This window comes from Microbacterium sp. NPDC060132, from assembly GCF_042729675.1.
GTDB classification, from domain to species: Bacteria; Actinomycetota; Actinomycetes; order Actinomycetales; family Microbacteriaceae; genus Microbacterium; species Microbacterium sufflavum.
On sequence record NZ_JBHWXU010000001.1, the window covers coordinates 2512403 to 2737668 of the forward strand.

The window sequence follows — 225266 nt, forward strand, 5'->3', positions numbered from 1 at the left end:
TGGTGCGGCGTCAGGCGGACGAGGTCGTGGCGTTCGTGCGCGCCTGCGTCGACCGGCTCGGGCTGCGCGCGGTCGAGCTGCCGGTGCTGTTCGGCGGCGGAGTCGCACGAGGCCGAGACCCGCTGCTGCTCGCGAGCATCCACGCGGGGCTTGCGGAGCACGCGCCCTCAGCGCGGCTGGAGATCGTGGACGCGCCGCCTGTGCTGGGGGCGGCGCTCCTCGTGCTCGACGCCGCGGGGGCGGAGGCGACCGCGAAGGTACGCGCCCGCGACCACCTCAGCTCGGATCTTCGGCACGCGGCCGAACCCGTCGTGGCGCGCTGAGACCGCCCTCGCCGCAACGGGAACGGGCGCCGCGACCGAGTGGTCGCGGCGCCCGTTGCGGTCGAACGATCAGCCGAGGGTGACGGCCGAGCGCAGCAGCGTCGCCTGCTCCGCGGCGTGCACCTTCGACGATCCGGTCGCGGGCGAAGCGGACGCCGGGCGCGAGATCGGACGGAACGTGCGGTCGCCGGGGACATCCGCGAATGCGAGCGCGAGGAACGGCCAGGCACCCTGGTTCTCCGGCTCCTCCTGCACCCAGACGAGCTCGGCGTTCGGGTAGGAGTCGGTGATGGCCTTGAGCTCGTCGATCGGCGTCGGGTACAGCTGCTCCAGGCGCACCAGGGCCACCTCGGGGTTCGGGTTCTTCTCCAGCTCGGCGCGCAGATCCCAGTGCACCTTGCCCGAGTGCACGAGCACGCGCTTGACGGCGGAACGGTCGAGACCGCGGTCGTCGTCGATGACCGGCTCGAAACGGCCCTGCGTGAAGGCCTCCACCGGGCTCGTCGCCCCGCGCAGGCGCAGCATCGCCTTCGGGGTGAACACGATCAACGGCTTGCGCGGACGGGCGTAGGCCTGGCGGCGCAGCAGGTGGAAGTGCGAGGCCGGGGTCGACGGACGCGCGACGATCATGTTCTCCTGAGCGCACAGCTGCAGGAACCGCTCGATGCGGGCGGAGGAGTGATCCGGTCCCTGGCCCTCGTAGCCGTGGGGGAGCAGGAGCGTGACGCTGGACTGCTGACCCCACTTCTGCTCGGCGGCGGAGATGTACTCGTCGATGACCGACTGGGCGCCGTTGACGAAGTCGCCGAACTGCGCCTCCCACAGCACGAGCGCTTCGGGCGCCTCGACCGAGTAGCCGTACTCGAACCCGAGCGCGGCGTACTCGCTGAGCAGGGAGTCGTAGACGAAGAAGCGGCCCTGCGCGTCGGACAGGTTCGACAGCGGCAGCCACTCCTGGCCGTTCGCGCGGTCGTGCAGCGCGGCGTGGCGCTGGACGAACGTGCCGCGGCGCGAGTCCTGTCCGGCGAGCCGCACCGGGGTGCCCTCGACCAGCAGCGACCCGAAGGCGAGGAGCTCGCCGAAGCCCCAGTCGATGTTGCCGTTGCGGCTCATGTCGAGGCGCTTCTCCAGCAGCTGCTGGATCTTCGGGTGCACCGTGAAGCCCTCGGGCTTGTTCACGAACGCGTCACCGATCAGCTGGATGACCTCGGCGGGGACGCCGGTGACCTCGGGCGCGCCCACCTGGTCCTCGACCGGCGGGAGCTCGGGCGCGATCGGCGTGGCACCCGTCTCGGCGGCGTGCGTCTCGGCGAAAGCGATCTCCAGGCGGTTCTGGAAGTCGGCCTTGGCCTCGTCGTACTCCTCCTCGGTGATGTCACCGCGACCGACCAGCGACTCCGTGTACAGGCGGCGCACCGACCGCTTGGCCTGGATGAGGTCGGTCATGAGCGGCTGCGTCATCGACGGGTCGTCGCCCTCGTTGTGACCGCGACGGCGGTAGCAGACCAGGTCGATCACGACGTCGCGGTGGAAGCGCTCGCGGTACTCGAACGCCAGCTGCGCGACGTGGATGACGGCCTCGGGGTCGTCGCCGTTCACGTGGAAGATGGGCGCCTGGATCGTCTTGGCCACGTCGGTCGCGTACACCGAGGTGCGGGCGTCGCTCGGGGTGGTCGTGAAGCCCACCTGGTTGTTGACCACGACGTGGATGGTGCCGCCCGTGCGGTAGCCGCGCAGCTGCGACATCTGCAGGGTCTCCACGACGACGCCCTGACCGGCGAAGGCCGCGTCGCCGTGCACGAGGATGGGCAGCCAGGCGAACGTGCCGATCGGCTTACGGTCCTGCTTGGCGCGGACGATGCCCTCCAGCACGCCGTCGACGGTCTCGAGGTGCGAGGGGTTGGCGGCGAGGTACACCGGGAGCGAGGAGCCGTCGTCGGCGACGAACGTGCCCTCCGTGCCGAGGTGGTACTTCACGTCGCCGGAGCCGCGCTGGTTGCCGGGCATCTGCGTGCCCTCGAACTCCCGGAACACCTGGCCGTAGGTCTTGCCGGCGATGTTGGTCAGCACGTTGAGGCGGCCGCGGTGGGCCATGCCGATCGCCGCGCCCTCGAGGCCCGCGGTCGCCGCGCCCTGGAGGATCTCGTCGAGCAGCGGGATGAGCGACTCGCCGCCCTCCAGCGAGAACCGCTTCTGGCCGACGAACTTCGTCTGCAGGAAGGTCTCGAACGCCTCGGCCTCGTTCAGCTTGCGGAGCACCCGCAGCTGCTCGTCGTGGCCGGGCTTCTGGTACTTGACCTCGACCTTCTCCTGGAACCAGCGGCGCTGCTCCGGGTCCTGGATGTGCATGTACTCGATGCCGAGCGTGCGGCAGTACGAGTCGCGCAGCACGCCGAGGATGTCGCGCAGCTTCGCCACGCGGCGCCCGCCGAAGCCGCCCGTGACGAACTCGCGGTCGAGGTCCCAGAAGGTCAGCCCGTGGCTCTCGATCTCCAGGTCGGGGTGCGAGCGCTGCACGTACTCGAGCGGGTCGATGTCGGCCATCAGATGGCCGCGCACGCGGAAGGAGTTGATCAGCTCCTGCACGCGGGACTGCTTGTCGACGCGCTCGGCCAGGTCGACCGCGATGTCGGGGTTCCAGCGGATCGGCGCGTACGGGATGCGCAGCGCGGCGAAGATGTCGTCGTAGAACCCGCGCTGCCCGATCAGCAGCTCGTGCACCTTCTTCAGGAACTCGCCGGACCCTGCGCCCTGGATGACACGGTGGTCGTAGGTGCTGGTGAGCGTGATGGTCTTGCCGATCGCGAGCTCGTTGAGCGTCTTCTCGCTCGCGCCCTGGAACTCGGCCGGGTACTCGAGGGCGCCGGCGCCGATGATGCAGCCCTGGCCCTTCATGAGACGCGGCACCGAGTGCACCGTGCCGATGCCGCCCGGGTTGGTGAGCGACACCGTGGTGCCCTGGAAGTCGGTGGCGGTGAGCTTGTTGCCGCGGGCGCGGGTGACCAGGTCCTCGTACGCGGCGAGGTACTCGGTGAAGGTCATGGTGTCGGCGCGCTTGATGCTCGGCACCATGAGGGCGCGCGTGCCATCGGGCTTGGGCAGGTCGATCGCGATGCCGAGGTTGACGTGCGCGGGGGCGACGACGGAGGGCTTGCCGTCGACCTCGGCGTAGAACACGTTCTGGCTGCGGAACTCGTCGAGCGTGCGGATGAGCGCCCAGCCGATGAGGTGCGTGAAGCTGACCTTGCCGCCGCGCGTGCGGGCCATGTGGTTGTTGATGACGATGCGGTTGTCGATCATCAGCTTGGCGGGGACGGTGCGGACGCTGGTCGCGGTGGGGACGGTGAGCGACTCGTCCATGTTCGCGGCGAGGGTCTTGGGCAGACCGCGCAGCGGCGTGACCTTGTCCTCTTCGGAGGACTCGACCGGCTCCTTCGACTCGGGCTTGGGCTTCGGCGCCTGCGCGGGGATCGGGGCGGCCGCGGCGGGCTTGGCCGTCGTGCGGGCGACGGGCTGCGCACCGATCACGGGGATGGGCGCGGTGACCGGATGCGCGGGTGCGGCTGCGGTGTCAGCCGGAGCGGATCCCGTCGCGCTCGTCCCGGCGGCCGTGGCCTCGGAGTGGTACTGCTCCAGGATGGGCCACCACTCCTTGTCGACCGAGTCGCGGTTCTCCTTGAACTGCTCGTAGAGCTCTTCGACGAGCCAGGAATTGGCTCCGAACCCCCCGTCGCCACCGACGCCGGTCACCTGGTTCGACACGCTCTATCGCCCTCTTTCATCGCTGAAGATCTTCGGTGCGGAGGCACGACGCAGGAATGCGTTCGGGCGCGCACACTCTCGACCACCAAGCCTAACCTGTTTCGCCCGGGTAATCGTCGAAGCCACCCGCCCGCGCCGTCCCGATCTCGGTACCGTGGAGGCATGGAGTTCTCAGGCGCGCAGCCCACCGTCGATCTGACCTATTCGGACGTCTTCCTGGTGCCGCGCCGGTCGGGCGTCACCAGTCGGCTCCAGGTCGATCTGGCCCCGCACGACGGCACCCCGGCGACCCTGCCGCTGGTGGCCGCAAACATGAACTCGGTCACCGGGCCCCGCCTCGCCGCGGTGCTCGCCCGGCGCGGTGCGCTCGGCGTGCTGCCGCAGGACCTCCCGCTGCAGGAGCTCGACGCGGCGATCCGCGATGTGAAGAGCCAGCCCGTGCTGTGGGACACGCCGATCGTGCTGCCCCCGCACGCCACGGTGGCCGAGGCGCTGCGACTGCTGCCGGCCACCAGCGGTCACGGGATCGTGGTCGCCCAGGGGTCCGGCCCGATCGACGTGGAGCGGATCCTCGGCATCCTGCCGGCGACCCGCCTCGCGACCGCCCTCCCCGACGCGCAGCTGGGCGACCTGGTCCACCGCGGCAGCCCGTCGATCGACGCCGACGACATCGGCTCGGAGCGGCACGCGTTCGACGTGATCACCGAGGCGGACGTCGACATGGTCACCGTGGTCCACCATGGGCACCTCGTCGGCACGCTGAGCGCCCGCAGCGCCCTCCGCGCCACGCTGTACCGCCCCGCCGTCGACGCGGACGGACGGCTCGCGGTGGCCGCGGCGGTCGGCATCAACGGCGACGTGGCCGCGAAGGCCCGCGCGCTCGCCGGTGCCGGGGTGGACGTGCTGGTGCTCGACACCGCCCACGGCCACCAGGAGGGCATGCTCCGCGCACTGCGCACGGTGGCCGAGCTCGGCCTCGGCCTCCCGATCGTCGCGGGCAACATCGTCACGGCCGACGGCGTGCGCGACCTCGTCGATGCGGGGGCCACGATCCTCAAGGTCGGCGTCGGCCCCGGCGCGATGTGCACGACGCGCATGATGACCGCCGTGGGGCGCCCGCAGTTCTCGGCGGTGCTGGAGACGGCGCAGGCCGCCCGCGAGGCCGGAGCGCACGTGTGGGCGGACGGGGGAGTGCGCTACCCGCGCGACGTCGCTCTCGCACTGGCGGCCGGCGCGGCCTCGGTCATGATCGGCTCGTGGTTCGCCGGCACGATCGAGGCGCCGGGCGAGCTGCAGCGCGACGCGGAGGGGCGCCTGTTCAAGGAGTCGTGGGGGATGGCGTCGACCAAGGCCGTGCAGGCGCGGTTCGAGCGCCTCGACGCGTACGAGCGCGCCCGCAAGGAGCTGTTCGCCGAGGGCATCTCCTCCTCGAAGATCTACCTCGACCCGCTGCGGCCGGGTGTGGAGGACCTGCTCGACATGATCACGTCCGGCGTGCGGTCCTCATTCACGTACGCGGGTGCTGCGACCGTGCCGGAGTTCCACGAGCGCGCGCTGGTCGGCCTGCAGTCCGCGGCCGGCTACGAGGAGGGCAAGGCGCTGCCCGTCAGCTGGTAGCACGGGCGCGGTCACGGCCGCGTTCTGTAGAATCGAGCGCACTATGGACGACCCCCCCAGTTGCCGAACATCGCCCCACCGTCCCGGACTCTCTGCGGAGAGGAATAGCTGATGGATTTCATCATGTTGGGCGTGGGGCTCCTGCTCACGGTCGGCACCGGCCTCTTCGTCGCGAGCGAGTTCGCCCTGGTCAATCTCGACCGGGCCGAACTGGAGGCGCGACAGGCCCGGGGCGAATCCCGGCTCTCGCTCACGATCAGCGCTCTCAAGCACACCTCGACGCACCTGTCGTCCGCGCAGCTCGGCATCACGCTGACCACGCTGCTCACCGGTTACACGATGGAGCCGGCGCTGTCGAACCTGCTGCGCCCGACGCTCGTCGCCTGGAGCATCCCCGAGGCCGCGGTCGCCCCGATCGCGACCGTCGTGGCGATGTTCGTGGCCACGGTGCTGTCGATGATCCTGGGTGAACTGGTCCCGAAGAACTTCGCGCTCGCGCTGCCCCTGGCGACCGCGAAGCTCGTGATCCCGTTCCAGACCGCGTTCACGGCCGTGTTCAAGCCCGCGATCGTGGTGCTCAACGGCAGCGCGAACGGCGTGCTGCGCGGCATGGGCATCGAGCCCAAGGAGGAGCTGTCCGGCGCCAGGAGCGCGGAGGAGCTGTCGTCTCTGGTACGCCGCTCCGCGAGCGCCGGGCTGCTGGAGGCCGACACGGCGACGCTGCTCGACCGCACCCTGACGTTCTCACGCCTCACGGCCGCCGACGTGATGACGGCCCGTCCGAGCATGCACGCGATCGCCGCGGGCGACTCGGTCGACGACGTGATCCAGCTCGCGCGCCGCACGGGCCACAGCCGCTTCCCGGTGTTCGACGAGGACCTCGACGACATCACCGGCGTCGTGCACCTGAAGGCCGCGATCGCCGTCCCGCGGGAGCGGCGGGCCGAGGTGCCCGTCGGCGCCCTGGCGACCGAGCCGCTGCGCGTGCCGGAGACCGCCCACGTCGACGCGCTGATCTCCGACCTCCGCGGCCGCGGCTACCAGCTGGCCGTCGTGGTCGACGAGTACGGCGGCACGGCGGGCATCGTGACCCTGGAGGACCTGGTGGAGGAGCTCGTGGGCGAGGTGTCCGACGAGCACGACCGCACGCGGGCCGGCATCATCCGCAACCGCGACGGCATCACGTTCCCCGGCGAGCTGCGCCCCGATGAGCTGCGCAGCCGTGCGGGCGTGGACGTGCCGGAGGGCGACGTGTACGACACCGTGGGCGGCTACGTCATGAGCGTGCTGGAGCGCGTGCCGGTCGTCGGCGACGAGGTGCCGCTGGAGAGCGGCACGCTGCACGTCGTCCGGATGGACGGCCGCCGGGTGGACCGGGTGCGCTACGTGCCCAGACCGGACTCCCTCGAGGCCGAGGAGGTGTCGCGATGAGCGATTGGGTCGGCCTCGCCTGGCTGGTCGTGCTGCTGGCGGCGAACGCGTTCTTCGTCGGCGCGGAGTTCGCGGTGATCTCCGCGCGGCGCTCGCAGATCGAGCCGCGCGCCGAGCGCGGGTCCCGGGCCGCGAAGACGGCGCTGTACGCGATGGAGCACGCCACGCTCATGCTCGCGACCTCGCAGTTGGGCATCACGATCTGCTCCCTGCTGATCCTGAACGTGTCGGAGCCGGCGATCCACCACCTGCTCGCGGTGCCGATGCACGCGCTGGGCTGGGCCGACGGCGCGGTCGACGTGGTCTCGTTCGTGATCGCGCTGCTCGTCGTCTCGTTCCTGCACGTGGTGTTCGGCGAGATGGTGCCGAAGAACCTGGCGTTCTCGGTGCCCGACCGCGCGGTGCTGATCCTCGCGTCGCCGCTGGTGTGGATCTCGAAGGTGTTCATGCCGGTGATCTGGTTGCTCAACGCGGCAGCCAACGGCGTGCTGCGGCTGTTCCGCGTCGAGCCGAAGAACGAGGCGGCCTCGACCTTCACGCTCGACGAGGTGGCCACGATCGTGAGCCAGTCCCGTCGCGAGGGCGTGCTGATGGACACCGCGGGCACCGTGACCGCCGCCGTCGAGTTCACCGACAAGAAGGCGCGCGACGTGGCGGTGCCGCTGGGCGACCTCGTGACGCTGCCGCAGACCACGACGCCGGACGACATCGAGAAGGCCGTGGCCCGCTACGGGTTCTCGCGCTACGTGATCGTCGACGACGAGGACACCCCGATCGGGTACGTGCACCTGAAGGACATCCTGCGCGCCTCGGAGGGGCCGGACGCGGACACGAAGGTGCACGAGCCGATCCCGGGCAAGCGGATCCACCACATGGTCCCCGTGCAGGAGGACACCGACCTGGAGGACGCGCTCGCCGTGATGCGATGCGCCGGCCGTCATCTGGCGAAGGTGCGCGACTCGGCGGGCGAGACGACGGCGGTGCTGTTCCTGGAGGACATCCTGGAGGAGCTCGTCGGTGAGGTGCAGGACGCGACGCGGCGCGTGCGCGGGCACTGACACCACAGCCGTCCAGCGCGAAGGCCGCCGTTCCCGATGGGGCGGCGGCCTTCGTCGTCGAGAGGCGGTTCAGCGCCAGCGGGCGCGCTCGTACTGCGGCGGCCACGCGACCTCGGCACCGAGCTCGTGCGCCGCACGCAGCGCGAAGTGCGGGTCGCGCAGCCACTCCCGACCGGCGAAGATCGCATCCGCCGCGCCGTCGGCCAGCACCTGCTCGGCCTGTGCGGCGGCGGTGATGAGGCCGACCGCCGACACCGGGATGCGGCCGCCCTGGCGCACGGTCTCCGCGAGCGGCACCTGGTAGCCGGGCGACACGGCGATGCGCTGGTGCGCGACGAGCCCGCCGCTGGACACATCGATCAGGTCGGCGCCGTGCTCGGTCGCCCACGCCCCGACCACTGCGGCCTCGTCGGGCGTGAACCCGCCCTCGGCGTGGTCGGTCGCCGAGATCCGCACGAACACCGGGACGTCGTCGCCGGCGGTCGCGCGCACGGCGTCGAGCACCCGCAGCAGCAGCCGGGCACGGTTGTGGAGCGAGCCGCCGTACTCGTCGTCGCGGTGGTTCGACAGCGGTGACAGGAACTGGTGCAGCAGGTAGCCGTGCGCGCCGTGCAGCTCCAGCACGTCGAAGCCGGCGTCGAGCGCGCGCCGCGCCGACGTGGCGAACGCCTCGACCACGCGGTCGATGCCCGCCGCGTCGAGGGCGACCGGATCCGCGAACCCGTCGAAGGCCACGGCGGACGGAGCCACGGTGGTCCAGCCGCCCTCGGTCGCGGGCACGGAGCCGCGCTCGGGCGCCCACGGCCACCATGTCGACGCCTTGCGACCCGCGTGCGCGAGCTGGATGCCGGCGAGCGAGCCCCGGTCGTGGATCGCCCGGACGACGGGGGCGAGGGCGTCGCGCTGCTCGTCGGTCCACAGCCCGAGGTCGCGCGGCGAGATGCGACCCTCCGGCACCACGGCGGTGGCCTCGGCGACGATCAGCCCGGCGCCGCCCGAGGCGAACTGCGCCAGGTGGGCGTGGTGCCACTCCTGCGCGACGCCGTCGAGGGCGCTGTACATGCACATCGGGGAGACCCACAGGCGGTTGCGGAACGTGGTCGAGCGGATGGTCAACGGGGAGAAGAGGAGGCTCACGGTTCGACGCTACCGGGGCTCGGGAGGCGGCGGGGCCGCCCGCTAACGTGGAGGCATGAGCGAAGCGCGCGAGTGGTCACGCGTCGACACGGCCCGGTTCGTCCGCGCCGCGACACGCGACGACGACAAGTACTCGCGCGGCGTGGTGGCCCTGCGCACCGGTTCGCCCGCGTACCCCGGGGCCGCGGTGCTCGGTGTCGAGGCCGCGTGGCGCGCCGGGGCGGGCTTCGTGCGGTATGCGGGAGAGCAGCGCGTGATCGACGCCGTGCTCGCCCGCCGCCCGGAGACCGTGGGCGGGCCCGACACCGGGCGCACCCGGGTCGGAGCGTGGGTCATCGGCTCCGGCACCGACCCCGAGGAGCGGACGGACGCCGAGGCGCGGGCGCTGCGCGAGATCGTGTCGGGCACGGCCCCGGTCGTGATCGACGCCGGCGCACTCGACCTGGCGTCCGGCGCGACCGCGCCGTTCGTCGTGACCCCGCACGCGGGGGAGTTCGCCCGGCTTCGGGAGCGCCTCGGTCTCGTCGACGCGGATCAGGACACGGCGGCCGAGGTACGACGGATGGCCGCGGAGCTGCACGGCGTCGTGCTGCGCAAGGGGGCCCGCACGCTGATCGCGGGACCCGACGGCCCGGTGATCGCCGTGGACGCGGGCACCGGGTGGCTCGCGACCGCGGGCACGGGCGATGTGCTGGCCGGCGTGCTCGGGGCCGTGATCGCGGCCAACCCCGGTGCCCCGCTCGCCGAGGTGGCCGCGGCCGGCGCCTGGCTGCACGGGCACGCCGCGCGCATCGCCGCGGGGGTGGGTGAGGGTGGCACGGGCCACCCGATCGTCGCGCTGGACGTGGCGGAGGCGCTGCCCCTCGCGATCGCGGACGTCCTGTCGTGACCCGGCGCGTGCCCGCCCAGACGATCGCGCTGTGGGCCGCGTTCCTCCTGGTGCATCTGCTCACCGCGCTCGCGGGGTGGATCTACCCGAGCCAGCCGATGGGCGACGTCGTGCTGGTGTACGAGCCCTGGTCGTCGGCAGCGCTCGGCGGCGGCCCGGTCGTGGGCGTCACCGAACCGTGGGTGTACCCCCAGCTCGCGCTGCTGCCGATGCTGCTCACCGGGCTCCTGGCCACCCCGCTCGTGCCCCTGCTCGGCGTCTCGTCCGCGTACCTCGTGGCCTGGGCGGTGCTGGTGGGCGTGCTCGACGCTGTCGCGTTCGCCGTGCTGGTCGGGCGTCGTCCGGGCCGGGCGCGCACGGCCGCGGCGTGGTTCTGGTGCGCCGCGCTCCTGCTGCTCGGACCCATCGCGCTGTATCGGATCGACGCGGTCACCGTGCCGATCGCGGTCGTCGCCGGCCTGTGGCTGCTGTCGCGGCCCGCGCTCGCCGCTGCCCTCCTGACGGTCGGCGCGTGGATCAAGATCTGGCCGGGCGCGCTGCTGCTCGCGGCGGTGGTGGCCGGGCGCCGGCGGTGGCGGCAGCTCCTGGCGGCGCTGGTGGTCACGGCCGTCGTGCTCGGGGGGCTCGTGCTGCTCGGTGCCCGGTCGGAGATCCTCGGGTTCCTCACCGCGCAGACCGGTCGCGGCCTGCAGATCGAGGCGGTCGCGGCGACGCCGTTCCTGTGGCTCGCGGTGGCCGGTGCCGCCCGCATCGAGTACAGCTTCGACATCCTCACGTTCCAGATCACCGCGCCGGGCGTCGATGCGGTCGCCGCGGTCCTCACGCCGCTGATGGCCGTGGCGGTCGTCGCGGTCACCGCCCTCGGGGCGGTCACGGCCGCGCGCGGTGCGGCGTTCGGCCGGTTGTTCCCGCCGCTCGCGCTCGCGCTCGTGACGGTGCTGATCGTCGGCAACAAGGTGGGGTCGCCGCAGTTCCAGACCTGGCTTCTCGCGCCCGTGATCCTCTGGATCGTGTGGGACAGGGCGCGCGCGACGGTGCCCGCCGTGCTGGTGCTGGCGCTGTGCCTGGTCACGTGCCTGATCTACCCGCTCACCTACGACGCGCTGCTGCGGGCCGAGCCCGTGCCCGTGCTGCTGCTCACGCTGCGCAACGTGCTGCTCATCGTCCTGACCATCGTGAGCCTGCGCGCCGTCCTGCGCGTTCCCGCCGTCCGTCCCCCTCGAATCAAGGAGTGAACCCATGCTGATCGCCTTCTCCGTCGCCCCCAGCGGCACACCGGCCGACGGTGCCGTCGACCGCTCCGACGCCTCCGTCCACGACGCGGTGGCCGCCGCCGTGCGCGTGGTGCGCGCCTCCGGGCTCCCGCACCGCACGACGAGCATGTTCACCGAGATCGAGGGCCCCGACTGGGACACCGTGATGGACGTGGTCAAGCGTGCGACCGAGGCGGTCATGCCGTTCGGCTCCCGCGTGTCCCTCGTGCTCAAGGCCGACATCCGTCCGGGGTACTCGGGCGAGCTCGACGCGAAGGTCGAGCGCCTGGAGGCGGCGATCGACGAGGCCGACGCCCGCTAAGCTGAACCGGTGAATCCCTCGACCGCATCGAGGGGTGCGGCGAAGAGGGCGCTCCTCTCTCTCGCCATCGGCAGCTTCGGCATCGGCATGACCGAATTCGTCGTGATGGGGCTGCTCCCGAACATCGCCGCCGACCTGCTGCCGTCCGTCTGGGCGACCAGCCAGGAGGAGGCGCTGAGCCAGGCCGGCTGGCTGATCTCGCTCTACGCGCTCGGCGTGGTGATCGGCGCGCCGACGATCGCGGGTTTCGTCGCCCGGTTCCCGCGCCACCGCGTGATGATCGTGCTGGCCCTCGCGCTCACCGTGTTCAACGCGCTGACCGTCGTGCTGCCCACGTTCGAGCTCGTCGGCGCATCGCGGTTCCTGGCGGGCCTGCCGCACGGCGCCTACTTCGGGATCGGCGCGCTCGTGGCCGCCGACGTGATGGGTCCGGGCAACCGCGCGAAGGGCGTCGCCTTCATCCTCACCGGGCTCACGGTCGCGAACGTCGTGGGGGTGCCGCTGGGCACGTACCTCGGGCAGCAGTGGGGCTGGCGTGCCGCGTTCGCCGTCGTCGCGCTGGTGTTCGCCCTCGCCACGCTCTGCATCGCCCTGTTCGTGCCTGAGCACCCGGGCGACCCTGGTCGCACGATGCGCGCGGAGCTCGGGGTGTTCCGCATCGGACAGGTGTGGTTCACGCTCGGCGTCGGCGCGATCGGCTTCGGCGGCTTCTTCGCCGTCTACAGCTACATCGCGCCGCTGGTCACCGAGGTCGCGGGGTCGCCCGAGTGGGCGGTGCCGATCGTGCTGGTGCTGATGGGGCTGGGCATGACCGCGGGCAACCTGGTCGGCGGGCACCTCGCCGACATCGACCTCCGGCGCACGCTGCTGGGTGGCCTGGCCGCGATGGGCGTCGTGTTCGCGCTGCTGGCGGTGCTGTCGTTCTGGATCGTGAGCCTCGGCCTGCTGGTGGTGCTGGTCGGCTTCGTCTCGTCCGTGCTCAGCCCCACCATCCAGACGCGGCTCATGGACGTCGCGGGCGACAACCAGTCGATCGCCGCGGCCATGAACCACTCCGCGCTGAACGTCGGCAACAGCCTCGGCGCGTTCCTGGGCGGCGTCGTGATCGCGCTCGGCTGGGGCTTCACCGCTCCCGCGTGGACCGGCGCCGCGCTCGCGGTCGCCGGACTGCTCATCGCGCTGCTGTCGTACCGGGTGGAGGCGCGTCGCGCCCCAGCGGTCGTCGTACTCGCGTCGTAGAGTGACGGGGTGACGATCCCCGACGACGAGCTGCCGCTGGCGGGGACGGCCGTGCTGCTGCGACCCGCCGACGAGGGCTTCCGCGTGCTGCTGCTGCGGCGGCCGGAGCGCGGCTCGTTCGCCGGAGCCTGGGTTTTCCCCGGCGGCAAGGTCGAGCAGGGCGACCGCCGCGACGGCGCCGAGCGCGTGGACGATGCGCGGCGGGCGGCGGTGCGCGAGACCGCGGAGGAGGTGGGCCTCGCGATCGACGGGCTCGTGCCCCTGTCGGAGTGGCGGCCGCCCGCGGAGGCTCCCGTCCGCATCCGCACCTGGTTCTTCCTCGCCGAGGCTCCGCGGGCCGAGGCCGTGCCGTCCGAGGCGGAGGTCGCGGAACTCGCCTGGGTCACCCCGGCGGAGGCCCTCGGCCGACACGCGTCGGGGGAGTGGACGCTGTTCCCGCCCACCTGGGTCACGCTGCACCGGCTGTCGATGCACGACCGGGTGTCCGCGGCGGTCGCGTCGGCCGGGGCGGCGGAGCTGTTCCAGACGCGTGTGCTCGACGGCGGGCGGGCCTTCGCGTGGGAGCAGGGCACGCTGCATGCCGCGGCACGTCCGTGGAGCTTCGCCCCGGCGTGAGCTCAGGCGTCGAGGAGGCGTCGCAGCTGCGTGCCGACCGCGTCGGTCTCGATCAGGAAGCCGTCGTGGCCGAAGTCGCTCGCCAGCACCACCGCGTCGTCGTCGAGCACGGTGGGGATGCTGCGGGCGATACGCTGCTGGCCGTCGACGGGGAACAGCCGGTCGCTGTCGATGCCGAGCACGAGGGTCGTGGCCGTCACCGCGCGCAGCGCCTCCTCCACACCACCGCGACCGCGCCCCACGTCGTGAGAGTTCATGGCCTCGACCAGGGTGATGTAGCTGTTGGCGTCGAACCGGCGCGTGAACTTGTTGCCGTGGAAGTCGAGGTACGACTCCACCGCGAAGCGTCCGCCGTGCCCGAGCGGTGACACGTCGGACTGCCACGACCGCTGGAACCGCTGGTTGAGCTCGATCGGGCTGCGGTAGTTCAGCAGGGCCATGCGCCGGGCGAGGGCGAGGCCGCGGTGGGGGCCGTCGCCGTCGGAGAGGTCGTAGTACTCGCCGCCCTGGAAGCGCGGATCCATGCGGATGGTCTCGAGCTGCACCGTGTTCAGGGCGATCTGGTCGGCCGTGGTCACCGGTGGCGAGGACAGCACGGCGAGCCGCTCGACGCGGGCGGGATGGGTGACCGCCCACTCCAGCGCGTGCATGCCGCCCATCGAGCCGCCGATCACCGCCGCCCAGGTGTCGATGCCGAGCGCGTCGGCCAGGCGCACCTGCGCGGCCACCTGATCGCGGATCGTGAGGTAGGGGAAGCGCGACGCCCACTCGTAGCCGTCGGGGGCGATGCTCGCCGGTCCGGTCGAGCCCTGGCAGCCGCCGAGCATGTTCGGCGCGATCACGAACCACCGGTCGGTGTCAAGCGCCGCGCCCGGCCCGACGATGTCCTCCCACCAGCCGGCCGTGGGGTGTCCGGCTCCTGCCTCGCCGCGCACGTGGCTGTCGCCGGTGAGCGCGTGGAGCACGAGCACGGCGTTGTCCCGTGCGGCGTTCAGCTCGCCCCAGGTCTCGTACGCCAGCCGGATGCCGGGGAGCTCGGCCCCGCTCTCGGTGCGGAACGACCCGAAGGCGGCGAAGCGGCGCCCGCCCACGGGGTCTCCGTCGCGCCATGCGCCGGTCGCGGGCGGTCGGGCACGGAGCAGACGGACGTCGGCCTCCGTCACGGGTGCCGACGGCACCGTGTCCTCGGAGGTCGTCTGCCAGTCCATCCCCCCATTCTCGCCTGGCGGGCGGCGCTCCGGCGGCAGGTTACGCGGCGGGGACGACGGATGCCCCGGACCGCGTGGTCCGGGGCATCCGTGCGAGACGGTCCGCTCAGGCGCGGGCGGCCTCCGAGACGACGCGCGCGGCGGCGAGGGCCTGGTCGAGGTCGGCCTTCAGGTCGTCGATGTTCTCGAGCCCCACCGACAGACGCACGAGGCCCGGCGTGACACCCGCCGTGAGCTGCTGCTCGGGCGTGAGCTGCGCGTGCGTCGTGGAGGCGGGGTGGATGACGAGCGAGCGCACGTCGCCGATGTTGGCGAGGTGGCTGAACAGCGACAGGCTGTTGACGAACTCGCGACCGGCCTCCACGCCGCCCTTGAGCTCGAACGACAGCACCGCGCCGACGCCCTTCGGCGCGTACTCGTTCGCCTTGGCGTACCACGGCGAGGAGGGCAGACCCGAGTAGTTGACCGACGCGACGTCGTCGCGGCCGTCCAGCCACTCGGCGATCTCCTGGGCGTTCTGCACGTGGCGCTCGATGCGCAGCGACAGGGTCTCCACGCCCTGGATGAGGTTCCACGCGCTCTGCGGCGCGATGGAGGAGCCGAGGTCGCGCAGCAGCTGCACGCGGGCCTTGATGATGTAGGCGAGCGCGTCGCCGACCGCGGCCGTGTAGCTCGCGCCGTGGTACGAGGGGTCGGGCTCGGTGAGGCCGGGGAACTTCTCGACGTTCTCCGACCACGCGAAGCGGCCGCCGTCGATCACGACGCCGCCGATGGTCGTGCCGTGGCCGCCGAGGAACTTGGTGATCGAGTGGACGACGATGTCGGCGCCGTGCTCGAACGGGCGGATGAGGTAGGGCGTCGCGATCGTGTTGTCGACGATCAGGGGGACCCCGTTCTCGTGCGCGATGTCGGCGACCGTGCGGATGTCGAGCACGTTGATCTGCGGGTTGCCGATCGTCTCGGCGAAGAACAGCTTGGTGTTCGGACGGACGGCGCGGCGCCACTCCTCGGGGTCGTCCTGGTTCTCGACGAACGTGACCTCGATGCCGAGCTTGGCGAGCGTGTACTTGAAGAGGTTGTAGGTGCCGCCGTAGATCGAGCTGGAGGCGACGAAGTGGTCGCCGGCCTGGGCGATGTTGAGGATCGCGAAGGTCGAGGCGGCCTGGCCGCTGGACAGGACGAGGGCGCCGGTGCCCCCTTCGAGGGCCGCGAGGCGCTGCTCGAGCACGTCCTGGGTCGGGTTCTGGATGCGGGTGTAGATGTTGCCGAACTCGGCCAGCGCGAACAGGTTCGCGGCGTGGTCGGCGTTGTCGAACACGTACGACGTGGTCTGGTAGATCGGCGTCGCACGCGCCTTCGTGACCGGGTCGGGTGCGGCGCCCGAGTGGATCTGCTTGGTCTCGAAACGCCAGGTCTCGGGTGCGGACATGTGTTCCCCCTGGAACGGTCGGAAGTCGGATGGCTGGTGCCCTTGCAGCGAGAGTACGGAACTTCCCCCGCTGTCAACAGCGGCCGGGAAATGTGACGTAACACAGCGCTCCTCACCTCGAGCGGAGGACGCAGGTCTTCCGCTCGGCCGCCGTGCCGGTTACCGTACCTGCCAGGCGCGGCCGACGGGCCGGCGGACAGGAGACCCCCATGACTGTCGACCACCTCGGTGCGGGCGCACACGATGACGAACCCCGGGGCCTGCCCCGCCGGACCGTGCTGGCGGGCGCGGTCTGGTCCGTGCCGGTGATCGCGCTGGTGACCGCCGCGCCGGCCGCGGCGGCGTCGGCCGAAGGGCTGGGCCGATTCGTGATCGAGACCATGCAGGGCGGCACCTGGGTGGACCCGCAGTACTACGGCGCATCGATCCAGCTGCGCAACGACGACACGCAGGCGGCCACGATCCCGGTGGCGGACATCACCAGCGGCACGGTCACCGTCACCATGAATCGAGCCGACGTCGGCGCGCTGCAACCGGTCGTCATCGCGAACGCCGGCGGGTCGAGCCCGTCCGTTCCCGCGCTCCCGGCGACCGACCCGACCTGGACCGCGGGGGGCGTGACCGACAACGGCGACGGCACCGTGACGTACACACTGGCGTACGTGGGCAGCGTCGCGGGGCAGGGGGTCACGCACGTCACGTTCGGCATCCTCGGTCCGACGCCGCTGAACTCGGGTATCCCCGTGACGGTCACCTCGACGGGGAGCCCCAGCGACGGCACCGTGCACACGCGCACCGCCACGCTGTTCTGACGTTCGCGGCACCACGGCGATCGTCGCTCGGGAATCGGGTGAGGACATCGTACGGTGGAGGGCATGGCGAACAGACGTGCAGTGGTGACAGGGGCGAGTTCCGGGATCGGCGCGGCGACGGTGCGCGCGCTGCGGGGGCGGGGATGGGACGTGGTCGGCGTCGCCCGCCGGGAGGACCGCCTGCGGGCCCTGGCGGCGGAGACCGGGGCCTCGGTGATCGCGTGCGACCTGACCGACGGTGCCGCCGTGTCGGCCCTGGTCGGAGAGCTTGAGCGTTCGGGTCCGCTGCACGCGCTGGTGCAGGTCGCCGGGGGCGCGCGCGGGACGGACCGCGTGGAGGATGCCGCGATCGACGACTGGCAGTGGATGTTCGACGCGAACGTGCTGGCCACGCAGCGCCTGGTCGCGGGGCTCCTGCCCCTCCTGCGGGCGACGGCCGAGGTGGACGGGCACGCGGACACGGTGTTCGTGACCTCGACCGCCGCGCAGACGGCGTATCCGGGCGGGGCGGGGTACAACGCGGCGAAGGCGGCCGAGGGCATGCTGGTGCGGGCCCTGCGCCAGGAGCTCAACGGCGAGCCCATCCGGGTCGTGGAGGTCGCACCGGGGATGGTGCACACGGAGGAGTTCACGCTCAACCGTCTCGGCGGCGACGCGGTCGCGGCGGAGGCGGTGTACGCCGGGGTCGAGGCGCCCCTCCTGGCCGACGACGTCGCCGATGTGATCGCCTACGCGCTGGGGGCTCCCGCACACGTCAATCTCGACCTGATCACGATGCGCCCGGTGGCGCAGTCCGCCCAGCACCTGCTCGCGCGGGGTCCGCTGCGCGTGCGGACCGCGGAGTGATGGCGGGCCGCGGCCTCGCCGAGCTCGCGCGCGACGGACTGATCGATCCGGGCTGGGCAGAGGCTCTGGCTCCCGCGCAGGAGCGGATCACCGCGCTCGGCGAGCGGCTCCGTGCGGAACAGGCGGCCGGTCGCGGCTACCTTCCCGCGGGCGAGAACGTGCTGCGGGCGTTCCAGCGGCCGCTGTCCGAGGTGCGGGTGCTCATCACGGGGCAGGACCCGTACCCCACGCCGGGGCATCCGATCGGGCTGTCGTTCGCGGTGGACCGCCACGTGCGACCGCTGCCGCGGAGTCTGACGAACATCTACAAGGAGCGCGAGAGCGACCTCGGTCTCCCGCCCGCGCTGCACGGCGACCTCACGGCGTGGAGCGACCAGGGCGTGCTGCTGCTCAACCGGGTGCTCACCGTGCAGCCGGGCGCGGCGGGCTCGCACCGCCGCTGGGGCTGGGAGGAGGTGACAGAGCTCGCGATCCGTGCGCTCGTCGCCCGGGACCAGCCGCTCGTCGCCGTGCTGTGGGGCAGGGACGCCGCGAACCTCCGTCCGCTGCTCGGCGACACGCCGGTGATCGAATCCGCGCACCCGTCGCCGCTCTCGGCGAGCCGCGGCTTCTTCGGTTCGCGGCCCTTCTCCCGCGCCAACGCGCTGCTGGCGGAGGCGGGCGGCGACCCGGTGGACTGGCGGGTGGAGGGCGAGGCGGAGGCCTCCCTAAGCTGAGCGCATGCAGTTCGAGCCGGGGGACCGTCGCCGGGTGCTGCCGCGCCATCTGCGACCGGCACCGGCTCCCGAGGTCTTCGCGTACGCCATCCGGCCCGCGCGTCCCGCCGACCTCCCTCACGTGCGCGAGATCTACAACCACTTCGTGAGCAACTCGGCGGTCACGCTCGACGAGCGCCGCAGCACGATCCCGTCCTGGCGGGAGAAGTATGCGCTGCTCGACCGTCTCGGGCTCCCGTTCCTGGTGGCGGTGTCGCCATCGGGGGCCGTGCTGGGCTACGCGGTGGCGCAGCCGTGGGCGGGCAAGAACGCGTACCGCTACACGGTCGAGGACTCGATCTACCTCGGCCCGGGGGCGGGCGGGAAGGGGCTGGGGTCGGCGCTCCTGCAGGCGCTCATCGACGCGTGCGAGCAGCGCGGCATCCGCGAGATGGTCGCGGTGATCAGCGACCGCGGGGCCGAGGCGTCGATCCGGTTGCACGAGAAGCTCGGCTTCGTCGAGGCGGGGCGGATGGGACGCGTCGGACACAAGTTCGGCCGCGACCTCGGCACCGTGTACCTGCGCCGGGCGCTGCGCCCGTCCCGGCCGCGTCGCGGCGCGCTGTTCGGCCGCTCCCGCTGAGCCTCAGCCCTCCGCAGGCCCGGGGATGACCGGGATCGCCGCCAGCAGCGCCCGCGTGTAGTCGTGCGCGGGGTGCAGCAGCACGTCCGCCGTCGCACCGCGCTCGACGATGCGGCCGTCCTTCATCACCACGACCGTGTCGCACAGGTTCTGCACCACGCCGATGTCGTGCGAGACGAGCAGCAGCGTCAGCTCGGAGGTCGCCTTGAGCTCGCGCAGCAGGTCGAGGATCTGCGCGCGCACCGTGACGTCGAGGGCGGACAGCGGCTCGTCCCCCACGAGGATGCGCGGACGATGCACGATCGCGCGGGCGAGGGCGATGCGCTGCCGCTGCCCGCCGGAGAACTCGTGCGGGTAGCGGTCGCCCATGTCCGGCTCGAGCCCGACCTGGGCGAGCACTTCCCGTACGCGTGCCCGGTGGTCGCCCTCGATGCCCAGGGCCCACAGGGGCTCCCGCACGATCTGGCCCGCGGTCATGCGGGGGTCGAGCGAGGCGTACGGGTCCTGGAACACGAGCCCGGTCTGCCGTCGCAGCCAGTGCAGCGCCCGGGCGGAAGCCGCGGCGTCGACCGCACGACCGTCCACCGCGACCGTTCCGGCGGTCGGGCGGTCTAGCCCGAGGAGCAGCCGCACCAGGGTGGACTTGCCCGACCCCGACTCGCCGATGATGCCGACCGACGACCCCTCGACCACGTCGAGGTCGGTGGGCTCCAGCGCGGTCTGCCGCCGCGTGCGCTCGAAGGTCGTGCGCTTCGGTACCACGAAGTCCCGCCGCAGGCCGCGCGCCTCGATCAGGCTCATGCCGCACCGCCTTCCGGCCGCCACAGGGTGGCGGTCGCATCGCGCAGCAGCCCCTGCGTCACGGGGGAGGCGGGGGTGCTCAGCAGGGTCGACACGGGTGCGGCCTCGACGACCCTGCCGTGTTCGAGCACCACGCCCGCGGTCGCCACCTGGGCCAGCACCGCGAGGTCGTGCGTGATGAACACGAGCGACATGCCCTCGTCTTCCACGAGCCCCAGCAGCAGGGACAGGATCTCCGCCTGGATCGTCACGTCGAGCGCCGTGGTGGGTTCGTCGGCGATGAGCAGCCGAGGGCGGCAGGCGAGGGCCATCGCGATCGCCACCCGCTGCCGCTGCCCGCCCGAGAGCTGGTGCGGGTAGCGGTCGACGATGGTCTCGGGGTCGGGGAGCCGCACGCGTGCTGCCTGGGCGATCGCGCGCTCCCTGGCCTCGCGCTTCCCGAGACCCTGGTGGATGCGGATCGACTCGGCGATCTGCCGCCCCACGGTGCGGATCGGGTTCAGGGCCGTACGCGGCTCCTGGAACACGATGCCGATGTCGTCGCCGCGCAGCCGCGCGAGCTCCCGGTCGGGAAGGCCGATCAGCTCGGTGCCGTCCCAGCGGATGCTGCCGTGCGCGGTCGCCCCGTCCGGGAGCAGCCCGAGCACTGCAAGCGCCGTGAGCGACTTTCCGGAGCCGGATTCGCCGATCAGCCCGACCCTGGCGCCATCGGGCACCTCGAACGACACGCCGTCGACCAGGCGTCGCCCGTCGAGCTCGACGACCAGGTCCTCCACCACCAGGCTCACGCGACCACCGCCGGGGTGTGCGTCTCGGCGGCGCGGTGTCGCAGGGTCGGGTCGGTCGCCTCGCGCAGTCCGTCGCCCAGCAGGTTGAGCGCCAGCACCGTGAGGGTGATGGTCAGTCCCGGCCAGATGACCGTGAGCGGGTGCACGCCGATGTAGCGCTGCAGATCGGCGAGCAGCAGGCCCCAGCTCGGCTCGACCACCGAGGCGCCGAAGCCGAGGTAGGACAGGCCGGCCTCGGCGAGCACGGCCACCGCCATCGACCACGACAGCTGCACGATGAACACCGGGGCCACGTTCGGCAGCAGGTGGCGCACGAGCGTCTGCGCCGGTGTCAGCCCCGAGGCGCGGGCGGCGAGGATGAAGTCGCTCTGCTGCACGCGGCGCAGCTCGGGGCGCGTGACCCGGGCGATGTTCACGCCGAACCCGATGCCGACCGCCCAGATGACGACCCACAGCGACCCGCCCCAGACCGACGAGATCATCATGGCGATGAGCAGCACCGGGAACGCGATCAGGATGTCGACGAGCACGGCCACGGTCTCGCGCACGAGCCGCGTGGTGAGCGCTCCGAGGGCCGCGAGCGCGATGCCGACGAGCGTGGCGATGAGGCCGGCGCCGACACTGACGAACACGGTCGTGCGGGCACCGGCCATCAGCAGACTGAGGATGTCGCGCCCGGTGTCGTCGGTGCCCAGCAGGTGGGGGAGGCCCGGCGGCAGCCAACGGTCGCCGATGTCGGAGGCGCGCGGGTCGAACGGCGTCCAGAACAGCGATACGAGGGCCGCGAGCGCGATGACGGCGACCACGATCAGGCCGAAGCGTCCGGTCGCGGTCTGCCACAGCCGGTGCAGCCAGCGGGGGGTCATGCGGCCTCCCGCTGTCTCGGGTCGATCGCGCGATGCAGCAGGTCGACCACGAAGCCCACGACCAGGACGAACCCGGTGAGCACGAGCAGCTCGCTCTGCACCTTGATCAGGTCGCGTGTGCCCACGTCGGCCACCAGCATCCGGCCGATGCCGGGCAGGGTGAACAGCTGCTCGATCACGACGGAGCCGACGATGATCCCGGCGACCTGGAGCCCGAGCACCGTCACGATCGACAGCCCGACCGCCGGGATGCCGTGCTGGATCAGGGCGCGCGTGCGGGTGAGCCCTTTGGCCGCGGCCGTGCGCACGAAATCCTGACCGGCGGCCTGGAGCGTGGCGCTGCGCACGAACCGCATGAGCATCGCGCCCTCCACGATCCCGATGGTCAGCGCGGGAAGCAGCAGCGCCTCGATGGCCCGGCCCGGTGTCGACCAGCCGGTGCGCGGAAAGCCCTGCGGCGGGAGCCAGCCGAGCCACACGGAGAACACCACGATCAGCATCATGCCCGCCCAGACCACCGGAACGGCCGCGAGCGCCTGCGCACCGACGCTGAGCGCCGTCCCGCCGCGCCGGCCGCGCAGAAGGGCCGCGAGGATCCCGAACGGCACGGCGATGAGCACCGCGATCAGCAGCGACAGCAGGCCGAGCGGCACCGTGACCTGCGCCTTGAGCAGCAGCTCCTCGCCGACGGACGCGCCGGAGAGGAGGGAGGTGCCGAGGTCGCCGCGGAAGATGCCGCCGATCCAGTCGGTGTACTGCGCGAGCAGGGGACGGTTCAGGCCGAGCGACTCCCGGAGGGCTTCGACCTCGGAGGGCGAGGCCTGGGTCCCGGCGATGAGCTGGGCGACGTCACCGGGGAACACCCGGAGGGTTAGGAAGATGAGCGCGCTCGACACGAGGAGCCCTGCGATGAGCAGGGCCCCTCGGACGAGCGCGTAGCGCAGCACGGGGTCGGAACCGGGCGCTCAGTCGGCGCTGCTGACGGTGACGTCCGCCAGGTTGATGCGCGAGTTGATCGAGTCCTCCGGGAAGCCCGAGACGATCGGGCTGACCGCGGTGATGGTCTCGCCGTTGTACAGCCAGTCGGCCGCGTGGTCCTCCGACACGATGCGGGCGGCCTGGGCGAGCAGCTTCGCCGAGGCGTCGGGGTCGACCTCGGCCAGCGCCTGGGCGTACAGGTCCTGCACCTCGGCGTTGTCGTAGCCGAAGTAGTAGTCCGGGTTGGCGAAGTTGCCGAAGTCGCGCGGCTCGACGTGCAGCACGAAGCTGAGGTCGTAGTCCTTGTTGGTGTAGACGTCTTCGAGCCAGGTCGGGAACTCCACCGAGTCGACCTCGAGGTTCACGCCGACCTTGTCGAAGTCGGAGATGAGCACCTTCGGGACGGTCGTGCCGTAGAACGAGGGGATCGTGAGCGTGAGGTCGAGGTCCTCCTGCCCCGCCTCGGCCAGCAGCTCCTTCGCGCGCTCCGGGTCGTAGGAGATCACGTCGGAGAGGTCCTCGTAGCCCGGGTCGAGCTCGGGGATCGGCCCGTACAGCGGGGTGCCGGCTCCGACGGCCTCGATCAGCGCGTCGTGGTCGATCGCCAGGCGCAGCGCCTCACGCACGCGCACGTCGTCGAGCGGCGCCTTCTTGTTGTTGAACGCGAGTGTGGCCTTGTCGGTCGTGCGGCCCTTCGTGAGGGTGAAGTCGCCGGAGTCCTCCAGCTGTGATGCGAGGTTCGGGTCGACGGCGGTGAGCACGTCGACGTCGCCGGCGAGCGCCGCGTTCACGCCGGCGGTGAAGTCGGGGATGTACTGGAACTCGACCTCGGCGACGCTCACCGGGTCGCCCCAGTACTCGTCGTTGCGCGCGAACGTGATGGTGCTGCCCTTGTTCCAGCGCGAGAGCGTGAACGGGCCGGTGCCGTTCTCCGCGGTCTTCAGATCGGTCGTGTCGCCGGTCTTGAACACGAGTCCGGCCGGGCCCGTGAGTGCGAACAGGAAGTTCTGGTTCGGCGCAGACAGCACGATCTGCACGGTGGTCGGGTCGGGGGCGGTGATCGAGGCGACCGACGCGAACTCGGCGTTGCCCTGCACGGTGGCGTCGGTGCGCACGGTCTCGTACGACGAGACGACGTCGGCGGAGGTCAGGGGAGTGCCGTCGTGGAAGACGACTCCGTCGTTCAGCGTGAACGTGTAGGTCAGCCCGTCGTCCGACACCTCGTAGTCCGAGGCCAGACGCCCCTCGATCTCGTTCTCCTGCGTGCGGCTGACGAGGCCCTCGTAGATGTTGTCGATGAGGATCTGCTCGAGGGCGGCGCCGCTCGTGTGGCGGATGTCGAGGTTGGTGGGCTCGAGCACGAGCCCCACGTGCAGCGTCGCGTTCGAATCGGGCTCGCCGGTCCCGGTGGAGGGTCCGGGCTCTGCGGAGCCGGAGCAGGCGCTGAGCACGACGGCGGTGGCCGCGAGTGCGGAGATCAGCGCGAGGCGTCGGTGACGAAAGAACATGGGTGTTTCCTCTCGGTGCGGCAGGTGCTGTGTGCCGGTGGGACGAGCCTAGGGTTGCGGGGAGGTGCGGGGGTCGGCGACGGAACGGAACGTCATATTCCGCCGGTCGCCGACGTGGTGCGCGAGGTCAGGAGCGCAGCCAGCTCGGCGGGCGCGGTCTCCTGCACGTTGTGGGTGGCGTCGAGCACCACCACGCGGGCGGCGGGGAGGCGGCGCTGCAGCTCGGCGGCGTCCTCGGCGCTCACGAAGCCCCGCTCCGCCCGGACCAGCGTCAGCGGGGAGCGCACGCCGGCGAGGTCGTCCCAGCCGGTCTCGTGCAGGACGGACGGGGCGGCGGGGGTGCCGGGGTCGTGCGCCGACAGCGCCTGCGCCGCGAGGTGGGCGAAGTGGTGCTTCCACTCGATCCGGCCGTCGTCGCGCACACGCGTGTTGAGGAAGACGCCGCGCTCGGTCTCGGGGCGGGTGCCGCCGAAGCCGAGCGCCATGGCCTTGTCGACCAGCTCGTCGCGGGTGGCGAAGTCGGTCGGGCCCTCGTAGAACGCCCGCAGCGCCGCGGGGCCGGCGGTCACGTCCACTCCCGGCGTGATGTCGACGACCACGAGTTCGGCCACGAGGTCGGGGCGGGCCGCGGCGAGGGCGGCGCCGGTGAGCCCGCCGAGGGACTGGCCGACGACCACCTGCGGCTGGGTCGTCCAGGCGTCGAGCGCGGCGGCCACGTCGGCGGCGAGCACGCGCGGGGTGTAGTCGGCGTCGTCGCGCCACGAGGAGTCGCCGTGACCGGCGAGGTCGATCGCGAGCACCGGCTGCTGCAGGGCCAGCGCGGTCGTGTCCCACGTGTGCGCGTTGAGCCCGGCCCCGTGCAGGAGCGTGATCCGGGGCGCGCCCGTGCCGAACCGGAGGGCGCTGAGGGTGCGGCCGTCCGCGAGCGGGAGTGTCAGGCGCTGCACCTCCGGGAGGGGGACGCCGAGCGCTTCGGCCTGTGCGGGAAGATAGGTGAACTCGCTGGTGTCGATCGCCACGGGGCTATTCTGCGCCCCTGCCACGCCGACGCGGAAATGCGAGAGCATTGTGACAAAAAGCTGCGGTCGATTACTTCTCGTTTCGATGTACATCATCGCGAGTAGCTTGACCTTCTGCATTTCCGGGTGTGCGCGCTCGCCGGTCGCTGCGCCTCGACCGCGCCATATCATGGAGGCATGACCGAACAGCGCGTGCATCTCTCCAAGACCGAGCCGGCTGCGTATCAGGCCCTCGACGCGTTCTCCAAGACGGTCGGCTCCATCTGTGCGGCGAACGGGATCGATGACCGGCTCAAGGAGCTCGTCATGATCCACTGCTCGCAGTTGAACGGGTGCAGCTATTGCACGCGCATCCATGTCGATCGCGCGGCCGCCGCCGGGATCGACGCCGACACGCTCACGCAGATCCCCGTGTGGCGCGAGAGCGGGGTCTTCAGCGACCGGGAGCGGGCAGCGCTCGAGCTCGCCGAGGCGTTCACGTTCATCGCGGAGGACGGCATCTCCGACGAGGTGTACGACCTGGTCGGCAGCGTCTTCACCGAGAAGGAGTACGCCGCGCTGAGCTGGGCCTGCGTATCGATCAACGCATTCAACCGCATCGTCATCGCCGGTCGCTACCCGGTGCCGCCGCGCACCGCACCGGCCGCGTCATGACCGTTCTCGACGTCGAGGGCGTCTCGAACGTCCGAGACGTGGGCGGGATGCAGGCGGAAGGTGGGCGCATCCGCTCGGGTGTGCTGCTGCGGTCCGGTCAGCTCTCCACCGCGACGCCCGCCGGGGCCGCTGTCCTGCGGGACGCCGTGGCGCGCATCGTGGATCTGCGCGACGGGGAGGAGGTCGCCGCGGAGCCGAGCGAGATCGACGGGCCGGAGACGACGCACCTGCCGCTCTTCCTCGGGTCCGTCCGCTCCTTCTTCGAGTCGGACGTGAGCCTCGACGACCTGTACCTGCACCTGCTGGAGGAGAGCGGCGACCGGCTGGTGGAGGCCGTCCGCATCATCGCCGCCGGCGACCCGACCCTGGTGCACTGCACGGTGGGCAAGGACCGCACCGGGGTGACCGTCGCGCTCGCCCTGTCGGCCGTCGGCGCCGATCGGGAGGCGGTGATCGCGGATTACGCGCTCACCGAGTCGCAGCTGCCGCCGGAGCGCTCGCGGCGCATCGCGGAGTACCTGCGCTCACAGCACCCGGAGGCGGTGCACGCGGTGGCCCTTGCCACGCAGTCGCCCGCCGACGTCATGCGACGGCTGCTCGCGCAGGTCGATGAGCGCTGGGGCTCGGCGGCGGGATACCTGCGCGCCAACGGCATGACCGAGGGCGAGCTCGACGCCCTGCGTGCCGCCCTGGTCGAGCCCATCGACTGAGGTCGACGGGGAAGGTTAGGCAAGCCTTCACTTGGTGTAGCATGGAGCCATCATGACCACCTCGCTCGAGATCCGCGGAGCCCGCGCTGCACGTCGTGCCGCGCGTCGCCGCGCCCACCACCTGGTGACGGCCGATGAGCACTCCCTCGCGGAGCTCGAGGCCTTCCTGGCCACGCTGCCCCTGTGTGCCTCCGGTCGCATCTTCATCGAGGTGCCCGAGGTGTCCGACATCGGCGTGATCGAGGCACCCGGTCGCATGACGGTCACCTGGCTCGCGCGTGGACAGCGCTCGGGAACCCCGGGCAGCGGTCGCGCCTGCGCCGCGGGACAGGCGCTCGCCCGTGCCACCTGCGCCTGGGCCGACGAGATGATGTGCGACGACGAGGTGGAGACCCACGTCACGCTGCTGGGCGGCTACCTCGGCACGGCCGACATCGTCGAGCACCTCACCGGCGCCCTCGGCATCGCCCCCGGTCTGATCCACGCACCGGAGCGCTTCGGCCTCCTGCCGATCGCGCGCTGACTCAGCGCGGACGACGGACGTAGTTGCCGTCTTCCAGCCCCGCCTCGATCTCGAAGCGGTTGCGCAGCGGGTCGCGCCCCGCGAACAGGTACAGCACCGGCATCAGGAACCCGTAGCGCAGCCACTGCTCCTTGTGCACCGCCTCGTGTCGCAGGACCGCGTCGCTCGGCGGTTCGTCACCGGTGAGGAAGCAGCCACCGACGCACACGCCGCCACGGTTGAACGTCCACGAGGGCATGCCGCGGAAGATCCACAGGCCGTTGCGTCGCTCGACCCGCCCCGTGCTCCACAGGGAGCCCCAGAGCCAGCCGACGGCTGTGCCCCAGGCGTAGCCCAGGCGGCTGATGGGGGAGCGCAGCAAGAACGCGGGGATGCGACGATCCGCACGCCGCCCGCGGCGCAGCCGTTCGGCGGCCTCGTCCTGCCAGCCCTCCGGCGGCGTCACGCGACCGCTCCGACCAGGCGCAGCAGCGCGCCCAGATCGTCGACCGCGTCGGCCGGGGACCGCGGCGCGAAGCCGGCGATCGTCGCCCCGGCCAGCGGGATGCTCTCCCGCAGGCGGCGGATGGCGGCGCTCAGGGCGGCGGGGGACACCCCGAACGGCACCGCGGAGGACACTCCGGCGAAGGCGGCGGGGTCGAGCACGTCGACGTCGATGTGCACCCACACGCGGCGGGCGCCCGTGGCCCGCACCGCGGCGGCCAGTGCGTCCGGATCGTCGAGATCGGCGACCGACAGACCGGTGAGCGCGGCGAGCGGATCGACCTCGGCGTCGTCGACGTTGCGGACACCCACGGTCACCACGCGCTCCCGCGGCACACCGGGGGACAGCGCGAGCTGCTCCTCGCCCTCGCCGAGCACCGCGCGCAGCGCCATGCCCGAGAAGGCACCGGACGGGGAGGTCTCCGGCGTGTGCAGGTCGGCATGCGCGTCGCACCACACGACCGCCACATCGTCCGTCCCCCCGGGGAGCGCGTCGAGTGCCGCGACCGTGATGCTGCAGTCGCCGCCGATCAGCACCGTGTCGGCCGTGAGGTGCTCGCGCACCAGCTCGCGCGTCCGCTGCAGGGCGCTGAGGCGTCGCACCCCCGTCCCGAGGGACTCGCCCGCCTCGACGGGCACCTCCAGCACAGTGGTCGCCGCGCGCGGGAGATCGCCGGCGATCGCCGACGCCCCGTCGACCAGGAGCATCGCCCGCGCGGCGGGCGAACCCTGCCACTGCGGCACGACGAGGAAGCGGACCATGGGAAGACCTCTCGACAGCGGAAGTGCTGATGCCCCGGGCACGCGGCCCGGGGCATCAGCGAGGGATCAGGAACCTTCGAGTGCCTGACGGGGAGCAGCGCCCCCGGCCTTGAGCTCGGCCAGGCGCGCCTCGACCTCGGTCAGTTCGCCGAGGTCCTCCAGGCTCTCGAACTGCGCATCGAGGCTCGACGCGGCCAACTCGGCCTTGCCCTGCGCGATGGCCTCCTGGCGGCGGACCTTGTCCTCGAAGCGGCCCAGCTCGCTGGTCGGGTCGAGCACGTTGATCGAGCTCACCGCATCCTGCACCTTGGTCTGCGCCTCGGCGACCTTGGCGCGGGCGAGCAGCTCGCTGCGCTTGTTCTTGAGCTCGTTGAGCTTGTCCTTCATGCCGTTGAGGCCGGTCTTGAGCTTGTCGACGATCTCCGTCTGCGCGGCGATCTGCGGCTCCGCGCCGGTCGCCTCACGCTCGGCGCTGATCTGGCGCTGCAGGGCGATCTTGGCGAGGTTGTCGAACTTGTCGGCGTCGGCGGTGTTGCCGGCACCGCGCATCTCATCGGCCTTGCGGCTCGCGGCGAGGGCCTTGTTGCCCCACTCGGTGGCGGCCTGCACGTCTTCCTCGTGATCGCGCTCGAGCAGACGCAGGTTGCCGATGGTCTCCGCGATGGCGGACTCGGCGTCGGCGATGCTGTTGGTGTAGTCGCGGACGAGCTGGTCGAGCATCTTCTGCGGGTCTTCCGCAGAATCCAGGAGGGCGTTGATGTTCGCGCGGACGAGGGTGGAGATCCGTCCGAAGATGGACTGCTTGGCGGTCATGCGTGGTTCCTTTCAGAGGGTCGTCGTAAAGAGCGTGTCGTACGTGTCTGTGCGGGGGATCAGAAGCGTCGCCCCCCGGAGCGTCCGCGGCTGCCTCCGCCTCCGAAGCCGGAGCTGCGGAAACCGCCGCCGCCGGAGGAGCGCCAGCCGCTGCTGCTGCGACGCGAGGACCCGCCCCCGCCGCCCGCCAGCAGCCCGCCGATGATCCCGCCGAGGATGTCGCCGCCGATGCCGGAGCCGCCCGAGCCGGTCGAGCCGCCGAAGAGCCCGCCCCAGCTGTCGTCGGCGGCCACGGTCGGGCCGTACGAGCGCACGTCGGACTCGGCCGCCGCGGTCGCCTGTCTGGCGAGGTCGAGCGCCCTGGTCGCCTCGGCGAGTGCCCGCTCGACGTCAGTCGTGCGCAGGCTCAGCGCCTGCGTGAGTGCGGCCTCGGCGCTCGCGAGGCGCGTCCGCGCGGCGGAGCCGACCGTGCCGCGGCGGGTCTCGATGAACTCCCTCGTCGCGCGGATCTCGGAGTTCGCCTGGGCCAGCGTGGGCTCGAGCAGCTGTTGCGCACGGCGCGCGCGGTCGACGGCCTCTCGCCCCTGCGCGAGCGCGGCGTCGATCTGCGTGTTCGCGGCCGTGAGCGCGTCGAGTGCGCGCTGCGGATTCTTCGCCGTGCCCGTCAGATCGGCCTGCGCGACCTGCAGCTGCTGGGCGGTGGCGGAGGCCGCGGCGGCGATCGCGCCGGACGGGTCGGGCAGCTGCGCGGCGGCGGCGAGGTCGGACTGCAGCTCCGCGACCAGGGCGGTGGCGGCGCGCTGCGTGGCGGACAGCTCCGTGCCGAGCGCCACGATCGCCCGCACCAGTTGGCCGGCCTGCGCCACGGACTGCTCCGCGGTGCGGATCGCGAACGCCGCCTCGCCCGATCGCCCGGCGGCGATCGCCTGCTCGGCAGCCTGGATCGAGCGGTCGGCGAGGGCTGCACGCTCCTGCGCCTGCGTCGGGTTGTCGGCCACCGTGGCGAACGCGGCCGGATCGTACGCGGCCGAGAGCGCGGCGAGCGACGAGGCGGCGGTCGGCAGCAGCGGGGTCAGTGCGGCGCGCTCTCCGCGCACGCGCTCGAGCTCCTGCGGCGCGTTCTGCTCCAGCTGGCGCAGTGCGTCGAACGCCTCGGTGTTCTCGTCGAGCACGCGGTCGATCTCGTCGGCGAGCTGGATGATGCGGATGTGCCACGCCCGGCGGTCATGGACGGAGTCCTCGATCTCGTCGTCGAGCTTCTGCCGCAGGTCGAACGCCTCCGCGATCTTCGCCTTGGCCTCGTCGACCGCGCGCGTGAACTCGGCCGTCGCCCCGTCGCCGAACTGCGCCACCGCGAAGCCGAGCTCCTCGCGGCTGGACGTGATGGCGTCGTCGGCCTGCACGAGCGCGGCGCCGGCCTGCTGCTCGACCTGCGCGTCGGTGAGCGTGGAGAACGGGTCGGCGGGGTCGGGGGTCTCGGGCATCGCGCCGCGCTCGCGGATGGCGGCGTTGCGCCGCGCACGGCGGACGAGCGAGACCACGAGCCAGATCAGCAGCAGCACGACGACGACCGCGACCACGATGAGCGTCACCCGCAGGGCCCCCGCGCCGCCGTCGCCCTGGATCCGGTCGGCCGCGAGGGTGATCGCGCCCGCCCAGTCCCCGGCTCCCGCGAGCGGTGCGATGTCGTTCTCGATGCCGTCGAGCTGGCTGTTGCTCAGCGGACCGGAGGAGTCGGCGGAGATGTAGAGGCTGCGGCCGTCGACCGCGATCGCGAGCAGGTACTGCGACGGGCCGAGGTTGTTCGCCGACGCCACCGCGTCGGCCCAGTCCGCGCTGTCGGAGGGGTTGGTGAAGTCGTCGACGAGCACGACGAAGAGGTCGGCCGAGGAGTTGGCCGAGAGCTCCTGCAAGCGGGTCTCGACCGTGCTCTTCTCGGACGGGCTCAGGACCCCGGCCTGATCGGTGACGTACCCGGCGTCGAGCGTGAGCGGATCGGTGGCGGAGGCGGCGGACGTGCTGAACGTCCCGATCATCGCGGCCAGCAGAAGTGCGGCCAGCGCAAGCCACCGTTTCGTCATCGTGTTCCCTCCGACCGGCAGCCGAGCCCCATGTCACGAGTCTATGCACTGGGTACGACACGCGACAGCGCCGCGGGGCGCATCGCCGTTCGCCGTCAGCGGAGACACATACGCTGGAGGGCATGGACGACAGGTACGGATCGGATGTGCTGGCGTCGGGCTGGCGCGAACGCGGAGCGAAGCAGGTGCCGATCGTCCCGGCCGAGATCGACCTCGTGGTCGAGGTCGCCGCGGACGGCTACTGCGGCGCGGTGACGCGCGTGCAGGGCGGCACCGTCGAGCTCGAGGACTGGAAGGGGCGCAAGCGCCTCTTCCCGCTCGGCGGCGGCTTCCTGATCGACGGCGCGCCCGTGCGGCTGACCGTCCCCGCCGCGAAGGAGCAGGGACCGCGACGCACGGCCTCCGGCTCGTTCGCGGTCGCCGACCAGCGCGCCAGGACCGCGCTTCCCAGCCGCATCCTCGTCGAGGGACGCCACGATGCCGAGCTGGTCGAGAAGGTGTGGGGCGCCGACCTGCGGGTGGAGGGCGTCGTGGTGGAGTATCTGCAGGGCGTCGACCTGCTCGACGAGCTCCTCGCCGCCGAACCGCCCAGCCGCGAGCGGCGCTACGGCGTGCTGGTGGACCACCTCGTGCCGGGATCGAAGGAGTCGCGCATCGCCGAGGCCGTGGCCCGCGGTCCCCACGGTCGGCACGTGCGCATCGTCGGCCACCCGTTCGTCGACGTGTGGCAGTGCGTCACCCCGCGGGCGCTGGGCATCGCGGCGTGGCCCGAGATCCCGCGCGGCGTGGACTGGAAGACGGGCATCTGCCGCGCGTTCGGATGGCCGCACGAGACCCAGGCCGACACCGCGCGGGCCTGGCAGCACATCCTGTCCAAGGTCACCACGTATCGCGACCTCGAACCCGCGCTGCTCGGCCGTGTGGAGGAGCTGATCGACTTCGTCACGGAGCCGGCGGGCTAGCGCTCCGGTCCGGGCGGCGGAGCGCCGACGGCTACCCTGGAACCATGCCCGAACCCCGCACGTTCCGCGACGAACCGGTGTCTTTCGTGCGCCGCAGCGGCCGGATGTCCGACGCGCAGGAGCGCGCCTTCGCCGAGCTCGGCCCGCAGTACCTGCTGGACGTGCCGCGCGACGTGGCCTGGACCTCGGTGCACCCGGAAGCACGGCTCGACCCCGCGGCCGAGTACGGCAGGCACGCCGACCTGTACGTCGAGATCGGCTCGGGCCAGGGCCACGCGATCGTCGCCGCCGCGACCTCCCACCCGGACAACGACTTCCTGGCGGTCGAGGTGTTCCGGGCGGGACTCGCGCGAACCATGCTCGATGCCGACCGGGAGGGCGCGCGCAACCTCCGCGTGGTCGAGGCCAACGCGCCCGAGGTGCTGTCGTCGTACCTGCCCGAGGGTGCCGCGCGCGAGGTGTGGATCTTCTTCCCCGACCCCTGGCACAAGAAGCGGCACACCAAGCGCCGCCTCGTCCGTGCGGGCTTCGGGGCGACCGCGGCCAGGGCGCTGCGCGACGGCGGTCTGCTGCGGCTCGCGACCGACTGGGAGGACTATGCGCTCCAGATGCGCGAGGTGCTCGACGAGGATCCGCTCTTCGAGCGCGCGTTCGACGGTGAGTGGGCGGAGCGCTTCGACGGGCGCGTGATGACGGCCTTCGAGCGGAAGGGCATCGCGAAGGGACGCGACATCCGCGACCTCGTATACCGTCGGCGGGCGCGCGCGTGACCCTGCCCGCGACGGCCACCTCCCTCCGTGCGGGCGGCGTGGTGGCGGCCGCGCTCGTGTGCGCCGCGGCTCCGGCGTTCTTCGTGCTGGAACTGCCCTGGCTCGGGTGGCTGCTGCTCGCGGTCGGCGTCGCTGCGGCGTGGGTCGCGGAGCGCTCGGGGAACTCCCGACGGACGGACGCTGCGGAGGCGGGCGCGGTGCCGGAGGACGGGCGGCGACGGACCCCGTCGCTCACGCGCGACCTGTCGCTCATCGCGGTCGGCATGCTGATCGTGAGCGTCATCCCGCTCGCCGCGGAGCTGGACAACCTCGCGATGCTGCGGTTCACCCTCGCGCTGGGCGGCGCGGTCGCCGTGCCGTACCTGATCTCCCGCTTCGTGTACCGCGACCGGGCGATCTCGTTCCCGTGGCGCACGGGGCGGCGCTGGGGGCGGCTCCAGTGGGGCTGGCTGGTGGCGGTGCTCGTGCTGGGCTGGCTGATCCTGCCGTACTACTTCATCAGCAGCGGCGTGTACCAGAACTGGCCGGTGGTCGACACGCCCGACCTCATCGCCCGCCTGTTCGTCGGCGTCGGCGCGGTCGGCATCTGGGACGAGTTGTTCTTCATCTGCACCGTCTTCGCCCTGCTGCGGCGGCACTTCCCGGACGCCCTGGCGAACGTGCTCCAGTCGATCGTGTTCGTGTCGTTCCTGTGGGAGCTCGGCTATCGCGAGTGGGGGCCGCTGCTGACCATCCCGTTCGCGCTGCTGCAGGGCTTCATCTTCCTCCGCACGCACTCTCTCGCCTACGTGGTGACCGTCCACCTGCTGTTCGACGCCGTCGTGTTCGCGGTCCTCGTGCACGCTCACAACCCCGGGCTGCTTCCGGTCTTCCTCGTGTGAGCGGCTTGCCCCGCAGCGCCTCGCGACGGGACAATCGGGTGTGCTCATCGTCGGACTCGTCCTCGCCGCGGCCGCTGCGGCCTTCCACGTCTTCATCTTCGCGCTCGAATCCCTGCGCTGGACCGAGCCGGAGACCCGCAAGATCTTCGGCGTCGCGAGCGAGGCCGACGCCGTGACCATGAAGCAGCTCGCGTTCAACCAGGGCTTCTACAACCTGTTCCTGGCGCTCACGACGCTGCTGGGCATCGGGCTCGTGATCGTCGGCGCCGTCACGGTGGGCGTGACGCTCGTGCTGGCCGGCACGGGAATGATGCTCGCCGCGGCCCTCGTCCTGGTGCTCTCCGATCGCTCGAAGGCACGCGCCGCGGCGATGCAGGGAACCCTGCCGCTGCTCGCCGTGCTCGCGACCGCGGTCGGGCTCGCCCTGGGCTGAGCCCGGCGCGAGGGGTGACTTTCCCGCGCGCAGCCGCCACACTCGGTGCATGGCCGAGTGGGTGCTGCACGTGGACATGGACCAGTTCATCGCCGCCGTCGAGGTGCTGCGCCGCCCCGAGCTCGCCGGTCGACCCGTGATCGTCGGCGGGCGCGGCGACCCCACCGAGCGCGCGGTCGTCTCCACCGCCTCCTATGAGGCGAGGGCTTACGGGATCGGCTCGGGCATGTCGTTGAAGATCGCCGCGCGCAAGGCGCCGGAGGACGCGGTGTTCCTGCCCGTCGACCACGAGGAGTACGAGCGGGCGTCGGACGCGGTGATGTCGGCGCTGCGGGGGCTGCCGGGCGTGGTGGTGGAGGTGCTCGGCTGGGACGAGTGCTTCCTCGGTGTCTCTACCGACGACCCGGAAGGGGTCGCGCGGGCGGCGCAGGCGGCGGTGCGGGAGGCGACTGCACTGCACTGCTCGGTCGGCATCGGGGACAACAAGGTGCGCGCCAAGATCGCGACCGAGTTCGGAAAGCCGCGGGGGGTGTTCCGCCTCACGTCCGACAACTGGTTCGAGGTGATGGGGGAGCGCGGGACGAGAGAGCTGTGGGGGATCGGCCCCAAGGTGCAGAAGCGTCTGGCCGGGCACGGCATCACGACCGTGCGCGAGCTGGCCGACGCGGACGAGCAGGAGCTGATCGCCGAATTCGGGCCGCGGATGGGCGTGTGGTACCACGGCCTCGGCTCCGGGCTCGGGCCCACCGCGGTCGACGACACCCCCTGGGTCGCCCGCAGCCACAGCCGGGAGACCACCTACCAGCAGAACCTCACGACGCCCGAGCAGGTGGAGGCGGCGCTCCGGGAGCTCGCCGGACAGGCCTTCGACGACTGCGCGAAGGAGGGGCGGGCCGTCGTGCGTGTGCACCTCAAGGTGCGCTACGCCCCGTTCGACACCAAAACCTTCGGCCACAAGCTGCCCGCCCCCGCCACCTGCCGCGACGAGGTGGTGGCGGAGGCCCTGCGGCTCGGCGCCACCCTCGACCCCGCGCGGGAGGTGAGGCTGCTCGGCGTGCGGGCGGAGATGACGCCGCCGGACACCCCGGACACGGTGGAGCGTACCCCCGTGCGCGGCCGCCTCTGACCTCAGTCGCGGATGACCGCGGCGACCGCGCTCACCTCGATGAGGGCGCCGGGGACCCCGAGCCCTGCCACGAGGGCGGCTGTCACGAGCGGCGGCGCCCCCTCGCGCGCCAGCGTGGGTGCCACGGCACCGTACGCGGCGCGGAGATCGGCATCCTGATGGATCAGGATCGTCCAGCTGAGGACGTCGTCGAGCGACGCGCCCGCCGACTCGAGCGCCACCCGCGCGTTCTGCACCGCGCGCACGGACTGGTCCCCGACGTCGGTCGAGACGACGGCACCGGACTCGTCGACGCCGTTCTGGCCCCCGACGTAGATGGTCGTCGCCCCGGGAGGCACGACCGCGACATGGCTGAAGGCCGGGCTGGCCACGAGGCCGGCCGGCTGCGTGAGTGTGATCTGCATGCGCGCATCCTCCTCCCGGCCACCGACATCGGCATTCAGACCCGGGTCCGCTGCCACGTCGGCCGACCGTGGAGCGTGCGGATGGTCCACGGACCGTGAGGGCGCGCGGCGGGGTTCGCGCCCCCACGACCGTGCCCTTCGAGAGGGCCCCAGACGATCGCGAGATCGAGCACGTCGGTGCCGTCGGACTTCGGCGGCACGGTGGGACGATACTCGCGGTGGGAGCGCTGCCGCACCGGGTGGCGCGCGAGTTCACCCGGGTGATCGGCGGGGCGGCCCGGCCGGAAGCGCGCGGCGCGTCGGTCCACCGCAGTACGCTTCCCTCACGGTGGAGGGAGAACGGATGGGCGCGAGGCGCAGGCCGCCCTGGCTGCTCAGCACTCTCGACGGGTATCGACGCGGATGGGTGACGGGCGACGTCGTCGCCGGTCTCGCCGCGGGAGCCGTGGTCGTGCCGCAGGCGATGGCCTATGCGACGATCGCCAACCTCCCCGTGCAGGTGGGCCTCTACACGTGCATCGTGCCGATGCTGGTGTACGCGGTGCTGGGCGGCAGTCGCGCCATGAGCGTGTCGACCACGTCGACCATCGCCACGCTGACCGCCACGACCCTGGTCTCGGCCGGGGTCGCCGCGGGGTCGGACGACGCCCTCGGCTCGCTCATGATGCTCACGCTCCTCGTGGGCGCGATCCTGCTGCTGGCGCGGCTGTGCCGCCTCGGGAGCCTGGTGGAGAACATCAGCGGGGCGACCGTTCTGGGGCTCAAGATCGGGGTCGGTGCGACCGTGGCCGTCGGGCAGCTGCCGAAACTCCTGGGAGAGACGTTCGACTTCTCCGGACACGGCTTCCTGCGGTCGCTCGTCGCCGTGGGCGAGGCGGCGGCGAGTGTGAACCCGGCGACCGTGCTGCTGTCGGCCGGATCGATCGCGGTGCTGCTGCTGTGCCGCCGCTTCCTCCCCCGGGTCCCCGGCGCCCTGGTGGTCGTGCTCGGCGGCATCCTCCTGGTGGGCCTGGGCCACATCGACCGGCTCGGAGTCGATCTGATCGAACCGGTCCCCAGCGGCCTTCCCGTGCCCGGGGTGCCCGACTTCGCACAGGCTCCCGTCCTCGTTCCCGGTGCCCTCGCGATCGCCGTGATGGCGTTCCTCGAGTCGGCGGCGGTCGCCCGCAGCCTGCGACGGCCCGCCGAGCCTCCGATCGACAGCGACCAGGAGCTGCTCGCCACGGGCGCGGCCAACACGGTCGGCTCGTTCTTCGCCGCGATGCCGGCCGCCGGGGGCTTCTCCCAGAGCGCGGTGAACCAGGGCGCCGGGGCGCGCACCCAACTCGCGACGCTCGTCACCGTGGTCCTCGCGGTGCTCGTGGCGCTGTTCCTCGGCCCGGTCCTGAGCCTGCTGCCGGAGGCCACCCTCGCCGCGCTGGTGTTCATCGCGGTCGTCGGACTGGTCGACGTGCCGCAGCTCGTGCGCTGGTTCCGGATCAGCCGCACGGACTTCTGGATCGCGACCGCGGTCGCGGTGATCGGACTGACGGCCGGGCTGCTCCCGGCCGTCGCGATCGGGGTGGTCGTGACGCTGATCCTGGTGCTGCGCGAGCTGAACGTGCCGCGGGTGCGCGTGACGACGCGCGTGGGCCCCGTGGTCGCGATCGAGCTGGAGCGGGGACTGTACACCGCGAACGCCCTCGCGAACGAACGGCTCGTGCTCGACACCGTCGCGGGTCTGCAGCCCCCGGTGACCGCGGTGGTGCTCGGGCTGCAGCAGCAGACGGCGGTGTCCATCACCGTGCTCGACGCGCTGGAGGAACTGGATCGCGAGCTCGCGCAGCGGGGGGTGACGATGCACGTCGCGGCCCTGCCTGACGGGGCGGCGGAGGTCGCCGGGCGGGTGCCCTGGTTCGCGGGACTGGAACGGCACGGACGGGTGCACGCGACCGTCGACATCGGGGTGGGCACCGCCGGCGGCGTGCAGGGCGACGCGCACCCGGATGACGCCCGGGACGACCGCTGACCCGCGCGAGGGGGAGGCCGCGGCGGGCCGACACGGCGCGGCGCTGATCTGGCGGGGCCGCGGTCCCTCATCGCGGGCGTCGGCGGGTCGGGGCGTCGGCCCGCCGTGAGCAGGGGCATGCCCTTGCGGAACCGCTCTCATCGGGGAATATACTGCCGCCGAGGGGGAGAGCCGCTTCAGGATCGGGGGGACCGATGACGGAAGATGCTCACCACGGAGGTGGGACGACCAGTCCCATCCCCACATCGATGAAGGGCGAGGTACGGAGGGAACGACTGCTGACCCGGCTCAGCGCCGCGATGGACGAGCCGTGGTCGCTCACGCTCGTGGGCGCGCCGGCCGGCGCCGGCAAGACGCGGCTGCTCGCGCAGTGGTCGCGTGAGCTGCGCGAGCACGCCGACGTCGAGGTCGTGTGGGTCGCGATGGAGCGCGGCGACGGCGTCGACACCCTGATCGCGGGTCTCGAACGGATCCCCGATCCCGCACTGCAGCGCGGCTTCGCCCGCGTGCCCCGCGGTCACGGGGCGGCCACCATGCGCGGACTCGCCAGGGCGCTCGACGCGGCCCGCAGACGGATCGTGATCATCGTCGACGACGTGCACCACCTTCAGGACGACGAGTCCGCCCACCTGATGTCGGTGTTCGTGCAGACGGTCCCCGGTGACGTGCACGTCGTGCTGTCCGGTCGCGGCACGCGCATGATCCCGCTGGCCCGTCGTCGGCTCAGCGGCATCGCTCTCGAACTCGACGGTGCTGCCCTGGCGTTCCGTCCACACGAGATCCAGGCGTTCTTCGCGCTCCGCGACCTGCACCTGAACCCGAGCGAGATCGCCGCGCTGCTGACCCGCACCGCGGGGTGGGCCGCGGCGCTGCAGCTCATGATGCTCAACGCCCCCGGCGGGGGCCCGGTCGGGGCCTACCCGCTCCGGGGAGACGACCCCGACGTGGTCGACTACTTCGTGGAGGAGGTCTTCGGAGACCTCAGTGACGAGCTGCGCGGCTTCCTGGAGACGACGGCCGTCCCCGAGTCGTTCACGACCGCACTCGCGACCGCCCTCTGCGGCAGCGCACGCGCGGGCGCTCTGATCGAGCGGTTGCTGCGGCTCAACGTGCTCGCCGGCCCGGACGGCGCGGACCCCCCGCGGTACCACTACCACCCGCTGCTGCGCGCTTTCCTACTCGGGCGCCTGCGCGCCAGGGGCAGCAGCGAGCCCGCCCGGCTCGAGGGCATCGCGTCGGCGTGGTTCGACGGGCAGGGAGAAGCCCTTCCCGCACTGGTCCACGCCGTGCGCAGCGGAGAGGAGTTCTGCGTCTCGGCGATCCTCCGTCGCAGCGGCATGCAGCTCGTGCTCGACGGCCACCCCGACGAGGTCGTCGCGGCGACCGGGGAGCTGACCGCGCAGCGCCGCGCGGAGCCGGGGGTGCGGATGCTGATCGCGGCGGCCGAGCTCACCCGCGGGAACGCGTCCGCGGCGGTCGCGGCGCTGTCGTCGACGCCGGAGACGGACGAGTCGGACGTGCACCGGGCGTGGAGGCGGGGGCTCGCGCTGCACACGGCACTGCGCCGAGGGGGGATCGACGACGCGCTCGCCGCGGTGGGCTCGGAGCTCCGCACGCCGACGGGCGAGGAGCGGATCGACGCCTACGCGACGCTGCAGCTCGCGATGGCCCAGCTCTTCACCGGCCGGCTGGAGCAGTCCGAGGTGTCGGCCAGACGGGCGGCCGACCTGGCGCGGGCGATCGGTGCCGTATCGGCGGAGCTGCAGGCGGAGACCGCGCTCCTCACGGCAGCCCTGTTCCGCGGGCGGCTGCGCGAGGTGATGGATGCGAGTGCGGCCCTGGACGAGCGGTGGCATGAGCTCGGCGCACCGGACAACGCGTTCGTCGAGGTCGCCCGGGTGTGGCGATCGTGGGTGCCGTACGAGGCCATGAACCTGCTCGACGCGAGTCCGGCGCTGCTGCCGTCGGCGCGGGTCCTCGACGCGGGAGGGGAGACCGCGATCGCGCGGGGGCTGCACGGGTTGCAGGCACTGCTCGCCGCGGACGCGGTCGACGACGCCCACGCCGCGGCCATGGCGCTGTTCGACTTCCTTGCGCCGCGGGAGGACCTCCCGTTGCCGGTGCACTGGTACGCCATGATGGCGCCGTTCGTGGTGCACGCGTTCCACCGTCTGAACGAGCCCACGATCCGCGACCGCTTCATCGACGAGGTGGAGGCGGCGCTCGGCGAGACCGGGGACGTGCTGGTCCTCCGTGCGCTCGCCGCGATGCACGACCGACGGCCCGGTGTCGCGCGCGGAGCCCTCGTCCCGGTGCTGGAGGGGGCCGCACGCTGCCTGCTGCCGGCGTCGATGATCGACGCCTGGCTGGTGGAGTCGCACCTCGACGTGGAGGACGCCGAGCCGGATCGGGCGCAGTTCGCCCTCGCCACCGCGCTCGCGCTCGCCGAGCCGGAGGACCACGTCCGCCGGGTCGCGGAGGCCGGGACGGTCGTGACGCAGCTGCTGGCGGCGCGAGCGACCCCCGGTTCGCGCACCCGGTTCGCCGACCGCGTGCGCGAGCGGTTCACCGCCGCCGGCGTCCTGGCGGAGGAGGAGCTGACGCACCGCGAGCGCATCGTGCTGGCCGCCCTGTGCCGCAACGCCACGCTGCGGGAGATCGCCGCGCAGGAGTACATCTCCCCGAACACGGTCAAGACGCACGTGCGCAACATCTACCGCAAGCTCGGCGTGTCCGACCGCGAGGGGGTGACGGCGGCCGCCCACGCGCTCGGCATCGGGTGATCCCCGACTCGTCGCGAGGCGGTCACAGCGGTCCCGCGTCGTTCCCGTTCCCGCGCTCCGGCTGCGGCGACTCAGAACGCGGCGATGCCCTTGCCGATCATCGACACGCCGATGACGAGGAGGAGCACGGCCATGATGACCGCGTTCTCCTGGGCGAGCCAGCCGCGCAGGGCGTCGAGCGGGCCCCGCAGCCGCTCGGCCGCGACCAGGTACCCCACCACCGGTACGAGGACCGTCGACGCGGCGATCAGCGTGAACACGCCGATCACCACGACCAGGGCCCCGCCGTCCAGGCCGGCCGCGCCGATGTCCACCCCCGCTCCCGCCGCCATCAGCAGGTTCTTCGGGTTCACGGCGGAGAGCAGGAATCCGAGCCCGAGTGCCATCGGGAACCGCATCGTGTCGATCGCCTTCATCCACGCCGGCATGCTGGCGGTGCGACCGGCGCCGGGGCGACGGCGCCACTGTCCCACCGCGAGCAGCAGCAGGCCGACGCCGAGCAGCAGCTGCACCGTGCCGCGGATGGGTCGCGAGGCGTCGGGGTCCTGCTCGGGGAGCACGGCGGACAGCAGCGTGAACACGCTCACGGCGACCACGATGCCCGCGATCCAGCCCAGGAGGAAGCCCACGCTCGTGACGCGCGCCTTGGGCGACAGCAGCATCAGGATCGCCGCGATGATGGGGATCGGGCTGATCGCGATGCCGAGCGCGAGGGGGAGGACACTTCCGATGGCGGCTCCCATGGGTCTACCTCTCGTCGGGCGCCGGCTCGGGGGCCGACGCGGTCAGGGCGGCGATCGCCGCGCGGTTGGTGGCGTGCAGCGGCTCGCCGTCGAGCAGGTCCAGCTCGGACAGCCGCCGCCAGGTGTTCGCGCGCACGCGGCTGAACGACAGCGAGATCGAGCGGTCGGCGAGCCAGCGTTTGAGAGCGGCGAACGACTCGGCGCCCGTGACGTCGACGTCGGTCACGGCCTCCATGTCGACGACGAGGTGCTGCACCGCGCCGTCGCCCGCGGCCCGGATCGCCTCCTTCACCGCGGACGTGAACACCGTGCCGTTGGCGAAGAAGAGCGGCGCGGCCAGGCGCACCACGATGATGCCCGGTGCCGTCGTCGTTCCGGACGGCGCGTCCTCCAGCAGCGACTCCGCCGGATCGCCCGAGGCCTCCAGCACGTCGATCGCGGGGGAGGCCGCGCGCTTGGCGAGGTTGATGAGGGCCAGCACGAACGCGACGAGGATCCCGGGGATCGAGCCGATCAGGAGCGTGACGAGGAAGCAGACCGCGCCGATCAGGAACTCGAACCGGTCCTTGCGCCACAGGTCGATGAACTCCCGCACGCCCAGCAGCGGGATGATCGCGACGCCCACGATCGCCCCGATCGCCGGTGAGGGGATGTCCTCCAGCAGCGCCGTCCCGAACAGCAGCAGCAGCAGGGTGCCGACGGCGAGCACGACCGAGGGCAGCTGCGTGCGCGAGCCCGCCTGGTCCATCGCGGCCGTGCGCGACGTGGACGAGCCGACCGCGAAGCTGCCCTGCGCGCCGGCTGCGACGTTCGCGACCCCGAACGCGAGCAGGTCGCGGTTGGCTCGGAACGGGTACCCGTGCTTCTCCGCGTACGACCGCGACACCAGCAGGCCCTCGGCCGTGGTGACCAGGGTGAGCGCGATCGCGGACGGCACGAGCGCCAGCCACGTGCCCCAGTCCAGCACGGGCCACGTCAGCGCGGGGGGACCGGCGGGGACGGCGCCCAGCACGTCGACCCCGCGGTCGTCGAGTCCCGCCAGCAGCACGAGCACGGTCGTGAGGATCAGGACGACGAGTGCCCACGGGACCGCGCGCAGGAAGGCCTTCCCGATCAGAAGGACCGCGACCGAGCCGGCGGCGATCAGCAGGGACCAACCGTTGAGCGTGGGCAGTCCGCCGATCAGCGCAACTGCCTTCTCGGGGAACTCGGCACCGGAGTCGATCTTCACGCCCAGCATCTTGGCGATCTGGCTCACCATGATGTCCAGCGCGAGGCCGCCCACGAAGCCGACCAGGATCGGTTTCGACAGGAAGTCGGCGAGGAAGCCGAGCCGGAACACCGCCAGGAGCACGAACATCAGCCCGGACAGCACGGCCTGCGCGAGTGCGAGCGTGGCGTAGTCGGCGCTCCCGGCCACGGCCAGCCCGCCGACGGACGAGGCGACGAGCGCGGCCGCCGCCGCGTCGGGAGAGGCGACGAGCTGCCGCGACGACACGACCAGCGCGTACAGCACGGTGGGGACGATCAGCGCGTAAAGCCCGGCGGTCGCGGGCAGCCCGGCGATCTGGGCGTATCCGATGTTCAACGGGATGGCGATCGCGAGCAGGGTGACGCCCGCCGTCAGCTCCGTGAGGGCGTTGCGCGCCGTCAGACCGGCGAGCGGTCGTTGCATCCCCGCCTCCTCTCGCCGCGGCACCGAGCGCCGCGCGTCCACCCTTCCACCGCGGCGTGTGCCCTCGCCAGCGGGATCGGTCAAGCTCCCCCTGGTGATTTCCGGTCGGGCTCTGCGGCGGCGTCGGGCTCCGGTCGTGCGGGAACGGTCGGGGGCGGAGCGGCCGAGCGGTCGCCGGACAGCCAGCGCAGCCAGGTGCTGCCGGGGTCGACCTCCAGCACCAGGGTGCGTACGACCAGCGTGAGCGGCACGGCGAGGATCGCCCCGAGCGGACCGATCACGAACGTCCAGAACACCACCGAGAAGAAGCTCAGCGTCAGGCTCAGGTCGACCGCGTCGCTCACGAACTTCGGCTGCACGAGAACCTGCAGCACGACGTTGACGACGCAGTACACCGCGACGACGGCGAGAAGGAGGGGCCAGCCGCCCACCACGAGCGCCAGCACCGCGGGCGGGATGAGGCCGAGCACAAACCCGATGTTCGGCACGAAGTTCGTCACGAACGCGAGGATCGCCCAGACGAGCGGCGCTGGCACGCCCATCCACCACAGGGCGAGCCCGTCGATCACGGCGACGATCGCGCCGAAGATCGCGTTGACGACGAAGTAGCGGCGCACGCGCGGTTCAGTCGGGTGATGCGCTCGATCGACGCCCGACGCGTCGTCCCGAACACCTCGCCCGCCCGCTGGTATCGGGCCGCGTCGACCGCGAGGAACACGATGTACGCGCACACGAAGAACAGTGCGGTCGCGACGCCGACCACGGTGCCGCCCACCCGGCTCGCGGCGGCGAGGAGCGTCTCGGGGTCGAGGACGGAGGCCGCGGTGTCGGTCGCGGCGTCCTCGAGCCCGAGCGACTGCAGCAGTGCGACCAGGTCGTCGGCCGTGCGACGGAGGCTGCCGTCCGTCGCGAGGTCGCCGATCAGCCCGGCGAACTGGATCCCGGCGAGCCACAGCAGGGCGCCCATCGCCACGAGGATCGCGATCGACACCACGATCACGGCGGTGGATCCCGTCCACGCCGGCCAGCCGCGCCGCCCGAAGGGACGGCGCACGGGATCGCACACCACGACGATGACGACGGCGAGGGCGAGGGGGCTGAACACGTCCCGCGCGACGGAGAGGCCCGCGAGCGCGACGGCACCGGCGGCGAGGGCCAGCAGGACGCGCAGGGAGGGGGACAGGGAGCCGTCGATGACGCGTTCGGGGGAGGTGGGGGAGGTGGTCACGCGGTCAGCGTAGCCGCGCGCGGGGGCGTGCGCCGTGGCCCGTCCTTCTCATCCGGGTGAGAATCCTCGCGGTCCGCATGCGGTCGCGCGGCCGTCACTAGGGTGACTGCCATGTCGTCCCCCCTGCGTCAGACGAGTCCAGGGCCGACCATGCGGTTCCGGCCGCCGGGCCCGCAGCCCGGCGTGCTGCGACGCGACCGGGTGACCGAGGCACTGCACGCGGCGGTCGCCGGCGCGCCGGTCACCGTCGTGAGTGCTCCCTCCGGTTTCGGCAAGACCACGGCCGTGGCGCAGTGGGCGACGAGCGTGGACCGGGTGGCGTGGCTCGCGCTGAGCCCGTTCGACGTCGACCCCGCGCGGCTGACTCGCGGCGTCGTCGAGGCGCTGCGGGCGACCAGCGGCGACGCCTCCGAGCGCGACCTGCCCGCCCTCACGAACCCGGAGCGTGCGTACGAGGAGATCTGCCGGGTCTTCGGCGACCGCGACGCGCGGGTGCACCTGGTGGTGGACGACGCGCACCAGGCGGGGGAGCGGTGGCGCCACGGCCTTCTCGGCATGCTCGCGGAGCAGCCGCCGGACGGTCTGCGGCTGGTGCTGGTGGGGACGACGCTGCTCGAGCTGACCCTGAGCCGCCAGCGCGTGACCGCCCCGGAGGGGTTCCTCGGGGCCGACCTTCTGAGCTTCACGCGCGAGGAGGTGGCGCGGCTCGCTCCCGCCGCGCGAGAGGGCCTCGGCGCGGACGCGATCGTGGAGGAGACGGGCGGGTGGCCGATCGCCGTCCGGCTCATGATGATCGGTGGTGCCCGCCCGGAGCGGAGCGCCCCGAGCGCGTCGAGCTTCCTCGGCGAGTACGTGCGCGAGCACGTGCTGGGTGCCCTGCCGCCGGAGGTCGCCCGTTTCGTGCTCGACGCCACCGTCTGCGCCGAGCTCACGCCCGAGCTCGCCGCGCAGGTGACGCAGCGCGAGGACGCCGCGGAGCTGCTGGAGGCATGCGTGCGACTGGGGCTGTTCCTCGACCGGTTCGACGGACCGCACGGCCCGGTCTATCGCTGGCACCGCACGTTCGCCCGCCGCTGCGGTGAGATCGCGGCGGGCGATCGCGACCGGCTCGCCGGCGTGCACCGTCGAGCGGCCGCGACACTGGCCGAGTCCGATCCGGTCGCCGCGATCGGGCACGCCCTGCGGGGCGGTGAGCCCGACGTCGCGCGCACCATCCTGGATCGACACTGGCTCGGGCTCGTCGTGGGCGGGAGCGCCGCCGAGGTCGAGCACGCGGTGACGGAGCTACGGCGGCACGACCCCGACGACCCCGACCTCCTCCTCGTGCAGGCGTGCGCGTGCGATGCGCTCGGCGAGCGCCACGTGGCACGCGAGCTGTTCCAGCGGGCGCACGCGCTGCGGGACCGCGACGGGGTGCCGACGTCGACGGTCGTGCCGGTCGCGCGGCTGCTGCTCGCGGACGACAGCGCCGACGTGGTGGAGGCCAGCGCGCAGGTGCACGCGCTGCTGCACGACGCCACGGCGGTGGAGGTCGCAGACCGCACCGCGCTCGACTACCTGCTGGGCTGGAGCGAGATCCGTCATCGCGGCGACCCCGCACTGCCGGTCGAGTACTTCGCCGCCGCGGCGCGGGAGGCCGAGCGCTCGGCCGACCCCGAGCGCGTGCGTTGGTCGCTCGCCCAACTCGCGTTCGGACAGGTCTGGGCCGGTCGCGTGGTCGACGCTCGCGACACGCTCGCCAGCATCGCCCCGCACGTCTCCGATGAACGGCATCGGGGAGGGACCGAGGCTGCCGCGGCCGGGTTCGTCGCCTACTGGTCGGGCGACAGTGCGGACGCGACGGAGTCGTTCTCCGCGGTCCTCGACGGCGGAGAAGCCGATCGGGTGGTCGCCGGGCTGTCGAGGATGATGATCGCCTACGCGGCGGCCGAGACCGGCGACGTGGCCGCGTGCCGTCGCGCGGCGATCGCGGTGCAGGAGATCCCGCTGGAGGTGATCCGCGGGTTCAGCTGGGCGGCGCTGCGGGAATCGGCCGTGGCGCTGCTCGACGAGGCCGTAGGCAGTGGCGAGCGCGCCCGCCGGATCGCGGCACGCTCGGTGCAGCGTCCCGACCTTCCGCTGGTGAACGTCGCGCTCGCCGGCGTGCTTCGTCGCGCGGAGGAGTACCCCGCGGCGCTGGAGTCGCTGCGCTCGCTGCGGGGGTACGCCGAGGTGTCGTACGTCAAGGCGTCGACGCTGATCACGGCCGCCGTGATGCGGCGGCACGCGGGGCGGCACGAGGAGGCGCACGAGCTGTGCGAGGCGGCCGTCGCTGTCGCGTCCGGCGAGGGGATCCGCGTGCTGTTCGGGCCGCGCGAGGTGGCCGTGCGGCGGCTGCTGCACGAGCACGTGCACTTCGGCACGCAGTTCGAGGACTTCATCGGCCGCTGCCTCGCGATGGACGCGGCGGGCTCGCTCGCGGATCGGCTGTCCGAGCGGGAGCGCGAGGTGTTCCAGCAGTTGCAGACCGCACGGACGCTGCCCGAGATCGCACGGGAGCTGTCGGTGTCCGTCAACACGGTCAAGACGCATCAGCGGGCGATCTACCGCAAGCTCGGGGTGTCGTCGCGCCGGGAGGCCGTGCGCTCGACGGTGTGAACGGGGGCGCCGCGTTCGACGGCCCCCGTCCACCCGGGTCAGGCGAGGGCGCGCGCCTTGATCGCGGCAAACTCGGCGTCGGTGATGGTGCCGGCCGCGAGCAGTTTCGAGGCCTTCTCGATCTCGTCGGTCGCGCTGGTCCCTGCGACGCTGCGGATGTACGTATCGGCGGCGTCCTGCTGCTGTCGGTAGGAGGCGGCCGCACGTTCGGCCATTCCCCGCCCGCGCGCGATCAGGTAGATGAGCGCGGTGAGGAAGGGCACGAAGATCAGGAAGATGATCCACACGGCCTTCCACCAGCCGTTCAGCGCGTGGTCGCGGAACAGGTCGGCGACGATGTTGAACAGCACCATGAGGTAGGAGACGAATACGAACACCCAGAAGAACCACCAGATGATGTCCCAGAAGCTTTCCCAGAACGACACGTCGGACCCCTTTCGTCGATGAGCAGGTGAGGTGATCGTGGCAGCGACCACGGTGCCGGCCGTGGCGGTGGTCACCCGATCCGGGCGAGTCGCCGTCGTCGCAGCTCACCCCGCCCGGGTGATCCCCTCGTGAGGGCCACGCGACGATGGTGCGAGCATGACGCCGTTGATCCGCGCGAGGAAGGCGGTGCCATGAATGATTTCCGGTTCGGCCCGGTCGAGCTCTATCTGGTGGGGTTCGAGGGCGATCGACCCGACCCCGGCACCTTCCGTGCTCTCGCCGACGTCGCCGAGAGCGGCGTCGTCCGGATCCTGGACATCGTGCTCGTCGGCAAGACGACCGACGGGGACATCGAGATCCTGGAGCTGGAGGACGACGCCGAGCAGCTCGGGCTCGCCGGGTTCGCCCCCATCGTCTCCGGTCTCGCGGGGGAGGAAGACGTGGAGCTGTTGGCCGGCGAGCTCGATCCGGGTCGTTCGGCGGCGGTCGTGGTCCTGGAACTCGCGTTCGCCCGCGTGCTCGCGCACGACCTCGCGGCCGCGGGTGGACGGGTGCTGCGCACGGAGCGCGTCCCCGCACCCGTGGTGAATGCGCTCATCGACATCCTCGACCAGGAGGGGGACTGACATGCCTCTGCGGAGATTCGGACGGCCGGGACTGCTGGGCCTCGCCGCGCGCACGGCCGTGGTCGCCGGCACGGCGACGGCCGTCACCGGGGCGGCGCAGCGGCACCAGGCCCGCCGGGCGCAGGAGGAGTACGAGCAGCAGCAGTACGAGGCCGCGCAGCAGCAGGCGCAGGTCGAGGCGACCGTGCGCGACGCCACGGCCCCCGCCACGCCACCCGCGCCACCGACGGCTCCCGCCGGCGACGACCTGATCGCGAAGTTGCAGCAGCTCGCGGCGATGCAGCAGGCCGGCGTGCTGTCGGCGGAGGAGTTCGCGGCGGCGAAGCAGCGGCTGCTCGGCACCTAGCCGCCGGTGCACCACGACGACGATCGAGGAGGACCGATGGGCGAGCTCGACGAGCTGCGGGCGCGGGTCGAGCTGCTCGAGCGCGAGAACGAGGCCCTGCGCACGCCGCGCCGTCGGCCCGCCGCGCGCAGCATCCTCGCCGGGGTCGTGCTCGCGGTGGCGGTGCTGCTCGCGCCCGTCGCCGTGCTCGGAACCTGGGCCCGCCTCCAGCTCGTGGACGCGGACCGCTTCGTCGCCACGTTCGGGCCGCTCGCAGACGACCCCGACGTGCAGGACTTCGTCGCCGACCAGGTGAGCGCCGCGATCGACGAGCAGGTCGACCTCGACGCCGTCGTCGGCGAGCTGTTCGACGGGCTGCGCTCGCTCGACCTGCCGCCCCGCGCCGAGTCCGCGCTCACGCTCCTCCAGGCTCCGGCGGCGTCGGGGCTGTCGTCCCTGATCGACGGCGTGGTGCACGACGTCGTGTCGTCCGCGCAGTTCGCCGACATCTGGGCGCAGTCGCTGCGGGTCGCGCACGAGCGTGCGGTCGCCGTGCTGCAGGACGAGCCGGGGACCGCGCTGCAGCTGGCCGACGACGGGGTGCTGTCGCTCGACCTCGGTGTGGTGATCGAGCGCGTGAAAGATGCACTGGCGGAGCGCGGTGTCGGCGTGGCAGACCTGATCCCGGTGATCGACCGCTCCATCCCGATCGCCCAGGCCGATGCCCTCGTGCTCGTCCGGGCGCTGTACCAGGTCGCGGTCGCGGCGGGTTTCTGGTTGCCGTGGGTGTTGGCGGGGCTCGTGGTGCTGGGGGTGCTGCTGGCCCGCGACCGACCACGGGCGCTGCTGTGGACGAGTGTCGCGCTCGCCGCGGCCTTCCTGTTGCTGGCTGCCGGCCTGGGCATCGGCCGCTCGTTCTTCCTGGGCGCGGTGAGCCCGTCGATCATGACCGCTGCGGCGGCGGCGTCGCTGTTCGATGAGGTGACGGCGCTGCTGTCCTCGACGGTCGCGGCGCTCGCCCTGTCGGCGGTGCTGGTCGCGCTGTGGGCCTGGGTCGCCGGGTCGTCCCGCGCCGCGGTGCGCACGCGGACGGCCGTGGAGAGCGGTGTCGCCGCGCTCCGGGGCGTCGCGGAGCGTCACGGTGTCTCCACGGGGCGGTTCGGTGTGGCGGTCGACCGGTACCGCGGGCCGATCCTGGTCGCGGGGCTCGTCGTCGCGCTCCTCCTGCTGATCGTCCTGCGGCCGGTGTCGTTCGGTGCCGTGGTGGGCGTCGCGGCGGGCGTACTGGTGCTCGTCGTGCTGGTGGAGCTGCTGCGTCGCCCGCCCATCGCGCCGATGGCACCGGAGGAACACCCATGAGAGAAGGAGTGGACATGTCGGACTTCAACGCGGACTTCACCGGAGAGATCCGGCTCGATGTGCGGGACTCGACGCCGGACTGGTCGCCGTACGAGCTGCGGACCGCTCCGGACGGCGCGCCGAACGTGCTGGTGGTGCTGTACGACGACACGGGCCTCGCGTCCTGGTCGCCGTACGGCGGACGCATCAGCATGCCGACCATGGACCGGCTCGCGCAGAACGGACTCACCTACACGCAGTGGCACACCACGGCGCTGTGCTCGCCGACGCGGTCGACCATGCTCACCGGCCGCAACCACCACGTCAACCGCGCCGGGGTGATCATGGAGGGCACCACGGGGTTCCCGGGCTTCGCGGGACGGCTGCCCGCCGAGTGCGCGACGATCGGGCAGGTGCTGCAGGACAACGGCTACTCCACGTTCTGGGTCGGCAAGAACCACAACGTGCCGGAGGAGGACATCGCCCCGGGTGGCAACCGCTCGATGTGGCCGCTGCAGCTCGGCTTCGACCGGTTCTACGGCTTCCTCGGCGGCGAGACGAACAACTGGTACCCGGATCTCGTCGAGGACAACCATTTCATCGACGCCCCCGCGACGCCGGAGGAGGGGTACCACCTGTCGAAGGACCTCGCCGACCAGGCGCTCACGATGATCCGCAACCAGCAGGCGTCGAACCCGTCGAAGCCCTGGTACCTCTGGTTCTGTCCCGGTGCGAACCACGCCCCGCATCACGCGCCGCAGGAGTACATCGACAAGTACAGGGGGATGTTCGACGACGGCTACGACGCGTACCGGGAGTGGGTGCTCGCGCGCATGATCGACAGGGGCGTGCTGCCCGAGGGCACCGCGCTCACCCCGTTCAACCCGATGCCGGACGACGTCGCGAACCCGGCCGATCACGTGCGGCCGTGGTCGGAGCTGAACGACGACGAACGGCGCCTGTTCTCCCGCATGGCCGAGGTGTTCGCCGGGTTCAGCGAGTACACCGATGCGCAGGTCGGCCGCATCATCGACTATCTGGAGGAGACCGGACAGCTCGACAACACCCTCGTGTTCTACTGTGCCGACAACGGCGCATCGGGGGAGGGCTCGCCCGACGGCTCGGTCAACGAGAACAAGTTCTTCAACGGCTTCCCCGACGACCTCGCCGAGAACCTGGCGATGATCGACCACCTCGGCTCCGCGGACACCTACAACCACTATCCGACCGGGTGGGCAGCGGCGTTCTCGACGCCCTTCCCGATGTTCAAGCGCTACTCCCAGTACTCGGGCGGCACGTGCGACCCGATGGTGATCCACTGGCCCCAGGGCATCGCGGCGAAGGGAGAGCTGCGCCACCAGTACCACCACTCGGTCGACATCGTGGCGACCGTGCTCGACGTGATCGGCGTCGAGATGCCGGAGACCTACCGCGGGGTGACGCAGCGTCCGCTCGACGGCGTCTCGATGAGGTACAGCTTCGACGCGGCTCCCGACGGCCCGAGCGAGAAGCACGTCCAGTACTACGCGATGCTCGGCACGCGCGGCATCTGGAAGGACGGGTGGAAGGCCGCCGCCGTGCACGCACCGCTCACGGGCACGGGGCACTTCGAGGACGACGCGTGGGAGCTGTTCCACGTGGCCGAGGATCGCGCGGAGGCGCACGACCTCGCCGCCACGCATCCGGAGAAGCTCCGCGAGCTCATCGACGCGTGGTTCGCGGAGGCCGATGCGAACTTCGCGCTGCCGCTGGACGACCGGTCCGCCAGGGAACTGCTGACCGTGCAGCGCCCGCAGGCCGAACGGCCCCGCGAGCGGTACGTGTACTACCCGGGCACGGCCGCGGTGCCCGAGAGCGTCGCGGTGAACGTGCGCGGCCGGTCGTTCAAGATCATCGCCGACGCGGTGCTCGAGGACGGGGCGCAGGGCGTGCTGTTCGCGCACGGCTCCCGGTTCGGCGGGCACTCGCTGTTCGTGAAGGACGGCCGGCTCACCTACGTGTACAACTTCCTGGGCATCCCGCCCGAGCAGACCTTCACGTCGGAGCCGCTCACGCCGGGCCCGCACACGCTCGGCGTGGAGTTCGTGCGGGAGGGGGCGGGTGAGCACGGGGAGTCCGTGGGCACCGCGACGCTGTACGTCGACGACCGGGCGGTGGCGTCCGGGCCGATGCGGGCGCAGGTGGGCAAGTTCACCCTGTGCGGGGACGGCCTCTGCGTCGGCTGGGACAGCGCCGACCCGGTGAGCCGCCAGTACGGCAGCGCGTTCCCGTTCACGGGCGGCAAGCTGCTGGGCGTGGGGATCGACGTGAGCGCCGAGCAGTACCTCGACCTGGAGCTGGAGGCGGCCGCGATGCTCTCCCGCGAGTAGCGGCCGCCGGAGTCGCCCGGCACGGCCCGGCCCCGCGGACGGCCCCTACGATGAAGGCATGGTGGCGATGATCGAGGTTCCCGGTGGCACGCTGCGCATGGGTTCCGACGAGTTCTACCCCGAGGAGGGCCCGGTTCACGAGCGCGAGGTGGCGTCGTTCCGTCTCGACGAGCACCCCGTCACCAACCGCGACTATGCGGAGTTCGTCGACGAGACCGGCTATGTGACGGTCGCCGAGAGGCCGATGGACCCGGCCGACTATCCCGGCGTGCACCCCGACGACCTCGTTCCCGGCGCCATGGTGTTCACACCGACGTCGGGCCCGGTCGACCTGCGCGACTGGCGGCAGTGGTGGCGGTGGGAGCCTGGTGCGTTCTGGCGGCGTCCGTTCGGGCCGGACTCGTCCATCGACGACCGTCTCGACCACCCGGTGGTGCACATCGCCTATCCGGATGCGGCCGCGTTCGCCGCGTGGGCGGGCAAGCGGCTGCCCACCGAGGCCGAGTGGGAGTGGGCGGCGCGCGGCGGACTGGTCGGCGCGCGCTTCGCCTGGGGCGACGAGACGAAGCCGGACGGCGTGCTGATGGCCGACACCTGGCAGGGTGCCTTCCCCTACCGCAACGACGGGGCGGACGGCTGGGTGGGCACGGCGCCCGTGCGCAGCTTCGCCGCCAACGGCTACGGCCTGTTCGACATGATCGGCAACGTGTGGGAGTGGACGGCGGACTACTGGACCCACCGGCACGTGCCGCCCGGCACGGTCGCGGTGGATCCCGGTCGCCGGGCGAGCCTGCTGTCGGCCGAGCCGGGTTCGCCCATCCCGCGGCGCGTGCTCAAGGGCGGCTCGCACCTGTGCGCCCCCGAGTACTGCCTGCGGTATCGCCCGGCCGCGCGGTCGGCACAGGCGGAGGACACCGCCATGACCCACATCGGCTTCCGCTGCGCCCTCTGAGCGCCGGGGGCTGAGCGCCGGGGGCTGAGCGCCGGGGGCTGAGCGGTCAGGAGGGCGCGGGGAACACGCTCGCCCAGTCGTCGCGCACGCTCACGACCGTATACCCGCGCTCGCGTGCGGCGGCGAGGGCCTTGTCGGCGCCCGCGTCGTACGGGGCGTCGTCGCGGTCGTGGTCGTCGTGGTGGATCAGCAGCGCGAGACCCCGGCGGGGGCCGCGCCGTGCGTGGTCGAGCATCGGCATGTCGCCGTTGGAGTTGCCCGCGGCGAGGAGAGGGCGCCGGCCGATGCGGCTCCAGATGCGCACCGGCTTCTCGGGTCCGTCGTCGAAGAACGCGAGCGCGGGGGAGTAGCGCACCGATCCGGTCGCCTCGTCGTACGTGAGCCCCAGCGCCGAACCCACGACGCGTTCGGGCGGGATGCCGTAGATGGACTGCGTCAGGGGGCGCAGGAAGTCGCGCTCGCCGCCCGAGACGATGTAGCACGTGAAGCCGTGCCGTTCGAGGTAGCGCAGCAGCTCGACCATCGGCTGGTACACCAGCTCGGTGTAGGGGCGGTGGAGCACGGGGTGGCGCGCGGTGCGGAAGAACGCCGACACGGCGGCGGCGTACTGCTCGACGTCGAGTCCGTCGGTGAGGCCGACGAGGGCGGCGATGATGGTGCCGAGGTCGGAGTCGTCCCCGGCGTAGTGCTTCTCGACGGCCGCGCCGAGCCACGCCAGGTCGCCCGTGACGGCCGCGCGGTAGGGCTGCGTGTCGGCCAGGGAGGGATCCGCCAGGGCCACCTCCCGCCAACGCTCCACCACGTAGTGGAGCTGCGTGGGCATCGGCTTCTCGGTCCACAGCGTTCCGTCGTTGTCGAACACGGCGACGCGCTCCTCCGCGGGCACCGCATCCGGTCCGGTCGCCACGCCCGTCACGAACGCCTCGATGGCGCGTCGGGTAGGGGTGTCCCTCCAGGAGGGGAGCGTCGTGTCGTCCATCTGTTCAGGGTGCCAGGCGGGCCGGGCGCCGGGGGCGGACGCTCACCCCGCCGGGGCGAGCGTGGTCCGAGCGGGGCGTTCGGCGGTGTCGGGAATACCCGTGATGGGTATAGGGTTGTCGCCAGGGAGTACCCCAGGGGGGTATCCTGACAGCGGAGAGGAACGACGATGAACACGAGCGAGTACCAGGTGACCGGGATGACGTGCGGGCACTGCGAGATGGCCGTCCGCGGCGAGGTCTCCCGCATCCCCGGGGTCGACGGCGTCGACGTCAGCGCGCAGACCGGACGCCTGGTGGTCCACAGCTCCGCCCCGGTCGATGACGCCGCGGTGCTGGCCGCCGTCGACGAGGCGGGCTACGAGGCGGTGCGGTCATGACCGATACGCGATCCGTGCCCGACGAGACCAGCGTCGAGCTGGAGATCGGGGGCATGACCTGCGCGTCGTGCGCGATGCGGATCGAGAAGAAGCTCAACCGCATCGACGGCGTGACCGCGAGCGTCAACTACGCGACCGAGAAGGCCACGGTCACCGCGCCGGCCGGCCTCGACGCGGCGGTGCTCATCGCCGAGGTCGAGAAGACGGGCTACACCGCCGCTGTCCCCGCGCCTCCGGCCCCGACCACCGAGGACGCGACGCCGGAACGGGCCGACGACGGGCTGGCCGCACTGCGCCAGCGGCTGATCGTGTCGATCGTGCTCACCGTCCCGGTGATCGCGATGGCGATGATCCCGGCGCTCCAGTTCACGTACTGGCAGTGGCTGTCGCTCGCGCTCGCCGGACCGGTGATCGTGTGGGCGGCGTGGCCGTTCCACCGCGCCGCGTGGACCAACCTGCGCCATGGGACGGCGACCATGGACACGCTCATCTCGATGGGCACGCTCGCGGCGCTGCTCTGGTCGCTCTACGCCCTCTTCTTCGGCACGGCCGGGATGCCGGGCATGACGCACCTGTTCGAGCTGACCGTGGCACCGAGCGACGGGGCGGGCAACATCTACCTGGAGGTGGGCGCCGGGGTGACGACGTTCATCCTCGCCGGACGCTACTTCGAGAAGCGCTCCAAGCGGCAGGCGGGGGCGGCGCTGCGCGCGCTGCTCGAGCTCGGCGCAAAGGAGGTCGCGGTGCTGCGCGGCGGTGTGGAGACCCGGATCCCCACGACCGAGCTGGCGGTGGGCGACGAGTTCGTCGTCCGTCCGGGGGAGAAGATCGCCACGGACGGCGTCGTCGTCTCGGGAACCTCCGCCATCGACGCCTCCCTGCTCACGGGCGAGTCCGTCCCGGTGGAGGTGCGCGAGGGCGACGCCGTGACCGGGGCGACCGTGAACGCGGGCGGACGTCTCGTGGTGCGGGCGACCCGCGTCGGCTCCGACACGCAGCTGGCGCAGATGGCCCGGCTCGTGGAGCAGGCGCAGACGGGGAAGGCCGAGGTGCAGCGCCTCGCCGACCGGGTATCCGGCATCTTCGTGCCGATCGTGATCGTGGTGGCGCTCGGCACGCTGGGCGTGTGGCTCGGCCTGGGGTTCCCGGCCGCCGCGGCCTTCACCGCGGCCGTCGCCGTGCTCATCATCGCCTGCCCGTGCGCGCTCGGACTCGCCACGCCCACCGCGCTGCTCGTCGGCACGGGTCGCGGCGCTCAGCTCGGCATCCTGATCAAGGGCCCCGAGATCCTGGAGTCCACGCGCCGGGTCGACACGGTCGTACTCGACAAGACCGGCACCGTCACCACGGGGCGCATGACTCTCACGGCCGTGCACACCGCGGAGGGCGTGGAGCGCGCCGAGCTGCTGCGCCTCGCGGGAGCGCTGGAGGACGCCTCGGAGCACCCGATCGCCCAGGCCGTCGCCACCGCGGCGACGAGGGAGCTGGGCGCGCTGCCCGCGCCGGAGGACTTCACGAACATCGAGGGCCGCGGCGTGCAGGGCGTGGTCGACGGTCACGCCGTGATAGTGGGTCGAGCGTCCCTGCTCGCGGACTGGTCGCAGCATCTGCCGTCCGCGCTCGCCGAGGCGAAGGCGGAGGCGGAGCGCCAGGGCAAGACCGCGATCGCTGTCGGCTGGGACGGCGCGGCGCGTGGCGTGCTCGTGGTGGCCGATACGGTCAAGGCGACGAGCGCACAGGCCGTGGCCCAGCTCGTCGGGCTCGGGCTCACCCCCGTCCTGCTCACGGGCGACAACCGCGCGGTCGCGGAGCAGATCGCCGCTGAGGTCGGCATCGACGAGGTGATCGCCGAGGTGCTTCCGGCCGACAAGGTCGCGGTGGTGCGCCGGCTGCAGGACGAGGGCCGGGTGGTCGCGATGGTGGGCGACGGCGTGAACGACGCCGCGGCCCTCGCACAGGCCGACCTGGGGCTCGCGATGGGAACAGGGACCGATGCGGCGATCGAGGCGAGCGACATCACCCTCGTGCGCGGCGACCTGCGCAGCGCGGCCGACGCGATCCGTCTCTCCCGCCGCACGCTCGGCACCATCAAGGGCAACCTGTTCTGGGCGTTCGCCTACAACGTCGCGGCCATCCCGCTCGCGGCGCTCGGCCTGCTCAACCCCATGCTCGCCGGCGCGGCGATGGCGTTCTCCAGCGTCTTCGTGGTCGGCAACAGCCTCCGCCTGCGGTCGTTGCGCAGCACGGCGGTGGACGCCCAGTGACCCCGAGAAAAACAGTCACCCCGAGACAACAGTGACACCGAGACAAACAGTGACCCCGAGAAAGAGGAGTACCGACATGTCCGATTCCCCCGCAGGATCCTGCTGCAGCGTCCCGGCCGCCGGCGGTGTCGCCGCCGAGGGGCGCCCCGACCTGCTGGCGTCGAACGCCGAGGGCATGACCACGTGCCCGGTGATGGCCGGCAGTCCCGTGGTCATCGCGCAGGCCGAGGCCGCAGGGCTGTTCCGCGACTACGAGGGCACCCGCTACCACTTCTGCTGCGCGGGCTGCGGTCCGGCGTTCGACGCCGACCCCGCGAAGTACATCGCGGCCGCCTGAGCGGCCGCACCGTGCGGGGCTGCCCGACGGCGGCCCCGCACGGCATCATCGACGTTGGAGGGAACACCATGAGCACCCCGCACCACGACCCCGCCCCCGCGGACGCCCGTCACGACGCGCACGATGAGCACGCACGTCACGACGCGCACGCGGCTCACGAGGCCCACGCCGGTCACGCGGACCACGGCGGTCATGACGCGCACGCGGGTCACGACGCGCACGAGGCCCATGCGGGTCACGAGGCCCACGGCGGTCAGGATGCGCACGTGGGTCACGAGGCCCACGCCGGTCACGACGCGCACGCGGGCCACGGCGGTCACGGCGGTCACGGGGACCACGTCGGGCAGTTCCGGCGGCTGTTCTGGATCATGCTCGTGCTGGCGGTTCCGACGGTTGCGCTGTCCGGCATGTTCGCGATGATCCTCGGCTACTCGCTGCCGGATGTCCCGGGTCTGGCGTGGGTGTCTCCCGTGCTCGGCACCGTCATGTACGTGTGGGGCGGGCGGCCGTTCCTGGTGGGCGCCGTCAGCGAGCTGCGGGCGCGCAAGCCCGGGATGATGCTGCTGATCGCGCTCGCGATCACGGTGGCCTTCGTGGCGTCGTGGGGTGCGAGCCTGGGGCTGCTGCACCACGAGCTCGACTTCTGGTGGGAGCTCGCGCTGCTGATCGTGATCATGCTGCTCGGGCATTGGATCGAGATGCGGTCGCTCGCGCAGACGACGTCCGCGCTCGACTCGCTGGCGGCCCTGCTGCCGGACGAGGCCGAGCGCGTGGAGGGCGACCAGGTGGTGCGGGTGTCTCCGGCCGACCTGCGGGTGGGCGACGTGGTGGTGGTGCGGCCGGGCGGCAGCATCCCCGCCGATGGTCGCATCGTCGACGGTCGTGCCTCGATGGACGAGTCGATGGTGACGGGGGAGTCGCGGACGGTGTCGCGCGGTGCGGGCGACCCGGTCACGGCGGGCACCGTGGCGACCGACTCGGGGCTGCGCGTCGAGATCACCGCGACCGGAGACGACACGACCCTCGCGGGGATCCAGCGGCTCGTGACGGAAGCGCAGAACTCGTCCTCGCGGGCGCAGCGCCTCGCCGACACGGCCGCGGGCTGGCTGTTCTGGTTCGCGCTCGGAGCGGCGGCGATCACCGCGGTCGTGTGGACGCTGGTCGGTCTGCCCGACGACGCGGTCGTCCGCACCATCACGGTGCTCGTGATCGCCTGCCCGCACGCGCTGGGGCTCGCGATCCCGCTGGTGGTGTCGATCGCCACCGAGCGCGCGGCCCGCGGCGGCGTGCTGGTGAAGGACCGCCTGGCCCTGGAGAGCATGCGCACGGTCGACACGGTCCTTTTCGACAAGACGGGCACGCTCACGAAGGGCGAGCCGGTGGTGTCGGAGGTGTCGACGGTCGGCGGGGACGACGCCGATGCGGTGCTCGCCCTGGCTGCTGCGGCCGAGGCGGACAGCGAGCACCCGCTGGCGAAGGCGATCGTGCGGGCCGCGCGCGACCGTGGGCTGACGGTGCCGGCGAGCCGCGACTTCTCGTCGTCGCCCGCGGTGGGCGTCACAGCGACGGTCGACGGTGCCACGGTGCGCGTCGGCGGCCCGCACCTGCTGACCGAGGAAGGCGCGGAGGAGCTGCCGGCGGCCGAGGGGTGGCGCGCGCACGGCGCGATCATCCTGCACGTGCTGCGCGACGGCCGTGTGATCGGTGCGCTGGCGCTCGCCGACGAGGTGCGGCCGGAGTCGCGGGAGGCGGTCGACGCGCTGCACGCCCGCGGGGTGCAGGTCGTGATGATCACGGGCGACGCGGAGGCGGTGGCGCAGACCGTCGCGTCCGACCTCGGCATCGACCGGGTGTTCGCCGGGGTGCGACCCGAGGACAAGGCCGCGAAGGTGCAGGAGTTGCAGCGCGAGGGTCGCCGGGTGGCGATGGTGGGCGACGGCGTGAACGATGCCCCCGCCCTGGCGCAGGCCGACGTGGGGCTCGCGATCGGCGCGGGCACCGACGTCGCGATCGCATCGGCCGGGGTGATCCTGGCGGGCGACGATCCGCGGTCGGTGCTGTCGGTGATCGAGCTGTCGCGGGCGTCGTATCGCAAGATGAAGCAGAACCTGTGGTGGGCCGCCGGCTACAACCTGCTGTCGGTGCCGCTGGCCGCCGGGGTGCTCGCCCCGATCGGCTTCGTGCTGCCGATGTCGGTCGGCGCGGTGCTCATGTCGCTGTCGACGATCGTGGTCGCCCTCAACGCGCAGCTGCTGCGCCGACTCGACCTGCGCCCCGAGGTCACGACCCGCGAGATCCTCGACCGCTGACCGCCCGCAGACCCCGGCCCGACGCCCGTGCGCTCAGGCCGGGGTCTGCTGGTGCACGGCGAGCAGCCACCGTCCGCCCTCGCGCACGTACGTCGACACCATGTCCGCCGTGTAGGTCTGTGCGCCGCGGCGTCCCTCGAAGCGATACGCGATGGCGGCGGCGTCGGTGCCAAGCTCGCGCACCTGCACCGCGCTCAGGTCGAACGAGTCCCACGGGTCGGCGTGCTCGAGTCCGGCGATCGCCTCCTCCCGTGTCGCGACCATGCCCGGCATCACGAACAGGGCGTCGTCGCGGCAGATGTCCCGGTAGTACGCGAGGTCGCCCCGGGAGAGTCGTTCCTCGCTCGTGCGCAGGTCCTCGATCAGCGTCATGCCCCGCACCCTACTCCGGCGTCGCTTCCCGCGGAACGCCCTGGCTCACGGCTCGGACGGCGAGCCCGTCGCCCTCTCGGACGTTCCGCAACCCCGTATGGTTGCCCTTGTGCCTCTGCAGCCCCCCACGCTGAAGCCCATCGTCGGCGACCCGAGCCGTATGCGGGTCGAGCGCTTCCCCGTCACGATCCTGCTGGGTATCCAGCTGGCGGCGATGGTGGTCATTCCTGCTGCCCTGAAGGGGACACAGCCGTTCGGGCTGATCCTCGCGATCTGTGCCGTCACGATCGCCGTCGCCCTGTTCATCGAGCTGATGGTGCAACCGCTGAAGATGCCGGAAGCCACCGCGAAGCCGATCACCGCTCGCGCGGCGTTCACCGTATTCGCCGTGGGCGTGGCCGCCACCGTGATCTCCACGCTCGGGGGACGCGGCTCGTATGCGGTGCAGATCGGTGTCGCCTCCGAATCGCCGATCGTCTCGATCGCAGCGCCCTTCACGCTCTGGGTGCTGTTCGGAGTGTCTCTCGTCCTCTGGCTCTTCCGGCAGGGGCAGGTGACGCGCGCGACCGCGCTCTGGGTGTGTGCGATCGCCGCGGTGGTGTTCCTGTGGGAGGGGCTCATGCGCGCCATCCTCGGGCAGTCCGCAGCGCTGATCCTCACCGTGGTGATCCTGGCCCTGTTCGCCAAGCTGATCCGCCTGCGGACGCTCGTGATCGTGCTCGCAGCCATCCCGATCCTCTGGCCGCCGATCTACGACTTCCGCGACTCCCTGCGTCGAGCATCCGTCTCGGGCCCGGGCGCGGTGAGTGCGGATGCGCCGCTGGAGCGCCTTCAGCTGGACACGCAGATGGCTCTCATCGCCCGATTCGTCCCCAGGCCGGCAGGTCTTGAGGTCCTCGACATCCCGACGCTGTTCCGCATCGGTCTGATTCCTGGGTTCCTCGACCCGGATCGCCCACCACTGGACACGGGCTCGCAGATGAGCATCGCGCTCGGCGGTGCGCCGACCAGCTCGCAGTCGGCCACCATGCTCGGCAACGTCTACATCTTCGAGGGCTGGATAGGGATCGTCGTGTTCGCCGTGGTGCTGACGCTCGTCATGGGCTTCCTCACCCGCCGGGACAACCCGTGGGCGCTCGCGGGAATCGGCCTCGTGTACTCCTACGGCATCTCGTTCAACGCGTCGTATCCGGACGTGATCCCGCGCATGCTGCAAGCGCTGATCTCGCTCGCCGTCGCCTACGTCCTGGTGCGGATCCTGTCGGGCCCGAAGGCCCGCGCCGCGTCCGAGGCGCGGGTGCTCCGGCGCGCGGAGGAGCGTCAGCGGAAGCAGCCGAAACGCCCCGGACGCGCCTCCGCGCGCCGCTAGGCCGTCATACCTCCGCTCGCCGCGAGGCCGTCATGCCTCCGCCCGGTCCCGCGCAGCGCTCCGGGCCCGCCGACCGCGCAGCGCCAGGACCACACCGCCGAGCACTGCCGCGACGAGGGACCCGACCAGCACCCCGATCTTCACGTGATCGTCGGCGACGCTGCTGCTGCCGTAAGCCAGCTCGCCGACCAGGAGAGACACGGTGAAGCCGATCCCGGCGAGCAGCGACATGCCGGCCAGGTCGGGCCAGCGCAGCGTCTCGTCGAGACGCAGCGCCCGAACGCGGCTGAGGAGGAAGGTCGTCAGCAGGATGCCCACCGGCTTGCCGACGACGAGTCCCACGACGATGCCGACCGTGATCGGGTCGGTCAGCGCGGAGACGAGGCCGTCCATTCCACCGACGTCGACTCCCGCGGCGAAGAACGCGAACACCGGCACGGCGAACAGCGTGGCCACGACACCCCAGCGGTCGGCGAAGTGCGCCGCCAGCCCGTCGTACACCGGGGCGCCGTCCGCATCGGTACCGGTCTGCACGCGCGTGCGTGCGGTGGCTCGCACGGGCACGAGGAACCCGAGCAGCACACCGGCGACCGTGGCGTGCACCCCCGAGGCGTGCACGCACACCCACACGGCCACCGCGAGGGGGAGCAGCAGCCACCAGGAGCGCACGCCGTTCTGCACCGCGAGCGCGAACCCGGCGAGCGGCAGCAGCGCGAGGATGAGCCACGGCGCCTGGATCGTCTCGGTGTAGAACGTCGCGATGATCGTGATGGCGATGAGGTCGTCGATGATGGCGAGGGTCAGCAGGAACACGCGCAGCGCCGGAGGGAGGAACCGGCCGACGACGGCGAGCACGGCCACCGCGAACGCGATGTCGGTCGCGGTGGGGATCGCCCAGCCGCGCAGCACCTCGGGGCCGGCCGCGGCGTTGACCGCGAGGAACAGCAGCGCGGGCACGACCACCCCGCCGACGGCTGCCGCGATGGGAAGCGCGGCGCGGCGCGGGTCACGGAGTCGCCCGGCGACGAACTCCTCCTTGAGCTCCAGCCCGACGACGAAGAAGAACACGGCGAGCAGCCCGTCGGCGGCCCACGCGCCGACGCTCAGCTCCAGGTGAAGCTCGGGGATGCCGAAGCGCACGTCGCGCACGGCCTCGTACCAGGGCGCGGCGGGGGAGTTGGCGAGGATCAGGGCCGCGACGGTCGCCGCGAGCAGCAGCGCACCACCGAGCACCTCGCTGCGGGCGGTGGAGCGGATACCGCGCCACAGCTCATGGGGCGCGAGACGGAAACGGGCAGGGGACGACGAAGACACAGGGGTACCTCACGGGAGAGATGGGCGGTCGATGCGAGGAGGCCGCGCCATCCGGCGCGGCTAGCCGCGTGGCGGCGGGCAGCCCGCGATCTCACCGTGCGAGAGGGTGCCCCACACGCTCGTCCACCCGTTCGTCCCCGGGTGCAGCACGACGCGCATCCACTCCGTCATCGGCGTCGCCGACGACAGGCGCTGCGGGGCGCGCGTCGAACCGGCGGAGACGAGGGAGGGCACCCGTCCAGGCTACCGTCTGTCATCCGTACTGCCCCGAGACGTCTCGCCGGAGGTGTCGCCGGAAGGCCTCAGCTGTCGGATTCGATGGCCAGCGTGTTCCCGTCCGGGTCCTCGACCCAGGCGATCCGCCCACCGCCCGCCCGAGGGCCGATGCCGTCCGCGTTCTGGCCGAAACCGTCGTAGCGGACGAACTCGGCTCCCGCAGCCGTCAGCTCCGCCACGACCGCATCGAGGTCGTCGACGTACCACGTGGCGACTGTCGAGCGCGTCGACCCCGCGGTCGGCGTCTCGAACACGTTGAGCATGGTCCCGTCGCCGCAGGCGTAGAACCGAGCGCCCTCCGCGATGCCGGCGCTCGGTCCGCTCCGCCCGGCGGCGAGGCCCAGCACCCCTTCATAGAAGGCGGCCGCTCGTCCGATATCGGTGACGCCGATGGAAGCCCTCACCGGGTAGTCCGCTAGTCCCATGTCAGACATCGTGCTCTCGAACCGCCGGCACGGCAATCGCCGACGTCCGCGCGACGCAGGCCGGCGAGCTCTCGCCGACCAACGACGAAGGCCGCTCCGAAGAGCGGCCTTCTGCTGATGTGGGTTGTACGCGGAAGGTGTTTTGCCGCGTGATTCCGGGGAACTTCACGGCCCTCCGAGGTGTCAATCCTCTGCTGTCTGTTCGGTAATCCTCTACTCCGGTGCGCTGATCATGTCGCAGCGGGGTGCGCTGCAGAGTGCACGATACGAAGCGGTCCCGCGACTCAAGCGTCGGGCCGAGTGCCGTTGATGGCTCTAGCCGAGTACCGGGCGGACACGCACTCGGCTTAGCTCATCCCCACAGTGCGAAACGGAGAGCTTCGAAACCTGGAATCGCACTCGTCTTGACCGGGTTCGCAGTAGCTGCCTGTACCGCGGCGCTGACCACCATCTTGGCCTTCGTCAAGTTTTCGGCATCTGGGCCAACTACCCCCAGGGCGCTGGCGGCGAGGGTAAAGCTCTGACTCCACTTCTTGTGAGGGTCGGCAAAGTGAGCTTCCTTGAACTGCCGCCCGAATTCTTGTTGCAGGGCGTCTAGATAGACGGACGGCTGGATGAGGTCCTCTATCTCCGATGGCTTGTGGGTAGGCTCGCGCAGGATGAAGATGCTCTTCGGGTCTAGGAAACCGCCGGTGTTCAGATTCTTCGCTTCGAGCTCGCCCGCATCGTCGTTGTCGAGCACCACGATGATGCGGCAACCTGTCGACTTCTCGCGTTGCAGATAAGCGCGGAGCTTTCCGGTTCCCCTCGTCGGTTTCAGGACGATGCGCCCGGTAGAGAGGTCTTCCGCAGCCCCCGCATGCATGTGCTTCATTACCGCGCCGATGATATCGGCGTCCGTAACGCCTTCGGTGAGTACCACCGTCTCTGCTGAGTCGAGATTGTCAGCGAGTTGCACGCCTAGTGTCTCTCGGATGTTGCTCACCGACCTGGCAGGCGACGCACTGTTCTGTTGAACGAGAACGTTGGCGCCAACTACTTCGCGGTTCACGAAAACGGGATTGTGTGTCGCCAATACCACTTGCTGTCGCTGCGACAGCTTCGTGAACAGCATTTGTAGGTCATGAACCGCCCGTGAGTGCAGATGTGCTTCGGGCTCGTCGACGAGCAGGATGAAGCTGTCCTTCGCGTCGTCCATTCGTTCGCGCGCTAGGTGCTGAATCAGAGCGAGCGCGAACAAGCTCTTGACACCATCTCCCTTCTGAGAGAGTGGTGTCGCTGAGCCGTCGTCGATCACAATCTCACCGATGGCGTCGGACTGCAGCACGCTGCGGGTCTGAACCTCTACCGCCTCGATACTCGGTAGATAAGTTGAGATCGACTGCTGAAGATCGTTCTGAACCTCCTTGACTGCTTCATTTCGCAGCTCATTCACCTGTTGTAGTGCGAGTTTGTAGGCGTCTGACTCCGCGAGCGCGGACAGCCGTATGCTGGCCAACTCATTCAGCAGAGAACGCGCCTGTTCCATAGTTCGCACGGCTGGAACGAGTACGTGCGTAACGCGGTCGGCGATGAACTTCGTGATGCGGTGCGCGTTCGCTTGATACTTCGAGCCGCTCGGACCCTGCTTGAGAATGCCGATGGATGTCGTTGTTCGGGAAAGTTGCAGGAGAACTGGTAGATCCCCGTTGATCTGGAGTCCCGTCTGCGACTTGAACTCGTCACGCTCATGATCATCAAGCTGAAACTTGAGCCGCAATTCGGTCGGGCGTGCGGACTTCGTGGACTGCTTACTCAACGGGTAATCTTGCTGCCACTCGAACGGCACATCGACATTGGGGTCGCCGCGGCGACGCGATGGGTGGGCTTGATAGACGAGCGCGACCCTGGGACCAGACAGTTCACCGGTCTTCGTCGTTTCCTCCGGCAGCTCACTCCAGGTTCGGATCATCCGCATGCCAAGTGCCAGAGCGCGAAGAAGGTTCGTCTTGCCCTCGTTGTTGGGGCCAATGAGGGTGGTCAGCTCATGCAGGCGAAACGTAGTTTTCTTGCCAATGGATCGGTAGTTGGATACCGACACTTCTTCGAGCCGCATCCGTGCCTCTTTCCTCGCTCGACTTGGTTCATGATCACACATGCGAGTAAAGCGGCGAACCAGAGGTGCCTCCTCGCTACGTCGAGATTGCGGGATCTGACCGCGCTCGCTGGTGCGCTACGTTGAGCCAATGACTAGCGACACGGTGCAGGCCGGTTGGCATCCCGATCCCTCCGGGCAGTTCGAGCAGCGTTACTGGGACGGTGCGACGTGGACGGAGCACGTTTTCGCCGGCGGCGTGCAGCTTGTCGCTCCGATGGCTCGCAGTCGCGCCGAGGCTCGCGCGTTCGCTGCTCAAGTCGCCGTCGACCCGCGCACGGATCGTGAGCCCTCGGCGAATACGGCAGCAGTCGCGCCGCTGTCGGTGAGTTCCGGAACTCAGAACGCGTTGGTGCTGGAGAACATCCCGCTGGTCGGCGCGCGCAAACACGCGGAGAAGCTGCGCTCGGAGGTCGCGCGGCTCCAAGGGCTCATCGACCAGTACGGGCTCCAGGACGTGGCCGCCCTCGATGACCTGAAGCGCCACCTGAATCAGGAAGTCGATGGCGCGCGCGGGCAAGTAGCAGCCGCCGCGGCGGAGCTGGCTTCTCGTCAAGCGGAGATCGCGTCGACCGAAGCGTCTCTCCTCGACCTGCGCGGCGCCGTCGAGGTCCAGGAACTTGGCCTCTACGACTACGAGCACCCCGCCGAAGACTCCGTCGCTCTGGCCACGCAGCTCGAGGCGCTGCGTGCAGACATCAAGACGGCCGTCCGCACCGGTCGCGCGACACAGGCGACGAGCAACTTCACCTTCAACAACAGCACGGCCAAAGGTGCGAAGTTCGTTCGAGACATGTCGAAGCTCATGCTCCGCTCGTACAACGCCGAAGCCGAGAACTGCGTCAAGGCTGTCCGCGCCGGGAACCTGGCCACGGCGCAGAAGCGTCTCACCACGGCACAGGAGCAGATCGCTCGTCTCGGCACGATGATCGACCTGAGCATCACGTCGTACTTCCATCAGCTCCGGCTGCGTGAGCTCGAGCTCGCCAACCGTCATCTCCGCGCTGTCCAGGCGGAGAAGGAAGCTGACCGTGCACACCGCGAGGAACTCCGCGAGCAGCGCAAGGCGGAGAAGGAGCTGGCGGCCGAGAAGGCGCGCCTGGAGAAGGAGCGGGGACACTACGCGAACACCATCGCGGCCCTCGAAGCCAATGGTGACCTCGAAGGTGCAGAGCGCATGCGGGCGCGGCTCGCTGATGTCGAGCATGCAATCGAGAACGTCGACTACCGCGCGGCGAACATCCGTGCGGGATATGTGTACGTCATCAGCAACGTCGGATCGTTTGGACCCGACGTCGTGAAAATCGGGCTTACCCGACGTCTCGAACCGATGGACCGCGTGAACGAGCTCGGCGACGCGTCCGTGCCGTTCCGGTTCGATGTTCACGCCCTGTTCTTCGCGGATGACGCCGTCAGCATCGAAGCGATGCTTCACCAGCACTTCGCCGATCGCCGCATCAACCGCGTGAATATGCGGCGCGAGTACTTCCGAACGACTCCGACCGAGGTCCGAGAAGTACTGAAGGCGCACTCCGTCGAGCTCCTCGACTTCAAGCTGGAGCCGGCCGCTGAGGAGTACATGGCTACCCGCGCGATGCAGGGCGCGGTGTAGCCGGACTACCTGGGCCCTGCGCGCAATCCCTGTGTAACGCCGCTCGCTGAGGTGGGAGTTGCAGCGAGCGGGCGTAGGGCCCATGGCGCGGGAATAGCATGCTGTCTGCGAGTACACGAAAAGCCGTCTGGATCAGACGGCTTTTCGTGAACTTCTAGTGGGTTGTACGCGGAAGGTGTCTTGCCGCGTGATTCCGGGGGACTTCGAGCGGTGAAGCCGGTGCGATCCTCCACGGGCCGAGCCGTAATCCTCTACTTCGTCTCACCTCAGCGAGTGTGACCACGGCTAGTTCGTGCTGGCAGATGCGTGAGTCAGGCGGCACCCGGTCGGTGGTGAACGCGAGCGACCCGCGCAGCGAGGGTCTCGGTGGCCTGCCGATACGTCATCATCGCGGCGAGGAGCGCGTTCGTCGTGTGCGCGAGGTTCATAGATGCGACGACGTAGAGAGTGCCGTCTTCGTTGTCGACGGTGTCTCCGTGCTTGCTCGTGCTCATCATTCGAAGCGGGGAGGGGTGCGTGAGGCCCGAGATCAGCCGCCAGACAGTGGACGCATACCCGCCGTTCAGGTCTGGGTAGTCGGTCGCTTGCTCGACGATGACACCGTGCCCAGGCGCGCCGCCGGTGTAATCGTCGACACTGATGCCTTCAGCTTCAGCGATCTTGGTCATCTGCTGCATATGGCGCTTCCGGCGAGCAACGACTCCACGGATGGCGGCTTGTGAGGCGGATCTTCCCTGGGGTGTGCTGAGGTCAGCGAGCTTCGCCGCGGCCTTGATGAGGGTCAGGTCGTAGCCGATGTCAGTTGTGCGGAGCTGGAGGAGTCGGACGATGCGGTCGCGTTGGACGTCTGGTCGGAGCAGCCATAGCGCCGTGGAGGCGGACTCGAGCGCGGCCCGCAGTAGAGGGAAGTGCGCGGTCACGCGGTGCTCGAGCTGTTCTTCATCTGGAAGAAGCAGCTGCTTGGTGGCCGCCAGGTTGTCGGTGGCCATCGACATGCAGGACGCGACGTAGTGGCTCAGGTGGAGCCAGCTCGTGCGGCGGTCGTCGTCGCCGAGCTCCGAGGTGGGCTTCGCTCGAAGTTGAGCGATGGTCGCGTAGCGCTCAAGGAGCTCATCAACTTGTCGCAGCCTCTCGGTGAGAACCCGTGAGGCGTTGAGCTCGTCGGCGTCCGTAACCGGAACACGGATGAGACCTCTCTCGGGCCGAGGCTGGTGTTGCATGGCTCGACCTTATCGGCGCGGGGCCGTCGCGGTCGGCTTGTCTTGTATCTCGTGCGCTACGTCGAGCGAGTGAGTGAACAGACGGCGCAGCTCGGTTGGCATCCGGGCCCGTCTGAGCAGTTCGAGCGCCCCATCTGGGGGCCGGTCCCTCCGTCGATGCTCAGGTTTCAGAGCGCCATAGTGTGATCGTCTCGGCGGCTCCCTGACCGCGGTGGGAGGTTCATTGATTGCCGCGATCCTGATGGCGAGGTCCATGCCGAATGCGAGTCCGGCGGCGGTCATGACGCGTTCGTTGATGGCGACTCGCTCGAGGACGGTTGGGGGTGTCACGTCGCTCAGTGGGTGGTCGGGTGAGAGTCAGTCCGCCCGCGCTCATGACGGTGGCGCCGAGCTCTTCGCGATCTCTGTAGCGCGCCGAGAGCTAGTCGTTCGTACTGTTGGCAGACACCCCTGGAGGCAGCCCGCCGGAGTGCTCCAAGGTCGAAAGCGTCGGGGTCTCATGGCTGGTGGAGACGGCAGTCTCAGATTCAACGGAGGGTGTAGACGAACTATCAGCGCCAGAATCCGACTCGATATCCCATTCTTGGGGAGCGTCAAGACCTAGGAAGAATCGGTCGAGGATGATGTCCAGGTCCCTAGAGGCTTTGTCAAAGTTCGCCGAGAGTTTCCCGCTCATCGGCCTGTTGTGAGCGATGCAGTTGCGTGCCCGTTCGATGGAGTCGAGAACTGTACTCAGGCTCGAGATGAACTCGGCGGTCGACTCGTCTGTGATGAGCGTCGGATGAATGGCCGCGAGGAATTGTTCGTAGTCGCTGGACGACCGCATAACGCTCAACACGTCGCCCACGTTTCCGGGCATTTTTCGCTTGATCACATTCTTGTACTCGGCGAAAGAAACATAGAAGAACTCGTTCTCCAGAGCGGCCTCCAAGTCTGTCGGATTCGGCATGTCCTTCATGGTGCCCACCTGCGAGGCGTCGAGTAGCGAGTACCAGGCCGCGTCCTCAGCCGCGGGAAGCAGGAGTATGGAGAGCGCCTCGCGGAGACGAGATTCGAGGCGATACAACGTCTGAGCATGCTGAGCGTTCTGGGACTGAACAAGGGAATCAGACACTTTGATGATGTGAAGGACTTCGGTGTTCGTTCGTAGAACATCGACTGTCACGTCAACTGCACCTCGCAGCGCCTCGCGCTCGCCGTCTAGATCAAGGCGGAGCCCGACGACGGTCCCTGCGGCCGAGCTTCGGCGGTAAGTGAAGCGCGGCGTTGCCGCGAGAAGTCCTTCGTCTTCGGTGAGGGCGTTGAGTGCAGGTTTAAGCTCGTCGAGCAACTCTCGTTCAACATCCTCATGGGTGAGGATCAGTACGAACTGCACTTCACTCACGGTCAACACCGTCCTGATCGAAGAGTTCCTCTAGAAGCATCGCCTTTGACTCAGCCCACATCCGATCTCCCTCCCGCTTCGCAGCTTGAGCAGCTTCTGACAGGTGATTGGCGAGTTCAACCACTGCTGCTTGCTCGTCAAGCGAGGGGACAGGCACCAGCAGATGCATGGCGTCGTCGGCGGACACACGTGGCAGAGTGTTTCCGGTCGCGAGGTGCACGGCCTGGATGACCGTCGTCGAAAAGCGAAGCACATGAGCGAGATACTCTCCGAGCACTACAGATGTGTTGGGGCGCAAGACGATGAACTCAGGGGAGCAATATCCGTCGTGGGAGGCGAAGTACACCTTGTTCAGTCGAGGCCGCAGCTTCGCAAACAGAACGTCGCCGGGATTGAACTCCACGCCCGTCGCCACCTGTTGCGAGGGCGCCCCAATCAGCGCACCGGTGCCACTTTCCACGTCCGCCATCCCGAGAGTCGCGGGGGGAACGGAGGTGAGCGTTCGCACTGGGGTCGCCAAGTCGCCAAGCTCGAGTATCCGGTGCCCGGACGCTCTCAATGCCTCAATGGCTGCGACTCGCTCCGGATGAAACGCTCCTGGATCGAGTCTCTTGGTCTGACTGATTTCCGCTAGCCGCGCAGTCCAGCCCACGTTTGTGGATACGCCCGGCACCCGAATCGAAAGTTGTTCTTGGAGAGTAGGCTCTACTTCCGCGGCTAATGCGGAGGCCTCGGCTCGGCGGCTCCCGCGCGCTTCCCTAGCGACCTCCATACGTGCGGCCAGTTGCCGCTGTCGCTCGAGAGGCGGAAGGGGAATCTGAAGATCTTTGATCTCGGTGGAGTTGATGTTCGACATCAAGATTTGGCGGGATGCTCGCAGGACCTGAGCCCTGCCTGCTGCCGAGTTCAGGAAAGCGGCGACGTACTCAGGATGAGCCATATCCGGATCCACGCGAAGCCGAATCAAGTAGCTTGCGAAGACCCAGTCGCCGTCCTCGCGAAACACCTCACACTTGCCGACGAGCTCGCGGCTCCCGTTGGTCCGATTGATGAGGATGTCGCCCTTGCGTAGGGCGTATGTGTTGAGTTCTGTCGGATTTAGCTTCACGTACTTGAGGTCGCGAAGATCCCACCCATCGTCCTGCAGGTTATTCATACGCAGAATCGGATAGCCCTCCGGCTCCGTGTGAGCAGACAGACTGAGGCCGTACTGGACGCTTTGCGCTATCGATGCCACGCTCTTTGCTTCGTAGCGGCTGCGGGTGAGGAAGCCGCTGACGTCGCGTGCGCCAGCTGCGAACCCGACGTCGGCCCGAATGCGGAGGTCTTGGGCGCGGGCCGTGAAAGTCAGCGGGCTCATCGTCCGCAGAACTCCTCGTAGGCGGCGAGGATGGCGGGAAGATCGTTTGGCGCACTTCGCCCGGTGTTGTCGTAACCGACGCTCTCGGCCGCAGCCATAAATACTTCTTCGTCAGCATCCGGGGCTTCTCCGGAGCCTCGGCGACGCAATATAAGAATGCTTGACTTCACTGTCGTTCCGAAATGGGAGAATGCGGACGTCGGAAGGCTAACGACTGCGAGAACCTGGAACGAGTCGAGCAAGTACTCCCGCACGTAGCGCAACGAAGCGTTCGCCAAGATGCCGTCCGGCACGATGATGACTGCTCGGCCGTCCGCGGCAAGGTACTGCGCGATTCTCTCGATGAAGAGGATCTCTGTCTTCTGAGCCTTCCGGGGCCGACCGCCAACCTTGGCGAGGTCGTAGGTCTCGAGCCATGGAGACTGTGTCGAGAGGATCTGGGCGCCGAAGGGAGGGTTGGAGAGGACCAACGTGAACTTTCCGGCGCCGAATTTCGGGTTGTGCTGAGTGGTCCACTCGATTGGCGCGAGCGCGTCCTCGCAAACAATATTTGTGTGCCCGTCCTCGTGGATAATCATGTTCATCTTCGCGACACGAGCGATAGCATCGTTGATCTCGATTCCGAACAGATTCTGTCGTGCAAAGTCGCGCCAGTGATTCGTGTGAGCCGGTGTTCCCCTGTCGTAGTACTCGTCGGCTTCGCTCATCACGGCACTCATCGCGTGCAGGAGGAACCCGCCCGAACCGCAAGCTGGATCGAGAATCACGTCCTCGTGGGACGGGCGGACCATCTTGATGGCGAAGTCAATTACTTCGCGAGGTGTGAAGTACTGGCCGAAGTCTCCCTTGAAGAACCCGTCCATGAACGTCTCGAACGCGAGTCCCTTGACATCCAAGTCGGTTGCGCTGAGGCTGATCCACTCAAGGTGGGAGACCACTGTACGGAGCGTATTGCTGTCGACTTTCAGTTCTTCGTCGAACACGTCCGGGCTGCGGTCACGGTGCTGTTGGTAGAGCGCTCGAATACGGTCCGCGAGTCGCGCCGAGGACTCGTGGGTCCGGATCTGAAACTCATACGGCGCGCCGACCTTTCGGAGCTGCTTCTCGTCACTCACCTTGACGAAGATCAACTTGCTGAGTTCGCCGAAGGCCGCAGGCGGTGACAACCGCCCACCACCCCACAAGCTCTGGTGGCACTTCTTCAGTGCCTGGATCAGTTGCTCCTTATCGACCGCACGCAGATCGAGATCGCCCCCGAGGCGATACTTGTACTCCTCGGGCCGGCCATAGCGACGCGGCAAGTCCGCCACGATGTTGTCGTTGCGCTCGAAGACGCCATAGCGGTCACTGAAGTCGAGAACTTGTCGAGTGTTGCCCGCGACGACCATCACATACTCGGCGCGCAGTTTCGACCAGGTCCCGTTGCCGGCGACCTGCTCAACAGCCTGAGAGAACTCCGCGTCGCTGATGCCCTCGCGCTTGCATTCGACGACCGCGAAAGGGCGCTTCCGCGTTGAGTCGGTGAAGACAACGAGGTCGGCTCGGTCGTTGGGAACTCGGTCGGGGATAGCGACCTCCACCCCGATAGCACTCGCTTCGTAGCCGTACACGTAGACGAGCTCCGCATACATCGACGCTCTGACACGCTCTTCCGGGTCGCCGTAGATCTCGCTCGCTCCGCTGTGCACGTACGTCACCCTTTGCGTACGGCCTTCTCCTTCGAATCGAAGGTATCCGTCTTTGGCGGCGAGCTGGACGAGGTCTCCGCCCTGGTTGGTCAATCTGGCTGTTTCGGGCACTTGACAACCTTGCCACGACCCGGCGACATTGCGGGGCAAGATCTCAGATCGCGTTGCTCCCAACCTCGGGACTCGGTCAACGCCATGTTGTCTTTCGAGGCCATCGGGGGAGAGTCTTTCTCTCGTGCGATGTAGATTGCCGAAGCGGCGGATCCGTCCGAGGCACGCGCCGTGTCGCGCAGTACCCGAGGTCGTTCCGCGTCGAGTTTCCCGTCTCGCTCGGCGATCCGCTGGTCCGAGATGCCCGTTGGCGATAGCCGACTCCTCTCAGCTCACCCCGCACGCGCGGGGCGCTCGATTCGCTGTGACGAACTGACGAGAATCCTCAGCAGGGGTTCCCATACGTCTAGAAGTTGCTTTGCGGTCCAGCCGGAGAATGCTTCGAGTGCGATTCTCTGCTCGGGGGTGACAGTCGTAGCGCCGCGCTGTTGGTGGGTCAGCCGACGACCTGTGCGCGGTGATGCCATCGTTACTGCGGAGCAGGCGTCCGAGTCGGCTGGGGATCTGTTCGACTCGTCGGTATTGCCCCCACCAGCGGGGTGTGACTGATCCCGCCACCGCGTCGAGGTCGTTATAGCGTCGAAGTATGACCGACGACTCGACGGGTGTAAGCGAACGCTGGCGGCGCGTGCCGACCGAAACCGTGCTCGAGATGGGCAAGATCGCCCTTTTAGCTGGCGGCATCGAGGGCATCATCTACAGCGTGGCGGACTGGCTAGGACCCGAGATTCACGGCCTCATCGCCCCGCGACGACAGAGTGCTGACTCCGTCAGAAGGAAGCTTGCATCCGCCGGAGCATCCCGTGCTTTCGCAAGTGCAGTGGACATTGACGTCGCACGTTGGAGTACCTGGCTTGAGAGCGCAGGCGCCGCGCTCTCGGAACGCAACCGCATGATCCATGCCCGCCTGATCTACGTCTCCGGAGAAGATGGACGCGTTCAGTTCGCCCGCGCCTCACGGGACGGCCGAAAGAACCCTCGACCCGCCGGCGAGATTGTTGCCGTGCGAGAACAGCTGGAGAACGTGGCCGACGAGGGCGATGCGCTGAACCTCATCGGGCTCGTTCATCAGGAGCGCTGGAGTCGCCGCGCGGATCTGGACGTGGTGGGCCAAGAGGGAGAGTGACGGCGGCGGCGCGCAGGCGCACACGGTGCCTGGTTTAGCTCGCTCGCGTCCGCTCGCAGGGCTGCTGGGGAAGTATCACTACGACTGACCACACATCCGTGGAGAGCGAGCCCGTGCCGCCTCCCAGAAGTAGATGGAATCCATGGGCGGGCGAGGGAAAGTGGATGGCGAGTCCGACAGCCCACGACGAGGCTCACGACGAGCGCGGTTGCGCGAGCTTCGGCGTATCGCGGGGCACAGGTACTGCTTCTGTCCCGTCCCAGGCTTGATAGCGCTTGGTTGGCGGTCGGGGGGACGGGGTAAGAAGGCTGAGCCGCGTATTCAGATCGCGGGATAGCTTGACTTCTTCGTCCGGTAGGCCTTCGCCTCTTTCTCTTTCAAGTACGTGCCGGTCTGGAGGTTACGCACCCACTGGCGTCCCTCGGCATCCGTGATTTCGATCAAGGTCAGAGGGAGTTCATCGCTGGTGTAGCCAGCGAGGCGCGCGACGCCTTCTTCGCCGGGAGCTAGCCCGTTCACTTCGTTCTCATCGACTACAAACCGCTTCCGCCTGAACGCCTTCTCTGCGTACTCATTCAGCACCCACACCATAGGTACGTGATAGTCGGTCGCATTGTGCGCACGAATGACCGCGTCATAGGTGTACTTGTTGTCGTCGCCCTTCTTAGCTTCCCACGCAAACCAAGTAACGAAACCGTCTGCTTTTGCGCGTTCGGCAGTCTTCCGCTGAAGATTCAAGAGGTAGAACCCGAACGCGAACGCGCCGCTCGTCCCGAGCGCTCCGATCCAATCGGCTGTGTTGCCCCAATCCCACACCTCGTACCCCCACATCTTCGCCCAGTTGTCCCAGAGATCTGCCCATGACTGCATTTGATGAGCGTAGCGGCCGAGGCCTGGACTACCGCGCCTTCATGCACGCTCTTAGAGTCGCTGCCGAACGGCTCTTCAGCGGAGCCTCGCCGAGATCAGGAAGTCCAGGCCCAGGCGTCGTGTCGAGCTTCTATGAGCACGTGCTCGAGGCGGCCACGATGAGCATCTCGATTGCTGTAGGTTCCCCGTCGGGAAATGCGGTGTTCAACCACTGCGCCCAAGTGCATCGGCTGGCCGTCCCGGTCTGGAGCGCGCGGAGCACCGCTGTCAAACCAGCGACGGGGGCCCCGTCATGGAGCTGAAACGCGGGGTAGAGCGTTACGCCATCCGACGTGTCCAGTGACAGAAGTGTGAGCGCGCCAGCGGCCTCGACGGTCTCCTCCTCCGTCCATCCGAGTGCACGGGCGATGGATTCGGTTGTGTAGCAGGGGCCGATAATCGCAGCCCACGGATTTGGCTCCTGATCTTCTGTCACAACTCGTCCTCGTGGTTGCGGGTGTGGCGTCGCCGGACATCTTCGAGGATTTGATCAAGGCTACGGCGTCCGTCGACGTAGTCCTGCGCGTCCCGCAGGGCCTGAGGGCTGGGCTTCAGCCCATCCAGCGTTGCGTCGTGCAGCGACTCGGCAACATTGCGGATCCGCCAGTCGCGGTCGATGTCGGCTCGCTCAGTCATCCCTCGGATCACGGCAAGACTCGGAGTCGCCATCTTCAGTGTGGCCATGTCGAGGAGCGCCAGGTTTCCTTCCTGCCCGTCTCGTCCGAGACTCGCGACTCGGCGGCCGTCGTCGGTTATTCCACCGGCCGGCACGTGCATGTGCCCATGAGCGAGCAGCTCGGGGCGCACCGCATCCCAGACCTCGGAGACTCGTGCTCGAGATGTTGAGGACGCCTTGAGTGCCGCTTCCGGGAAGTGGTGGGGGTTCGTGCGCAGGAGCTCACGCACAGGGAGGACGGGCGTTCCCGCGGGACCCTCGTGGGTAAGCATCAGGTCTGCCGGTCCACCAGCGATAGCCTCGGCGACGTGCTCGTCGGTGATGGCCTCGTCAGGCCACCAGGTCAGCCCTTCGATGCGGGAATCACGGTCAACCGATGCGGCACCGCCCAGGGAGAGCACCCGACGACCTCCGATGGTCAGACGAGCCGGTCGCGGGAGAAGCCAGGTGAGCTGCGAGACCCTCACGGCGCGACCGGGGTTCGCGTCGAGCAGCGGACTGATCCGGTCCCAGGGCTCGTGGTTGCCGAGCGTGACGAAGATGCGGTCGATGTCGGTCTCGGCAAAGACCTCGTCTACCTCGTCCTGCGGCATCGACCAGTCGCCGAGGTGAAGCAGGGTCGTCACGTCCGGCGCGAGATAGGGGAGCACCCGGGCAACAGTTCGAGCCCAGCCGACGTTGCCGTGCCAGTCGCCGCAGACCGCGACGCGCTGATCCGGAAGACCCATGGTAGGCGCGTGCTCGAGAACTCTCATCGGTGACCTTTCTGTCTAAGCCCCTAAGGCGCATCAACGTCTCCGGGACAGCTGTGAGCGCCTACGAGGTCTACCCACACCAGACTGCCGAAGGCATCCTGTTTTCGTTTGGTGAATCCGCATCAACTGCGAACGGACTCGTCTAGAAGCGCAGAAGCAGCGTTCGGTGTGAGCTTCTAGCGCACCTAAGCAAGCTTCGTGCCTGTTAGCGTCACATGTTCGCAGGAGTGGGAAATGGCCGCGCACACGATTTACATGAACAGCTCAGCTACTAACATGACCATCGACAACTCCAACTCACTCGCCACTCCGGCCGAAGACTTCCTTCACTCCGGTTCTCGTCCCTCAGCACCTATCCCGACTGCGACCCTCCACGAAGCTAAGGCTCTCGTCGACGCATCGGGTGTCGCCGACCTCCTGGCCGCGTGGGCCGCGAAGGACGGTAAGTCGGTCCGACGGACCAGCCTGCCTGCCCGACAGGTGCTCACCGTGTGGATCGCCCTCGGGCTCGCGCAGAGGGAGCTGACCGTCTCGAACACCGCCCTGGTGCTGAGCGAGCATCTCACGCCCGCACGGCGCCGCGCCCTCGACCTGACGCACGACTTCTCGAAGCACACCCCGAAGCAGCTCGAACGCATGGTCGACAGTGCGACCAAGTCCCTCATCGCTGTCATGGACGCCTTCCCGAGCTCCACCCGCGGACGACGACTCACCAGGCACGAATGGGAGAGCGTTCTCGCAGAACGCGCGAACATCTCAGTCGACCTCGAGCGGCGGTGCAAGCGGTTCGTGGTCTTCGCGAACAGGCTGCTCGGAGCTCAGCACAAGTCCGCCGCGGTGAGCGACCCGCGCGATGGCGTGAGCGTCGTCGTAGACAGCCGCTTTCGTGGCGCCGGCGTCCGCGGGATTGGACAGCGACGCATGAACGCGCTCACCGAGACCGGGCGGGTCTCGTTCGAGCCCGACGCCGGCTACTGGAATCGGGACTCAACCGGTGCGGGCCGCCAGGTGCGGTATGGATGGGAGGACGAGCTTGCCGTGCTGATCTCGAACGACCCCAACCAGCCGCGCGCAGTGCCGAACATCGTCGTCGGCTTCAACCCGCACCTGCCAGGATCCGGCTTCGCGGCCGCGGCGGCGGAGATGCTCCAGCACATCGCAGATCGTGGTGCGGGACTCGACCACGTCGTCCTCGACTGTGCGTACATGGCAACTCGGCCGGAAGCTCTGCGCACCCCGCTGATGAATCTCGGCGCGAAGCTCGTCGCGGACTACCCGACGCACCGTCTCGGGGTTCAGGCCGTGTCCGAGTCCGGCATCCTCGTCGACGGCACCTGGTACGCCCCGTCGTTGCCGGTCCACCTCCAGGGGGTAGGCAGGGAGTTCGCCCGCATCCGCGGCGGTGCCGCGCTCAGTGACCGTCTCGAGGCGGTGAAGGTGCTGAACCTGAAGGTGACTGCGCGTGCGGAGTTCGCCCGCCAGCATCCCCGCGACTCGGATGCGGGTGACCGGGACGAGCAGTACTACCCGTACAAGTCGGAGCGGTGGAACAAAGTCTACGGCTTGGGCCGCGGAGCGTTTGAGGCCTACGCCGCCGCGTCGGCTCGAACCGTGCCGAACACGTCCGGGCGTCAGCGGATGCGGGGTGCCACGGCCCAGGCGTTCCTCAGCGTGTTGGAGGTCATCGGAACGAACGCCCGCATCCTGCAGGACTTCCGTGCAGCTCAGCAGCGTCCACGCACTCGCACCGAGGTGTTCCCGCCGCTGATGAAGGACCGCGCTGCTCAGACGGCAGGCGACCCTCTGGCCTGCCCGTCGACGCGGCCGCGGCGATCTGTCCTGTCGTGCCCTGCCTTCGGCGCGACGACGACGCATCCATGTAGTAAGCGAGAAGTCGGCAACTAGTGCCAACCAAGAACGGGCTGTCCACATCGGACAGCCCGTTCTTGCGTTCCAGCGTGGGCGAGCCGCGTGGTCGCTTCGGTCAGAGCATGCGCGTCACGTAGGTGAGGAGTCGGGTGCGCTCCGTGTTGAGCCGGCCCGTGGCTTCCGCGACGCGCTGGCGGGAGAACCAGTGTGCGAGGGCGGACTCGCCAGGGAGGTCGCCTCGGACTCGCGGTGCCCGGCCCTCGGTCGCGATGAACCGGCGTAGTTCCTCCGCGCGTTCCTCCCACGCCTCTGCGCGCGGACGCTCTGCCCACCCCGGCAGCGCCGCGAGCGCGGCCTTCTGCTTCGAGGTCAGGGTCGCGGCGCGACGCTGCCCAGCCGCCCAGCCGACGATGTCGGCGGGGACGCCGTCGCTGAGGCGGGGGAGGCGTCCGAGGGCGTGCGCGTGCTCGGCGACCCTTTCGTAGTTGGCCCACCAGGGGCCGCGATCTCGTTTCGATTCCGGGGTTCTGTGTGATGTGTGCATGCGCTTGGCATGCGCGGTCTTGTCTCGCGGGTGTGACACGCCGGGATCCGCGTCGTCGCTCGCAGTTGATGCGACGCGGCCGCGAGCGGCCGCTCTAGCGTGGCGTCACCGCAGCACGCGACGACCGGGAGAAATCATGACGTCACCGAAGCCACTCGAGCTGGACGACGATGTCGACCCCGTCGAGTACGACGCTCGCCGATTCGCGGTCGATGTCGTCGAAGACGTCCGCCGCGTTCTGTCCTATCGGGGCGACACCCTGCTGGCAGCGGTTCAGCATCACGTTCGCTGGGCGCATGTGGTCTCGGGACTGCCCCTCGAGCGCGACTTCCTCTTCCGACGCGACGTCATCGCGGTCGCGGTACAACAGTTGCCGATGCGGTCCGACGCGTCGCTCGGGCGCCGCCGTGCTGTCCTTCTCCGAGTGGCAGAGGCCTTAGGGGTCACGGAGCGGGCGATGCCTCCGCTCTACGGCTCGGAGCCGAGCGCACCGTACACCGCCCACGACATCGCAGACCTTCGGCTGTGGGCCACAGTTCAACCGGAGAGTCGTCGAACCTCCGCACGGGTGCTGCTCGCCCTCGGCATCGGGGCCGGCCTTACGTCATCGGAGCTGTGCGCGGTCACCTCGAACAACGTCTCCGAAGACGGTGCTTGGGTTGCCATACCGGGCTCTCGCGCACGAACCATCCAGGTCGGGGAAGAGTGGCGCGATGCCCTGATCGCTGCGCGGCAAGATGAGGGCGGCGCGGTGTTCCAACCCGGCGTTCGGTGGTACCCCAACAAGATCAGCGACTTCGTCCGGTCGAGTCGCGGCGACCAGCTAAGACCGAAGCCTCAGCGGATGCGCTCTACCTGGCTTGTTCGGCAAATGCAGCGCGGCATGCCGGTCCAAGACCTTCTCTACGCTGCAGGGGTCAAGTCGTTGGACGCGCTTGCTCGATTCGAACGATTTCTCCCTGCACCTGCTGCTGCGCCTTGGCCAGGTAGTCAAGAACATCGGTGAGACGTTGCCGTTCCCGGTGCTGCTCGTCCGTTGCCGGCCAGGCCACGCGAGAGAAGGAGATTCCCGCTGCATCGAGCAGCAGCATCAGGTCATCCAGCCCGGCAGGTGTATTCCCGTTCATGAGACGGGACAACCGCTCGCGGCCCCACCCGGTGCGTTGCAGAAGATCGGCGCGCTTGAATCGCCCCGCCTTGAGCCCAGCCAAGACTTGCCCGACGGCCGCGTCCTGAAGCTGGGCCGCTCGGCTACGAGAGCGCTCGACCGGGTCGGTCGGAAGGGGCGACCACATTCGTCGAGCGGCATGATGACCGAACTTCCCCGGATTCGGTGCGTACGAACGTGGGGGCTGTCGGGTGGTCGTCATGATCTCATAATCTCAGGAAACGCGACTCCTGGCGTCACATCCCAGACGTTCGTGATTTCTTCGCGCAATTCCTCGCTGTTGGTGCAAAGGTGCCGCGCACACGACCGGCATGACCAACTTTGCTCTCTCGCGCACGTCCCTTTCCCAGCCCTCCTATTCGCCGATGCTCGCATCGGAGACCTGGTCCCGCGTCCGGCCCTTCGTCGAAGACGTCGTCGCCGAGCGCTGCGCCGCCATGACTAGGCGTCAGGTCGAGGAGCACCAGCGGTCGCTCGCGTTCTTCGGCGACTGGATCGTGCAGACCGGCATGGTCGAGTCGGATCAGGCTCTGTCCGAAGACATCATCGACATCTATACCGTCGACCGAGGCCGAGAGGTTCTGCCAGTCATGGCGGAGCGGGAGCGCAAGATGCTTCTGCGTCTCGCCGACATCGCCCCGTCAGTGGAGAAGCGTGCCGTCTCGACCGCCTCCGAGCCGGAGCGTCCTTACTCCGATGCGGAGCTCGCCACTTTCCAGCACTGGGCTACCTTCCAGCGCACCGACCATCAGCGGGCATCGTGCATGGCGATCTTCGCGCTCTGCGTCGGGTGTGGCTTGACCTCGGGCGAGGTCCTCGCCGTGCGCGGCAGTGACCTGTTGGACCTGGACGGCGTGCTGGCGGTCCAGGTCGAGCGTGATGGGCGGACGGTGCCCGTCGTCGACCGCTGGCGCGAGATCTTCCAGACGGTCATGGCGAACACGACGGAGACGGACGCGTTCCTCGTTGCGCCGAAAGCCACCAATCGCAAGGGCGCGATGCAGCACCTCCTGCGCGCGACAGCAGGTCAGGTGAAGCCCACCGCCGCGCGGCTGCGGATGACCTGGCTCGTCGCGCATCTCGAAGCCGGGACACCTCTCGCCGCGCTGCTGCCCGCGTCCGGGATGACGTCCACTGACTCGCTCCGTCGCGCAATGAGCTTCGTCCGCCCGATGCCGGCCAACCAGTTCTACGAGGCGCTTCGCATGACGGGCGCAGCGCGATGAGAACGGACAAGCCGAAGAAGAACGAACTCTTCCTCGACGACAATGCCGACCTCGAGGGGATGCTCTTCAACCCTCGAGCCCGCGGACCTGTCGCGACTGGCATGGTGCAACAGTGTGCCAAGCTCATCGACAGTGTCGGAATCCCGGAACTACTGGCTCAGTGGGATCAGGAAGTACATGCTCCAGTTCGCGGAGGCAGGCCGGCGTCCGTGCCGATGCGGGGGATCCTGATTCTGTGGCTGGTGCTCGCCTGGGAACACCAGCCCCTACAACTCAAGAAGCTACGCGACATCATCACTGAGCGTCTGACCCCGGAGACTGCCGCGATCCTCGGGATCAACCTAGACGCGGCGGTCAGCCCTGACGGGTGGTACGAGCGTGCGCGTCGGTCTACCAATCGCATCATGAGTCTCATCGACTATCACCCTGTCTTCAACAGGCACCGCCGCCTTCAGAAGAAGGAGTGGGACAAGGTCCGAGCCGACCGGGAAGAGATCGCGGAGGTCCTCTCCGTCCGCGCGCACCGCGCCGACGAGTTGATGAACCTGCTCCTGCACGCGACCTATCTGTGGATGCCCAAGCGTCTGCGTTCTGACAAGGTCTCCGTCACCATCGACGCGACAGCGGTTCGCGTGCACGCGCGCGGTGTCGGTGTCACCCGGCTCTCCAAGCTCGGAGCTGAAGAGCCCGTCTCCATTGAACCCGACGCGGCATTCTGGGCCCGGGGAACCGAAGACCACTCCGATGATGGCAAGACCTCGATCACGAAGATGAAGTACGCCTACGAACTGGAGCTGGGTGTACTCACAAGCAACGACCCGACTCGTCCGGAGGACATTCCGCACATCGTCGTGGGTATCGGACACCACGCACCGGCCTTCGGGCCGGGCAAGGCGGCACGCGCGATGTTCGAGAACATCGTGAGCCGCGGTCTTCAGCTCGACCACGTCATCGGCGACCGTGCCTACCTTCCGGGTGCCAAGGAAGCCGACCTCCAGAACTACCTTCGCTCCGCCGGTGCGAAGCTCGTCATGGATTACCACAAGACGTTCCTCGGCTACCAGGACAGCTATGCCGGCGCAATCATGGTCGACGGCAACTGGTACTGCGCCTCCATGCCACAGATGCTCATCGACGCGAGCAAGCGCTACCGCGAGGGCGAGGACGCCGACGACAAGAACCGCTCACTGACGAAGTCTCAGCGCGCAGCACGTGCTCAGTCTCGCCTGGAGCAATGGCAGAGCGACGTCGAGGCACGCGCGCCCTATCTCTTCAGCCGCAAGGAGCTGCCGGACGCTAAGGGCCGCACACCCTGGATGTGCCCCGCCGCCGGCAACTCACCCACTGCTGCCTGCCCACGTAAGCCCACCAACCTGGGATCCGGCAAGGTTCCGCTGACCATCATCAGACGACCGGTCGAAGGACCCGCGAAGGTCTGCGATAACAAGACGAGCACGACCTTCCCCGCAGAAGCGGGAGGCAAGTTCGCCCAGGAGTACCAATACGGCTCAAAGGAGTGGCGCGAGATGTACGGCCACGGGCGCAACAGCGTGGAGTCCTTCAACGCCTACCTCAAAGACGGCGGCACTCACGCGCTCGAGGACGGCTCCCGTCGGCGCCTGCGCGGCTCAGTGGCACAGTACTTCCTGGCCACGATGACCGTCGTCGCGGCGAACCTCGACAAGATCATCGACTTCGCTGCCCAGAAGACCGAGGACGGCGACGACTACGAAGCCGGCATCGAGGCGCCGCGCGCGAAGCAGCGCAAGCCGCGTCGGACCACGGCCTTGCAGCGCGTCACACACAACCGCGGCCGAGCGCGACGAAACCCCGTCCGCACGTAACTCGCCGTAGGTCAGAACAACTCACGTCACCGGCTCGAAGGTCGGCGCCAGCATGCCCAGAAGTGGCTGCGGCGCCGGCCTTCGAGTCGTTTCTGCGCCGACGCCGGTCTTCGCGGACGGTGAACCGCCAGCGAGAAGTGCTTCCAACGAGAAAAGCCGCCTGAAACCAGGCGGCTTTTCTCGTACTTGGGGGTTACGCGTACGTATTCACATACCATCCGCGTACAACCCCTAGTGCCCCCGACAGGAGTCGAACCTGCGACCTACGGTACCGGAAACCGGCGCTCTATCCACTGAGCTACGGAGGCGTACCGATCGACCTTATCACTCGTCCGGGGTGGTCTCCGACCCGCCCGCTTCGGTGACCGGGGCGGCCCGCAGCTCGTCGAGCGCGGCGGCCAGCTTCTCGGCGAGGTAGCGGTGGCCCGCGGTCGACGGATGCTTGCGTCCGACCTCCACGTCGATCACGGAGAGGTAGTTCTGCTCGGTGATCCAGTGCTGCTGCACGGGGGAGATGTACCACCAGCCGCGGGCGGCCGCGAGCTCGGACAGGTCGTGGTCGATGCGGGCGGTCTGCGTGCCGACGGGGAGCTCGTGCGGGGCGGGGCCGAGCACGACGATCGCGGCCTCCGGGTACAGCGCGGTGAGCGCGTCCCAGGCGGCGGTCACGGCGTCGCGGTAGCCCACCTCGCCCTGGGCGCGGTCGTTGATGGAGCCCTGCACGATCACCAGGTCGGGGTCGATCGCGGGGTCGAGGGCGGCGATCCGCTCCCCGAACGTGGGGCCGTCGAGGCCCGGCTTGAGGTAGCCGCTGCCGCGCACGCCGTTGACGACCGTGTGCCCGTGGATCAGGTCGGCGAGCACGTACGCGTACCCGAGCGTGGGATCCGTGGCCGCCGAGCCGTAGGTCCACGAGTCGCCGAAGACCAGCACGGTGGGGTCGTCGGGGAGCGTGAGGGGAGCCGGAGCGATGGCCGCGGTGGCGGTGTCGTCACCGGCGGCGACGGGCGCGGCGGAGGGAGCGGGAGTCCATGGCCGCCACACACCCAGAACGCCCGCCGTGACGGCGAGCACCAGTGCGGTGGCGACCCCGGCGGCACGCAGTCGGCGGCGGGTGGCGGGGGCCTTCATGGCATGAGAGTAGATCACGGTCGGCCGAACGCAAATTCGGCGCGACGCACGGGGGCGGAGATCACCCGTCCGCGCCCGTAAACTGGGGAGTCTATGAACCCCGAAACGCTCGCCTCCGCCATCCTCGCCGTCCTCGCACCGATCGCCGAGGCTCGACGTCCCGGCGAGCCGCTCGGGGTCACCGCCGCCGACGTGGTGCTGGAGCGTCCGCGCAACCGCGACCACGGCGACTGGGCCTCCAACATCGCGATGCGCCTGGCGAAGCCGCTCGGCACCAACCCGCGCGAGCTGGCGCAGGAGATCGCCGACGGACTCGTCCGCGTCGACGGGGTCGCGAGCGCCGAGGTCGCCGGTCCCGGGTTCCTCAACATCCGTCTCGACGCAGCCGCGGCCGGCGCGCTCGCGAAGGTCATCGTCGATGCCGGTCCCGCGTACGGCACCAACTCCTCGCAGGAGGGCGTGAGCGTCAACGTCGAGTTCGTCTCGGCCAACCCCACGGGTCCGCTGCACATCGCGCACACGCGCTGGGCCGCGCTGGGCGACGCGATCGTGCGCCTGCTGCTGGCGAGCGGCGCCCATGCGGTGCGCGAGTACTACATCAACGACGCCGGCGTGCAGATGGACCGCTTCGCGGGCTCGGTGCTCGCCGCCGCGAAGGGCGAGCCGACCCCCGAGGGCGGCTACCCCGGCGAGTACATCACCACGCTCGCCGGCCGCGTGCTCGAGGCCCGCCCCGACCTGCTCGACCTCCCCGAGGCCGAGCAGCTCGACGTCGCCCGCGAGCTCGCGTACGAGTACCAGCTCGCCGAGATCACGCACTCGCTCGACCGCTTCAACGTGCCGTTCGACGTGTGGTTCTCCGAGCGCACGCTGCACGCGAAGGACGCGTCGGGCCTGAGCCTGATCGACCGTGCCGTCGACCGCCTCCGCGAGCAGGGGCACGTGTTCGACCAGGACGGCGCGGTGTGGGTGCGCACGACCGACTTCGGCGACGACAAGGACCGCGTGATCCGCCGCTCGAACGGCGAGTACACGTACTTCGCCGCCGATGCCGCGTACTACCTCGACAAGGGCGACCGCGGCTTCCGCGACAAGATCTACCTGCTCGGCGCCGACCACCACGGCTACGTGCACCGCCTCAAGGCGGTTGCCGGTGCCGCGGGGGAGGACCCGGAGAAGAACGTCGAGGTGCTGATCGGCCAGATGGTGTCGATCAACGGCGCCCGCCTGAGCAAGCGCGCGGGCAACATCATCGAGATGGACGACCTGCTCGACTGGCTCGGCACCGACGCGCTGCGCTACTCGCTGGAGCGCTCGCCCGCCGACTCGCCGCTCGACCTCGACCCCGAGCTGCTGCAGAAGCGCACCAACGACAACCCGGTGTTCTACGTGCAGTACGCCCACGCGCGCACGCACAACGTGGCCCGCAACGCCGCCGACTCCGGTGTCGACCGCTCCGAGTTCGCGCCGGAGACGCTGACGCACGAGAGCGAGGCCGCCCTGCTGGGCGCGCTGCAGGAGTTCCCGCGCATCGTGGCGTTCGCCGCTCAGGTGCGCGAACCCCATCGCGTGGCCCGCTACCTGGAGGAGCTCGCGGGCCTGTACCACCGCTGGTACGACAACTGCCGCGTGATCCCGCTCAGCGACGACCCGGTCGAGAGCGTGCACCGCACCCGCCTGTGGCTGAACGACGCCGCCGGTCAGGTGTTCCGCAACGGCCTCGGCCTGCTGGGCGTCTCGGCTCCCGAGCGCATGTGACCGGCCGCCCGTGCGGCAGGATGACACCATGAGCGACGACAACCACACGCTGCCGTACCCCGAGCCGTCGCGGGAGCACCCGACGCTGGTGATCCCCGACGCGGCGGCGCCGCAGCCGGAGAAGGCCAGGCGACGGCCGCGGTGGCCGTGGGTCGTGCTGATCGTGGTCGTGGTGCTCGCGGTGCTCGTCGTGGCGGCGGAGCTCATCGCCCGCGCCGTGCTTCCCGGCGTGGTGCGGTCGATCGTGATCGAGCAGCTCGACCTCCCGGCGGATCAGCAGCTCGACGTGGAGACCACGGGCCTGCTCCTGCCGCAGCTCATCGGCGGACGCCTCGAGACGTTGCACCTGTCCACCGACGCGGTGACCCTGGAGGGCATCACCGGCGCGGCCGACGTGACCGCGACCGGCGTGCCCCTGCGCGGCGGCGACCTCGGCGGCGCCGACGGCACGATCCGCATCGACCAGGAGCAGTTCACGGCGCTGCTGGCCACGACCGACCTCCCGGTGGATTCCGTCGAGCTGGACGAGCCGAATGCCACGCTGGGCGGCTCCTTCGACGTGCTGGGCACCGCGGTGCCGGTGTCGATCACGCTCACCCCGGGCGCGGTCGACGGCGATCTGGAGCTGACCCCCGTGGCGGCGAGCGTCGGCGGGATCGACATCGACCTGTCCCGCGTCGGCTCGTCCCTGGGCGGACTGGGCGAGGGCCTCACGGAGCCGCGTCGCGTCTGCATCGCGGATCAGCTGCCGGCCGGGCTCACCCTCACCGGGCTGCAGATCTCCGGTGATGCCGCCGTGATCGACGTGGATGTCGACGGCGCGATCGTCACCGACGAGGCGCTGCAGGAGAAGGGCACCTGCCCGCGCTGACCGGCTACCCGGTCTCGGCGCGCGGTCCGTCCATCCGGGCCCGCAGGAGCTCGGCGAGCCACTGGGGCCGCTGCAGCGGGATGCCGTGGCCACAGCCGTCGACCGTGACCAACGTGCTGCCGGGGAGCGCGCGGTGCAGTGCCGCGGCGGAACGGTGCATGAGCTTCTTCTCGTTCTGTCCGACGAGGACGAGCGCCGAGCCGGGGAACTGCGACCACGCGGGCGGCGGAGCGAAGCGCAGGTTCTCCGCCACCGCGGTCACCAGGGTCTCGCGCGAGATGCCGGCCGAGGTGCGCAGGTAGGCGGGGAGCAGGTCGTCCGGCACGAACAGCTCCCGCGCCTGCAGCCGGGCGAAGTGCTCGTTCTTCGCCAGCCCGGCGGTCGCCCGCAGGAGCGCGAGGGTCGGGCCGATCGCGCGCGCCGGTTCCGCCTGGGCGCTGATGACCACCGCGTCGGAGACCAGGTCGGGGCGCTGCGCCGCGAGCAGCACGGTCAACTGCGCGCCGAGCGAGAACCCGACCACGGTCGCGGGGGCGGACTCGTGCTCCAGGAGCCGGGTGAGCGCGTCGACGGTCGCGGCGTGCGACACGTACGGCTCGGTCGCACTCGCGCCGTGGCCGGGCAGGTCGGGCACGATCACCCGCTGCTGCTCGCCGAGCCGGGCGCGCACCGGGTCCCACATCCACCCGGCGACCCCGCCACCGTGCAGCAGGAGAAGGGGTCGTGGGCCGGCGGGGCCGGAAGTCTCGTGGTGCACGTCACTGCCTCTCGAACGTGGCTGCCATGCGGCCGATGGTGTCGATCGTGCTCTCCAGTCGATCGCGATTGAGGGGGCCGAGCAGCCGCGCGGCCGACAGCAGGCCGAGCGTGGCGCTCGACAGGGCGAGGGCGAGCGACTCCGGCGCCACGTCGGCGACGACGAGCCCGCGTCGCTGCAGGTCGTGCACCCACGCGATCACGCGCTCGTGTCGTTCCCGGTACCGTCCGTCCTGCTCCTCCGCGACGTGCGCCCCGAGCACGCCGGTGTCGTCGAGGAACGCCGCGGTCATCAGCTCGTCGTCGAGCAGCGCGCGGGCGGTCGCACGATATGCGGCGGCGAGCGAGGGGTGCGCGCCGAGCTCCTGCTCCACGCGCGCGGCGATGCGGGCGTTGCCGCGCTGGAGCAGGGCGTCGCGCACGTCGCGCTTCGACGTGAACTCCCGGTACACGGCGCCCTTCGCGATCCCCGCGTCCTCCGCGACGGCGGCGATGCTCATGGCGTCGAAGCCGCGGGCGAGCACGAGCCGCTCGGCCGCGTCGAGGATGCGGTCGCGGCGGTGGGGGATGAGCGGTCTAGGCATCCGCCCGCCCGTCGAGGTGTTCGAGCAGCGCCGCGGTGACGACGTCGGGACGATCGCGCTGCACCCAGTGGCCGGCGCCGGGGACCACGACCAGACGGGCGTCGGGCAGCAGGCGCGCAGCGGTGCGGATGCGGTCGAGGGGCACACCGGAGTCGCGGTCGCCGTGCACCAGCAGCGTCGGCGTGTGCACGGACGGCAGCCGGTCGGTGTACACCGTGCGCAGTCGGTTCCACCGCACCTGGTCGCGCTGCCACTCGCCGAACGTCGCGAGCCCGGTGCCCGTGGCGGCCTCGGAGAGCACGGCTTCGACGAGCTCGGGCGTGCGCGCCTCCGGGCTGCGCACCAGGTCGGCGAGACCCTTCTCCATCGCGGTGGCGTTGCGCGCGTACGAGCGCGTCATCGCGGAGAGCAGGCCGGAGCGCAGCAGCAGGAAGGTGGAGAAGTGGGTGAGGGCGCCGAGCGGACCGTCGGCCAGCCGCGGCATCAGCCCGTAGCAGCCGAGCAGGGCGGCCGCGCGTGCCTGCCCGGGGCGGTCGAGGAGGTGCCCGACGGTCAGACCACCGCCGAGGGAGAGCCCGGCGACGGCGTAGTCGCTCAGGCGCAGCGCGTCGACGAGCTCGCCCACGTAGTGCACCAGCCGCTCCTGCGTGAGCCTCCACTCCGGACGGGGACTGTGCCCGAAGCCGGGGTGGTCCGGCGCGAGGACCCGGTGCCCGGCGGCGGCGAGCTGCGGGCCGATGCCGCCCCAGGAGAGCTCGGCGCTGTCGGCTCCGCCGCCGTGCAGCAGCAGGAGGGGCGAGCCGGATTCGTGCGTCGGGGTCCATTCGCACAGTGAGACCTCGGCGCCGGGGAGGCTGATGCGCGTCCGCGTGGGAGTCATGCGTGTCCTCTCGTTGTGACCAAACTAGCAGTTCTGGTCACAACGAGGGTCGCGCGGTCAGCGGTCCTCGTGTGCGGCGCCGGTCCCGGCCTCCTCTGCGGCGGCGCGCTGGGCCTCGCGCAGCTCCGCGGTCGCCACCTGCACGTCCACCTCGGCGCGCTGCAGCCGGCGTTGCACGAACGTCCGAGCGCCGAACCGCTCGTGCAGCCGGTCCTTGCGCTCCTCCTCGGCGGTGACGATGTACGCGCAGGCCACGAGGATCACCTGCGTCGACAGGTTGAGCCAGATCAGCAGGGCCAGCAGCGAGGCGAACGACGCCAGCAGCGGGTTGCTCGTGGCACCGCCGACGAACAGGCCGGACAGCTCCTGCAGCACGATGAGACCGAATGCCCCGAGCAGCGCCCCCGCCCACAGCGACCGCGCCGCGGGGCGCACCCCGGACAGCAGGAGGAACGCGCCGACGATGAGCGCGGCGTCGAGCGCGAACACCACCACGAGCGACAGCAGCCGCACCGTCACGGCGACCGCGGGGGAGTCCGACGGCAGACCGAGGAGGTCAGCGACCCACGTGGCGCCGAGCTGCCCGATGAACGTCAGCGCGGCCGCGAGCACGAATGCCACGCCGATGCCGAGTCCGAGGAGCAGGTTGCGCACGATCACCCAGATCCACAGGATGTCGGACTGCACGGTCCCGGCGATCACGCGGATGGCGGTGCGCAGCGAACCGATGGCCCCGAGCGCCGCGCCGATCAGCGCGACCAGGGAGACCAGCCCGGCGACGGAGAGCGATGCCGGGGCGCGGAGGTCCTTCGCATCGATCACGCCGTCGTCGCCGATCAGTCCGGGCACGGCGGCCTGCACCGCGTCGATGATCGCGCGCCACGCGTCGGGGTTGCCCGCGAGCCACAGCGCCGCGATCGAGAACCCGAGCAGCACGCCAGCGAACACGCTGAACAGTGCACGGTAGGTGACGCTGTCGGCCAGCATCGGGCCGCGGCGCTCGGAGTACAGCAGGGCCGCGCGGACGGGGCGACGCGCGAGGGCCCAGGCGATGACGGGTCCTGTGATGCGCGCGACGAGTCCGGGCCGCGACGGCCCGTCGGATCGGGTGTGAGCGTCTGTTGCGTCGGTGTCTGCCACGCCCCCACCCTAGGAGAGCCGCGACGGGGGTCCCCAGGGGCTTGACGCGGGCTGTCACCGTGCGCAGGCGGATCGGGGCGTTGCCCTAGAATCGGGGGCAACTCGATGTGCGCCCTCCGCCCGAGACCCGACCCACGATTGGTGCTCCGTGCTTGCTCCTGCCGACTCGCTCGCCCCGGAATGGCTCCTCGTCCCCGATGACCCGAACGATCTCGCGAGCGGTGTGTGGCCGGCGTCGGCCCGCCGTGACGACGACGGAGCCCTCGTGCTCGCCGGCGTGCGCGCCACCGAGCTCGCCCGCACCTACGGCACCCCGGTCCTGGTGCTCGACGAGGACGAGGTCCGCACCAGGGCGCGCGCCTTCCGGGTGGCGTTCGACCGGGCCGCGGCGGAGCACGGCACCACGGCGCAGGTGTACTACGCGGGCAAGGCGTTCCTGAGCACGACCGTCGCCCGGTGGGTCGTCGACGAGGGGCTCCGCGTCGACGTGTGCACGGGCGGCGAGCTCGCGGTGGCCCTGGCCGCCGGGGTCGCGCCCGCGTCGCTCGGCTTCCACGGCAACAACAAGTCGGTCGCCGAGCTGGAGCGCGCGGTGCAGGTGGGCGTCGGCACGATCGTGGTCGACAGCGCGATCGAGATCGAGCGGCTGGCCGCGATCACGGCCCGCACCGATGCGGTGCAGCGGGTCATGGTGCGCGTCATCAGCGGCGTGCACGCCGAGACCCACGACTTCCTCGCGACCGCCCACGAAGACCAGAAGTTCGGCTTCCCCCTCGCCGAGGCGGAGACCGCCGTCGCCCGCATCCGCGAGATCCCCGGGCTGGAGTTCGCCGGTCTGCACTGTCACATCGGTTCGCAGATCTTCGGCGTCGCCGGGTTCCGCGAGTCGGCGTCGCGCGTGCTCGAGCTGCATGCGGCGCTCCTGGAGCACGGACCGGTGCCGCAGCTCAACCTCGGCGGCGGCTTCGGCATCGCGTACACCCGGGTCGACGACCCCACGCCGATCGACGAGCTCGCTGCCGCCATCGTGGCCGCGGTCGCCGAGGGCTGCGCGGCCAGGGGCATCCCCGTGCCCGCGCTGTCGTTCGAGCCGGGCAGGGCCATCATCGGCACGGCCGGAGTGACCCTCTACGAGGTCGGCACCACGAAGGACGTGACGATCGCCTCCGGGGCGACCCGCCGCTACGTCAGCGTGGACGGCGGGATGAGCGACAACGCCCGCACCGCCCTGTACGGCGCCAGCTACTCGGCGCGGCTGGCATCGCGCACGGGGGAGGGCGAGCCGCAGCTGAGCCGCGTCGTCGGCAAGCACTGCGAGTCGGGCGACATCGTGGTCGACCACGAGTACCTTCCCGCCGACCTCGCACCGGGCGACCTGCTGGCCGTTCCCGCGACGGGCGCCTACTGCGCCTCGCTGTCGAGCAACTACAACCACGTCCCGCGACCGCCGATCGTGGCGGTGCGCGACGGCCGTTCGCGGGTGATCGTCCGCGGCGAGACCGTCGACGACCTGCTGGCCCGCGATGCGGGCATCGACGGGGCCGACGCCCCCGAGGGAGACCGATGACCCACCCCCTGAAGGAGCACGCATGACTGACTACCGACGACTTCGCGTGGCGCTGCTGGGCGCCGGAGCGGTCGGCTCCCAGGTGGCGGCGCTGCTGCTGCGTCACGGCGACGAGCTCGCCGATCGCGCGGGAGCCGCCCTCGAGCTCGCGGGCATCGCGGTGCGCGATGTGGACGCCCCGCGCGACGTGGAGCTGCCGAAGGAGCTGTTCACGACCGACGCCGAGTCGCTCATCCTCGGCGCCGACATCGTGATCGAGCTGATCGGCGGGATCGAGCCGGCGCGCTCCAACATCCTGCAGGCGATCGGCTCCGGTGCCGACGTCGTCACCGCGAACAAGGCGCTGCTGGCGACGCACGGGCCCGAGCTGTTCGAGGCGGCCGACCGCGTGGGCGCCTCGGTGTACTACGAGGCCGCCGCGGCCGGTGCCATCCCGATCATCCGGCCGCTGCGCGACTCGCTCGCGGGCGACCGCGTGGTGCGGATCATGGGCATCGTGAACGGCACCACGAACTACATCCTCGACCGGATGGACACCGAGGGGGCCGACTTCGCCGACGTGCTCGCCGATGCGCAGCGCCTGGGATACGCCGAAGCCGACCCCACCGCCGACGTCGAGGGCTACGACGCGGCACAGAAGGCCGCCATCCTCGCGAGCCTCGCCTTCCACACCGCCGTCCCGCTCGACGCGGTGCACCGCGAGGGCATCACCTCGATCACGCCGTCGATGATCGAGGAGGCGCGCGCGGCGGGCTTCGTGATCAAGCTGCTCGCGGTGTGCGAGCGCATCGAGGCGAACGGTGCCGAGTCGATCTCGGTGCGCGTGTATCCGGCGCTGGTCCCCGCGACCCACCCGCTGGCCTCCGTGCACGGCGCGAACAACGCCGTGTTCGTCGAGGCGGAGGCCGCCGGCTCGCTCATGTTCTACGGCGCGGGCGCCGGCGGCGTGCAGACGGCCTCTGCCGTGCTGGGCGACGTGGTCTCGGCCGCGCGGCGCCACATCGCGGGCGGCGTCGGGGTGGGGGAGTCGACCAGGGCGAACCTCCCCATCGTGCCGATCGGTCACGTCACCACCCGCTACCAGATCACGCTCGAGGTCTCCGATGCGCCGGGCGTGCTCGCGACGGTCGCGGGCATCCTCAGCGACGGCGGCGTCTCGGTCGCGACGGTCGTGCAGACCGTCGAGGGTGAGGACGAGCCGACCGCCCGCCTCATCATCGGCACGCACCGCGCGACGGAGCAGGCACTGAGCGACACGGTCGCGGTCCTCGCGGGCAGCGACGTCGTCGCCCGCGTCGTGTCCGTGCTGCGGGTGGAAGGCGAGTGAGCACCGTGGCCGCCCTGGCGCCGGAGGAGCAGCGCTCGATCCTCGGCCGCACGGTCGAGGTCACGGTGCCAGCGACCAGTGCCAACCTGGGCCCCGGCTTCGACACGCTCGGCCTGGCGCTCAGCGTGTACGACCACCTCGAGGTCACCGCCCTGCCGGCCGGACAGCTGGAGATCGAGGTCACGGGGTCGGGCGCGGACGACATCCCGCGCGATGCGTCGAACCTGATCGTCCGCACGGTCGCCTACGTGTTCCAGGACGTCGGGCGCCCGGTCCCCGGGCTGCGCATCGTCGCGGAGAACGGCGTGCCGCACGGCCGCGGACTCGGGTCGTCGGGTGCCGCTGTCGCCGCGGGCGTCCTGGCCGCGAAGGGTCTGCTGGCGGGCGACGTGGATCTGTCCGACACCGACCTGCTGCGTCTGGCGACCGAGATCGAGGGTCACCCCGACAACGTCGCCCCCGCGCTGTTCGGCGGGCTCACGATCGCGTGGATGGGCGAGCGCGGACCGCAGCACAAGAAGCTGCTCGTGCACCGGGGCGTCTCGCCGCTCGTGCTCGTCCCCGCCTACACGATGTCGACGTCGCAGGCGCGGTCGCTGCAGCCGCCGCACGTGTCGACGGCCGATGCGGTGTTCAACCTGTCGCGCTCCGCCCTGCTGGTCGCGGCGCTCATGCAGAGCCCTGAGCTGCTGCTCGATGCGACGGCCGACCGGCTGCACCAGGACTACCGCGCCGAGGCGATGCCCGAGACGCAGCGGCTCGTGCAGGCGCTGCGCGCGGCCGGGTTCGCCGCGGTCGTGTCGGGTGCGGGCCCCAGCGTGCTCGTGCTCGCCGACGGCCCGGGCAGCCGTCAGGACGCGGTGGAACTCGCCGATCGTGTGACCGACACCCCGTGGGAGGCGCTGCTGCTCGCCGTCGACGTTCGTGGTGGTACAGTGGGGGATCGAGCGGAGGGCTCCACGTAACGTCGTGAATCTGGCCCCATTGCAACTCTTGCAAGACCCGCACGCAAACCCTTGAGGCACAAGTGCCGAGGCTGGCTGACGCCGAGCGTCAGCCCGTGCGATCGTGCGCAGCACCCGTTGTGCGCGTTCACGCTCATATCCCATGACCTATAAGGGAGTACTCGTGGAGAACCTCTCCGAGACCCAGAACGATCAGGCTGCTCCGGTGGCCGACGCCGTCCAGACCGCGGAGTCCGCGCCGGTGCGCAAGCGCGCTCCGCGCCGGGCGACCACGGCGACCGCCGCCGCGAAGGCCGAGAAGTCGGCCGAGGAGTCGGCCGCGGCACCCGCCGAGGCCGAGTCCGGCGAGGCAGCGCCCAAGGCGAAGGCCCCGCGCCGCTCGCGGGCGAAGAAGACCGATGCCGATGCCCCGGCCGCCGAGGCGACGGAGGCTCCCGCGGCGAGCGAGGCTCCGGCTGCCGCCGAGGCGCCCGCCGAGGCGCCCAAGACGGGTCGCGGTCGTCGCACCAAGAAGACCGAGGCCGAGGCGCCCGCCGCCGAGCAGGGTGAGGGCGCCGCCGCACCGGCATCCGCCGACGCCCCGAGCGGCGCCGCGGAGACCGCTCCGCAGGCTGACGACGCCAAGGGCGACGACGCTCGCGCCGAGCGCCCCAAGAACAACGGTCGCGGCAACCGCCGTGCCGAGGCGGCCGAGGGTGGCGACGACGCCGGCCAGGATGCGCCGTCGAAGGACTCCTCCTCCGATGCCGACGGCGGCGAGGAGCAGGGCGGCCGTGGGCGCAGCCGGAGCCGCAACCGCAACCGTGGCCGCGGTCAGGGCGGCGGCGGCCAGGAGCAGCAGCCCGCCGCGTCGGACGACGACCAGGCGAACGGCAACGGCCGCAACCGCCAGCGCAACAAGCGCCGCGGGGGCACGCCGGTCGACGAGTTCGAGACCGAGATCGGCGAGGACGACGTCCTGATCCCGATCGCGGGCATCCTCGACGTGCTCGACAACTACGCGTTCGTGCGCACCACCGGCTACCTCGCCGGCCCGAGCGACGTCTACGTCTCGCTCGGCCAGGTCAAGAAGTACAACCTGCGCAAGGGTGACGCCGTCGTCGGCTCCATCAAGCAACCGCGCGAGGGCGAGCAGCAGGGGCGCCAGAAGTACAACGCGCTCGTGAAGGTCGACTCGATCAACGGCCTCTCGGTCGACGACGCCGCGACCCGCGTGGAGTTCGGCAAGCTCACGCCGCTCTACCCGCAGGAGCGCCTGCGCCTGGAGACCGCGCCCGAGAAGCTGACGCAGCGCATCATCGACCTCGTCGCGCCGATCGGCAAGGGCCAGCGCGGCCTGATCGTCGCGCCGCCCAAGGCCGGCAAGACGATCGTCCTGCAGCAGATCGCCAACGCGATCGCGCAGAACAACCCCGAGGTGCACCTGATGGTCGTGCTCGTTGACGAGCGCCCCGAAGAGGTCACCGACATGGAGCGCACCGTGAAGGGCGAGGTCATCGCCTCGACCTTCGACCGCCCCGCGGAAGACCACACCACGGTCGCCGAGCTCGCGATCGAGCGCGCCAAGCGCCTGGTCGAGCTGGGCCGCGACGTGGTCGTGCTGCTCGACTCCATCACGCGCCTCGGCCGTGCCTACAACCTGGCCGCCCCCGCGTCGGGTCGCGTGCTCACGGGTGGGGTCGACGCGTCGGCGCTGTACCCGCCGAAGCGCTTCTTCGGCGCGGCGCGCAACATCGAGAACGGCGGATCCCTCACGATCCTCGCCACCGCTCTCGTCGAGACCGGCTCCAAGATGGACGAGGTCATCTTCGAGGAGTTCAAGGGCACCGGCAACAGCGAGCTGCGGCTGTCGCGTGCTCTCGCCGACAAGCGCATCTTCCCGGCGGTCGACGTGAACGCGTCGAGCACCCGCCGCGAGGAGATGCTGCTGTCGGCCGACGAGGTCAAGATCACCTGGAAGCTGCGTCGCGCCCTCGCCGGCCTCGACCAGCAGCAGGCTCTCGAGGTCGTGCTCGGCAAGCTCAAGGAGACCCACTCCAACGTGGAGTTCCTGGTCCAGATGCAGAAGTCGATCCCGACGCTGCCCTCGGGCGCGCACGGGCACGACAACAACATCCGCTGAGACGCGACGTGTTCGAGTCCGTCCAGACTCTGATCGACGAGCATCGCCGGGTGCAGGAGGAGCTCTCCGACCCGGCGGTGCACGCCGACGCCGCCCGCGCCAAGCGCGTCAACCGCCGCTACGCCGAGCTGTCGCGCATCGTCGCGGCGCACGAGGCGTGGACGGCGGCGGTCGACGACCTGGAGGCGGCGAGGGAGCTGGCGCGCGAGGACGAGGCGTTCGCCGCCGAGGTCCCCGCGCTGGAGGAGGGCGTGCAGGCCGCGCAGGAACGCCTGCGCCGACTGCTCATCCCGCGCGACCCCGACGACGCCCGCGACGTGATCATGGAGATCAAGGCGGGGGAGGGCGGTGCCGAGTCGGCGCTGTTCGCCGCCGACCTGCTGCGCATGTACATCCAGTACGCCGCGTCGAAGGGCTGGAAGACCGAGCTGCTGGAGCGCAACGAGTCCGACCTCGGCGGCTACAAGGATGTGCAGGTCGCGATCAAGGGCTCCTCGTCCGATCCGGCCCAGGGCGTGTGGGCGCACCTCAAGTACGAGGGCGGCGTGCACCGCGTGCAGCGGGTACCGGCGACGGAGTCCCAGGGCCGCATCCACACCTCCACCACCGGGGTGCTGGTCTTCCCGGAGGTCGATGAGCCGGAGGAGATCCACATCGACCAGAACGACCTGAAGATCGACGTGTTCCGCTCTTCGGGCCCCGGGGGGCAGTCCGTCAACACGACCGACTCGGCGGTGCGCATCACCCACGTGCCGACCGGCATCGTCGTGTCGATGCAGAACGAGAAGTCGCAGCTGCAGAACCGCGAGGCCGCGATGCGGGTGCTCCGCGCGCGGCTGCTGGCGAAGCAGCAGGAGGAGCTCGACGCGGCGGCCTCGGATGCGCGCAAGTCGCAGATCCGCGGCATGGACCGCTCCGAGCGGATCCGCACGTACAACTTCCCGGAGAACCGGATCGCCGACCACCGCACCGGCTTCAAGGCATACAACCTCGACCAGGTGATGGACGGCGCGCTCGATCCGATCATCGAGAGCGCGATCGCGGCCGATGAGGAGGCGCGGCTCGCCGCGGTGGGATCCGATTCCTGAGTGCGGCCTCTCGGTGCCGCTATGCTCGGCCCCGTGATCACCCTCCTGTTCCGCGCTCTCCTGTATCTGGTGTCGGCGGGCCTCGGTCTGCTCGCGGCCGACGTGCTGCTCGACGGTTTCCAGATCCAGTGGAGCCAGTGGTGGGGCTTCGTGGTGTGCATCCTCGTGTTCGCGGTGCTGCAGACGGTGCTGTCACCGTGGGTCAGCAGGCTCGCGGATCGCTACGCGCCGGTGCTGATGGGCGGCATCGGGATCGTGTCGACCTTCATCGCGCTCCTGGTCGTCGTGCTGCTCCCGATCGGCGGTCTGCGCATCACCGATCTGACCGGGTGGCTGCTGGGGTCGGTGATCGTGTGGCTGGTCACGGCCGTCGGCAGCGTGCTGCTCCCGTGGCTGTTCCTGCGGCGCCGACTCGAGGCGCGCGGCGCGAGGCGTGCGCCCCGTGCCGGGCGTCAGATGGAGTAGTCGGGGGCGGTCAGCAGGGCCCTGGTGTCCTCGCCCGCGGTGCGCTGACGCGGCTTCGCCGGCACACCCACCAGCACGCTATCCGCGGGGGCGTCCTTCGTGACGACCGCGTTCGCCCCGATGACGCAGCGGTCGCCGACCGTCACCGGGCCGAGGATCTTCGCGCCGGCTCCGACCGCGACGCCGTCGCCGAGCGTCGGGTGCCGCTTGCCGACGTCGCGGGTGCGTCCGCCCAGGGTGACCCCGTGGTACATCAGCACGTCGTCGCCGATCTCCGCGGTCTCGCCGATCACGATGCCCATGCCGTGGTCGATGAAGAAGCGCCTGCCGATGCGCGCGCCGGGGTGGATCTCCACGCCGGTGAGCCAGCGCGACAGCTGCGACCCCGCGCGGGCGAGCAGTCGCAGCCGTCGACGCCACAGCGCGTGCGAGACCCGGTGCGCCCAGATGGCGTGCAGGCCGGGGTAGAGCAGGGCCACTTCGAGCGACGTGCGCGCGGCGGGGTCGCGGAGGCGTGCGGCGGCGATGTCCTCGCGCATTCGCGCGATCAGTCCCATCGGCGGTCTCAGTCTTCGCGCAGGTCCTCGAACAGCGCGGTGGAGAGGTAGCGCTCACCGGTGTCGGGGATGATCACGACGATCGTCTTGCCGGCGTTCTCTGGTCGCGCGGCGACCGTCAGCGCGGCCGCGACCGCGGCACCGGACGACATGCCGACCAGCAGGCCCTCCTTCGCCGCGAGCTCGCGCGCGACCCGCAGCGACTCGTCGAACTCCGCCGTGATGATCTCGTCGAGCACGTCGCGGTCGAGCACGTCGGGGACGAAGTTCGGGCCGATGCCCTGGATCTTGTGGGGGCCGGGGTGCCCCTCGGTCAGCACGGGGGAGTCCTTGGGCTCGACGGCGATGACCTGCACGCCGGGCTTCGCGGCCTTGAGCGCCTGCCCGGTGCCGGTCACCGTGCCTCCCGTGCCGACGCCGGCGATGAAGATGTCGACCGCGCCGTCGGTGTCGCGGAGGATCTCCTGCGCCGTCGTCTCGCGGTGGATCTGCGGGTTGGCGGGGTTCTCGAACTGGCGGATCCAGATCGCGCCGGGGGTCTCGTCGACGATGCGCTTGACCTCTTCGATCGCCCCCTTCATGCCCTTCGTGGGGTCGGTGAGCACGATCTCGGCGCCGAACGCCTTGAGCAGCACCCGGCGCTCCTTCGACATCGACGCGGGCATCGTGAGGATCACGCGGTAGCCGCGGGCCGCGCCGACCATGGCGAGGGCGATGCCGGTGTTGCCGCTGGTGGACTCGACGATCGTGCCGCCCGGCTTCAGCTCTCCCGACGCCTCGGCCGCGTTGATCATGGCGATGCCGATGCGGTCCTTGACGCTGGAGGCCGGGTTGTAGAACTCGAGCTTCGCGAGCACGGTGGCCCCGAGTCCCTCGGTCACCCGATTCAGGCGCACGAGCGGGGTGTTGCCGAAAGCGGTGGTGATGTCGGAGTGGATACCGGGCATGGGTGAGGCCTTCCTTCACGGGTCGCTGCGGCTCCCAGACTACGGGAGCGGCCTGTGGGGGAGGGCAATGTGACGGGTGCGGGCGCTCTACGCTGGAGGCATGCCCGACTCCTCGCTCGCTGCCGTCGTGCGCGCCGCCGCGCAGAGCCTCGCCGATGCCGGTGTCCCCGACCCGCTCGTGGACGCGGAGCTCCTGGCCGCGCACGTGCTCGACCGGCGGCGGGGCGAGGTGCAGGCGGCGATCGTGCGGGGCGACCGCATCGACGAGGAGCAGCAGGCCGCGCTGACCCGCCTGGTGTCCCGTCGCGCCGGGCGGGAGCCGCTGCAGCACCTCACGGGTGTCGCGCCGTTCCGGCACCTGGAGCTGTCGGTGGGCCCCGGGGTGTTCATCCCGCGGCCGGAGACCGAGACCGTCGCCCAGTTCGCGATCGACGCCCTGCTGAACTCGGGCGAGGCCGCCCCGGTCGGCGTCGACCTGGGCACGGGCAGCGGCGCGATCGCCCTGGCGATGGCGACCGAGGTGCCGCACGCGCGGATCTTCGCCGCGGAGCTGTCCGAGGAGGCCCACGCCTGGGCGGCACGCAACGTCGCCGGCACCGGCAACCTCACGCTCGTGCTGTCCGACCTGGCCGAGGCGTTCCCCGAGCTCGACGGCACCGCCAGCGTGGTCATCTCGAATCCGCCGTACGTCCCCGATGCCGCGGTGCCGCGCGACCCCGAGGTGCGCCTGTTCGATCCGGCGCTCGCGCTGTACGGCGGCGCGGACGGGCTCGACGTCGTGCGGGTGCTGAGCGACCGGGCGCTGCGTCTGCTCCGCCCGGGGGGCGTGCTGGTGATCGAGCACGGGGAGCTGCAGGGCGCGGAGATCCGCGAGCTGCTCACGGCGGACGGCTGGCGCGCCGCGGCCACGCACCGCGATCTGACGTTGCGCGACCGTGCGACCACCGCGATCCGGCCCTGATCAGGGGTCTCCGAGCATCTCCGACGTCCGTCCCGCATAGAATCGAACCGTCATGTCCCCCATCTTCGACTGCCGCGACGAGGCGCAGCTGCTCGCCGGAATGCGCAACGCGCGCCAGGCGATCGGCCGCGGCGACCTCATCGTCATCCCCACCGACACCGTGTACGGCGTCGCCGCCGACGCGTTCTCGCCGACGGCGGTGCAGCGTCTGCTCGACGCGAAGGGTCGAGGGCGCGATCAGCCGCCGCCCGTGCTGATCGGCAGCAAGGAGACCCTGACGGCCCTGGCCGAGTCGGTTCCGGAGCCGGTGCAGCGCCTCGTCGACGCGTTCTGGCCCGGCGGGCTGACCATCGTGCTCCCCGCGCAGCCGTCGCTGGTGTGGGACCTGGGGGAGACCCAGGGGACCGTCGCCGTGCGCATGCCGGAGGGCCGGGTGGTCCTGGAGCTGCTGGCCGAGACCGGGCCGCTCGCCGTGTCCAGTGCGAACCTCACGGGACGGGACGCGGCGATCTCCGCGCTCGACGCCGAGAAGATGCTCGGCGACAGCGTGGCGGTGTACCTCGCCGACGGCATGAGCGCGAACGGCATCGCCTCGACCATCGTCGACGCGACCTCGCTCGTGCGTCGCGGCGCCGACGACGGCGAGGGGGTCGTGCGGATCCTGCGGCACGGCGTCGTCACGCGCGAGCAGCTGCACGAGGTCCTGGGCGAGCTGCTCGAGCCGGAGCAGCAGCAGGAGCAGGACGGGGATTCGTGAAGCAGTACCTCTTCACGATCATCGTCACCGCCGCCATCACCTTCGTGCTGACGTGGGCGGTGTGGCGGCTGAGCCTCCGCTTCAAGCTGTACCCGGGCATCCGCGAGCGCGACGTGCACACCACGCCCACCCCGCGGCTGGGCGGCGTGGCCATCTTCCTCGGCATCGTCGCGGCGTTCGCGGTGTCGGCCGCCAACCCGTTCTTCCAGAGCATCTGGACGCCTCCGCAGACCATGTGGGCGATCCTCGCGGCCTCGCTGCTGATCGCGGTGATCGGCGTCGTCGACGACCTGTGGGACCTCGACTGGATGATCAAGCTCGGTGCGCAGTTCCTGGCCGCAGGCATCATCACCGTGGGCGGGGGACTGCAGATCCTGTCGCTGCCCTTCGGCGACCTGATCGTCGTGTCGAGCTGGCTGAGCATCACCATCACGATGTTCGCGATCGTGATCGTGATGAACGCGGTCAACTTCATCGACGGGCTGGACGGCCTGGTCGCGGGCGTGTGCCTGATCTCGAACGGCGTGTTCTTCGCGTACTCCTACATCTTCACGCGCGACTCCGGCGCCTCCAGCTACTTCAACCTCTCCACGTTCCTCGCGGCGGTGCTGATCGGGGCGTGCCTGGGCTTCCTCCCGCTGAACTGGAGCCCGGCGAAGCTCTTCATGGGCGACTCCGGTGCGCTGGTGCTCGGCCTGCTCATGGCGACGTCCGCGATCGCGATCACCGGGCAGATGGATCCGTCGGCGCTGGAGCCGGATCGCCTCGGCCGGTCGCAGCTCGTCGGCGCGTTCCTGCCGATCCTGCTGCCGCTGCTGGTCGTGCTGCTGCCGCTGCTCGACTTCGGGCTCGCGGTGCTGCGGCGGATGAGCGCGGGTCGGTCGCCGTTCTCGCCCGACCGCAAGCACCTGCACCACCGGATGCTCGACCTCGGCCACCGCGACCGCGACGCCGTCCTCATCTTCTACGCGTGGACGGCTGTGATCTCCCTCGCCGTCCTCCTCATGTACGTCGGTGCGCGAGAGGACTGGCCCGGCCAGTACCTTCCCGGTGTCGGCTTCGGCGTGGTCGGCATCGCCGCCTGCCTCGTCATCACCCTGAGTCCCACCCGCCGCCGCAAGGCGCCGGCGGCCGCTGAACCCGACCCGACCCCCGTGGAGCCCCGATGAGCCCGAGTCCCGTTTCCAGCACGCCGATCCTGCGTCGCACCCTCGTCTGGTCGGCGGTGGCGACCGTCGTGCTGGCGCTGCTCGCCGGCGGCATCGGCTTCGCCGTCGCCCAGGGGGAGGGGCTGGTCAGCGGCCTTCTCGGCGTGCTGCTGGCGGCGCTGTTCCTCGCGATCACGGGTATCAGCATCCTGATCGCGAACCGGTGGTACGGCGACCCGCTGTACGTGCAGCTGTTCTTCGCGATCGTCCTGGGCGGCTGGCTGCTCAAGCTCGGCGTGTTCGTGCTGGTGATGATCCTGCTGTCGGGGCAGCCGTGGCTCGACCCGATGGTGTTCTTCCTCTCGATCGTCGCGGGGGTGGTGATGTCGCTGGTGATCGATGTGGTGGTGCTCACCCAGATGCGCCTGCCGAACGTGAGCGACACCACGCTGCCGACCGAGGTGCCGGAGGACCGCGCGCCCGGCGCCGCGAACGGCGGCTCCACCGGCCCGGCGGACGACGCTCCGCGGTCTTAGGGCACCCTTGGATTCTGATAGTGTTGGGGAGTGCCCGCCGCTCGCCCGCGAGCGCTTGCGCTTGAAGCACACCGACCATCGTCGCCCCGGTTCTGACCGGTGCCCCGAAGCTGGAGCCCGCGCTGTTTAATCTTGCTGCGACCCTGACCCCCCGACTCGCGTCTTCCGATGGCGAGTTCCACGGCCCTTCGATCGACGAGTTCTTCCCGCCGATCCTCTTCCAGGTCGGGCCTCTGCCGGTGACCCGCATCCAGTTGATCCAGCTCCTCTCGGTGATCGCCGTGGTCCTGATCCTCTGGCTGGGCACGCGCCGTATGAAGGTCGTGCCTGGGCGGTTCCAGAGCCTGGTCGAGATGGGCCTCGGCTTCGTCCGCGGCGGCATCGCGCACGACCTGCTCGGCCGCAAGGACGGCGACCGGTTCCTGCCGATCCTCACCACGATCTTCTTCATGGTGCTGTTCATGAACGTCACGGGCATCATCCCGGGGTTGAACATGCCGGGCACCGCGATCATCGCTGTCCCGCTCACCCTCGCCGTGGTCAGCTACGTCACCTTCATCTACGCCGGCATCAAGAAGAGCCCGAAGAACTTCTTCAAGAACGCGCTCTTCCCGTCGGGTGTCCCGTGGCCGGTCTACTTCATCGTCACGCCGATCGAGCTCATCTCGACGTTCATCATCCGCCCGGTGACCCTCACCCTGCGACTGCTGATGAACCTGGTCGTCGGCCACATGATCCTGGTGCTGTGCTTCGCGGCCACCCAGTTCTTCTTCTTCACCGCGGGTGGCGGCTGGGCCGTCCTCGGTATCGGAACCCTCGCCTTCGGCGGCGCCTTCACTCTCTTCGAGATCCTGGTGGCCGTCCTGCAGGCCTACGTCTTCACCGTCCTCACCGCGGTCTACATCCAGCTCGCGGTCGCAGAAGAGCACTGAGCGGGCGGGCAACAGCCCTCCCACCCAACGAAAGGAAAAACCCGTGGACGCAACTACGGTTCTCGCTGAAATCAACGGCCACCTCGCGGCGGTCGGCTACGGCCTCGCAGCCATCGGTCCGGCCATCGGTGTGGGCATCGTCGTCGGCAAGACCATCGAGGGCGTCGCCCGTCAGCCCGAGCTGGCCGGTCGCCTGCAGGTCCTCATGTGGATCGGTATCGCCTTCACCGAGGCGCTTGCGTTCGTCGGCATCGCCGTCGGATTCATCCCCTTCCCGTAATCCCCACCGACTTCTGAAGGAGACAGGATGCTGAACGCTCTTGTCACGAACCTCGCGGCAGCGGAGGGGGAGTCCCCCAATCCGCTGCTCCCCGCGGGGTACGACATCATCTGGTCGGGCCTCTGGTTCCTCATCATCCTCGTCGTCGTGTGGAAGGTCGCCCTTCCCCGTCTGACGAAGATGCTCGACGAGCGGTCCGCCGCCATCGAGGGCAACATCGCCAAGGCCGATGAGGCGCAGAAGCAGGCGGAGGCCGCCCTCGAGGAGTACACCCGCCAGCTCGCCGAGGCGCGCACCGAGGCCGGGGAGATCCGCGAGGCCGCCCGTGAGGACGGCAAGAAGATCATCGCCGAGGCGAAGGAGACCGCAGCCAGCGAGGCTGCGCGTCTGACCGCCACCGCGCACTCGCAGATCGAGGCGGAGCGCCAGACGGCTCTCGTCTCCCTGCGCAGCGAGGTCGGCTCGCTCGCACTCGACCTCGCCGGTGGCGTGGTCGGCGAGACGCTGTCCGACGACGCTCGCGCGGCCGCCGTGGTCGACCGCTTCCTCGCCGATCTCGAAGCATCCGAGAAGGCGGCTCAGTAATGGGCAGCGCGACCGCTCAGGCACTCGCGGCATCCACTCAGGCGCTTGCCGCAGCGAAGGACGTCACCCTCGACACCGCGCGGGAGCTGTTCGTCGCCGCGCGCACCGTGGGCGATTCGTCTCAGCTGAGCGGCGCGCTGGCCGACCCGTCGGCGTCCGTGGAGTCGCGGCAGAACGTCGTCTCCGCGGTGTTCGGCGGGCTCTCGGCCGCGTCTCAGAGCGTTCTGAGCGCAGCCGTGGCGCAACGCTGGTCGAACGCCGACGAGCTCGTCGACGGCATCGAGGAGCTCGCGATCCGGTCCGCCGCGATCGCCGAGCCCGGTGTCGACATCGAGGGTGAGCTCTTCGCCTTCGCCCGGCTCGTCGCCGCGAACCCGGAGCTCGAACTCGCTCTGGGCAGCCGCCTCGGGGGAGAGGACGCGAAGGGGGAGCTCGTCGAGCGCCTCCTCGCCGGATCCTCCGCCGGTGCGGCCACCACGCTGATCGTCTCGTCCCTCGTGCGTCGTCCGCGCGAGCGGCGTGTCCGCCAGCTCCTGAGCAGGGCCATCCGCTTCGTGTCCGCCCAGCGCGGTCTCGTCGTGGCCACGGTGTACACCGCGACCCCGCTCAGCGATGCGCAGCGCACCCGTCTGAGCGACGCCCTCTCGCGTCGCTACGACGGCGAGGTCTCGCTCAACGTCGTCATCGATCCCGCCGTCGTCGGGGGTCTGCGCGTGCAGATCGCCGATGACGTCATCGACGGCAGCATCTCCGCACGACTCGCCGACCTTCGCCAGAAGCTCGCGGGCTAACACGACTTCGCGCGGGGAACCGCGCACCCAGATACAAAGGGAAGACAATGGCAGAACTATCGATCAGCCCCGACGTCATCCGTGACGCGCTGAAGGACTTCGCCGCCGCATACGAGCCCACCGGCGCCGCTGCGACCGAGGTCGGCACCGTCATCGACGCCGCCGACGGCATCGCGCACGTCGAGGGTCTGCCCGGCGTGATGGCGAACGAGCTCGTCACGTTCGCGGACGGCACCAAGGGCCTGGCCCTGAACCTCGACGAGCACGAGATCGGCGTGGTCGTCCTCGGCGACTTCACCGGCATCGAGGCCGGCCAGGAGGTCACCCGCACGGGTGAGGTCCTCTCGGTCCCGGTCGGCGACGGCTACCTCGGCCGCGTGGTCGACCCGCTCGGCAACCCGATCGACGGTCTCGGCGCGATCGCGACGGAGGGCGTCCGCGAGCTCGAGCTCCAGGCCCCCGGCGTCATGCAGCGCAAGTCGGTGCACGAGCCGATGCAGACGGGCATCAAGGCGATCGACGCCATGATCCCGGTCGGCCGTGGTCAGCGTCAGCTCATCATCGGCGACCGCCAGACCGGCAAGACGGCGATCGCGCTCGACACGATCATCAACCAGAAGGCCAACTGGGAGTCCGGCGACGTCACCAAGCAGGTGCGCTGCATCTACGTCGCGATCGGCCAGAAGGGCTCGACGATCGCCTCGGTGAAGGGCGCGCTCGAGGAGGCCGGCGCCCTGGAGTACACCACGATCGTGGCCGCTCCCGCGTCCGACCCCGCCGGCTTCAAGTACCTGGCTCCGTACACCGGCTCGGCCATCGGCCAGCACTGGATGTACGGCGGCAAGCACGTCCTGATCATCTTCGACGACCTGTCGAAGCAGGCCGAGGCCTACCGCGCCGTGTCGCTGCTGCTCCGCCGTCCGCCGGGCCGCGAGGCGTACCCCGGCGACGTGTTCTACCTGCACTCGCGCCTGCTCGAGCGGTGCGCGAAGCTGTCCGACGAGCTGGGCGCCGGTTCGATGACGGGTCTTCCGATCATCGAGACGAAGGCCAACGACGTCTCGGCGTACATCCCGACCAACGTGATCTCGATCACCGACGGCCAGATCTTCCTCCAGTCCGACCTCTTCAACGCCAACCAGCGTCCGGCGGTCGACGTGGGTATCTCGGTCTCGCGAGTCGGTGGTGACGCCCAGGTCAAGTCGATCAAGAAGGTCTCCGGAACGCTGAAGCTGGAGCTGTCGCAGTACCGCTCCCTCGAGGCGTTCGCGATGTTCGCGTCCGACCTCGACCAGGCGTCGCGTCGTCAGCTCGAGCGCGGTGCCCGTCTGACCGAGCTGCTCAAGCAGCCGCAGTACTCGCCGTACCCCGTGGAGGAGCAGGTCGTCTCGATCTGGGCCGGCACGAACGGCAAGCTCGACAAGATCGAGGTCGAAGACGTGCTGCGCTTCGAGCGCGAGCTGCTCGACTACCTGCGCCGCAACACCAAGGTGCTCGACACGCTGCGCGAGACGAACGTGCTGGACGACGACACGGTCGCCGAGCTCGACAAGCAGACCGACAACTTCCTCCTGGAGTTCCAGGGCGGCAAGGGCCACGCCATCGGCGCCCCCGGCCACGAGGAGCACGCTGCGGCCGAGGCCGACGACGTCAACCAGGAGAAGATCGTCAAGGGTCGTCGCGCGTAATCGCGTGAGGTACTGATTCATGGGCGCTCAACTCAGGGTCTACAAGCAGAAGATCTCTTCTGCTCAGACGACCAAGAAGATCACGAAGGCGATGGAACTCATCGCGGCTTCGCGCATCCAGAAGGCGATGGCACGCGTCAAGGCGTCCACCCCCTTCGCGCGAGCCGTGACGAGGGCCGTGTCCGCCGTCGCGACGCACTCGAACGTCGACCACCCGCTCACGCGTGAGCCCGAGACGATCCGCCGCTCCGCGGTCGTGATCTTCTCGTCCGATCGCGGTCTCGCCGGTGCCTTCAACTCGCAGATCCTCCGTGAGGGTCTCGAGGTGGCGGAGCTGCTGCGCGAGCAGGGCAAGGAGCCGGTGTTCTACCTCATCGGACGCAAGGCGGTGGGCTACTTCCAGTTCCGTCGCATCGAGGCGGCCGCGGAGTGGACCGGCGACACCGACACCCCGTCCTTCCACACCGCGGAGGAGATCTCGCAGACGCTTCTCGAGGCCTTCAACCGCGGTGGCGAGGACGGCGGCGTCGACGAGATCACCCTCGTCTACAACCGCTTCGTCAGCATGATGACGCAGTCGCCGGAGTCCGTGCGCCTGCTGCCGCTGGAGATCGCGGAGGCCGACGACTCGGAGGCGGGCAGCACGGTCTACCCGCTGTACGAGTTCGAGCCGGATGCCGAGACGGTGCTCGACGCGATCCTGCCGGTGTACATCCAGAGCCGCGTCTTCAACGCCCTCCTGCAGTCGTCCGCCGCCAAGCAGGCGGCCACGCAGAAGGCGATGAAGTCGGCCAGCGACAACGCCGACAAGCTCATCACCGACTACACCCGTCTGCGCAACAACGCGCGTCAGGCGGAGATCACGCAGCAGATCGCGGAGATCGTCGGCGGCGCCGACGCCCTCTCGTCGAGCAAATAGACCATCAGGAAAGAGACGAAGAAATGACCACCACCGCCACGGCTGACCAGCCGGCGACCGCGGTCGTCGGGCGCGTCGCGCGCGTCAACGGTCCGGTTGTCGACATCGAGTTCCCGCACGACTCGATCCCCGACATCTACAACGCGCTGAAGACCACCATCGTGATCGGCGAGGAGTCGACCGAGATCACGCTCGAGGTCGCACAGCACCTCGGCGACGACCTGGTGCGCGCCATCGCCCTCAAGCCGACCGACGGCATCGTCCGCGGTCAGGAGGTGCGTGACACCGGTGAGGCCATCTCGGTCCCCGTCGGTGACATCACCAAGGGCAAGGTCTTCAACGTGATCGGCGAGGTCCTCAACGGCGAGCCCGGTGAGACCATCGAGGTCACGGAGCGCTGGCCCATCCACCGCAAGGCCCCGAACTTCGACCAGCTCGAGTCGAAGACCACGATGTTCGAGACGGGCATCAAGTCGATCGACCTCCTCACCCCGTACGTGCAGGGCGGAAAGATCGGTCTGTTCGGTGGCGCCGGCGTCGGCAAGACCGTCCTCATCCAGGAGATGATCCAGCGCGTCGCGCAGGACCACGGTGGTGTGTCGGTGTTCGCCGGTGTCGGTGAGCGCACCCGTGAGGGCAACGACCTCATCCACGAGATGGAGGAGGCGGGCGTCTTCGACAAGACCGCGCTCGTGTTCGGCCAGATGGACGAGCCGCCGGGGACGCGTCTGCGCGTCGCGCTCTCGGCTCTGACGATGGCGGAGTACTTCCGTGACGTGCAGAAGCAGGACGTGCTGCTCTTCATCGACAACATCTTCCGCTTCACGCAGGCCGGTTCCGAGGTCTCCACGCTGCTGGGCCGCATGCCCTCCGCCGTGGGGTACCAGCCGAACCTCGCCGACGAGATGGGCCTCCTGCAGGAGCGCATCACCTCGACGCGTGGTCACTCGATCACCTCGCTGCAGGCGATCTACGTGCCGGCCGACGACTACACCGACCCGGCTCCGGCCACGACCTTCGCGCACCTCGACGCGACGACCGAGCTCTCCCGTGAGATCGCGTCGAAGGGTCTGTACCCGGCCATCGACCCGCTGACCTCGACGTCGCGCATCATGGACCCCCGCTACCTGGGCGAGGACCACTACCGCGTGGCGACCACGGTCAAGCAGATCCTCCAGAAGAACAAGGAGCTGCAGGAGATCATCGCGATCCTCGGTGTCGACGAGCTCTCCGAGGAAGACAAGATCGTCGTGTCGCGCGCACGTCGCATCCAGCAGTTCCTCTCGCAGAACACCTACATGGCGAAGAAGTTCACGGGTGTCGAGGGTTCGACGGTTCCGCTCAAGGAGACCATCGAGTCGTTCGACGCGATCACCCGCGGTGACTTCGACCACGTCGCCGAGCAGGCCTTCTTCAACGTCGGTGGCATCTCCGACGTGGAGGAGCGCTGGGCGCAGATCCAGAAGGAGAACGCCTGATCATGGCGCTCAACGTCAGCCTCGTCTCCGCCGACGCGGAGGTCTGGACGGGTGAGGCGAGCCTCGTGGTCGCCAAGACCGTCGAGGGCGAGATCGGCTTCATGTCCGGTCACGAGCCGGTGCTGGCCATCCTCGCCGAGGGCCAGGTCCGGATCACCCAGACCGACGGCGCCAAGGTGCTCGCCAACGCGCAGGACGGCTTCCTCTCCATGGAGGGCGACGTTCTGACCATCGTGGCGGGCAACGCGGCTCTCATCGCCTGACAGTCCTGAACATCGCGTCCGCCTCGGCACCCTGGGTGTCGAGGCGGACGCGTCTGCGTTACGAGGTGCCATGAAGATCCTGCTTCCGCCGTCCGAGACCAAGCGTCCCGGAGGCACGGGCGCGCCGCTCGACCTCGGTGTCCTGCCGCTGCCGTCTCTCGCTGAGCATCGCGCGGCCGTGCTCGACGCCCTGGTCGAGCTCGCGGCCGACGAGGAGGCCGCCCGCCGTGTTCTCAAACTGAGCGAGCGGCAGCTCGACGACATCGCGCACAACCGCGCTCTCCGCAGCGCGCCGACCATGCCGGCGATCGACCGCTACACCGGCGTGCTGTTCGACGCCCTCGACGCGGCCTCGCTCTCCCCGGCGTCACGGCGGTGGGCGGACGCCCACGTGTGGATCCAGAGCGCGCCGTTCGGTCCGGTCGGCGCGCTCGACCCGATCCCGACCTACCGCCTCGCCGCGGGAACGTCGCTTCCCGGGGTGCCGCCGCTCCGGCGTCACTGGGCGGAAGCCACGACCTCGGCGATCGCGGACGAGGCGCCGTCGTTCGTCCTCGACCTGCGCAGCGAGGCGTACGTGGGTCTCGGACCCGTGCCCGCATCGGTGCCCTCGGCGTATGTGCGCGTGGTCACCGAGCAGGGCAGAGCGCTGAACCACTTCAACAAGAAGTCGAAGGGCCTCCTGGTGCGTGCACTCACGGAGGACCGACCGCGCATCGGCTCCCGCCGGGCACTGCTGCGGTGGGCGGAGGGGCGAGGCATCGTGCTGCGCGAGACCGACCATCCCGGCGAGCTGAAACTCGTCGTCGCGGAGTGAGACCGGTTCGCGGCGCGGGACGTCAGCGAGGGTCCTGCGCGCGGCGGCGGTGACGCGCTAGTGTAAGCAGCGCATCACCCGGGAATATCAGCCTTCTGGAGGGGAACCTTGGACGACTACTACGATTACGGCATCTCAGGCGGCGCACTCGTCGCGCTGACGCTGCTGTACACGATCCTGCCGCTCATCGTGTACGCGATCTACGCCTGGTTCTACATGAAGGTCTTCGAGAAGGCCGGTGTCCAGGGCAAGTGGCGCGCCTGGGTCCCGGTCTACAACTCGATGATCTTCTACAAGCTCGGCGACCTCAGCCCGTGGCTCGTGCTGTACCTCATCGGCGCCGGCGTGGTCGGGGCGATCATCCCGGTCCTGGGCTGGTTCCTCATCCTCCCGCTCGTCGGCATCGCCGGCCGTGTCCTCGACCTCATCGCCGCGTGGCGGGTCGGACTGAAGCTGCAGAAGGATGCGGTCTGGGTCATCCTGTACTTCTTCCTCCCGCCGGTGTGGCTGGGTATCAACGCCTTCGACAAGTCGCGGTGGAACCCCAACATCCAGCCCGCCTCGTGGGCCGGGAACGGCTTCCTCGGCGATCGCACGGTGTGGGACGGCATCCCGGTCCAGCCCTCCGCGACCGCGGCGCCGCAGGGGTACGGTGCCCCGCAGGGCTACGGTCAGCAGCCCCAGGGCTACCCGCAGCAGCCCCAGGGCTATGCGCCGCCGCAGCCCGGGTTCACGGCTCCGCCGGCTCCCGGCTACGCCCCGCCGGCCGCGCCCTCCGCCGCTCCCTCGACGAGCGCGCCTGTGCCGCCGACCACGCCGCCCGCTCCGCCCGCGGCTCCGCCGACCACGCCGCCGGCTCCGCCCGCGGCCCCGCCGGCCGCACCGCCGGCTCCTCCCACTACCCCGAACGATCCCACGCAGCCCCCTGCGTGACCGTCGTCGCGAAACCCCCGGCCCACCGCCGGGGGTTTCGTGGTGTGAACGGTGTTCTCGCGGGCGATGCGCCCGCTAACGTGGAGGTCATGGTCTTGTCGCAGCGCCCGATCGGCGTCTCCGTTCCGCTCTGCCCCTCGAAGGGCCCCGGTGCGAGCGAGGGGATCGTGTTCCACTACGATGTGTGAGTATCCTGCGACCGCCCTTTCCGCCGCAGGTCCATCGGAGGCAGCACGTGGCTGAGACGAAGACGCACACCGTCACGGTTGCGGGACGCCCGCTGCTGCTCTCGTGGTCGGGTGTCACGGATCAGGGCCGTCGCCGTGAGACCAACCAGGACGCGTTCCTCGCGGAGTTCCCCCTCTTCATCGTCGCCGACGGAATGGGCGGGCACGCGGGAGGCGAGATCGCAAGCCAAAGCACCGTGTCCCGCCTGCAGGCCGCGGTCGTCGCGGGCGACATCTCGCATCGCACGATCGAAGAGGCTCTCGCCCGCGCCGTCGACGACATCGCGGAGCACCCGGAGACCACCGACGAGGGAACCGGGACCACGCTCACGGGCGTCTACCTGGACGACGGCGGAGACCAGGCGCAGTGGGTCGCGCTGAACATCGGCGACTCGCGGGTCTATCTCCTGCGCGATGACCGGCTCGTGCAGGTGACCACGGACCACTCGGTGGTGCAGGAGCTGATCGCAGCGGGGAAGCTCAGCCCGGAGGAGGCCGAGGGCCACCCCTACAGCAACGTCATCACGCGCGCGGTGGGCGCCAGCGAGCTCACCGCTCCGGACTATGTCACCATCGACCTGCGTCCGGGCGACCGGTTCGTGATCTGCTCCGACGGACTCACCAAGGAGCTGACCGACTACGGCATCCAGCATTTCCTGCGGGAGAACTCCGATCCGGCCGCGTGCGTCGACGCCATGCTCGCTGCGGCTCTCGACAACGGTGGTCGCGACAACGTGACGCTCATCGTGTTGCAGGTGAGCGACCCCCAGTCCTCCTCCCCAGAGGGGGACACCGCGGAGTAGTCACTCCGACGCTGTGGACAGCAGGCTCTCTGCTGTCACGGAGCGGTGCACTGGGGAGATGGACCCGTCTCCCCTCGTCATTCCTTCCGCGCCCGCGCCGCCGCGCCGTACCTCGCTGCCTTATCTCGCGGGAATCGTCCCGGTTGGGATGGGGGTGGCGCTGTGGCTCACCACAGGGTCGGTGCAGTCGCTGTGGTTCGCCGCACTCGGTCCCCTCATGATGCTCGCTTCGGTGGCCGACGCCGCGAGGACGCGACGGCACGATCGACGGCGTGAGGCGGACAGGGTGGAGGCCGAGTGGCGCGCGGTCGAGGATGCGCTCGCCCGTCGTCACGCCGAGGAGCGGGCCCAGCTCGAGTCGCGCCACCCGGACGTCGCCGCGTGCGTCGCAGAACCGCCGCTTCGTGGGACGGATCCGATCGCTGCCGACACCGAGATGACCGTGGGTCGCGGTGTGCGTGTCAGCGCCGTGCGCACGACGGGTGGGGAGGGCGATCGAGCAGAGGCGTTCCGCGCGCGATGCGCCGAGCTCGATGACGCACCGGTCGTGGTGCGGCTCGGCGGGGGCGTCTGCGTCCGAGGCCAGGCCCCGGTCGCAGCCGCGGCGGCACGAGCTCTGGTCGCGCAGCTCTGCCTCCGCTTCGGGCCGGCGCAACTGGCGCTCGTCGGCGAGGAGCTGGCGTCGTCCGGCCTGACCACGGCGGCTCACGCGGTGCGGGCGCGCCGGGGAGCCTTCCGGGTGGGGTGGGGCACGCTCGGAGCGCCCGTCGCGGCAGATGCGGTGATCTGGACGGCGGCTCCCGACGCCGAGGTGCCGTCGGGGATCACGACCGTGCTCGACGTGGTCGAGCCGGGGGCCGCATCGCTGCGTACGCCGGAGGGCGTGACCGAGGTCGCGGTCGAGTGCCTGTCGCGACCGCAGGCAGAACTGGTCGCCTCGGCGACGGGCGAGCCGTCGGACACGCATGCGGAGCTCCCGCTCAGCGTGCCGCTGGCTGACGTGATCGTCTCAGAGGCAGGTGATGGTCTCGCGGTCGTGGTGGGCCGTGACGTCCGGGGTACCGACATCGCGGTCGATCTGGTGGAGCACGGACCGCACGCGATCGTCACCGGCATGACCGGCGCGGGCAAGAGCGAACTGCTCGTGACCTGGGTTGCGGCGATGTGTGCAGCGTACGGACCGGATCGGGTGACGTTCGTGCTGGCCGACTTCAAGGGTGGGACGGCGTTCGAGCCGCTTCGCGCTCTCCGCCAGGTGTCGGCGGTGATCACGGACCTCGACGACGAGGGTGCGCGCCGGGGTGTCTTGAGCCTGCGGGCGGAGATGCGACGACGGGAGGCCGCCCTCGCCGCGGCCAGCGTTCGTGACGTGTCAGAGGCCGACCTGCCACGCCTGGTGATCGTGGTCGACGAGTTCGCCGCCCTGCTCCTCGAGCACGCCGACCTCGGCGACGTGTTCATCGACATCGCTGCGCGCGGCCGCGCCCTGGGGATGCACCTGGTCCTCGGGACGCAGCGTGCGGGCGGCGTGATCCGTGACGCCCTGGCGGCGAACTGCCCGCTGCGGATCAGCCTGCGGGTCGCAGATCCCGCGGACAGCAGGGCCGTGATCGGGACGGACGGCGCGGCGCTGCTCGATGGGGGGCCGGAGGGGCGCGGCTGTGCGCTCGTGCGTCGACCGCAGGATGCGGAGCCGCAGCTCGTGCGCGTCGCGCTGACCGGTCCCGGAGACCTGCGGCGTGCAGCGACGCGCTGGAGCCAGGCGGTTCCGGCTGTCAGCCCCTGGCTCCCGCCGTTGCCGCGACGCATCGATCTCGCAGACCTTCGTGGCGCGGATCACGACGGCAGCGACGACGCCGGGGGAGACGCGGTGGTGCTCGGTCTCGCCGACGACCCGCAGCGACAGCGGCAGCCTCGGGAGCTCCTGCGTCCGGGACGTGAGCGCGGGCTCGCCGTGGTCGGCGCTCCGGGCAGCGGACGCACGGCGCTCGTGCGCGCGGTGGCGGCCCAGCGCCATGATGCCCTGCTGTTCCCCTCCGATGCGGAAAGCGCGGTGGACCTGCTCGCGGCGTGGGTCAGGGGTGACACGGAGATCCCCGAGCTCGTGCTGTGCGACGACATCGACGCGCTGCACGCCGAGCTCCCCGTCGAGTACGCACAGGAGTTCGCGCAGCGGTGGGAGCAGTCGCTGCGCCTGTCACCTTCGACGACCTGGATCCTCACGGCCGCACGGGCATCGGGTCCCTTGGGCCGTGTGCTCGACGCGCTGCCCCGTCGAGCGCTTCTACGCGCGGCGTCGCGCGTCGAGCACCTCGCAGCGGGTGGCGAGACGTCGGGGTTCGTGCGGGACCGACCGCCGGGACGCGCGGTGCTCGACGGGCGGGAGGTGCAGTTCGCCTGGGCGGACGAGCGGCCGAGGCAGTCCGCTGCCTCCTCGACGGAGATCTGGGCACCGGCGAGGCCGGTCGTGGCGCTGGTCACGGCGGGCGCGTCGGACGCGGTGGGCGCACTCCGCGCGGCGCGCCCGGAGTGGGACGTGCGGACGGCCGGGAGCGACGTGCCGACGACCGCGAGCCCGTGCATCCTGATGGCCGACGCGGAGGGCTGGCAGCGGCAGTGGGCCCTGTGGCAGCAGATCCGCGCCGAGGGCGAGGTCCTGGTCCGCGCGGAGCGTCCGTCCGATCTGCGCCAGCTAGTCGGTGTGCGCGACCTCCCGCCGTTCGCCCGGCTGCATCAGGGGCGCGCGTGGTCGGTGGTGGGGGACCGCGCGCCGCGGCGGGTCGTCGTGCCGGGGCTCGGGTCGCGGTGAGGCTGGTGCGTCAGAGGCCGGCGCCGGGGCGGACCGTTCCCACGCGGGCACCGCCCCCGAGCACGTCGAGCGGGAGGGCCTCCGCGAGACCGGCCACGTCGGTGTCGCTCAGAGAGCCCGCGCGAGCCAGGAGGGTGGCGGCGACGATGGTGGACGCGCGCGCGGCGCCGTCGAGCATCTTCAGGGCCGCGGTCGTCCCGTCCGGCGCCACCATCACCATGACGCCCTCCGCGCCGCCCTTGGTGAAGACGCCGAGACGCTCGGTCGCGATGGTGTCGGGGCGGCCGGGCCCTTCGACGGTCCAGGGGTTCTCGCGCACCGCGCGGACGAGCGACCCGGCCACGCGGTGCAGCGCGAACGGCGAACGGTCGGACGCGGTGCCGATGCGGTGGATCGCGCGCGCGAGCCCGGTGAGGGTGAGCGCATGCACCGGAGCGCCGCAGCCGTCGATGGAGGTGTGCGCGATCTTCTCCCCGGTGAGGCGCTCGACGACCTCCCGGATGTGAGCCTGCAGCGGATGCGCGGGGTCGAGGTATCCGGCGGTCGGCCAGCCGGTGGCCACGCAGGCCCGCAGCATCGCGGCGTGCTTGCCCGAGCAGTTCATGCGGACGCGCGCCTCCTGGCCGTGTTCGCGCACCAGCTCGTCGCGGGTCGCGGAGTCGCCCGGCCAGGCCGGAGGGCACGCGAGGTCGTCTTCCGTCAGGCCCCCGGCGGTGAGGATGTCGCGCACCACCGCGGCGTGCCGGTCCGTGCCCGTGTGGCTCGCCGTGGCGAGGGCGAGCTGTTCGCCCTCCAGCGGTGCGCCGGCGGTGATGCACGCCACGGCCTGCAGCGGCTTGAGACTCGACCGCGGGAGGATGAGCGCGTCGGCGTTGCCGTGTCGCGCGATCACCTCGCCGTCGGGCGAGAGCACCACCGCGGCGCCGGCGTGACGTGACTCGATGAATCCGCTCCGTTCGACGACGGCGAGCTCGACGGAATCCTGAACGGTGAGTGTCTCCAGCACTCCACCAGCCTAGTGCCGGTGGTCCCGCGGCCTCGGGGTCCCCGCGGAGGGTCGCGACGTCGGCGGCACCTGGCAGACTGAGCGCATGGCAGAGCACACCACGTCGCGTCCGCTCGGTGAACACCGCTACGCTCTCACAACTACGTGGACGGGCAACTCCGGCACCGGAACGAGCGGATACCGCGACTATCGCCGCGACGTCACGATCGAGATCGAGGGCAAGCCCGCGCTGCTGGCCTCGTCCGACAAGCCGTTCCGCGGAGACCCCTCCCGCTGGAACCCCGAAGACCTCCTGCTGGCCTCGCTCTCCGAGTGCCACCTGCTGTCGTATCTGCACGCCTGCGTCACCGCCGGCGTCGTGGTCGTCTCCTACCGCGACAGCGCGCGCGGGCTGATGCGCGAGAACGGGGCAGGAGGGGGATCGTTCGTCGAGGTGACGCTCTCCCCGGAGGTCGTGGTCGCCGATCCGTCCATGATCGAGGCGGCAGAGCGGGCGCACGCCCAGGCGAACGAGTGGTGCTTCATCGCGAACTCGGTCAACTTCCCGGTGCGGCACGAGGCCACGGTCACCGCGAGCGTGTGACCCCCGCGGCGGAGGAGCAACCGCTGTCGGACTCCTCGCTCGGGAAGGGACACGTCGTCGCCGCTACCGGGAGGGTCCGGGGTTCACGCTCAGCGCTACTCAGCGGCGCTCGTGCGGGAGCGCCTGCTTGATCTTCTCGATGGTGCCCTGGGCCGGAGCCTCGTTGTAGGTGCCCGCCAGCTCCTGACCGGACAGGGCATGGATCGCGGCCATGATCTCGTCGGTCGCGAGCCGCCGTGCGCGTCCGCTGGTAGCGGGTCCGTGGGGGGACAGGTCGAGCGGCTCGCCGAACCGCACCGTCACGCGTTCGGAGAGCGTCGGCATCTTCGCGCCCACCGGCATCACCTTGTCGGTGCCGATCAGTCCCACCGGGACCACCGGTGCGCCCGTCTGCAGGGCCAGGAACGCCACGCCTGTCCGGCCCTTGTATAGGCGACCGTCGGTGGAACGGGTCCCCTCGGGGTACAGCGCGACCGCGAGGCCCTCCTCGAGCAGCTGCCGCTGCAGATCGAGCGCGTCGAGTGCGGCCTGACCAGCGCCGCGCCGGACGGGGATCGCGCCGATCGCCTCGAAGAAGGTCTTGGTGAGCCGGCCGCTGAATCCGGTCCCCTCGAAGTAGCTCGACTTCGCAAGGAAGTGCACGGGTCGCGGTGCCGCGACCGGGATGGCGATCGAGTCGATGAACGACAGGTGGTTGCTCGCGAAGATCACCGGACCGGTGGTGGGGACGTTCTCGCGGCCCTCGATGCGGGGACGGTAGATCAGCCGCGCGAGCGGGGCGATCAGGCTGCGACCGAGCGCGTACGTGAAGCCCGCATGGCGCGGCTTCGGCGTGTCCTCTGAGGCGGGTTCGGGCTCGACGGACTGCTCAGAGGTCATCAGAGCAGGATACTCCCGGCCCCATGCCGACGTGGGAATGAAGACTCGCGCCGTACCTCCCAGGGAGGGCAAAGGGCGATGGGGCAGGATGGAGTGTCCCGCCCGCGATCCCGAGGTCTCACTGTGCGCAAGCGTCCGCTCATCGTCCTGTCCACCGTCGCCGCGGCGACCCTCCTGCTCGCCGGCTGCTCCGGCAGCGGTTCGCCGGAGAGCTCGGGCACCCCCGACCCGTCCGCTTCGAGTGGGTGTCTGCTCGACGCGCAGCCGGGCAAGACCTCGGATTCCATTGACGTTCAGGGCGAGGGACTCGATGCCGTCGTCAAAGTGCCAGCTGATGCGGCCTTCGCCGATGTGGAGCGAACGGTGATCGCTGAGGGCACAGGTGACGAAGTCGTCGCGAATGACCTCGTCGGGGTGAAGTACCAGATCGTGGAAGCGTCGACAGGTGAAGTCGTCGATTCCTCGGCACGAAGCGAGGGTGGTGAGGCTCCCGTCCTTCTCGACCAGAACAGTGCATCTCTCTTCATCGCCGCTCTCGAGTGCCAGCCGATCGGAACGCAGGTCGTCCTCGCCCTTCCAGGCGAGGTCTTCGGCGAGGGCGGGACGAACAAGGTCGTGTACGCAGAGGCCGTCGAGCAACTGCCCGAGGTCGCCACCGGCACGCCGGTCGACCCGACCCCCGGCATGCCCGAGGTGAAGCTGGACGACGACGGCAAGCCCAGCATCACGATCCCGGACGGCGATGCGCCGGCCGAGACCCAGGTCGCCGTGCTCAAGCAGGGTGACGGAGCGACGGTCGCCTCGGGCGACCTGGTCGTCGTGCAGTACCTCGGGGTCAAGTGGTCCGACGGCAAGGAGTTCGACTCGAGCTGGAGTCGCGACGCGGCGCCGGCGCAGTTCCAGACCACGGGAGTGGTCACCGGATTCCGGAAGGCGCTCGAAGGTCAGAAGGTCGGCTCGCAGGTGCTCGTCGTGATGCCCCCGTCCGACGGCTACGGTGCGAGCGAGGGCAACGAACTGCAGAACGAGAGCCTCGTATTCGTCGTCGACATCCTCGCCACGACCCCGGTCCAGGCGCAGCAGTAGCGCGGGCGCGACGGCGGCCGTGTCCTAGGCTGGCGTCATGCGTCGCGTCATCGTCCTCGGCTCCACCGGTTCCATCGGCACCCAGGCGCTGGACGTGATCCGCGCCAACCCGCGCCGGTTCGAGCTCGTCGGGCTCGCCGCGGGCTCCAACCGCGAGCTGCTGACAGAGCAGGCGGAGCAGTTCCAGGTGGAGGACACGGCCCTCGGAGCCGTCGAAGCGGAACAGCTCGTGCGGGACGTCGAGGCCGATGTGGTGCTCAACGCCATCACCGGCTCGATCGGACTCGGCTCCACGCTCGCCGCGCTGCAGGCGGGCCGCACGCTCGCCCTCGCGAACAAGGAGTCGCTGATCGTCGGGGGAGATCTAGTGCTGGCGGCGGCCGCCCCCGAGCAGATCGTCCCCGTCGACTCCGAGCACTCCGCCCTCGCACAGGCGCTCCGCTCCGGGACGCATGACGAGGTGCGACGCCTGGTGGTGACCGCGTCGGGCGGACCGTTCCGCGGACGCACGCGCAGTGAGCTCACCGAGGTCACACCGGGGCAGGCGCTCGCGCACCCCACCTGGAACATGGGCAGGACGGTCACGACGAACTCCGCCACCCTCGTCAACAAGGGGCTCGAGGTGATCGAGGCGCACCTGCTGTTCGACGTGGCCTACGACGACATCGAGGTGGTCGTGCACCCGCAGTCGATCGTGCACTCCATGGTCGAGTTCATCGACGGGTCCACCATCGCACAGGCGTCCCCGCCGGACATGCGTCTGCCGATCTCCCTCGGCCTGGACTGGCCGCACCGCATCGGCGGCGTGGGTCGACCGCTGGACTGGACGACCGCGAGCTCGTGGACCTTCGAGCCGCTCGACGGCGAGGCCTTCCCGGCCGTCGCACTCGCCAAGGCGGTCGGACGCGCGGGCGGCACCTTCCCGGCCGTGTACAACGCAGCCAACGAGCAGGCCGTCGACGCGTTCCACGAGGGACGCCTGTCGTTCCTCGGCATCGTCGACACGATCTCCGCGGTCGTCGACCAGCACGAGGCGCCGAGCACCCTCACGGTCGAGACGCTCGCAGAGGCCGAGGACTGGGCACGGCGCACGGCCGATCGGCTCATCGCCGCGAGCTGACGGCGCGGCCGCCGAGGGCGCCCGATGCAGCGCGGCGCTGCACCGGGCGGCGGTCAGTCCTCGTCCGGGTAGGGCACAGGCCAGCGCGGTTCCGGGACCGGCCATCCGGCGGCCTTCAGCGCGCGGCGGGACAGCTCACGCGCCGAGTACGGGGTGCGCACGCCGCGGATGTCCCGGTAGTCCTGATGCCCGGGACCCGCCCACAGGATCGCGTCGCCGTCGCCCACCAGGCCGACCGCCGCGACGATCGCCGCCTCCGGTGGGGAGTACTCGTGGATCTCCGCGTCGGGTCGTGCCCGGCGCGCGCCCTCCACGAGGGTCGCCCGGATGGACGCCGGGTCTTCGAAGCGCGGGTGGTGATCGGTCACGACGAGGATGTCGCTGCCCTCCACGGCCGTGCGCGCCATGTCGAAGCGCTTGCTGGCGTCGCGGTCGCCATCCGCGCCGAACAGCATCAGCACCTTTCCGGGGGTGACCCGGCGCACGGCGGCGAGGGTCTTCTCGAAGGCGTCCGGCGAGTGCCCGAAGTCCACGAACACCGCCGGTCCGCGGTCGCCGGAGACGAGCTGCGTACGGCCGGGGAGGTAGGCGTGGATGCCGCCGTCGCGGCCGAGCGCGTCGGTGATCCGCTCCCACGCGTACCCGCCCTCCAGCAGCATGACGATCGCGAGCGCGGCATTGGCGGCCATGTGCGGACCGATCACCGGCACCGTGGTGGTGAGGGTTCCGGCAGGGCCGCTCATCGTGAAGGTGGTGCCGGCGGCGCGCTCCTCGTCGATCACGACCACCCAGTCCGCGCGGGCCGCGGCATCGGGGTCGGCGGCGATCGACGGCGTGCCGACCGTGACGACGGGGATCTCCGCGCGATCGACGACCAGCGCGCCGGAGGGGGAGTCGAGGCAGACCACGCCGCGGACCGCGCGATCGGGACGGAACAGCGGCAGCTTCGCCTCGAAGTACTCCTCCATGTCGGCGTAGTCGTCGAGGTGGTCGTGGCTGAGGTTCGTGAAGCCGGCGACATCGAACCGGATCCCGTCGACGCGGTGGCGGGACAGCGCCTGCGCGCTCACCTCGACCGCGACCGCTTCCACGTGCCGCTCGCGCATCAGCGCCAGGAGCGCGTGCATCTCCGACGCCTCCGGCGTGGTGAGCCGCGACACGATGACCTCGCCCGCGATGTGGCGCTCGGCCGTCGACGACAGCCCCGTGACGACGCCCATCTGCTCGAGGATGCCCTCCAGGAGGTGGGAGACGCTCGTCTTGCCGTTGGTGCCCGTCGTCGCGAAGAGCAGCGGCAGGGGGTCGTCCGCCCCGGTGCCGTAGACCCAGGCGCTCAGGTCGCCCAGCACGGCGCGCGGATCGTCCACCACGAGGACGGGCAGGCCGGCGTCCGCGGCGATCTCCGCGCCGCGCTCGTCGGTGATGACCGCGACCGCGCCCTTCTCGGCAGCGGTCGCCGCGAAGTCGGCTCCGTGGCGGTTCACGCCCTGGATCGCGACGAAGGCCTCACCGGGGCGAAGATCCGCGGTGGCGAGAGTGATGCCGCTCAGGGACACTCCGGTGGCGTCGCCGCGCACGGTGGCGGCGAATCGGGAGGCCAGTTCGGAAAGCTCGCGCCGGGGCGGGTTCGCGGGGCGGAGCACAGGGGGCAGGCTCGGTTGTTGTTCAATCGACATGTCGGATCCATGATCTCACGGCGCCGCACGGATGCCGGGCGGACGGCCCGCCGCGCGCCGGGGTCGGACGCGCGGCGGGCCGGGGCTCAGGCCCGGCGGCGGTAGGCCAGCACGGCGACCACGAGAGCAGCCGCCCCGGCGAGGAGCCCGCCCGTGCCGAGGGCGATGCCGAGCGGGTCGGCGGCCGTGGCGGCCGCGTCGGCGTCCGCGGTGTCCGCCTCCCCGTCGCCGTGGGCGCCATGCATCGACGCCTCCGCATCCGTGACCGTGACCACGGGAGCGGGGGCATCGAGCGCGTGCGGGTCCTCACCCTCCTCGGCGAGCTGCGTCCATTCGGTCGCACCGTCGACGCACTGCTGCACCACCGGGAAGGCGAGCGTCTCGGGCGTCTTCTCGTCGAGCCCGACCGACATGCTGACCGCGCCGCGGAGGTCGGTCGGCACCGGCGTGAGCGCGGTGTACGTGACGGCGCTCACGAGGCCGTCTTCACCGCGCTCGACCTGGATGGTCCAGTCGCCGTCCAGGGTCGGGGCGACGGACGTGAGGCCGTCCGGCATGGTGATGCGCAGTGCCGTGGTCGGCGAGGTGCCGCAGCCGTGGGCGAACGAGAACGTGAGCACGCCGTGGTCGCCGGCGGCGAGCTCATCCGGGCTGACGGACACGTGGGCTCCCGCCATGAGCGGAACCGCGAGGGCGAGGGCGATCCCGCCGAGCGCGCCGGTCGTGGCGACGAGGGCCCGGCGGGAGCGCGGACGACGAGGGGACGTGGTGGTACGGGACATGATTCTCCAGAAAAGGTGTGCGGGCGCGCCGGAGGGCGCGCAAAGGGTGGCCGAGGGTTCGGCCGTGATTCTCGGGCGGCGGGTCAGCCGCGTGCGCACACCGGGGGGCCGCGCCGGGAGACGGCGGCGGCCACGGCACGGTCGAGGGGAGCGAAGCGCAGCGGACGCAGCGGGGTCGGGCGGCGATGGCCGGAGAAGCCCGTCGGCGACGCGCGACGCACGAGAGCGCGGAACCAGCCGGCGACGGCCCGCAGGAGGCGTTCGGCGTGCCACACCAGCAGAGTTGTCAGCACGGCGGCGCCGGCGTGCGCGAGGAGCATCGTCGCGTCGATGGGCGCGACGGAGACGGTGCCGCTCAACGCTGCCAGGTCGAAGTGATGGACGTGCGGGCCGATCGCGCCGTCGACGTCCGCGGTGGGGGAGCCGAGCAGCTGGAACACCAGGTGGAACACGGCTTGAGACACGAGCACGGCGACCGCGACGCGCCAGCGCGACCGACGGAGCCCGAGGAGGGCGGCGGTCGGTGCCAGGAACAGCACCGTGACCGCGAGGATCAGCAGCGGGTGGGGTGCCGCGCCGCCTCCGATGGTGTGGGACACCGCGGCGATGAGGGTCGCGGTGGCGGACACGGCGGCGGCGCGCAGGAGTCGCAGCTGCCGGGTGGTCACCATCCCAGCCTAGCCAAGCGGCGCGGGCGGGGCGGATTCCTAGCTGCGGGCAGTACCGTGGGCGGGTGGAAATCCTGCTCTATGTGGGCGGCATCCTGTTCATGCTGATCGGCCTCGGCCTCTCGATCGGTCTGCACGAGGTCGGCCATCTCGTCCCCGCGAAGCTCTTCGGCGTGCGCGTCGGCCAGTACATGATCGGCTTCGGCCCGCGGCTGTGGTCGAAGCGGATCGGCGAGACCGAGTACGGCTTCAAGCTGCTCCCGCTCGGCGGGTTCATCTCGATGTCCGGCATGTATCCGGCGTCGAAGGGGGAGCGACCGGCGTCCGGGGTGTTCCGCACGCTCATCCAGGACGCCCGCTCGGCCAACGACGAGACGATCGCCGAGGGCGCGGAGGACCGGGTCTTCTACAAGCTGCCGGTGTGGAAGCGCGTGATCGTGATGCTCGGCGGTCCGCTGATGAACCTGGTCCTGGCCGTGGTGATCTTCACGGTGCTCGTGTGCGGCATCGGCGTGCAGCAGGGGACGACGACCATCTCCGCGGTGAACGAGTGCGTGGTGCCCGCGTCGTCGACCGCCACCGAGTGCGCCCCGGACGACCCGGAGTCCCCCGCGGCGGAGGCGGGGGTGCGACCCGGTGACGTGCTGGTGTCGATCGACGGTCAGCCCGTGTCGACCTTCGAGCAGGCGACGACGATCGTCCAGGCCTCGCCCGGCGAGACGCTTGAGCTGGTGGTGCGGCGCGACGGGGCCGAGCAGACGCTGAGCCTCACGCCCATCGCGGCGGAGCGCACCATCACCGACGCGAGCGGGCGGCCCGTGCTCGACGATCAGGGCGACCCGGTCGTGCGCGAGGTCGGGTACGCGGGGATGATCTCGCAGATGGGCTTCGTGCAACAGCCGCTGAGCGCCGGACCGGAGATGGCCGCCGAGAACGTCGCGAGGGTGGCGTCGCTCATCGTCACGCTGCCCGTGCGGCTGTGGGATGTGGGTGTGTCCCTGGTCACCGGGGGCGAACGTGACCCGAACGGCCCGTTGAGCGTCGTCGGCGTCGGGCGCCTGGCCGGCGAGGTCGCGGCGACCGATGCCCCGATCCTCAACCGGTTCGCCGTCCTCCTGGGGCTGCTGGGGTCCCTCAACGTGGCGCTGTTCGTGTTCAACCTGATCCCGCTGCTGCCGCTCGACGGCGGTCACATCGTGGTCGCGCTGTGGGAGGGGGTCAAGCGGGCATGGGCGAAGCTCTTCCGGCGCCCGCCGCCCGCACCCGTGGACGCCACCCGGCTGGTGCCGCTGACGGTGGTGGTGGCCGTCCTGCTGATCGGGATGGGCGCGCTGCTCCTCGTCGCCGACCTGTTCAACCCCGTCAAGCTGCTCGGCTGACCGGCCCGGCACCGGCGCCGGTCACGCGAGGGCGTACGACACCAGGCGTTCGAGCGTGCGGATGCCGTCGCGCGACAGGATCGACTCCAGGTGTCCCTGTACGGACGCGAAGCGCGGGCCGCGGAGTGCGAACACGTCGCCGGAGCCCGGGTCGGCGGAGACCTCCGCATCCCCGATCCTCGTGGCACCGGGTGTCACACGCGCGGTGAAGGTGTTGTAGAACCCGATCGAGGCGTCCTCGCCGAACACGGGCACCGACTTCTGCAGTCCCTGATGCGGGGCGGCCAGCGGGACCAGCGCTGCGCCTTGACGGTCCGCGAGGATCTGGTGGCTCAGGCACACGGCGAGCAGGGGGGCCTCGGCGTCGAGCCGTCGCTCCACGACCGCGCGCATCCGGGCGATCCGCGCGCTGCCGGTATCGCGGGGGTCGCCGGGGCCGGGGCCCGCGACGACGAGGTCGGCCGCGGCCACTGCGTCGTCGGTCACGGCATCCCAGGCGGAGATCGTCACGTCCAGGCCGAGGTGACGCAGCTGGTGGGCGAGCATCGTGGTGAAGCGATCCTCGGCATCGACCACGAGGGCGGAGCGCCCCGTGAACGGGCCGGTGAACTCCTCGCCCTGCGGGTTCAGCCAGAACTCGGCGAGGCGGGCGTTGCGGGAGGACAGCAGCGCGGCGATCTCCGGGTCGTCGGCGAGGGAGCGGCGTGCACCGGGGGCATCGGCGTCGCTGCGAGCCTCGGCCGCACGGTCGCGGTCGATCGCCCCGATGGCGCCGAGCACGCCCGCCGCCTTGCCGTGGGTCTCGGACACCTCGCCGTGCGGGTCGGAGTGGCGCACGAGGGTCGCGCCGACGGGGACGCTGAGCTCGCCGTCGGCGAGATACACGGTCCGGATGAGGATCGGGGCGTCGAGGTCGTGCCCGCCGTCGGCGTTCGGGGTGAACAGCGCTGCGACGCCCGAGTAGTAGCCGCGGGGCTTCTTCTCGTGGCGACGGATCACCGCGCACGCGTTCTGCATCGGTGAGCCCGTGACCGTGGGAGCGAACATCGTCTCGCGGAGGATGTCGCGCGGATCCATGCCGCTGCGTCCGCGGAGCATGTACTCCGTGTGGGTGAGGCGGGACATCTCCTTGAGGTGCGGGCCGGTGATGCGCCCGCCGTCGGCGCAGACGGCGCTCATCATCTTGAGCTCCTCGTCCACCACCATGAACAGCTCCTCGGTCTCCTTGGTGGAGGCGAGGAAGGCGGCGAGGGTCCCCTTGGTCGAGCCCCCGGCCGGGTGCCGGAAGGTGCCGGAGATGGGGTTCATGGTGACGACGCCCTCACGCGCGACGACGTGCGCCTCCGGGCTCGCGCCGACCGCGATCCGCCCCGGGGTGACCACCGCGAACGTCCAGTACGCCCCGCGCTCATGCGCGAGCAGGGCACGGAACCACGTGAGGGCGGCCGTGCGGTCGTCGGTGTCGATGCTGGCGGTGTAGTCGCGGCGGATCACGAAGTTCGCGCCCTCGCCGCGTCCGATCTCGTCGGAGATGACCGTCTCGACGATGGCCGCGTACTCCTCGTCAGCGATGTCGAAGCCGCCGTCGTGCAGGGGGACCGACGAGGTCGGCAGCGCATCGAGCACCGCAGGCGTCGGCAGGTGCAGGTGCTCGTCCACCACGATGCAGCGCAGGGGAGCGCCGTCGTCCTGCGCGACGAAGCCGCGCTCGCGCACCTGGCGGTAGGGCACCAGTGCGAGCACCTCACGCGGCACGCCGTCCGCGGTGAGCGGGATGTCGGCGAGCAGGTCGACGTCGACGACCTCGCCCGTGAGCAGCTCGACGGAGTCGGCGCCGTCGCGCGCGATGAGCACGAAGGATGCGGCCGGATCGGCGCTGAGCTCGGCGAGTCGTGAGAGGGTCATCGATGTCTCCTGTGCAGGGCTCCGGCTCGGCGCAACGAAAAGACCGCCCCGGAGGCGGTCTGGATTCGTGGGAACGCGAACACCGCCTAGGAGGCGGGCCACCAGGTGAGGTTCGCGAGCATGGGGCGAAACTACCACACGCGGCACCCGCGACCCGGGCGGATGACGGGCCGCGCATCCAGCCCGCGCGCATCCGGGCGGCGTAGGCTGAGGGGGTGCCAGCTGTGAACCTTGGGATGCCTCGCATCCCCGAAGTCCTCGCCCCGCGCCGCAAGTCCCGCCAGATCAAGGTCGGCAAGGTGCTCGTGGGCGGCGACGCCCCCGTCAGCGTGCAGTCGATGACGACCACCAAGACGACCGACATCAACGGGACCCTGCAGCAGATCGCCGAGCTCACCGCCTCCGGGTGCGAGATCGTGCGCGTCGCCGTGCCGTCCCAGGACGACGCCGACGTGCTGCACATCATCGCGAAGAAGAGCCAGATCCCGGTGATCGCCGACATCCACTTCCAGCCGAAGTACGTGTTCCAGGCGATCGATGCGGGCTGCGCGGCCGTGCGGGTGAACCCGGGCAACATCCGGAAGTTCGACGATCAGGTGGGCGCGATCGCCAAGGCGGCGCAGGACGCGGGTGTCTCGCTGCGGATCGGCGTGAACGCCGGGTCCCTCGACCGCCGCCTGCTGGAGAAGTACGGCAAGGCCACGCCCGAGGCGCTCGTCGAGAGCGCGGTCTGGGAGGCGTCCCTGTTCGAGGAGCACGACTTCCACGATTTCAAGATCTCCGTCAAGCACAACGACCCGGTCGTCATGGTCAAGGCGTACCGCCTCCTGGCCGAGCGGGGCGACTGGCCCCTGCACCTCGGCGTGACCGAGGCCGGGCCGGCGTTCCAGGGCACGATCAAGAGCGCGACGGCCTTCGGCATCCTGCTCGGTGAGGGCATCGGCGACACCATCCGCGTGTCGCTGTCGGCGCCGCCCGCCGAAGAGGTGAAGGTCGGCCACCAGATCCTGCAGTCGCTGAACCTGCGGGAGCGCAAGCTCGAGATCGTGTCGTGCCCGTCGTGCGGTCGCGCACAGGTCGACGTGTACACGCTCGCGGAAGACGTGACCGAGGGTCTCAAGGACATGACGGTGCCGCTGCGTGTCGCCGTCATGGGCTGCGTCGTGAACGGTCCCGGAGAGGCCCGCGAGGCCGACCTGGGCGTCGCCTCCGGCAACGGCAAGGGGCAGATCTTCGTGAAGGGCGAGGTCATCAAGACCGTGCCCGAAGAGGACATCGTCGCGACGCTGATCGAGGAGGCGAACCGCATCGCCGCCGAGATGGGCCCGGACGCACCGCTCGGCACCGCGCAGGTCGTTACGGCCTGACCGTCGTCCGCACCCCGATCGCCATCCCCGCCGTACCGCACAGGAGAAGCATGTCCTCGCCCACCGTCGTGACCTTCGCCACCGGCTCCACGAGTGGAGAGGGCGTCGTCACCCACGTCGAGAGGACGCCGGAGGGCGTGGTGGTCGTGGTGGACGAGACCCCGTTCCACCCCGTCGACCACACCTGGCCCGACCAGCCGGGTGATGCCGGGACCCTCACGGTCGACGGCTCCTCCGTGGCCGTGGCAGAGGCCGTCATGGCGGCCGTGTCCGACGACGGCACGTTCGCGGTGGGTGCCGACATCCCCGTCAAGCGCGGGGCGGAAGGGTGGACCTGGCTGGTCGGCCACCGCCTCACGGGCGACGCCCCGGCGGCCCTGGTGCCCGGGGTCGCCGCGCGGCTGGACGTCGATGCAGACCGTCGCGCTGGCCTGAGCCGCGGGCACACCGCCTGTCATCTCGCGTCCCTCGCCCTCGACCTCGCGGTCGCCGACCTGTGGCGCAAGGACCCGGGCGCCGACGCCCTCGGCACCCCCGACTTCGAGGGGCGCGCCAACCAGACGAGCCGCATCCACGCGGATGGCGCCGTCGACGAGTACCGCCTGGGCAAGAGCCTGCGCCGCGCGGGCTTCGACACCGAGACCTTCGCGTCGACCCTCGCCGACCGCGAACAGCGGATCAACGCACAGCTCGAGGCGTGGGTCGAGTCCGCCGCCGCGAGCCGCGTCGAGACCGAGGGTCCGACGATCGTGGACCGTCGCCGCTGGCACTGCGAGCTGCCGGAGGGCGAGGCCGTGATCCTGTGCGGGGGCACCCACGCGCACTCGCTCGACGAGTTCGTCGCGATCCGGGTGGCGTTGGACCTGTCGGATCCTCAGCTGCTCGTCATGACGACGACCGCGACTCCCGCGGCCTGAACTCTTCGGCGACGCCCTCGAACTCCACCTCGCCCTTCGCGATGTCCGCGCGCGCCACGCGCACGCGGAGGCGATCGCCCGGCTTCACGCCGACGGGAGCGGGGGCGCTCGCCGTGACCGCGGGCTCGGCGATCTGGATGGTCACGCGCTCGCCGCGATCCTCGACGACGGTGGCGTCGAGCTCGGTGCCGACCAGCGGGGTCAGCAGCGCCGCCTCCACGGCGTTGACAGTCCCGGACGCCAGCCGGGAGGCGCGCTGACCGGACTCCTGCATCACGCCTGGCAGATCGGCGAGCGAGTCACGCACCCATGCCGGTACGGGTGCGCCGCTCGAGACCGCCAGGCAGATCGCCAGCGACCACCGGTCGACGAGTCGCCGCAGGGGCGCGGTCGCATGCGCGTAGGGGGCGGCGATGGCGGCCTGGACGGCGTCGTCCGGAGCCGTGCCGTCGAACACCAGATAGCCCGCGCCGCGGAACAGTGACGACGCGGCTTCGAGCACGGGCAGCGTCAGCGGGTCGTCCCTGTCCAGACCGCGCAGGAACTCGCCATAGGTGCCGTCGGTCCACGGGCGACCGAGGGCGATCGTCTGCAGGCGGAACGTCTCGAAGGCGGCATCGTCGGGCTCCGGCATCGTGCGCAGGATGCCGACGCCCGCACCCAGCATCAGCTGCGCTGCCGCCATCCCCGTCATGATCGACAGCTGAGCGTTCGCCTCCTCGATCGGGAGGGGACGGCGACGCACGATCGCGTAGCTGCCGTCCTCCGCGCGCACGACCTCCTCGTCGGGAAGGTTGAGGCTGGCCCCGCCACGCTTCCGCTCCCGCTCGAGCCGAAGGGCGCCGATCTCCGGGAGGAGCGCCGCTGGTCCACCCTCGCCGCGATCGAGGGCGGCCTGCGTCGTCGCGTAGTCGAGCTGGGCGCGGGAGCGGATGAGCGCCCGTTCGAGCCGGAAGTCGCCGACCTCCCCGGTCTCGTCCAGCGCGAAGGTCCACACCAGCGCGGGGCGGTCGGCGTCGGCGAGGAGGGAGGCGCGGTCCTCGCTGAGCACGGGAGGGTGCAGCGGGATCGTGCCGTCCGCCGCGTACAGGGTCTGTCCGCGCCGACGGGCTTCCGCATCGACCGCCCCGCCGGGCTCGACGAAATCGGGGACGTCCGCGATCGCGTAGCGCACGGTGTACCCCGACGAGGTCTTCTCCAGGTGGAAGGCCTGATCGAGGTCGCGCGAGCCCGCCGGGTCGAGCGTCGCGAAGGGGATGTCGCGCAGGTCGAGCTCGGGTGTGGATCCGCTGGCGCGCTCGGCCTCGGCGAGCACGTCGGGTGGGAACGAGGTGGGTGCGTCGAGCGCTTCGCGGAGGTCGGCGAGCGCGGCGGCGAGCTCGGTCTGGGCGGCGGAGGGAGCGACATGGGACCGGCGCTGAGGCATGGCTCCCACCCTAGGCCGAGAAGCCCCGGTCTCCGGAGGCGTTCTGTCGGTGGTGGCGCGTAACATTTCACCGACGACGTCAGGGTGACGCCGGAAGGGACAGCCATGAAAGCACTCGTCTACCACGGAGCCGGTGAGAAGCGATGGGAGGAGGTTCCGGATCCGACCATCCTGGCGCCGACCGACGCGATCGTCCGCATCGAGGCCACGACCATCTGCGGCACCGACCTGCACATCCTCAAGGGCGATGTCCCGGCCGTGACCGAGGGGCGCATCCTCGGTCACGAGGGTGTCGGGGTGATCACCGAGGTCGGAGGAGCCGTGACCGATCTCGCCGTGGGGGACCGCGTGATCATCTCGTGCATCACCTCGTGTGGGAAGTGCGACTTCTGCACCGCCGGGCTGGCATCGCACTGCCGAGCCGAGGAGGGGGCGTCGGGGATCGGCTGGATCCTCGGGCACCTGATCGACGGCACGCAGGCGGAGCTGGTGCGGATCCCGTTCGCCGAGACCTCGCTGCACCGGCTTCCGGATGGCGTCTCCGCCGAGACGGCGGTCGTGCTCAGCGACATCCTTCCCACGGGCCACGAGATCGGGGTGCAGTACGGCGGCGTGAAGGCGGGCGACGTGGTCGCCGTCGTCGGCACCGGGCCGGTGGGCCTCGCGGCGATCATGACCGCGCAGCTCTACGGGCCGAGCAAGATCATCGCGATCGACCTCGACGCGAACCGTGTCGAGCAGTCCAGACTCTTCGGGGCCACGCACGGCGTGGTCGCCGGCGCCGAGGACTGGCGCGATCAGGTGCTCGCCCTGACCGACGGGCTCGGCGTCGACGTCGCGATCGAAGCCGTGGGTGTTCCGGCGACCTGGAGCATGGCGCTGGACATCGTGCGCCCCGGCGGGCACGTCGCCAACGTGGGAGTCCATGGCGCGTCCGTCGACTTCCCGATCGATCGCCTGTGGATCCAGAACCTCACCATCACGACGGGCCTGGTGAACGCCGACACGGCGCGCATGCTCACCCGGCTCGTCGCCGAGGGTCGGATCGACCCGGCGGTGTTCGTCAGTCACCGCTTCGCGCTGGACGCCATCGAACAGGCGTACGACACGTTCGCGCGGGCCGCGGAGACGAAGGCGCTGAAGGTGGTGCTCACCGCCTGAACGCACAGGGGACAGAGGGTCGGCATGGGGGGATGCCGACTCTCAGCATCCGTCGGCGCCCCGCGACCGGGCCGAGACATCATCCCCACCGCTGCGGCCCTCGCGTCCGTGCCGGGCGTTAGCGTGGGGACATGACCACTGCTGCGAAGGCTCAGACCCTTGTCGGACTCTATGACGCGCCGGAGATCCTCCGCGTGGTGAACGTGTGGGACGTCGTGTCGGCGCGCGCGGTCGCCGCTCTGCCCGAGACGAAGGCGATCGCGACCGCCGGACACGGCATCGCCGCGACCTTCGGCTACGACGACGGCTCCACCCCGCGCGAGCTGATGATCGACATGGTGGGACGCATCGCCGCCGCCGTGCAGGTCCCGGTCACCGCCGACCTCGACGACGGCTACGGCGACGCGGGGGAGACCACGCGGCTCGCGATCGCCGCCGGTGTCGTCGGGGCGAACGTCGAAGACCGGCTGAAGCCGCTCGACGAGTCGGTGGCCGCGGTCGAGGCGATCGTGAAGGCAGCCGAGGCGGAGGGCGTGCCGTTCGCGCTCAACGCCCGCACCGACGCGTTCGTGCGCGCGGGTCACCGTCCCGTCCAGGAGAGCGTCGCCGATGCGATCCAGCGCGGCCGCGCTTTCCTCGACGCGGGAGCGACGGCCGTGTTCGTGCCCGGGATCCTCGACGCGAACGTGACGCGGCAGCTCGTCGAGGGCATCGGCGAGCGCAAGGTGAGCGTCATCGGCATCCCCGGTGCGCTCGCCGCCTCGGAGTACGAGAAGCTCGGCGTCGCCCGCATCTCGTACGGTCCGCTGCCGCAGCGGGTCGCGCTCACGGCGCTCCAGGAGCTGGCGGAGAGCCTGTACGCGGGCGGCGTCGTCCCGCAGGGCCTGCCCGCCCTGAACTGACGCGGCGGGACGGGGGACCACGGCTCACTACACTTGAGCCGTGGTCACTCGTCTCTCGAACTTCTTCCTCCGTACACTCCGTGAAGACCCTGCCGGTGCAGAGGTCGCCAGTCACAAGCTGCTGATCCGCGCCGGGTACATCCGACCGCAGGCCGCGGGCATCTTCGCGTGGCTGCCGCTCGGGCTGCGGGTGAAGGCCAAGATCGAGACGGTCATCCGCGAGGAGATGGCCGCCGCGGGTGCCCAGGAGGTGCACTTCCCGGCGCTGATGCCGCGGGAGGCTTACGAGGCGACGGGTCGCTGGGAGGAATACGGCGATCTGCTGTTCCGCCTCCAGGACCGCAAGGGGGGCGACTACCTGCTCGCCCCGACGCACGAGGAGGCCTTCACCCTGCTCGTGAAGGACCTGTACTCGTCGTACAAGGATCTGCCGCTGACGATCTACCAGATCCAGGACAAGTACCGCGACGAGGCGCGGCCCCGCGCCGGCCTTCTCCGCGGCCGCGAGTTCACGATGAAGGACGCCTACTCGTTCGACGCCTCGGACGAGGGGTTGGACGTGAGCTACCAGTCTCAGCGCGACGCCTACGAGCGGATCTTCCAGCGCCTGGGACTCGAGTACGTGATCGTGCAGGCGGATGCGGGCGCGATGGGCGGCTCGCGCAGTGAGGAGTTCCTCCACCCCACCCCCGTCGGCGAGGACACGTTCGTGCGCAGCGCCGGTGGTTACGCGGCGAACGTGGAAGCGTTCACGACCGAGGTGCCTGCGCCCGTGCCGTTCGACGCCGACGCGACCCCGGTGATCTTCGACTCGCCCGACACCCCCACCATCGAGACGCTCGTCTCGCACTGCAACCGTGAGCTGGAGGGCGAGTACACGGCGGCGGACACGCTCAAGAACGTCGTGCTCGCGCTGAAGCACCTCGACGGCACCCGCGAACTCGTCATCGTGGGCATCCCCGGCGACCGCGAGGTGGACGAGAAGCGCGCCGAGGTCGCCTTCGCTCCCGCCGAGGTCGAGACCGCGACCGCGGACGACTTCGAGAACAACCCTCTGCTCGTCAAGGGCTACATCGGTCCGTGGTCACCCACGGGCGCGGTGCTGGGGGAGGAGTCCGCCACCGGCATCCGGTACCTCGTCGACCCGCGGGTGAGCGAGGGCACCAGCTGGATCACCGGGGCGAACATCGACCAGAAGCACGCCCACTCCGTCGTGATGGGCCGCGACTTCGCCGCCGACGGCATCGTCGAGATCGCGAACGTGCGCGCGGGTGACCCCGCGCCCGACGGCTCCGGTCCGGTCGAGCTCGCGCGCGGCATGGAGATCGGCCACGTCTTCCAGCTCGGTCGCAAGTACGCCGAGGCGCTGGGACTGAAGGTGTTGAACGAGAACGGCAAGCTCGTGACGGTGACGATGGGCTCGTACGGCATCGGTGTCACGCGCATCCTCGCGATCATCGCCGAGCTGAACAACGACGACAAGGGACTGATCTGGCCCGCGTCCGTCTCCCCGTTCGACGTCCAGGTGGTGGCGGCGGGCCGCGACCAGGTGGCCTTCGACGTCGCGGAGGAGATCTCGCAGCGGCTGGAGAGCGCGGGACTCGATGTCCTGTACGACGACCGTCCGAAGGTCTCGCCCGGCGTCAAGTTCGGCGACGCCGAGCTCGTCGGTGTGCCGCGCATCCTGATCGTGGGTCGCGGTGCCGCCGAAGGACAGGTCGAGCTGTGGGATCGGCGCAGCGGCGAGCGTGACGCGCTGTCCATCGAGGAGGCGGTCGCGCGACTCACGTCGCGCTGACCTCGGTGACCGCGCGGCTCAGCAGGTGATGCGGCCGTGATCCATGGTGTCGTCCGGGGTGTCGTGGGTCACGAGGGCTTTCAGCGCCCCGGCGGCCATCGCGATCTTCCCCTTGGCGGGTTCCCAGAACTCGGTGACCCGCGGGGTGACCCGCAGGAGGGCGATGCCCGGCGTCTCCAGGCCGTCGGCGAACCAGATGTCGAGTGACGGCGAGTAGAGCTCTTCCATCTTGGCGCGGTCGTGCACGACCTCCGCGGTTCCGGCGACGGAGACGTAGCGCATGCCCTTGGAGTCGCAGTACGCGAGCCCCACGTCGTGGTTGCGGCGTGCCTCATCGACCTTCTCGGTGTCCTCCGCGGTGAAGAACCAGATGTCTCCCGCATCGTCCATCTGCCGGGTGGACATCGGGCGGCTCACGAGGTGGCCGTCCTCGTCGACGGTGGTGAGCATCGTGATGTCGATGTCCTCCACGAGCTCGGAGACGCGGGCGAGGGCTTCAGGTCCGGTGATCTCGGTCATGGAGCCAGGATGCCCCCGCCCGGTCGCCGCCGCAGGGGCGTTGACAGGGGCGGACGAGCGTGCTGACGCCGCGCGTGGTGCTCCGCCGCGCGGACGGCGTTGCGGGGCCCGATCGCGTGCGAGCATGACACGCTGGTGACATGGCCGAACAGTCCCTTCCTCCCGCGCTCACGTCCGAGATCAACGCCGTGCTGGACGAGGCGGGCGTGCACGCGGATCGGCGCCTGGTGATGCGGATGCTCCGGACCGCGCTGCAGCTGGGGGAGGACGGCACGGATCGCCTCGACCTCAAGATCGCCTCGGCGGCGCTGGCCGAGATGCGCGACGCCTTCCGTCTGTTCGCACCGTTCCGCGGTGTACCGAAGGTGACGGTGTTCGGCTCCGCCCGCACGCGCCAGGACGACCCGCTGTACGTGCAGGCGCGGGACGTGGCCGCCGCGCTCGCCCGCGATGGCTGGATGGTGGTCACGGGCGCCGGCCCCGGGATCATGCAAGCCGCGGCGGAGGGAGCGGGCCCCGCGCTGTCGCTCGGTGTCTCCATCCGGCTGCCCTTCGAGGAGAAGGCCAACGCGGTCGTCGCAGGTCAGGACCAGGTGGTCGCGATGAAGTACTTCTTCACGCGCAAGCTGATGCTGATCAAGGAGTCGAGCGGGTTCCTCTGCCTTCCCGGCGGGTTCGGGACGCTGGACGAGATGTTCGAGCTCCTCACGCTCCAGCAGACGGGTAAGGCGGAGCCGACGCCCATCGTCCTGCTCGACGAGAAGGGCGGGTCGTTCTGGGAGGGGATGCGTCGCTTCGTCGACGAGCACCTCGCGCCGATGGGTGTGATCTCGGAGGGCGACTTCGATCGGGTCGTGATCACCGATTCGGTGGAGGCGGCGAGGGCGGAGATCACGGGCTTCTGGCGCAACTACGACTCGCTGCGCTGGGTGGGTGACGCGCTGGTGCTGCGGCTGCGCGCGGAACCGACCGAGGCCGAGGTGGCGGAACTGAACGAGGCGTTCGGCTCGATGCTGTCGGACGGTCGCATCGAGCGGACGCCGCCGCTGCCGCCCGAGGCGGCCGACGACGATCGCCTCGACCTGCCGCGTCTGATGCTGCACCTGGATCAGCGCCAGGTCGGCAACCTGTTCCGCCTCATCGGGGCGATCAACGCGCTGCTGTCCGCCCCGACCGCCTGACCCGCCCCCGCCCCTGCCGCGTGGCCGGGGTCTCCGACGCACGGTATCGTTGTACGGATGTCGCGCGTGCGATCAGGCGCGACGAGAGCTGAATAGGGAGGCCGTCATGGACATCGAACTGAGTCTGCTGCGAGGGATCGAGAAGGAGAAGGCGATCCCGTTCGACGAGCTCGTCGCGATCATCGAGCAGGCGATCCTGACCGCGTACTCCAAGCACGTGTCGCCCGAGGGGGCGGCGCCCGAGGGCGTCCGCGTCGAGCTCGACCGTACGACAGGGCACGTCGCCGTGCTGCAGGTCGTCCGTGACGAGGAGGGCGCGGTCATCGGCGAGGAGGACGCGACCCCCGACGACTTCGGGCGCATCGCCGCCTTCGCCGCCAAGCAGGTCATCAGCCAGCGCCTCCGGGACATCGCCGACGACGCCGTGCTGGGCGAGTTCAAGGGGCGTGAGGGCGACATCGTCGCCGGCGTCATCCAGCAGGGGCCCAACCCGCGGATGATCCACGTCGACCTCGGCTCGGTCGAGGCGATCCTCCCGCCGGAGGAGCAGGTGCCCGGCGAGGAGTACACGCACGGCTCGCGTCTGCGCGTGTACGTCACGAGCGTCGCCAAGGGGCTCAAGGGGCCGCAGATCACCGTGTCGCGCACCCACCCGGGCCTCGTCCGCAAGCTGTTCGCGCTCGAGGTGCCGGAGATCGCAGCCGGACTGGTCGAGATCGTCTCGCTCGCGCGGGAGGCCGGTCACCGTACGAAGATCGCCGTGCGCGCGAACGACCCGTCGATCAACGCGAAGGGCGCGTGCATCGGCGAGCTCGGGCGGCGCGTACGCGCCGTCACGGAGGAGCTGTCCGGCGAGAAGATCGACATCGTCGACCACGACCCCGACCTCGCGACCTTCGTCGCCCATGCGCTGTCACCGGCGAAGGTCACGAGCTCGTTCGTGCTCGACGCCTCCACCAAGGCGGTCAGGGCGCTCGTGCCGGACTACCAGTTGTCCCTCGCGATCGGCAAGGAGGGGCAGAACGCCCGCCTCGCCGCCAAGCTGACCGGCGCGAAGATCGACATCCAGCCGGACAGCGTCCTCGACTGATCGGACTCCGCGGCCCGCCACGCCCCGGGGCGGGCGAACGCGGACGGAACGCAGGTGTAAGATGGATCCCGTACGAATGTGCGTCGGTTGTCGCACGCGTGCTCCCCGCTCCGCCCTGCTCAGGGTGGTGAGCCAGAACAACACCCTCGTCCTCGATGAGCGTGCTGTCCTGCCGGGACGAGGCGCGTGGGTGCATCCGACACAGGAATGCATGGATGCCGCCCTGCGGCGCCGTGCTTTCGGACGTGCACTCCGTGTGTCCGCCACTCTGGACACGCAGACCATCGAACAGCATCCGCTGAGAACCAAAGGCTGAACGGCTATGGAAACAAAGTGAACGGCTCGAAATGAGACCCGTCCGCGACTAGTGGTCTGCCCTGTCTGGGCAGACCGACCCAGACAGGAGAATTGTGGCTGGTAAACCACGCGTACATGAGATCGCCGCTGAACTCGGCGTCGACAGCAAGGTCGCCCTCGCGAAGCTCAAGGAGCTCGGCGAGTTCGTGAAGAGCCCGTCGTCGACGGTCGAGCCCCCGGTGGCGCGCAAGCTGCGCGCCGCGATCGAGGCCGACCCGTCGCTCAAGGCGTCCGGCGAGCCCGCGGCGGCCAAGCCCGGGCCCAAGCCCGCGGCGAAGAGCTCGGCACCGACCCCCGGCCCGAAGCCGGGACCCAAGCCCGGACCCGCGGCTCCGGCCGCTCCGGCACCCGCCGAGGCTCCCGCCGCCGCACAGGCTCCGGCGGAGAAGGCTCCGGCTCCCGCGGCTCCGGCCAAGCCGTCCGCTCCGGCGCCGGCCGCCCCGTCGTCGGGTGACGGCAACGCCCCGAAGCCCGGTGCGCCGCGCCCCGGCAACAACCCCTTCTCGTCGGCGCAGGGCATGGGGCAGCGCCCCGCCGGTCCCCGTCCCGGCAACAACCCCTTCGCCTCGGCGCAGGGCATGGGACAGCGGCCGACCCCCGGCAACATCCCGCGTCCGCAGGCGCCGCGTCCCGGGGCTCCTCGTCCCGGAGCGCCCCGTCCGGGTTCGCCCCGTCCGGGTGCGCCTCGTGGCGGCCAGGGCGGTCGTCCCGGTGCTCCGTTCCAGCAGCGCACGGGCGGTCCCGGTCGTCCGGGTGGCGCCGGTGGCGGTCCCGGTGCGGGCCCCCGTCCCGGTGGTGGCTTCGCCGGTCGTCCCGGTGGCGGCGGCGGTCGCGGTCGTGGCCCCGGTGGCGGCACGGCCGGTGCCTTCGGTAAGGGCGGCGGCAAGAGCAAGCAGCGCAAGTCGCGGCGGGCGAAGCGGCAAGAGTTCGAGATGCGGAGCGCCCCGGTCGTCGGCGGCGTCAACGTCACGCGCGGCAACGGCGAGACGATCCGCATGCGCCGCGGTGCGTCCATCGCGGACTTCGCCGACAAGATCGAGGCACTGACCGGCTACACCGTGCAGCCGGGCACGCTCGTGACGATCCTCTTCAACCTCGGCGAGATGGCCACGGCCACCGAGTCGCTGGACGAGGCCACGTTCGAGGTCCTGGGTGAGGAGCTGGGCTACAAGGTCCAGATGGTCTCGCCCGAAGACGAGGACAAGGAGCTCCTCGAGGGCTTCGGTCTCGACCTCGAGAAGGAGCTGGCGGAGGAGAGCGAGGACGACCTCGAGATCCGTCCCCCGGTCGTCACCGTCATGGGTCACGTCGACCACGGTAAGACGCGCCTTCTCGACGCGATCCGTCAGACGAACGTCATCGAGGGCGAGGCCGGCGGCATCACCCAGCACATCGGTGCGTACCAGGTCTGGACCGAGCACGAGGGCATCGAGCGGGCCATCACCTTCATCGACACCCCGGGTCACGAGGCGTTCACCGCCATGCGTGCCCGTGGTGCCCAGGTGACCGACCTCGCGATCCTCGTGGTCGCGGCCGACGACGGCATCATGCCGCAGACGGTGGAGGCCCTGAACCACGCCCAGGCGGCGAACGTGCCGATCGTGGTCGCGGTCAACAAGGTCGACAAGCCCGAGGCCAACCCGGCCAAGGTGCGTCAGCAGCTGACCGAATACGGTCTGGTGGCCGAGGAGTACGGCGGCGACGTGATGTTCGTCGACGTGTCGGCTCGCGCGAACACCGGCATCCAGGACCTCCTGGACGCCGTGCTGCTCACCGCGGACGCCGGTCTCGACCTCACCGCCAACCCGAACAAGGCCGCTCGCGGTGTCGCCATCGAGGCGAAGCTCGACAAGGGCCGCGGTTCGGTCGCGACGGTGCTGATCCAGTCCGGAACCCTGCGGGTCGGTGACGCGATCGTGGCGGGTACCGCCTACGGCCGCGTGCGCGCGATGATCGACGAGAACGGCGAGACCGTCGAGGCGGCCGCGCCGTCTCGCCCGGTCCAGGTGCAGGGACTCAACTCCGTGCCCCGCGCCGGCGACGTCTTCATCGTCACCGAGGAAGACCGCATGGCCCGTCAGATCGCCGAGAAGCGTGAAGCGGTCGAGCGCAACGCCCAGCTGGCCAAGGCCCGCAAGCGCATCTCGCTCGAGGACTTCACCCGTGCTCTGGAAGAGGGCAAGGTCGAGTCGCTCAACCTCATCATCAAGGGTGACGTCTCCGGTGCCGTCGAGGCGCTGGAGGAGTCGCTCCTCAAGATTGAGGTCGACGACTCGGTCCAGCTGCGCATCATCCACCGCGGTGTCGGTGCGATCACCGAGTCCGACGTGAACCTGGCGACGATCGACAACGCGATCATCGTGGGCTTCAACGTCCGCCCCGACACGAAGGCGCGCGAGCGCGCCTCCCGTGAGGGCGTGGACATCCGCTTCTACTCCGTCATCTACAACGCGATCGACGAGATCGAGAGCTCGCTCAAGGGCATGCTCAAGCCGGAGTACGAAGAGGTCCAGTCGGGTGTCGCCGAGATCCGCGAGGTGTTCCGCTCCTCGAAGTTCGGCAACATCGCCGGTGTCATCGTGCGGTCGGGAACGATCACGCGCAACGCGAAGGCCCGCGTCATCCGCGACGGCGTCGTCATCGCCGATGGCCTGGCCATCGAGTCGCTGCGCCGGTTCAAGGACGACGTCACCGAGGTGCGCACCGACTACGAAGCCGGTATCGGCCTCGGCAAGTACAACGACATCCAGATCGGCGACGAGATCGAGACCACCGAGATGGTCGAGAAGCCTCGCGGCTGATCGGGTTCGATACCTTCGGGCGGGGATGCTGAGGCGTCCCCGCCCGAAGGCCTCTGAAGGGAAAGAGCTATGGCAGGCGAACGACAGGCACGACTCGCGGACCGCATCCGTGTGATCCTCGCCGAGCGTCTCGAGAAGGGTCTGCGCGACCCGCGGCTCGGGTTCGTGACCATCACCGATGTCCGCGTGAGCGGAGACCTGCAGCACGCCTCGGTGTTCTACACGGTCCTCGGCTCGGAGGAGGAGCGCATCGCGAGCGGTGCCGCCCTGACCTCGGCGACGGGCATGCTGCGCAGCGAGGTCGGCCGACAGCTGAGCACGCGTCTCGTGCCGACGCTCGAGTTCATCCCGGACGCGCTCCCGGAGAACGCCGATCACATCACGGCGCTGCTGCGTGAGGCGCAGGAGCGGGACGCCGAGGTCGCGAAGCTCGCCTCCTCTGCCTCCCCGGCCGGCGACGCCGACCCGTACCGCTCGGTCGACGACGAGGACTGATCCGTTTGATACCCTCGGGTCCGCGGGGATGACATCCGATGGACCTGGGGGATCGGCATTCCAGCGACGGTATCGAGCGACGGCGGTGTCGTCGCGCCCGCGATCGTGGAGCTGCTGCTCCGCGATCTTCTCGCGCGCGAACTGGTCTGCGCGCCGCACGTGGTGGCGCGACTGGCCGCGCGTCTCGCCGCCGATCCGCCGAGCGTCGTCGAGGTCGCGGAGCGGCTGACGCCGGACCAGCGGCTGGGACGGCGCGCGCTGCCCTCACCCCTGCCCCTGACGCCCGCGGTCGAGCGTGCCTTCGCGGAGCTCGAGCTCTCGGAGCGTGACCGCACGCTGCTGCTCGCGCAGACACTGCGCAGCGGCGACGACCTCGGCACCCTGGTCGCGTTCGACGGCCGGTCGGCGCGGGAGCTGGCGGCCTCCCCGGTCGGCGCACTGCTCGTGATCCATGCGGGCCGGGTGCGACTGTCCGACCCGCGCCTCTCGGTGTGGATTCAGGCGCTGTCGACCTCGGCGCGGACGGCGGAGGTGCATTCCCGGCTGGCGGGACTGCACGCGGCCCTCGGCGATGAGGACGCAGCCGCGTGGCATCGGGCGCGCGCGTCGTTGACCGGCGACCCCGCGGCCGCACGGACGCTGGTCGGTGCGGCGCGGAGACTGCTCGGCGCCGGACGGGAGGAGCGCGCGCTGGCTCTCGCCCGGGAGGCCGCGGCGCACGTGTCGGGCCGCCGGCGGGACGGGGCGATGCTGCTCGCCGGACTCGCGGCCGTCGGCGCGGGGCTCGCCGGGGATGCCGTGCACGATCTCGGCAGCCTGTATCCCCGCGCGTCGGCGCGGCTCCGGGGACGGGCGCTCGGGGGACTGCTGGTGGCGCAGACGTTCGTGCTGGGCGCGGTGCCGGATGTCGATCCCGCGCTGTTCCGACCGCGGAGCGCGAAGGGTCGGGCGGCATGGCGCGACTGGACGAGAGCGGCCGGACTCGCGGCGCTGCTGTGCGCGGAACGAGGAGACCGGGCCCCGATGCGCCTGTGGCTCGACGCGGTGCGCGAGGGAGCCGCGGTCGTCGGGGCCGAGACCGGGCTGCGGGAGCCCGTCGTCGCCCTGTGCTGGCTTCTTGCGGGGGACAGCGAGGTCGGCGATGGAGAGGGTGAGGGGCCGCTGTGCGGAACCCTGCTCCGGGCGCTCCGACTCGCCGCTCGCGGTGACATCGAGCAGGGGCTGCGCCTGCTGCGCGACGACTCGCCCCTGGCCGATCTCGAACCGGACCATCTGGTGCCGGGGCTCGAGCGCAGTCCGCTCGTGCGCGCCTATCGGGCGGTGGCCGAGACGCTGCTGCTGGTGTGGCGTGGTGACATCGGTGCGGCGCGGGAGCGGCTGCTCCGCGCCGCGGTCGAGCTCCCGGTCGCGCTTCCGTTCGCGGGACTGGGGGTCGTCCTCGCGCGGCGGCTCGATCTCGCCGTGCGGGGGGAGATCGGACCGGTCGCCCACGCCCTCACGGCCGTGCTTCCGGTGGGGGGAGGCGTCGACGGGTTGGTCGACAGCGGGATCGAGGCCTTCCTGGCGGGCGCGGTGGACGCGGCGGGGGCGGCGGTGGAGCTCTGGCGCGACGGCGGGGCTCCGGAGCCGGTGCTCGGTGTTCCCGGGCTCGAGGAGGTGGCTGTCGCGGCGCAGGTGCAGCGCGCGGCGTCCGGGCCCGTCACACCTCCGGACCTCGCGGTGGCACGCGACCTCCGGGTGCGCCTCCTGGCGGCGTCGGCGGGGAGCTGGCCGTCGGAGCGGGACGACGTGCGGGAGACGGCGCGCACGCTGCGCTCCCCGTTCGCGCGGGCGCGCGTCGAGCTCGTGCTGGGTCTGCAGCACGCGGTGCGTGACGACCATCTCGCCGCACGGATGCACCTGCAGCGGGCGGAGCGGCTGTTCGAGGCGGCGGGTGCGGACGCGTGGGCGCGGGCGGCCAGGGACAGGATCGATCGGCTCGACACGACGGCGGCGCAGCTCGTCCCCGCGCCGGAGCGGCTCTCGGTGTGCCGCAGCGTGTGGAGGCGGCGGCTCACCGCCCGTGAGCTCGACGTCGCGATGCTGGCCGTTCGTGGCGCGGGCAACCGCGAGATCGGTCGAGAGCTGAGCGTGTCGGTGCGGACCGTGGAGGTGCACCTCGGGCGCGTGTTCGCGAAGCTGGAGGTGCGCAACCGTGTCGAGCTCACGGCTCTCGCCCACCGCACCGAGCGTCACCTGTGATCCGGGGTCACCGGGGGAGCGTGAGCCCTTCGCCGTCGGTCTCGGCGAGGCCGTCCGCGATGAGGGAGTCGATCGCCCGGTCGCGCTGCCGGGCGTCGGGCCACTCCGGGATCACCGCGGCCAGGGGGACGGCGTCGGGGGCGGCGTCGCGGAGGAGGCGCAGCACCGTGCCGCGGGCCTGACGGTCCGATCCCTCGTAGGCGGCCTGGCGGCGTCGAGCGTCGCCGGTGTCCGGTCGACCGGCCGCCAGCCAGGCGCACTGCTCGGCGATCGGGCACACCTCGCAGCGCGGTGCCCGAGCCGTGCAGATCGTGGCGCCCAGCTCCATGGTCGCCGCGTTGAAGAGCGCGGCCTCCACGTCGTCGTCCGGCAGCAGCGCGTCCATGAGGGCGAGGTCGCGCCGGGACGGCGGCGCCGGGTGTGCGCGCCCCTCGACCGCCCTGGCCAGCACGCGTCGGGTGTTGGTGTCGACGACCGGGTGCCGATCACCGTACGAGAACACCGCGACCGCTCGTGCCGTGTAGTCGCCGATGCCGGAGAGTGCCAGGAGCGCGTCGACGTCACGCGGCACGACACCTCCGTGCCGCTCGACGACCTCGATCGCGGCGCGGTGGAGCCACAGGGCACGGCGCGGGTAGCCGAGGTTGGCCCACTGCTGCACGACCTCGGCGGTCGTCGCCTCGGCCATCGCCGCGGGGGTCGGCCACCGCGTCAGCCAGGCGTCCAGATGCGGGATGACCCGGGTGGCGGGGGTCTGCTGCAGCATGAACTCGCTGACCAGCACGCCCCAGGCGCCGAAGCCGTCGTGGAACTCGCGGCGCCGCCACGGCAGGTCGCGGGCGGCCGATCGATACCATGACGTCAGGTTCGGCATCGTCGTGGGGGAAGACGGCGGAACGGGCACCCCGCCAGCCTAGGCGAGCGGGATCGGGACGACCGGGCCGAGGCACGGAGCCGTCGTACGAGGTGCGCGGCTGACGCACGGACGGCGCACCACGCGTCGGTAGGCTGGAGGGATGGTCCCCTCCGGCATCCTCCTCGTCGACAAGCCCGGCGGGCTCACCAGTCACGACGTGGTCGCCCGCACGCGGCGGGCCTTCGGCACCCGCAAGGTGGGTCACGCCGGCACGCTCGACCCGATGGCGACCGGGCTGCTGGTGATCGGCATCGAGGGTGCGACGCGGCTGCTCACCTACGTCGTGGGTGCCGACAAGACCTACCTGGCCACGATCCGGCTCGGCGCCACCACGACCACGGACGACGCCGAGGGTGACACGCTCACGGTCGCCGAGTCTGCGGCGTGGTCGACCGTCACCGACGACGCGATCGCTGCCGGCGTCGCCGCGCTGACGGGGGAGATCTCCCAGGTGCCCAGCGCGGTGTCGGCCATCAAGGTCGACGGACGTCGCGCCTACGACCGGGTGCGCGCGGGGGAGGAGGTCGTGCTCGCGGCCCGCGAGGTCACGGTCAGCCGGTTCGACGTGCTCGCCAGCCGTCGCGGCGAGGACCACATCGACCTGGACGTGATCGTGGACTGCTCGTCCGGCACCTACATCCGCTCCCTGGCCCGCGACCTCGGTGCCGCGCTCGGGGTCGGGGGCCATCTGACGGCCCTGCGGCGGACCAGGGTCGGCCCCTTCGACGCGGCGGACGCGGTGGGCGTCGACGAGCTGGAGGGCGCGCCGACGCTGACCCCGGCGCAGGCGGCGTCCCGCATCCTCCCGGTGCTCGCGGTCTCGGCGGATGAGGCGAGGGACCTGCGGCACGGGAAACGCCTGGTGGGCCAGGCCGATCGGCTCTCCGGCGCCCTCGTCGCGGCGATCGATCAGGACGACGTGCTGGTCGGCATCGTCGAGAGACGCGGCGCCGACGTCAAGAGCGCCATGAACATGCCGGAGGCCGTCCGATGATCCTGTGGTTCACGATCGTGCAGATCGCGGTGGCGGTCGCCGCCGGCGTCTTCTGCCTGGTGGCCGGTCTGGCGGGGCGCCGGCCGAGCGACTTCTCGGTCGGCGCGCTCGCACTCGTCGAGTTGCTGCTGATCGGGCAGGTCGTCGTCGCGATCGTCGCCCCGCTCGCGGGGAACCCGCCCACGGGCGATCTCCTCGAGTACTGGGTGTATCTGGTCTCCGCCGTGCTGCTGCCGATCGGCGCCGTGCTGTGGGCCCTGATGGAGCGCAGCCGCTGGAGCACGGTCGTGCTGGGCGTCGCGGCGCTCGCGATCGCGGTCATGCTGTGGCGCATGCAGGCCATCTGGACCGTCCAGGTCGCTTGACGGCGGGAGCCCGGCGGAGTCCGGCGTCCCGCCGCGGCTCTAGGATGGAATGCGCTATGAGCTCCACCGCCCCCTCCACCCGGATGACCGGAATCGGTCGCGTCCTCGTGATCGTCTACGCCGTCATGGCGCTGGCTGCCACGGGGCGCAGCTTCGTGCAGATCGTGCGCCGGTTCGATGAGGCGCCGCTCGCGTACACGCTGTCCGCCGTCGCCGCGCTCGTCTACATCCTCGCGACACTGGCGCTGATCTTCGCCCGGCGTCGCGGGTGGTACACCGTGGCGTGGGTCGCGATCGTGTTCGAGCTCACCGGCGTTCTCGTCGTCGGGGTGCTGAGCATCCTGCTTCCCGCGCTGTTCCAGCACGAGACCGTGTGGTCGCTGTTCGGCCGCGGCTACCTCTTCGTGCCGCTGGTGCTTCCCGTCTTCGGCATCTGGTGGCTGCGCACGCACCGCCCCGTCGCGGTGGAACGCCCGGTGGAGGCCGTCGCGTGATCGTGTTCCGCAGTCCGGAGGAGGTGCCGGACGGCTTCGGACCCAGCGCGGTCGCCATCGGCAAGTTCGACGGGGTGCATCGAGGGCACCGCGCCGTGATCCAGCGGCTGAAGGACACCGCGGCCGCCACGGGGAGCCGGGCGGTCGCCGTCACCTTCGACCGCAATCCGCTCGCGGTCCTGCGCCCCGACCGGTGCCCCGAGAACGTCGTCACGGTGGAGCGCAAGCTCGAGCTGCTCGGCGAGCTGGGCCTCGACGCGACCCTAATGCTCACCTTCGACGAGGAGCTCGCCGCCCGCTCGGCGGAGGACTTCGTGGTGGACATCCTGGTGGGCGCGCTGCAGGTGTCGACCGTGTTCGTCGGCGCGGACTTCCGGTTCGGGCATCGCGGGGCAGGCACACCCGAGCTGCTGCGCGAGCTGGGCCCCCGCTACGGCTTCACGGTCGAGGTGGTCGAGGACGTGTACCTCGAGGGGTCGTCGCGGCGCGTGTCGTCGAGCTGGATCCGCGAGCTGCTCGTGGACGGCGACGTCGCGGGCGCCGCGCGGGTGCTGGGGCGCTCTCCCGATGTGCGCGGCGAGGTCGTGCACGGCCTCAAGCGCGGCCGCGAACTGGGCTTCCCCACCGCCAACCTCTCGACCATCGTCGACGCGTTCGTCCCCGCGGACGGCATCTACGCCGGCTGGCTGGTCGACCACGACACCGGCATCCGGCATCCGTCCGCGATCTCCGTCGGCACGAACCCCACGTTCGACGACGTGCTGGTCCGCCAGGTCGAGGCGCACGTGCTGGGAGAGACGGGGCTCGACCTCTACGGGCACGACGTGACGGTGGAGTTCGTGGAGCGGCTGCGCGGCATGGTGGCGTTCGAGGGCATCGAGAAGCTCATGTCGCAGATGGCGGCCGATGTGGCGCAGGCTGCGGCGATCCTCGGCGTGGAGTCCTGACCGCTGCACCGCGATTCCGGCGCGCGGTTCCGCGGGCGGTCGGCCCGATGACATAGAATGGGAGCAGGCTCCCGCCGACCCGCGCACCGCCGTGAGCGCCGGAGGGAGACGATCCACGGTCCGCACGGTCCTGGCTCACGCCACACGCGGACGACGAGAACGGCCATCGGCTCCCTGGGGGCGCCGGGCCCTTCAGGCTCAGGAGGAGCATGCCGACCACGGCAACCGCCGCCACGCGGCGCAAGAAGACGTCCCGTCGCGACGACGAGGCACCCCTCATCCCGATCCTCGCGCGCAAGGTGCGCGAGATCGAGGCGAAGTCCCAGCGCGGCAAGCTGGGCCCGACGAACCGCACGAAGTTCCAGGTCATCGCGTTCCTGGTGCGTGAGGAGCGCGCGCGGGTCAAGGCCGACACCGAGATCACCGACGCCGCGCGCACCGAGCTGCTCAAGCGTCTGGACGGCGTCGCCACGATCCTCGCCAAGACGGCCGCGCGCGACACCTCGCTCATCCAGCTGCTGGAGGCCGACCAGGCCACGTCGCCCGTCGCCAAGCGCATGCGCCGCGACTGGCTGCTGGAGTCGGGCGCCGAGCTGCCGCCCGAGGAGCTCATCATCGCGGACCAGGTGCCCGTGCAGGCCCCCGTGGTGCCGGCCGCGATCGCCGAACGTCAGGTGACGCCGCCGTCCGTGGAGTCGCGACAGCTCGCCAACCCCTTCCTCGCGCCCGACCTCACGCCGCGCCCGGCCAGCACGCCCCGGCGCCGCCTCGACGGCTGGGAGCTGATGGGGCCGCTGTACAAGGCGTTCGAGACCGGCGCCGGCGGTGCGGCAGCCTCGATGGAGCTTCCGCCCGCGCCCGAGTTCGACCACGTGTCGCCCAAGGGTCTCGACGTGATGGTGCACCAGTCGCGCTTCCTCGAGGCGGTGCGCGCGGGGCACCGCAGCTTCCTGCTCGCGGATGAGCCGGGTCTGGGCAAGACCGCGCAGTCGGTGCTGGCGGCATCCGTCGCAGGCGCCTACCCGCTGCTCGCCGTGGTGCCGAACGTGGTGAAGATGAACTGGGCGCGCGAGGTGGAGCGGTGGACGCCGCAGCGCCGCGCGACCGTCATCCAGGGCGACGGCGACGACATCGACGCGTTCGCCGACGTGTTCATCGTCAACTACGAGATCCTCGATCGTCACCTGTCGTGGCTCGCGACCATCGGTCTGCGGGGCATGGTCGTCGACGAGGCGCACTTCATCAAGAACCTGTCGTCGCAGCGCTCCCAGAACGTGCTGTCGCTGGCCGCGCAGGTGCGTGAGCGCACGCCGGGACACGACCCGCTGATGCTCGCGCTCACGGGTACCCCGCTGATCAACGACGTCGAGGACTTCGACGCCATCTGGCGCTTCCTCGGGTGGACGAACGGCGAGAAGCCGGGACCGGCGCTCATGGAGAAGCTCGACGCGACCGGGTTCACGCCCGCCGACAAGGCGTTCTATCCCGAAGCGCGGGACGCGGTGATCTCGATGGGCATCGTGCGCCGCAAGAAGAAGGACGTCGCGGCCGACCTCCCGGACAAGCTCGTCGCAGATCTGCCGGTGCAGCTCGACGACGAGTTCGGACGCAGCATCCGTCAGGCCGAGCGCGAGCTGGGGGAGCGGCTGGCCGCGCGCTACCGCCGCATCATCGAGGCACGGGGCGATCGCGGGCTCCTTCCCGGCGAGATCGACGACGACATCGTGCGCCTGGTCGCTCAGAACGAGCTCGAGGAGTCGAAGGCCGCGGGCACCGGCGGCGACAACGTCTTCACGATGGTGCGCCGCATCGGTCAGGCCAAGGCGCCGCTCGCGGCCGACTACGCGGCGCAGCTGCAGCGGTCGGTCGGCAAGGTCGTGTTCTTCGCGAAGCACATCGACGTCATGGACCAGGCGGAGGCGCACTTCGCCGCCGCGGGCATCCGCGCGGTGTCGATCCGCGGCGATCAGACCACGACCGTGCGTCAGCAAGCGATCGACGACTTCAACGGCGACCCGGACGTGGGCATCGCGGTGTGCTCGCTGACGGCTGCCGGTGTGGGGCTCAACCTCCAGGCCGCGTCGAACGTCGTGCTCGCCGAGCTCTCGTGGACGGCGGCCGAGCAGACGCAGGCCATCGACCGCGTGCACCGCATCGGGCAGGACGAGCCGGTGACGGCGTGGCGCATCATCGCCGCGCACACGATCGACACCAAGATCGCGGAGCTCATCGACCAGAAGCAGGGCCTCGCGGCCAGGGCGCTGGACGGCGAGGCGACCGAGGAGGCGGCGAGCGAGTCGGTGCAGCTGGCGGCCCTCATGCACCTGCTGCGCGAGGCCCTCGGCGGGAGCTGAGCCTCCGCTAAGAACGCGACTTCTTAACGCCGGATTCGCCTCGGATCGGGCTTCGATCTCAAAGTTCGCGGATTCCGCGGGTCGGGCGCGTCAAGATCCTGGTTTTTCGACGCGTCCGAATGGCGGCGGAGGGCGGCGTGCCGCTAGGGTCGATCCCAGGCACCGTCGCCTTTCCCCCTCCCGACACTCGAACCTCCGAAGGCAGCAGCATGAAGATCGGCATCCTGACGAGCGGCGGCGACTGCCCCGGACTCAACGCGGTCATCCGCGGCATCGTGCTCAAGGGCACCACCACCTACGACCTGGAGTTCGTCGGCATCCGCGACGGCTGGCGCGGGGTCGTCGAGGGCGACTTCATGCCCCTCACCCGGCACGAGGTGAAGGGGCTGTCGAAGGTGGGCGGCACGATCCTCGGCACGAGCCGCACCAACCCGTACGAGGGTGAGCGCGGCGGCGCCGAGAACATCGCCAAGACGCTCTACGGTCACAAGATCGACGGCATCGTGGCGATCGGCGGCGAGGGCACCCTGGCCGCGGCCGACCGGCTCGCGAAGGACGGCATCAAGGTGCTCGGCGTCCCGAAGACGATCGACAACGACCTGCGCGCCACCGACTACTCGTTCGGTTTCGACACCGCGGTGAACATCGCGACCGACGCCATGGACCGTCTGCGGACGACCGGCGATTCGCACCAGCGGTGCATGGTCGCCGAGGTCATGGGCCGTCACGTCGGCTGGATCGCACTGCACGCCGGCATGGCCGCCGGTGCCCACGTGATCTGCATCCCCGAGGTCCCCATGTCCATCGACGAGATCACCGAGCTGGTCACGCGGGCACACGACCGCGGCCGCGCTCCGCTGGTCGTAGTGTCGGAGGGCTTTACGCTCACGGGCATGGAGGAGGCCTACAGCGACAAGGGCCTCGACGCCTTCAACCGCCCGCGCCTCGGCGGGATCGGCGACCTGCTGGCCCCGGAAATCGAGCGGATCACCGGCATCGAGACCCGCGCCACCATCCTGGGTCACATCCAGCGCGGCGGCTCGCCCTCGGCGTTCGACCGCGTGCTGGCCACGCGCCTGGGCCTGCACGCCGCCGACGCGATCGTCGACGGCGCCTGGGGCCAGATGGTGGCGATGCAGGGCACCGACATCGTGCGCGTGCCCTTCGCGGATGCGCTGGGCGAGCTGAACACGGTGCCGCGCTACCGCTACGACGAGGCCGCCGCGCTGTTCGGCTGACCCGCCGCGGCTCTGGCGTCGGCGAGGCCGAGCGTGTCGAGCAGCCAGGCGAGCTCGAACGCGCGCTCACGCCAGGAGTTGTAGCGCCCGCTCACGCCCCCGTGCCCGGCGACCATCTCGCACTTGAGGAGCACGTCGGTCGCCCCGGCCTCGCGGAGCCGGGCCACCCACTTGGCCGGCTCGACGTACAGCACTCGCGTGTCGTTGAGTGATGTCACGGCGAGGATCCGCGGGTAGTGCACACCCTCGCGCACGTTCTCGTACGGCGTGTACGACTTCATGTAGGCGTACACCTCTGCGTCGTGCAGCGGGTCGCCCCACTCGTCCCACTCGATCACGGTGAGGGGAAGCGACGGGTCGAGGATCGTGGTCAGGGCGTCGACGAACGGCACCCCGGCGAGCACTCCGGCGAACAACTCGGGGGCCAGGTTCGCGACCGCGCCCATCAGCAGGCCGCCCGCACTGCCGCCCTCGGCGACCAGCTGCGCGGGCGTCGTCGTGCCCTCCGCGACCAGGTGCCGTGCGCACGCGACGAAGTCCGTGAAGGTGTTGCGCTTGTGCAGCAGCTTCCCCTCCTCGTACCACTGCCGTCCCATCTCGCCGCCGCCGCGCACGTGGGCGACCGCGAAGACCACGCCGCGGTCGAGCTCCGACAGCCGCGCCACGGAGAACCCCGGGTCGATCGAGTGCTCGTACGAGCCGTAGCCGTACAGGTGCACGGGGCGCGCCTCAGCACCCGGCTCCCCGAACGACCGCTTCCAGACGAGCGAGATCGGCACGCGGGTGCCGTCTTCCGCGGTCGCCCACTCGCGGCGCTGGCCGTAGGCGGAGGGCTCATAGCCGCCCAGGACGGCCACCTGCTTGCGCAGCACGAGCTCGCGCGTGGCGAGTTCGAGCTCGTACACCGTGCCTGGCGTCACGAAGGAGGTGTAGCCGAGCCGGAGGAAGGGGGCGTGCCACTCGGGGTTGCCGCTCACGCCGGCGGAGTAGAGCGGCTCGTCGAAGCGGAGTTCCTCGACCGCATCGGTCGCGTAGTCGAGCAGGCCGACCCGTTCGAGCCCCTCGCTGCGGTACTCCACGGTGGCGAAGTCCCGGAACGCATCGACCCCGAGGAGTCGCCGTCCCGGCTCGTGGGGGAGGATCACGCGTCGCTCGCCCTGCGGGTCCGCGACGGTCACCGACACGAGCTCGAAGTCCAGGGCGCCGTCGTTGTGCAGGATCAGCAGTCGGTCCTCGCCGTCGACCACGGCGTGCTCCAGCGAGTACTCCACACCCTCGCGACGCGGCCACACCAGCTGCGGCTCCGCGGTGATGTCGCCGGACAGGTCGACCAGGCGCTCCTCGCTCGTGATGCTCGACCCGACCGCGATCACGAGGTACCGGCGGCTGCGGGTGATCCCGGCGCCGAGCCAGAACTTCTCGTCCGGCTCGTGGAACAGCCGCACGTCGTCCGCGACGGGGGTGCCGAGGCGGTGCAGCCACAGGGTGTCCGGGCGCCAGGCCTCGTCGCGCGTGGTGTAGAGCACCCCCGTGCCGTCGGGGGTGAAAAAGGCGCTGCCGGTGTTCGGGATCTCGTCGTCGAGCGTGGTGCCCGTCGCGAGATCGCGTACGCGCACGGTGTAGAGCTCGTCGCCCTCGAAGTCGGTGGACCACAGGAGCTTCGTCGCGTCATCCGTGGTGTCGAAGGCTCCGAGCGAGAAGAACTCGTGGCCCTCCGCCTCGGCGTTGCCGTCCAGCAGCACGACCTCGCCGGGCACCGGGACGCCGGGCTCCAGGCGCGGGGGAGTCCAGTCGTCGGGTTCCGCGGCCGCGCGGCAGTGGATCGCGTACTGCGCGCCCTCCTCGGTGCGGCTGTAGTACCACCAGTCGCCGCGGCGGGTCGGCACCGACAGATCCGTCTCCTGCACGCGGCCCTTGATCTCCTGGAACAGGGTCTCGCGCAGTCCGGCCAGGTGGGCGGTCTCGGCCTCGGTGTGGGCGTTCTCGGCCTCGAGATGAGCGATGACCTCGGGGGAGTCCTTCTCGCGCAGCCATTCGTAGGGGTCTTCCACGGTGTCCCCGTGGTGCGTGCGGAACGTCGGACGGCGGGCGGCGATCGGGGCGTCAGTCACCGCTCCACGCTATCCCAGGTCGAGTTGACCGGCACGGGGGACGGTGGGAGGATTTACCGGGGCCGGTAAACGGAAGTCAAACCCACGGTGAACTCTTCGTTCGTCACGTCGATCCCGTCGACATTCCCTTTCCTCAAGACCGAAAGCGAACGGTGGAAACCGCAGCCCTCATTGTTGTGCTCGTCATCGCGCTGGCACTCTTCTTCGACTTCACGAACGGCTTTCACGACACCGCCAACGCGATGGCCACTCCCATCGCGACCGGTGCCCTGAAGCCCAAGACCGCGGTGCTGCTGGCCGCCGTGCTCAACCTCGTCGGTGCCTTCCTGTCCACGGAGGTGTCGAAGACCATCTCGGGCGGCATCATCCGCGAGGATGCGATCCTCGAGGCGGGGGCGCAACTGTTCCTGTCGCTCATCTTCGCCGGACTCATCGGTGCGATCACGTGGAACATGCTCACCTGGCTGCTCGGCCTGCCGTCGAGCTCCTCGCACGCGCTGTTCGGCGGCCTGATCGGCGCCACGCTCGTCGGCGCGGGCCTCGGCGGCATCGACTTCGGCGCAGTGCTGTCGAAGATCGTGCTCCCCGCGCTGATCGCCCCGATCACGGCGGGCATCATCGCGTTCGCGGCCACCAAGATCGCGTACTCGGTCACGCGCCGCTACGACGGCAAGCCGGACGGACGCGACGGCTTCCGCTGGGGTCAGATCTTCACGTCCTCGCTGGTCGCGCTGGCGCACGGCACGAACGACGCGCAGAAGACCATGGGTGTCATCACCCTGGCCATGATCACGATCGGCTGGCAGTCGGGAGCCCACCACGAGCCCGAGCTGTGGGTGATCGTCGCGTGCGCCTTCACGATCGCGCTCGGCACGTACCTCGGCGGGTGGCGCATCATCCGCACGCTCGGCAAGGGGCTGACCGATGTCAAGCCGGCGCAGGGCTTCTCCGCCGAGAGTTCGACCGCGGCCACGATCCTCGCGTCCAGCGCGCTGGGCTTCGCGCTCTCCACGACCCAGGTGGCGTCCGGCTCGGTCATCGGCTCGGGGCTGGGTCGCCGCGGCTCGACCGTGCGGTGGCGGACGGCCGGACGCATCGGCGTCGGCTGGCTGCTGACGCTGCCGGCCGCCGGCGGTGTCGGCGCCCTCGCGGCCCTGCTGGTCGTGTGGCTCGGCCCCTGGGGCGTCGCGATCGATGCGGTCCTTGCGCTCGCGATCATCCTGGGCCTGTTCCTGCGTTCGCGGCGCAACGCGGTCACGCACGCGAACGCGATGAGCGATGTGGCGGAGTCGGGTCTCGCGATCGAGCTGCCGGACACGCCCCCGCCCACGCGCCGTCAGCAGCGCATCGAGCGCGCGAAGGCCGAGGCCAAGGCGCGTGCCGAGGCCAAGGACCGCGCGAAGGCCGAGGCGAAGAACAAGGCCAAGAAGAAGGCGGAGGCCAAGGCCGGTGCCAAGGCGGCGAAGACCGGCGCTGCACCCGTCGCCCCGCCCCCGGCCCCGGCACCGGAGTCGGCCGCCGACGAGGCCACGATCACGCGGAACGGGGACTCGGCATGAGCGTCACGATCGACTGGCTCGCGTTCTTCCAGGTGTTCGCCGCCGCCCTCATCGGCGCTGCTGCCATCGTCACCTTCTACGCGCTGGGACTGCGGCTCCTGGTCCGCAGCGGCCGGGCCCCCGTCGTGAGCCCCGCCGAGTTCACCGACGCGATCACCGTGATCTCCGAGAAGGAACTCAAGCGCGCGGCCAAGCAGGCGGCCAAGGCGGCGAAGAAGAGCCCGCTCACCGAGGGACAGAAGACTCTCGCGCTCGTGGGTGCCTACGCGTGCTTCGTGCTGTGCGGTGCGGCGGTCATCGGCGGCATCCTCCTCCTCGTCCTCGGACACTGAGACCCCGCGGCCCTGGCGCGTCCGGACCCGGCGTCGGGGCGTGACCCTAGGCTGAGGTCATGTCCGCGGCACCCGGAACCCCGTACGTCTTCGGCAGGCACGACCCGGCCTCCCACGTCCTGATCCACGTGAGCGACCCGCACTTCCTCGCGGGAGGGGCACTGCTCGGCGGGAGCTACGACGTGCAGGCCTCGTTCGACCGCACCCTCGCGGCGATCCGCGCCGTGCATCCGGCGCCTGCAGCCATCGTGGTCACGGGCGACCTCGCAGACCTCGGTGAGCCCGACGCGTACCGGCGACTGCGAGCCGCGCTCGAGCCGGTCGCCGCGGACCGGGGCACACCGATCGTGTGGGTCGCGGGCAACCACGACGAACGCCCCGCGCTGCGCCGTGAGCTTCTCGACCGGGAGCCGACGGAGGAGCCGGTGACGGGCGTGTGGGAGCTGGACGGACTGCGGCTCATCGCGCTCGACACGAGTGTCCCCGGATGGCACCACGGAGACCTCGACCCCGGTCAGCTCGAGTGGCTGGCCGGACTGCTCGCGGAGCCGGCGCCGCACGGCACGCTGCTGGCGATGCACCACCCGCCGCTGCCGAGCCACCTGCCGCTGTTCGACATCCTCGAGCTGCGCCACCAGGACGAGCTCGCGGAGGTGATCCGCGGCACCGACGTGCGGGGGATCCTCGCGGGACACCTGCACTACTCCTCGCACGGGGTGTTCGCCGGCGTCCCGGTGAGCGTGGCCTCGGCGACCTGCTACACGATGAACGTCGCCCGGCCGGCACCCGACGTGAACGGCATGGACGCGGCGCAGTCGTTCCAGCTCGTGCATGTGTATCCCGACACGATCACCCACACCGTCGTCCCGGTGGTCGACGCTCCCACGGGCGACTTCTTCTCCTCCGAGTGGCTGGAGCGGATGGCCGCCCTCACGCCGGAGCAGCGGCTCGACGCGTTCTCCCGGAAACCGCCGCGCCGACCGGCGTAGACTGGTCGCATCCCCCACTTTTCCATTCGCCACGACCCACGAGGATGTGACATGGCTTCTGCCGCGCCTGCACTTACACGTACCGAGACCGATTCGCTGGGGAGCATGGAGATCCCCGTCGACGCCTACTGGGGGATCCACACGGCCCGCGCCGACGCGAACTTCCCGATCTCCAAGCGGCCGATCTCCGTGTACCCCGACCTGGTGATCGCTCTGGCGATGGTCAAGCAGGCCAGTGCGCGGGCGAACAAGGAGATCGGCGTGCTCGATGCCGAGCGTGCCGACCTGATCGACCGCGCGGCGCAGCGGGTGATCGACGGCGAGTTCCACGAGCAGTTCACGGTCGGCGTCATCCAGGGCGGTGCCGGCACCTCGACCAACATGAACGCGAACGAGGTCATCACCAACATCGCGCTCGAGATGGCCGGACGCGAGAAGGGCGACTACGCGTTCCTCTCGCCGATCGACCACACCAACCGCAGCCAGTCCACCAACGACGTGTACCCGACGGCGGTCAAGATCGGGTTGTCGCTCACGCTGCGGTCGCTGCTCGACGAGCTCGACGCCCTGCGCATCGCGTTCCTGGGCAAGGCGAGCGAGTTCCACGACATCCTCAAGGTCGGGCGCACCCAGCTGCAGGACGCGGTGCCGATGACGCTCGGCCAGGAGTTCCACGGCTTCGCCACGACGCTGGGGGAGGACCACAGCCGTCTCACCGAGAACGCCTCGCTCATGTTCGAGATCAACATGGGTGCCACGGCGATCGGTACCGGCATCACCACGCACGTCGACTACGCGCCGGCCGTGCTCAAGCACCTGCGCGAGATCACGGGGCTCGACCTGGAGACGGCGACCGACCTCGTGGAGTCCACGAGCGACACCGGCGCCTTCATGTCGTTCTCGTCGTCGCTCAAGCGCAACGCCATCAAGCTCTCGAAGATCTGCAACGACCTGCGCCTGCTCTCGTCGGGTCCGCAGGCGGGCCTCGGCGAGATCAACCTCCCCGCCCGCCAGGCCGGCTCGAGCATCATGCCGGGCAAGGTGAACCCGGTGATCCCCGAGGTCGTGAACCAGGTCGCGTTCGCCGTCGTCGGCGCGGACACCACGGTGACCATGGCGGTCGAGGGCGGACAGCTGCAGCTCAACGCGTTCGAGCCGGTCATCGCGCACTCGATCTTCCAGTCCATCACCTGGATGCGTCAGGCCATGTGGACCCTGCGGGTGAACTGTGTCGAGGGCATCACCGCCAACCGCGACCGCCTCGGGGCGATGGTGGGCGCGTCGGTCGGCGTGATCACGGCGCTCACCCCCTTCATCGGCTACGCCGCCGCGGCCGCGCTCGCGAAGACCGCACTGCTCACCAACCGCAACGTCGCCGATCTGGTGGTCGAGGCGGGCCTCATGTCGCGCGACGAGGTGACCAAGCAGCTCTCGCCCGCGCGCCTGTCGGGCCTCGAGGCCGTGACGGCGGCCATCCCGATCGTCACGCCCGACGACCTCATCCAGATCTGACCTGCGGCACGCCGAACACGCAGAAGGGGACGGGAGCCGCGGCTCCCGTCCCCTTCCGCGTGTCCGGTGTCAGTCGAGGATGCGGCAGTGCGTGGTGAGCTCGCCGATCCCGTCGATGCCGACCGTGACCGTCGAGTGGTCGCGGAGGAAGATCTGCGGGTCGCGCGAGTAGCCCGCACCGCCGGGGCTGCCGGTGGAGATGAGCGTCCCGGGCAGCAGCGTGAGCGACTGCGACAGATGCGCGATCAGCTTCGCGACCGAGCGCACCATCTGGTCGGTGCTCGCGTCCTGCACCGTGTGCCCGTCGACGACCGTCCAGATGTGGAGGTCCTGCGGATCGGGCACCTCGTCGGCCGTGACCGCGAAGGGACCGGTGGGCGTGAAGCCGTCGAACGACTTGCAGCGCGACCACTGCGCCTCGGAGAACTGGATGTTCCGCGCGGTGATGTCGTTCACCACGGTGTATCCCCACACGTGCGACAGTGCGTCGGCTTCGCTCACGTCTTTCGCGGGGGTGCCGATCAGCACGCCGAGCTCGGCCTCGTAGTCGACGGCTTCGCTGAGGCTGCGCGGCCAGGAGGTGACGTGATCGTGCCCGGTGAGGGAGTTGGGCCACAGTGTGAACACCGTGGGCGCGGCGTCGGTCTTGAGTCCGAGCTCGCTGGAGTGCGCGGCGTAGTTGAGGCCGACCGCGAGCACGGCGGGCGGGGCGAGCACGGCGGAGTCGAAGCTCCAGTCACCCAGCGGGTGACGCGGAGCGGTGCCGTCGGCCAGGGCGGTGCGCAGCTCGTCGAGGGCGACGTCACCCCGCTCGATCAGCTGCTGCAGTGTGGCAGGAGCGTCGGACAGGAGATCGGAGACGAGGATGGCGTCCGTGTCGTCCACCACGGCGAGGACCGCGCGGGGGGAGTCGGGACGGCGCAGATGAGCGAACCGCATGGTTCTACGCTACCGGGTGGCTGCGGCGGGGCGGATGGAGGACTCGACCAGACCCGGGCGGTATTGCTTGTGCCCCATAAGCTTTGGCTATGACTTTCGGAGGACCGGCCGACCCCCAGCAGCCCGGGCGATACACGCCGCCGCCCGCCCAGCAGCCCACCCCGTCGGCGTACTCCGCGGCCCAGTATGCGCAGTCGCCATATCTGCCGGCGGCGTACGGGCAGCAGCCCGGCTACGCGTCCGCACTGGCGCAGCCGACGCCGTACACCCCGCCGGCGCCGGTCGCGCCGTCGCCGGCGGAGTCGCTGCCCGCCCTGCCGGTGACCACGAAGAAGGGCAGGACGGTCTCGCTGTGGCTGTTCGCCTTCCTCGGGTTCCTGCTCCTGGCGCTGATCGGCTACTTCGGCTGGGCGCTGGGGCCGACGGCGTCGGCCGTGGGGCTCGTTCTCGCGCTGATCCCCCTGGCGATCGTGTTCCTCGGGGTGCGGATGATCGACCGATGGGAGCCGGAGCCGAAGCGTCTCGTGATCTTCGCGATCGCGTGGGGCGCGGTGGCGGCGGTCGGCCTCACTCTCCTGGTCGACGTCGGGATGACGATCCTGCTCGGCCCGGTGCCGGAGGCGGTGGCGGCGGTCGTACAGGCGCCGATCGTGGAGGAGTTCTGGAAGGGCCTCGGAGTGTTCCTGGTCTTCCTGCTCGCCCGCCGTTCGTTCGACGGCCCGGTCGACGGCGTGGTGTACGGCGCGCTGGTGGGGGCCGGGTTCGCGTTCACCGAGAACATCCAGTACTTCGCGGTCAGCCTGATCGAGGGTGGCGGCGAGCAGCTCGGCGCCACGTTCGTGGTGCGCGCGCTGCTGTCGCCCTTCGCGCACGCCATGTTCACGTCGCTGACGGGGTTCGCGATCGGCCTCGTCGCGCGCCGGCACGCCTCCGCCGGGGCGGCCCTCGGCGCGGGACTGCTCGGGTGGTTCGGCGCGGTCTTCCTGCACGCGCTGTGGAACGGCTCGGCGACCTTCGCGGACTTCTTCGGCCTCTACTTCACGCTGCAGGTCCCGCTGTTCATCGGCTTCATCCTGGGCATCATCGCGCTGCGGCGGGAGGAGGCGCGGCTCACGAGGGCGCGGCTCGCCGAGTACGCCGCCGCGGGCTGGTTCACGCCGGAGGAGGTCACGATGCTCGCGACGCCGTCCGGTCGCAAGGCGGGATTGACGTGGGCGGCGCAGCTGCGCGGCGACCGTCGTCCGCTCATGCGCGAGTTCATCAAGGACGCGACGGCGCTGGCGGCGGTGCGGCAGCGGGCGATCACCGGCCGCGACCCGCTGGCGGTCGAGGACGAGCGGGCGCTGCTGATCCGCACGCGCGCGACGAGGGCCGCGCTGCTGGCCTACTGATCCGCCCTGAGCAAGACTCAGCGCCCGGTGCTGCGGCGATGCCTGCATGTCTCCCGGGCGCTGAGTTGATCTGCCACCAGGGTGCACCCGGCCCCTCGGACGTGTCAAGGGGCAGGGCGCGAGGCCACCCGCCCGGTCGAGGTGTTCGCTGTGAGCAGGTCCCGTCGCGTTGACCGGGCGCGCGCGGGTCCGCTTGGATGGAGCCATGACTGATCGCACGAAGCCCGAGTTCGACGCCCCGACCGCTCCTGCCCCCGCAGAGCTGGTCATCCGCGACATCATCGAGGGTGATGGTGCCGAGGCCAAGCCCGGTGACACGGTGACCGTCCACTACGCCGGTGTGGAGTTCGAGTCCGGCGAGGAGTTCGACTCCTCGTGGGGCCGTGGCGAGACCATCCAGTTCCCGCTGCGCGGCCTGATCCAGGGCTGGCAGGACGGCATTCCCGGCATGAAGGTCGGCGGACGCCGCGAGCTGATCATCCCGCCGCACCTGGCCTACGGTCCGGTCGGCGGCGGACACTTCCTGTCCGGCAAGACGCTGATCTTCATCATCGACCTCGTCGCCGTGGGCTGATCCCGACGCGACATCTCGAGCGCCTCTCCTCTCGCCAGGAGGGGCGTTCTGTCTTTCCGGAACGCGTGTGCATGCACGGGAATACATTCGCGTGAATGTAGGTTGGGCTGGAGGACGCCGCGATCGCGGCCCTGTCCGTACGCCGCCTCCGCGCGGCCGATTCTCCGAGGAGAAACCCATGACCAGCATCGACATCCCCGGCTACCGCCCCGGCACCTGGGTCCTCGACCCCGCGCACAGCGAGGTCACCTTCAGCGTCCGTCACATGATGATCTCGAAGGTGCGCGGCACGTTCGGCGTGAAGAGCGCGACGCTCGTGGCTCCGGAGAACCCGCTCGAGGCCAAGGTCGAGGCGAGCGTCGACGTGACGTCGGTGGACACGAAGGACGAGGGCCGCGACCAGCACCTCCGCTCGGCGGACTTCTTCGACACCGAGAACTACCCCACGATGGAGTTCGTGTCGACCGGTGCGCGCGTCGAGGGCGGCGACCTGCTGGTCGACGGCGACCTCACGATCCGCGGCATCACGAAGCCGGTCACGTTCGAGCTCGACTTCGGCGGCTTCGGCAGCGACCCGTGGGGCAACTACAAGGCGGGCGCCTCGGCGAAGACGGTCATCAACCGCGAGGACTTCGGCCTCACCTGGAACGCGGCGCTCGAGACCGGCGGCGTGCTCGTGGGCAAGGACGTCACGATCAACCTCGACCTGCAGGGAGCGCTGCAGCAGGACTGATCACCGCACGGCTTCAGGAACCCCGGGTCCGTCAGGGCTCGGGGTTCTCTGCGTCATAGGAGCGGAAGCGGCGGTTGCGCCCGGCGATCAGCGCGACCAGCGCGATCACCAGGATCCCGCCGAGCAGGGGAGGGAACCACAGCGTCGTGAGCGTGGCGAGCGTGCCGGCGTAGAGGGCGCCGATGCGCGGGCCCCCGGCGACCACCACGATGAACAGCCCCTGCAGGCGTCCGCGCATGGTGTCCGGCACGGCCGCCTGCATCATCGTGTTGCGGTAGATCGAGCTGACGTTGTCGGAGGCGCCGGACAGCGCGAGGGCCACGCAGGCGGCGATGATCAGTCCGACGTGGGGTGTGTCCTCGTCGGCGGGGGAGGAGAAGGCGCCCACGAGCAGCACCACACCGAACAGCAGGATCGATGCGCCATAGGCCTCGACCGCGCGTGCGATCCCGCGACCGTGCCAGCGGTACTGCACGACCCGGCCCGAGAACAGGCTCGAGGCGAAGGTGCCCACCGCCACAGCTGCGGTGAGGATGCCGGTGGTGACCGCGCCGCCGCCCAGCAGCAGCGTGCCCAGTGCGGGGAAGAGGACGAGGGGCTGGCCGAAGGTCATCGCGACGATGTCGACGACGTACTGCATCCGGATGTTGCTCGCGCGGCGGAGGAAGCGCCAGCCGTCGACGAGCGAGGCGAGACCGGGGCGGACGATCTCGCCTTCCGGCCGCACCGACGGCAGTGTCCATAGGCCGAGGAACATCGACAGCATCAGCACGACGTCGATCGAGTAGGTCCAGCCGTAGCCCGTGAGGGCGACCAGCAGGCCGGCCAGGGCAGGACCGGCCATGACCGTCAGCCCGAAGGCGACACCGTTGAGCGCTGACGCCGCGGCGAGCTGTTCACGAGGGATGAGGCGGGGGACGATCGCCGTGCGCGTGGCCATGCCGACCGAGTTGGCGGCCGAGTTGATCATGCTCAGCGCATACAGCCACCAGATCGTCTCGGCGCCGGTCCACGTGAGCGCCGCGAGGAGAGCGGTGGAGGCGAACGTCACGGTGGCGGCGATGAGGGCGACGCGACGGCGATCGAAGGCGTCGGCGAGCATGCCGCCGTACAGGCCGGCCAGGACCATCGGCAGGAGCCCGGCCACCGCGATCATCGACACCGCGAACGTGCTCCCGGTGAGCGCGAACACGTGCAGCATCACCGTGACGATCGTGAGCTGGCCGCCGATGCCCGCGAGCGTCGAGCCGATCCACATGCGTGCGAAAGCGGGGCTGATCCGCAGCGGCGTCAGGTCGATCAGATGTCCTCGTCCCGCGTTCACGCCACGCACCTCTCCCGCACTCCTCGAGCGTAGTGGAGTGCGCGGGAGCGCTGGTCGGCCGTGTCGCTCGGGGCTCGCCCGGGCTGGTAGACTCGTCAGGTTGCCGTTCGATCGGCCGCGGATAAAGAGAGCTCACGCATCAGGCGTCGGGCGCCGCGCAACAAGCAGAGAGGGGATCGAATCTATGGCACTGGAAGCAGACGTCAAGAAGGCGATCATCGAAGAGTACGCGACGCACCCCGGTGACACCGGATCCCCCGAGGTGCAGGTCGCAATGCTGACGCAGCGCATCAAGGACCTCACCGAGCACCTCAAGGAGCACAAGCACGACCACCACTCGCGTCGTGGTCTGTTCCTGCTCGTGGGTCAGCGCCGTCGTCTGCTCGGCTACCTCCAGGACATCGACATCGAGCGTTACCGTTCGCTGATCGAGCGTCTCGGACTCCGCCGATAAGGCAGAGCGAACCCAGCGTTCAATCGCGCAGAACATTCTTGAGAAGGCCGCCCCACGGTGTGGGGCGGCCTTCGTCGTGTGCAGATGTGTTGTAGCTCTGGTTGCCACCCGTGCAACTTTCCGATAGGAAAGTCATGGAGCTTTCCAAGTGGAAAGCGGGGAAGTCGCCATGGAGCAGAAACCGATCGCAGGCCAGGACGCTCTGGTGCCCCCGGACTCGGAGACGGCCCGGCGGTACCTCGAGGCGGCGGAGGCGGTGGTGGACCGCCGCGAACATGCAGTCGACCGACGTGCTCTCGCCCGGCTGCAGATCGGCAACGCCGTGGTCATGGCTGCGTATTTCGTCGCCTTCGCGCTTGTTCTCCGGCGAGACGACGTGCTGGCGTCGCAGATCGTGCTGTTCACCCTTCTGGTCTGGGGACAGCTGTCCACGGGGATGGCGCAGCGCACGGGCATGCAGTGGCGGATGAAGCGTTCGCGGTGGCCGCTGCTGGTCGGCGGCGCAGCGATCATCATCGGTGCGCTCGTGGTGTTCGGCTTCGCTGCTCTCGATACGCGACTTCCTGTCGGGGTGGTGCTCATCCCGGCAGTCACGGTGCTCGTCGGAGTCGGAGGGCATGGCGTCGCGCGGCTCATACGGGCTGCGGGCGACCTGGGTCGTCCCCGTCCGGCTCCCCGTTCGTTGCCGCACCGGCTTCGATGGGGCACCGTCCTCATAGGCGTCGCGTTCGCCGTGCTGACGATGCTCGCAGGATCGCCGGACGACGTGCTGAGGAGCATCATCACCCTGCTCGTGATGCTGTGCCTCGTGGGGTGGATCGCCGCCTCCGCCTCAGACTTCGGTCTACCCGCAGTCGGCGCGTCCTGGCGCTGGCCGCACATCACTGTCTTCTTCATCGCCGCCTGCATGCCCGTCGGCATCGTCCTGGGATCCGGATCGCTCGGCAACGCAGGACTCGTCGGCGTGTGCGCGGGCGCCGGCGTGCTCGCGTCCTTCGTGGCGGTCTCCTTCGTCGCGGGGCACGGCGAACGTGCGTGAGCCCGCGTCTGTCCCACACCCGCGCACGCGGCTGGACGACAACTTTGCCTCGCCCATCCGGTTCTCCCTCATGGCCGGACTGGGCGACGGGATGGAACTCGACTTCGCGGCCCTGCGGGAGATGCTGCAGTGCGGCGACTCGCCCCTGAGCAAGGCGATCGCGCACCTGCAGGCCGCCGGGTACGTGGTCGCGCGCAAGGGCGCGGTCGGGGGGCGCTCGCGCACCTGGGTGCGTTCGACGAAGGCAGGGCGCGATGCCTTCGCCGCGCACCTTCAGGCACTGCGTGAGATCGTGGCCCTCGGTGCCGGGCAGGAACTGTGACGCCCGTCAGACGGTCACGAGGTCGGGGTGATGGATCGCCGCGACATCGGGGTGCGCACGAAGCCGGGACTTAAGCGCGTTCTCGCCGTAGGTCGCGTGGATCGGATTTCCCGGGTCATCGGTGACCCCGGTCGCCTGAGCGGCGAGGTCGGCGGGGAGCTCGAGCAGCGGGAGCTGCTGATCGAGTGCGGGGTTGAAGAAGAACGGGATCGAGATGCGCTCCTCGGGTGCCCGCGGTGAGATCACGCGGTGGTTCGTTGCCTTGAGGTAGCCGCCGGTGGCATACTCCAGCAACTCTCCGATGTTGACGACGAATGCGCTGGACACCGGGGGAGCCGAGACCCACTCGCCGTCACGCTCGACCTGGAGGCCCCCCTTTCCGGGCTCGACCCACAACAGCGTCAGCACACCGGAGTCCTTGTGCGCTCCGACGCCCTGCTGTGGTTCCGGCTCGTCCGTGCCCGGGTATCGCACGATCTTGATCAGGGTCGACGGATCGCGGAACGTCTCGTCGAAGTAGGTCTCGTCCGCGCCGAGAGTGACAGCCCAGGCGCGCAGGAGTTTGCGTGCGATCTCTGTCAGGGAGTCGTGCCACTCCGCGACCACGGCCTGGAGCTCGGGCTGGGCCGCTGGCCACAGGTTCGGGCCGATCAGGCGGTTGAAGGCGGGGCCGTCGCTCACGGGCTCGCGCTCCGGGCCGATGTCGATCTGCTCGCGCCAGTCGACCTTGCCCTGGGTCCGCTCGCCGCCGACTCGGGTGTAGCCGCGGAAGTGGGGGCTGTTGACGTTCTCGATCGCGAGCTTGTCCTCTTCGGGGAGGGCGAAGAAGTCGAGTGCGGCGCGGTGCAGGCGCGCCTCCAGCTCGGGAGAGACGCCGGTGCCGGTGAGGTAGAAGAAGCCGACGTCGTGGGTCGCGGCACGCAGCTCGTCGCGGAACCGCGCCGCGGCCTCGGGGCCCTGGTCGAGCTGGGAGAGGTCAAGGATCGGGAGCGAGAGTTCAGCCATGGACCGAGGGTATGTCGAGGTTCTCGGACCGCGGGCGAGTGTTGCGTCGCGTTACTCGGGCGGGTGTCCCGGCACCGGCGGATGTCATCCGGTCGGGGGAACGGGTGTCGCGGTGCTAGAGTCTCGTTGGTAAGGGATGCCTTACCTCAGTCTTCATCAGAGGGACACCGTCCGTGCTCGCCACCTTCCTCATCGGCCTCCGCGAGGGGCTCGAAGCCGCACTCGTCGTCGGCATCCTCGTCGCCTACCTGCGGCGTCTCGACCGGCGTGATGCGCTCCCGAAGCTCTGGGCGGGCGTCGGTCTCGCGGTCGGTCTCGCTCTGGCCATCGGCGCGGTCCTCACCTTCGGCGCGTACGAGCTCACGTTCACCGCCCAGGAGCTGATCGGCGGCGGGCTGTCCCTGCTCGCGGTCGCGATGGTCACCTGGATGATCTTCTGGATGCAGCGGGCCGGACGCACGATGAAGGCGACCCTGGAGGGCGGCGTCGACCGTGCGCTCACCGCGGGCGGACTCTGGGCGCTCGTCGCGATCGGCTTCGTCTCCGTCGCCAGGGAGGGTATCGAGACCACCCTGCTGCTGTGGTCGATGGTGCAGTCGTTCGGCGACGCGCCCTCCGCGCTGCTGGGTGCGCTGCTCGGTCTGCTCGCCGCGGTGGCCCTCGGCTGGCTGATCTCGCGGGGCGCGCTGCGCCTCGACCTGCGCCGGTTCTTCGCCTGGACCGGCGGGTTCCTCGTGATCGTCGCCGCCGGCGTGCTCGCGTACGCCGTCATGGATCTGCAGGAGGCGGGGGCGCTGCCCGGTCCGTTCACGGCCGCCGCGCCGATCGACGCGGCCACCGGCGCGGTCGCCGTGGGGGCGGCCGGCTTCCCGTTCGGCTGGGCCTTCGACGTGTCGTCGGGGATCGCCCCCGGCGGCCCTCTCGCCGCCGTGCTGCAGGCCACCATCGGCTTCATGCCGGCCATGACCTGGCTCCAGGTGACCGCCTGGGTCCTCTACCTCGCCATCGTCGGCACGTTCTACGTGCGTGGCCTCCGCCCGCGGCGTCGCTCCGCGGCACCGACGCCGCGCCCTCGCACCAAGGCGACCCCTCTCTCACAGCAAGGAGCAGCATGACCATCTCGTCCCGGTCCCTGGGGGTGCTGGCCGTGACCGGCGCAGCCGTCCTCGTCCTGAGCGGCTGCGTCGCGAAGGAGGACACCGCGGCCACGGCCGCCTTCGAGGTGTCGTCCACCGACTCCGACTGCGCGGTCTCGGCCGCCACCGCGGAGAGCGGCACCCTCACGTTCGACGTCTCGAACGACACCGACCAGGTGTCGGAGTTCTACCTGCTCGCGGACGACGGCCTGCGCATCGTCGGCGAGGTCGAGAACATCGCGCCGGCGGCGTCGCGTACGCTCACGGTCGTGGTGCAGCCCGGTGACTACTTCACGCTGTGCAAGCCGGGCATGGTGGGCGACGGCGTGGGCAAGGCCGCCTTCGCCGTCACGGGCGACCCGGTGGCCGTCGACGGGCCGGACGCCGAGCAGAAGACGAAGGCGGTCGACCTGTACGCGGCGTTCGTGAAGGATCAGGTCGGTCAGCTCGTGCCGGCGGTGGAAGAGCTCGTGGCCGCCTACGAATCCGGCGACGACGCGACCGCCCGCACGCTGTTCCCGCAGACCCGCGCCTTCTACGAGCGCATCGAGCCCGTGGCCGAGGCCCTGGGCGACCTCGATCCGCGCATCGACTTCCGCGAGGTTGACGCCGTGGCCGACGGGCTCGACTGGACCGGCTTCCACCGCATCGAGAAGGACCTGTGGGTGCCGGCGCAGGACGCCCTCAACGCCGACGGGGAGACGCCCGCGTGGCAGGGCTGGGCCCCGTCCACGCCCGAGGAACGCGCCGACTACGGCGACCTGCTGCTCGCCGACGTGCAGGAGCTGTACGACTACGTGCACTCCGACGACTTCACAACGACCCTGGAAGACCAGGGCATCGCGGGTGTCTCCAATGGCGCGATCGCGCTGCTCGACGAGGTCGCGACCGGCAAGATCTCCGGCGAGGAGGACTGGTGGTCCGGCACCGACCTGTTCGACTTCGCGGCGAACGTCGAAGGCTCCAAGATGGCGTTCTCCCTGGTGCAGGACTTCGCCACGGCGCAGGGCGACGACGGCGCCGCGCTGGTCGACGAGATCGAGTCGCGGTACGCCGCGCTCGAGTCGTCGCTCGCCACGCACGGCTCCCTCGCGGACGGGTTCGTCGGGTACGCCACCCTCACGGCGGACGACAAGCGTGAGCTGACCGACCTGATCAACGCCCTGGCCGAGCCGCTGTCGCAGCTGACCGCGACGGTGCTCGACTGACGGGACCGCAGAGGCGCCGGACATGACCGAGAGCGAACCGATCCGCGAACCGGAGGACCGGGCGGAGGCCGCACGCGTCGACGCTCGCGCGGGGCTGAGCAGGCGCGGACTGCTCGGTCTCGCGGTCGGCGGCGGGGTCGCAGGTCTCGCGGTCGGCCTGGGGGCGGGACTGACCGGCGGCGTCGCGCTCGGACGCGCCCGCGCCGCCGAAGACGCGCAGAACAGCTACGACTTCTTCGGCGTGCACCAGGCCGGCATCACCACGCCCGTGCAGGACCACCTGCACTTCGCGAGCTTCGACATGATGCCGCGCACCGACCGCGACGACCTGATCTCGCTGCTCCAGGACTGGAGCTACGCGGCCTCGCGCCTCACGCAGGGACTCGAGGTCAGCGCGAGCGGTGCCGTCGGCGGCAGCCCGGAAGCCCCGCCCGACGACACGGGTGAAGCGCTCGGTCTGCCGTCCGCCGGGCTGACCATCACGATCGGGTTCGGTCCGAGCCTGTTCGAGAACGAAGCCGGCGACCGCTACGGCATCGCGGCGCAGCGCCCCGCAGGGCTGGAGCGGCTGCCCGCCTTCCTCGGCGACGACCTCGACCCCGAGATGTCCCACGGCGACCTCTGTGTGCAGGCGTGCGCCGACGACCCGCAGGTGGCGGTGCATGCGATCAGGAACCTCAGCCGGATCGCGTTCGGGCGTGCGCGACTGCGGTGGTCGCAGCTCGGGTTCGGCAAGACGTCCCGCACCACGGCGGCGCAGGCCACGCCGCGCAACCTGTTCGGCTTCAAGGACGGCACCGCAAACATCCTCGCCGACGACACCGCCGCGCTCGACGAGCACGTGTGGGTCTCCGCCGCGGACGATCCGGGCTGGCTCGCGGGCGGCTCGTACCTGGTCGCCCGGCGCATCGCGATGCTGATCGAGACGTGGGACCGGGTGCGACTCTCGGAGCAGGCCACCATCATCGGCCGCGACAAGGGCGAGGGCGCCCCGCTCTCCGGCGGCGACGAGTTCACCGAGCCCGACTTCCACGGCGGCGCGATCGACGCCCACAGCCACGTGCGGCTCGCGCACCCGACGCAGAACGACGGCGTGCGCATCCTCCGCCGCGGCTACAACTACGTGGACGGCAACAACACGCTCGGACGGCTCGACGCCGGGCTCTTCTTCCTGTCGTATCAGCGCGACCCCGCGCAGTTCATCACGCTGCAGCGCCGGCTGGCGACCGACCGCATGAACGAGTACATCCGCCACGTCGGGTCGGGGATCTGGGCGGTGCCGGCCGGCGCGAAGCCCGGCTCCTACGTGGGTGCCGAGCTCTTCGCCTGACTGGCCCTAGGACCCGAGCCGCGCGGCCTCCAGCACCTCGACGACGGACGAGGCCAGCGCATCGGCTCCCGCGTGGTCGTCGGCGCTGATCGTCACCACAGCGTCATCGAGGAAGATCATCAGCTGCCCGTAGGCGCCGTGCAGCCGCCAGGCCCGTCCCGGTCCGCCCCACCCGGCGAGGGCGTAGCGGTCGTAGCCCGGGTTCACGCCGGCGACGACGCCGTCGCGGTGCATCGCATCGATGTGCTCCGGCGACACGAGCCGACGCCCCTCCCACGCGCCGCGGTCGCGGATCAGCCGCCCGGCGCGCGCCATCTCCTCGGTGCGCAGCGCGAGACCGCCGCCCGCCTCGATGCGGCCGTGGGGGCAGCGGGTCCACCGCGCGCCGTGAATGCCGAGCGGCCCGAGCAGGCGGTCGTCGAGGTAGTCGCCCACGTCGCCGACGCGCGCGGCGAGGGCCGCCATGGCGGTGTAGGTGCTGGCATTGGAGTACTGGAAGACGCGCCCGCGGGAGGGGCGCCGCAGGAACTCCGCGGCGAGGTCGGGCCAGTCGGTCAGAAGTGTGGGCGACCAGGGCAGGTCGATCCCGCTCGACATCGACAGGAGGTGGCGCAGCGTCACCCGGTCGACGCCCGGCCCGAGCTCGTGATCGGGGAGGAGGTGCGCCACGGGCTCGTCGAGCGAGACCACGCCGTCGTCGGCGGCGAGAGCCACGGCGAGCACGCACACGCCCTTCGCGACCGACTGGATGTCCTCTCGCACGTCCGGTGCCCAGCGGTGTTCGGCGGTCCCGTCGCCCGCGCGCACGTGGAGGCCGTGTGCGCGGAAGCCCGTGTCCTCGATGATCGCGACCAGGCTGTCCTTTACGGAGAGGGCGTCGGCTCCGGGGGCGCCGCTCATCGGGGACGACGCGAGCCGGTCGGGTCGTTCATGCGACCCTCGCGCGCGGCGAGCTCGGGATCGGAGAACAGCCAGCGCGGGCGCGGCTCCACGAGCGGGCGGAACAGCCGTCGCACGGGCTTGGTAGCCAGCAGCAGCGCGAGGACCACCGAGAGCGCGGTCACGAGCGGCAGCCAGAACCACGTCGGCTCGAGGTCGCGCAGCACACCGCTCTCCCGGAAGGGATAGAGCACGAACGAGTGCAGCAGGTAGACGTACATCGTGTACTGGCCGAAGGTCGTCCACCAGTACGAGCCGCGCGGGATCAGCGCGAAGAACGCCGCGCACAGGACGACGGCGAGCAGCATGAGGGCGACCCGGATCGCGCCGGCCCACCACTGCGTGCCGACCAGGTCGGAGTAGGAGGCCTCGTAGAACAGCCATTCGCGCAGGTCGGCGGCCTGCCACAGCGGAAGCCAGTTCCAGGCGGCCCACCCGGTCGCCGCGAAGACGCCGATCGCCGCCGCGCGGATCCACCAGGGGCGGAAGTCCAGCAGGCGCAGCCGGTTGACGATGTCGTGCTCGCGCAGCCACCAGCCGAGCGTGAAGAAGGGGAGGAGGCCCAGCGTGCGGGACAGCGAGAAGGTGCTGTCGACGTTGGAGAGGTAGCCGGCGCCGATCGAGATCACGACGGTCCACAGCAGCGGCCAGCGCAGCAGCGCGAGGTAGGGGAGGACGAGGCGGAAGATCGCCAGCGCCAGGAGGAACCACAGTGTCCAGCTCGGTTTGGTGAAGTTCGGGGTGGCCTGACCTTCGACGAGCCACTTGGTGAGGGTCCACAGCGTCTCGAAGATCACGTAGGGCAGGACGATGTCGGTGATCACCCTGGCCATCTGCGTCTTGGTGGGCGAGCCCGACTTGGAGAAGTAGCCGGAGATGATCGCGAACGCCGGCATGTGGAACGCGTACAGCGCGAGGTAGAACGCGAACGCGATGTCGGAGTCGTAGATGAGCCGCTGGATCGCATGGCCGAGCACGACGAGGACGATGCACGCGTAGCGAGCGTTGTCCCAGAAGGGCACGCGCCGGCGCTTCCGCGGGACGGACCCGGTGGCGGGCCCCGTGATGTCGGCCCCGGTGGTGCTCATCCTCCGAGGCTACAGGCGCGGGAATAAAGTTGCCGTGCACGCGTTGACACGATTACATTCAAATGAATAGAACCGGGTGGCACGATCATCGGGTTCGGAGAACACGGAGCAATCATGAGCGAGCAGTCAGGCGCGCAGGCGATGCAGTTCGGCATCATGTCGGTCAGCGACATCACCCGCGACCCCACCACGGGCGTCACCCCCAGCGAGCAGGAGCGCATCAAGGCCACGCTGGCCATCGCCACCCACGCCGAGGAGGTGGGCCTCGACGTCTTCGCGATCGGCGAGCACCACAACCCGCCGTTCTGGTCCTCCAGCCCCACCACGTTCCTGGCGGCGCTGGCCGCGCAGACCGAGCGCCTGATCGTCTCGACGTCGACCACGCTCATCACCACGAACGACCCCGTGCGCATCGCCGAGGAGTACGCGATGCTGCAGCACGTGTCCGACGGCCGCATGGACCTGATGCTCGGGCGCGGCAACACCGGCCCGGTGTACCCGTGGTTCGGACAGGACATCCGTCAGGGCCTCCCGCTCGCGATCGAGAACTACGCCCTGCTGCACAAGCTGTGGCGCGAGGACGTCGTCGACTGGGAGGGCAAGTTCCGCACCCCGCTGCAGGGCTTCACGTCGACCCCGCGCCCGCTCGACGGCATCCCGCCGTTCGTCTGGCACGGATCGATCCGCACCCCGGAGATCGCGGAGCAGGCCGCCTACTACGGCGACGGGTTCTTCGCGAACAACATCTTCTGGCCGAAGGAGCACTACCAGCGCCTGATCGAGCTGTACCGCCAGCGCTTCGAGCACTACGGCCACGGCACGCGCGAGCAGGCCATCGTCGGACTCGGCGGGCAGGTGTTCATGGCCGCGAAGTCGCAGGACGCCGTGAACCAGTTCCGGCCGTACTTCGACAACGCCCCCGTGTACGGCCACGGCCCGAGCATGGAGGACTTCACCGAGATGACGCCGCTGACGGTCGGTTCGCCGCAGCAGGTCATCGACCGGTACGCGGGCATGCGTGAGCACTTCGGTGACTACCAGCGCCAGCTCTTCCTGATCGACCACGCCGGCCTTCCGCTGAAGACGGTGCTCGAGCAGCTCGACATCCTCGGTTCCGAGGTCGTGCCGGTGCTGCGCAAGGAGCTCGCGAAGGACCGTCCGGCCGGCGTGCCCGACGCCCCGACGCACGCGGCGCGCGTGAAGGCCGAGTTCGGCGACGGCCCCACGCGTCAGGCGCGACCCGGCGCCAACCGGGGCGACAACCTCACGGGCGACTCGCCCTACCAGGACACCCCGGCACCCGCGGGTGCCGCGTTCGGACTCGGCCGGAAGGAGGCCTGACATGACCACGCGTCGCATCGCCGTCGTCTCGGCCGGCCTGTCGAACCCCTCGTCCACGCGGATGCTGGCCGACCGGCTCGCCGCCGAGACCGTCAAGGCGCTCGCCGAGCGCGACATCCAGGCCACGGTCGACGTGATCGAGCTGCGTGACTACGCGCACGACATCACCAACAACCTGCTCACGGGCTTCGCGCCGCCCGCCCTGGAGACCGCGATCAACACGGTCGTCTCGGCGGACGCGCTGATCGCCGTGACCCCGATCTTCTCGACCAGCTACTCCGGCCTGTTCAAGTCGTTCATCGACGTGCTCGACCCGGACGCGCTGACCGGGAAGCCCGTGCTGATCGGCGCCAACGCGGGCACCCCGCGGCACTCGCTCGCAATCGACTACGCGATCCGCCCGCTGTTCGCCTACCTGCACGCGGAGGCCGTGTCGACCGGCGTGTTCGCGGCGTCCAGCGACTGGGGCGGCGCGGGCGACGACGTGGCCCCGCTCGCCAAGCGCGTCGAGAAGGGTGCCAGGGAGCTGGCCGAGGCTGTCGCCCGCCGCGAGGCGGCCACGGTCGTCGACCCGTACGACCCGGCGACCTATCTCGGTGAGGGTCGATCGTTCGGACACATGCTCGGCGGTCTCGCGGGCGAGTGACCCCGCGCCGACGTCCGCGCCCCGTCCCCGTGGAGACACGGGGACGGGGCGCGCGTCACCGCCCAGCCGGTCCCCGCCGCCAGGTGTACTCGGTCTCGGGTCGACCGCGCGTCCCGTAGCGGGCACCGCGCACCGCCACGCCCTCGACGACCAGGTGCTCGAGGTAGCGGCGCACGGCCACGCGTGACAGTCCGAGTCGCTCGGCGGCCTCGCGCGCGGAGAGCGGTCCGCGGGCGCGCAGCTCCGCCGTCACGCGCTCCAGCGAGGTCGCCGACAGCCCCTTCGGCAGGACGATGGCTCCGGTCGACCGACTCAGCAGCGCGTCGATCTCCGCCTGCGTCGCCGGGCCCGTCGTCCCGTGCGCCTGGGCACGATACGCCCGGTACTGCTCCAGCCGCTCCTGGAACACCGCAAACGCGAACGGCTTCACGAGGTAGTGGAAGACGCCGAGTGCCGCCATCTGCCGCACGGTCTCCGCGTCGCGCACGCCGGTGATCGCGATCACGTCCAGCGCCGCACCGCTCGCGCGGAGCGCGCGCAGCACCTCCAGTCCGGATCCGTCCGGCATCGTCACGTCGAGCAGCATCAGATCGAACGCGCCAGCGCCGGGTCGCTCGCGCACGGCCGTGAGAGCCGCGCGCGCTCCCGTGCACTCACCGGCCACCGCGAAGCCGTCCAGCCGCGCGAGGTAGGTGCGATGCAGCTCGAGGGTCAACGGGTCGTCGTCGACCAGCAGGACGCGGATCACGACCTGCTCCCGCGTGACGATGCCGACGGGAGGGTCACCCGGAACACCGTCGGCGGGCCCGCCACGGTCACGTCCCCGCCGGCCTCCCTCACGACGGAGCGGACGAGGGCCAGCCCGATGCCGCGCCCGTGCGGCCCCGCGGGCTTCGTCGTATACCCCTGGGCGAAGATCCGCTCCCGCTGATCGACCGGGATCCCCGGGCCGCTGTCCGCCACCTCCAGCACGATGCCGCCGCGATCGCCGCGCCGCAGCGACACCCGCACCCAGCGGTCTGCGGATTCCGCCGCGGCATCCATCGCGTTGTCGACCAGATTCCCGAGCACGGCCACCGCGTCGACGGGCGCCAGCGGGGTGCGCGGGGTGTCCGGGGCGATGTCCATCCGCCAGTCGATGCCGCGCTCGCGCGCCTGTGCGGCCTTGCCCAGCAGCAGTGCGCCCACCGCGGGGTCGCCGTGCTGCCGCGCCGTGACCTGGTCCACGAGGGACTGGCTCTGCCTGGACGTCTGCGTGAGGATCTCGATCGCCTCGTCGCGGCGGTCGAGTTCGAGCAGCGCCACCGCCGCGTGCATGCGGTTGCCGTGCTCGTGCGTCTGCGCCCGCAGCGCTTCGCCGAGGGTGCGCACCGACTCATAGGAGGAGACCGCGTCGCGCAGCTCCCCGGGCGGCAGGTCGCCCGCGAACCGCCGCGTCACCCGACGGGCGAGCAGGGCACCGCCCACCCCGAGCAGCACCAGTCCCGCCGTGATGGCGAGCGACAGCGGCAACCGCCGCACCAGGGTCTCGGAGATGGTCTCGGTCGTCACCCCCGTGGCGACCCAGCCCACCAGGGTGCCGTCATCATCGACAACAGGGACGATCGTCCGCACGGACGGACCGAGCGTGCCGCGGAACTCCTCGGTGAGCACGCGCGGGGTGGACGGGACCGTCCCGAGGTACGGCGCACCGATCTGAGTCGGATCGGGATGGGTGAGGCGCAGACCCTCCGGCGTCATGATCGTGACGAAGTCCAACCCCGCCCTGTCGATGACCTCCAGCGCGTACGGTTCGAGCGACGCGCTGGCGCTCGCCGTATCGCCGCGGGTGAGCAGTGCGACCACGTCCGGTGCGGAGGCGAGGGCGGCGGCTGTGGCGGCGGTGAGCCGTTCGGCCTCGGAGCGGACGGCACGCTGCGCCTCCACCACGAGGAACAGCGCGACGAGCGCGCCGACGACCACGGCGGTCACCACGAGCGCCGCGAATACCCGCGACGCGGCGCTGCGGCCTGGGGAGGCGTGCGCCATCCCGTTCCTCCGATCGTCGACGGGTCCGGCAGGGACCAATACGACCACAAATGGCGTCGTCGTGCGAGCGCGGAGACCGTGGAAGGGGTCGGGGGCAGAGAGGCCACCGGCTCGGACGACGACGTCGACACGAGGAGGACGCATGGCGCTCACGACGGGATTCTCCCTTCCCCGGTTCCACTGGCGGCGAGGCAAGCACGCCTGGGACCGCCACACCTGGCTGTACGTCTCGGTGATCATCGCGGTGGTGCTCGGCGCGGTCGTCGGGCTGGTCTGGCCGGAGGTCGGACGCGGGTTCGAGCCGCTGGGCACGGGATTCGTCGCGCTGATCAAGATGATGATCGCGCCGATCATCTTCTGCACGATCGTGGTCGGTGTCGGTTCGATCGCGAAGGCGGCGACGGTCGGGAAGATCGGCGGTCTCGCGCTGCTCTACTTCATGGTCATGTCGACCTTCGCGCTCGCGATCGGCCTGATCGTGGGGAACATCGTCCACCCCGGCTCCGGGCTCGACATGGCGAACGCCAGCTATCAGACGGAGACCACGGAGGCCACGACGACGCAGGAGTTCCTGCTCGGGATCATCCCCGCGACGTTCTTCTCCGCCTTCACGGGCGAGAGCGTGCTGCAGGTCCTCTTCATCGCCCTGCTCACCGGGTTCGCGCTGCAGGGGCTGGGTGAGCGCGGAGCCCCGATCATGGAGGCGGTCAAGCAGCTGCAGAAGCTCGTGTTCCGGATCCTCGGCATGATCCTGTGGCTGGCCCCCATCGGCGCCTTCGGGGCGATCGCGGCCGTCGTGGGCAAGACGGGGGTGGCCGCGATCTGGAGCCTCGGGATCCTGATGGTGGCGTTCTACATCACCTGCATCGTCTTCATCCTCGTGGTGCTGGGGACGCTCCTGTGGGCGGTCACCAGGGTCAACATCCTGTCGCTCATGAAGTACCTGGCCAGGGAGTACCTGCTGATCGTCGGCACGTCGTCGTCGGAGTCCGCGCTGCCGCGCCTGATCGCGAAGATGGAGCACATCGGGGTCTCCAAGCCCGTCGTCGGCATCACCGTGCCCACCGGCTACTCGTTCAACCTCGACGGCACCGCGATCTACCTCACGATGGCGTCGCTGTTCATCGCGACCGGGATGGGCCAGCCCATGTCGATCGGGGAGCAGATCGGCCTGCTGGTGTTCATGATCATCGCGAGCAAGGGGGCGGCGGGCGTCACGGGAGCGGGCCTGGCGACGCTGGCCGGCGGGCTGCAGGCGTACCGGCCCGACCTCGTCGACGGCGTCGGCGTCATCGTCGGCATCGACCGGTTCATGTCCGAGGGGCGGGCGCTGACGAACTTCACCGGCAACGCGGTCGCCACGCTGCTGATCGGCACCTGGACCAGGCAGATCGACCGCGACCGCGTACGCCGGGTCCTGAGCGGCGAGCTGCCGTTCGACGAATCACGACTCGACGGGGTGGACGCCCACGCGGCGCCGCACCCGCAGGCCACCGACGTCCAGGGACTGCACGAGGCCGCCGTCACCGAGATGTCCGCGAAGGAGGAGCGCGCGCGCAACCGGGCCCTCGGCGGATGACACGGGCGGGACAGGGATGCGGGAGCCGGTGATCACCGGCTCCCGCATCACCGCGGTCAACCGCTCTTGCGTCGGAACTCGCGTCGCGTCTGCGGGGCGTTGGCGGCGTGGACGGCGGAGTCGCCGTCGAGGTGGGCCTCGCCCTGCCGGTGGTGCGCGTTCTTCTTCTCGAGCGCTTCCTTGAACTTGCGCTTCATGTCCTCCGAGGAGGAGGCGCCTTCTTCGGTGCTCATGCCCCCGAGCCTAGGGCACCGTCGTCGCGCGCGGGGAGTCGGCCGCGGCGTCGCGCGGCGACCCGGTCCACAGCGAGTCCGAGCGCCACGGCCACGACGATCGACACCGGCACCGCGACCAGCGGCCCGCCGGGGAGCACCGCGGCGATCAGGGCGCCGACCGCGGCCTGGTACACCGCCCACCCGGTCGCCGCGACGACCACCAGGGGGAAGTAGCGCAGGGGTCGCACACGCGAGGCTCCGGCGACGAGGTTCACCGCGAGCCGCGCGAAGGGCACGAAGCGCGCCGTGAACAGCACCGTGGCCGCGCCGCGGTCGAGGCGCCGTCTGGCGCCGTCCAGCGCCTGCCACACGCGCGGCGCGCGCATCCACCGCCATCGCCGGGTCCCGACGAGCCGTCCGATCAGGTAGCAGCAGGCGTCACCGACGGCGGCGGCCGCGGCGGCGCACAGAACCACGGCCCAGAGCGGAGGACTGCCCGTCGTGACGGCCAGTGCGCCGAGTGCCGTCACCGCGATCTCGCCGGGGATCACGACGACGAACGCGTCACCCAGTACGAGCAGGCTCATGACCACGAGGCTCCACGGGCTCGCGAGCGCGTCGGCGAACAGATCGGTCGGCACGACGCCCAGCGTGCACGGCGCGGGTGAACGGCAACCGACGGGAAGCTGGCCGGTGACCCCCGGTCCAGCATCCGGTGAACATCTGGTGCACCGGGCCGTTTCCGGGCGGTGGCCGCTCGAGCCGCGGCCATCCTGTGGGTGTGAGAGTCGCGATCGTCACCGAGTCCTTCCTTCCGCACATGAACGGCGTGACCGGATCCGTGATGCAGATCCTCCGCCATCTCGAGCGCCGTGGACACGAGGCGCAGGTCATCGCGCCGGCGGCGGAGGGCATGCCGCGCGAGCTCCACGGCGCGCGGATCACGGCGGTGCCGAGCATGCCCCTTCCCGGCTACCGCGACGTGCGGGTGGGCGCGTCCGCCCCGGCGCGGATCATCGCGAGCTGGGCCGACTTCCGACCGGACGTGGTGCACCTGGCGTCGCCGTTCGCCCTCGGGTGGCGGGGCGTGCTCGCGGCGGAGCGGCAGGGAGTCGCCGCGGTGGCCGCATACCAGACCGATGTCGTGTCCTACGCCGAGCGCTACCGCGTGGCCGCGACAGCGGGGATCGCGCAGGCACACGTCACCCGGCTCCACCGGCGGGCCACCCTGACGCTGGCTCCGTCTGCCGAGTCCGCCCGACAGCTCGCTCAGCTCGGCGTCGACCGCCTCCGCCGCTGGGGGAGAGGCGTGGACGCGGAGCGGTTCCATCCGACGCGCCGCGACCCCGCTCTGCGTGCACGGTGGGGTGAGCAGACCGTGATCGGCTATGTCGGGCGTCTGGCCCCGGAGAAGCAGGTGGAAGACCTGGCCGTGCTCGCCGGGATCCCCGGTACCCGTCTCGTCGTGGTCGGCGACGGCCCGAGCCGTGCGCGCCTGCAGCACCTGCTCCCTGACGCCCTGTTCCTGGGCCACCTCGACGGCGACGCGCTCGCCGCGGCCCTGGCGTCGTTCGACGTGTTCGTGCACCCGGGGGAGAGCGAGACCTTCGGGCAGACTCTGCAGGAGGCGCACGCGAGCGGCGTCCCCGTGGTCGCGACGGGGCGCGGGGGACCGCTCGACCTCGTACGCAGCGGAGTCGACGGCTGGCTCTACCCTCCCGGTGACCTGCGGGAGCTGCGCCGGCGCGTGGGCGAGCTCGCGACCGATGCGCACACGCGGCGCGCGTTCGGCCGCGCCGGTCACGAGAGCGTCCAGGCGCGCAGCTGGGCGGCCGTCGGGGATCAGCTCCTCGGGCACTTCGCGGAGGCCGAGGAGCTGCACAGGACGGACGCGGCGGCGCGAGCCCGTCGGCTCGTGCGGCCCGAGCCCACGCCACCCGTGCCGCCGGCGCGCTGGCGCAGATACGTCGCGCTGGGCGACTCGCTGACGGAGGGACTGTGCGACCCGGGCGCGGATGGGGCGCTGCGGGGCTGGGCCGACCGACTGGCGCTGCTGCTCGCGGCGCGGGGCGGGTTGCACTACGCCAACCTCGCCATCCGGTCGAAGCGCGTGCAGGACGTCTGCGGGGAGCAGCTCGAGCGCGCGCTGGAGCTCCGACCCGACCTGGTCTCGATCCTCGTGGGCGCGAACGACCTCGTGAAGTACCGTGCCCCCGTGCCGACGCTCGCGGCACAGGTCGAGGGCGCGATCGTGCGACTGCGCGCCGGCGGCGCCGAGGTCGTGCTGGTGACGCCCTTCCTCCCCGGACGACGCGCGGCAGCCCTGTACGCGCGACGCTTCGCAGCTTTCGCGACCGCGCTCGCCGGGGTGGCCGCGCGGACCGGCGCCATCCTGATCGACACCGACCTGCATCCCGCGCTCGCGGAGCGACCGCACTGGGGGGAGGATCTCGTGCACCTCAGCAGTCGCGGGCACCGGTTCCTCGCCTATCGCGTCGGCGAGGTGCTCGGGGTGCCCCATGCCGAGGCCCTCGGCGCGCTCGACGCCGTGCTGCACGAGCACGAGTCGATCGGAGCCGGTGCGTGGTGGCGGCGGTACGCGCTGCCGTGGGTATGGCGTCGCCTGCACGGGAGGGCCGCGGGTGACGGCCGCCGCGCCAAGCACGACGACTACGTCTACCTCGGTCGCTCGTCCGTCGAGCGCGGCGCGCCGGTGGGCTGAGCGCGGGGGTGGCGCTCAGCGACGACCCATGCCGCGGTACGTCCAACCGGCCGCACGCCACGCCGCGGCGTCGAGGCAGTTGCGGCCGTCGACCACGACTCGTCCGCGCACGAGCGACCCCGCATGCGCGGGGGAGAGCGCACGCCGGTACTCGTCCCACTCCGTCACGACCACCACGGCGTCGGCCCCGCGGAGGGCCTCGTCCCGGTCGCTCGTGTATCCCAGCTGCGGGTGCAGGGCCCTGGCGTTGTCGATCGCCGCGGGGTCGGTGACCACGACGTCGGCGCCGAGGCCGCGCAGGCGCACGGCGACATCGAGCGCAGGGGAGTCGCGCACGTCGTCGCTGAAGGGTTTGAACGCGGCACCGAGCACCGCGATCCGGCGGCCGAACACCCGTCCGGCGAGGGCGTCGACCACGAGCTGCACCGCGCGGTCTCTGCGGCGGAGGTTGATCGCGTCCACCTCGTGCAGGAAGCCCACGGCCTCGCGCCGACCGAGCTCCTCCGCGCGCGCCGCGAACGCCCGGATGTCCTTGGGCAGGCAGCCGCCGCCGAATCCGATGCCGGAGCCGAGGTAGCGTGGCCCGATGCGCGTGTCGTGGCCGAGCGCCTCCGCGAGCAGGGCGATGTCGGCGTCCGCGGCCTCGGCGATCTCGGCCATGGCATTGATGAACGAGATCTTGGTGGCGAGGAAGGCGTTGGCCGCTCCCTTCACCAGCTCGGCGGTGGCGAGGTCGGTCGCGAGGAAGGGGGTTCCCGCCTCGATCGCGGCACGGTACACGTCGCGCAGGACCGCGACGGCGCGCTCGCCCGCTGCCCCGCTGTCCGCCCCCACCACGATCCGATCGGGGGTCAGGGTGTCGTGCACGGCCCAGCCCTCCCGGAGGAACTCGGGGTTCCACGCCAGCGTCGCTCCGCGGTCGTGCACGAGTCCGGCGAGACGCGCGGCGGTGCCGACGGGAACCGTGGACTTGCCCGCCACCACGTCGCCGGGGCGCAGGTGAGGGAGCAGCGCGTCGACGGCGGCGTCCACGAAGCGCAGGTCAGCGGCCGGGCCGTGCGGCTGCTGCGGCGTGCCGACGGCGAGGAAGTGCACGGTCGCGCCTGCCGCGTCCTCGATGCGGGTGCCGAAGCGGAGGCGCCCTGCCGCCCGACCCGACGCGAGGAGGTCGTCCAACTGCGGCTCGAAGAACGGGGCCTGCCCGCGGGAGAGCGCAGCCACGCGGCCCTCGTCGACGTCGACGCCGATCACCTCGTGTCCGAGCGATGCCATGGCCGCGGCGTGCACGGCCCCGAGGTACCCGCATCCGATCACTGACATGCGCATGGCCCCAGCAGAGCCGACGCCCTGGACGCACGGTCGACGGGAGGGTGAACACACCATGACCGGCGGGTGTCGACACTTTCGACGGCGAGAGCACGCGGGATCCGAGGACGTCGCTGGTAGGGTGGATCCGGTTGACTGCGGTCGACTGTACAACTTCACATCGACTCATGGAGCGATCGGCGGAGAAGCTGGTCCCCTGTGGTGGGTTCCTCGGCGCGGTCGTCGGGTGGCTTTCTACTGGTGGCCAGCGCAGGCGAGACTCGGGGAATCCCCGCGCGCCCGAACCCCACCGCATCCGCTCCTTCATGAACACCTCGCGCGTCACACGGGCCCGCGAGGCTAAACAAAGAAGGAGAGACCTCTTGGAAGGTCCTGAAATCACCGCCACCGAGGCCGTTCTCGACAACGGCCGCTTCGGCACCCGCACCATCCGCTTCGAGACCGGCCGCCTCGCGCAGCAGGCTCAGGGCGCTGTCGCCGCCTACCTCGACGGCGAGACCATGCTCCTCTCGGCCACCAGCGCGGGCAAGCACCCGCGCGAGGGCTTCGACTTCTTCCCGCTGACGGTCGACGTCGAGGAGCGGTCCTACGCCGCCGGCAAGATCCCCGGCTCGTTCTTCCGTCGTGAGGGTCGTCCCTCCACGGAGGCGATCCTGGTCTGCCGTCTGATCGACCGTCCGCTGCGTCCGTCGTTCGTCGACGGCCTGCGCAACGAGGTCCAGATCGTCATCACGGTCCTCTCGATCGCGCCGGGCGAGTTCTACGACGCGCTGGCGATCAACGCCGCGTCCGCGTCGACCCAGATCTCGGGCCTGCCGTTCTCCGGCCCCGTCGCCGGTGTGCGCCTCGCGTTCATCCCCGGCCACGGCGAGCACGCCGACCAGTGGGTCGCGTTCCCGACGGCCGAGCAGGTGTCGGAGGCCGTGTTTGACCTGATCGTTGCCGGTCGCGTTGTCACCAAGGCCGACGGCTCCGAAGACGTCGCGATCATGATGGTCGAGGCCGAGGCGACCGAGGGCAGCTGGAACCTGATCAAGGCGGGCGCCACCAAGCCCGACGAGAGCGTCGTGGCCCAGGGCCTCGAGGCCTCGAAGCCGTTCATCGCCCAGCTCGTGAAGGCACAGGCCGAGCTCGCCGCCACGGCGTCGAAGGAGCCGGGCGTCTACCCGGTCTTCCCGGCCTACAGCGATGAGGTCTACGACTTCGTGTCCGAGCGCGCGTTCGCCGAGCTGAGCGACGTCTACCAGATCGCCGACAAGACCGAGCGCCAGAACGCCGACGACGCCATCAAGGAGCGCGTCAAGGCCGAGCTCATCGAGGCCACCGAGGCGGGCTCGCTCCCGGCCGCGGCCCCGCTGGAGTTCTCCGCCGCGTACAAGTCGGTCACGAAGAAGATCGTCCGCGGGCGCATCCTCACCGAGGGCACCCGCATCGACGGCCGCGGGCTGGCGGACATCCGCCCGCTCGACGCCGAGGTGCAGGTCATCCCGCGCGTGCACGGCTCTGCGATCTTCCAGCGCGGCGAGACCCAGATCATGGGTGTCACCACGCTGAACATGCTCAAGATGGAGCAGCAGATCGACTCGCTGTCGCCCACGACCAGCAAGCGCTACATGCACCACTACAACTTCCCGCCCTACTCGACCGGTGAGACCGGCCGCGTGGGTTCGCCGAAGCGTCGCGAGATCGGGCACGGCTTCCTCGCCGAGCGCGCCCTCGTGCCGGTGCTGCCGAGCCGCGAGGAGTTCCCGTACGCGATCCGTCAGGTGTCCGAGGCGCTGAGCTCCAACGGCTCGACCTCGATGGGCTCCGTGTGCGCCTCGACCCTCTCGCTGCTGAACGCGGGTGTGCCGCTGCGCGCTCCCGTCGCCGGCATCGCGATGGGCCTGGTCTCCGACGAGGTGAACGGGGAGACCCGTTACGCCGCGCTGACCGACATCCTGGGTGCGGAGGACGCGCTCGGCGACATGGACTTCAAGGTCGCCGGTACGAGCGAGTTCGTCACCGCCATCCAGCTCGACACGAAGCTCGACGGCATCCCGTCGTCGGTGCTCGCCGGCGCGCTGACCCAGGCCAAGGACGCCCGTCTGACGATCCTCAACGTCCTGAACGCCGCGATCGACGCTCCCGACGAGATGGCGCCCACCGCGCCGCGCGTCATCAGCGTGCAGATCCCGGTCGACAAGATCGGTGAGCTGATCGGCCCGAAGGGCAAGACGATCAACGCGATCCAGGACGAGACCGGTGCGCAGATCTCCATCGAGGAGGACGGCACCGTCTACATCGGCGCGACCGACGGCCCCTCGGCCGAGGCCGCCCGTGCCCAGGTGAACGCGATCGCCAACCCCACCAACCCGGAGGTCGGCGAGCAGTTCCTCGGCACCGTCGTGAAGATCGCCACGTTCGGCGCCTTCATCTCGTTGCTGCCCGGCAAGGACGGCCTGCTGCACGTCACCGAGGTGCGCAAGCTCGCCGGTGGCAAGCGCGTGGAGAACGTCGAAGACGTCCTCTCGGTCGGTCAGAAGATCCTCGTCAAGATCACGAAGATCGACGACCGCGGCAAGCTCTCGCTGGAGCCCGTGCTCGACGACGCCCCGGCCGCTGAGCAGGCGCCGTCGGACGAGGCCGCGGCGGAGTAACTCCGCCCGTTCGTCTGGAGCCCGGCTCTCTCCGCGAGGAGGGGGCCGGGCTTCGTCGTCGGCGATGTGATCAAAACGTTATCGGAAGTTTCCGCGCCGTTCCCCGGATTGGTCGGGACGTCGGCTGCGGTCGCATACCCTCGAAGTACGCACCGGGGGGTGCTAGTCAGGCAGCGAGGCAGGTCGGCACGCACCGATCGATGCGGGGGTGAGAGTATGCGGTTGTTCAGCGTAGGCGCAGGAACAGCGGCTGATCGCGCCGCGCAGGAACACGAGGACCACCCGTCCGCCCCCATCCCCATCGTCGGCCCCGGCGTCGGCGAGGCCATCCGGCTCCCGCTCGGGGAGACCGGCTTCGAGACCTTCCCGCTCATGCTCGGCGCCGCCGAGTTCGGGTGGAACGTCGACCTGGAGACGAGCCACGGCATCCTGGACCGCTACGCCGAGATCGGCGGGAACGCCATCCACACGGCCGACGGCTTCTCCGGTGGTCGCAGCGAGCACATCCTCGGACAGTGGCTGCGGTCGCGAGACCAGCGGGACCGGGTCGTGTTGAGCGTCCGCATCGGCGCTCACGCCGACAACCCCGGACTCGGCTCGGTCAACCTCGTCCGCGCCGTCGAGGGATCGCTGACGAGGTTGGGCGTGGAGCGCATCGATGTGCTGTACCTCGACGCGACGCTCGATGCGACGACCAACCTGGAAGACACGCTCGCGACGGTCGAGTGGCTGATGGAGGCCGGCAAGATCGGCGCCGTCGGTGCCTACGGACTGAGCCCGGAGCGACTCGTGGAAGCGCGCATCCTGGCCTCGGCCGGATACCCCCGCATCACGGTCATCGACGCGCCGTACAACCTCGTGCGGCGTCAGCCGTTCGAGGGCGACCTGCGGCTGGTGGCCGGAGCGCAGAACCTCGCGGTCACGCCCTCGCACGCTCTCGAGCACGGCTTCTTGTCGGGGCGTCACCGCAACAAGGCGCTCACCTCGCGCGGCGTGCGCGGGGAACAGCTGCGCGGCCACCTCAACCGGCGCGGCATCAAGATCCTCCGTGCACTCGACCAGGTGGCCGAGGAGCTCGGGGTGCCCGTGGCCGCGGTCTCGATCGCCTGGCTCCTGGCGCAGCGCACGGTGACCGCGCCGATCGTGAACACGTTCGCGGCCGAGCAGGTGGACGAGCTCATGCAGGGTGCGGGTGTGGCACTGTCACGGAGTCAGGTGGCCGAGCTCTCCCGCGCGGGCAACTGAACGTCGGCCCACCCGTGACATAGGGTGGAGGAGAGGTCCGGCGGGAGCTGGCGATGAAGCGAGCGAGCGAGTTGTGACGCACTACATATATCTGGTCAGACACGGTGAACATCAGGATGCCGAGCACGGCCTCGCCGACGGACCCCTGTCGCCGCGCGGCCAGCGGCAGGCGGAGCTGATCGCCGACCGCCTGTCCGGGCTTCCGCTCGATGCGGTCTGGCACTCGCCGCTCCTGCGGGCGAACGAGACGGCGAGGGCGATCGCCGGACGTCTTCCGTCGGTCGATCCCGAGCCGACGGCGCTCCTGTTCGACTGCGTGCCCACGGGCATGACGGAGGAGACGCCCTCGGTGTTCGAGCCGTTCTTCGGTTCCGTCACGGAGGCGGAGATCGAGGCCGGCCGCGCGCAGATGTCCGATGCGGTCAACGAGTTCCTGGTCCGCAAGACCGGCGAGGTGCACGAGGTGCTCATCACGCACAACTTCGTGATCTCGTGGTTCGTGCGCGAGGTGCTGGCGGCGCCGGAGTGGCGCTGGATGACGTTGAACCAGTCGCACTGCGGTCTCACCGTGATCGCGCAGAAGCAGGGGCGTCCGTGGACGCTGCTCACTCACAACGACACCGGACACCTGCCCGTGGAGTTGCGCACCGGGATCCCCGACGCGCTCCTCGTGTGACGCCGCGCCTCAGCGCGCCGCGGCTGCGGTCGCTCGCCCGGCCATAGGCTGGACGCATGACCACGAAGGTAGCCCTCGTCGGCGGAACCGGAAAGCTCGGGACGATCATCGGCTCGGTGATCGCGGAGCTCGACGGCTTCGCGGTGACGCGGGTCCTCGGTTCATCGAGCGATCTGTCGGAGTTGCAGGGGGCCGACCTCGTGGTGGATGCCTCCACGCCGCAGATCAGCGTCGACGTGGTGCGCACCGCGGTGGAGCAGGGCAGCAACGTGCTGGTGGCGACGTCGGGCTGGTCGGCCGAGCGCATCGCTCTGGTGCGTCCGCTGGTCGACGCGGCGGGGACGGGTGCGGTCTTCATCCCGAACTTCTCGCTGGGATCCGTGCTCGGCTCGGCGCTGGCCGCCGCTGCGGCACCGTTCTTCGGATCGGCGGAGATCATCGAGGCGCACCGCGAGACGAAGATCGATTCGCCCAGCGGCACGGCGGTCCGCACGGCCGAGCTGATCGCCGCGGCGCGGGCAGAGCAGGGTCCGGTCAGTGCGCCGCACGCGGATCAGCGGGCCCGCGGCCAGCAGGTCGCAAGCGTCCCGATCCATTCCCTCCGCCGTCCCGGCGTGATCGCGAAGCAGGAGGTGATCCTGTCGGGCCCTGGCGAGTCGCTCACCTTGACGCACGACACCACCGACTCGGCCCTCGCGTACGCCCCGGGCATCCGGCTCGCCGTGCCGTATGCCGCGTCGGCGACCGGAGTGGTCGTCGGGCTGGAGAACATGATCGACCTCGGTCTGCGCTCGTGATGTCGCGGATCGGCGTCGGCCTGATGGCGGCGGCGCTCCTGGTGTACCTGGCGGTGGCGGTGTGGCTGGCGGTGATGTTCATCTCCGTCGGCACCCCGGTGTCGATCGGCATGGGCATCACGCTCCTCGTGCTCGCCCCGCTCGGAGCCTGGGCGTTGGTCAGGGAGATGCTGTTCGGGTTCGGGGCCGACCGGCTCGGTCGGATCCTCGATGCCGAGGGGGCGATGCCGCCCGTGGAGACCGAGCTCACGCCCAGCGGCCGCCTGGCCCGGGCGGACGCGGATCCTCTGATCGCCCGCTACACCGAGGCCGCGGCGGCCGCTCCGAGCGACTGGCGCGCCCGCTACCGTCTCGGCGTGGTGCAGGACGCCGCCGGTCGACGCAAGGACGCGAGGGCGAGTATCCGCGAGGCGATCAGGCTCTTCCGCGCCTGATTCCGACGTCGGATGCCCGCCGCTTGGACGATCAGGCGAGAGTGGCCTCGAGGGTGATGTCGATCCCGGCCAGCGCCTGCGACACCGGGCAGCCGGTCTTGGCACCCTCGGCGATCTCCTGGAACGCGGCCGGGGTCAGGCCGGGCACCACGGCGTTCACGTTGAGGTGGCTGCCGGTGATGCCGACACCGGGCTTGAACGTGACGGAGGCACTGGTGTTGACGCGCTCCGGGGGCGTGCCGTTCTCGGCGAGTGCGTGCGACAGCGCCATGCTGAAGCACGAGGCGTGGGCTGCGGCGATCAGCTCCTCCGGAGTGGTGGTGGTGTCGCTGCCTTCGCTGCGGGCCTTCCAGTCGAGCGGGAAGGTGCCGAGGTGCGACGACGAGAACGCGACCGTCCCCGATCCCTCGGTGAGCGATCCGGTCCACGTGGCGGCGGCTTCACTGGTGACGGGCATGGGGGTCCTCCGGTTCTCGCGCTGCGGGGTGAGCAGCGGCGCTCCGGGCCAGCCTATCGAGCCGCCGGTCGCCGGGGAACCGGGTCAGGCGGGCCTCGTGTTCCGTCCGAGCAGGCCGGTGCGCTGGAGGACCAGGTAGAGCTGGCAGCCCAGGCAGAACGAGAATGCGGCGTTCAGGAACGCGGCGACGAAGGCCGCCGCGGTGGCGACCGGCAGCGCCCAGGGGACGCCCGCGAGGTGCAGGGCGAGGCCGGCACCGACCACGACCAGCCCGACCCCCTGCGCGAACCGTGGAGGTCGCGGGTCCTCCAGCTCGGAGGGTGGCGCGAGGCGCGGGCGGACGACGCTGCGGAACAGCGCACCCCAGGGCGTGGTCGGCGGTGACACGACGCTCCAGAGGAAGAGCAGCGCGATCACGAGCGCGAGCAGGCAGCCGGGGTCGGTCAGTCGCTCGAGGGGTGAGGCGGCGACGATCGCCCAGTCGCCCGCAGGCTCGGTCCGGTCGGTGGAGAGGCCGGTCAAGGCGAGGAATGTGGCGATGAGCAGCAGGACACTGGTGATGGTGGCGGCGAACCGTGGTCCTCGCGGGTCGATGCCGACGGGAGCGGACATGAGTTCTCCTGGTCTGATCAGGCCGCGGCGACGGCGTCGGTGAGGGCGTGCCGCTGCGGCACGCCGTGGAAGCGGGCGATGACCTCGCCGCTGCCGTCCACCACGAGGGTGGTCGGGGTCTGCAGCACGCGGTAGCGGCTGGCGAGGTCGGGACGCGTGGTGAGGTCGATCTCGACGTGGCGCAGTCCGTCCTGTTCCGCGGCGTAGCTGCCCAGGAGGCGACGGACGTGCGGGCACTTCGCGCACAGCTCGGTGCTGAACTGCACCAACGTCGCGCGTTGGCCGAGCGGAGCCCCCGCGTCGGCCGGATCGAACCGGACGACTCCGGCGCGACGGCGAGCGCCCTCGCGGTGGCGCAGTACGGCTCCCACGGCGACCGCGACGCCGAGCAGCACTGCCACGACGGCGAGGGCGAGCACGGGCGACATGCGTCGAGACTAAGCGCGCGCGAGTCATGCGGGCCCGCATGTTTCCGCGGATGACGCCCCGGCGGCACAGCGCAGATCCGCCCTCGGGGCGAGCGGGCCGGGTATCCTGACTCCCATGAGCGCCCCCGTCCCGACCCCGTACGAAGACCTGCTCCGTGACGTCCTCGAGACGGGGACGCACAAGAGCGATCGCACCGGCACCGGGACCACCAGCGTCTTCGGCCGTCAGATCCGGTTCGACCTCTCCCAGGGCTTCCCGCTGATCACGACCAAGCGCGTGCACTTCAAATCGATCGCCTACGAGCTGCTCTGGTTCCTCCGCGGCGACTCCAACGTCGGCTGGCTGCAGGAGAACGGCGTGACGATCTGGGACGAGTGGGCGGACGCGGAGGGTGACCTCGGACCCGTGTACGGCGTGCAATGGCGTTCCTGGCCCACCCCGGACGGGGGCAGTATCGACCAGCTGTCCGAGGTGATCGAGCAGATCCGTCGCACCCCGGACTCGCGACGCCTGATCGTGTCGGCGTGGAACCCCGCCGCCATCCCGGACATGGCTCTCGCGCCGTGTCACGCCCTGTTCCAGTTCTACGTGGCCGACGGCAAGCTCTCCTGCCAGCTGTACCAGCGCAGCGCCGACATGTTCCTCGGCGTGCCCTTCAACATCGCGTCCTATGCCCTGCTGACGATGACGATCGCGCAGCAGGTCGGGCTGGAACCGGGCGACTTCGTCTGGACGGGCGGCGACTGCCACGTGTACGACAACCACGTCGACCAGGTGCGCGAGCAGCTGACGAGGAAGCCCTTCCCGTATCCGACGCTGCGCTTCGCCCGCACCCCGGAATCGATCTTCGACTACCGCTACGAGGACTTCGTGGTGGAGGACTATCAGCACCACGCGCCGATCAGGGCGGCGGTGGCGGTATGACCTGGGTCGGGCTGATCTGGGCGCAGGCCCACGGCGGGGTGATCGGCGCCGAGGGCGGCATGCCGTGGCACGTTCCCGAAGATCTCGCGCACTTCAAGGAGATCACGCACGGAGCCCCGGTCATCATGGGGCGCAAGACCTGGGATTCGCTGCCCGAGCGGTTCCGGCCGCTCCCCGGGCGCGACAACCTCGTCGTCACGCGCCAGCAGGACTGGGCGGCGGACGGGGCCTCCCGTGCCGCGACCGTGGCCGAGGCCGTGCGCGGCCGCGACAGGGTGTGGATCATCGGAGGGGCGGAGATCTTCCGCCAGGTGATCGGCGACGCCGACAGGCTCGAGGTCACCGAGATCGACCTCGACGTCGACGGCGACGCGTTCGCGCCTCCGACGACGGGGTGGCGGCTCGTGGACGAGGGGGAGTGGCAGACCTCGCGCACGGGCGTGCGGTATCGCTTCCTGGGATACGAGCGCTGATGCCCACCGCACTCATCACGGGAGCCAGCGCCGGCCTCGGCGCGGAGTTCGCGCGTCAGCTCGCCCGACGTCGGGGAGACCTCATCCTGGTCGCCCGCTCGGCCGACGCGCTCGAGGCCCTCGCGGCGGAGCTGCGCAGCGAGTATGGCGTCGCGGTCGAGGTGCTCGTCGCCGACCTGTCGGAGGAGGAGGGCGTCTCGCGCGTCGCCGAGCGCCTGCGGGACACGTCCGATCCGGTCGATCTGCTCGTGAACAACGCCGGCTTCGGACTGCCGTTGCAGTTCGCGGACAACGACATCGACGACGAGGTGCGGCACCTGCGTGTCCACGTGGAGGCATCGATGCGCCTCATGCACGCCGCACTCCAGAGCATGCGCGGCCGCGGAGGACGCATCATCAACGTCGCGTCGGTCGCCGGGTTCATCTCCCGGTCGACGTACTCGGCATGCAAGGCGTGGCTGATCGGCTTCAGCCGCTGGGCGAACGCGGAGTACGCGCGCGACGGCGTGACGGTCACGGCGCTCTGCCCCGGCTTCACGCACACGTCCTTCCACGAGCGCATGGGCCTCGCGGTGGGGCAGGAGGGGGTTCCGGGTCTCCTGTGGCTCGACGCCCCGTCGGTGGTGCGCACCGGTCTTCGTGATGCCGCCCGTGGGAAGCCCGTGTCGATCCCGTCCCTCCGCTACAAGGTCGTTGTCGCGGTCGCCCGCGTGCTCCCGCAGTCGCTGACCTCCGCCGTGGCGCGGCGCGGGCGCGTCTGAGGGTCTCAGCCGAAGCGTCCGAGCCGGATGCCGGCCAGGGCGAGGGCGGCGATGGTCTCTCCATCGGTGATCCGTCCATCCGTGATCATCGCGAGGGCGTCGGCGAACGGCACCCACGAGACCGACCCGATGCCCTCCTCGGCCCGGGTGCCGGTCGCTTCGTCCACACGACGGATCGCGCGTGCCAGAAACACGTGCTCCGTCGCGACGGCGATCCCGTTGAGGGCGTTCATGGTGCCGAGCTCGGTCCAGTCGTCGGCCGTGTGACCGGTCTCCTCGAGGAACTCGCGGCGGGCGGCCACGAGCGGTTCTTCGCCGTCGGTGCCCCCCGCGGGGATCTCGAGCGACGGCCCCACGGTGTACCGGTCAAGAGTGACGAGGCAGACGCGGTCGTCGGCGTCGACCGCGACCACGAACACGGCGGGGTGCTGCATCTCGACGACGCCGTAGATCCCTCGGCCGCTCGGACCGGTGACCTGGTCCTCGCGTACGCGGATCCAGGAGTTCTCGTAGGCGAGGCGCGACGCGTGCGTGATCCATCCCATGGCGTGAGCCTAGGCGGCGCGGTCCGCGGCCGCGCCACGTGACCCGATACGCTGGTGTCATGACGCACTCGGGCAACCCTTTCGGACAGGTTCTCGTCGCGCTCGTCACTCCGATGACGGCCGACGGCGAAGTCGACTGGCCCGCCGTCGAGAAGCACATCGATGACGTGATCACCGCGGGAGCGGACGGCATCGTCGTGACGGGAACGACCGGCGAGACCTCGACCCTGACGGACCCCGAGAAGCTGAAGCTGGTCGAGGTCGGCAAGTCGGTCTCCGCCGGCCGCGCCAAGATCATCACCGGCGGTGGATCGAACGAGACCGCGCACGCGATCGAGCTCTACAAGGCCAGCGAGAAGGCCGGTGCCGACGGCATCATGATCGTCACGCCGTACTACAACAAGCCGACGCAGGCCGGCATCCTGACGCACTTCCGCCTCGTCGCGGACGCCACGGACCTTCCGGTCATCCTGTACGACATCCCCGGTCGTACGGGCGTTCCGATCAAGTACGAGACGATCCTCCGCCTTGCGAAGCACCCGAACATCCTCGCCGTGAAGGACGCCAAGGGAGACTTCTCCGAGGTGAGCCGCGTGCTCAACCAGACCGACCTGATGTACTTCTCGGGCGATGACGCGAACGTCCTGCCGCATCTCGCGATCGGTGCGACAGGGCTCATCGGGGTCACGGCCAACATCACGGCCACGCCCTACCGCACGATCGTGGATGCGGTGAACCGGGGCGACCTCGCCACCGCCACCGCCGAGCACAAGCGCCTCGAGCCTCTGGTGCGCGCCGTCATGACGCACGTCCCCGGCACGGTCGCGGCAAAGTACATCCTGCACGGGCTCGGTCGCATCTCGAGCCCGCGCGTCCGACTGCCGCTGGTGGGCCCGGAGGAGTGGGAGGCCGCGCTGATTGAGGACGAGCTCGATCTGGTCGCCGGGGTTCCCGGTGCGGACTTCTCGAACTTCCGTCCCGACCGCAACGCGGCCGCGGGCGGCGCCCTGCCGAAGGTGCACGGCACGACTCGCTGAGTCGCGTCCCCATGAACGAACGGACGCGCGAAGTGTCCGACTGAGGAGACAGCATGTCCATTCCCCTGGCCGAACCGTCCGCTCTCGACGAAGGAACGCTGCGGGTCATCCCGGTCGGCGGCCTCGGCGAGGTCGGCCGCAACATGACCGTGTTCGAGTACGACGGCAAGATCCTGATCGTCGATTGCGGCGTGCTGTTCCCCGAGGAGCACCAGCCCGGCGTCGACCTGATCCTGCCCGACTTCGAGCCCATCCGCGACCGTCTCGACGACATCGTCGGCGTGGTGCTCACGCACGGGCACGAGGACCACATCGGCGCCGTGCCGTACCTGCTGCGCCTGAAGAGCGACATCCCCCTGATCGGCTCCGGCCTGACGCTCGCGCTCGTCGAGGCGAAGCTCAAGGAGCACCGCATCAAGGCGTTCACCCTCACCGTCAAGGAGGGGCAGAAGGAGAGGGTCGGGCCGTTCGACCTCGAGTTCGTGGCCGTCAACCACTCCATCCCCGACGCGCTCGCCGTCGCGATCCGCACGCCGGCGGGCATGGTGCTCGCGACGGGCGACTTCAAGATGGATCAGCTGCCGCTGGACGGCCGGATCACCGACCTGCGCGCGTTCTCGCGGCTGGGGGAGGAGGGCGTCGACCTCTTCCTCGTCGACTCCACGAACGCCGACGTCCCCGGGTTCACCCCGACCGAGCGCTCGATCGGGCCGGTCCTCGACCAGGTCATCGGCAAGGCCCCGCGCCGCGTCATCGTCGCCAGCTTCTCCAGCCACGTGCACCGCGTGCAGCAGGTGATCGACGCCGCGCACGCGCACGGACGGCGCGTCGCCTTCCTCGGTCGCAGCATGGTGCGCAACATGACCATCGCCGAGCAGCTCGGCTACCTCAAGGTGCCCGCGGGCGTGCTGATCGACTTCAAGAAGGCCCGCGACCTGCCCGACGAGCAGATCGTCTACATGTCGACGGGGTCGCAGGGCGAGCCGATGGCGGTGCTCAGCCGCATGGCGAACCTCGACCACGCGATCGAGGTGAGCGAGGGTGACACGGTCATCCTCGCCTCGAGCCTCATCCCCGGCAACGAGAACGCGGTCTACCGTGTGATCGACGGCCTCACGAAGCTCGGCGCGAACGTGGTCCACAAGGCGAACGCGCGGGTGCACGTGTCCGGCCACGCGGCGGCGGGCGAGCTGCTCTACTGCTACAACATCCTCAAGCCGAAGAACGTCCTCCCGGTGCACGGGGAGTACCGCCACCTGATCGCCAACGCCAAGCTCGCCCAGGACACGGGCATCCCGGAGGAGAACACGATCATCGCCTCCAACGGCACCGTGATCGACCTCAAGGACGGCGTGGCCCGCGTGAGCGGACAGCTCGATCTCGGGTTCGTGTATGTGGACGGCTCCACGGTGGGCGAGATCACCGACGCGGATCTGAAGGACCGGCGGATCCTGGGCGAGGAGGGGTTCATCTCGGTCATCGTCGTGGTGGACGCGGCGACCGGTCGCATCATCTCCGGCCCCGAGATCCACGCCCGCGGCGTGGCGGAGGACGACTCGGTCTTCGACGACGTCGCGCCGAAGATCGTCGCCGCGCTCAAGGAGGCTTCGGGCAACGGCGTGCGCGACACGCACGCCCTCTCCCAGGTCGTGCGCCGCACGATCGGCCGCTGGGTGAACCAGAAGCTCCGTCGCCGTCCGATGATCGTGCCCCTCGTCATCGAGGCCTGACCCCGGATAGCCGCGGAAAGCCGGGTCATTGCGCGGAGATGTCGGCTGTTGGACGTAGCGTGGGAGCATGGCCAGGAGCACCACGAAGACCGAGCGCGCGTCGACGACCGCGTCGTCGCGCCCCAAGCGGCAGTCGGCTTCCAAGGCGGCGCCGGCACCCAAGAAGTACGTCGACGAAGCGGACAAGCCTCCGGTCGCCGTCCGCGCCTGGAACGGCCTGGCGCACGCGGTCGGCGGGCTCTTCCGTGCGTTCGGGCCGGAGACGCTCGAGAAGGACGACCGTCGCGACGGCTTCCCGTTCTTCCTGGTGATCCTGGCGGTGCTGGGCGCCGTCAACGAGTGGTTCTTCATCGGCAACGAGATCGCGGCGAACATCAGCGCCTATTCGGTCGGTCTGTTCGTCGGCCGGGTCGCGTTCATCATGCCGGTGCTGTTGCTCCTCCTGGCCGGCTGGCTCTTCCGGCACCCCTCCTCCGTTCACGACAACGGGCGCATCGGGATCGGCTTCGGCCTGTTCGTGCTGGCGCTGTCGGCGATCTTCCATGTGGCCGGACCGCGGCCCCATCCGAACCAGGGGATGCCGGCTCTGAGCGAATCGGGCGGTCTCCTCGGCTGGCTCCTCGGACAGCCGGTCTCCTACCTCACCGACATCCCCGCCTACGTGCTGCTGTCGCTGCTGGTCGTCCTCAGCATCCTGATCCTGACCAAGACTCCGCCGAACCGCATCGGTTCGCGTCTCGGCGACCTCTACGCGTGGATGTTCGACGCGGAGCGCCCGGAGAAGCCGACGAAGGACGCGGCGGCGATCGACGAGGCCGACAAGGTCGACGATCCCGACGTGCTGCCCTGGTGGCGCCGGAACAAGACGGGCCGCGAGGAGGATCCGGACGAGGGAACGCTCGGTTCCGACGACATCACGGCACTGCTCACCACGAACGAGCCGACGCCCGCGTACGACCAGGCGGTCACGGTCGCCAATCCGTCGGAGGTAGCCACCGAGGTGCTCTCCGACGTCCGGTCCATCGCCGACTCCCTCGCTGAGCAGCAGACCACGGCCCTCCTCGACGACGAGTCCGACACGGGCGAGATGCCCGAGCTCCCCGGGCTCGACGGCTTCGGTACCGAAGGGCCGGGGGAGCGGGGGCCACAGGCTCCGGTCGCTCCGTACATCCTTCCGTCGCCCGGCGTGCTCTCCGAGGGGCCGCCCTCGGTCGCGCGTTCCGACGCGAACGACCGCATCGTCGAGCAGATCACCAGCGTCCTCGACCAGTTCAAGGTCGACGCGAAGGTCACCGGCTTCTCCCGCGGCCCGACGGTCACGCAGTACGAGGTCGAGGTCGGTCACGGCGTCAAGGTCGAGAAGATCCTGCAGCTCAGCAACAACTTCGCCTACGCCGTCGCCTCGAACGACGTCCGCATCCTCTCTCCGATCCCTGGCAAGAGCGCGATCGGCATCGAGATCCCGAACACCGACCGGGAGACGGTGGCCCTCGGCGACGTGCTGCGTTCCGCCGCAGCGCAGAAGAGCACTCACCCGCTCACGATCGGCGTCGGCAAGGACGTGGGCGGCAACTTCGTCGTCGCGAACCTCGCCAAGATGCCGCACCTCCTCGTCGCCGGCTCCACCGGCTCGGGTAAGTCGAGCTTCGTGAACTCGATGATCACGAGTCTGCTGATGCGCGCTCGCCCGGCGGATGTGCGCATGGTGCTGATCGACCCGAAGCGCGTGGAGCTCACGAGCTATGCCGGGGTGCCGCACCTCATCACCCCCATCATCACGAACCCCAAGAAGGCGGCTGAGGCGCTGCAGTGGGTCGTGAAGGAGATGGACATGCGGTACGACGACCTCGCGTCGTTCGGCTTCCGTCACATCGACGACTTCAACCGTGCCGTCCGCGCCGGTGAGGTCGAGGTGCCGGTCGGCAGCGAGCGGGTTCTCAAGCCCTACCCGTACCTGCTGGTCGTCGTCGACGAGCTCGCCGACCTCATGATGGTCGCCCCGCGTGACGTCGAGGACTCGATCGTGCGCATCACGCAGCTCGCTCGCGCGTCCGGCATCCACCTGGTGCTCGCCACGCAGCGTCCGAGCGTCGACGTCGTCACCGGTCTCATCAAGGCCAACGTGCCGTCCCGGCTCGCGTTCGCGGTCACGAGCGTCACCGACAGCCGCGTGATCCTCGACAGCCCCGGCGCCGACAAGCTGATCGGTCAGGGAGACGCGCTCTTCTCGCCGATGGGCTCGTCGAAGCCCTTCCGCCTGCAGGGTGCCTGGGTGGACGAGAAGGAGATCGACGCCGTCGTCAAGCACGTCACGCGTCAGGCTCGACCGGAGTACCGCGCCGATGTGCAGGAGGCGATGGAGCCGAGCAAGAAGAAAGAGGTCGACGAGGACATCGGCGACGACCTCGAGCTCCTCCTCGCCGCGGCCGAGCTCATCATCTCGTCGCAGTTCGGATCCACGTCGATGCTGCAGCGCAAGCTCCGCGTCGGGTTCGCGAAGGCCGGCCGGCTCATGGATCTGCTCGAGTCGCGTGAGGTCGTCGGCCCGTCGGAGGGGTCGAAGGCCCGCGACGTGCTGGCCACCCCGGAGCAGCTGCCGCAGGTCATGGCTCGCCTTCGCGGCGAGGACGTGCCCGCGTCCGCTCCGAGCGCCGGCGCACCGGCCGCCGCACCTCCGTCGCCCGAGCGCGACCCGATCGCGGGGCAGTACGACGGGCTTCCGGTCGTGGAGGCGGAAGGCGATGAAGACGCCTGGGGCCTGACGGGACGCGACTGATGGCCATTCCCCGGCAGCTCCCCAACGCGATCACGGTGGCGCGGATCCCGCTCGCGGTGGTCTTCTTCGTTCTCCTGCTCCTCGGGGGCACCTATGGAATCTCGGATCCGGTGGTGCGTTGGATCGCCGGCATCCTCTTCATCGTGGCCATCTCGACCGACTGGGTCGACGGGTATCTCGCGCGTCGCTACGACATTGTGAGCGACTTCGGGAAGCTGTGGGATCCGATCGCCGACAAGCTCCTCACGGGGGCCGGTTTCATCGGGCTGGCCATTCTGGGCGAGGTCAACTGGTGGATCGTGATCGTGATCCTCGTCCGCGAGTGGGGTATCACGATCCATCGTCTGGTGGTCGCGAGCGAGCATGTCGTCGCTGCCGCCTGGATGGGCAAGATCAAGACCGCGTTCCAGGGCGTGGCCCTCGGCTGGGCGTTGTTGCCGCTTCACGTGTGGATCGGTCTCGGTCCGTGGACGACCATCACCTTCCTGCTCATGCTGATCGTGCTCGTCCTCACGGTGGTCAGCGGAATCGACTACATCGTGGCGCAGGTACGCGGTTCGCGACAGCGGTCATGACGTCGTTCACCCCTGAGATGGTCGTGGGCGCCCTGCGCGCGCGCGGCTGGACGCTCGGGGTCGCCGAGTCGCTGACCGGCGGCGCGGTCTGCGCGGCGCTGGTCGCCGTTCCCGGAGCCTCCGTCGTTCTCCTCGGCGGCGTGGTCGCGTATGCGACGCCGGTCAAGCATTCGCTGCTCGGGGTAGACGCCGAGCTGCTCGCGACAAAGGGACCCGTCCATCCCGAGGTGGCGCGGCAGATGGCCGAGGGGGTTCGCCACGCCGTCGCCGTCGACGGACGGTCGGCGGACGTCGGTATCTCCACCACCGGGATCGCCGGGCCGCAGTCGCCGGACGGTCAGCCGGTCGGGACCGTCCATCTGGGCGTCGTCACTCCGGAGGGCACTCGCACGGAGGCGTTCGTCTTCGACGGCGACCGAGCGGCGGTGCGCGCGCAGTCGGTGGCGATGCTGGTGCGAATGCTGGCTGAGGCGGTCGGGGAATACGAGCCGACAGCCGAAGGTTGATACCGATGTGCTCACATTCAAACCACAGAGTGCAAGGGTAGATTCTGTGCAGGCCAGGAGGGCTAGACTGGCTGTCTCTTCGAGGGGAACCTCGATCGAACACATGGGGAGGAGGTTCCGATGATTCTTGTACGACAGGAAATCGGCGATGTGCTGAGGGACTTCCGCCTGCAGAAGGGGCGCACCCTCCGGCAGGTCGCAAGCAAGGCGTCCGTCGCGCTCGGCTACCTCAGCGAGGTCGAACGCGGACAGAAGGAGGCGTCGAGCGAGATCCTCGCCTCGGTCGCGGAGGCCCTCGACGTTCCCATCTCCACCATCATGCGCGAGGTCGGGGATCGCATCTCCGTCCTCGAGGGCATCCAGGTCTTCCCCGACGTCGTTCCCGACGAGCTGGTCGCCTCGGTCGAGCCCGAGCTCTCGCTGCACTGACCACTCGGCCGGGTGACGATGCGACGTAGCGAATTCCTTCGCGCCGTCGACGCGGAGTTCCAGGCGCGAGGGCCGTCACTGGTGAACGACCTCAGTCTGACGGCGGTCAACGGCCGTACCGCGAGCGAAGCGCTGGCGGACGGCGTGCCGCCCCGGGAGATCTGGCTCGCCCTGTGCGAGGAGATGGATGTTCCGCTGTCTCGGCGGCACGGCGTCGGACGGCTGGAGCCGCGGAGCCGCTGAGTTGCTGCTCTCGTTCTCCGGGCTGTGCGGAACTCCGACACGCCGCGTTGCGCTGTTGTCGAAAATCTGTTCGAACCGGGCGTAGTCTTCTGCACAAGTGGTTTCGATGCCTGGATCATCACAGACCTCGGGTGGGCCGATGCAATGTCGGTGGCTCGTCCTAGCGTGAGGACCAGGCTGAAGAAGCCACACGCCTTGTCGGAGAGTTCCTTCCAGCCGGAAGAGCCGCGACAGCCTACAGGCGGCATCACACGCGCAGAAGGAGCACACCATGCCATCACCCGCCGACCGCGAGAAGTCCCTCGAGACCGCCCTCGCGCAGATCGACCGTCAGTTCGGAAAGGGCTCGGTCATGCGGCTGGGCAGCGATGAGCGCGCCCCCGTGGCAGTCATCCCCACCGGCTCCATCGCCCTCGACGTCGCCCTCGGGGTCGGAGGCCTGCCGCGTGGCCGCATCGTGGAGATCTACGGCCCGGAGTCCTCGGGTAAGACCACACTCACCCTGCACGCCATCGCCAATGCGCAGCGCGCGGGTGGTATCGCGGCGTTCATCGACGCGGAGCACGCGCTCGACCCCGACTACGCCGCGAAGCTGGGCGTCGACATCGATTCCCTGCTGGTGTCGCAGCCGGACACCGGTGAGCAGGCGCTGGAGATCGCCGACATGCTCGTGCGGTCCGGTGCCATCGATCTCATCGTCGTCGACTCGGTCGCGGCCCTCGTGCCGCGAGCCGAGATCGAGGGTGAGATGGGCGACTCCCACGTGGGTTTGCAGGCCCGGCTCATGTCGCAGGCGCTGCGCAAGCTGACGGGTGGGCTCAACCAGACCAACACCACGATGATCTTCATCAACCAGCTGCGCGAGAAGATCGGCGTCTTCTTCGGATCGCCCGAGACCACCGCCGGTGGAAAGGCGCTCAAGTTCTACGCCTCCGTGCGCATGGACATCCGACGGATCGAGACCCTCAAAGACGGAACCGACGCCGTCGGCAACCGTACGCGGGTCAAGATCGTCAAGAACAAGATGGCCCCGCCGTTCAAGCAGGCGGAGTTTGACATCCTCTACGGCGTGGGGATCTCTCGCGAGGGCAGCCTGATCGATTTCGGCGTGGAGCACGGGATCGTCAAGAAGTCTGGCTCGTGGTACACCTACGACGGCGACCAGCTGGGGCAGGGCAAGGAGAACGCGCGCACGTTCCTTCTCAACAACCCCGACATCGCCCTCGCCATCGAGACGCAGATCAAGCAGAAGCTCGGCATCGGTGCGCAGCCCGCGCCCGCGTCTGCGGACGAGCTCGCTGAGCGTCGCCCGGCCTGATGAACGAGCAGCGTGGGGGCGATCCGGAACGGATCGCCCCCATCATCCCTCTCTTCGGAGGGGCGCCGTCTCGGCAGCCCTCACGACGGCCTACCCCGCCCGATCATTCGGGGGTGGACGCGCCGGCATCGACTGACGGCGCCGCGTCGTGGCGCTCGACCTGGCATCAGGCGCCGTCCGACTTCCCGCAGGAACCCGACGCGGGCACGCCGAGCGAACGGCATCCCGCACGCGGTCGACGCGGGCGATCGACAGCGGGCACCCCGGTCCCTCGGCTGCGCGCGATCGACGAGGGGACGCTCGGCGGGGCGGATGCCGAGCGGGGAGACGAGGACGGTCCCACCACGGAGGAGGTCCGTGTCGCGGCCGAAGAATCTCTGCTCCGCAAGCTTCGCACCCGCTCGTTGTCCGTCTCCGAAGCGCGCCTGGTCTTGAGAGGCCACGGGGTGGAGGCGAACGACGTCGACGACCTGATCGAGGATTTCTGCCGTCGCGGTTACCTCGACGACGCGGTGCTCGCCGAGATGCTCGTGACCTCGGGCGCCGAACGAAAGGGGCAGGGGCGTGTCGCGCTGTCCCGTGCGCTCGCCCAGCGCGGGATCCCGCGAGAGGTGATCCATGCGGCGCTGGAGGAACTCCCTGACGACGATGCGGAGCGGGCGCTGGAGTTCGCTCGCACCAAGGCGCGGTCTCTCAGCCGACTCGACGCCGACACGGCGCTTCGTCGCCTCACGGGTCAGCTGGCGCGGCGTGGTTATGCCGGATCGGTCGCGATGACCGCCGCCAAGACGGCGCTGCGCGAGGCGTCGTCCGGTGGTTCCGGGTCCGGCGTGCGCTTCGTGGATTCCGACTGAGGGTGCCGCCCTGAGCGCGGTGACGGGGCTCGTACAATGGACAGATCATGACTATCCCCCGCAGTGAACCGACGATCATCAGCGCCTCATCGGCGGCCGTCGACGACGACGGGCGACAGCGATCGTATGAGGTGCGTACCTTCGGGTGCCAGATGAACGTGCACGACTCCGAGCGGCTGTCCGGTTCGCTCGAGAGCGCGGGCTACGTCCCTGCGCCCGCGGGCAGTGAAGCCGACGTCGTCATCATCAACACGTGCGCCGTGCGCGACAATGCGGCGGGCAAGTTGTACGGCACTCTCGGACACCTCGCCGCGGTGAAGCGTCGGAAGGCGGGCATGCAGATCGCCGTCGGTGGCTGTCTCGCACAGATGGACAAGCAGGCGGTGCTCGACAAGGCGCCGTGGGTCGATGTCGTCTTCGGAACGCACAACATGGGCTCCCTGCCCGGCCTCCTCGAGCGCGCCCGCCACAACGGAGACGCGGAGCTGGAGATCCTCGAGTCGCTCGAGGTGTTCCCGTCCACGCTTCCGACCAAGCGCGACTCCGCCCACAGCGGTTGGGTGTCGATCTCGGTCGGCTGCAACAACACCTGCACGTTCTGCATCGTTCCGAGCCTTCGTGGCAAGGAGAAGGACCGCCGCCCGGGCGACATCCTCAACGAGATCCGGCTGCTGGTCGAGGACGGCGCGATCGAGGTCACCCTGCTCGGCCAGAACGTCAACTCGTATGGTGTGGAGTTCGGAGACCGCCAGGCCTTCGGCAAGCTGCTGCGCGCGGCCGGGCAGATCGAGGGCCTGGAGCGGATCCGATTCACGAGTCCGCATCCGGCCGCCTTCACCGACGACGTGATCGACGCGATGGCCGAGACACCGAGCGTGATGCCGCAGCTGCACATGCCGCTCCAGTCGGGCAGCGACCGCATCCTCAAGGCCATGCGGCGTTCGTACCGCAGCGAGCGTTTCCTGGGCATCCTCGATCGGGTGCGGGCACGCATCCCGCACGCGGCCATCACGACCGACATCATCGTCGGGTTCCCGGGTGAGACCGAGGAGGACTTCGAAGACACGATGCGGGTGGTCGAGCAGGCACGCTTCTCCGGAGCCTTCACGTTCCAGTACTCGATCCGGGAGGGCACACCGGCGGCGACGATGGCGGATCAGGTTCCGAAGGCCGTGGTGCAGGCCCGCTACGATCGCTTGATCGCACTGCAGGAGCGCATCTCGCTGGAAGAGAACCAGAAGCAGGTCGGCCGCGAGATCGAGGTGCTCGTGTCGACCGGGGAGGGCAAGAAGGACGCCGAGACCCACCGCCTGACGGGCCGAGGCGAGGACAACCGTCTCGTGCACTTCGAGGTCCCGCCGGGGTCGGAGCTTCCGCGCCCGGGTGACGTCGTCACGGTGACGGTCACGCACGCCGCGCCGTTCCACCTGCTGGCCGATGACCCCACCGGCGCGCCTCTGCGCATCCGCCGGACACGGGGCGGAGATGCCTGGGACCGCTCGCAGGCGGAGTCGTGCGCGGTGCCGTCACCGAGTGCGAGCGGGTCGAGCGCCGTGTCGCTCGGGCTTCCGACGCTGCGCGTCGGCGTGTGACCGCGCCGCGACTCTGGGCGATCGTCGGTGCCACGGGCACGGGCAAGAGCGACCTCGCCCTGGACCTGGCCGAAGCGCTGCGGCGTCAGGGTAACCCGGCCGAGATCATCAACGCCGACGCGATGCAGGTGTATCGCGGCATGGACATCGGCACGGCGAAGTTGCCGACCGCCGACCGTCGTGGCATTCCCCATCATCTCCTCGACGTGCGAGAGGTCACGCAGGATGCTGCTGCCGCTTGGTATCAGCCGCTGGCGCGTGCCGCGGTGCGCGACATCCAGGAGCGCGGCGGAGACGCCATCCTGGTCGGCGGCTCGGGTCTGTACGTCTCCAGCGTGATCTTCGACTTCGACTTCCCGCCGCGAGACCCGGCGGTGCGGAGGCGGCTGGAGCTCGAGTTCGAGGCCGAGGGGATCACGCCGTTGCTCGAGCGACTGCGGCTGCTCGATCCGACCACGGCGGAGCGCGTGGACCCCAGGAACAGCCGACGGGTCATCCGTGCGCTCGAAGTGGTGGAACAGGGGAGTGCTACGCACGGGGCAGCGCTTCCCGATGCGCCGACGCTGTGGATGCCGCAGACGCGGATCATCGGCCTGCGCCTGGACCGCGAGCCGCTCGTGCGCCGGCTGAACGACCGGGTCGACCGCATGTGGGCGCAGGGGCTGGTGGCGGAGGCCGAGAGTCTCCGTGGGCGTGGCCTGGAGAGCGGCACCACGGCTTCCCGCGCGATCGGCTACGCCCAGGCGCTGGGACAGTTGGACGGCCGGCTCACGGAGGCGGAGGCGATCGCGGAGACGCAGGCCCTCACCCGCCGGTACGCCCGCCGTCAGGTGTCGTGGTTCAAGCGTTACCCGCAGCTCGAGTGGCACGACGTGCCGACCTCCGCGGAGCAGCTTCTCGCCGACTGACGAGTGTCGGTGCCCGGTGCAAGACTGCGCGCATGGCCACTCACTTCTACACCGCCTCCAGTCTCGATGGGTTCATCGCCACGCTCGACCATTCACTCGACTGGCTGCTGAGCCTGGACATCGATCTGGAGGGGCCGATGGCGTACCCGTCGTTCGAGAAGAATGTCGGCGCCCTCGTGATGGGGGCGTCCACCTACGAGTGGGTGATGCGGCACGAGGAGGGACGGTGGGGGTACACCCAGCCGACGTGGGTGCTCACGCACCGCGACCTCGAGCTGCCCGCGGGGGCGGCCGTCGAACTCACCAGCGACGCCGTGAGCGAGGTGCACGCCCGCGCGGTGGCGGCGGCGGAAGGTCGCGATGTCTGGATCGTCGGCGGGGGAGACGTCGCCGGGCAGTTCGCCGACGCCGGGCTTCTCGACGAGGTCTGGGTGCAATACGCCCCGGTCACCCTCGGGTCAGGTGCACCGCTTCTTCCTCGTCGACTCGATCTGGAGTTGCTCGAGGTCGCGCGCAACCGCAGCTTCCTGTGCGGGCGCTATCGCGTCGTCCGCGACGAGGGGGGAACGAACCGTCCCTAGACTGGGAGCATGGTCGCATTCACCAAGGGGCACGGCACCGGCAACGACTTCATCATCATCGCCGACCCCGATGGGCAGCTGCCTCTGTCACAGGAGCAGGTGGCTGTGCTCTGCGACCGCCACTTCGGCATCGGCGCAGACGGGGTCCTGCGGGTCGTCCGCTCTGCGTCCCTTCCGGAGGGCGCTGCGGCGCTGGCGGAAGAGCCCGCCGCGGAGTGGTTCATGGACTATCGCAACGCCGACGGCTCGGTCGCGGAGATGTGCGGCAACGGGATCCGCGTGTTCGTGCACTATCTGGTGCGTTCCGGTCTCGCGAGTATCGAGCAGGGCGCGACGCTGCCGATCGGTACCAGGGCCGGAGTGCGCCACGTGACCCGCAGCGCGAACGGCTACCAGGTCGACCTCGGGGCGTGGCGCCTGTCGGGCGACGACCCACTCGTCCGTGCGGATGGGCTCACCGTGACCCGCCCCGGCCTCGGCATCGATCTGGGCAACCCGCACGTCGTAGTCGCGCTGGCATCCGAGGCCGAACTCGCGCTGCTCGAGCTCACGCGTGCACCCGAGCTCGAACCCGCCCTTCCTGCGGGCGCCAACGTCGAGTTCGTCGTCCCGGGTGAACCCCTGGTCCGCGACGGCATCGGCCATGTGCGCATGCGGGTCTCCGAGCGCGGCGTCGGCGAGACGCTCAGCTGCGGAACCGGTGTCGCGGCGACGGCCCTCGCCGTGCGGTACTGGGCGGGTGCGCAGGCGCCGAACAACTGGCAGGTCGAGGTGCCCGGTGGCACACTGGCCGTGCGGATGTTCCCGGCGGAGGACGGCGAGCACGTCGCGCTCTCCGGGCCTGCGCAGCTGGTCTTCCAGGGTGAGATCGACCTGCTCTGAGGCGCGGATCAGACCAGCGCGATCGGCTCCGTCGGTGGCGTGCCGTGCTTGCGCACCTTCAGGATGCGGTAGCCCTTGCCGGTCGCGGTGCGGAAGACGCTGAAGCCGGGGTGGAACGTGCTGGCGATCCACCGCTGCAGGGAGTCGGCACCCAGATTGCGCTGCACCACGAGCCAGGCATCGCTGCGCTCGTCGAGCCGGGGGATCCACCGTTCGAGAAGCCCGTGGAGCTCGTTCTTCCCCACGCGGATCGGCGGGTTGGAGCGGATGGTGCGGAAGGTCACGTCGTCGGGAACATCTCCGGGCAGCGCGGCGTTGACATTGGTGAGGCCGAGCGCGGAAGCATTGCGACGCACGAGGTCGAGCGCACGTTCATTCACGTCCACCGCCCAGACGGTGGCGTGCGGTGAAGCCAGAGCCATCGACAGGGCGATGGGTCCCCAGCCGCTGCCGAGGTCGAGAAGATGGCCGCCGGGTGGAACGGGCGGAGTGTTGGCGAGAAGGACCGCGGTTCCGGCATCGAGCCGATCCGGGCTGAAGACCCCACCGGCGGTGGTCATCTCCAGCTCGCGCCCTGCCAGGGATACACGGATCGTGCGCAGGTTCTCGGGGCTTGCCGGGGCCGCAGTGAAGTAGTGGTCGGACCCCATACGGTGAGCGTACCGGACGGTGCGGGCTAAGGTTAAGGCTCGCGAGGAAACCAGAGACAGGAACGGATGACGGAGACGAAGATCCCCTCCACCGACGACCAGACGGTCGACCGAGTGCTTTCGAACGCGGAGAAGCGATCGGAGGTCCGCGTCTTCGGCGCCGCCCAGGCCCTGCAGGACGAGGCCACGGCCGCGCACTCGCAGACCGACGGTCAGCAGTGGGACCTCGAAGATCGGCATGCGCTGCGTCGCGTGGCCGGACTCTCGACCGAACTGGAAGACGTCACCGAGGTCGAGTACCGACAGCTACGGCTCGAGAACGTCGTGCTGGTGGGCGTGTACCCGCAGGGGGCGCAGGAAGACGCGGAGAACTCGCTGCGCGAGCTGGCCGCGCTGGCCGAGACGGCGGGTGCCGTGGTCCTGGACGGCGTGCTGCAGCGGAGGCCCCACCCTGACGCCGCGACCTACCTCGGACGAGGCAAGGCGCAGGAGCTGAAGGACATCGTGGCCGCGGTCGGGGCGGACACCGTCATCGCGGATACCGAACTGGCGCCCAGCCAGCGTCGCGCCCTCGAAGACGTCGTCAAGGTCAAGGTGATCGACCGCACGACCGTGATCCTCGACATCTTCAGCCAGCACGCGAAGAGCCGCGAGGGCAAGGCCCAGGTCGAGCTCGCACAGCTCGAGTACCTCCTTCCGCGGCTGCGCGGATGGGGTGAGTCCATGAGCCGCCAGGCCGGTGGGCAGGTCGGCGCAGGCGGCGCGGGGATGGGATCGCGCGGCCCGGGTGAGACGAAGATCGAGCTGGATCGTCGTCGCATCCGCACGAAGATGGCGCTGCTGCGCAAGCAGATCCGCGACTTCGCGCCGGCTCGCGAGGCCAAGCGGGCCGAGCGCAAGCGCAACACGATTCCCTCCGTCGCGATCGCGGGCTATACCAACGCCGGCAAGTCCAGCCTTCTGAACGCCCTGACGAGCGCCGGCGTGCTCGTCGAGAACGCCCTCTTCGCCACCCTTGACGCGACCGTGCGCCGATCGGCGACCGAGGACGGCCGTGTCTACACCCTCACCGACACGGTGGGCTTCGTGCGGAACCTGCCGCACCAGCTGGTCGAGGCTTTCCGCTCCACGCTGGAAGAGGTCGGCGACGCCGATGTCGTGTTGCACGTCGTCGACGGGTCGCACCCCGACCCGGCCGGCCAGCTGCAGACGGTTCGCGACGTGATGGGCGACGTCGGGGTGCGCGACCTGCCGGAGATCGTGGTCTTCAACAAGGCCGACCTGATCCCCGAGGATGAGCGTCTCGTGCTGCGCGGCCTGGAGCCGCACGCGCACTTCGTGTCGTCGCGCTCAGGGGAGGGCATCGACGAGCTGCGGTCCGCGATTGAGGCGGCACTGCCCCAGCCCGCGGTCGAGATTCGTGCGGTGGTCCCGTACGACCGGGGCGACCTCGTCGCCGCGATCCACGAGACGGGCATGCTGCTGTCCGTCGAGCATCAGGAGCAGGGAAGCGCCGTGCACGCCCGGGTGTCCGAGCGTCTGGCGGCCGAGCTGGCGCCGTTCGTCGCGGAGGGGTGAGTTCCGCGCTCAGCGGGCGAGGAAACGCGCCTCGACGGTTGCCGAGATGACGATCTCCTCCGGCTCGTACTGCATGGAGGGTGCGGCGTCGGCGGCGAACGCGACCGCTCCGCGAGCCTTCATCAGGGGCGTACCGGGGCCGGGGTGGCCGGGGGCGATCAGCCCGACGTCGGCCAGTTCGACGGGCGAGACCTGATGGAGGCCGACGGCACCCGCGTACGCCTCGGCGCGCAGCGCGGCGGCCTCCACGGCGCGGGCCGCGACCTCGCGTTCGACACGGGTGCGGGTCTCGGGGGTGAGATGCCAGTCCACCCAACCGACCTCGACTCCCTCCCGCGCTGAGACCTCGGTGACCCACAGGGAGAGCTCGCCGTCCTCCGCGAACGTCGCGGTGAAGTCGACGCCGGCCATGTAGACGGGCGCGAGGCGCGAGCCATCGCTGCTCCACGGGCGCTCCGCCCGGACGCTGAGGTTCGCGCTGCTCCAGTCGAGCGCTGACCCGGTCTTCGTGCGCTCGGCGAGGTCTTCGCGCACGGGCTCGGAGAGACGCAGGGCTTCGTCGACCACGGGGCCGCGCTCCGGCCCCTCGGCACGGACGGAGACACGGACGATGGCACGCTCGGGGCGGACCCGCACTTCGTGCTCACCACGGACGGTGACGATGACCTCGCTCATGCGCCGACTCTACGCGAGCCGGTCGGGGCAGGGGCGGAATGGCGAAGGGCCTCCGAACGTTGTAACCTGTGATGCTCGGGTGCATGTCGCCCGGCCTGGTAATTCCACAGTGTGACAGCGGCTCCTTCGCGAGAAGGACCACGGGGCTGATCGGTTTCGACAGCGCCTGTGAATCCACGAGAAGCGGGCCGAGGATGCAGAGTTATCTCGTAAACGCTCTCTGCAAAACAATAGTTGCCGAATCCAAGCGCAACGACTTCGCCCTCGCTGCCTAAGCGAGCCCGATAGTCCGTCAGACCGTATGTGATTCCGATACGGATCCTGGCGTCATCTAGGAATCTTGCTGCGTGACGGCGTCTGGACGTCACGCGGGACTCTTCCCAGGCTGGGCTCGTCGACTTAGGTGTCTGTGACAAAGGTCGGAGCCGAGCAGAACGCTTCCACAGACTGCGCCCGGAGAAGGCGTGGAGACTCAGCGTTGGACGGGGGTTCGATTCCCCCCAGCTCCACCAGGTCGCTGTCACAGACGAAGCCCCCGTGTTCCTCATGAACACGGGGGCTTCGTCGTTCCGAGACCAGCTAGTCGGCGTCGGTGCCGTCGTGAGCCTCCACGTCGTCGTCGCCGGTGGGTGGCACCGTGGGCGGTTCGCCCTTGTTGTCCTCGGCGCCGAGGTTGTCGTTCTCGTCGGGCCCGGGGGAGGATTCGGTGCTGATGTCGTTGCGGTGGCTGTCGCTACTCATGCGCGTTCCTTTCTGGGTGACTTCCTCCAGCCTCTCCTCCCGGAGGATCGGGGGCCAGACGGTTGACAATGCGACCACGCGCGGCCCAGGGAGCAGACGCGGAGGAGGGCATGCCGCAGGAGACGCCGGCGCAGCCTATATTGAGGCCGTGACGATGACCCCGCCCACGCCCGCCGACGGACTCACGCGCGCCCAGGTGGCGGAACGCGTCTCGACGGGCCGAACGAACGCGTTCACGGCCGATACGAGCCGGAGCGCCTGGAGCATCGTCCGCGCGAACGTGTTCACCATCTTCAACGGGATCGTGTTCGCGTGCTTCTTCGTGCTGTTCGCGATCGGGCGGTGGCAGGATGCCCTTTTCGGTCTCGCCGCGTTCTCCAACGCGATCATCGGCTGCGTGCAGGAGTTCCGAGCGAAAGCGGCCCTCGATCGCCTCGCCCTGATGAACGCCCCGCGTGCGCTCGTCCGACGGGACGGTGCCGAGACGGAGGTGGTCCCCGGCGATGTGGTGCTCGACGACGTGCTCGTGCTGCGTGCCGGCGAACAGGTCCCGGCCGACGCCACGGTCACGCAGTCCCGCGGGCTGCAGATCGACGAGTCGATGCTCACCGGCGAGTCGGACCCGGTCGAGAAGCACCCGGGCGATGAGGCGCTGTCGGGGGCGGTCGTCGTCGCCGGCGAAGGGCTCGCCGTCACCACCCGCGTCGGGGCGGACTCGTACGCGAACCGGTTCGCGGGTGAGGCGCGGCGGTTCTCGCTGGTGGCGAGCGAGCTCCGGTCGTCGATCGATCGCGTCCTCACCTGGGTGGGCTGGATCATCGGTCCCGTCGGGCTCCTCGTGCTGAACGCGCAGATCATCGTGACCGGCGGCTATGCGACGGCGTTCAGCTCAGGCTCGTGGCAGCAGGCGGTGGTCAACACGATCGCCGCGTTGACCGCGATGATTCCGCTCGGCCTCGTCTTGATGACCAGCATCGCGTTCGCGGTCGGAGCGTCGCGGCTCGCGCGTCGACAGGTGCTGGTGAACGAGCTGCCGGCGGTCGAGGGGCTCGCTCGTGTCGACGTCGTGTGCCTCGACAAGACCGGCACGCTCACGGTGGGCGACATCGTCTTCGACGCCGAGCACACGATCGGCGGCGCGTCTCCGTCCCGTGCAGACGAGGTGGCCGCCGTGCTGGCCTGGTATGCGGCAGCTCCGGACGCGAACTCGACGGCCCGTTCCCTGCGCGCCGACCACCCGGTGCGCGCACCGCTGCACGTCCGCGGAGACATCCCGTTCTCCTCGGCGCGCAAATGGAGCGCCACGGTGTTCGAGGAGGTCGACGGCACCTGGGTGATGGGGGCACCGGAGATGATCTTCGGCGACGAGGCCACCTCGAGCAGCACCGAGCTCGGCCGCACGGTCACGAGGCTCGCGGAGAGCGGGCGCCGCACGCTGGTCCTCGCGCGGGCGGAACAGCCGCTGTCCGAGTCGGAGATCGCCGAGGAGCGCCTGCCCGCCGGACTGGCCCCCGTCCGCGTCCTCACCTTCCGCGAACAGGTGCGTCCTGACGCCGCGCAGACGCTGGAGTACTTCCGCCGCCAGGAGGTGGCCATCCGCATCATCTCCGGAGACAACCCGCGGACCGTGGCGGCGATCGCGCGCGAGGTCGGACTCGACGTGGAGGAGGGGTTCGACGCGCGGGAGCTCCCCGACGACGATGCCGAGCTCGCCCGGCTCCTCGACAGCCAGCAGGTGTTCGGGCGGGTGACGCCGGAGCAGAAGAAGCGCATGGTGACCGCGCTGCAGAGCCACGGACACACCGTCGCCATGACCGGAGACGGGGTCAACGACGCCCTGGCGATCAAGACGGCCGACATCGGGATCGCCATGAACTCCGGCTCGCCGGCGACGAAGGCCGTCGCGCGCCTCGTCCTGCTCGACGGGCAGTTCTCCCACCTGCCCGACGTCGTGGCCGAGGGGCGGCAGGTCATCGCGAACATCGAACGCGTCTCGATGCTGTTCCTCACCAAGACGGCGTATGCGACGACCCTCGCCGTCGTGTTCGGTGCGCTGATCCTGGCCTTCCCGTTCCTCCCGCGCCAGCTGTCGATCACCGACGGCCTCACCATCGGGATCCCCGCGTTCTTCCTGGCGCTCATGCCGAACGCCTCGCGCTACCTCCCCGGCTTCCTGCGGCGATCCCTCAGCTTCGCGACCCCGGCCGGCGTCGTCGTGGCGGGCGGCCTCACCTGGTACGACGCTGTCGCGCGCGGTCTCGGCGTCTCCGAGGAGCAGCTGCGTACCGGCGCGACCGTGATCCTCGCGATCGTCGGCATCTGGGTGCTGGCGGTGCTGGCGCGGCCCCTCAATCGCTTCAAGGTCCTCGTGGTGGGCGCCATGTTCGTGCTGCTCGTCGGCATCTTCAGCCTGCCGCCGGCGCGCAGCTTCTTCGCCCTGGTCGATCCGGGGGAGGAGCTCGCGCTGGCCCTCACCGGGATCGTCGCGGTGATGATCGCCGCGATCGAGATCATCCGGTTCGTCCATCGCCGCGTCGTCGTCGATCGTGTTCGTCCGAGCGGCGACCGCACCGGCGAAACCGAGCGCGCCGCTCAGGCTGCCCGCGGCAGCACCGTGGCGCGGGTCCTCACGAATGGGGTCGCAGCCCTCGCCTATGTCTTCGGCCTGCTCGCCACGGCGTTCGGTGTGCTGGTGTTCCTCTCGCGCTACGAGGGGACGGTGGGACGGACGGCGTTCTCGCTCCTCGGCGCATCGATCGCCCTGTTCGGGCTCCTGGTGCTCGCGATCGCGGCGGGCGTGCGGCGGGGCAGCGGGTTGTCGCGCCTGTTGCTCACGATCGTGCTGACGCTCGCCATCGCGGTCAGCGTCGCGGTGCTGCTCGCGGGGGATCGCTGGGACTGGGGTGCCGGGATCACGGGGCTGGTCGCGGGCGTGCTCGTGACCCTGCTGTGGACGCCGCCGACGACGCACCGGTTCGGGCGCATCCGCGACAGCTCGATGGGGCGCGGTCGCCCCTGAGCGGCCGCGGTGCCCTCAGTCGGCCCAGTCGACGAGCAGCAGGCTCTGGCGGGTGTCGGCGAACTTCACCCAGCCGTCGCCGAAGAGGTAGGTCATGCCGTAGCCGTCCTCATCGGTTCCCATCGAGAACTCCGGGTCTTCCGTGACGTACACGCCCCCTTCCGACTCCTCGCGCTGCCACCCCTCGGCGAGCAGCCCGGCCTGCGCCTCCGCCGCGTCCGCGGCGCTGACGCGGGCCCATCCGTACAGCTGACCGTGGTCCGAGGGCACCGAGAAGTCGGCCCAGAAGCAGAGCAGTCCGTCGGTGAATTCGACGCCCCCGGCCCGGAACTCCTTGCCCTGCGCACTCCAGCCGGCCGACGTCAGCGCGGCGACCGTGCCGTCGGAGATCATCGACTCGCACGTGAGCTCCTCGCCCGTGGGTTCGGGCGCCGGAACGGGGGCGGGGGAGGACGTCTCGACCGTGGTGTCGGCGGTGGCAGGAGGAGAGCGGGTGGGCTCGGCGTGCGGAGCCCCGCTGCAGCCCGCCAGCAGCAGCACCAGCAGCGCGCCGGTGGCGGCGGGAAGGCTGCGGGCGGTCATGGGGGTCCTCGGGATCGCGGTGGCGGTCAGTCGTCGTGCAGGAGCGCGAGGAGGTCCTGGTGAAGGACTCCGTTGGTGGCGAGTGTCGAGCGGGCGGAGATCGTCTCGCTGCCTTCGAAGGACGTCATCCGGCCGCCGGCTTCGCGCACGATCGCCACGGCGGCCGCGATGTCATACTCCTTCACATCGAACTCGGCCACCATGTCGAGGCGGCCCTCGGCCAGCAGCATGTAGGCGTACACGTCGCCGTAGGCGCGGTCCCGCCAGACCCGGTCCGACAGTCGGAGGAGGGCGTCGAGGTGCCCGGCGTCCCGCCACTGAGCGATGCTCTGGAAGCTCACGCTCGCGTCATCCAGGGAGGACACGGCGGAGACCGTCAGTCGTCGTTCCTCGCCGTCCACGGCGGTCCACGCGCCGTCGCCGGCGGCCGCCCACCAGCGTCGTCCCAGCGCGGGCATGCTCACCACCCCGACCTGGGGCACCCCGTCGACCGCCAGAGCGATCATGGTGCCCCACAGCGGCACGCCGCGCAGGAAATTCGCCGTCCCGTCGATCGGGTCGATGATCCACTGTCGGTCCGTGGCCCCCTGTGCGCCGAACTCCTCGCCGAAGATGCCGTCATCGGGCCGTTCGCTCTCGAGGATGCTGCGCACCGCACGCTCGGTCGCCAGGTCGGCGTCGGTGACATGCGATCGGTCGGCCTTGGTGGAGATCTCCAGATCCGCGGCGTCGAAGCGCGGCAGAGATTGGGCGTCCGCCGCGTCGGCGAGCCGGAGGGCGAGGGCAAGGTCGGCGCGCAGGTCGGTCGCGGCAGGGGGCTGAGTCACGCTCCCAGGATAGTGGCGGTGACCGCGCCGCCCTGAGTGACCATCGGCCACCGTGGCTGCGTCCCGAGGTGTACGCGTGTGCTTGGCGCGCCCGGGCGGCACACGATTTCGTCGGCGGCTGATCGGCTGGTAATGTAATTCCTCGGTCGGGGTTATCCCGGGCCACGCACCTCTAGCTCAATCGGCAGAGCAACTGACTCTTAATCAGTGGGTTCAGGGTTCAAGTCCCTGGGGGTGCACCACGCAGAAGCCCTCGATCCGTGCTCCACGGTCGAGGGCTTCTCTCGTACGGTGCTCGTCCGGTCGACGGCGTGCGGTCAGGCGCGCCGGACGGACAGCATCTGCCAGCCCTCCGGAACCTTGGCCTCGAGCGACGCCATGTCCTCCGCCTCGATCTGCTCGACGCCGTCGACCCGGCGGAACGTTCCCGTGGCCTCCATCTTCGCCTCACCCTTCAGCATCCGCACCGGTGCGGATGCCAGGTCGAACCCAGGCTGCGCGTGGGCGGCCAGCTGTGTGCGCACATCCTCGAGGGACGTGCCGACGACGTCGGCGGTGGCGGTGCCGAGGGGGCGGATGAGGGCGATGAGCATCCTCCCAGCTTAGGAGGCGCGCGACGCGTCAGAGGTCCCAGTCGAGGGCGGATCGCAGGTCGACGGGAGGAGGCGCATCCGTGGTGCTCCGCCGCAGGTAGACCGCCACGCGAGAGTGCGCCGTGATCAGCACACTCGTCAGACTGTCGCCGGTGGCGAGATCGACGAAGGTCGGCTCGGAACGTGCCGCAGCCTCGATGCGCGTCATGAGGTCAGCCACGTCGGTGCTGGACGGGAGCGCGAAGTCGTGCCCATCGATCTCGATGTGCGTCGTGGTCGTCTCGGTGTTCCCCATGCGGTCCACGGTAGGCAGGGCTCACTGAGGCGGCAAGAGGGGTTGAACCAGCCTGCGCATCGTGTTACGGGGGTCACGCCGGGGCGAGGACCGCTTCGCGATCCGTCGGTGCCTGCTCTGCGGGCTCGGACACCAGGTACAGCCCGGTGGGGGCGTTGGCCGTGAACGCGAGTGCGTCGACCCAGGCCCGGTTGACGGCCGGCTGACGGCTGCCGCTGTACTTGAAGACGAGCGAGCTGCCCGCGTGCACCCATACCGTGGTGCGTCCGCCGCCGATGCTGGCGTCTTCCCGCCAGGTGAATCCGAACGGCTCCCCACGGCGGAGCTTCGCGGTCATGACGAGCTGGACGTGTGTGAGCGCCCGATCCTCGATCTCGACCTTCACGCTGTTCTCGTACACGAAACGACCCATGACCTGCTTCCTGTTCCGCCACAGAAACCTGTGCCAAGAGGCGCAACCAAGATGATCACTGGTGTGGTGTTCCTCTACGGTCTCACACATTCGAGGAACCGGATACCCCGGTCGGCGACAGGGGCGTCTCAGGCGACGGGATCGAGGAGGGTGGGGTCGGACGGGTCGAGCGTGCGGGTGTTGCTGACCTTGCGGTCCACGATGCGCCCACGGATCGTGGCGGCGACATCCGCCGAGCTATGGTCCAGCATCGCCAGCGCGTCGAGCTTCGCCTGCCCGGTCAGCTTGTCCGGGCTGAGCCAGGTGTCCCACGTGTCCGGCGTCAGGAAGGCCGGCATGCGGTCGTGGACCTCGCCGCTCGCGTCCCTGGCCTCCCTGGTGACCACGACGAAGCATCGCACCCGCTCTCCCTCGTGCTCCATGGACCACGTCAGTCCCGCGGCGGCGAGCAGGCCGTCGGCGTGCAGGAAGTGCGGGGTCTTCCGCCCCTTCTCGCCGGTCCACTCGAAGTAGCCGCGCATCGGGACGATGCACCGGGCCGCGGAGAACGCGGGTGCCCAGAACCCGGCCGCCAGCTTCTCCATCCTGGCGTTGATGAGCGGCGCGCGCTGGGGGCGGTTGGGCGGGCTCTGCCAGTCCCAGCGGACGAGCTCGAGGATGCGGCCCTCACCGCGGTCGCGGACGATCGGTGCGTTCTCGGTGGGGGCGATCGAGTAGGCGCCGTGCCACGACTTCCACCAGTCCTCGGGACGGCCGCCCTCGGCGACGAACTCGCGGATCAGCTCGTCGGTGGTCGCATCGTTCGCGAATCGTCCGCACATGTCTCACCCTCGCAGATCCGTGTCCGCCGATGCCCCGCGCACCGGACTCGATCGTCCCATCATGCTGCACGGGGTGCGCGGGTGCACGGCCCTGGATGCACGGAGCCCGGATCAGGCTCCGGCGACGTCGATCACGGTGCCGTGCGTGAGCTGCTCCAGTTCGGCGAAGGTGAGGGGCATCACCGTGTGCGGGTGCCCCGCGGCAGCCCAGATCTCCGGGAACGCCGTGAGTGCGCGGTCGAGGTAGGTCGGCAGCGGTGCCGGGTGCCCGACCGGTGCCACGCCGCCGATCGCCTGACCTGTCGCCTCCCGCACGACGGACGCCGGCGCCATCGAGACGTCCGTGGCGCCGACACTGCGCGCCAGGACGCCGAGGTCGACCCGGTGTCCGCCGCTCGTCATCACGAGCACCGGGTCACCGTCGGCGAGGAACACCAGGCTGTTGGCGATCGCGGCGATCTCGCAGCCGATGGCGGCCGCGGCCTCCGTCGCGGTTCGAGTGGAGTCGGGGAGGACCCGGATCTCCGCATCGACACCCGACTCGACGAGGTGCTGATGCACCAGGCGGCTGCGTTCGGGAAGCGAGGGCGCGTCGGTCATGGCACCACGGTAGTGGAGGCGCTCAGGCCGCGTCGCCGACGACGATGGCCTGGGCGTCCTCCGCCGCGGGGTCAGCGGGCTCGTCGTCGATGTGCGCGAGGGCACGACGGCCGAGGAACACGGTGAGCGCGGCGAGGAGCACCGCGACCGCCGTGAACAGGTACGGAACGGTCGCGCTGAACAGGTGCCACAGGAGTGCCGCGATCGGCGGAGCCATCGCGCCACCGAGGAAGCGGACGGCCGAGTAGGCGGACGATGCGACCGAGCGGGGCAGATCGGTGGCCTCCATCACGGCCTCGGTCAGCACCGTGTTCATGATGCCGAGCAGCAGGCCGCCCACGATGATGCACGCCACGAGCGCGGCGGCGCTGTCGACGACGAGTCCGGCGACCACGAGGTCGATCGCCAGCAGGGGCAGCACGACCAGGATGATCCGGGTGCGGGGCATGCGCCGCATCAGCACGGGTGCGACCCACACGCTGGTCACCGCGAGCGCGACACCCCAGCCGAAGAAGGTGAAGCCGATGCCCATCGCGCCGAAGCCCAGGGGGAACGGCGAGAACGCCAGCAGCACGAAGAAGCCGATGTTGTAGAACAGCGCGGCGACGGCGAGGATCGCGAGCGCGGGACGACGGAGTGCCGTGAACGGCGCGGAGAACGGAACGGGCGTGCGCTTCTCGCTCGGGCCGCGCAGCAGCAGGGACACCGCGATGAACGCGATCGCCATGAGCACGACGACACCGAAGAAGGGGCCGCGCCAGCTCTGCTCGCCGAGGATGCCGCCGAGCAGCGGACCCACGGCGATGCCCAGACCCAGGGCTGCCTCGTACAGCACGATCGCCGCGCCGCTGCCGCCCGAGGCTGCCCCGACGATGGTCGCGAGAGCCGTGGAGATGAACAGCGCGTTGCCGAGGCCCCAGCCCGCCCGGAACCCGATCACCGCGTCGACGCTGCCGCTCAGGGCGCAGAGCAGAGCGAACACCACGATCAGCGCGAGACCGACGAGGAGCGTCGCTTTGGCGCCGATACGGCTGGAGACCCAGCTGGTGACGAGCATCGCGAGGCCGGTGACGAGGAGGTAGCTGGTGAACAGCAGCTCGGTCTCGACCGGTGACGCCTCGAGCGACTCGGCGATGGCAGGCAGGATGGGGTCGACCAGCCCGATGCCCATGAACGCGACGACGCAGGCGAACGCGACCGCCCACACCTGCGCGGGCTGCCTCCAGACGGACGGGGTCGATGCGGCGGTGGTCTGGGTCACTGGTGGTCTCCTGCTCTGTCGGCGGTGGTGCGCTCGGCGAGGATCCGGGCCGCGCGGGTGAGCGCGGCCCAGTCGTCGTCGTCGAGGTCTGCGAATCGCGGGGCGATGGTGGAGCGGAACTCCGCCCTCCACTCGTCCACGGCTGCCGTCCCGGCCTCCGTGATGGCGACCGTGATCGCCCGGGAGTCGTCGGGATCGGGGGAGCGGTGCACGAGCCCCTCGCGTTCGAGGGTGCCGATCAGCCGCGTCATGCCGGGCTGGGTCGTGCGCGCCGCCGCGGCCAGCTCGCCCACGCGACGGGGCCCCGTCTGGGTGAGCAGGCTGAGGACGCGCCACTGTGCCGCCGGGGCGTCGTTTCCCGCGTCCTGAGCGGCGATCCGGCCGAGCGCGTACCCGGAGAGCACGAGCGACGGAATGACATCCACGCGATTCATACCAGCCAGTATATATCGCTTGGTATGTATATGCGTCAGCGGCGGGCGTTCGCGATCCGCGCCGAGAGCTGATGGGCGTGCGCCAGCAGGATGCGGCCCAGCTCGGCCTGGCGATCCGGTCCGAACCGGAAGGCCACACCGGTCAGGCTCAGCGCCCATTCCGGGCGCCCCGCGCGATCGAACACGGCGGCGCCCAGGCCCCAGCTGCCCTCCACGATGAGACCGGGGTTCACGGCGTACCCGCGCTCCTTGGTCTCCGCCAGTCGCGCACGCAGGGGAGCCCGCCCGTGGGCGCGACCCCAGCGGGTCTCCAGGTCGGGGTGCCGTTCGAGATAGGCATCCACATCGTGGTCCGGCAGGAAGGACAGGATCGCCAGGCCGGCGCTCGCGACACCGAGGGGGAAGCGCACCCCCTCGCTCAGGACGAAGGAGCGGATCGGGAACGAGCCCTCCTCGCGCAGCAGGCAGACGGTCTCGTCGGCACGGCGCACCGAGAAGAACGCGCTCTCCTCGGTCGTGACGGCGAGCGAGCGCACGATGTCGCGCGCGAGGCCGGTCACGTCGTAGCGCGCCGCCGCCACGGATCCCATCAGGAACAGCTCCGGCCCCGGCATCCAGCGCGCGCTGTCCGTGTCACGGTCGACCAGGCCCTCCACGCGGAGGGCGGTGAGCAGCCGATGCGCCGTGGAGCGCGACAGCCCCGAGGCGCGAGCGAGCTCCTGCAGCGTCGCGCCCTCCGCCCCGGACGCGGTGACCAGGCGCAGGAGCCCGGCCGCCCTCGCGATCGCCTGGGCCCCGGGCACGCTTCGAGACGTCGATTCCACATTGTGGACGGTAGTCGGCCTGCGGGCCACATCACAAGACCGTGCTGGCGTGGTCGCACCCGCCGGGCGGATCCTGGAGGAGAGCACGGAACCGAAGGAGCAGACGTGATCGACAAACACTGGGAGTCCGCCGCCGCGGCCGTCGCGGACATCCCCGACGGCGCCTCTCTCGCGGTCGGCGGGTTCGGCCTCTCCGGCAATCCGATCGCCCTGATCGAGGCTCTCCTCGCCCAGGGCACGACCGACCTGAGCATCGTCAGCAACAACTGCGGCGTCGACGACTGGGGGCTCGGCATCCTCCTCGCGGCGCAGCGCATCCGGAAGATGACCTCGTCGTACGTGGGGGAGAACAGGGAGTTCGAGCGCCAGTTCCTCAGCGGCGAGCTCGAGCTCGAGCTGACGCCCCAGGGCACGCTCGCGGAGAAGCTGCGCGCCGGCGGTGCGGGTATCGCGGCGTTCTTCACACAGACGGGTGTGGGCACACAGGTTGCGGAGGGCGGCCTGCCGCGCCGCTACCACCCGGACGGCTCCATCGCGGTCGCATCGCCGGCGAAGGACGTGCGCACCTTCGACGTGGGCGGGGAGCCGAGGGAGTTCGTGCTGGAGGAGGCCATCACCACCGACTTCGCCCTCGTGCACGCCGCCCTGGGCGACCGTCACGGCAACCTCGTCTTCACCAAGGCTGCGCGCAACTTCAACCCGCTCGCGGCCATGGCCGGACGCATCTGCATCGCGCAGGTGGAGCGGCTCGTGGAGCCCGGCGACCTGGACCCCGACGCGGTGCACCTGCCCGGAGTGTTCGTGCACCGCATCGTGGAGGTCGGCACCGACATCCCCAAGCGCATCGAGCGACGCACCGTCGCGGCGGAAGGAGCCTGACATGGCGCTCACGCGAGACCAGATGGCCGCCCGCGCCGCCGCCGAGCTGCAGGACGGCTCCTACGTGAACCTGGGGATCGGGCTACCCACGCTCGTGCCCAACCACGTGCCGCCCGGCGTGACCGTGGTGCTGCAGTCCGAGAACGGGATCCTGGGGGTCGGGCCTTACCCGCGCGAGGAGGAGGTCGACCCCGACCTCATCAACGCGGGCAAGGAGACCGTGACGACGCTCCCCGGAGCGGCTTTCTTCGACTCCGCCCTCAGCTTCGGCATGATCCGTGGCGGGAAGATCGACGCCGCGATCCTCGGTGCCATGCAGGTGTCGGCCGCGGGCGACCTGGCGAACTGGATGATCCCGGGCAAGATGGTCAAGGGTCCGGGCGGCGCCATGGACCTCGTGCACGGCGCGGGCAGGGTCATCGTGCTGATGGAGCATGTGGCGAAGGACGGGTCGGCGAAGATCGTCGACGACTGCTCCCTCCCGCTCACCGGCCGCGGAGTGGTCGACCGCATCATCACCGACCTGGCCGTGATCGACGTGACGCCCGACGGCCTGGTGCTCGTCGAACTCGCCCCCGGTGTCACGATCGACGAGGTCGCCGCCGCCACGAAACCGCCCCTCAGCCTCTCCCCGGAACTGCAGAACGGAAGGACCCCCACCCATGACTGACAACCACATGGTGACGGACGACGACGTGGTCATCGTCGCCGCCGCGCGCACCCCGCAGGGCCGGCTCAAGGGTCAGCTCGCCGCGTTCACCGCGCCGCAGCTGGGCTCGTTCGCGATCCGCGGCGCTCTGGAGCAGGCACACGTCGACCCCGGCGACGTGGATGCCGTGATCGTCGGACAGGTGCTCGCCGCCGGCTCGGGACAGAACGCGGCCAGGCAGGCGGCGATCGGCGCGGGGATCGGCTGGGACGTGCCGGCGCACTCCGTGAACAAGGTGTGCCTGTCCGGGCTGACGGCCGTGATCGACGCCGCCCGCATGATCCGCACCGGCGACGCCGAGGTCGTGGTGGCTGCGGGCATGGAGTCCATGACCAGGGCCCCGCATCTGCTGATGGGGTCGCGCGACGGCTGGGCGTACGGCACCGTCGAGGTGCTCGACCACCTGGCCTACGACGGCCTGACCGACGCGTACGACCGCGAGAGCATGGGGGCGTCCACCGAGCGGCACAACGAGCGCTTCGGCCTCACGCGCGAGGCTCAGGACGCGGTCGCCGCGCTCTCGCACCAGCGGGCCGCCGCGGCGCAGGAGTCCGGCGTGCTCGACGCGGAGATCGTGCCGGTCGAGGTGCCGCAGCGACGCGGTGAGCCGCTGCGCGTCACGAGGGACGAGGGCGTGCGCCCCGACACCACCGTGGAGTCGCTGGCCGGGCTGCGTGCCGCGTTCGCGGAGGGCGGCAGCATCACCGCGGGAAACTCCTCGCAGATCTCCGACGGCGCCTCGGCCGTCGTCGTGGCGACGCGGCGCATCGCGGAGGCGAAGGGCTGGCCCGTGCTGGCGACCGTCGGCGCGAGCGGGCAGACCGCTGGGCCGGACAACTCGCTGCAGGCGCAGCCCGCACGGGCGATCGAGCGCGCGTGCGAGAAGCAGGGCATCACGCCGGCGGATCTGGACATCGTGGAGATCAACGAGGCGTTCGGTGCGGTCGTCGCCCGGTCGCAGACCGAACTGGGCCTCGACAGCGACATCGTCAACGTGCACGGGGGCGGGATCGCGATCGGCCACCCGATCGGAGCGTCAGGGAACCGCCTGGTCGTGCACGCGGCTCACGAGCTCGTGCGACGCGGGGGCGGCACGGCCGCGGTCGGGCTGTGCGGCGGCGGCGGGCAGGGCGAGGCGCTCATCCTCACCCGGTGAACGACCGCGGGCCGTGGGGGCGCGTCAGGACCGCTTGTCCTGGGCGTGCCCCTGCGCGTCGGCGAGGGCCTTCTGCGACCGGAACTGCAGCCGCTGCGCCTTCTTCGACTTCTTGACGGACTGCGGGGAGTCGGCGTCGACCGGGACGCCGTGGCGCTCGCGACGCATGTCGACCACGGCGCCCACCGCGAGTGCCATCGTGATGCCCCAGCTCACCCACGACAGGAGCGAGCGCCAGGTGATGGGTTCGTTGCGGGTGCCGCGCAGCAGCGAGATCCCTGCCGAGATCGCGGCGACGAGTCCGGTGCTGAAGAGGTAGCGCATGCCCCTACGCTACCCGCCGCCCTCCGTCCCTCGCCCTGCCTTGACAACGCGAGGGCGGTGCTGGCAGGGCGCCCATGCAGGCGGGGTCGTTATCATGGGGGAGTCGCGGGTCACCCGCGGCCGCACACACCGTGTATCTACCGGCCGCCGGCCTCTCCGGCGGACAGCGGCGGCACCCGACATCGCGTCATCGACGCGCGAGAGCCATGACACACGTCACCGTCACCCCTCCTGCCCGCGCCCACGAGCCGAGCCTCTTCCGCCTCGCCGGCCTGCCCTACTTCCTGATCGCGTTCATCGCGCGACTGCCGTTCGCCATGATGGTCGTCGGCGTGCTCACCGTGGTGGTCTCGGCCCGCGGCTCCCTCGCCCTCGGCGGACTCACCTCCGCCGCGGTCGGCCTGGGGACCGCCTGCTTCGGGCCGCTCCTGGGCGCCGCGGCCGATCGGTTCGGTCAGCGCGCTGTGCTTCTCGTGCTCGCGGTCGGCAACGCCGCCATGCTGCTGCTGTTCACCGCGGTCGTGTACGGCGAGGCCGCCGACGGGTTCGTCCTGCTCGCCGCGGTCGGCATCGGGGCGACGGCGCCCCAGGTGGCCCCGCTGTCCCGCTCGCGCCTGGTCACGCTGATCGTGGAGCGGATGCCGGAGGAGCGCCGCACCAGGACCGTGTCCGGAACGATGGCGTACGAGTCGGCGGCCGACGAGACCGTGTTCGTGTTCGGGCCGTTCCTGGTCGGCATCCTCGCGTCTGCTCTCGCGCCCTGGGCCCCGCTGGTGGGCGCGGCGGTCCTGACGCTGGTCTTCGTGGGAGCCTTCGCCCTGCACCCCAGCGGTCGCCAGGTGTCGCAGGACCGCGACGCGGACGGCCGTGCTCCCTCGGCCGTGTCCGAGCTGTTCCGCCCGCGACTGCTGATCGTGGTGCTCGGCATCCTGGGCGTCGGACTGTTCTTCGGCGCGATGCTCACCTCGCTCACGTCGTTCATGGCCGACCGCGGTGCGCCGGAGCAGGCCGGGCTGCTGTACGGCGTGATGGGCGTGGGATCGGCGGCGCTCGCCCTGGGCGTCGCGTGGCTCCCCGCCCGCTTCACGCTGCGGGCGCGGTGGCTCGTGTTCTCCGCGATCCTGCTCGCGGGCACGCTGCTCCTCGGGGTGGTCGACAGCCCCGCGGCCATGATGATCGCGCTGGCCGTGATGGGCATCGGCATCGGCCCCACCCTGGTCACGCAGTACAGCTTCGGCGCGGCACGCAGCCCACGCGGTCGGTCCGCGACGGTCATGACGATGCTCGGATCCGGTGTCGTCGTGGGTCAGTCCATCGGCGCGGCCGTGGCGGGCGAGCTCGCGGAGAGCGCGGGAACCGAGGCCGCGCTGGTGCTGCCCATGGTCGCCGCGGCCATCGCGTTCGGCGCGGGTATCGCGAACTGGGCCCTCAGCGGCGTGACGCATCGACGCGCGCCCGTCAAGCCCTGAGCGCAGATCGGCGAGCGCCGCGGTTCCTCGATAGCCTGGATGAAACCCCCAAGGAGCTCTCCGTGACCGCTGCTGACTTCGTCGTCGTCGCCAACCGCCTACCCGTCGACCGGGTGGTGGGCCCCGACGGCGAAGAGACATGGCGCACCTCGCCGGGCGGTCTCGTGGCCGCCCTCGAGCCCATGATGCGCCGTGTGCACGGCGCCTGGGTCGGCTGGCCGGGGCAGCCCGACGTCGCGCTGGACCCGTTCGAGGCGGACGGCATCGATCTGATCCCCGTCGCTCTGAGCGCGGACGAGGTCGCCGACTACTACGAGGGCTTCGCGAACGACACCATCTGGCCGCTCTACCACGACGTGATCGCGCCACCCCAGTACCACCGCGAGTGGTGGGAGGCGTACGTGACGGTGAACCGGCGCTTCGCCGAGGCGGCCGCGGCAGCCGTGGCGGAGGACGGCACCGTCTGGGTGCACGACTACCAGCTCCAGCTCGTACCGCAGATGGTGCGCGAGCTGCGACCCGACGTGACCATCGGCTACTTCCACCACATCCCGTTCCCCGCGCACGGCCTCTATGCGCAGCTGCCCTGGCGCGACCAGGTGCTGCGCGGCCTGCTCGGGGCGGACGTCATCGGCTTCCAGCGGGCGCAGGACGCGACCTACTTCCTCACGGCGGTGCGGCGTCGGCTGCGCTATGAGGTCAAGGGAGCCAACGTCGCCGTACCCGAGGGCGGCGAGACCAGGACCGCGCTCGCCAAGGCGTTCCCGATCTCCATCGACACGGCGCCGTACCTGGAGCTCGCCGCGCGACCGGACGTCCGGGCGAGGGCGGCCGAGATCCGCGCGAGTCTCGGCAACCCCAAACGGATCCTGCTCGGGGTCGACCGCCTCGACTACACCAAGGGCATCGGTCACCGGATCAAGGCCTACGGCGAGCTCCTCGAGGACGGGCGCCTGGCCGTCGAGGACGTCACGCTCATCCAGGTCGCCAGCCCGAGCCGCGAGCGCGTGGACGCCTACGCCCACCTGCGCGACGAGATCGAGCTCGCGGTCGCCCGCATCAACGGCGACCACGACACGGTCGGACACTCCGCCATCCGCTACCTGCACCAGGGCTATCCCCGCGAGGAGATGGTGGCGCTCTACCTCGCGGCCGACGTGATGCTCGTGACCGCGCTCCGCGACGGCATGAACCTCGTGGCCAAGGAGTACATCGCGACGCGGACCGACAACCACGGCGTGCTGGTGCTGAGCGAGTTCACGGGTGCCGCCGACGAGCTGCGCCAGGCCGTCCGGGTCAACCCGCACGACATCGCCGGGCTCAAGGACGCCATCATGGAGGCCGTCGAGATGTCGCCCGCCGAGCAGGCGCGCCGCATGAGGTCGCTGCGGCGCCGCGTGCTCGACAACGACGTGAACGCCTGGTCGACCTCTTTCCTCGACGCCCTCGCCGCGGTACGCGGTCGCTGAGCTCGCCCGATACCCGCACCTCGAACGGAGAACCCGTGACGCGCCCCTGGACCCCCGGAACCGCCGACGCCGACCTGACCGCGCTGGCCGCGACCCCCCGGCTCGTGGTGGCCCTCGACTTCGACGGCACGGCCTCGCCGCTCGTCGTCGACCCGATGGCCGCCAGGGCACATCCCGCGGTCGCCACCCAGATCGCCCGGCTCGCCGCGATGCGTGACACCGTCGTGGCCTTCGTCTCCGGCCGCAGCATGCACGACCTGCGTGAGATCACCGAGCACACGGACGACTCGGTGATCGCGCTCGCGGGGTCGCACGGCGCACAGTACTGGTTCCCCGGCGAAGGCGCGGCGGATGCGCCGGGTGCCCCCACGGCGGACGGTGCGCGCGAGGAGCTGTGGGCGGCCGCGCAGCCGATCATCGACCGCTACGAGGGGGCGGAGCTGGAGCCGAAGACGTTCGGCATGGGGGTGCACACGCGCCGCGCCGACCGCGAGACCGAGGAGCGCGTGTTCGCGGAGATCGACGCGCTGGTCGCCGAGCGGTTTCCGCACTGGCGTCGCCGCGCGGGCCATCGGGTGCTGGAGTTCTCGTCCCGGGCGGAGGGGAAGGATGCGGCGATGGCCGCGCTGCGGGAGCGCTTCGACGCGACGGGCATCCTCTTCGCGGGCGACGACGTGACCGATGAGGACGCCATGCGCGTGCTCGGGGAGGGCGACCTCGGCGTGCGCGTCGGCCCGGGGGAGAGCGCCGCGGCCCTGCGGGTGGATTCCCCGGAGCAGGTGGGCGCCCTGCTGGAGACGCTCGCCGACGAGCGGCAGGTCGCTCTCGGGGGCTGACCCTCCGGCTCCCGCTGCGCGCGTGTGGACACCCCACAACAGATCGCCGCGCTTCTGGAGCCCGCGTGCGGACGAACGGGTGCTCGCGCAGGAATAGACTCTCGTCATGTCCTCGCATGATCCCTCCTCCAGCGCGCCCATCGACATCAAGCCCCGCAGCCGCGTCGTCACCGACGGCATCGAGGCCACGACCTCCCGCGGCATGCTCCGTGCCGTCGGCATGGGCGACGAGGACTGGGACAAGCCCCAGATCGGCATCGCGTCCAGCTGGAACGAGATCACGCCGTGCAACCTGAGCCTCGACCGTCTGGCACAGGGCGCGAAGGAGGGCGTGCACTCCGGCGGCGGCTACCCGCTGCAGTTCGGGACGATCTCGGTGTCGGACGGCATCTCGATGGGCCACGAGGGCATGCACTTCTCGCTCGTCTCGCGCGAGGTCATCGCCGACTCGGTCGAGACCGTGATGATGGCCGAGCGCCTCGACGGCTCCGTGCTCCTCGCGGGCTGCGACAAGTCGATCCCCGGCATGCTCATGGCCAGCGCTCGCCTCGACCTCTCCAGTGTGTTCCTCTACGCCGGATCGATCGCGCCGGGGTGGGTCAAGCTCTCGGACGGCACCGAGAAGGACGTCACGATCATCGACTCGTTCGAGGCGGTCGGCGCGTGCCGGGCCGGTCTCATGAGCGAGGAGGACCTCAAGCGCATCGAGTGCGCGATCGCTCCCGGTGAGGGGGCGTGCGGCGGCATGTACACCGCCAACACGATGGCGTCGGTCGCCGAGGCGCTCGGCCTCAGCCTTCCCGGCTCGGCGGCTCCGCCCGCGGCCGACCGCCGTCGCGACTACTTCGCGCACCGCTCCGGCGAGGCCGTGGTGAACCTGCTCCGCCAGGGCATCACGACCCGCGACATCCTCACGAAGGAGGCGTTCGAGAACGCGATCGCGCTCGCGATGGCCCTCGGCGGCTCCACGAACGTGGTGCTCCACCTGCTCGCGATCGCCCGCGAGGCCGAGGTCGAGCTGAGCCTGCACGACTTCAACCGCATCGGCGACCGCGTGCCGCACGTGGCCGACATGAAGCCGTTCGGCAAGTACGTGATGAACGACGTCGACCGTCACGGCGGCATCCCCGTCATCATGAAGGCCATGCTCGACGAGGGCCTACTGCACGGCGACGCGCTCACCGTGACGGGCAAGACGCTCGCCGAGAACCTCGCCGACCTCGACCCGCAGCCGATCGACGGCGAGGTCATCCACACCTTCGACAACCCCATCCACGCGACGGGCGGCCTCACGATCCTCCACGGCTCGCTCGCCCCGGAGGGTGCCGTGGTCAAGACCGCCGGATTCGACGCGGCCGTGTTCGAGGGACCGGCGCGTGTGTTCGAGCGCGAGCGTGCGGCGATGGACGCGGTCGCCGAGGGCTCGATCGAGCCGGGCAGCGTCATCGTCATCCGTTACGAGGGCCCCAAGGGCGGACCGGGCATGCGGGAGATGCTCGCGATCACCGCGGCCATCAAGGGCGCTGGGCTCGGAAAAGATGTACTACTCTTGACGGACGGACGATTCTCAGGCGGCACAACCGGCCTGTGCATCGGCCACATAGCACCCGAAGCGGTGGACGCTGGTCCCATCGCCTTCGTGCGCGATGGTGATCTGATACGGGTCGATATCGCAGCTCGCTCTCTCGACCTACTCGTCGACGAGGCGGAGCTCGCCTCCCGCCGCTCTGGCTGGGAGCCGCTTCCCCCGCGCTACACCCGAGGCGTTCTTGCCAAGTACTCGCGCCTCGTGCGGTCCGCCGCCGAGGGAGCGACCACCGGCTGACCCGGATGCATCGGCATCCGGCGTCCTCCACAGTTCACCAGAAGGAAAGTCATGACTGCTGACACCGTCTCGGCCGTGCCGAGGCCGCCCGCCCGTTCATCCGCCCCGGAGATCACCGGTGCCGAGGCCGTCGTGCGCTCGCTCGAGCTGCTCGGCGTCACCGACGTCTTCGGTCTCCCCGGTGGCGCGATCCTGCCGGTGTACGACCCGCTCATGGACGCGTCGCAGCTGCGCCACATCCTGGTGCGCCACGAGCAGGGCGCCGGTCATGCGGCCGAGGGGTACGCGTCCGCGTCGGGCAAGGTCGGCGTGTGCATCGCCACCTCCGGTCCCGGCGCGACGAACCTCGTCACCGCGATCGCCGACGCCTACATGGACTCGGTGCCGCTGCTGGCGATCACCGGCCAGGTGTTCTCGACCCTGATGGGGACGGACGCGTTCCAGGAGGCCGACATCGTGGGCATCACGATGCCGATCACGAAGCACTCGTTCCTGGTGAAGGACGCGGCGGACATCCCCGGCGCGATCGCGGCCGCCTACGAGATCGCCGGCACCGGTCGTCCCGGTCCCGTGCTCGTGGACATCACGAAGGATGCGCAGCAGGCGGTCGCCCCGTTCGTGTGGCCGCCCAAGATCGACCTGCCCGGCTACCGCCCGGTCACCAAGGCGCACGGCAAGCAGATCCAGGCC

Annotated in this window: 213 protein-coding genes, 2 tRNA genes and 1 other RNA gene (2 of these 216 running past the window's edge); 134 read left to right on the top strand and 82 right to left on the bottom strand. The window is 70.4% G+C overall.

Annotation, left to right across the window (positions count from 1 at the left end):
- Window positions 1-323 carry the 3' portion of an N-acetylglucosamine kinase gene (locus ACFWCH_RS12135; RefSeq protein WP_378803595.1) on the top strand. The gene continues 694 nt to the left of window position 1, outside the view, so the window shows 323 of its 1017 coding nt (coding positions 695-1017); the start codon falls outside the window, past its left edge; the stop codon is at window positions 321-323.
- Window positions 324-392: 69 nt separating this feature from the next.
- On the opposite strand, the gene ACFWCH_RS12140 is transcribed toward ACFWCH_RS12135, so the two are convergent.
- Complete coding sequence (locus ACFWCH_RS12140; RefSeq protein ID WP_206251454.1) at window positions 393-4085, bottom strand: multifunctional oxoglutarate decarboxylase/oxoglutarate dehydrogenase thiamine pyrophosphate-binding subunit/dihydrolipoyllysine-residue succinyltransferase subunit; 3693 nt, start codon at window positions 4083-4085, stop codon at window positions 393-395.
- Window positions 4086-4247: 162 nt separating this feature from the next.
- On the opposite strand from ACFWCH_RS12140, the gene ACFWCH_RS12145 reads away from it, so the two are divergent.
- The 3 genes from ACFWCH_RS12145 to ACFWCH_RS12155 all read left to right on the top strand — a co-directional run bounded on the left by ACFWCH_RS12145 (window position 4248) and on the right by ACFWCH_RS12155 (window position 8191).
- Window positions 4248-5702: a GuaB1 family IMP dehydrogenase-related protein gene (locus ACFWCH_RS12145; RefSeq protein ID WP_136030866.1), complete on the top strand. Its 1455-nt coding sequence runs from the start codon at window positions 4248-4250 to the stop codon at window positions 5700-5702.
- A 111-nt stretch (window positions 5703-5813) separates the two neighbouring features.
- Complete coding sequence (locus ACFWCH_RS12150; RefSeq protein WP_136030868.1) at window positions 5814-7133, top strand: hemolysin family protein; 1320 nt, start codon at window positions 5814-5816, stop codon at window positions 7131-7133.
- A complete protein-coding gene (locus ACFWCH_RS12155) occupies window positions 7130-8191 on the top strand; it encodes a hemolysin family protein (protein WP_378803596.1) in 1062 nt (353 codons plus the stop codon). The genes ACFWCH_RS12150 and ACFWCH_RS12155 overlap by 4 nt, the downstream gene beginning before the upstream one ends.
- A 69-nt stretch (window positions 8192-8260) precedes the next feature.
- On the opposite strand, the gene ACFWCH_RS12160 is transcribed toward ACFWCH_RS12155, so the two are convergent.
- Window positions 8261-9328 carry an NADH:flavin oxidoreductase/NADH oxidase gene (locus ACFWCH_RS12160; RefSeq protein ID WP_206251452.1) on the bottom strand — a complete coding sequence of 356 codons (1068 nt, stop codon included), beginning with the start codon at window positions 9326-9328 and terminating at the stop codon, window positions 8261-8263.
- Between the two features lie 55 nt (window positions 9329-9383).
- On the opposite strand from ACFWCH_RS12160, the gene ACFWCH_RS12165 reads away from it, so the two are divergent.
- The 5 genes from ACFWCH_RS12165 to ACFWCH_RS12185 are packed head-to-tail and all read left to right on the top strand — an operon-like array spanning window position 9384 to window position 13646.
- Entirely contained in the window at window positions 9384-10217 is an 834-nt protein-coding gene (locus tag ACFWCH_RS12165) for an NAD(P)H-hydrate dehydratase (RefSeq protein WP_378803597.1), read from the top strand.
- Between the two features lie 8 nt (window positions 10218-10225).
- Entirely contained in the window at window positions 10226-11452 is a 1227-nt protein-coding gene (locus ACFWCH_RS12170; RefSeq protein WP_378803598.1) for a hypothetical protein, read from the top strand.
- A gap of 4 nt (window positions 11453-11456) precedes the next feature.
- Window positions 11457-11792: a thiamine-binding protein gene (locus tag ACFWCH_RS12175; protein ID WP_136044556.1), complete on the top strand. Its 336-nt coding sequence runs from the start codon at window positions 11457-11459 to the stop codon at window positions 11790-11792.
- A 9-nt stretch (window positions 11793-11801) separates the two neighbouring features.
- Window positions 11802-13031 carry an MFS transporter gene (locus tag ACFWCH_RS12180; RefSeq protein WP_378803599.1) on the top strand — a complete coding sequence of 410 codons (1230 nt, stop codon included), beginning with the start codon at window positions 11802-11804 and terminating at the stop codon, window positions 13029-13031.
- Between the two features lie 9 nt (window positions 13032-13040).
- Window positions 13041-13646, top strand: coding sequence for an NUDIX domain-containing protein (locus ACFWCH_RS12185; RefSeq protein ID WP_378803600.1), 606 nt, complete (start codon window positions 13041-13043; stop codon window positions 13644-13646).
- A 2-nt stretch (window positions 13647-13648) separates the two neighbouring features.
- Here ACFWCH_RS12185 and ACFWCH_RS12190 read toward each other — a convergent pair whose 3' ends face one another.
- Window positions 13649-14854 carry a homoserine O-acetyltransferase gene (locus ACFWCH_RS12190; RefSeq protein ID WP_136044555.1) on the bottom strand — a complete coding sequence of 402 codons (1206 nt, stop codon included), beginning with the start codon at window positions 14852-14854 and terminating at the stop codon, window positions 13649-13651.
- 106 nt (window positions 14855-14960) lie between these two features.
- On the bottom strand, window positions 14961-16283 hold the full coding sequence (locus ACFWCH_RS12195; protein ID WP_378803601.1) for a bifunctional o-acetylhomoserine/o-acetylserine sulfhydrylase: 1323 nt from the start codon (window positions 16281-16283) through the stop codon (window positions 14961-14963).
- 209 nt (window positions 16284-16492) lie between these two features.
- On the opposite strand from ACFWCH_RS12195, the gene ACFWCH_RS12200 reads away from it, so the two are divergent.
- The 4 genes from ACFWCH_RS12200 (at window position 16493) to ACFWCH_RS12215 (ending at window position 19279) form a co-directional block, all read left to right on the top strand.
- Entirely contained in the window at window positions 16493-17095 is a 603-nt protein-coding gene (locus ACFWCH_RS12200) for a hypothetical protein (RefSeq protein WP_247638621.1), read from the top strand.
- A 63-nt stretch (window positions 17096-17158) separates the two neighbouring features.
- Window positions 17159-17941: an SDR family oxidoreductase gene (locus ACFWCH_RS12205; protein ID WP_168442850.1), complete on the top strand. Its 783-nt coding sequence runs from the start codon at window positions 17159-17161 to the stop codon at window positions 17939-17941.
- Entirely contained in the window at window positions 17941-18657 is a 717-nt protein-coding gene (locus tag ACFWCH_RS12210; protein WP_378803856.1) for a uracil-DNA glycosylase, read from the top strand. The genes ACFWCH_RS12205 and ACFWCH_RS12210 overlap by 1 nt, the downstream gene beginning before the upstream one ends.
- Window positions 18658-18661: 4 nt before the next feature.
- A complete protein-coding gene (locus ACFWCH_RS12215; RefSeq protein WP_136032614.1) occupies window positions 18662-19279 on the top strand; it encodes a GNAT family N-acetyltransferase in 618 nt (205 codons plus the stop codon).
- Between the two features lie 3 nt (window positions 19280-19282).
- Here the strand turns inward: ACFWCH_RS12215 and ACFWCH_RS12220 are convergent, their stop codons facing one another.
- The 6 genes from ACFWCH_RS12220 to ACFWCH_RS12245 all read right to left on the bottom strand — a co-directional run bounded on the left by ACFWCH_RS12220 (window position 19283) and on the right by ACFWCH_RS12245 (window position 25239).
- Window positions 19283-20080 (bottom strand): ABC transporter ATP-binding protein, encoded by a 798-nt coding sequence (locus tag ACFWCH_RS12220; RefSeq protein WP_136032612.1) that lies wholly within the window; start codon window positions 20078-20080, stop codon window positions 19283-19285.
- Window positions 20077-20868, bottom strand: a complete 792-nt coding sequence (locus ACFWCH_RS12225) for an ABC transporter ATP-binding protein (protein ID WP_136044552.1) — start codon at window positions 20866-20868, stop codon at window positions 20077-20079. Before ACFWCH_RS12225 ends, ACFWCH_RS12220 begins: the two co-directional genes overlap by 4 nt.
- Entirely contained in the window at window positions 20865-21734 is an 870-nt protein-coding gene (locus tag ACFWCH_RS12230; protein ID WP_136032608.1) for an ABC transporter permease, read from the bottom strand. Before ACFWCH_RS12230 ends, ACFWCH_RS12225 begins: the two co-directional genes overlap by 4 nt.
- Window positions 21731-22681, bottom strand: a complete 951-nt coding sequence (locus tag ACFWCH_RS12235; protein ID WP_136032606.1) for an ABC transporter permease — start codon at window positions 22679-22681, stop codon at window positions 21731-21733. Before ACFWCH_RS12235 ends, ACFWCH_RS12230 begins: the two co-directional genes overlap by 4 nt.
- Window positions 22682-22699: 18 nt before the next feature.
- Window positions 22700-24220, bottom strand: coding sequence for an ABC transporter substrate-binding protein (locus ACFWCH_RS12240; RefSeq protein ID WP_136036870.1), 1521 nt, complete (start codon window positions 24218-24220; stop codon window positions 22700-22702).
- Between the two features lie 92 nt (window positions 24221-24312).
- The gene (locus ACFWCH_RS12245; protein ID WP_378803602.1) at window positions 24313-25239 is read right to left on the bottom strand and encodes an alpha/beta fold hydrolase; all 927 of its coding nucleotides are present in this window, start codon (window positions 25237-25239) and stop codon (window positions 24313-24315) included.
- Window positions 25240-25416: 177 nt separating this feature from the next.
- Here ACFWCH_RS12245 and ACFWCH_RS12250 point away from each other — a divergent pair, with 177 nt between their 5' ends.
- The 3 genes from ACFWCH_RS12250 to ACFWCH_RS12260 are packed head-to-tail and all read left to right on the top strand — an operon-like array spanning window position 25417 to window position 27126.
- Complete coding sequence (locus ACFWCH_RS12250) at window positions 25417-25893, top strand: carboxymuconolactone decarboxylase family protein (protein WP_136036868.1); 477 nt, start codon at window positions 25417-25419, stop codon at window positions 25891-25893.
- Window positions 25890-26603, top strand: a complete 714-nt coding sequence (locus tag ACFWCH_RS12255) for a tyrosine-protein phosphatase (protein ID WP_247638625.1) — start codon at window positions 25890-25892, stop codon at window positions 26601-26603. Before ACFWCH_RS12250 ends, ACFWCH_RS12255 begins: the two co-directional genes overlap by 4 nt.
- A gap of 52 nt (window positions 26604-26655) precedes the next feature.
- Window positions 26656-27126: an SIP domain-containing protein gene (locus ACFWCH_RS12260; protein WP_136044548.1), complete on the top strand. Its 471-nt coding sequence runs from the start codon at window positions 26656-26658 to the stop codon at window positions 27124-27126.
- 1 nt (window position 27127) lies between these two features.
- On the opposite strand, the gene ACFWCH_RS12265 is transcribed toward ACFWCH_RS12260, so the two are convergent.
- The 4 genes from ACFWCH_RS12265 to ACFWCH_RS12280 form a co-directional block, all read right to left on the bottom strand.
- A complete protein-coding gene (locus tag ACFWCH_RS12265) occupies window positions 27128-27571 on the bottom strand; it encodes a Fe-S oxidoreductase (protein ID WP_240744603.1) in 444 nt (147 codons plus the stop codon).
- Entirely contained in the window at window positions 27568-28371 is an 804-nt protein-coding gene (locus ACFWCH_RS12270) for an arginase family protein (protein WP_247638626.1), read from the bottom strand. Before ACFWCH_RS12270 ends, ACFWCH_RS12265 begins: the two co-directional genes overlap by 4 nt.
- A gap of 66 nt (window positions 28372-28437) precedes the next feature.
- Window positions 28438-29184: a PspA/IM30 family protein gene (locus ACFWCH_RS12275; protein WP_136032592.1), complete on the bottom strand. Its 747-nt coding sequence runs from the start codon at window positions 29182-29184 to the stop codon at window positions 28438-28440.
- Between the two features lie 59 nt (window positions 29185-29243).
- On the bottom strand, window positions 29244-31265 hold the full coding sequence (locus ACFWCH_RS12280) for a TPM domain-containing protein (RefSeq protein ID WP_366626845.1): 2022 nt from the start codon (window positions 31263-31265) through the stop codon (window positions 29244-29246).
- 122 nt (window positions 31266-31387) lie between these two features.
- On the opposite strand from ACFWCH_RS12280, the gene ACFWCH_RS12285 reads away from it, so the two are divergent.
- Genes ACFWCH_RS12285 through ACFWCH_RS12305 form a run of 5 tightly spaced genes read left to right on the top strand, consistent with a single transcriptional unit; the run spans window position 31388 to window position 35437 of the window.
- Window positions 31388-32227: a DUF3097 domain-containing protein gene (locus tag ACFWCH_RS12285; protein WP_136045978.1), complete on the top strand. Its 840-nt coding sequence runs from the start codon at window positions 31388-31390 to the stop codon at window positions 32225-32227.
- Window positions 32228-32271: 44 nt separating this feature from the next.
- Window positions 32272-32997 (top strand): tRNA (guanosine(46)-N7)-methyltransferase TrmB, encoded by a 726-nt coding sequence (trmB, locus tag ACFWCH_RS12290; RefSeq protein WP_378803603.1) that lies wholly within the window; start codon window positions 32272-32274, stop codon window positions 32995-32997.
- On the top strand, window positions 32994-33878 hold the full coding sequence (locus tag ACFWCH_RS12295; protein ID WP_168387309.1) for a CPBP family intramembrane glutamic endopeptidase: 885 nt from the start codon (window positions 32994-32996) through the stop codon (window positions 33876-33878). Before trmB ends, ACFWCH_RS12295 begins: the two co-directional genes overlap by 4 nt.
- 40 nt (window positions 33879-33918) lie before the next feature.
- Complete coding sequence (locus tag ACFWCH_RS12300; protein WP_136035636.1) at window positions 33919-34311, top strand: DUF1304 domain-containing protein; 393 nt, start codon at window positions 33919-33921, stop codon at window positions 34309-34311.
- A 49-nt stretch (window positions 34312-34360) separates the two neighbouring features.
- On the top strand, window positions 34361-35437 hold the full coding sequence (locus ACFWCH_RS12305; RefSeq protein ID WP_378803604.1) for a DNA polymerase IV: 1077 nt from the start codon (window positions 34361-34363) through the stop codon (window positions 35435-35437).
- A 2-nt stretch (window positions 35438-35439) separates the two neighbouring features.
- On the opposite strand, the gene ACFWCH_RS12310 is transcribed toward ACFWCH_RS12305, so the two are convergent.
- Window positions 35440-35841, bottom strand: coding sequence for a RidA family protein (locus ACFWCH_RS12310; protein ID WP_136032581.1), 402 nt, complete (start codon window positions 35839-35841; stop codon window positions 35440-35442).
- Between the two features lie 343 nt (window positions 35842-36184).
- Between ACFWCH_RS12310 and ACFWCH_RS12315 the strand changes: the two genes are divergently transcribed.
- Window positions 36185-37849 carry a SulP family inorganic anion transporter gene (locus tag ACFWCH_RS12315; protein ID WP_378803605.1) on the top strand — a complete coding sequence of 555 codons (1665 nt, stop codon included), beginning with the start codon at window positions 36185-36187 and terminating at the stop codon, window positions 37847-37849.
- Between the two features lie 248 nt (window positions 37850-38097).
- Window positions 38098-40632, top strand: coding sequence for a LuxR C-terminal-related transcriptional regulator (locus ACFWCH_RS12320; RefSeq protein WP_378803606.1), 2535 nt, complete (start codon window positions 38098-38100; stop codon window positions 40630-40632).
- A 71-nt stretch (window positions 40633-40703) separates the two neighbouring features.
- Here the strand turns inward: ACFWCH_RS12320 and ACFWCH_RS12325 are convergent, their stop codons facing one another.
- From ACFWCH_RS12325 to ACFWCH_RS12340, 4 genes are all read right to left on the bottom strand, one after another.
- On the bottom strand, window positions 40704-41375 hold the full coding sequence (locus tag ACFWCH_RS12325; protein WP_378803607.1) for a GAP family protein: 672 nt from the start codon (window positions 41373-41375) through the stop codon (window positions 40704-40706).
- A 4-nt stretch (window positions 41376-41379) separates the two neighbouring features.
- Complete coding sequence (locus tag ACFWCH_RS12330) at window positions 41380-43050, bottom strand: SulP family inorganic anion transporter (RefSeq protein WP_378803608.1); 1671 nt, start codon at window positions 43048-43050, stop codon at window positions 41380-41382.
- An 80-nt stretch (window positions 43051-43130) separates the two neighbouring features.
- The gene (locus ACFWCH_RS12335) at window positions 43131-43667 is read right to left on the bottom strand and encodes an AI-2E family transporter (protein ID WP_378803609.1); all 537 of its coding nucleotides are present in this window, start codon (window positions 43665-43667) and stop codon (window positions 43131-43133) included.
- Window positions 43616-44278: an AI-2E family transporter gene (locus ACFWCH_RS12340; protein ID WP_378803610.1), complete on the bottom strand. Its 663-nt coding sequence runs from the start codon at window positions 44276-44278 to the stop codon at window positions 43616-43618. The genes ACFWCH_RS12335 and ACFWCH_RS12340 overlap by 52 nt, the downstream gene beginning before the upstream one ends.
- Before the next feature lie 111 nt (window positions 44279-44389).
- Here ACFWCH_RS12340 and ACFWCH_RS12345 point away from each other — a divergent pair, with 111 nt between their 5' ends.
- Window positions 44390-46915, top strand: a complete 2526-nt coding sequence (locus ACFWCH_RS12345) for a LuxR C-terminal-related transcriptional regulator (protein WP_378803611.1) — start codon at window positions 44390-44392, stop codon at window positions 46913-46915.
- A 38-nt stretch (window positions 46916-46953) separates the two neighbouring features.
- Here ACFWCH_RS12345 and ACFWCH_RS12350 read toward each other — a convergent pair whose 3' ends face one another.
- A complete protein-coding gene (locus ACFWCH_RS12350) occupies window positions 46954-47340 on the bottom strand; it encodes an SHOCT domain-containing protein (protein WP_136032573.1) in 387 nt (128 codons plus the stop codon).
- 192 nt (window positions 47341-47532) lie between these two features.
- On the opposite strand from ACFWCH_RS12350, the gene ACFWCH_RS12355 reads away from it, so the two are divergent.
- From ACFWCH_RS12355 to ACFWCH_RS12375, 5 genes are all read left to right on the top strand, one after another.
- Entirely contained in the window at window positions 47533-47967 is a 435-nt protein-coding gene (locus tag ACFWCH_RS12355) for a DUF6325 family protein (RefSeq protein WP_136032571.1), read from the top strand.
- Between the two features lies 1 nt (window position 47968).
- Window positions 47969-48313 (top strand): SHOCT domain-containing protein, encoded by a 345-nt coding sequence (locus tag ACFWCH_RS12360; protein ID WP_136032569.1) that lies wholly within the window; start codon window positions 47969-47971, stop codon window positions 48311-48313.
- A gap of 36 nt (window positions 48314-48349) precedes the next feature.
- The gene (locus tag ACFWCH_RS12365) at window positions 48350-49651 is read left to right on the top strand and encodes a hypothetical protein (protein ID WP_378803612.1); all 1302 of its coding nucleotides are present in this window, start codon (window positions 48350-48352) and stop codon (window positions 49649-49651) included.
- A gap of 14 nt (window positions 49652-49665) precedes the next feature.
- Window positions 49666-51999: a sulfatase-like hydrolase/transferase gene (locus tag ACFWCH_RS12370; protein WP_378803613.1), complete on the top strand. Its 2334-nt coding sequence runs from the start codon at window positions 49666-49668 to the stop codon at window positions 51997-51999.
- 67 nt (window positions 52000-52066) lie between these two features.
- Window positions 52067-52951 (top strand): formylglycine-generating enzyme family protein, encoded by an 885-nt coding sequence (locus tag ACFWCH_RS12375; protein WP_378803858.1) that lies wholly within the window; start codon window positions 52067-52069, stop codon window positions 52949-52951.
- Window positions 52952-52997: 46 nt separating this feature from the next.
- Here the strand turns inward: ACFWCH_RS12375 and ACFWCH_RS12380 are convergent, their stop codons facing one another.
- On the bottom strand, window positions 52998-53930 hold the full coding sequence (locus ACFWCH_RS12380; RefSeq protein ID WP_378803614.1) for an HAD family hydrolase: 933 nt from the start codon (window positions 53928-53930) through the stop codon (window positions 52998-53000).
- A 168-nt stretch (window positions 53931-54098) separates the two neighbouring features.
- Between ACFWCH_RS12380 and ACFWCH_RS12385 the strand changes: the two genes are divergently transcribed.
- The 3 genes from ACFWCH_RS12385 to ACFWCH_RS12395 all read left to right on the top strand — a co-directional run bounded on the left by ACFWCH_RS12385 (window position 54099) and on the right by ACFWCH_RS12395 (window position 56909).
- Window positions 54099-54308 (top strand): heavy-metal-associated domain-containing protein, encoded by a 210-nt coding sequence (locus ACFWCH_RS12385; RefSeq protein WP_136032558.1) that lies wholly within the window; start codon window positions 54099-54101, stop codon window positions 54306-54308.
- Window positions 54305-56572, top strand: a complete 2268-nt coding sequence (locus ACFWCH_RS12390; protein WP_378803615.1) for a heavy metal translocating P-type ATPase — start codon at window positions 54305-54307, stop codon at window positions 56570-56572. The genes ACFWCH_RS12385 and ACFWCH_RS12390 overlap by 4 nt, the downstream gene beginning before the upstream one ends.
- A 76-nt stretch (window positions 56573-56648) precedes the next feature.
- Entirely contained in the window at window positions 56649-56909 is a 261-nt protein-coding gene (locus ACFWCH_RS12395) for a YHS domain-containing protein (RefSeq protein ID WP_136032554.1), read from the top strand.
- On the opposite strand, the gene ACFWCH_RS12400 is transcribed toward ACFWCH_RS12395, so the two are convergent.
- Entirely contained in the window at window positions 56837-57238 is a 402-nt protein-coding gene (locus ACFWCH_RS12400) for a hypothetical protein (protein WP_378803616.1), read from the bottom strand. The genes ACFWCH_RS12395 and ACFWCH_RS12400 overlap by 73 nt on opposite strands.
- 39 nt (window positions 57239-57277) lie before the next feature.
- Here ACFWCH_RS12400 and ACFWCH_RS12405 point away from each other — a divergent pair, with 39 nt between their 5' ends.
- Window positions 57278-59218 carry a heavy metal translocating P-type ATPase gene (locus ACFWCH_RS12405; protein ID WP_378803859.1) on the top strand — a complete coding sequence of 647 codons (1941 nt, stop codon included), beginning with the start codon at window positions 57278-57280 and terminating at the stop codon, window positions 59216-59218.
- A 33-nt stretch (window positions 59219-59251) separates the two neighbouring features.
- On the opposite strand, the gene ACFWCH_RS12410 is transcribed toward ACFWCH_RS12405, so the two are convergent.
- On the bottom strand, window positions 59252-59590 hold the full coding sequence (locus tag ACFWCH_RS12410; RefSeq protein WP_136032551.1) for a nuclear transport factor 2 family protein: 339 nt from the start codon (window positions 59588-59590) through the stop codon (window positions 59252-59254).
- A 109-nt stretch (window positions 59591-59699) separates the two neighbouring features.
- On the opposite strand from ACFWCH_RS12410, the gene ACFWCH_RS12415 reads away from it, so the two are divergent.
- Window positions 59700-60959: a hypothetical protein gene (locus tag ACFWCH_RS12415; RefSeq protein WP_136032549.1), complete on the top strand. Its 1260-nt coding sequence runs from the start codon at window positions 59700-59702 to the stop codon at window positions 60957-60959.
- A gap of 30 nt (window positions 60960-60989) precedes the next feature.
- Here ACFWCH_RS12415 and nhaA read toward each other — a convergent pair whose 3' ends face one another.
- From nhaA to ACFWCH_RS12435, 4 genes are all read right to left on the bottom strand, one after another.
- On the bottom strand, window positions 60990-62273 hold the full coding sequence (nhaA, locus tag ACFWCH_RS12420; RefSeq protein WP_378803617.1) for a Na+/H+ antiporter NhaA: 1284 nt from the start codon (window positions 62271-62273) through the stop codon (window positions 60990-60992).
- Between the two features lie 60 nt (window positions 62274-62333).
- Window positions 62334-62507 (bottom strand): hypothetical protein, encoded by a 174-nt coding sequence (locus tag ACFWCH_RS12425; protein ID WP_168387297.1) that lies wholly within the window; start codon window positions 62505-62507, stop codon window positions 62334-62336.
- A 68-nt stretch (window positions 62508-62575) separates the two neighbouring features.
- A complete protein-coding gene (locus ACFWCH_RS12430; protein WP_378803618.1) occupies window positions 62576-62974 on the bottom strand; it encodes a VOC family protein in 399 nt (132 codons plus the stop codon).
- 352 nt (window positions 62975-63326) lie between these two features.
- On the bottom strand, window positions 63327-65069 hold the full coding sequence (locus ACFWCH_RS12435; RefSeq protein ID WP_378803619.1) for an ATP-dependent endonuclease: 1743 nt from the start codon (window positions 65067-65069) through the stop codon (window positions 63327-63329).
- A gap of 130 nt (window positions 65070-65199) precedes the next feature.
- Here ACFWCH_RS12435 and ACFWCH_RS12440 point away from each other — a divergent pair, with 130 nt between their 5' ends.
- Entirely contained in the window at window positions 65200-66720 is a 1521-nt protein-coding gene (locus tag ACFWCH_RS12440; RefSeq protein ID WP_378803620.1) for a DUF4041 domain-containing protein, read from the top strand.
- 311 nt (window positions 66721-67031) lie between these two features.
- Here ACFWCH_RS12440 and ACFWCH_RS12445 read toward each other — a convergent pair whose 3' ends face one another.
- The 4 genes from ACFWCH_RS12445 to ACFWCH_RS12460 all read right to left on the bottom strand — a co-directional run bounded on the left by ACFWCH_RS12445 (window position 67032) and on the right by ACFWCH_RS12460 (window position 72483).
- Window positions 67032-67940: a hypothetical protein gene (locus ACFWCH_RS12445; RefSeq protein WP_378803621.1), complete on the bottom strand. Its 909-nt coding sequence runs from the start codon at window positions 67938-67940 to the stop codon at window positions 67032-67034.
- A 421-nt stretch (window positions 67941-68361) separates the two neighbouring features.
- On the bottom strand, window positions 68362-69324 hold the full coding sequence (locus tag ACFWCH_RS12450) for a hypothetical protein (RefSeq protein ID WP_378803622.1): 963 nt from the start codon (window positions 69322-69324) through the stop codon (window positions 68362-68364).
- Window positions 69317-70684, bottom strand: a complete 1368-nt coding sequence (locus ACFWCH_RS12455; protein WP_378803623.1) for a restriction endonuclease subunit S — start codon at window positions 70682-70684, stop codon at window positions 69317-69319. Before ACFWCH_RS12455 ends, ACFWCH_RS12450 begins: the two co-directional genes overlap by 8 nt.
- A complete protein-coding gene (locus tag ACFWCH_RS12460; RefSeq protein WP_378803624.1) occupies window positions 70681-72483 on the bottom strand; it encodes a restriction endonuclease subunit M in 1803 nt (600 codons plus the stop codon). The genes ACFWCH_RS12455 and ACFWCH_RS12460 overlap by 4 nt, the downstream gene beginning before the upstream one ends.
- Before the next feature lie 586 nt (window positions 72484-73069).
- Between ACFWCH_RS12460 and ACFWCH_RS12465 the strand changes: the two genes are divergently transcribed.
- Window positions 73070-73609 carry a hypothetical protein gene (locus ACFWCH_RS12465; protein ID WP_378803625.1) on the top strand — a complete coding sequence of 180 codons (540 nt, stop codon included), beginning with the start codon at window positions 73070-73072 and terminating at the stop codon, window positions 73607-73609.
- A 321-nt stretch (window positions 73610-73930) separates the two neighbouring features.
- Here ACFWCH_RS12465 and ACFWCH_RS12470 read toward each other — a convergent pair whose 3' ends face one another.
- Both ACFWCH_RS12470 and ACFWCH_RS12475 read right to left on the bottom strand, forming a co-directional pair.
- Window positions 73931-74479, bottom strand: coding sequence for a hypothetical protein (locus ACFWCH_RS12470; protein ID WP_378803626.1), 549 nt, complete (start codon window positions 74477-74479; stop codon window positions 73931-73933).
- Between the two features lie 471 nt (window positions 74480-74950).
- Complete coding sequence (locus ACFWCH_RS12475; protein ID WP_378803627.1) at window positions 74951-75949, bottom strand: metallophosphoesterase; 999 nt, start codon at window positions 75947-75949, stop codon at window positions 74951-74953.
- Between the two features lie 234 nt (window positions 75950-76183).
- Between ACFWCH_RS12475 and ACFWCH_RS12480 the strand changes: the two genes are divergently transcribed.
- Window positions 76184-77854, top strand: a complete 1671-nt coding sequence (locus ACFWCH_RS12480) for a hypothetical protein (RefSeq protein ID WP_378803628.1) — start codon at window positions 76184-76186, stop codon at window positions 77852-77854.
- 79 nt (window positions 77855-77933) lie between these two features.
- On the opposite strand, the gene ACFWCH_RS12485 is transcribed toward ACFWCH_RS12480, so the two are convergent.
- From ACFWCH_RS12485 to ACFWCH_RS12495, 3 genes are all read right to left on the bottom strand, one after another.
- The gene (locus tag ACFWCH_RS12485; protein ID WP_378803629.1) at window positions 77934-78401 is read right to left on the bottom strand and encodes a Helicase associated domain protein; all 468 of its coding nucleotides are present in this window, start codon (window positions 78399-78401) and stop codon (window positions 77934-77936) included.
- A 103-nt stretch (window positions 78402-78504) separates the two neighbouring features.
- Window positions 78505-78660 carry a hypothetical protein gene (locus ACFWCH_RS12490; protein ID WP_378803630.1) on the bottom strand — a complete coding sequence of 52 codons (156 nt, stop codon included), beginning with the start codon at window positions 78658-78660 and terminating at the stop codon, window positions 78505-78507.
- A 619-nt stretch (window positions 78661-79279) separates the two neighbouring features.
- Complete coding sequence (locus ACFWCH_RS12495; protein WP_378803631.1) at window positions 79280-79732, bottom strand: hypothetical protein; 453 nt, start codon at window positions 79730-79732, stop codon at window positions 79280-79282.
- Window positions 79733-79841: 109 nt separating this feature from the next.
- Here ACFWCH_RS12495 and ACFWCH_RS12500 point away from each other — a divergent pair, with 109 nt between their 5' ends.
- Together ACFWCH_RS12500 and ACFWCH_RS12505 are read left to right on the top strand one after the other, a co-directional pair.
- Window positions 79842-80756, top strand: a complete 915-nt coding sequence (locus ACFWCH_RS12500) for a hypothetical protein (protein WP_378803632.1) — start codon at window positions 79842-79844, stop codon at window positions 80754-80756.
- Entirely contained in the window at window positions 80753-82600 is a 1848-nt protein-coding gene (locus ACFWCH_RS12505; RefSeq protein WP_378803633.1) for a hypothetical protein, read from the top strand. The genes ACFWCH_RS12500 and ACFWCH_RS12505 overlap by 4 nt, the downstream gene beginning before the upstream one ends.
- A 235-nt stretch (window positions 82601-82835) precedes the next feature.
- On the opposite strand, the gene ACFWCH_RS12510 is transcribed toward ACFWCH_RS12505, so the two are convergent.
- Window positions 82836-82908, bottom strand: a tRNA-Arg gene (locus ACFWCH_RS12510).
- A gap of 16 nt (window positions 82909-82924) precedes the next feature.
- Window positions 82925-83731, bottom strand: a complete 807-nt coding sequence (locus ACFWCH_RS12515; protein ID WP_136029247.1) for an SGNH/GDSL hydrolase family protein — start codon at window positions 83729-83731, stop codon at window positions 82925-82927.
- 93 nt (window positions 83732-83824) lie between these two features.
- Between ACFWCH_RS12515 and argS the strand changes: the two genes are divergently transcribed.
- Both argS and ACFWCH_RS12525 read left to right on the top strand, forming a co-directional pair.
- Window positions 83825-85489, top strand: a complete 1665-nt coding sequence (gene argS / locus ACFWCH_RS12520; RefSeq protein WP_136029249.1) for an arginine--tRNA ligase — start codon at window positions 83825-83827, stop codon at window positions 85487-85489.
- Window positions 85490-85517: 28 nt separating this feature from the next.
- Window positions 85518-86360: a DUF2993 domain-containing protein gene (locus ACFWCH_RS12525; RefSeq protein WP_247638643.1), complete on the top strand. Its 843-nt coding sequence runs from the start codon at window positions 85518-85520 to the stop codon at window positions 86358-86360.
- Between the two features lie 4 nt (window positions 86361-86364).
- Here ACFWCH_RS12525 and ACFWCH_RS12530 read toward each other — a convergent pair whose 3' ends face one another.
- The 4 genes from ACFWCH_RS12530 to ACFWCH_RS12545 are packed head-to-tail and all read right to left on the bottom strand — an operon-like array spanning window position 86365 to window position 89720.
- Entirely contained in the window at window positions 86365-87117 is a 753-nt protein-coding gene (locus tag ACFWCH_RS12530; RefSeq protein ID WP_247638644.1) for an alpha/beta fold hydrolase, read from the bottom strand.
- Between the two features lies 1 nt (window position 87118).
- Window positions 87119-87700: a TetR/AcrR family transcriptional regulator gene (locus tag ACFWCH_RS12535; protein WP_136029255.1), complete on the bottom strand. Its 582-nt coding sequence runs from the start codon at window positions 87698-87700 to the stop codon at window positions 87119-87121.
- Window positions 87693-88580, bottom strand: coding sequence for an alpha/beta fold hydrolase (locus ACFWCH_RS12540; protein WP_247638645.1), 888 nt, complete (start codon window positions 88578-88580; stop codon window positions 87693-87695). The genes ACFWCH_RS12535 and ACFWCH_RS12540 overlap by 8 nt, the downstream gene beginning before the upstream one ends.
- A gap of 57 nt (window positions 88581-88637) precedes the next feature.
- The gene (locus tag ACFWCH_RS12545) at window positions 88638-89720 is read right to left on the bottom strand and encodes a YihY/virulence factor BrkB family protein (RefSeq protein WP_247638646.1); all 1083 of its coding nucleotides are present in this window, start codon (window positions 89718-89720) and stop codon (window positions 88638-88640) included.
- 148 nt (window positions 89721-89868) lie between these two features.
- Between ACFWCH_RS12545 and lysA the strand changes: the two genes are divergently transcribed.
- The 6 genes from lysA to ACFWCH_RS12575 all read left to right on the top strand — a co-directional run bounded on the left by lysA (window position 89869) and on the right by ACFWCH_RS12575 (window position 97254).
- Window positions 89869-91287 (top strand): diaminopimelate decarboxylase, encoded by a 1419-nt coding sequence (gene lysA / locus ACFWCH_RS12550; protein WP_247638647.1) that lies wholly within the window; start codon window positions 89869-89871, stop codon window positions 91285-91287.
- A gap of 22 nt (window positions 91288-91309) precedes the next feature.
- The gene (locus ACFWCH_RS12555; protein WP_247638648.1) at window positions 91310-92614 is read left to right on the top strand and encodes a homoserine dehydrogenase; all 1305 of its coding nucleotides are present in this window, start codon (window positions 91310-91312) and stop codon (window positions 92612-92614) included.
- Entirely contained in the window at window positions 92611-93579 is a 969-nt protein-coding gene (gene thrB, locus ACFWCH_RS12560; RefSeq protein ID WP_247638649.1) for a homoserine kinase, read from the top strand. The genes ACFWCH_RS12555 and thrB overlap by 4 nt, the downstream gene beginning before the upstream one ends.
- Window positions 93580-93721: 142 nt before the next feature.
- Window positions 93722-95701, top strand: a complete 1980-nt coding sequence (gene rho, locus ACFWCH_RS12565) for a transcription termination factor Rho (RefSeq protein WP_168442780.1) — start codon at window positions 93722-93724, stop codon at window positions 95699-95701.
- Between the two features lie 8 nt (window positions 95702-95709).
- Window positions 95710-96789, top strand: coding sequence for a peptide chain release factor 1 (gene prfA / locus ACFWCH_RS12570; protein WP_136029266.1), 1080 nt, complete (start codon window positions 95710-95712; stop codon window positions 96787-96789).
- Between the two features lie 33 nt (window positions 96790-96822).
- Window positions 96823-97254, top strand: a complete 432-nt coding sequence (locus ACFWCH_RS12575) for a phage holin family protein (RefSeq protein WP_136029269.1) — start codon at window positions 96823-96825, stop codon at window positions 97252-97254.
- Here the strand turns inward: ACFWCH_RS12575 and epsC are convergent.
- On the bottom strand, window positions 97242-97811 hold the full coding sequence (gene epsC / locus ACFWCH_RS12580) for a serine O-acetyltransferase EpsC (protein ID WP_136029271.1): 570 nt from the start codon (window positions 97809-97811) through the stop codon (window positions 97242-97244). The two genes, ACFWCH_RS12575 and epsC, sit on opposite strands and share 13 nt — an antisense overlap.
- 8 nt (window positions 97812-97819) lie before the next feature.
- Window positions 97820-98758: a cysteine synthase A gene (cysK, locus tag ACFWCH_RS12585; protein WP_136029273.1), complete on the bottom strand. Its 939-nt coding sequence runs from the start codon at window positions 98756-98758 to the stop codon at window positions 97820-97822.
- Between the two features lie 100 nt (window positions 98759-98858).
- On the opposite strand from cysK, the gene prmC reads away from it, so the two are divergent.
- From prmC to ACFWCH_RS12665, 16 genes are all read left to right on the top strand, one after another.
- Entirely contained in the window at window positions 98859-99719 is an 861-nt protein-coding gene (prmC, locus tag ACFWCH_RS12590; protein WP_136035258.1) for a peptide chain release factor N(5)-glutamine methyltransferase, read from the top strand.
- A gap of 52 nt (window positions 99720-99771) precedes the next feature.
- A complete protein-coding gene (locus ACFWCH_RS12595; RefSeq protein WP_136029277.1) occupies window positions 99772-100476 on the top strand; it encodes an L-threonylcarbamoyladenylate synthase in 705 nt (234 codons plus the stop codon).
- Window positions 100473-101645, top strand: a complete 1173-nt coding sequence (locus ACFWCH_RS12600) for an MraY family glycosyltransferase (RefSeq protein WP_136029279.1) — start codon at window positions 100473-100475, stop codon at window positions 101643-101645. The genes ACFWCH_RS12595 and ACFWCH_RS12600 overlap by 4 nt, the downstream gene beginning before the upstream one ends.
- Window positions 101642-102160, top strand: coding sequence for a hypothetical protein (locus ACFWCH_RS12605; protein ID WP_136029281.1), 519 nt, complete (start codon window positions 101642-101644; stop codon window positions 102158-102160). The genes ACFWCH_RS12600 and ACFWCH_RS12605 overlap by 4 nt, the downstream gene beginning before the upstream one ends.
- A gap of 143 nt (window positions 102161-102303) precedes the next feature.
- Window positions 102304-103092 (top strand): F0F1 ATP synthase subunit A, encoded by a 789-nt coding sequence (gene atpB, locus ACFWCH_RS12610; RefSeq protein ID WP_205828218.1) that lies wholly within the window; start codon window positions 102304-102306, stop codon window positions 103090-103092.
- A 43-nt stretch (window positions 103093-103135) separates the two neighbouring features.
- The gene (gene atpE, locus ACFWCH_RS12615; protein WP_025103147.1) at window positions 103136-103372 is read left to right on the top strand and encodes an ATP synthase F0 subunit C; all 237 of its coding nucleotides are present in this window, start codon (window positions 103136-103138) and stop codon (window positions 103370-103372) included.
- 27 nt (window positions 103373-103399) lie between these two features.
- Window positions 103400-103957, top strand: a complete 558-nt coding sequence (locus ACFWCH_RS12620; RefSeq protein WP_247638651.1) for a F0F1 ATP synthase subunit B — start codon at window positions 103400-103402, stop codon at window positions 103955-103957.
- The gene (locus ACFWCH_RS12625) at window positions 103957-104748 is read left to right on the top strand and encodes a F0F1 ATP synthase subunit delta (RefSeq protein ID WP_247638652.1); all 792 of its coding nucleotides are present in this window, start codon (window positions 103957-103959) and stop codon (window positions 104746-104748) included. Before ACFWCH_RS12620 ends, ACFWCH_RS12625 begins: the two co-directional genes overlap by 1 nt.
- Before the next feature lie 47 nt (window positions 104749-104795).
- Window positions 104796-106436, top strand: a complete 1641-nt coding sequence (atpA, locus tag ACFWCH_RS12630; protein ID WP_247638653.1) for a F0F1 ATP synthase subunit alpha — start codon at window positions 104796-104798, stop codon at window positions 106434-106436.
- Between the two features lie 19 nt (window positions 106437-106455).
- Window positions 106456-107355, top strand: a complete 900-nt coding sequence (locus ACFWCH_RS12635) for a F0F1 ATP synthase subunit gamma (protein WP_136029291.1) — start codon at window positions 106456-106458, stop codon at window positions 107353-107355.
- A 23-nt stretch (window positions 107356-107378) separates the two neighbouring features.
- Entirely contained in the window at window positions 107379-108833 is a 1455-nt protein-coding gene (gene atpD / locus ACFWCH_RS12640) for a F0F1 ATP synthase subunit beta (protein ID WP_136029293.1), read from the top strand.
- A 2-nt stretch (window positions 108834-108835) separates the two neighbouring features.
- A complete protein-coding gene (locus ACFWCH_RS12645; RefSeq protein ID WP_136029295.1) occupies window positions 108836-109096 on the top strand; it encodes a F0F1 ATP synthase subunit epsilon in 261 nt (86 codons plus the stop codon).
- Between the two features lie 70 nt (window positions 109097-109166).
- Window positions 109167-109913, top strand: a complete 747-nt coding sequence (locus ACFWCH_RS12650) for a YaaA family protein (protein WP_247638654.1) — start codon at window positions 109167-109169, stop codon at window positions 109911-109913.
- Window positions 109914-110021: 108 nt separating this feature from the next.
- The gene (locus ACFWCH_RS12655) at window positions 110022-110846 is read left to right on the top strand and encodes a DUF5684 domain-containing protein (RefSeq protein ID WP_206251403.1); all 825 of its coding nucleotides are present in this window, start codon (window positions 110022-110024) and stop codon (window positions 110844-110846) included.
- A gap of 235 nt (window positions 110847-111081) precedes the next feature.
- Window positions 111082-111876: a PP2C family serine/threonine-protein phosphatase gene (locus ACFWCH_RS12660; RefSeq protein ID WP_136030030.1), complete on the top strand. Its 795-nt coding sequence runs from the start codon at window positions 111082-111084 to the stop codon at window positions 111874-111876.
- A gap of 154 nt (window positions 111877-112030) precedes the next feature.
- Window positions 112031-114685 carry an FtsK/SpoIIIE domain-containing protein gene (locus ACFWCH_RS12665; protein ID WP_378803634.1) on the top strand — a complete coding sequence of 885 codons (2655 nt, stop codon included), beginning with the start codon at window positions 112031-112033 and terminating at the stop codon, window positions 114683-114685.
- 10 nt (window positions 114686-114695) lie between these two features.
- Here ACFWCH_RS12665 and ACFWCH_RS12670 read toward each other — a convergent pair whose 3' ends face one another.
- On the bottom strand, window positions 114696-115691 hold the full coding sequence (locus tag ACFWCH_RS12670) for an asparaginase (protein WP_136030025.1): 996 nt from the start codon (window positions 115689-115691) through the stop codon (window positions 114696-114698).
- A gap of 85 nt (window positions 115692-115776) precedes the next feature.
- Here ACFWCH_RS12670 and ACFWCH_RS12675 point away from each other — a divergent pair, with 85 nt between their 5' ends.
- The gene (locus ACFWCH_RS12675) at window positions 115777-116274 is read left to right on the top strand and encodes an OsmC family protein (RefSeq protein WP_247981556.1); all 498 of its coding nucleotides are present in this window, start codon (window positions 115777-115779) and stop codon (window positions 116272-116274) included.
- 99 nt (window positions 116275-116373) lie between these two features.
- Here the strand turns inward: ACFWCH_RS12675 and ACFWCH_RS12680 are convergent, their stop codons facing one another.
- The gene (locus tag ACFWCH_RS12680; protein ID WP_205812755.1) at window positions 116374-117153 is read right to left on the bottom strand and encodes a 1-acyl-sn-glycerol-3-phosphate acyltransferase; all 780 of its coding nucleotides are present in this window, start codon (window positions 117151-117153) and stop codon (window positions 116374-116376) included.
- 123 nt (window positions 117154-117276) lie between these two features.
- Between ACFWCH_RS12680 and ACFWCH_RS12685 the strand changes: the two genes are divergently transcribed.
- Window positions 117277-118239: an FKBP-type peptidyl-prolyl cis-trans isomerase gene (locus ACFWCH_RS12685; protein WP_247638657.1), complete on the top strand. Its 963-nt coding sequence runs from the start codon at window positions 117277-117279 to the stop codon at window positions 118237-118239.
- A 37-nt stretch (window positions 118240-118276) separates the two neighbouring features.
- On the top strand, window positions 118277-119359 hold the full coding sequence (gene dxr, locus ACFWCH_RS12690; RefSeq protein WP_136030019.1) for a 1-deoxy-D-xylulose-5-phosphate reductoisomerase: 1083 nt from the start codon (window positions 118277-118279) through the stop codon (window positions 119357-119359).
- Between the two features lie 53 nt (window positions 119360-119412).
- On the opposite strand, the gene ACFWCH_RS12695 is transcribed toward dxr, so the two are convergent.
- The 3 genes from ACFWCH_RS12695 to ACFWCH_RS12705 all read right to left on the bottom strand — a co-directional run bounded on the left by ACFWCH_RS12695 (window position 119413) and on the right by ACFWCH_RS12705 (window position 122485).
- Entirely contained in the window at window positions 119413-121035 is a 1623-nt protein-coding gene (locus ACFWCH_RS12695; RefSeq protein ID WP_205812607.1) for a Mur ligase family protein, read from the bottom strand.
- Window positions 121036-121121: 86 nt separating this feature from the next.
- The gene (locus ACFWCH_RS12700) at window positions 121122-121817 is read right to left on the bottom strand and encodes a YcnI family protein (RefSeq protein ID WP_247638659.1); all 696 of its coding nucleotides are present in this window, start codon (window positions 121815-121817) and stop codon (window positions 121122-121124) included.
- A gap of 83 nt (window positions 121818-121900) precedes the next feature.
- Window positions 121901-122485 (bottom strand): hypothetical protein, encoded by a 585-nt coding sequence (locus tag ACFWCH_RS12705; protein WP_247638660.1) that lies wholly within the window; start codon window positions 122483-122485, stop codon window positions 121901-121903.
- A gap of 65 nt (window positions 122486-122550) precedes the next feature.
- Between ACFWCH_RS12705 and ACFWCH_RS12710 the strand changes: the two genes are divergently transcribed.
- Window positions 122551-123864, top strand: a complete 1314-nt coding sequence (locus tag ACFWCH_RS12710; RefSeq protein ID WP_247638661.1) for a M50 family metallopeptidase — start codon at window positions 122551-122553, stop codon at window positions 123862-123864.
- Window positions 123865-123885: 21 nt separating this feature from the next.
- On the opposite strand, the gene ACFWCH_RS12715 is transcribed toward ACFWCH_RS12710, so the two are convergent.
- Window positions 123886-125769, bottom strand: coding sequence for a chorismate-binding protein (locus tag ACFWCH_RS12715; protein ID WP_247638662.1), 1884 nt, complete (start codon window positions 125767-125769; stop codon window positions 123886-123888).
- Window positions 125770-125984: 215 nt separating this feature from the next.
- On the opposite strand from ACFWCH_RS12715, the gene ispG reads away from it, so the two are divergent.
- Both ispG and ACFWCH_RS12725 read left to right on the top strand, forming a co-directional pair.
- Window positions 125985-127136 (top strand): flavodoxin-dependent (E)-4-hydroxy-3-methylbut-2-enyl-diphosphate synthase, encoded by a 1152-nt coding sequence (gene ispG / locus ACFWCH_RS12720; protein WP_205812722.1) that lies wholly within the window; start codon window positions 125985-125987, stop codon window positions 127134-127136.
- Window positions 127137-127186: 50 nt separating this feature from the next.
- A complete protein-coding gene (locus tag ACFWCH_RS12725; RefSeq protein WP_206251393.1) occupies window positions 127187-128053 on the top strand; it encodes a hypothetical protein in 867 nt (288 codons plus the stop codon).
- Here ACFWCH_RS12725 and ACFWCH_RS12730 read toward each other — a convergent pair.
- Window positions 128022-129479 carry an RNB domain-containing ribonuclease gene (locus tag ACFWCH_RS12730; protein ID WP_247638663.1) on the bottom strand — a complete coding sequence of 486 codons (1458 nt, stop codon included), beginning with the start codon at window positions 129477-129479 and terminating at the stop codon, window positions 128022-128024. The two genes, ACFWCH_RS12725 and ACFWCH_RS12730, sit on opposite strands and share 32 nt — an antisense overlap.
- Window positions 129480-129584: 105 nt before the next feature.
- Here ACFWCH_RS12730 and ACFWCH_RS12735 point away from each other — a divergent pair, with 105 nt between their 5' ends.
- The 3 genes from ACFWCH_RS12735 to ACFWCH_RS12745 all read left to right on the top strand — a co-directional run bounded on the left by ACFWCH_RS12735 (window position 129585) and on the right by ACFWCH_RS12745 (window position 133340).
- Entirely contained in the window at window positions 129585-130640 is a 1056-nt protein-coding gene (locus ACFWCH_RS12735) for a zinc-dependent alcohol dehydrogenase family protein (RefSeq protein WP_247638664.1), read from the top strand.
- 131 nt (window positions 130641-130771) lie between these two features.
- Entirely contained in the window at window positions 130772-131542 is a 771-nt protein-coding gene (locus ACFWCH_RS12740; protein ID WP_136032878.1) for an isocitrate lyase/phosphoenolpyruvate mutase family protein, read from the top strand.
- A gap of 40 nt (window positions 131543-131582) precedes the next feature.
- The gene (locus ACFWCH_RS12745) at window positions 131583-133340 is read left to right on the top strand and encodes a proline--tRNA ligase (RefSeq protein WP_247638665.1); all 1758 of its coding nucleotides are present in this window, start codon (window positions 131583-131585) and stop codon (window positions 133338-133340) included.
- A gap of 18 nt (window positions 133341-133358) precedes the next feature.
- Here ACFWCH_RS12745 and ACFWCH_RS12750 read toward each other — a convergent pair whose 3' ends face one another.
- Complete coding sequence (locus ACFWCH_RS12750) at window positions 133359-133859, bottom strand: pyridoxamine 5'-phosphate oxidase family protein (protein ID WP_136032881.1); 501 nt, start codon at window positions 133857-133859, stop codon at window positions 133359-133361.
- Window positions 133860-133999: 140 nt separating this feature from the next.
- On the opposite strand from ACFWCH_RS12750, the gene ACFWCH_RS12755 reads away from it, so the two are divergent.
- From ACFWCH_RS12755 to ACFWCH_RS12780, 6 genes are all read left to right on the top strand, one after another.
- On the top strand, window positions 134000-135040 hold the full coding sequence (locus tag ACFWCH_RS12755) for a TIGR00730 family Rossman fold protein (protein ID WP_378803635.1): 1041 nt from the start codon (window positions 134000-134002) through the stop codon (window positions 135038-135040).
- Between the two features lie 106 nt (window positions 135041-135146).
- On the top strand, window positions 135147-136130 hold the full coding sequence (gene nusA, locus ACFWCH_RS12760; RefSeq protein ID WP_136032885.1) for a transcription termination factor NusA: 984 nt from the start codon (window positions 135147-135149) through the stop codon (window positions 136128-136130).
- Between the two features lie 76 nt (window positions 136131-136206).
- Window positions 136207-136446, top strand: a complete 240-nt coding sequence (locus ACFWCH_RS12765; RefSeq protein ID WP_240744613.1) for a YlxR family protein — start codon at window positions 136207-136209, stop codon at window positions 136444-136446.
- Window positions 136447-136540: 94 nt separating this feature from the next.
- On the top strand, window positions 136541-139288 hold the full coding sequence (infB, locus tag ACFWCH_RS12770; protein ID WP_206251390.1) for a translation initiation factor IF-2: 2748 nt from the start codon (window positions 136541-136543) through the stop codon (window positions 139286-139288).
- A gap of 69 nt (window positions 139289-139357) precedes the next feature.
- A complete protein-coding gene (gene rbfA, locus ACFWCH_RS12775; protein ID WP_136035107.1) occupies window positions 139358-139783 on the top strand; it encodes a 30S ribosome-binding factor RbfA in 426 nt (141 codons plus the stop codon).
- Window positions 139784-139888: 105 nt separating this feature from the next.
- Window positions 139889-142024, top strand: coding sequence for a helix-turn-helix transcriptional regulator (locus ACFWCH_RS12780; RefSeq protein ID WP_247638667.1), 2136 nt, complete (start codon window positions 139889-139891; stop codon window positions 142022-142024).
- 7 nt (window positions 142025-142031) lie between these two features.
- Here ACFWCH_RS12780 and ACFWCH_RS12785 read toward each other — a convergent pair whose 3' ends face one another.
- Window positions 142032-142898 (bottom strand): A/G-specific adenine glycosylase, encoded by an 867-nt coding sequence (locus ACFWCH_RS12785; RefSeq protein WP_247638884.1) that lies wholly within the window; start codon window positions 142896-142898, stop codon window positions 142032-142034.
- 142 nt (window positions 142899-143040) lie between these two features.
- On the opposite strand from ACFWCH_RS12785, the gene truB reads away from it, so the two are divergent.
- The 6 genes from truB to ACFWCH_RS12815 all read left to right on the top strand — a co-directional run bounded on the left by truB (window position 143041) and on the right by ACFWCH_RS12815 (window position 149332).
- Window positions 143041-143934 carry a tRNA pseudouridine(55) synthase TruB gene (gene truB, locus ACFWCH_RS12790; RefSeq protein WP_247638668.1) on the top strand — a complete coding sequence of 298 codons (894 nt, stop codon included), beginning with the start codon at window positions 143041-143043 and terminating at the stop codon, window positions 143932-143934.
- Window positions 143931-144299 (top strand): hypothetical protein, encoded by a 369-nt coding sequence (locus ACFWCH_RS12795; protein WP_136035100.1) that lies wholly within the window; start codon window positions 143931-143933, stop codon window positions 144297-144299. Before truB ends, ACFWCH_RS12795 begins: the two co-directional genes overlap by 4 nt.
- A gap of 56 nt (window positions 144300-144355) precedes the next feature.
- Window positions 144356-144793, top strand: coding sequence for a hypothetical protein (locus tag ACFWCH_RS12800; protein WP_205812769.1), 438 nt, complete (start codon window positions 144356-144358; stop codon window positions 144791-144793).
- Window positions 144790-145740: a bifunctional riboflavin kinase/FAD synthetase gene (locus ACFWCH_RS12805; protein WP_136035096.1), complete on the top strand. Its 951-nt coding sequence runs from the start codon at window positions 144790-144792 to the stop codon at window positions 145738-145740. The genes ACFWCH_RS12800 and ACFWCH_RS12805 overlap by 4 nt, the downstream gene beginning before the upstream one ends.
- A 209-nt stretch (window positions 145741-145949) precedes the next feature.
- Complete coding sequence (locus tag ACFWCH_RS12810; RefSeq protein ID WP_247638669.1) at window positions 145950-148094, top strand: DEAD/DEAH box helicase; 2145 nt, start codon at window positions 145950-145952, stop codon at window positions 148092-148094.
- A 209-nt stretch (window positions 148095-148303) separates the two neighbouring features.
- Window positions 148304-149332 carry a 6-phosphofructokinase gene (locus tag ACFWCH_RS12815; protein ID WP_136035092.1) on the top strand — a complete coding sequence of 343 codons (1029 nt, stop codon included), beginning with the start codon at window positions 148304-148306 and terminating at the stop codon, window positions 149330-149332.
- Here the strand turns inward: ACFWCH_RS12815 and ACFWCH_RS12820 are convergent.
- Window positions 149302-151443: a S9 family peptidase gene (locus ACFWCH_RS12820; protein WP_247638670.1), complete on the bottom strand. Its 2142-nt coding sequence runs from the start codon at window positions 151441-151443 to the stop codon at window positions 149302-149304. The genes ACFWCH_RS12815 and ACFWCH_RS12820 overlap by 31 nt on opposite strands.
- 152 nt (window positions 151444-151595) lie before the next feature.
- Here ACFWCH_RS12820 and ACFWCH_RS12825 point away from each other — a divergent pair, with 152 nt between their 5' ends.
- From ACFWCH_RS12825 to ACFWCH_RS12840, 4 genes are read left to right on the top strand one after another with little or no spacing between them, the layout of a single operon-like run.
- On the top strand, window positions 151596-153002 hold the full coding sequence (locus ACFWCH_RS12825; RefSeq protein WP_136045665.1) for an inorganic phosphate transporter: 1407 nt from the start codon (window positions 151596-151598) through the stop codon (window positions 153000-153002).
- The gene (locus ACFWCH_RS12830; protein WP_136045664.1) at window positions 152999-153334 is read left to right on the top strand and encodes a peptidase; all 336 of its coding nucleotides are present in this window, start codon (window positions 152999-153001) and stop codon (window positions 153332-153334) included. The genes ACFWCH_RS12825 and ACFWCH_RS12830 overlap by 4 nt, the downstream gene beginning before the upstream one ends.
- A gap of 59 nt (window positions 153335-153393) precedes the next feature.
- Window positions 153394-154323, top strand: coding sequence for a phosphodiesterase (locus tag ACFWCH_RS12835; RefSeq protein WP_136035084.1), 930 nt, complete (start codon window positions 153394-153396; stop codon window positions 154321-154323).
- A gap of 51 nt (window positions 154324-154374) precedes the next feature.
- Entirely contained in the window at window positions 154375-155835 is a 1461-nt protein-coding gene (locus tag ACFWCH_RS12840; RefSeq protein WP_136035081.1) for an aspartate ammonia-lyase, read from the top strand.
- A 69-nt stretch (window positions 155836-155904) separates the two neighbouring features.
- Here the strand turns inward: ACFWCH_RS12840 and ACFWCH_RS12845 are convergent, their stop codons facing one another.
- Window positions 155905-156774, bottom strand: coding sequence for a fumarylacetoacetate hydrolase family protein (locus tag ACFWCH_RS12845; RefSeq protein WP_247638671.1), 870 nt, complete (start codon window positions 156772-156774; stop codon window positions 155905-155907).
- A gap of 89 nt (window positions 156775-156863) precedes the next feature.
- Between ACFWCH_RS12845 and ACFWCH_RS12850 the strand changes: the two genes are divergently transcribed.
- The 3 genes from ACFWCH_RS12850 (at window position 156864) to ACFWCH_RS12860 (ending at window position 159472) form a co-directional block, all read left to right on the top strand.
- Window positions 156864-158165, top strand: coding sequence for a PrsW family intramembrane metalloprotease (locus ACFWCH_RS12850; RefSeq protein WP_247638672.1), 1302 nt, complete (start codon window positions 156864-156866; stop codon window positions 158163-158165).
- 205 nt (window positions 158166-158370) lie between these two features.
- Window positions 158371-158739 (top strand): FKBP-type peptidyl-prolyl cis-trans isomerase, encoded by a 369-nt coding sequence (locus ACFWCH_RS12855; protein ID WP_136035078.1) that lies wholly within the window; start codon window positions 158371-158373, stop codon window positions 158737-158739.
- A gap of 178 nt (window positions 158740-158917) precedes the next feature.
- Complete coding sequence (locus ACFWCH_RS12860) at window positions 158918-159472, top strand: YceI family protein (RefSeq protein WP_136035076.1); 555 nt, start codon at window positions 158918-158920, stop codon at window positions 159470-159472.
- A gap of 31 nt (window positions 159473-159503) precedes the next feature.
- Here ACFWCH_RS12860 and ACFWCH_RS12865 read toward each other — a convergent pair whose 3' ends face one another.
- Complete coding sequence (locus tag ACFWCH_RS12865; protein WP_247638673.1) at window positions 159504-160796, bottom strand: MFS transporter; 1293 nt, start codon at window positions 160794-160796, stop codon at window positions 159504-159506.
- Between the two features lie 184 nt (window positions 160797-160980).
- Between ACFWCH_RS12865 and rpsO the strand changes: the two genes are divergently transcribed.
- The 3 genes from rpsO (at window position 160981) to ACFWCH_RS12880 (ending at window position 162611) form a co-directional block, all read left to right on the top strand.
- Window positions 160981-161250 (top strand): 30S ribosomal protein S15, encoded by a 270-nt coding sequence (gene rpsO / locus ACFWCH_RS12870; RefSeq protein ID WP_055993247.1) that lies wholly within the window; start codon window positions 160981-160983, stop codon window positions 161248-161250.
- A 169-nt stretch (window positions 161251-161419) separates the two neighbouring features.
- On the top strand, window positions 161420-162289 hold the full coding sequence (locus ACFWCH_RS12875) for a hypothetical protein (protein ID WP_378803636.1): 870 nt from the start codon (window positions 161420-161422) through the stop codon (window positions 162287-162289).
- Entirely contained in the window at window positions 162282-162611 is a 330-nt protein-coding gene (locus ACFWCH_RS12880) for a transcriptional regulator (protein ID WP_136035069.1), read from the top strand. Before ACFWCH_RS12875 ends, ACFWCH_RS12880 begins: the two co-directional genes overlap by 8 nt.
- Before the next feature lie 6 nt (window positions 162612-162617).
- Here ACFWCH_RS12880 and ACFWCH_RS12885 read toward each other — a convergent pair whose 3' ends face one another.
- Window positions 162618-163616, bottom strand: coding sequence for an isopenicillin N synthase family oxygenase (locus tag ACFWCH_RS12885; protein WP_206251380.1), 999 nt, complete (start codon window positions 163614-163616; stop codon window positions 162618-162620).
- Window positions 163617-163789: 173 nt separating this feature from the next.
- On the opposite strand from ACFWCH_RS12885, the gene efeU reads away from it, so the two are divergent.
- The 3 genes from efeU to efeB are packed head-to-tail and all read left to right on the top strand — an operon-like array spanning window position 163790 to window position 167290.
- Window positions 163790-164731, top strand: a complete 942-nt coding sequence (gene efeU / locus ACFWCH_RS12890; protein ID WP_247638674.1) for an iron uptake transporter permease EfeU — start codon at window positions 163790-163792, stop codon at window positions 164729-164731.
- Window positions 164728-165960: an iron uptake system protein EfeO gene (gene efeO / locus ACFWCH_RS12895; protein ID WP_247638675.1), complete on the top strand. Its 1233-nt coding sequence runs from the start codon at window positions 164728-164730 to the stop codon at window positions 165958-165960. The genes efeU and efeO overlap by 4 nt, the downstream gene beginning before the upstream one ends.
- A 22-nt stretch (window positions 165961-165982) precedes the next feature.
- Window positions 165983-167290 (top strand): iron uptake transporter deferrochelatase/peroxidase subunit, encoded by a 1308-nt coding sequence (gene efeB, locus ACFWCH_RS12900; RefSeq protein ID WP_247638676.1) that lies wholly within the window; start codon window positions 165983-165985, stop codon window positions 167288-167290.
- A gap of 6 nt (window positions 167291-167296) precedes the next feature.
- Here the strand turns inward: efeB and ACFWCH_RS12905 are convergent, their stop codons facing one another.
- Window positions 167297-168190, bottom strand: coding sequence for a serine hydrolase (locus ACFWCH_RS12905; RefSeq protein WP_247638677.1), 894 nt, complete (start codon window positions 168188-168190; stop codon window positions 167297-167299).
- A complete protein-coding gene (locus ACFWCH_RS12910; protein ID WP_378803637.1) occupies window positions 168187-169317 on the bottom strand; it encodes an acyltransferase family protein in 1131 nt (376 codons plus the stop codon). Before ACFWCH_RS12910 ends, ACFWCH_RS12905 begins: the two co-directional genes overlap by 4 nt.
- A 114-nt stretch (window positions 169318-169431) precedes the next feature.
- Between ACFWCH_RS12910 and ACFWCH_RS12915 the strand changes: the two genes are divergently transcribed.
- Together ACFWCH_RS12915 and ACFWCH_RS12920 are read left to right on the top strand one after the other, a co-directional pair.
- Window positions 169432-170658, top strand: a complete 1227-nt coding sequence (locus tag ACFWCH_RS12915; protein WP_136035057.1) for an LLM class flavin-dependent oxidoreductase — start codon at window positions 169432-169434, stop codon at window positions 170656-170658.
- Between the two features lies 1 nt (window position 170659).
- The gene (locus ACFWCH_RS12920; RefSeq protein WP_136035054.1) at window positions 170660-171304 is read left to right on the top strand and encodes an FMN reductase; all 645 of its coding nucleotides are present in this window, start codon (window positions 170660-170662) and stop codon (window positions 171302-171304) included.
- A gap of 55 nt (window positions 171305-171359) precedes the next feature.
- On the opposite strand, the gene ACFWCH_RS12925 is transcribed toward ACFWCH_RS12920, so the two are convergent.
- Both ACFWCH_RS12925 and ACFWCH_RS12930 read right to left on the bottom strand, forming a co-directional pair.
- Complete coding sequence (locus ACFWCH_RS12925; protein WP_136045655.1) at window positions 171360-172052, bottom strand: response regulator; 693 nt, start codon at window positions 172050-172052, stop codon at window positions 171360-171362.
- Window positions 172049-173332 (bottom strand): ATP-binding protein, encoded by a 1284-nt coding sequence (locus tag ACFWCH_RS12930; protein ID WP_247638678.1) that lies wholly within the window; start codon window positions 173330-173332, stop codon window positions 172049-172051. Before ACFWCH_RS12930 ends, ACFWCH_RS12925 begins: the two co-directional genes overlap by 4 nt.
- A 142-nt stretch (window positions 173333-173474) precedes the next feature.
- On the opposite strand from ACFWCH_RS12930, the gene ACFWCH_RS12935 reads away from it, so the two are divergent.
- Window positions 173475-174911, top strand: coding sequence for a cation:dicarboxylate symporter family transporter (locus ACFWCH_RS12935; protein WP_247638679.1), 1437 nt, complete (start codon window positions 173475-173477; stop codon window positions 174909-174911).
- Window positions 174912-174967: 56 nt separating this feature from the next.
- Here the strand turns inward: ACFWCH_RS12935 and ACFWCH_RS12940 are convergent, their stop codons facing one another.
- Window positions 174968-175144 carry a DUF5302 domain-containing protein gene (locus ACFWCH_RS12940; RefSeq protein WP_168387276.1) on the bottom strand — a complete coding sequence of 59 codons (177 nt, stop codon included), beginning with the start codon at window positions 175142-175144 and terminating at the stop codon, window positions 174968-174970.
- Window positions 175141-175767, bottom strand: coding sequence for a VTT domain-containing protein (locus ACFWCH_RS12945; protein WP_247638680.1), 627 nt, complete (start codon window positions 175765-175767; stop codon window positions 175141-175143). Before ACFWCH_RS12945 ends, ACFWCH_RS12940 begins: the two co-directional genes overlap by 4 nt.
- A 140-nt stretch (window positions 175768-175907) precedes the next feature.
- On the opposite strand from ACFWCH_RS12945, the gene ACFWCH_RS12950 reads away from it, so the two are divergent.
- A complete protein-coding gene (locus ACFWCH_RS12950; protein ID WP_247638681.1) occupies window positions 175908-177848 on the top strand; it encodes a GDSL-type esterase/lipase family protein in 1941 nt (646 codons plus the stop codon).
- Between the two features lie 15 nt (window positions 177849-177863).
- On the opposite strand, the gene ACFWCH_RS12955 is transcribed toward ACFWCH_RS12950, so the two are convergent.
- The gene (locus ACFWCH_RS12955) at window positions 177864-179174 is read right to left on the bottom strand and encodes a UDP-glucose/GDP-mannose dehydrogenase family protein (protein ID WP_136035045.1); all 1311 of its coding nucleotides are present in this window, start codon (window positions 179172-179174) and stop codon (window positions 177864-177866) included.
- A gap of 362 nt (window positions 179175-179536) precedes the next feature.
- On the opposite strand from ACFWCH_RS12955, the gene ACFWCH_RS12960 reads away from it, so the two are divergent.
- The 5 genes from ACFWCH_RS12960 to ACFWCH_RS12980 all read left to right on the top strand — a co-directional run bounded on the left by ACFWCH_RS12960 (window position 179537) and on the right by ACFWCH_RS12980 (window position 184965).
- Window positions 179537-181813 (top strand): polyribonucleotide nucleotidyltransferase, encoded by a 2277-nt coding sequence (locus tag ACFWCH_RS12960; protein WP_136036712.1) that lies wholly within the window; start codon window positions 179537-179539, stop codon window positions 181811-181813.
- A gap of 216 nt (window positions 181814-182029) precedes the next feature.
- The gene (locus ACFWCH_RS12965) at window positions 182030-183058 is read left to right on the top strand and encodes an aldo/keto reductase (protein ID WP_136035041.1); all 1029 of its coding nucleotides are present in this window, start codon (window positions 182030-182032) and stop codon (window positions 183056-183058) included.
- A 73-nt stretch (window positions 183059-183131) separates the two neighbouring features.
- Complete coding sequence (locus tag ACFWCH_RS12970) at window positions 183132-183734, top strand: histidine phosphatase family protein (RefSeq protein ID WP_136035039.1); 603 nt, start codon at window positions 183132-183134, stop codon at window positions 183732-183734.
- Between the two features lie 56 nt (window positions 183735-183790).
- A complete protein-coding gene (gene dapB, locus ACFWCH_RS12975; protein WP_136035037.1) occupies window positions 183791-184531 on the top strand; it encodes a 4-hydroxy-tetrahydrodipicolinate reductase in 741 nt (246 codons plus the stop codon).
- Window positions 184531-184965 (top strand): hypothetical protein, encoded by a 435-nt coding sequence (locus ACFWCH_RS12980; RefSeq protein ID WP_247638885.1) that lies wholly within the window; start codon window positions 184531-184533, stop codon window positions 184963-184965. Before dapB ends, ACFWCH_RS12980 begins: the two co-directional genes overlap by 1 nt.
- 31 nt (window positions 184966-184996) lie before the next feature.
- Here the strand turns inward: ACFWCH_RS12980 and ACFWCH_RS12985 are convergent, their stop codons facing one another.
- The 3 genes from ACFWCH_RS12985 to ACFWCH_RS12995 all read right to left on the bottom strand — a co-directional run bounded on the left by ACFWCH_RS12985 (window position 184997) and on the right by ACFWCH_RS12995 (window position 186462).
- Complete coding sequence (locus ACFWCH_RS12985; protein ID WP_136035033.1) at window positions 184997-185422, bottom strand: OsmC family peroxiredoxin; 426 nt, start codon at window positions 185420-185422, stop codon at window positions 184997-184999.
- 84 nt (window positions 185423-185506) lie between these two features.
- The gene (locus ACFWCH_RS12990) at window positions 185507-186034 is read right to left on the bottom strand and encodes a DUF4395 domain-containing protein (protein WP_247638683.1); all 528 of its coding nucleotides are present in this window, start codon (window positions 186032-186034) and stop codon (window positions 185507-185509) included.
- Window positions 186035-186051: 17 nt separating this feature from the next.
- Window positions 186052-186462, bottom strand: coding sequence for a thioredoxin family protein (locus ACFWCH_RS12995; RefSeq protein ID WP_247638684.1), 411 nt, complete (start codon window positions 186460-186462; stop codon window positions 186052-186054).
- Between the two features lie 115 nt (window positions 186463-186577).
- Between ACFWCH_RS12995 and ACFWCH_RS13000 the strand changes: the two genes are divergently transcribed.
- From ACFWCH_RS13000 to ACFWCH_RS13010, 3 genes are read left to right on the top strand one after another with little or no spacing between them, the layout of a single operon-like run.
- Window positions 186578-187387 carry a thymidylate synthase gene (locus tag ACFWCH_RS13000; protein ID WP_378803638.1) on the top strand — a complete coding sequence of 270 codons (810 nt, stop codon included), beginning with the start codon at window positions 186578-186580 and terminating at the stop codon, window positions 187385-187387.
- Window positions 187384-187860, top strand: a complete 477-nt coding sequence (locus tag ACFWCH_RS13005; protein ID WP_136036717.1) for a dihydrofolate reductase — start codon at window positions 187384-187386, stop codon at window positions 187858-187860. The genes ACFWCH_RS13000 and ACFWCH_RS13005 overlap by 4 nt, the downstream gene beginning before the upstream one ends.
- Entirely contained in the window at window positions 187860-188621 is a 762-nt protein-coding gene (locus tag ACFWCH_RS13010; protein WP_136035024.1) for an SDR family oxidoreductase, read from the top strand. Before ACFWCH_RS13005 ends, ACFWCH_RS13010 begins: the two co-directional genes overlap by 1 nt.
- Before the next feature lie 5 nt (window positions 188622-188626).
- Here the strand turns inward: ACFWCH_RS13010 and ACFWCH_RS13015 are convergent, their stop codons facing one another.
- Complete coding sequence (locus ACFWCH_RS13015) at window positions 188627-189166, bottom strand: NUDIX domain-containing protein (RefSeq protein ID WP_247638685.1); 540 nt, start codon at window positions 189164-189166, stop codon at window positions 188627-188629.
- A gap of 59 nt (window positions 189167-189225) precedes the next feature.
- On the opposite strand from ACFWCH_RS13015, the gene dapA reads away from it, so the two are divergent.
- The 13 genes from dapA (at window position 189226) to dapF (ending at window position 202597) form a co-directional block, all read left to right on the top strand.
- A complete protein-coding gene (gene dapA, locus ACFWCH_RS13020; RefSeq protein WP_136035020.1) occupies window positions 189226-190203 on the top strand; it encodes a 4-hydroxy-tetrahydrodipicolinate synthase in 978 nt (325 codons plus the stop codon).
- A gap of 53 nt (window positions 190204-190256) precedes the next feature.
- Window positions 190257-191933, top strand: coding sequence for a ribonuclease J (locus tag ACFWCH_RS13025; protein ID WP_136035018.1), 1677 nt, complete (start codon window positions 190257-190259; stop codon window positions 191931-191933).
- A 67-nt stretch (window positions 191934-192000) separates the two neighbouring features.
- A complete protein-coding gene (locus tag ACFWCH_RS13030; protein WP_247638687.1) occupies window positions 192001-194709 on the top strand; it encodes a DNA translocase FtsK in 2709 nt (902 codons plus the stop codon).
- The gene (gene pgsA / locus ACFWCH_RS13035) at window positions 194709-195284 is read left to right on the top strand and encodes a CDP-diacylglycerol--glycerol-3-phosphate 3-phosphatidyltransferase (protein WP_247638688.1); all 576 of its coding nucleotides are present in this window, start codon (window positions 194709-194711) and stop codon (window positions 195282-195284) included. Before ACFWCH_RS13030 ends, pgsA begins: the two co-directional genes overlap by 1 nt.
- Window positions 195281-195790: a CinA family protein gene (locus tag ACFWCH_RS13040; protein WP_247638689.1), complete on the top strand. Its 510-nt coding sequence runs from the start codon at window positions 195281-195283 to the stop codon at window positions 195788-195790. The genes pgsA and ACFWCH_RS13040 overlap by 4 nt, the downstream gene beginning before the upstream one ends.
- A gap of 120 nt (window positions 195791-195910) precedes the next feature.
- The gene (locus tag ACFWCH_RS13045; protein ID WP_136035011.1) at window positions 195911-196219 is read left to right on the top strand and encodes a helix-turn-helix domain-containing protein; all 309 of its coding nucleotides are present in this window, start codon (window positions 195911-195913) and stop codon (window positions 196217-196219) included.
- A gap of 18 nt (window positions 196220-196237) precedes the next feature.
- Complete coding sequence (locus ACFWCH_RS13050; RefSeq protein ID WP_136035009.1) at window positions 196238-196462, top strand: DUF3046 domain-containing protein; 225 nt, start codon at window positions 196238-196240, stop codon at window positions 196460-196462.
- Between the two features lie 271 nt (window positions 196463-196733).
- The gene (gene recA / locus ACFWCH_RS13055) at window positions 196734-197780 is read left to right on the top strand and encodes a recombinase RecA (protein ID WP_136035007.1); all 1047 of its coding nucleotides are present in this window, start codon (window positions 196734-196736) and stop codon (window positions 197778-197780) included.
- A 113-nt stretch (window positions 197781-197893) separates the two neighbouring features.
- Window positions 197894-198634, top strand: coding sequence for a regulatory protein RecX (locus tag ACFWCH_RS13060; RefSeq protein ID WP_240745394.1), 741 nt, complete (start codon window positions 197894-197896; stop codon window positions 198632-198634).
- A gap of 47 nt (window positions 198635-198681) precedes the next feature.
- Window positions 198682-200226: a tRNA (N6-isopentenyl adenosine(37)-C2)-methylthiotransferase MiaB gene (gene miaB / locus ACFWCH_RS13065; RefSeq protein ID WP_136035003.1), complete on the top strand. Its 1545-nt coding sequence runs from the start codon at window positions 198682-198684 to the stop codon at window positions 200224-200226.
- A complete protein-coding gene (gene miaA, locus ACFWCH_RS13070; RefSeq protein WP_136035000.1) occupies window positions 200223-201134 on the top strand; it encodes a tRNA (adenosine(37)-N6)-dimethylallyltransferase MiaA in 912 nt (303 codons plus the stop codon). Before miaB ends, miaA begins: the two co-directional genes overlap by 4 nt.
- 32 nt (window positions 201135-201166) lie before the next feature.
- Complete coding sequence (locus ACFWCH_RS13075; protein WP_247638690.1) at window positions 201167-201715, top strand: dihydrofolate reductase family protein; 549 nt, start codon at window positions 201167-201169, stop codon at window positions 201713-201715.
- Window positions 201716-201724: 9 nt separating this feature from the next.
- A complete protein-coding gene (dapF, locus tag ACFWCH_RS13080; RefSeq protein ID WP_378803639.1) occupies window positions 201725-202597 on the top strand; it encodes a diaminopimelate epimerase in 873 nt (290 codons plus the stop codon).
- A gap of 8 nt (window positions 202598-202605) precedes the next feature.
- Here dapF and ACFWCH_RS13085 read toward each other — a convergent pair whose 3' ends face one another.
- Window positions 202606-203247 (bottom strand): class I SAM-dependent methyltransferase, encoded by a 642-nt coding sequence (locus ACFWCH_RS13085; RefSeq protein WP_136034994.1) that lies wholly within the window; start codon window positions 203245-203247, stop codon window positions 202606-202608.
- Between the two features lie 66 nt (window positions 203248-203313).
- On the opposite strand from ACFWCH_RS13085, the gene hflX reads away from it, so the two are divergent.
- Window positions 203314-204825: a GTPase HflX gene (gene hflX / locus ACFWCH_RS13090; protein WP_136034992.1), complete on the top strand. Its 1512-nt coding sequence runs from the start codon at window positions 203314-203316 to the stop codon at window positions 204823-204825.
- Between the two features lie 9 nt (window positions 204826-204834).
- On the opposite strand, the gene ACFWCH_RS13095 is transcribed toward hflX, so the two are convergent.
- Window positions 204835-205500 (bottom strand): SIMPL domain-containing protein, encoded by a 666-nt coding sequence (locus ACFWCH_RS13095; protein WP_378803640.1) that lies wholly within the window; start codon window positions 205498-205500, stop codon window positions 204835-204837.
- Between the two features lie 142 nt (window positions 205501-205642).
- On the opposite strand from ACFWCH_RS13095, the gene ssrA reads away from it, so the two are divergent.
- Window positions 205643-206012, top strand: a transfer-messenger RNA (tmRNA) gene (gene ssrA, locus ACFWCH_RS13100).
- A 67-nt stretch (window positions 206013-206079) separates the two neighbouring features.
- Here ssrA and ACFWCH_RS13105 read toward each other — a convergent pair.
- Complete coding sequence (locus tag ACFWCH_RS13105) at window positions 206080-206241, bottom strand: hypothetical protein (protein WP_168387320.1); 162 nt, start codon at window positions 206239-206241, stop codon at window positions 206080-206082.
- Between the two features lie 154 nt (window positions 206242-206395).
- Between ACFWCH_RS13105 and ACFWCH_RS13110 the strand changes: the two genes are divergently transcribed.
- The gene (locus ACFWCH_RS13110) at window positions 206396-209260 is read left to right on the top strand and encodes an HAD-IC family P-type ATPase (protein WP_378803860.1); all 2865 of its coding nucleotides are present in this window, start codon (window positions 206396-206398) and stop codon (window positions 209258-209260) included.
- 15 nt (window positions 209261-209275) lie between these two features.
- Here ACFWCH_RS13110 and ACFWCH_RS13115 read toward each other — a convergent pair whose 3' ends face one another.
- Both ACFWCH_RS13115 and ACFWCH_RS13120 read right to left on the bottom strand, forming a co-directional pair.
- Complete coding sequence (locus tag ACFWCH_RS13115; RefSeq protein WP_378803641.1) at window positions 209276-209842, bottom strand: hypothetical protein; 567 nt, start codon at window positions 209840-209842, stop codon at window positions 209276-209278.
- Window positions 209843-209868: 26 nt separating this feature from the next.
- Window positions 209869-210669, bottom strand: coding sequence for an inositol monophosphatase family protein (locus ACFWCH_RS13120; RefSeq protein WP_240744682.1), 801 nt, complete (start codon window positions 210667-210669; stop codon window positions 209869-209871).
- A 166-nt stretch (window positions 210670-210835) separates the two neighbouring features.
- Here ACFWCH_RS13120 and ACFWCH_RS13125 point away from each other — a divergent pair.
- Window positions 210836-210911, top strand: a tRNA-Lys gene (locus tag ACFWCH_RS13125).
- 75 nt (window positions 210912-210986) lie between these two features.
- Here ACFWCH_RS13125 and ACFWCH_RS13130 read toward each other — a convergent pair.
- The 8 genes from ACFWCH_RS13130 to ACFWCH_RS13165 all read right to left on the bottom strand — a co-directional run bounded on the left by ACFWCH_RS13130 (window position 210987) and on the right by ACFWCH_RS13165 (window position 215888).
- The gene (locus ACFWCH_RS13130) at window positions 210987-211262 is read right to left on the bottom strand and encodes a hypothetical protein (protein ID WP_136034984.1); all 276 of its coding nucleotides are present in this window, start codon (window positions 211260-211262) and stop codon (window positions 210987-210989) included.
- 28 nt (window positions 211263-211290) lie between these two features.
- Window positions 211291-211557: a hypothetical protein gene (locus tag ACFWCH_RS13135; protein WP_136034982.1), complete on the bottom strand. Its 267-nt coding sequence runs from the start codon at window positions 211555-211557 to the stop codon at window positions 211291-211293.
- A gap of 73 nt (window positions 211558-211630) precedes the next feature.
- Window positions 211631-211969, bottom strand: a complete 339-nt coding sequence (locus ACFWCH_RS13140) for an ATP-dependent DNA ligase (RefSeq protein WP_136036733.1) — start codon at window positions 211967-211969, stop codon at window positions 211631-211633.
- A gap of 128 nt (window positions 211970-212097) precedes the next feature.
- Window positions 212098-212790, bottom strand: a complete 693-nt coding sequence (locus ACFWCH_RS13145) for an SOS response-associated peptidase (protein ID WP_136034978.1) — start codon at window positions 212788-212790, stop codon at window positions 212098-212100.
- Between the two features lie 111 nt (window positions 212791-212901).
- Entirely contained in the window at window positions 212902-213390 is a 489-nt protein-coding gene (locus ACFWCH_RS13150) for a YbaK/EbsC family protein (RefSeq protein WP_136046200.1), read from the bottom strand.
- Between the two features lie 22 nt (window positions 213391-213412).
- Window positions 213413-214651, bottom strand: coding sequence for an MFS transporter (locus ACFWCH_RS13155; protein ID WP_378803642.1), 1239 nt, complete (start codon window positions 214649-214651; stop codon window positions 213413-213415).
- Complete coding sequence (locus tag ACFWCH_RS13160) at window positions 214648-215085, bottom strand: MarR family winged helix-turn-helix transcriptional regulator (RefSeq protein WP_136034971.1); 438 nt, start codon at window positions 215083-215085, stop codon at window positions 214648-214650. The genes ACFWCH_RS13155 and ACFWCH_RS13160 overlap by 4 nt, the downstream gene beginning before the upstream one ends.
- Before the next feature lie 35 nt (window positions 215086-215120).
- The gene (locus tag ACFWCH_RS13165) at window positions 215121-215888 is read right to left on the bottom strand and encodes an IclR family transcriptional regulator (protein WP_372490590.1); all 768 of its coding nucleotides are present in this window, start codon (window positions 215886-215888) and stop codon (window positions 215121-215123) included.
- 126 nt (window positions 215889-216014) lie between these two features.
- On the opposite strand from ACFWCH_RS13165, the gene ACFWCH_RS13170 reads away from it, so the two are divergent.
- The 3 genes from ACFWCH_RS13170 to ACFWCH_RS13180 are packed head-to-tail and all read left to right on the top strand — an operon-like array spanning window position 216015 to window position 218653.
- Entirely contained in the window at window positions 216015-216788 is a 774-nt protein-coding gene (locus ACFWCH_RS13170; protein WP_136046202.1) for a CoA transferase subunit A, read from the top strand.
- 1 nt (window position 216789) lies between these two features.
- Window positions 216790-217458, top strand: a complete 669-nt coding sequence (locus tag ACFWCH_RS13175; RefSeq protein ID WP_378803643.1) for a CoA transferase subunit B — start codon at window positions 216790-216792, stop codon at window positions 217456-217458.
- Window positions 217451-218653: an acetyl-CoA C-acetyltransferase gene (locus ACFWCH_RS13180; protein WP_240744681.1), complete on the top strand. Its 1203-nt coding sequence runs from the start codon at window positions 217451-217453 to the stop codon at window positions 218651-218653. The genes ACFWCH_RS13175 and ACFWCH_RS13180 overlap by 8 nt, the downstream gene beginning before the upstream one ends.
- Before the next feature lie 24 nt (window positions 218654-218677).
- Here ACFWCH_RS13180 and ACFWCH_RS13185 read toward each other — a convergent pair whose 3' ends face one another.
- Window positions 218678-218977: a hypothetical protein gene (locus ACFWCH_RS13185; protein WP_025103262.1), complete on the bottom strand. Its 300-nt coding sequence runs from the start codon at window positions 218975-218977 to the stop codon at window positions 218678-218680.
- Between the two features lie 206 nt (window positions 218978-219183).
- Here ACFWCH_RS13185 and ACFWCH_RS13190 point away from each other — a divergent pair, with 206 nt between their 5' ends.
- The 5 genes from ACFWCH_RS13190 to ACFWCH_RS13210 form a co-directional block, all read left to right on the top strand.
- Window positions 219184-220446: an MFS transporter gene (locus ACFWCH_RS13190; RefSeq protein WP_378803644.1), complete on the top strand. Its 1263-nt coding sequence runs from the start codon at window positions 219184-219186 to the stop codon at window positions 220444-220446.
- A 62-nt stretch (window positions 220447-220508) separates the two neighbouring features.
- Window positions 220509-221915 carry a trehalose-6-phosphate synthase gene (locus ACFWCH_RS13195; RefSeq protein ID WP_136034962.1) on the top strand — a complete coding sequence of 469 codons (1407 nt, stop codon included), beginning with the start codon at window positions 220509-220511 and terminating at the stop codon, window positions 221913-221915.
- Between the two features lie 35 nt (window positions 221916-221950).
- Window positions 221951-222751, top strand: a complete 801-nt coding sequence (gene otsB, locus ACFWCH_RS13200; protein ID WP_136034961.1) for a trehalose-phosphatase — start codon at window positions 221951-221953, stop codon at window positions 222749-222751.
- 106 nt (window positions 222752-222857) lie between these two features.
- Window positions 222858-224576 carry a dihydroxy-acid dehydratase gene (ilvD, locus tag ACFWCH_RS13205; RefSeq protein ID WP_136036741.1) on the top strand — a complete coding sequence of 573 codons (1719 nt, stop codon included), beginning with the start codon at window positions 222858-222860 and terminating at the stop codon, window positions 224574-224576.
- A 51-nt stretch (window positions 224577-224627) separates the two neighbouring features.
- A protein-coding gene (locus ACFWCH_RS13210) for an acetolactate synthase large subunit (protein ID WP_378803645.1) crosses the window boundary here: on the top strand, window positions 224628-225266 show its beginning. Its footprint extends 1161 nt past the window's final position; only the first 639 of its 1800 coding nucleotides appear in the window; the start codon lies at window positions 224628-224630; its stop codon lies off the right edge, out of view.

Bases quoted from the DNA above. Each gene is read 5' to 3' on its own strand.
- ACFWCH_RS12145 (WP_136030866.1), top strand. From the start codon at position 4,248: ATGGAGTTCTCAGGCGCGCAGCCCACCGTCGATCTGACCTATTCGGAC.
- ACFWCH_RS12150 (WP_136030868.1), top strand. From the start codon at position 5,814: ATGGATTTCATCATGTTGGGCGTGGGGCTCCTGCTCACGGTCGGCACC.
- ACFWCH_RS12155 (WP_378803596.1), top strand. From the start codon at position 7,130: ATGAGCGATTGGGTCGGCCTCGCCTGGCTGGTCGTGCTGCTGGCGGCG.
- ACFWCH_RS12165 (WP_378803597.1), top strand. From the start codon at position 9,384: ATGAGCGAAGCGCGCGAGTGGTCACGCGTCGACACGGCCCGGTTCGTC.
- ACFWCH_RS12175 (WP_136044556.1), top strand. From the start codon at position 11,457: ATGCTGATCGCCTTCTCCGTCGCCCCCAGCGGCACACCGGCCGACGGT.
- ACFWCH_RS12190 (WP_136044555.1), bottom strand. From the start codon at position 14,854: ATGGACTGGCAGACGACCTCCGAGGACACGGTGCCGTCGGCACCCGTG.
- ACFWCH_RS12195 (WP_378803601.1), bottom strand. From the start codon at position 16,283: ATGTCCGCACCCGAGACCTGGCGTTTCGAGACCAAGCAGATCCACTCG.
- ACFWCH_RS12200 (WP_247638621.1), top strand. From the start codon at position 16,493: ATGACTGTCGACCACCTCGGTGCGGGCGCACACGATGACGAACCCCGG.
- ACFWCH_RS12205 (WP_168442850.1), top strand. From the start codon at position 17,159: ATGGCGAACAGACGTGCAGTGGTGACAGGGGCGAGTTCCGGGATCGGC.
- ACFWCH_RS12210 (WP_378803856.1), top strand. From the start codon at position 17,941: ATGGCGGGCCGCGGCCTCGCCGAGCTCGCGCGCGACGGACTGATCGAT.
- ACFWCH_RS12215 (WP_136032614.1), top strand. From the start codon at position 18,662: ATGCAGTTCGAGCCGGGGGACCGTCGCCGGGTGCTGCCGCGCCATCTG.
- ACFWCH_RS12220 (WP_136032612.1), bottom strand. From the start codon at position 20,080: ATGAGCCTGATCGAGGCGCGCGGCCTGCGGCGGGACTTCGTGGTACCG.
- ACFWCH_RS12230 (WP_136032608.1), bottom strand. From the start codon at position 21,734: ATGACCCCCCGCTGGCTGCACCGGCTGTGGCAGACCGCGACCGGACGC.
- ACFWCH_RS12240 (WP_136036870.1), bottom strand. From the start codon at position 24,220: ATGTTCTTTCGTCACCGACGCCTCGCGCTGATCTCCGCACTCGCGGCC.
- ACFWCH_RS12250 (WP_136036868.1), top strand. From the start codon at position 25,417: ATGACCGAACAGCGCGTGCATCTCTCCAAGACCGAGCCGGCTGCGTAT.
- ACFWCH_RS12255 (WP_247638625.1), top strand. From the start codon at position 25,890: ATGACCGTTCTCGACGTCGAGGGCGTCTCGAACGTCCGAGACGTGGGC.
- ACFWCH_RS12260 (WP_136044548.1), top strand. From the start codon at position 26,656: ATGACCACCTCGCTCGAGATCCGCGGAGCCCGCGCTGCACGTCGTGCC.
- ACFWCH_RS12270 (WP_247638626.1), bottom strand. From the start codon at position 28,371: ATGGTCCGCTTCCTCGTCGTGCCGCAGTGGCAGGGTTCGCCCGCCGCG.
- ACFWCH_RS12275 (WP_136032592.1), bottom strand. From the start codon at position 29,184: ATGACCGCCAAGCAGTCCATCTTCGGACGGATCTCCACCCTCGTCCGC.
- ACFWCH_RS12280 (WP_366626845.1), bottom strand. From the start codon at position 31,265: ATGACGAAACGGTGGCTTGCGCTGGCCGCACTTCTGCTGGCCGCGATG.
- ACFWCH_RS12285 (WP_136045978.1), top strand. From the start codon at position 31,388: ATGGACGACAGGTACGGATCGGATGTGCTGGCGTCGGGCTGGCGCGAA.
- trmB (WP_378803603.1), top strand. From the start codon at position 32,272: ATGCCCGAACCCCGCACGTTCCGCGACGAACCGGTGTCTTTCGTGCGC.
- ACFWCH_RS12305 (WP_378803604.1), top strand. From the start codon at position 34,361: ATGGCCGAGTGGGTGCTGCACGTGGACATGGACCAGTTCATCGCCGCC.
- ACFWCH_RS12310 (WP_136032581.1), bottom strand. From the start codon at position 35,841: ATGCAGATCACACTCACGCAGCCGGCCGGCCTCGTGGCCAGCCCGGCC.
- ACFWCH_RS12315 (WP_378803605.1), top strand. From the start codon at position 36,185: ATGGGCGCGAGGCGCAGGCCGCCCTGGCTGCTCAGCACTCTCGACGGG.
- ACFWCH_RS12320 (WP_378803606.1), top strand. From the start codon at position 38,098: ATGAAGGGCGAGGTACGGAGGGAACGACTGCTGACCCGGCTCAGCGCC.
- ACFWCH_RS12325 (WP_378803607.1), bottom strand. From the start codon at position 41,375: ATGGGAGCCGCCATCGGAAGTGTCCTCCCCCTCGCGCTCGGCATCGCG.
- ACFWCH_RS12330 (WP_378803608.1), bottom strand. From the start codon at position 43,050: ATGCAACGACCGCTCGCCGGTCTGACGGCGCGCAACGCCCTCACGGAG.
- ACFWCH_RS12345 (WP_378803611.1), top strand. From the start codon at position 44,390: ATGTCGTCCCCCCTGCGTCAGACGAGTCCAGGGCCGACCATGCGGTTC.
- ACFWCH_RS12355 (WP_136032571.1), top strand. From the start codon at position 47,533: ATGAATGATTTCCGGTTCGGCCCGGTCGAGCTCTATCTGGTGGGGTTC.
- ACFWCH_RS12360 (WP_136032569.1), top strand. From the start codon at position 47,969: ATGCCTCTGCGGAGATTCGGACGGCCGGGACTGCTGGGCCTCGCCGCG.
- ACFWCH_RS12365 (WP_378803612.1), top strand. From the start codon at position 48,350: ATGGGCGAGCTCGACGAGCTGCGGGCGCGGGTCGAGCTGCTCGAGCGC.
- ACFWCH_RS12370 (WP_378803613.1), top strand. From the start codon at position 49,666: ATGTCGGACTTCAACGCGGACTTCACCGGAGAGATCCGGCTCGATGTG.
- ACFWCH_RS12375 (WP_378803858.1), top strand. From the start codon at position 52,067: ATGATCGAGGTTCCCGGTGGCACGCTGCGCATGGGTTCCGACGAGTTC.
- ACFWCH_RS12380 (WP_378803614.1), bottom strand. From the start codon at position 53,930: ATGGACGACACGACGCTCCCCTCCTGGAGGGACACCCCTACCCGACGC.
- ACFWCH_RS12385 (WP_136032558.1), top strand. From the start codon at position 54,099: ATGAACACGAGCGAGTACCAGGTGACCGGGATGACGTGCGGGCACTGC.
- ACFWCH_RS12390 (WP_378803615.1), top strand. From the start codon at position 54,305: ATGACCGATACGCGATCCGTGCCCGACGAGACCAGCGTCGAGCTGGAG.
- ACFWCH_RS12395 (WP_136032554.1), top strand. From the start codon at position 56,649: ATGTCCGATTCCCCCGCAGGATCCTGCTGCAGCGTCCCGGCCGCCGGC.
- ACFWCH_RS12405 (WP_378803859.1), top strand. From the start codon at position 57,278: ATGCTCGTGCTGGCGGTTCCGACGGTTGCGCTGTCCGGCATGTTCGCG.
- ACFWCH_RS12410 (WP_136032551.1), bottom strand. From the start codon at position 59,590: ATGACGCTGATCGAGGACCTGCGCACGAGCGAGGAACGACTCTCCCGG.
- ACFWCH_RS12430 (WP_378803618.1), bottom strand. From the start codon at position 62,974: ATGGGACTAGCGGACTACCCGGTGAGGGCTTCCATCGGCGTCACCGAT.
- ACFWCH_RS12435 (WP_378803619.1), bottom strand. From the start codon at position 65,069: ATGCGGCTCGAAGAAGTGTCGGTATCCAACTACCGATCCATTGGCAAG.
- ACFWCH_RS12440 (WP_378803620.1), top strand. From the start codon at position 65,200: ATGACTAGCGACACGGTGCAGGCCGGTTGGCATCCCGATCCCTCCGGG.
- ACFWCH_RS12445 (WP_378803621.1), bottom strand. From the start codon at position 67,940: ATGCAACACCAGCCTCGGCCCGAGAGAGGTCTCATCCGTGTTCCGGTT.
- ACFWCH_RS12455 (WP_378803623.1), bottom strand. From the start codon at position 70,684: ATGAGCCCGCTGACTTTCACGGCCCGCGCCCAAGACCTCCGCATTCGG.
- ACFWCH_RS12465 (WP_378803625.1), top strand. From the start codon at position 73,070: ATGACCGACGACTCGACGGGTGTAAGCGAACGCTGGCGGCGCGTGCCG.
- ACFWCH_RS12470 (WP_378803626.1), bottom strand. From the start codon at position 74,479: ATGCAGTCATGGGCAGATCTCTGGGACAACTGGGCGAAGATGTGGGGG.
- ACFWCH_RS12475 (WP_378803627.1), bottom strand. From the start codon at position 75,949: ATGAGAGTTCTCGAGCACGCGCCTACCATGGGTCTTCCGGATCAGCGC.
- ACFWCH_RS12480 (WP_378803628.1), top strand. From the start codon at position 76,184: ATGGCCGCGCACACGATTTACATGAACAGCTCAGCTACTAACATGACC.
- ACFWCH_RS12490 (WP_378803630.1), bottom strand. From the start codon at position 78,660: ATGCGCCCAGCGAACGTGATGCTGAACCGCTGCCAGCAGGGTGTCGCC.
- ACFWCH_RS12495 (WP_378803631.1), bottom strand. From the start codon at position 79,732: ATGACGACCACCCGACAGCCCCCACGTTCGTACGCACCGAATCCGGGG.
- ACFWCH_RS12500 (WP_378803632.1), top strand. From the start codon at position 79,842: ATGACCAACTTTGCTCTCTCGCGCACGTCCCTTTCCCAGCCCTCCTAT.
- ACFWCH_RS12505 (WP_378803633.1), top strand. From the start codon at position 80,753: ATGAGAACGGACAAGCCGAAGAAGAACGAACTCTTCCTCGACGACAAT.
- ACFWCH_RS12515 (WP_136029247.1), bottom strand. From the start codon at position 83,731: ATGAAGGCCCCCGCCACCCGCCGCCGACTGCGTGCCGCCGGGGTCGCC.
- argS (WP_136029249.1), top strand. From the start codon at position 83,825: ATGAACCCCGAAACGCTCGCCTCCGCCATCCTCGCCGTCCTCGCACCG.
- ACFWCH_RS12525 (WP_247638643.1), top strand. From the start codon at position 85,518: ATGAGCGACGACAACCACACGCTGCCGTACCCCGAGCCGTCGCGGGAG.
- ACFWCH_RS12535 (WP_136029255.1), bottom strand. From the start codon at position 87,700: ATGCCTAGACCGCTCATCCCCCACCGCCGCGACCGCATCCTCGACGCG.
- ACFWCH_RS12540 (WP_247638645.1), bottom strand. From the start codon at position 88,580: ATGACTCCCACGCGGACGCGCATCAGCCTCCCCGGCGCCGAGGTCTCA.
- ACFWCH_RS12555 (WP_247638648.1), top strand. From the start codon at position 91,310: ATGACTGACTACCGACGACTTCGCGTGGCGCTGCTGGGCGCCGGAGCG.
- rho (WP_168442780.1), top strand. From the start codon at position 93,722: ATGACCTATAAGGGAGTACTCGTGGAGAACCTCTCCGAGACCCAGAAC.
- epsC (WP_136029271.1), bottom strand. From the start codon at position 97,811: ATGGGACTGATCGCGCGAATGCGCGAGGACATCGCCGCCGCACGCCTC.
- cysK (WP_136029273.1), bottom strand. From the start codon at position 98,758: ATGCCCGGTATCCACTCCGACATCACCACCGCTTTCGGCAACACCCCG.
- prmC (WP_136035258.1), top strand. From the start codon at position 98,859: ATGCCCGACTCCTCGCTCGCTGCCGTCGTGCGCGCCGCCGCGCAGAGC.
- ACFWCH_RS12595 (WP_136029277.1), top strand. From the start codon at position 99,772: ATGTCCCCCATCTTCGACTGCCGCGACGAGGCGCAGCTGCTCGCCGGA.
- ACFWCH_RS12605 (WP_136029281.1), top strand. From the start codon at position 101,642: ATGAGCCCGAGTCCCGTTTCCAGCACGCCGATCCTGCGTCGCACCCTC.
- ACFWCH_RS12620 (WP_247638651.1), top strand. From the start codon at position 103,400: ATGCTGAACGCTCTTGTCACGAACCTCGCGGCAGCGGAGGGGGAGTCC.
- ACFWCH_RS12625 (WP_247638652.1), top strand. From the start codon at position 103,957: ATGGGCAGCGCGACCGCTCAGGCACTCGCGGCATCCACTCAGGCGCTT.
- atpA (WP_247638653.1), top strand. From the start codon at position 104,796: ATGGCAGAACTATCGATCAGCCCCGACGTCATCCGTGACGCGCTGAAG.
- ACFWCH_RS12635 (WP_136029291.1), top strand. From the start codon at position 106,456: ATGGGCGCTCAACTCAGGGTCTACAAGCAGAAGATCTCTTCTGCTCAG.
- atpD (WP_136029293.1), top strand. From the start codon at position 107,379: ATGACCACCACCGCCACGGCTGACCAGCCGGCGACCGCGGTCGTCGGG.
- ACFWCH_RS12645 (WP_136029295.1), top strand. From the start codon at position 108,836: ATGGCGCTCAACGTCAGCCTCGTCTCCGCCGACGCGGAGGTCTGGACG.
- ACFWCH_RS12650 (WP_247638654.1), top strand. From the start codon at position 109,167: ATGAAGATCCTGCTTCCGCCGTCCGAGACCAAGCGTCCCGGAGGCACG.
- ACFWCH_RS12675 (WP_247981556.1), top strand. From the start codon at position 115,777: ATGGCAGAGCACACCACGTCGCGTCCGCTCGGTGAACACCGCTACGCT.
- ACFWCH_RS12680 (WP_205812755.1), bottom strand. From the start codon at position 117,153: ATGACCTCTGAGCAGTCCGTCGAGCCCGAACCCGCCTCAGAGGACACG.
- dxr (WP_136030019.1), top strand. From the start codon at position 118,277: ATGCGTCGCGTCATCGTCCTCGGCTCCACCGGTTCCATCGGCACCCAG.
- ACFWCH_RS12695 (WP_205812607.1), bottom strand. From the start codon at position 121,035: ATGTCGATTGAACAACAACCGAGCCTGCCCCCTGTGCTCCGCCCCGCG.
- ACFWCH_RS12700 (WP_247638659.1), bottom strand. From the start codon at position 121,817: ATGTCCCGTACCACCACGTCCCCTCGTCGTCCGCGCTCCCGCCGGGCC.
- ACFWCH_RS12715 (WP_247638662.1), bottom strand. From the start codon at position 125,769: ATGACCCTCTCACGACTCGCCGAGCTCAGCGCCGATCCGGCCGCATCC.
- ACFWCH_RS12725 (WP_206251393.1), top strand. From the start codon at position 127,187: ATGTCCTCGCCCACCGTCGTGACCTTCGCCACCGGCTCCACGAGTGGA.
- ACFWCH_RS12730 (WP_247638663.1), bottom strand. From the start codon at position 129,479: ATGCCTCAGCGCCGGTCCCATGTCGCTCCCTCCGCCGCCCAGACCGAG.
- ACFWCH_RS12735 (WP_247638664.1), top strand. From the start codon at position 129,585: ATGAAAGCACTCGTCTACCACGGAGCCGGTGAGAAGCGATGGGAGGAG.
- ACFWCH_RS12740 (WP_136032878.1), top strand. From the start codon at position 130,772: ATGACCACTGCTGCGAAGGCTCAGACCCTTGTCGGACTCTATGACGCG.
- ACFWCH_RS12750 (WP_136032881.1), bottom strand. From the start codon at position 133,859: ATGACCGAGATCACCGGACCTGAAGCCCTCGCCCGCGTCTCCGAGCTC.
- ACFWCH_RS12755 (WP_378803635.1), top strand. From the start codon at position 134,000: ATGGCCGAACAGTCCCTTCCTCCCGCGCTCACGTCCGAGATCAACGCC.
- nusA (WP_136032885.1), top strand. From the start codon at position 135,147: ATGGACATCGAACTGAGTCTGCTGCGAGGGATCGAGAAGGAGAAGGCG.
- ACFWCH_RS12765 (WP_240744613.1), top strand. From the start codon at position 136,207: ATGTGCGTCGGTTGTCGCACGCGTGCTCCCCGCTCCGCCCTGCTCAGG.
- rbfA (WP_136035107.1), top strand. From the start codon at position 139,358: ATGGCAGGCGAACGACAGGCACGACTCGCGGACCGCATCCGTGTGATC.
- ACFWCH_RS12785 (WP_247638884.1), bottom strand. From the start codon at position 142,898: ATGCCGAACCTGACGTCATGGTATCGATCGGCCGCCCGCGACCTGCCG.
- truB (WP_247638668.1), top strand. From the start codon at position 143,041: ATGGTCCCCTCCGGCATCCTCCTCGTCGACAAGCCCGGCGGGCTCACC.
- ACFWCH_RS12795 (WP_136035100.1), top strand. From the start codon at position 143,931: ATGATCCTGTGGTTCACGATCGTGCAGATCGCGGTGGCGGTCGCCGCC.
- ACFWCH_RS12800 (WP_205812769.1), top strand. From the start codon at position 144,356: ATGAGCTCCACCGCCCCCTCCACCCGGATGACCGGAATCGGTCGCGTC.
- ACFWCH_RS12810 (WP_247638669.1), top strand. From the start codon at position 145,950: ATGCCGACCACGGCAACCGCCGCCACGCGGCGCAAGAAGACGTCCCGT.
- ACFWCH_RS12815 (WP_136035092.1), top strand. From the start codon at position 148,304: ATGAAGATCGGCATCCTGACGAGCGGCGGCGACTGCCCCGGACTCAAC.
- ACFWCH_RS12830 (WP_136045664.1), top strand. From the start codon at position 152,999: ATGAGCGTCACGATCGACTGGCTCGCGTTCTTCCAGGTGTTCGCCGCC.
- ACFWCH_RS12835 (WP_136035084.1), top strand. From the start codon at position 153,394: ATGTCCGCGGCACCCGGAACCCCGTACGTCTTCGGCAGGCACGACCCG.
- ACFWCH_RS12840 (WP_136035081.1), top strand. From the start codon at position 154,375: ATGGCTTCTGCCGCGCCTGCACTTACACGTACCGAGACCGATTCGCTG.
- ACFWCH_RS12845 (WP_247638671.1), bottom strand. From the start codon at position 156,774: ATGCGGTTCGCTCATCTGCGCCGTCCCGACTCCCCCCGCGCGGTCCTC.
- ACFWCH_RS12850 (WP_247638672.1), top strand. From the start codon at position 156,864: ATGACTTTCGGAGGACCGGCCGACCCCCAGCAGCCCGGGCGATACACG.
- ACFWCH_RS12855 (WP_136035078.1), top strand. From the start codon at position 158,371: ATGACTGATCGCACGAAGCCCGAGTTCGACGCCCCGACCGCTCCTGCC.
- ACFWCH_RS12860 (WP_136035076.1), top strand. From the start codon at position 158,918: ATGACCAGCATCGACATCCCCGGCTACCGCCCCGGCACCTGGGTCCTC.
- rpsO (WP_055993247.1), top strand. From the start codon at position 160,981: ATGGCACTGGAAGCAGACGTCAAGAAGGCGATCATCGAAGAGTACGCG.
- ACFWCH_RS12875 (WP_378803636.1), top strand. From the start codon at position 161,420: ATGGAGCAGAAACCGATCGCAGGCCAGGACGCTCTGGTGCCCCCGGAC.
- ACFWCH_RS12885 (WP_206251380.1), bottom strand. From the start codon at position 163,616: ATGGCTGAACTCTCGCTCCCGATCCTTGACCTCTCCCAGCTCGACCAG.
- efeO (WP_247638675.1), top strand. From the start codon at position 164,728: ATGACCATCTCGTCCCGGTCCCTGGGGGTGCTGGCCGTGACCGGCGCA.
- efeB (WP_247638676.1), top strand. From the start codon at position 165,983: ATGACCGAGAGCGAACCGATCCGCGAACCGGAGGACCGGGCGGAGGCC.
- ACFWCH_RS12905 (WP_247638677.1), bottom strand. From the start codon at position 168,190: ATGAGCGGCGCCCCCGGAGCCGACGCCCTCTCCGTAAAGGACAGCCTG.
- ACFWCH_RS12910 (WP_378803637.1), bottom strand. From the start codon at position 169,317: ATGAGCACCACCGGGGCCGACATCACGGGGCCCGCCACCGGGTCCGTC.
- ACFWCH_RS12915 (WP_136035057.1), top strand. From the start codon at position 169,432: ATGAGCGAGCAGTCAGGCGCGCAGGCGATGCAGTTCGGCATCATGTCG.
- ACFWCH_RS12920 (WP_136035054.1), top strand. From the start codon at position 170,660: ATGACCACGCGTCGCATCGCCGTCGTCTCGGCCGGCCTGTCGAACCCC.
- ACFWCH_RS12930 (WP_247638678.1), bottom strand. From the start codon at position 173,332: ATGGCGCACGCCTCCCCAGGCCGCAGCGCCGCGTCGCGGGTATTCGCG.
- ACFWCH_RS12935 (WP_247638679.1), top strand. From the start codon at position 173,475: ATGGCGCTCACGACGGGATTCTCCCTTCCCCGGTTCCACTGGCGGCGA.
- ACFWCH_RS12940 (WP_168387276.1), bottom strand. From the start codon at position 175,144: ATGAGCACCGAAGAAGGCGCCTCCTCCTCGGAGGACATGAAGCGCAAG.
- ACFWCH_RS12955 (WP_136035045.1), bottom strand. From the start codon at position 179,174: ATGCGCATGTCAGTGATCGGATGCGGGTACCTCGGGGCCGTGCACGCC.
- ACFWCH_RS12965 (WP_136035041.1), top strand. From the start codon at position 182,030: ATGCGGTTGTTCAGCGTAGGCGCAGGAACAGCGGCTGATCGCGCCGCG.
- dapB (WP_136035037.1), top strand. From the start codon at position 183,791: ATGACCACGAAGGTAGCCCTCGTCGGCGGAACCGGAAAGCTCGGGACG.
- ACFWCH_RS12980 (WP_247638885.1), top strand. From the start codon at position 184,531: ATGTCGCGGATCGGCGTCGGCCTGATGGCGGCGGCGCTCCTGGTGTAC.
- ACFWCH_RS12985 (WP_136035033.1), bottom strand. From the start codon at position 185,422: ATGCCCGTCACCAGTGAAGCCGCCGCCACGTGGACCGGATCGCTCACC.
- ACFWCH_RS12990 (WP_247638683.1), bottom strand. From the start codon at position 186,034: ATGTCCGCTCCCGTCGGCATCGACCCGCGAGGACCACGGTTCGCCGCC.
- ACFWCH_RS12995 (WP_247638684.1), bottom strand. From the start codon at position 186,462: ATGTCGCCCGTGCTCGCCCTCGCCGTCGTGGCAGTGCTGCTCGGCGTC.
- ACFWCH_RS13000 (WP_378803638.1), top strand. From the start codon at position 186,578: ATGAGCGCCCCCGTCCCGACCCCGTACGAAGACCTGCTCCGTGACGTC.
- ACFWCH_RS13005 (WP_136036717.1), top strand. From the start codon at position 187,384: ATGACCTGGGTCGGGCTGATCTGGGCGCAGGCCCACGGCGGGGTGATC.
- ACFWCH_RS13010 (WP_136035024.1), top strand. From the start codon at position 187,860: ATGCCCACCGCACTCATCACGGGAGCCAGCGCCGGCCTCGGCGCGGAG.
- ACFWCH_RS13015 (WP_247638685.1), bottom strand. From the start codon at position 189,166: ATGGGATGGATCACGCACGCGTCGCGCCTCGCCTACGAGAACTCCTGG.
- dapA (WP_136035020.1), top strand. From the start codon at position 189,226: ATGACGCACTCGGGCAACCCTTTCGGACAGGTTCTCGTCGCGCTCGTC.
- ACFWCH_RS13025 (WP_136035018.1), top strand. From the start codon at position 190,257: ATGTCCATTCCCCTGGCCGAACCGTCCGCTCTCGACGAAGGAACGCTG.
- ACFWCH_RS13030 (WP_247638687.1), top strand. From the start codon at position 192,001: ATGGCCAGGAGCACCACGAAGACCGAGCGCGCGTCGACGACCGCGTCG.
- pgsA (WP_247638688.1), top strand. From the start codon at position 194,709: ATGGCCATTCCCCGGCAGCTCCCCAACGCGATCACGGTGGCGCGGATC.
- ACFWCH_RS13040 (WP_247638689.1), top strand. From the start codon at position 195,281: ATGACGTCGTTCACCCCTGAGATGGTCGTGGGCGCCCTGCGCGCGCGC.
- ACFWCH_RS13045 (WP_136035011.1), top strand. From the start codon at position 195,911: ATGATTCTTGTACGACAGGAAATCGGCGATGTGCTGAGGGACTTCCGC.
- ACFWCH_RS13050 (WP_136035009.1), top strand. From the start codon at position 196,238: ATGCGACGTAGCGAATTCCTTCGCGCCGTCGACGCGGAGTTCCAGGCG.
- recA (WP_136035007.1), top strand. From the start codon at position 196,734: ATGCCATCACCCGCCGACCGCGAGAAGTCCCTCGAGACCGCCCTCGCG.
- miaB (WP_136035003.1), top strand. From the start codon at position 198,682: ATGACTATCCCCCGCAGTGAACCGACGATCATCAGCGCCTCATCGGCG.
- ACFWCH_RS13075 (WP_247638690.1), top strand. From the start codon at position 201,167: ATGGCCACTCACTTCTACACCGCCTCCAGTCTCGATGGGTTCATCGCC.
- dapF (WP_378803639.1), top strand. From the start codon at position 201,725: ATGGTCGCATTCACCAAGGGGCACGGCACCGGCAACGACTTCATCATC.
- ACFWCH_RS13085 (WP_136034994.1), bottom strand. From the start codon at position 203,247: ATGGGGTCCGACCACTACTTCACTGCGGCCCCGGCAAGCCCCGAGAAC.
- hflX (WP_136034992.1), top strand. From the start codon at position 203,314: ATGACGGAGACGAAGATCCCCTCCACCGACGACCAGACGGTCGACCGA.
- ACFWCH_RS13095 (WP_378803640.1), bottom strand. From the start codon at position 205,500: ATGAGCGAGGTCATCGTCACCGTCCGTGGTGAGCACGAAGTGCGGGTC.
- ACFWCH_RS13105 (WP_168387320.1), bottom strand. From the start codon at position 206,241: ATGAGTAGCGACAGCCACCGCAACGACATCAGCACCGAATCCTCCCCC.
- ACFWCH_RS13110 (WP_378803860.1), top strand. From the start codon at position 206,396: ATGACCCCGCCCACGCCCGCCGACGGACTCACGCGCGCCCAGGTGGCG.
- ACFWCH_RS13115 (WP_378803641.1), bottom strand. From the start codon at position 209,842: ATGACCGCCCGCAGCCTTCCCGCCGCCACCGGCGCGCTGCTGGTGCTG.
- ACFWCH_RS13130 (WP_136034984.1), bottom strand. From the start codon at position 211,262: ATGCTCATCGCCCTCATCCGCCCCCTCGGCACCGCCACCGCCGACGTC.
- ACFWCH_RS13135 (WP_136034982.1), bottom strand. From the start codon at position 211,557: ATGGGGAACACCGAGACGACCACGACGCACATCGAGATCGATGGGCAC.
- ACFWCH_RS13140 (WP_136036733.1), bottom strand. From the start codon at position 211,969: ATGGGTCGTTTCGTGTACGAGAACAGCGTGAAGGTCGAGATCGAGGAT.
- ACFWCH_RS13145 (WP_136034978.1), bottom strand. From the start codon at position 212,790: ATGTGCGGACGATTCGCGAACGATGCGACCACCGACGAGCTGATCCGC.
- ACFWCH_RS13150 (WP_136046200.1), bottom strand. From the start codon at position 213,390: ATGACCGACGCGCCCTCGCTTCCCGAACGCAGCCGCCTGGTGCATCAG.
- ACFWCH_RS13160 (WP_136034971.1), bottom strand. From the start codon at position 215,085: ATGAATCGCGTGGATGTCATTCCGTCGCTCGTGCTCTCCGGGTACGCG.
- ACFWCH_RS13175 (WP_378803643.1), top strand. From the start codon at position 216,790: ATGGCGCTCACGCGAGACCAGATGGCCGCCCGCGCCGCCGCCGAGCTG.
- ACFWCH_RS13180 (WP_240744681.1), top strand. From the start codon at position 217,451: ATGACTGACAACCACATGGTGACGGACGACGACGTGGTCATCGTCGCC.
- ACFWCH_RS13185 (WP_025103262.1), bottom strand. From the start codon at position 218,977: ATGCGCTACCTCTTCAGCACCGGACTCGTCGCCGCGATCTCGGCAGGG.
- ACFWCH_RS13190 (WP_378803644.1), top strand. From the start codon at position 219,184: ATGACACACGTCACCGTCACCCCTCCTGCCCGCGCCCACGAGCCGAGC.
- ilvD (WP_136036741.1), top strand. From the start codon at position 222,858: ATGTCCTCGCATGATCCCTCCTCCAGCGCGCCCATCGACATCAAGCCC.